Here is a 230,686-nt window from a genome sequence, read left to right on the forward strand (position 1 = left end):
TCTAGCGACTCGAATCCCCGACAAATGGCCTTACGGCGGCATAATCCTTAGAATCTGCGCGAGCGCAGCCGCTGAGGCGCGTGGACGAGCGTCAACCCGCGTTCGCCTTCAACCCGGCCGCCTCGATGCCCGCCAGCGCGCAGGCCTCGTCATTGTCGGAGGTGTCGCCGGACACGCCGATGGCACCGAGCAGCGTTGCGCCATCCATGATTAGCACGCCGCCGGGGACCGGCACCAGCGCGCCCTTGGCGATGGTATTTACGGAATCGATGAAATAGGCCTGCTCCTGCGCGCGCTGGTACAAGGCGCGCGAGCCCATGCCCATGGCGAGCGCACCATAGGCCTTGCCGTGGGCGATCTCGGCGCGCATCAGGCTGGTGCCGTCCTGCGCCGCGGCGATCTTGAGCACGCCGCGTGCGTCCAGGATGGTGACGACCAGCGGCTTGAGCTTCAGCTCGGTGGATTTTGCGAAGGCGGCGTCGAGGATCTTGCGAGCGGTGTCGAGCGTGAGGTCAGCCATGGCTGGTTTCCTTTTTAGTGTGAGAAGTAGAATTTGGTCCGGCGCGGTCGAGGCTCATCGCCAGCACGCGCGCGACGTGAAGCGCTTCGCGCTGGGCGCCGTCGTGGATCTGATGCCGGCAGGAGGTGCCGTCGGCGACGACCAGCGTATTCTGGTCGGCGCGCCGCACGGCGGGCAGCAGCGACAGCTCGGCCATCTCGATCGAGCCGTCATAGGTGTCCGCGCCGTAGCCGAAGGCGCCCGCCATGCCGCAGCAGCTCGATTCGATGGTCTCGACCTTCAGGCCTGGAATGAGGCGCAGCACCTGCTCGACCGGCTTGAAGGCGCCGAAGGATTTTTGGTGGCAATGGCCGTGCACGACGGCCTTGTCGGCGACGGTACCGAGCGGCAGCTGCAGCCTTCCGGCCTCCGCTTCGCGCACCAAAAACTCCTCGAAAGTCAGCGCGTGGGCGCCGACGGCCCTGGCATCGTTGTCCTTGCGCAGCGAGGCGAGCTCGTCGCGCAGCGTCAGCAGACAGCTCGGCTCGAGGCCGACGATCGGCACGCCGCGGGCGGCAAAGGGCGCGAACGCGGCCACGAGGCGGTCGAGCTCGGCCCTGGCTTCGTCGACGAGACCGGCTGAGAGGAATGTACGGCCGCAGCAGAGCGGGCGACTGCCGCTCGCCGGCCTGGGCAGGTGCACGCGATAACCACCCGCCGCGAACACGCGGAGCGCGGCGTCGAGATTTTCGCGCTCGTAGACGCGATTGAAGGTGTCCGTGAACAACACGACTTCGCGGCCGGTCTCCGGCCCGACCGCTTCCGCGGGCGGCACGAACACGTCGCTGCGGAAGGCGGGCAGGGCGCGGCGCGCGCTGATGCCAGCAAAGCGCTCGAACAGCTTTCGCAGCAGCGGGCTGCGGTTGCGCAAATTGGCGAGCGGCGCGAAGCGCGATGCGAGACCGGCATAGCGCGGGAGGTAGCCGACCAGGCAGTCGCGCAGGGTCAGGCCATGGGACGCGACGCGGGCGGCGAGCACCTCGATCTTCATCTTGGCCATGTCGACGCCGGTCGGGCATTCGTGGCGGCAGGCCTTACAGGAGACGCAGAGTTTTAGGGTCTCCATCATCTCGTCGGAGGACAACGCGTCGGGATCGAGCTGGCCGGAGATGGCGAGCCGTAAGCTGTTGGCGCGACCGCGGGTGACGTCCTTCTCGTTGCGCGTGGCGCGGTAGGACGGGCACATCACGCCGCCCTCGAGCTTGCGGCAGGCGCCGTTGTTGTTGCACATCTCGACCGCGCCCTGGAAACCGCCGCCGGCGCCGGGATAGGCGGACCAATCCAGCTTCGTCTTCAACTCGTTGACGCGGTAGTCGGGTTTGAAGCGGAACAGCGAGCGATCGTCCATCCGGGGCGCATCGACGATCTTGCCGGGATTGAGGACGCCTTCGGGATCGAAGCGCCGCTTCACCTCCCTGAAGTCGGCGACGAGCCGCTCGCCGAACATGGTCTCGTGGAATTCAGAGCGCACCAGGCCATCGCCATGCTCGCCGGAATGCGAGCCCTTGTACTCGCGCACCAGCGCGAAGGCCTCCTCGGCGATGGCCCGCATCGCCTTGACGTCCTTCTCCAGCTTCAGGTTCAGCACGGGCCGTACGTGCAGGCAGCCCTCGGAAGCATGCGCATACATCGTGCCGCTGGTGCCGTGCTTTGCGAAAACCTCGCTCAAGCGCGTGGTGTAGTCGGCCAGATGCGGCAACGGCACGGCGCAATCCTCGACGAACGAGACCGGCTTGCCCTCCTGCTTCATCGACATCATGACGTTGAGGCCGGCGGCGCGGAAATCGGCAATGCCGCTTTGCAGTGCGGGCTCGGTGATCTCCACCACGCCGCCCCATTTGCGCTGCTCGTTGTTCCAGCCGAAGCCGAGATCGCCCATCAGCTCGTCAAGCTGCTTCAGGCGCAGGAGATTGTCCGCCTGGTCCTCTTCGGCGAACTCCACCACCAGAACGGCATCCGGATCGCCCTTGATGGCCGCGGAGATGATCGGCCTGAACATCGCGATGTCGCGGCCGAGCGCGAGCATGGTGCGGTCGACCAGTTCGACCGCGATCGGCTTGAGCTTGACCAGGTGCTGGGCGGCGTCCATCGCCTCGTAGAAACTGCCGAAATGACAGATGCCGAGCGCTTTGTTGCGGATGACGGGCCACAGCTTCAGCTCGACCTTGGTGGTGAAGGCGAGGGTGCCTTCGGAGCCGACCAGGAGATGTGCCATGTTGTTGCGCGCATTGCGCGGCGTCAGCGCATCGAGATTGTAGCCGCCGACACGGCGCTGCACCTTGGGAAAGCGCGCGGCGATCTCGTCGGCCTCGCGGGCGCCGAGATCGAGCATGTCGCGGAACAGGGCTCGCGCGCTGTCGTTCGCATCGAGATCGGAGAGATCGCGCGACACCTCGCCGTACCGGCCCAGCGTGCCGTCGGCGAGCGCCGCCTCCATCGACAGCGTGTTGTCGCGCATCGTGCCGTAGCGAAGCGAGCGGCCACCGCAGGAATTGTTGCCGGCCATGCCGCCGATCGTGGCACGCGAGGCCGTGGAGACGTCGACCGGAAACCACAGGCCGTGCTTCTTGAGCTGGCGGTTGAGGTCGTCGAGCACGATGCCGGGCTCGACCACGCAGGTGCGGCCGTCGACGTCGAGCGACAGGATCCGGTTGAGGTGTTTCGAGAGATCGACCACGAGGCCGTCATTGACGGTCTGGCCGCATTGCGAGGTGCCGCCGCCGCGCGGGGTGACCTTCAGGCCCTCGTCGCGGGCGATCGCCAGCGCCCGCAAGGCCTCGTCCATGGTCCTCGGGACCACCACGCCGGCGGGCACGATCTGGTAGAACGAGGCGTCGGTGGCGTAGCGGCCGCGGCTGAAGCCGTCGAACAGGACGTCGCCAGTCATGTCCGCGCGCAGGCGCCGTTCGAGCGAGGAGGCGATTGTCATCCCTGGTCCCGGATTGATCCAACGCGGCGCCTGTGGCTGGTTGGAGTATTCATTCTTGTTTCTGACCGATTATATTATGAATTCAAAATGAGCAAGCCAGCCACCCCTTAAGGGGCGGCCGGCGTGTCATCTTGGGGTTCGGTCAGGTGCTCGATCGCGGCCGCCCGCTTGTTGCGCAGGTGCTGGAACAGGATGTCGCTGAGCTCGCTGGCGGCGCGGCGGCGCAGTGCGTCGAGGATGGCCTCGTGCTCGCGCATCGCTTCCGCCCAGCGCTGGCGCTTGCGGGCGAAATTGGCGGAGTAGCGGACCCGGCGGATGCGCCCCGCGAAGTTGGCGTAGGCGGTCTTCAGCGTCTCGTTGCGCGCGGCCGCGACGATGCTCTCGTGGATGCGCTGGTTGGTCTGGAAATAGCCGTGCATGTCGCGATGCAGATAGTGCCCGTACATCTCGTAATGCAGCTGCTCGATCGCGGTGATTTCCTCATCCGTAATGGCCTCGCAGGCGAGGCGCCCGGCAAGGCTCTCCAGCCCCGCCATGACGTCGAACAGCTCTTCGAGGTCGCACTGGCTGAGTTGGCGGACGCGCGCGCCGCGGTTGGGCAGGAGCTCGATCAGCCCCTCGGAGGCGAGCACTTTCAGGGCCTCGCGCAGCGGCGTGCGGGAGATCCCGAGCATCGCGCAGAGCTGCCGCTCGGGAACGCGTGCGCCGTCGGGAATATTGCCCTCGACCACGTAGTCGCGCAGCCGCAGCAGGATCTCGCCGTGAAGCGAGGCCTCCTGGCGGTCGCCGCCATTTGCGGCTGGTGGGGCGATCGGAACCCCAGTGTCGGGAATCGTGGATTTCATTTGCGACACAATAGTTTGCCTGTTTGATCGCGTCGATGTTCACAATCGAATACCAAAATTCAATTGAAATGACAAAAAATGAATGCAAAATGGCCTCTGAAGCCGGCTAGAGTCCGCCGACAGGGAGGTTTTCATGCACCAGGGACGCCATTTCCTTCAGATTCCAGGCCCGAGCCCGGTCCCCGAGCGCGTCCTCCGCGCCATGGACATGCCGGTCATTGACCACCGGAGCGCCGAGTTCGGCGAGCTCGGCCGCGCCGTGCTCGAAGGCAGCCAGAAGATTTTCCAGACCGCGGGTCCGGTCGTGATCTTCCCCTCGTCGGGAACGGGCGCCTGGGAGGCCGCGATCGTCAACACGCTGTCGCCTGGTGACCGGGTGCTGATGGTCGAGACCGGCCATTTCGCCACCCTGTGGCGGCAGATGGCGGGGCGATTCGGCATCGAGGTCGACTTCGTGCCCGGCGACTGGCGCCGCGGCGCCGATCCCGCATTGATCGAGGCGAAGCTCACCGAGGACAAGGCGCGCGCGATCAAGGCCGTCATGGTCGTGCACAACGAGACCTCGACCGGCGCGACCAGCCGCATCGCCGAGATCCGCGCCGCGATTGATCGCACTGGTCACCCGGCGCTGTTGATGGTCGACACCATCTCCTCGCTCGGCTCGGTCGACTACCGCCACGACGAGTGGAAGGTCGATGTCAGCGTGAGCTGCTCGCAGAAAGGTTTCATGCTGCCGCCCGGCCTCGGCTTCAATGCGATCTCGGAGAAGGCCCGCGCTGCTGCGAAGACCAACAAGATGCCGCGCTCCTATTTCGACTGGGAGGAGATGCTCAAGCCCAACGCCAACGGCTTCTTCCCCTACACGCCGGCAACCAATCTGCTCTATGGCCTGCGCGAGGCGATCGCGATGCTGCTCGAAGAGGGGCTCGACAACGTGTTCGCGCGCCATCAGCGGCTGGCTGCCGCGACGCGTGCCGCCGTCAGTCACTGGGGCCTCGAGATCCTCTGCCAGGAGCCCTCGGAGTTCTCGCCGGTGCTCACCGCGGTGTTGATGCCGCCGGGCCACGACGCCGATCAGTTCCGCAAGATCGCGCTTGACAATTACAACATGTCGCTCGGCTCGGGCCTGTCGAAGGTCGCCGGAAAAGTCTTCCGCATCGGCCATCTCGGCGAATGCAATGCGCTGACGCTGCTCGGTGCGCTCACCGGCGTGGAGATGGGCCTGTCGGTTGCGGGCGTGCCGCATCGCTCCGGCGGTGTCGACGCCGCGATGAAGCTGCTGGAGCAGCGCCCGCAGGGCAATGCCTCGCCGCATCTGAAAGTGGTCGGCACCTAGGTCGCGCGGGACACGCAAGGCCAATCATAAAAAACAGTCAGGGAGGGTGGAGATGGGAATTCGGTTCAAGGCCACGCATGTCGTCTTGGCGATGCTCTGCGCGATGTATTTCATCACCTATGTCGACCGGGTGAACATCGGCACCGCCGCGAGCGAGATCCAGAAAGAGCTGGGTCTGTCGAACACCCAGCTTGGCCTCGTCTTCTCCGCCTTCGCCTATCCCTATCTGCTGTTCCAGGTGATCGGCGGCTGGGTCGGCGATCGTTTCGGGCCGCGCAAGACGCTGTTCTGGTGCGGCATGATCTGGGCGGCGGCGACCATCTCGACCGGCTTCGTCAACGGTCTTGCCGCACTGTTCGTCGCGCGCTTCGCGCTCGGCTTCGGCGAAGGCGCGACCTTTCCGACGGCAACGCGCGCGATGCAATACTGGACGCCCGCGAACCGCCGCGGTTTTACGCAGGGACTGACACACTCGTTCGCGCGGCTCGGCAATGCCGTGACGCCACCAGTGGTGGCGCTGCTGATCCTCTGGCTGACCTGGCGCGGCGCGTTCGTCGTGCTCGGTCTCGTCAGCCTGGTCTGGGGCGTCGTCTGGGTCTGGTACTTCCGCAACGAGCCGAAGGAGCACGCCTCCATCACCGAGGCCGAGCTCGCCGCACTGCCGCCGCGCCCGACCGGCGAGCGGCCGCGCGTGCCGTGGGGGCCGTTGCTCGGCCGCATGTGGCCAGTGACGCTGACCTATTTCTGCTACGGCTGGTGCCTGTGGCTCTATCTCAACTGGCTGCCGCTGTTCTTCAAGAACAACTACAATCTCGACATCAAGAACTCGGCGTTGTTCGCCTCCGGCGTGTTCTTCGCCGGCGTGGTCGGCGACAGCGTCGGCGGCGTGCTTTCGGACAAGATCCTCGATCGCACCGGCAACGTCCGCCTGGCGCGGCTGAGCGTCACCGTTGCGGGATTTACGGGCGCGCTGCTCTCGCTGTTTCCGATCCTGTTCGTCCACGACATCACGATCGTCGCGCTGTGCCTGTCGGCCGGCTTCTTCTGCGCCGAGCTGGTGATCGGCCCGATGTGGTCGATCCCGATGGACATCGCCCCGAAATATTCCGGCACCGCCTCGGGACTCATGAATATCCGGCTCTGCCTTCGCCGCCATTGTCTCCCCGCTCGTGGCCGGCTTCGTGATCGACGCGACCGGCAACTGGTACCTGCCGTTCCTGATGTCGATGGGGCTGTTGCTGCTCGGTGGCTTTTCCGCCTTCCTGATGCATCCGGAGCGCCCGTTCATGGGGGCCGAGGGGCGCCTGCCTTCCGGAAAGGTGGTGGCCGCGGAGTAGGGGAAGCGCGGCCAGGGCGAGGCCCGCCGCTTATGCATGGGAGGCGTCTTAAGGAGAGGGGACAAGCCGGTCAAATGGTGCTATTCGGCGCCCATCAAAACCAAGGCTAGACCGGGAAGGACGCCGATGACCGTGCACACTGGAAGGCATTTCTTACAGATTCCAGGACCGACCAACGTGCCCGACCGGGTGCTGCGGGCAATGGACATGCCGACGCTGGACCATCGCGGTCCGGAGTTCGCCGAGCTCGGTTTTGCGGTCCTCGCCTCGATGCAGCGGGTGTTCCGCACCCAGCAGCCCGTGATCATCTTCCCCTCGTCCGGCACCGGTGCCTGGGAAGCGGCGATGGTCAACGTGTTCGCCCCCGGCGACAAGGTTTTGATGTGCGAGACCGGCCAGTTCGCCGTGCTGTGGCGCGGCATCGCCGACAAGTTCAAGCTCGACGTCGACTTCATCCCGAGCGACTGGCGCCATGGCGCCGATCTCGCCGAGATCGAGAAGCGGCTTAGCGCCGACAAGCAGCACACGATCAAGGCGGTCTGCGTCGTCCACAACGAGACTTCGACCGGCTGCGTGACGCCGCCGCTCGAGGTGCGCAAGCTGCTCGACCGCGTCAAGCATCCGGCCCTCCTGATGGTCGACACCATCTCCGGCCTTGGGTCGATGGAATACGAGCACGATGCCTGGGGCATCGACGTCTCGGTCGCCGGCTCCCAGAAGGGCCTGATGCTGCCCCCGGGCCTCGGCTTCAACGCCGTCTCGGAGAAGGCGCTCGCGGTGGCGAAGGCCAACCCCGGCATGCGCTCCTACTGGGACTGGCAGGAGGTCATCTCCTTCAACAAGCTCGGCACCTTCCCCTACACGCCCGCGACCAATCTGCTCTACGGCCTGCGCGAAGCGGTCAAGATGCTGGAAGAGGAGGGGCTGGAGAATGTCTGGACCCGCCACAAGCGCCACAGCGCCGCGACGCGCGCCGCGGTCAAGGTCTGGGGCCTGGAGACGCAGTGCGCCGATCCCGCCGCACACTCGCCGGCGCTGACCGGCGTGCGCGTGCCCGATGGACACGACGCCGACGCCTTCCGCAAGGTGGTGCTGGAAAACTTCGACATGTCGCTCGGCACCGGCCTGAACAAGGTCAAGGGCAAGGTGTTCCGCATCGGCCATATCGGCCATTTCAACGACCTGATGCTGATGGGCACGCTTGCCGGCGTCGAGATGGGCCTGGATCTTGCAAAGATTCCGCACCGGAGCGGCGGCGTTTTGGCGGCCATGGACGTCCTGAAGGGCCGCGATGCGGTGCCGATGGCCAAGGCTCAAGTAGCCTGAAGGCTCAGGTGGCCTAAAGGCTCGGGTGGCCTGAACTAACCCAGAAAGTGAGCGCGCGATGAACGCACCGACGACGACCAACGAAGACCTGCTCTACTCCGTCCAGGACGGCATCGCGCGGATCACCTTCAACCGCCCCCAGGCGCGTAACGCAATGACCTTCGCCATGTATGACCGCATGGCGGAGATCTGCCAGGAGATCAACGCCGATCGCTCGATCAAGGCGCTGATCCTGACCGGCGCCGGCGACAAGGCCTTCGCCTCCGGCACCGACATTTCTCAGTTCCGCGCCTTCAAGACCGCGCAGGACGCGCTCGACTACGAGGCCCGCATCGACCGCGTGCTCGGTACGCTCGAGCAGTGCCGCGTGCCTGTGATCGCGGCGATCGCCGGGGCCTGCACCGGTGGCGGCGCCGGCATCGCGGCCTGCTGCGATCTCCGCATCGGCACCGAGACGACCCGAATGGGCTTTCCGATCGCGCGGACGCTCGGCAACTGCCTGTCGATGTCGAACATCAGCCGCGTTGTCTCGCTGGTTGGTCCCGCGCGCACCAAGGATATGATCTTCAAGGCGCGACTGGTCGAGGCGCAGGAAGCGCTGGCGCTCGGCCTGCTCACCGAGGTCGTGCCCGACGTCGAGACGCTGCAGCGCCGTGCCGACGAGACCGCAAAGCTCGTCGCAAGCCATGCGCCGCTCACGCTGGAAGCGACCAAGGAGGCGGTGCGCCGCATCCGCCGCACGCTGTCGCGCGAAGAGGGTGAGGACCTGATCCTCAAGGCCTATATGAGCGAAGATTTCCGCGAGGGCATGGACGCCTTCCTCAACAAGCGTACACCGAACTGGAAGGGCAAGTAGCCCGCGCTTCGTCAGCCGAAAGTCATATGCGGCGGAATGTCCGCCGGCTTGAACTCGCGATCTTTAGTCCGCACAATGCATCGATAGACTTCCCGGCATCACAAAGCCAATAATAACCAGGGGACGAAACTCGTGCGAATTTCCGTGAAAGCCGTCGGAGCTGCGACGGCCTTGTTGTTGAGCGCGCCGGCTTTTGCCGGCTGGGAGCCGACCAAGCCCGTCGAGATCGTGGTGGCGGCAGGCGCGGGCGGCGCCTCCGACCAGATGGCGCGGATGATGCAGGCCGCCATTCAGAAGAACAATCTGATGAAGCAGCCGATCGTCGTCTCGCTCAAGGGCGGCGCCTCGGGCGCGGAAGCGCTGATGTACATGAAGTCCAGCGAAGGCGACCCGAACAAGGTGCTGATCGCCTATTCGCTGATCTACATGCTGCCGCTGTCCGCGAAGATCCCGTTCAACTGGCGCGAGCTGACGCCGGTCTCGGTGATCGCGCTCGACCAGTTCGTGCTGTGGGACAACAGCGCAGGTCCGAAGACGGTGAAGGAATTCGTCGCGGCCGCGAAGGCGGCGAGTTCGCCGTTCAAGATGGGCGGCACCGGCTCCAAGCGCGAGGATCACGTGCTGACCGTCTTCCTCGAGCAGAAGACCGGCGCGAAATTCTCCTATCTGCCTTACAAGTCCGGCGGCGAGGCTGCGACCCAGCTCGTCGGCAACCACACCGAATCCAACGTCAACAACCCCAGCGAAAATCTCGAAGTCTGGCGTGCCGGCCAGGTGCGCCCGCTCTGCGTGTTCGACAAGGAGCGCATCTCCTACACCAGCAAGGTGACCGACACGCAGTCCTGGGCCGACATCCCGACCTGCAAAGAGGAGGGCGTCGACGTCCAGTATCTGATGCTGCGCGCGATGTTCCTGCCCGGCAAGGTCACGCCGGAGCAGCAGGCGTTCTATGTCGATCTGTTCCACAAGGTGACGCAGACCGCGGAATACAAGGAATACATGGAAAAGCAGGCGCTGAAGCCGATCTTCCTCACCGGCAAGGACATGGTGCAATTCCTCGAGGAGGACGACGCCACCAACAAGTCGCTGATGACGGAAGCCGGATTCGTCGCGAAGTAGCCGTCTCTCTTCTCCCTCTCCCCGTTCTTACGGGGAGAGGGCAGGGGTGAGGGGCTCCCTCCCCGAAGAAAGTGGCAGACGGACTCGCGGAGAGTCCCCCCTCACCCGGTGCTTCGCCGTTGCCGAAGCTTCGCTTCGGCGTTCCAGAAAACGGCCGCGGACGCGGCCTCTGCCTCTCCCCGCAAGCGGGGCGAGGTGACATCACTCCCGGCTTTTGCAAAGCAGCTCATGTCCCAAACCGATCTTGAAATCGTCGTCGACGATCCGACCGCGCCTGAAGACGACTCACCCTCCGTCGTCTCCTCCGGCACGATCGAGATATTCGTCTGCCTGCTGTTGCTCGCGTTGGCCGCAACCCTTGGCTACGACAACTGGCGCACCGGCGCCTCCTGGGATTCGACCGGGCCGGAGCCCGGCTATTTCCCGTTCTATCTCTCCGTCATCCTCGGTGGCGGCAGCCTCTATGGCCTGATTGCGGCCTTCGTGGCGCACCGCGCGGCATCCGAAAGCTTCGTCACGCGTGCGCAAGCGCGCCGTGTGATGGCGGTGTTCGTGCCGACGCTGCTGTTCTGCCTGGTGATGCAGTTCCTCGGCCTCTACGTCGCGAGCTTCCTCCTGATCGCGGGCTTCATGCGGCTCGTCGGCAAGATCGCGCTGTGGAAGTCGCTGCTCACTGCCTTCCTGTTCACGGCGATCATGTTCGTCACCTTCGACATCGCCTTCGACGTCATCATGCCGAAAGGGCCGCTCGAAGCGGCCTTCGGCCACTAGGCGCTCACGATGGAAGCTTTCGGTCTCTTGCTTCATGGCTTCGCCGTCCTGCTGACGTGGAAGACGCTCGTGCTGATGATGGTCGGGCTGGTGCTCGGCATCTTCGTCGGCGTGCTGCCCGGGCTCGGCGGCCCCAACGGCGTTGCGATCCTGCTGCCGCTCACCTTCACGATGGATCCGACCTCGGCGATCGTGATGCTGTCCTGCATCTACTGGGGCGCGCTGTTCGGCGGCGCCATCACCTCGATCCTGTTCAACATCCCCGGCGAGGCATGGTCGGTCGCGACCACGTTCGACGGCTATCCGATGGCGCAGCAGGGCAGGGCGGCGGAGGCGCTGACCGCGGCGTTCACGTCCTCCTTCATCGGCTCGCTGGTCGCGGTGCTGCTGATCACCTTCCTCGCGCCGATGATCTCGTCCTTTGCGTTGAAGTTCGGCCCGCCCGAGTTCTTCGCGGTTTATCTGCTGACCTTCTGCTCCTTCGTCGGATTGGGGCGCGAGGCCAAGCACAAGACGGTCATCTCGATGTCGCTCGGCCTTCTGCTCGCCGGCGTCGGCATGGACACGGTGTCGGGTAATCTGCGCATGACCTTCGGCTCGTCAGAGCTCCTGCGCGGCATCAACTTCCTCGTTGCCGTCATCGGCCTGTTCGGCATCAGCGAGATCCTGCTGACGATGGAGGAGCGGCTGGCGCTGCGCGGACACGCCGCGAGCATCTCGCTCCGCGTCGTGCTCAGCGTCTGGAAGGACCTGCCGAAATACTGGGTGACGCTGCTGCGTTCCTCCTTCATCGGCTGCTGGCTCGGCATCACCCCGGGCGGCGCGATCGCTGCCTCCTTCATGGGTTACAACCTCGCAAAACGCTTCGCCAAGGATCCCGAGAGCTTTGGCAAGGGCCGCATCGAGGGCGTGTTCGCACCGGAGACGGCGGCGCATGCCTCCGGCACCTCGGCGCTTCTGCCGATGCTGGCGCTCGGCATTCCCGGTTCCGGCACGGCCGCGATCCTGCTCGGCGGGTTGATGGTGTGGGGACTCAATCCGGGTCCGCTGCTGTTCGTGGAGCACAAGGACTTCGTCTGGGGCCTGATCGCCTCGATGTATCTCGGCAATGTCGTCGGCCTCGTGCTGGTGCTGACGACGGTACCGATCTTCGCCTCGATCCTGCGGGTGCCGTTCGCCGCGGTGGCGCCGATGATCGTGGTGTCCTGCGCGATCGGCGCCTATGCGATCCAGAACGCGATGTTCGACATCTGGCTGATGCTGGGCTTCGGCGTCGTCGGCTACGTTTTCAAGAAGATCGGCATCCCGCTCGCGCCGTTCACCCTGGCGCTCGTGCTCGGCAACCGCGCCGAGGATGCCTTCCGCCTGTCGATGATCGGGTCCGGCGGCAACCTCAAGGTGTTCTGGTCGAACGGCCTCGTCGGCTCGATTACAACCTTGGCGATAGTGCTGTTGTTTTGGCCTGTGATCGACCGCTTGCTGCGCTGCGTCGGATGGCCGCGGCAGACGAAGCCTGCCGCTTGAGCCAAGCGGATTGGAAACGCCATTAGGATAGGTGTCGCGTAAGTCCGATAAAGTTCAAAGCTCGTGTCGCTGGGTGCAGTTTCTCCCCCGAATCAATCGCGATGTTGGGAATAGTGCATTCCATGACTATTGCCGCTCGCGAGGGTGTGATATGGCCAACAATTGCAGGTTGTTGTTCTCTGTTACATCGGAATTGATCTTCGGCTCATGACGCCGAACGATCTATTGCAATCATTTTTTTAATTGGAGACGGAAATGAAGAGGTTATGTGGGCTGCCTTTTGTAATCGCCGGGGCAATCATTGCACTTTCGCTGCTGACGAGTCCCGCCAGCGCTCAAGCCAGCCGCACTTGGGTGTCGGGTGTTGGCGACGACGTCAATCCGTGCAGCCGTACGGCGCCCTGCAAGACCTTCGCTGGCGCGATTTCGAAGACAGCGGTGAACGGTGAGATCAATTGCCTTGATCCTGGCGGCTTCGGCGCCGTGACCATCACGAAGTCGATCACCATTGACTGCCACGAGGTGTATGGTTCGATTCTCAACGCCTTAACGAACGGCATCAACGTCGCATTCGATTCTTTCGCGGGAACCGACGTCCGCAAGACGGTGAACCTCCGCAACCTTAGCCTGCAGGGATTCGACACCGGCCTTACCGGGATTCGTATCTTTGGTGCGGGGGCCGGGAGCTTCGTCAACATCGAGGACTGCCTGATCAACGGCAATTTCGGCTCGCCCGGTACAGGCATTGCCGATCAGCGGACCAATGGAACGCTGAACGTCGTGAACACCACGGTTCGGGATATGGGAGGCAGCGGCTTTACGATTGCAAGCGCGGCTGCGGGCTTGATCAAGGCGACGCTCAGCAACGTCAAGGTGATCAACGCGGCCAGCGGTATCGGCGTGGGTGCCGGCGCCGCCGTTCACCTCAGCAATTCGGTCGTATCAAGCAACTCGGTTGCCGGCATTGCCATCTCGGGCGGCGGCATCAACATTGACGCCACGACGATTTCCTTCAACACGATCGGCATCAAGCAAGTCGGCGGATCGGTCAACCTGTCCAACAACGACCTTTCGTTCAACAGCACCGGCGTGTCCGGCACGGTCAACTCGCACTCGAACAATCGCTTCACGAGCAACGGTGGCGGCGGAACGATCACGCCAATCGGCAGCACGACCAATCCGACAGGATTGCAGTAAGAACAAGAATCGCATCGACTCAACGATGACGTGAAATGCAAAAGCCCCGGCTCGCCGGGGCTTTTGGTGTTTGCAACGTTTTCCGTCCCGGCGCGTTGGGGGTCGTCGCGTTGAGCCGGCCCGACCAGGACCTGAGCGAAGCTGCCGCCGTTCAAATCGGGAGAGCGAAGCTGGCGAAAATTTACCGAGCGCATCCCTGATCTGGCACTCGGTATCTGCGGTGGTCCTCGTGATCGCGGTGACGATGAATCGAAAGCCCGGCGGTGACGCCGGGCTTTCGTTATTTCATCGTGAAACGGTCAGAGCCTGTGACGCTTCCCGCGCTTGTCAGCGACGCTCATCAGCATCAGGATACAAGCGTAGATAGAACTTCATTGATCTGTTCTTTTTGGAGGACATCATGGCAGTTGAGCATTATCGAGCCCGGAAGGGCGAGGAGATTCCACACGCGGCCGCCGCTGCAGCTCCCGGAGGCTACACGATCGAAGTTCGGTTCCTGGGCGGGCTGACGCCCAAGCAGAAGGCCGCCTTCAAGCTTGCTGCGAACCGCTGGACACACGCGATCGTCGGCGATCTGCCTGATGTCACGGTCGGTGGCGAGAGGATCAATAACCTGCGTATCACGGCGCAGGGCACCGACATTGACGGTCCCGGGAGGATTCTTGGTCAGGCAGGACCGAACCGCCTGCGCCCGCAGAATGCGGGAGCTGCTGCGTTCCTGCCGGCGACCGGCGACATGCAATTCGATACGGCCGACCTCGCGGCGATGGAGGCGGACGGCACCCTGAACGACGTCATCACGCACGAGATGGGGCACGTGGTCGGCATCGGGACGATCTGGATGAACAAGAAATTGTTGAAGAGGACCCACGCGAACAATCCGACATTCAACGGCGCCAACGCCATGCGCGAATACGGCAAGCTCCGTGGTTCCGCAGGGTCGCTGCCCGTTCCCGTCGAAAACACGGGCGGTGAGGGGACGGTGGACTCGCATTGGCGCGACACCGTGTTCGGCGCAGAACTGATGACCGGCTTCGTCAACGTGGGCGGTAATCCGATGAGCCGTGTGACGATCGCCAGCTTGCAGGATCTCGGCTATCAGGTGAACATGGACGCTGCCCAGCCGTATCAGCTGCCTGATCATCTCCATATGGCTGAGGCGGGGCTCGTTGCCGCGCATGCCGAAAAGGCAAGAGGCATCGTGCTCCCGCGGATTCCGATCACGTTGCCCGAGGAGAGCCTTGGCCCCTAAGGCTAACTCTTTGCCAAGCAGGGCTCCTCGGCAATTCAGGGATACAGGATCATGGAGGGCATGAAGCGACCGGAAGCGATCGTGCTTCCAGATTCGTCACTGATCCCGTCGGACTGCCTGATCTCGCCGCCGCCCAACCAGTTCACCCACGAGGTGGCGAGATCGCAGCCCTTCTATGCCTCGCAGGGCGCGCCGAGCGACCCACCGACCGGACAGTTCGAGACGGGAGCCAAGGTCGTGCTGCTCTACCATGACGGCGGCGAGCTTTGTCGTGTCGTCGATGCCGCCGGCCGCTATGTCGGCACGCGCTTCGACGGTTTGCGCAAGATCTAGATGGTTGCGTAGGCCGTCAATGCGCGGCCGATGGTGATCACCGGCGATCCGGATCAGAAAGGCCCGCTGTCGAGACGCGGCCGTTCTTCACACCACCTTGGCGTTCCGGAGCGTCGCGATCTCGTCTGCACTGAGGCCGAACTCCTTCAAGATATCGTCGGTCTGCTCGCCGAATTCCGGCGGCCGCGCCACCATCTTGCTCGGCGTGCGCGACAGCGTGACGGGTTGGCCGACCAGGCGGATGTGGCGGTCCTCGTCGTTCGGCACGTCCTGCGCGATGCCGAGATGTTTGACCTGCGCGTCGTCGAACATCTGGTCGATGGCGTAGATCGGTCCGCAGGGCACGCCGGCGTCGTTGAACTCGCGGACCCAGGTCTCGGTCGACTTCGTGACCGTGCGCTTTTCGATCTCGGCGTTCAGCGCGTCGCGGTTCTTGGAGCGGGCCGGCGCGGTCGCATAATCGGGATGGCTGTAGAGCTCAGGGGCGCCGATCGCCTGCGCGCAACGCTCCCAGATCCGCCCGCCGGTCGTGGCGATGTTGATGTAGCCGTCCGAGGTCTTGAACACGCCGGTCGGGATGCTGGTCGGATGGTTGTTGCCGGCCTGCTTGGCGACTTCCTTCTCCATCAGCCAGCGCGCGGCCTGGAAGTCGAGCATGAAGATCTGGGCCTGGAGCAGCGAGGTCTGCACCCACTGTCCCTTGCCCGAGACCTCGCGCTCGAGCAGCGCGGTGAGGATGCCCATGGCGCAGAACAGGCCGGCCGTGAGGTCGGCGACGGGAATGCCGACCCGCATCGGCCCTTCGCCCGGCGCGCCGGTGATCGACATCAGCCCGCCCATGCCCTGCGCGATCTGATCGAAGCCGGGGCGCTTGTGGTAGGGCCCGTCCTGGCCGAAGCCGGAGATGCTGCCATAGACGATCCACGGATTGATCTCGCGCAGGCTCTCATAGTCGATGCCGAGCTTCTTCTTCACGTCGGGACGGAAGTTCTCGACCACGACATCGGCCTTGGCGGCGAGGCGCTTGAACACGGCGAGCCCGCGCTCGTCCTTCAGGTTCAGCGTCATCGCCCGCTTGTTGCGATGCAAATTCTGGAAGTCGGAACCCCGCCGTGGGCCGCCCGGCTGCTCGCCGCCGGAATCCTCGGTCAGCGCGTCGATCTTGACGACATTGGCGCCCCAGTCCGCAAGCTGCCGCACGCAGGTGGGCCCGGACCGGACACGGGTCAGATCGAGCACGGTGAAGCGCGACAGGGCTTCCGAGGCATGCGGAAAGGGCATCGTGAAAGGCTCCGGGTCAGATTGCGGAGCCACCATAGTGCCGAAACATCATGCGGCAAGTCTGCGCCGGCGCGGATGCCGCCTGTCAAAATGCAGTGCTTGGTGCGGTTTGCTGCGCTGCATGAAGGGATCAGCGCGACAGGCGCTTCAGCTCGTCGCGTGCCTGCTCGGCGAGCGGGTCATCGCCGTGGCGCGCAATGAAGAGCTCGAACGCTTCCCGGGTTCCCTTCTGACGCGCGGTCTCGTATTCCCGGGTGACCGTCGCTGCGGGGTCGCGGGCCATAGGCATGAAGGGGGCGCGTCCCGCCTTACCGCTTTCATTGCCCTTGTCCTTGCCGCCGTCGTCTGCATTGGCTTTCCCGACCATGGCGGGCTGTTCTCCGATGGGCAGACGATCCGGCCCGGCGAACACCGCCAGGACCCCGATGAGACCGACTGAAAATGGGCTTGGTTTCATGATTTCCTTTACAGATCAGACCCGCAGGCGGGACCTGAATCCTTGCCCTTGGCCCGTGCCGCTACTTGATTTGATGGCTAATACGGCCTTATGAAAGGGGGGCCGGAGGCCGCTGCCGAATTTTAACCAAACGTATAACTCTCAAGCTAGAATCACGCGCCTTCGTCCGCGAATCGCGTGATCCGTTGCTCCGGAGAGACCATTGGCTAATTCTGTCACCGTTGGTGCCACCAACAACGCCGATATTGACGGCTTGCTGTCGGGCTACAAGTGGACCGGCGCGATCACCTACAGCTTTCCCGACTCGGCCAGCGACTACTCCAATCCTTATTACGGCGGCAACAGTGAGCCGACATCGTCTGGCTTCGCCGCGGCGCCAAGCGCGATGCAGGCGGCGATCAACTACGCGATCGGACTGATCCTCGGCTACACCAACGCCAGCATCCAGTACGTGGGGACCGACGGCGCGGACATCATGATCGCGCAGTCGTCGAAGCCCCCAACCTCCTACGCCTACTACCCCGGCGACTATGCGGCCGGCGGCGACGTCTGGTTCGGGACCCAATACAATTACTCGCTGGCCAAGCTCGGCAACTACGAGTTCACGACCGCGATGCACGAACTGGGCCACGCTCTCGGTCTCAAGCACAGCCAGGAGACCGGTGGTCCCGCCAATGTCGCGGTGCCGAGTGCGCATGACGACAGCGAATATACCATCATGAGCTATCGCAGCTATGTCGGCGCCTCGACGACCGCCGGCTACAGCAACGAGGCTTACGGATATCCGCAGACCTATATGGCCAACGATATCCTCGCGCTCCAGACGATGTACGGCGCGAACTACGCGACCCAGGGCGGGAACACCGTCTACTCCTGGAATCCCACCACGGGTCAGGAGTTCATCAACGGTGTCGGGCAACTCGCGCCGGGCGGCGGCACCGGCAACTCGGCCAACCGCATCTACGAGACGATCTGGGACGGCGGCGGCATCGATACCTACGATTTGTCCAACTATACGTCGAATCTGAGCATCAATCTCAATCCCGGCGCGACGTCGCTGTTCTCAACCGTGCAGCGGGCCAATCTCGGCGACAACCAAAAACTCGGCTACGACCACTACGCCTCAGGCAACGTCTACAACGCCTATCTCTACAACAACGACGCGCGCTCCTACATCGACAACGCCACCGGCGGCTCCGGCAACGATACGATCATCGGCAACGCCATCGCCAACGTGCTGAACGGCGGCGGCGGCAACGATACGATCACTGGCGGCGGCGGCAACGACACCATTATTGGCGGCGCCGGCACCGATACGACGGTGTATTCGGGCAACAGGGCGAATTACGCGATAGCCTACAGTGCGGTCACGCAGACCCTTACCGTGGTTGATCAGCGCTCCGGTTCTCCCGACGGTACCGACACGGTGACCGGCGTCGAATCGTTCCAGTTCGCCGATGGCGTGGTGGCAAGCTCGGTCCTGATGGGGCCTCCTAAGCCCGACCTGTCCGAATTCGTAACTGTCAGCCAGAGCTCCGTACCGGCCGGAGGTAATGCGACGGTCGATGCCTACAACATGAATCTCGGTGACGCAGTGGCGGGGCCGTCCATCGCGGGCATCTATCTCTCCACCGACGTGACAATCACCACATCGGATACGCTGCTTGCGACGGTGTCGACCTCGATGACCCTCGCGACGGTAAGTCAGCCCGGCTATTACGACCATCAGACGATCCTGGTCACGCTCCCCGGCAATCTGGCGCCTGGCACCTACTACATCGGTGGTATCGGCGACTACAACAACCAGCTCAGCGAGCGCGACGAGACCAACAACACCTACAATGCGGTCCAGATTACCGTGACGGCGCCGGGCCATCCTGATCTGATCGAATATCTGGTCGCGGCCAAGACCACCGTTGCCGCCGGCAGCGGCCTGACCATCGACGCCTACAACATGAACATCGGTAACGCGGTGGCCGGCCCGACGACGGCTGCAATCTATCTTTCGACCGACGCGACGATCACGACGTCGGACACGCTGCTCACGACGCTGACGACATCGTCGACGTTGGCCACCGTCAGTCTGCCCGGTTACTACGATCTTCATACCGTCACCCTGACGCTGCCCGGCAATTTGGCGCCTGGCACCTATTACGTCGGCGGCATTTCCGACTACAACAATCAGCTGACCGAGAGCAACGAGACCAACAACACCTACAACGCGCTGCAGGTCACGGTGACTGCGCCGGCGCAGCCCGATTTGATCGAATATCTGGTCGCGGCCAAGACGACCGTCGCCGCCGGTAGCGGCCTGACGATCGATGCCTACAACATGAACATCGGTAACGCCGTGGCCGGCCCGACGACGGCTGCAATCTATCTTTCGACCGACGCGACGATCACGACGTCGGATACGCTGCTCACGACGCTGACGACAGGCTCGACGCTGGCCACCGTCAGTCTGCCCGGCTATTACGATCTTCATACGGTCACCTTGACGCTGCCCGGCAATTTGGCGCCTGGCACCTATTACGTCGGCGGCATTTCCGACTACAACAATCAGCTGACCGAGAGCAACGAGACCAACAACACCTACAACGCGCTGCAGGTCACGGTGACTGCGCCGGCGCAGCCCGATTTGATCGAATATCTGGTCGCGGCCAAGACGACCGTCGCCGCCGGTAGCGGCCTGACGATCGATGCCTACAACATGAACATCGGTAACGCGGTGGCCGGCCCGACGACGGCTGCAATCTATCTTTCGACCGACGCGACGATCACGACGTCGGACACGCTGCTCACGACGCTGACGACAGCGTCGACGCTTGCCACCGTCAGCCAGCCCGGCTATTACGATCTTCATACGGTCACCTTGACGCTGCCCGGCAATTTCGCGCCTGGCACCTATTACGTCGGCGGCATTTCCGACTACAACAATCAGCTGACCGAGAGCAACGAGACCAACAACACCTACAACGCGCTGCAGATTACCGTGTCTGCCGCGGGCAGCTCGGCGACATCGCAACCGCCAATCGCTTCGCCGTCGCCGGCGCAGACAGCGACGAGTGGAGACGCTGGCGCGGTCGGCGCTCTGCTTGTCGGGCATACGCACGTTCAAGACAATTTCGCGCTATCGCAGGCGGATAACGCGCAAGGCGGCCTCCACTGGGCGGATCATTCCCAACTCGCGCAGCTGGTTTCAGAGTTGGCGGCCAGGACCCAGCAACTGACGGACATGACGGACGCTCATTTCGTGTTCGACAACGTGTCCGAGATGGCGCAGCACCATATCGGCGATTTTCACCTGATCTGATCGATACGCGGTCTAACTGCAGCTCTGGATTCTCCGGCGTCCGTACACTAATCTGGCGACCCAGACGGGTGAACGGGTGAGATGAAGGCCCTTGATCGGGGGCTTCGCCCGGCGGTTTTGCGGGGACGGATGCGAGGCTCGGCGCGACGAGGACTTTGGGTGTTGCCCGTGCTCGCGCTTGTGCTCGCCGCGCCCGCCCACGCCCAGTCGTTGCGCCAGGGCGTCGCCGCGTTCCAGCGCCAGGACTATGGGACGGCCTCCCGCATCTTCATTCCGCTCGCCGAGCGCGGCAATGCGCCGGCGCAGACCTATCTCGGCTTCCTGTTCGAGACCGGCCGCGGGGTGCCGCAGAACTATACGGAAGCCGCGATGTGGTACCGCCGCGCGGCGGAGCAGGGCGACAGCCGTGCCCAATATTCGCTGGGCCTGCTCTACGACCGCGGCCAGGGCGTGCCGCAGAACATCGTCGAAGCCTCCAAATGGCTGAACCTCTCGACGGCGGCGGCACCGCCGCCGGTGCGCGAGGCACGGGCCCGGATCCGTGACGCCGTCACCACCAAGATGACGCGCGGAGAGATCGCCCAGGCCCGCCTGCGGGCGCTGGAATGGGCGCCGAGCCGCGAGCATTGAGCCTCCGGCGCCTCGCCCTCCGCGACCTCAAAACAAAAAAGTCGAAAACAACCCCATGCACAGTAGCCGGGGACCGCCGGCGCGGCGCCTCACGCCTGCGCCGGAAACGACGATTTGTCCTGATATCATCGTGCCTTGGTATATTTCGCCCGACGAATGGAATGCTCGGCGCGGTTGCTGCTCTGTTCGGGACGATGACCGGCCTTTCTGTTTGGCTGAAGAATCGATCTCCAGATCGAAATCGTCGGAAGTCCCGCTTCGGCTCCTCGGTGACATGAGAGGGAAACAACAGGCCTGTGGGCGCCCGACCAATCGACCACGACCGGAAGCTGCCGGTTGATGGCCGACGGCATTGCACGGCCTGATCGCGGCGCGATCGTTTGATAACATCAGTCATGATACATTTCTTTAATCCGAATGTTAATTTCGATCGCTAGAGACCCGCCTACCGTCGCAATTGCGACCGAGTAGGAACAGGCAATCTTCTATGAGCAATGACGACATCGACCGCGCTGGAAACCATCGTTCCGGCAGCAACAATCCCACGCGCCAAATGATCGATCGCCGCGCGGTCCTCCAAGGCGCCGCCAGCCTTTCCGTGCTGGCGCTCGGCGCGGGCGCGGCAAAGGCGCAGACCAGCAGTCCGTCATTGACCAGCTTCTCGATTGCGGTCTTGCCCGACACGCAGTTCTATTCGCGTTACGCGACGACCGACGAAAGCCAGCAGTTTCAGAAGGCTTATGGTTCGACGCCGTACGACGCGCAGACTCAGTGGATCGCCGACAACGCCGCGAAGTACGGCGTTCGCTTCGTCATCCATCTGGGTGACGTGGTCGACCAGCAGAACAAGCCGAACCAGTGGATCGTGGCCGACGCCGCGATGAAGAAGCTGGAAGATGCCAAGGTCCCCTATTCGATCCTTGCGGGTAACCATGACGTCGTCACCGACAACGACTACCATACCCCCTGGGATCAAAATTCGGGCACCGACGCCCAGCGCAGCCTCAACGCCGAGCCATATTTGAAGTGGTTTCCGAGCACCCGCGCAGCGCAGCAGTCGACATTCCGCGAGCGAGACAGCAGCGGCTTCCACGAGTACCACATCTTCCAGACGAACGGCGTGAAGTTCATGGTGCTCTCGCTGTCCTGGCGCATTTCGGACGGTGCCATCGCCTGGGCGCGCGACGTGATCGACCGCAACCCGACGCTGCCCGTCATTCTTTCCAACCACCAGCTGCTCAACATCGACAGCGACGGCCTGTCGCCGCTGGAGACCGATTACGGCAAGATGCTGTGGGACAAGCTGATCCGCGACAAGGATCAGATCTTCATGACGCTGAACGGCCATTACCATGGCGCGGCGTATCTCTCCAAGATCAACGATTTCGGCAATCCGGTTCACCAGATGGTGGTCGACTATCAGATGGATTATCAGGGCGGCAACGCCATGATGCGGCTCTACGAAGTCGACCTCACCAACAACAAGATCGACGTGATGTCGTTCTCGCCCTGGGTGGTGCAGAAACCGAAGAACACGCTCAACCAGTTCGATCACGCCGAACTGACGGCGTCGAACAACAGCTTCTCGATTCCGATCAATTTCAAGAGCCGATTCGCCCGGTTCACGCGCTTCAGTCCGAGCAAGGTGCTGACCGGACCCGCGATCATTCCGTCCGTGCGCGCCGACCTGCTCGCCGGTTATGTCGATCCGCCGACGCCGGAAGTCGTGCTGCCGGCGGATACCGAGGACTACCCGCATGTCGCCGATACCGTGGCGCACTGGCGCGTGCCCTCCACGGTCGTCGAGGGTCAGGTCGTTCCGATCGGCGGGGTCCTGCCTGACGTCGCCGGCGGCAACAATCTGATGCGTGCGGCGCTCGTCGCATCCGCCCAGCTTGGCGACGTCGTGTGGACCACGGACAAGCACCGCCTGTCCTCCGCCGCTGGCAGCGTGGTGTTTCTCAACACCGACAACACGGTTGGTCGCCTCAATGCCTTCCTGACGGCGTCAGCCTCCTCGCTCAATGGCCGCAGCTTCTGGAACGGCTACACGGTCGAGGCCTTCGTGAAGATCCCGGCCGGCTGGACCGCAAACCTGCACAAATGGGGCAATATCCTCGGTCGCGTGGGCAACCGCGGAAACGTTCCCGGCGGCTATCAGGGCGGCGATCCGGAGGCCTCGAGCGTCCTGTTCGCCATCTCGAACCTGCGTGAGGTGCAGTGGGAAGTGGTGCCGGCTTCCGTTTCGCGCTTCGCGCAGACCAACTGGTCGGGCGAGATCATCCGCGACAGCTGGTATCATATCGCGATCGTCAACGATCCGGCGACCCTCACCACCACCCTGTACATCGACGGTGCGCCGGTGCTGCGCAACGTCGGCAATGCGGCGATCGGCATGCGCTCGCAGAGCACACCTCAGCCCTGGATCCTCGGCGCCGGCTGGTGGAACGGCGTGCTGTCCGACGGCTTCTTCGGTGCGGTCGGAGAGATCCGTATGGTCTACCGTCCGATCGGTCGCGACCAATGGCTGACCGCGCGCCGAACCTGACCTGACCGCGTCGGGGCGACGCGATCACCGACGCAGACACAGTGGAGCTCGTTGCAACGAGCTCCACTTTTTTTGGGGCTGCATGTCCGGCGCGACAGCGATCGCGCCGTCGTGTCCGAGCGTCGCCGCGCGATGTTTGTGCGCGCACTGTTGCAATCCGCACTCACGGCCACGTCATTCACATAATACATAACGTATCATCAAATATATGATATATAGCGATGCAATACGGACGCTCTCGCAACCTCTTGCCCGTAGGGCGGCGGATGACATCCGCTGCCGGCACAGTTTGAATGAAAGCGATCCAGAACTATGGCTGCTCCCGTTGTAAAAGTCGGCTCCGAATTCTCCGTGAACACCAATACGACCGGCGGCCAGGAGGCGCCGACCGTCACCGGGCTCGCCAATGGCGGCTTCGTGGTCACTTGGGATGACGCCAGCGGAACGCTGGGCGATGCCAGCGGCACCAGCATCAAAGCGCAGGTCTTTGCGGCCGACGGCAGCAAGGTCGGTTCGGAATTCCGCGTCAACACCGAGACCGCCGACGGCCAGCTCGCACCGGTGATCACGGGCCTTTCGAATGGCGGCTTCGTCGTCACCTGGTTCGACAACAGCCAAACGCTCGGCGACGGCGAGGGCACCAGCATCAAGGCACAGGTGTTTTCGGCCGATGGCAGGCCGGCCGGGTCGGAAACCCTCGTCAACAGCTCGACGTCCTATTCGCAGTTCGCGCCGACCGTCACGGGTCTTTCCAATGGCGGCTTCGCCGTCACCTGGACCGACGACAGCGGCGAGGGCGGCGACGACGACGGCACCAGCATCAAGGCGCAGCTGTTCGCGGCCGACGGCAGCAAGGTCGGCCCGGAATTCCTCGTCAATACCGAGACCGGCGGCAGCCAGGACAACGCAACCATCACGGGGCTGGCCAATGGCGGCTTTGTAGTGACCTGGGAAGATCTCAGCGGAACGCTCGGCGATGACGATGCCACCAGCGTCAAGGCGCAGATGTTTGCGGCTGACGGCAGCAAGGTCGGCAGCGAATTCCTGGTCAACACCGCGACGGCTTCCGACCAGCTCAAGCCGACCATCTCGGCGCTGCCCAATGGCGGCTTTGTCGTGACCTGGTACGATTTCAGCCAGACCGGCGGCGACACCAGCGGCAGCAGCATCAAGGCGCAGATCTATGCGGCCGATGGCAGCAAGGTCGGCAGCGAATTCCGCGTCAACACCACGACGGTGAACTCCCAGTTCACGCCGACGGTGACGGCGCTTAGCAACGGTGATTTCGCCATCGCCTGGCAGGACTGGAGCGGCGCGGGCGGCGACGCCAGCGGCAGCAGCATCAAGCTGCAGGTATTCACTGCGGATGGGCGGAAGGTCGGGGCTGAATTGCTGGTCAACACCAGCACGGCGTCCAACCAGTTGCATCCCTCGATCGCCGCCTATGCCGACGGTCGCTTCGTCGTCACCTGGCAGGATGCCAACGGAACCGACGTCAAGGCGCAGGTATTCTCGGTCGATACCGTGAAGCCGGTGCCGGTCCTGTCGGCCGTGACGTCCACAAGCCCATGGGTTGCGGTGCTCGCCGGTTCGGTCGACGTTGACGCCGCCGGCCAGACCCTCACGCTGCGCGACGGTACGTCGCAAAGCGGCGGCTGGAGCACGACGGCGACCGTCGACGGCAACGGCGCCTGGAGCGCCGAATTGTCCTGGGACCGGTTCAACACCGCCATCGATCTCGTCGTCACTGACGCGGCCGGCAACACCGGTGTCTCGAACTACGTGTATGGCACCGCCAGCGGCCGGACTTTCGGTGCGGGCAGCCATCAATACATCTACGGCACGGCGACCGATTACGTCGTCGGGAATGGCGCGGAGCAGCACGTCTATGCCGGTGGAACGGCCATCGGCACGACCCTGAACGCTGGCAGCATGCAGATCAACTGGGGTACGGAGCACGACACTGCCGTGACTTACGGCGCTTTGGAATATGTCTATGGCATCGCCACCGGTTCGACGATCGCCGGACGGCAAGTGATCGGAGCCGGCGGCACGGCCAGCACGACGCTGATCGTCGCCGGCGGCGAGCAGGACATCTACGGCGGTGGCACGGCGACCGGCACCACCATCCAAGGCGGGTTACAGGCCGTCTACGGCACGGTCGACCAGACCGTGATCGGCAGCGGCGGCGTGCAAATGGTCCACGGCACGGCTTCGCACACCGCTGTCAACGATGGCGGCGAGCAGCGCGTCTATGAGAGCGGAACAGCCATTGGCGCCACGCTGAACGCTGGCAGCATGCAGATCGACTGGGGCAACGCCACCGGCACGACCATCAACGGCGGTATTCAGTACATCTGGGGGACTGCGAGCGATACCACGATCGTCTCCGGTACGCAGTATGTCGGCGCCGGTGGCAGCGCCAGCGGCACCACCATCGGCGCACACGGTCTCGAATACGTCTACACCGGCGGCACACTTACCGACGTCACCTTCGGCGGGGGATCTGCGAGGCTGGTGCTTGAGCAGTCGTCGGCCTTCAGCGGGACGATCGCCGGCTGGCAGGATGGCGTGGAGCTCGATCTGGGTGACATCGCCTTCGGCGAAACCACCTCGCTTGGCTATGCGGCAAACGCCGAGAACACAGGTGGCACGCTGACGATCACCGACGGCGCTCACACGGCGTCGCTGCACCTGCTTGGCCAATACAGCGCCGCGGACTTTGCGCTCGCCGCGGATGGCCATGGCGGTTCGATCATCACCAATCCGGTGGATCAGCCCCAAGCACAGCTTTCCATCTCGCACGTGGCGTAAGCTGAGGACGAAGCCAGGGCGGGTCCGCTCGGGCAAACGGAAAGCAGATCGGAGGGGCGCGTCTCATTGGCGCGTCCCTTTGGATGCTCCGCTGTTCATTCGGCCGGAACGGCAGTCGCTGCCGTTGCGACGGCTGCCACCTTGGGCTGTTGGGGCCGTAACCCGGACAAGCGAGCTGCGACGTCTGGTGCCTGTCGGTGCGCGGCCGGCAGGCGTCAAGCTGGCACGGTTGGATGCGACGGAATTGTCGCATAGCGACGCGATGAGCCGGCGAACGATCGCTTAATATGAAGGAGGCTTTGGCCTGTTGGCACCAGTCAGGTGTTCGACACGCTTTCGCATTTCACCGGTCGGGTGCACCTGCCACATGCCTGACTAGCCCGGCCAGCCGCCGAGCCAGTTAGTGTACCAGCTTTCGCCCAGCCAACCGACCCAGATTGCGGGGGCGAGGAAAAGTCCGAACGGCAGGAAGGCCGTGCCGCGGAGCCGCTCCTTTCTCAGGGCAGCATTGGCGAGATAGGCGGCGATCGCGGCCAGCGCCGCAAGCTCGATCACCGCGACCACGGTCGCGAGATCGAGCCAGGCGCCGCAGACCGCGGCGAGCTTGACGTCGCCGAGCCCGAGCCCGTCGCGGCCGCGCCAGCGCCGATAGAACGCCATCAGGAGCAGGAGCGGCAGCGCCACAGCGGCCGCGCGGGCCATGGGCCAAAGCAGGGCCTCGACGCCGATATCAGGCACGAAGGCGCCGGCGCGGAGCAAAGCGAGCGCGAACGCCGCCACCGTCAGCTCATTCGGAATGAGGTAGTGGCGGGCATCGTTCGCTGCGATCGCGAGCATCAGGGCGGCGAGGTAGGCGCCATACAGGCCTTCCGCGCCCGGTGCCGTGACGAGGCTTGCGAAAACACCCAGCAGCAGGGCGATGCTGAGTACGAGTGCAGGGCCCGTCCCCTCGGGCGTAGCCTGATCTGTCACGCCGCTAAAGCGCGATGAGATTTGGATCAATCGTCATCGCGCATGAGCTCCTTGGTTTGAGCATGATCTTTTTCGGAAGACCGCTTCACACTTTTCCGGATCATGCCTTAGCGCGCCGCCTTGGGCGGACTCACGGTGACGACGGGATTGCTGGTCCCGACCAGACGGCTGTTCATCTTGCTGCGCATCTCCTCGGCGATGACATGCGCATCAACGCCGTCCTTGATGACGGTCGGGCGGATGAACAAGATCAGCTCGGTGCGGGCGCGCGCGTTGGTCTGGTGCGAGAAGGCGTCGCCCACGCCCGGAATGGAATCCAGGATCGGAATGCCCTGGCGCTGCCTGTTCTCGGTCTCGCTGATCAGGCCGGCGAGCAGCACCGTCTGACCGCTCGTCACCGCGATCGAGCTCTTGACCCGGCGCTGCGAGATCGTCGGCGTCAGCGAGTTGGCGCTGCCCGCGGCGATGTTCGAGATCTCCTGCTCGATGTCGAGCACGACATTGCCGTTGGCGTTGGCGCGCGGAAGCACGCGCAGGATGATGCCGGTGTTCTTGTAGTCGATGGTGTTGACCACGGTGTTGTTGGCGGTCAGCACGGTCGCGGTGCCCGTCGAGAACGGCACCTGGTCGCCGACCTGCAAGGTCGCGGCCTGGTTGTCCAGCACCACCAGCGACGGGTTCGACAGCACCTTGACGTTGGTGATGCCGTGCAGCGCATCGAGCACGACGCGCGGCGAGTTCTCGGCGCCGATCAGGAAGTTGAAGCCCGGCAATGCGCGGCCGAGCAGGGCGCCGGCTGCGGCGTTGACGGCGTTGCTCGTCCCCTCGATATTGCTGCCGATCGTGCTCGAATTGCTGATACCGGAGATGGTGTTGGAGATCGAGCCCTGCTTGCTGGCGAGGAAGAACTGTACACCGTAGTTCAACTGGTCGTTCAGCGTCACCTCGGCGATCGTCGCCTCGATCGCGATCTGGCGCTGCGGCCGGTCGATCTGGCGGATGGTCTGCTCGACGATGCGCTGGGCGTCCTGATTGGCGTAGACGAGCACGGCATTGTTGGTGACGTCGGCGGTGATCCGCACGTTCTGGAGAATGCCGAGACCGGGCTTCGCGCCGCCGCCCGACAATGCACCGAGGCCGGTGTCTTGCGCAGGTGTCGCAGAGGCGGCCGGAGCGGAACGGGCGCCGAGCGACGATCCGGCGGGGCCGCTGACCGGCGTTGTGGCGCCGGCAGCCGCGGTCGGCAATGCGCTCAGCGAGGCGACGGGATTGTTGGAGGTCGACGTCGACATCCCGGCGCCCGGCGAGATCTGGCTCGATGCGCTGTCGAGTGTCGAGCCGCTCGTCGCGCTCTGGCTGAACAGCATGTCGTTCAGCATCGTCACGACCACCTTGGAATTGCCGTAGCGCAACGGATAGGATTTCAGGTTCACGCCCTCGGTGTCGGAACGGTCGAGCCGCGCGATCCAGGTCTGCGCGCGCTTGAGATATTCCGGCTTCTGGCTCACCACGAGGATCGAGTTGAGCCGCGAGATCGGCTGGAACTTGATCACGTTCTGGCTCATACCGCCTTCGCCTGAATCCATGATCTTCTCGATCTCGGTGATCACGGGTTCGGGCGAGGAGTTGCGCACCGGGAAGATGCCGACGGATTGTCCGCGCATCCAGTCGGCGTCAAAGGACAGAATGGTGTCGACCGCGGTGGCGCGGTCGGCGCCGCTGCCGCTGACGATCAGCGTGTTGCGGGCGCTGTCGGGCCGCATCGCCGAGGCCTTCACGCCGAAGGCATCGAGCAGCTTGAAGATGTTCTGGGCCGAGACGTAACGCAGCGGCACCACTGTGATGCCCTGGCCGGCCGCGGCGTTGGTCGAGCGATCGACGCCGCCGGGACCGGCTTCCGGCGCCGGCAGCAGGCGATAGCCGGTACGGTCGCGCACCAATGCGACGCCCGACATGCGCAGCGCATTTTCCAGCACGTAGAGCGCGTCCGCCTTGGGCACGGGCCGCACCGAGGCAAGTGTGACGGTCCCCTGCACGCGCGGATCGATCGTATAGCCGACGTTGAGCACGTCGCCGAGGATGACCTTGGCGACGGTCGCCACGGGCGCGTTCTCAAAATTGAGGTCGTAGCCGCTGCCGCCGGAATCGTCGCGTTCGGCGAGCGCGCCGCCTTGTGGAGTTGCACCATCGCTGAGGTAGATTGCCGGCCTCGACGATTTGGCTTGGGCAATGCCGCCCGCGCCTGCATCCGCAGGTTGTCGCGGCTGGAGATCGAGGGAGCTGATCTTGTCCGCGATGTCCTGGGCGCGCGGATCCTTTGGATCGGCTTCGATCGACTGGTCGGCCGTGACGATGCAGGCGGCAAGCAGGAAAGCGGACGACAACAGAACGAGCGTTCCAGTCAACGCTGAGCGGTGGCGCAAAAGCGGCTGGACCACTTCGAACAAAGTACGCCTACCAACGCTGGCTGTGATGGAGATTGCATCCGCCCCCCCTCGGTTCGGATACGCAATAATTTGCGCCACGATTATGTTTTTGCTAGGAAATAAGTCAAGGGTAAAGACCTTCCATCGGCTACGGAAGCTGTTGCTTTCAGGTAACAAGGCGAGCTGGGACTGCGATGCGAGACCTTTCCGCAGAGAGCTTCCGGCAGCATCTCCTCGAAAAATATTCTTTGCCGCCGCGGGCGCACGCCCATGTGGAGAACTCGGCGAATCCGGCGCTGACCCGCCCGCTGCTCGAATTGTGGGAAGCGACCGATCTGTCGGCCGCCGAATTCGCCGACGAGGTGTCCGACTATTTTGGCCTGGCGCGGCTCGGCCTGCCGCAGCTGCTCACAACCACGCCGTGTCTCGACGGTTTCTCCCGCCGCTTCCTGCGTGAATCGACCATCTTCCCGTTTCGTGCGCCCAATGGCGGCTATCGGTTGGCGATCGCCGATCCCTCCGACACCGCCGCGGTCCGCGCCGCCGAGATCGTGTTCGGCGAGGCGGTCGAGGTCGTCGTTGCCTCGTTCGAGGACATCACGACGGTGCTCGATCAGCGCACGGATGCGGCCGATGCGAAGGCCGGGGATGGCGTGCGCAGCATCGCGCAGCAGTCGGACGACGATATCGAGAGCCTGCGCGATCTCGCCAGCGGCGCGCCGGTGGTACGTGCGCTCAACGATCTCCTGGAGCGCGCGGTGGAATTGCGCGCCAGCGACATTCACGTCGAGCCGTTCCGCGCCGGGATTACGGTGCGCATGCGCGTGGATGGCCTGTTGCGTGCGCTGCCGTCGCCGCACGGCATTCCGCCGCAGGCGCTGATCTCGCGCATCAAGATTCTCGCCAGCCTCAACATCGCGGAACGGCGCCTGCCGCAGGACGGCGCCGCGCGCGTGCGCGTCGGGCGCAGCGAGATCGATGTCCGCGTCGCGACCATGCCGACGCAGCATGGCGAGAGCGCCGTCATTCGCCTGCTGCCGCGCGACCGCGGCCTGCTGGAGATGAGCAAGCTCGGTCTTGCCGCGCGCGACGAAAGCGCGATGACGCGGCTGCTCGCGATGCCGCACGGCATGATCGTGATCACCGGCCCGACCGGCAGCGGCAAGACCACGACGCTCGCCACCATGCTGTCGATCCTCAACGAACCAACGCGCAAGATCCTGACCATAGAGGATCCCGTCGAATACGAGATCCCCGGCATCAACCAGTCCCAGGTCAAGCCGTCGATCGGACTGACCTTCGCCTCCGCCATGCGCGCCTTCGTGCGCCAGGACCCCGACGTCATCATGGTCGGCGAGGTCCGCGACGCCGAGACCGCTCATATCGCGATCCATGCCGCGCTGACCGGCCATCTCGTGCTGACGACGCTGCACACCGAGACCGCGGCCGCCGCCGTGCCGCGCCTGATCGATCTCGGCATCGAGGGCTTCCTGCTCAAGTCCACGCTACGCGCGGTGGTCGCGCAGCGCCTGGTACGCATGCTCTGCGACCGCTGCAAGGTGCCGCATACGCTGACCGAGCCCGATCTCGCCAAGGACCCGCGCTTTGCGGTGATCGGATTCAAGTGCGGCGAGGTCGTGCACGAGGCCGGCGGCTGCGAACGCTGCGGCGGCACCGGCTATCGCGGGCGCAACGGCGTGTTCGAGATCCTGGAAATGTCCGACGAGGTGCGTACGCTGATCGGCCCGCAGACCGACTCCCATTCGATCGACGCCGCCGCGATGCGCGGCGGCATGACGACGATGCTGGAGGATGCGGTCGCCAAATGCCGGGCCGGGCTGACGACGGTCCCCGAAGTCTTCCGCGTCACGACGGTGCGCTAGGGCATGCCGAACTATCGCTACCGCGCGCTCAATGCCAACGGCGAACTGGTCTCCGGGGCCATCGCCGCGCCCGGGCCCGGCGACGTCGCGCAGCGGATCGAGCGGCTCGGCCTGGTGCTGGTCGACAACGTCACGCCGGAAGAGGGCGGCGCGACCGGCGGTGTGTTCAGCCTGTTCAACCGGCCGAAGCCGGAAGACGTCACCATCCTCACTCGTGATCTCGCGCTGCTGCTGCGCGCCGGCGCCCGCATCAATGACGGACTGGAGCTGCTCGCGACGGATCCCGATCTCGGCCGGCTGCGCCCTGTCGTCGCCGACATCCGATCGCGCGTCGTCGCGGGCGAGAGCTTTGCCGAGGCGCTGGCGCGGCACGAGGCGCTGTTTCCGCCGATGTATATCGCGCTGGTGCGGGTCGGCGAGGCCTCGGGCTCGCTGGATCAGGTGCTGGAGGTGCTGGCCGGCGAACGCGCGCGCAGCGAGGCGTTGCGGCGCCGGTTGTCGGATGCGGTCCGCTATCCGCTGTTCGTGCTCGGCGCGGCCGGCTGCGTGCTGCTGTTCTTCCTCACCTTCGTGCTGCCGCAGTTCGCCAGCGTGTTGCAGGATTTCGGCGCCAAGGTCGATCCGATCGTCGGAATCTTCCTCAACATCTCGACCTTTCTGCGCGGCAATTCCGATACGGTGCTGGCCGGCCTTGCGGCCACCATCGCCGCCATTTGGCTCATGCTGCGTCAAGAGCGCGTCCGCCGCGGCCTCACCAATGCGATCGTGCGGCTGCCGGCGATCCGCAACGTGATGAGTGCGTACCGCACGGCGCTGTTCTGCCGCAATCTCGGCCTGCTGCTCGGCAGCGGCGTCAATCTCACCGTCACGCTGCGCATCCTGATCGACATGATGGCGACGACCGGCCCGTCCGCGGTCTGGAGCGATGCCGCCGACCGCGTCCGTCATGGCTCGAAATTGTCCGACGCACTGGCCGAGACGGATGCGCTGCCGCCGATGGCGGTGCGCATGCTGAGGTTGGGCGACGAGACCGGGCAATTGCCGATGCTGTCCGGCCGGGTCGCCGAATTCTACGAGACCAAGCTGCAACGAACGCTCGACCGCGCGGTCGGCATCGCGGGGCCGGCGGCGATCATCGCGATCTCGCTCGTGGTCGGCGGCCTGATCACATCGGTGATGACGGCGCTGATGTCGGTGAGCCAGATTGTCGGTTAGGGTAACGGGAGGGGCTTTGAGGTGACCAAACATCGATCGTCAAGGCGCGGCCGGCGGCGCGCGCGGCGAGGGGAGGCTGGCTTCACCCTGGTCGAGATGCTGGTGGTCATCACCATCATCGGGATGATCATGGCGCTGGTCGGCCCGCGGGTGCTGAACTATCTCAGCGAGTCCAAGGCAAAGGCCGCAAAGATCCAGATCGAGAGCTTCTCCAGCGCGCTCGATCTCTATTATCTCGATGTCGGCCGCTATCCGACCGCCAATGAGGGCCTTGCGGGATTGACGCGCACCAACAATCAGGCCGGTTGGAACGGGCCGTACCTGCGTGGCGGCGTGGTGCCGAACGATCCCTGGGGCCACGTCTATGTCTATCGCTCGCCGGGCGCGAGCGCGCCCTACGAGATCATCTCGCTCGGATCGGACGGTCAGGAAGGCGGCAGTGGAACGGCAGCCGACATCGTCAGCGGCGCGCGCTGAAGGTCTTCGCGAGGCGCAAGGCTTCAACGCGCAAGGCTTCGCGCTGATCGAGATCCTGTGCGTGCTCGCGATCATCGGCCTGCTCGCGGCGATCATCCTGCCGGCGATTCCGCGCACGACGACGCGCGCGAGGCTCGAGAGCTACGCGGTCGAGACCGCGGCACTGCTGAAAGCCGATCGCAACGCGGCGCTGCGCCGCCAGGTCAGGGTGGTGACGCAGGTGGACGCGGAGGGGCGCGCGATCCGTTCCGGCGTTACCGGGCGGACCATCCGCCTGCCGGGCGACGTGGTCATGGAGGCGACGCTGGCGTCGCGCTGCGCCGATCGCGCGACGGGGCGGTCGATCGACTTCTTTCCGTCGGGCATGTCGTGCGGCGGGACGATCGCCCTGGCGCGGCCGGGCATGGGTTATGAGGTGCGCGTCAACTGGCTGACCGGAGGTGTCGAGATTGTCCCGCAGAAGCTGCTCTGACGCCGCCGGCTTCACCCTGATCGAGGCGCTGGTCGCGCTCGCGATCATCGCGGTCGTGCTCGGGACGATCGGCTCGGTGATCGCCACGACGGCGAAGGGCACCCGCTCGATCGACCAGCATCTGGTGCTATCAGGCACGGCCGAGCGGCTGCTTGCCGACCTGCCGGCGCGCGGATTGCTGAAGCCCGGCCGGCAGAGCGGCGAACTCGCCGGCAGCCGCTGGCGCGTCGATGTCGCGCCGATGAACGTGGCGGGCGGCAATCCCGCCACCGATCGCTTCGTGCCGATGGCCGTCAATCTGCGCCTCCAGCGCGCCGACGGCAGTGCGATCCAGATCACGACGGTGAAGCTGGTGCCCAGGGGATCGCAATGAAGGGCTTCGCGATGAGGGGGCCGGCGATGAAACGCCTGCGCCGCGCGCTCGCCGATGAGGCGGGCTTCACCCTGCTCGAAGTGCTGCTCGCGACGCTGCTCATGACCGTCATCCTGGCGGCGCTGGCGACGGTGACGGCGCAATGGCTGCCGAACTGGAATCGCGGCATCGCCCGCGTGCAGCGGGCCGAGCGCCTCGCCACCGGCCTCGACCGCATCGTCGCCGACCTGTCGGTCGCCGAGCAGGTGCCGGTCAACGGCGACGCCAGGGCGCCGCTGTTCGACGGCGCCGAATTGTCGGTGACCTTCCTGCGCACCGCGCTCGGTCCGAGCGCGCGTCCGGGGCTCGAATTCATCCGCCTGATCGAGAAGGCCGATGCGCAGGGGCTCGCGCTGGTGCGCGAGCGCGCGCCATTCCAGCCGATGCCGACCGACGGGCAGATCCGCTTCGTCGACCAGGTCGTGCTGATCCGCGCGCCGTTCCGGGTGAGTTTCTCCTATGCCGGACCGGACGGCCAGTGGCAGCCGATCTGGCGGGGCCAGCCGCAACTGCCGGACCGCATCCGCATTACCGTGCGCGACGGCGCCACCGGGCAGGTGCTGGCGGTCTCGGCCGCAGTGGTTCCGCACATCACGGCGCCGGCGGAATGCGCGCGAGCCAAGAATCCGGCGACATGCGTGGCGTCGCAGAACCGGCCGCAACAGGCGCAGAAGGAGGAGCAACAGCTATGAGCGGCGCGAGGCATCACATCGGCGCGCTTCGCGATGGCCGCGGCTTCATCGTCGTTGTGGTGCTCTGGATGCTGGCGGCACTGGCCGCGCTCGCGCTGATCTACCTGACCTATGTCACCAACACCGCCGTCACGGTCGCGGTCAACGCAGACCGGCTGCAGACTGACGCGCTGGTGAACGCCGGCCTCGAGCTTGCGGCCTACCGGCTGACGGCGCAGAACGAGGCCACGCGTCCGACCAGCGGCACCTTCAATGCCCGTGTCGGGGCCGGCCGGGTGAGCGTCACGTTCCGCTCGGAGGCGGCACGCATCGACCTCAACATGGCGCCGAAGCCGATCCTCGCGGGCCTGATGACGGCGCTGGGCGTTTCCGCGGACAATGCGCCCGTCTATGCCGACCGTATCGTCGCCTGGCGGTCGTCGACGGAGCCCGGCCAGGACAATCCGGAGGATTCCTACTACCGCACGCTCGGCGCGTCCTATCTGCCGCGCCATGCGCCGTTTCCGCACAGCGACGAGCTCTGGCTCGTGCGCGGCATCCCGCCCGCCGTGGTCGAGCGTGTGCTGCCCTTCGTCACCGTGTTCAGCAACATGCGGACGGTGAACGTGCTCGACGCCGCGCCGCAGGTGGTGGCGGCGCTGCCGGGCATGACGCCGCAGACGCTGCAGCAGGTCTTGCGCGACCGCACCGATCCCAACATCGACCCGCGCTCCCTGGTCGGGCTCGCCGGTGGCGGCGCTGCGACAATCGAGGGCGCGAAGGCGTATCGGCTCACGGTGGCCGTGGAGGCGCCGTCGCGCCGGCAGAGCTCGGCCGAGATCGTCATCCTGCTTCTCGAAAGCGGCGATGAGCCGTATCGTGTATTGTCGTGGCACAACGCCTTCGACGGCTCCGCCGGAAAGCCTCTGTGAGATGAGTTCGCTCAGTTCCCTTCGCGCGATTGTCGATGCCTGGACCGGCGCCGTGGCCGGTACCATGGTCGCCGCCCTGGAGCGGATGGTGTCGCCGCGCGTGGTGCGGCTGGTCGAGGGCGAGACCGGCGCGTTCGCGCTGGAGGCTGCGAAGTCGGAGAACATCCCGAAGGAGATCGCGTTCGAGGACGGCAAGTTCGCCAGTCCCAATCTGGCGCAGATCGTCCGCGGCAGCCGCGTCGAGATCGTGCTGCGGCCGTCGCGCTTCTTGTTCCGCCCGCTGGAGCTGCCGGCCCGCGCCGCGGATTTCCTCGACGGTATCGTGCGGGCGCAGATCGACCGGCTGACGCCGTGGAGCGCGAGCGAGGCCGTGTTCGGTTGCAGCCGGCCATCGCCGCATGGCAGCGAGAGCATCACCACCGAGATCGCAGCCGCGCCGCGCCGGCTGGCGATGGGTTATGTCGAGGCGTTGTCGGGCTTCCACCCGTCGGCAATCGCGATCGCGACGGAGGCGCCCGCGGGTGCGCGCATCAAGGTGTTCGAGCAGAGGTCGCGCGGCGCGGTCGATCCTGCGCGGCTGAGCCGGACGCTGCAGGCAGTGCTGGCTTTCGCCGCAATCGCCGCGGTCGTCGGGCCGGTCGCCGCAAGCTATCTCGCCGACAGCCTCGGCGCGCAGGAGGCCGAGCTCGACCGGCAGATCACCCAGCGCCGCGCGGCGCTCCGCTCGGGCGGGGACGGTGGCGAGCGCTCGCCGCTCGCGCTGCTGGAGCGGCGCAAATACGAGACGCCAGCGAGCGTGATCGTGCTGGAATCGCTGAGCCGCATCCTGCCGGACCACACGTTTGTCACCGAGCTGCATCTGGCCGGCAACAAGCTTCAGATCGGCGGCATCACGCGTGATGCGCCCTCGCTGATTCCCTTGATCGAGCAGTCCCAGCATTTCACCCGCGCGACCTTTTACGCCCCGACCACGCGTGCCCCGTCCGATCCCGGCGAGCGCTTCCACATCGAGGCGCAGATCGAACCGAGGAACGCGCCATGAGCAGCGCTGGAATCGCGAGCGGAAATGCAGTTACACGTGCGCTCGCCGGCTCGCCACTGATTGCGGTCACGCTTTATCTCGCGGTAGCGGGCGGGCTTTTGCTGATGGCGGGCCTGTCGATCGCCGATGTCATCGCCCACCGTCAGGCCCTGGCGCAGACCTCCGACCTGCTCGACCAGCTGCGTGGCCGCAAGGGCGGCGCCAAGAATGCCGCGGCAGCAATGGCCGAGCATCCCGGCACGCCGTTCCTGGAAGGGCCGACCGTGACGGTCGCCGGCGCCAATCTGTTGCAGCGGGTCGCGGCAGCGGTCGGCAACGTCGGCGGCTCGGTGCAGTCCTCGCAGGTCGACGTTTCCGGCGCGCAGGCCAAGGACGGATTCGTTGGCCTCGTCGTGAGCTGCGAGCTGGATCAGCCCGCGCTTCAGAAGGTGCTCTACGATCTCGAGGCCGGCATGCCGTTCCTGTTCGTCGATCAGCTCGACGTCCAGGTGCCCCAGACCACCGCGCTGAACGAGGCCGGCACCGGCCGCGTCAGGGTGATTCTGGGAGTTTCCGGCCAGTGGCAGGCGGGAAAGTAGGATCAGCTCACCAGGCGTACTTGAACACGCCCTTGCCGGAGTAGCTGGTGACGTTGCCGGAGAACTCGCCGTCGAAGGTGCCGGCGATCGAGAAGCCACTCAGCCATTTCATCTCGGCGCTGGCGCTGAGGAGCGCGGAGTCGGCGTCGACCCTGGCGCCGTTCACGACAAAGCTGGTGCCGGGCAGGGTCTGGAACAGCGCGGTGACGGCGCGGCTCGGATTGTAGTCGTGCGCCCAGGCGGCGCGGCCGCGCAGCGTCAGCACGCCGTTCTGCATCGCATAGGCCTTGTCGGTGCGCAGGCCGAGCTCGGAGCGGGTGTCGGTGAGCGACTGCGAGGCGTAGTTCAGCGCGAACAGGCCGCCGCCATTGAGACTGACTTCGGAATAGTTGGGCAGGTTGAAGTTCGTCACCTGCGCCGCCGCATAGGGCGTGATGCCGACCAGCGGCGTCGCGAAGCGATAGCCGCCCTCGAAGCGGGCCGAGAACGTGTCGGCCTTGAAGCGGCCCTGCAACTGGTCGAAGCCGCCGGGTGCCACGGTGCGGTTGGTGGTGACGTCGTGCCAGCCATAGGCGAGCGCGGCCGAGACGTAGGCCGGTCCGAAATTGTGCCGGCCATAGACGCCGGCCTGGAACATGTCGGCCGAGCCCGAGCCCATCGCATTCGCGACCGAGTAGTTCAGCCCGCCGCCGCCGAGCGCGAAGCCGACCAGCGTGTCCACCGAGACCCTGTAGTCGGCACCGGCCGCACCGCCCCAGACCCGCGCGGTCAGGTCTTGCGAGCCGACCTGCGCATTGCCGCCGACATCGGCCGAGCCGCCATAGCCGGCGGCCCAGACGCTCCAGCGGCTGCTCGGTTGCGACGAGAGCAGCGGCGCCTTGGTCGCCATCGCGTAAGCCTCGCGCTCGCGCGCATTGGCCGGACGCATTTTGGCGTAGGCGGTCATGTCATCGCTCTCGGCGAATTGCGCGACGCTGCCCGCCTTGGCAAAGCCGCCCGAGCGTCCGATCACGGTCGGATCGAGCATCAAATTGAGGAACTGGCCGTCGGCGTTGATGGCGGACTGGATGATGCCGGTGCCGAGCTCGGCCGAGGCGGTCGTCAGCCCCGCCGGCGACAGCGCGGCGAAGGCCGCGGGAATGCCGCCGGTCGCGTTGAAGAAGCTGGTCAGCGTGTTCGCGACGTTCTGCTGGTTGACGTTGAGGCCGCCCGCCTGCGCGAAATTGACGTTGACGTTGAGGAACACGTTGCTGGGGTCGTAGCTCAGCGTCGCGTTGATCGTCGGCATGTTGGAAACGACGGTCGAATTGAAGCTGGTGCCGGCGAGGGTGCCGGCCGCGTTCAGGATCTTGTACTGCTTCTGGACTGTGCCCGAGGTGAAGTTGGCTCGCACTGTCGCGCCGCCGAGATCAGTCGCGCCCGTGACGTTGGTGAGGCTGGCATTGCTTGAGGAGACCTGCACCAGATAGGTCGAGGCTGCCGTGAAGATCAGCGATCCGTTCACCGTCAGCGGGCCGAACGGGCTCGCCGCGCTCCCCGGGGCGAGCGTACCGCCATTGACCTGGACGCCGGCCACCGTGCCGCTGCCGGCCAGCGTGCCGCTGGTGTTGACGGTGGTCGGGCTGTTCAGGATCGAGCCGTCCACCACCAGCGTGCCGCCGTTCACGGTGGTGGCGCCGGTATAGGTGTTGTTGCCGGACAGCGTCTGCGTGCCGCCGGTCAGCGTGAGGCCGCCGCCGAAGCCGGCATCGTCGATGACGCCTGCGAAGGTGCCGTTGCCGTTCGTGATCGTCAGCGTGTTGAAGCCGAGATTGACGTTGCCCGAGCCTGCCAGCGATTTGATCGAGGTACCGCCGTTGAGCAGGCTCGCGATGTCGAAGATGCCGTTGGCGATGACGTTGCTGGAGGTCGAGATGCTGCCATTGAGGCTGGCGAAATCGATCAGATCGAGCTCGCCGCCGGCCGCAATGTTCGTGGTGCCGGTATAGGTGTTGGTGCCAAACAGCTGCTGCGTCGCGCCGCTCGCGATCGCGAGGTTGCCGCCGGTGCCACCACCAATGCCGCCGTCCTGGATCACGCCGCCGAAGAAAGTGCCGCTCGTGATCGTCAGCGTCTTCGATCCCAGCGAGACAAAGCCGGCGGTGCTCGTGGAGAAGATTCCCCGAACCGAAGCGCCGGAATTGGTCTGGGAAATATCGAGCGTTGCGCCTCCGCCCGCGAGGGCGACGTAGAGCGAGTTCGCGATCGATCCACTGCCCTTCAACGCCAGCGTTGCGCCGCCGTCGATCTGGGTGACGTTGCTGTAAGTGTTCACGCCCGAGAGCGTCTGAGTGCCGCCCCCGACTTCGAGTCCGCCGGTGCCTTGAATGACGCCCGCGAATTCGGTCGAGCCGTTGGTGATGAACAGCCCCTTGCTGCCGAGGTTCACGACGCCGCTGGAATTGCCGGCCAGCGTTGTGATGGCGGCGAACGAGGGGATGATCGCGGAAATGTCGAGCGTCGCGTTCACCGTGACGAGGCTGGAGCCCGAGATGATGCCGAAGTTCGCCAGCGCCAGCGTTCCGGCCGAGACGGTCGTCGCGCCGGTGTAGCTGTTGCCGCCGGTCAGCGTCAGCGTGCCGGTGCCGACCTTGGTCAGGCCGCCGTCGGTGCCGGAGATCACGCCGTCGACCTGGGTCGAGGCGTTGTTGCCGCCCGTGGTCAGCGTCTTGGCGCCGAGCACGTAGTTGCCGGCGCCTTCGATCGAGCCCGCCGTCATGCCGGTGCTCGTGAGACTGGAGATGTCGACAGTGCCGCCGGCATTGGTGATGAAGCGGGCGTTGCCGCCGGTCGCCGTGCCGGTGAAGCTCGTGGTGGCAAAATTCTCGGTGGTGATGGTGGCGCTGCCGGCGGAGGCGGAGCCGGCGAAGCTCAGCGAGCCGCTGTTGGAGATCGTCGACGTGCCCGCGGTGGCCGATGTGTTGAACGAGAGGAAGCCGGTGGCGGCATTGGTGATGTTGGCGTTGTTGGCCGAGCTCGCGTCGTTGAAGTTCATCACGATGTTGTTCGTGATCGTCGCAGTGCCGGCGTTGCTGTTGCCGTTGAACTCGACATCGCCGTTGTTGGTGATGTTGGCCGAGCCCGCGGTGCTGGTGTCGTTGAAGATCATCGTGCCGGCAGAGACGTTGTACGTCACGACATTGCTGCCGCCGCTCGCGCTGCTCGAATTCGTGAACACCATGCTGGAGCTGACGTTGAACGTCTGGACATTGGTCGAATTGTTCGAGATGCCAGTGCCGTTCACCACGAAAATGTCGTTGGTGTTGACGGTATAGGCTTGCGCATTGGGTGCGGCGGTGAACACCACGGCGCCGATGTTGACGACACCGTTGCTGTCGACTGTGTTCGCGCCGGTGTTGGTGAAGGTGGCAGTGCCGTCCGGCACGTCCGGATTCGACGACCAATTCGTGCCGTCCGTCCATTCGGTGGTGGCGCCGGCCCAGGTGCCATCGACGGCATGCGCGGCGACCACACCGAGCGCGGTGGTGGCGAGCAGGGTCGCCAGCGAGTGCCGAAGGAGGGACCCCAGCCCGTATCCGGTCCCCTTGCGCCCCATCGTCGGTCCAGCCATCGGTATTCCCAAATCGAAAAACGAAATCATCAAAAAATATGCAGCTCGAGCGTGTGGTGGAGCCGTGCGCCTACGCGATAGTCTCATGGCGTCGCAGCAGCCGGCAATGAATGGAGGTCTATTTGCGCCGGGTTCCTTCCCGTTCCGCGTGCAATTTCAACGAGCGTGGCCGTTCGGCAACATTTTCGCGCGTTGCAACATGCGAGGCAGGAAGCTGATGGATCGCAGTCGGGCTTGGGATCAAATCGGTGCCGGTTGATGGCGAGGCGCATCGGAACTAGTCTGGTGGGCGAGGCTTGCCGCGTGCTGGCGTGACAATCATTCGCAAGGGAATTTCGATGTCCGGGGGGCTGAGGCCGACGGGGTTGGCCATGCTGTGCGCGGCCGCCGCGTCATGCTGGGTCTTGACCATGATTCTGGGCATTGCCGAGACCGCGGCTGCCACCTCGTCGCGCATGGACATCCTGTCCGACGATGCCGCGCCCAGCGCCGCCGAAAGCGTCGATGTCGGCGCCATGCGGCCGATCGCGCAGCCGTCGCAGGCTGCAAGCAAGCCGATCCCCCGCGGCAATCCGCTGTGGTCGGTGCCGCTCTCGGCGCTGACCGTGACCCAGGAGCGCCCGATCTTCTCGGCAATGCGCCGTCCGCCGCCGCGCGCGGTGGCCGCGTCTCCGGTCGAGGAGGTGAACGTGCCGGCGCCGCCCAGGCCGGTCGAGGGACCGCCGCCGCTGCTGCTGGTCGGGGCCGTGGTGGGCGAGGGCGACGCCATCGCGATCTTCGTGAACCGCACCGATCAGAAGGTCGTGCGCCTGCGCCAGGGCGAATCGCTGGGCGGCTGGTCGCTGGCCGAGGTTCAGCCGCGCGAGGTGACGCTCAAGCAGGGCGATCGCAGCGAGGTCCTGGCGCTGCAGCGGCCGGATCCAGCGACCTCTCCCCGGACCCCACCTCCGTCACCGACCGATTCCGCGAGCGTTGAGGGCAAGCTGGTCACGCCGACCACGGGCGACGCGTCGTTTGCTCCTTTCGTGCCCCGTTCGACGCCGAAGAGCGGCGAGTCGGACGGGCTCTGAGCGCTGCCGTCTGGATCCGGTGCCGCCTCGCAAGCCGATTCAGAACCGCGGCCGATGCCATTGCCTCAGCAATTGAACCACCTTAAGACCCGCTCAATGCCCAATCCGATGGCACCAGGCGGTCGCGCTTGCGCGCGCGGGGCCGATCGCTTGCCGGGAAGGATGTGGCTTGTCCGACACGCAAATTGACGCGCCCGGCGAGGCCGGCGGTTCGAGTGGACCCGGCGGTTGCTATCGACATTCCGGGTGCTGGCTGCTAGCCCGGTTTCGCGATACCTAGGGGGAACTCTGATCGGCGAGGTCGCAAAAGCGTGATGGGGTAAAGGCCGGGTGGCTGGCATGGCGTTGAAAAAAAGACCGCCCGATCTGCTGGGTAACTCGGCGTGGAATGCGATGGCCTTCCTTGTGGCCGTGGTGCTGAACCTGGCTATCCTGCCTTTCGTGATCGCTCGCCTCGGTCTCGCTGCATTCGGTGTCGCGGGTCTTGTGACCGCATGCATTGCGCCTGCGCTGGTGTTCAGCAACGCGCTCGGACTGTCGACGGCTCGCGAGCTTGCGCAGCGGCTGGAGCCATCCGACCGCGAAGATGCGCGGCGCCTGTTCGCGACGGCGATCACGGTCGCGGCCGGAGCGGGCGGGCTGATCACCATTTTCTTTTGGGGTGCCGGAGCTCCACTGGCGCGTCTTGGCTTTCACCTGGCAGGTCCAGCGGCCGACGATCTTGGACTGGCCTTCACACTGGCTAGTGCCGGTTGGTTGTGCCAATGCGTATCCGCGGTCTTCGTGTCGTTGTTCACCGCGCGGCAAGACTATCGCCGGATCGCATCGATCGGCATTGGCAGCACGGTGACCTCGACCCTTTCGATGCTGCTGTTCATTCCCGCCGCGCCATACGCCTCGACTTTCCTTGGCTGCCAGGCGCTTGGGTTCGCGGCCGGCCTGCTGATGGCCCTGGTCTGGTCCCGCAGCATAGGTCAATGGCTGGCGCCGCCGGCGTTGCATCGCGAGGCGCTCGGCAGGTTGGTTCGGCTGGGAGGCTGGCAAGTTGCCGCGCAGGGCGGTGCACTGCTTGCGGGGCAGGCCGATCGATATCTGCTTGGCGCGCTGCTGCAACCACAATTCGTCGGTTTCTATGGCGTGGCGCAGCGTCTCCAGGAGGCAACCTATATCGGCATCCTCAAGGTTGGTGAGATCCTGTTTCCGTTCTTCAGCACGCTGCAAAAGGAGAGCGAGGATCGCAAGGTCGACCTGCTGTTCCGATCGTCGTGGATCTTGAACATCCTTGCCGCCAGCGCCCTGGGTGCATTGATCCCCGTGGCCGGTCCGCTGCTGCAAGTCTGGACCGGTGCGGAGGTCGCGGCCGAGGCCGCGCGGGTGCTCGTCGTAATGTCGATTGCCGGCATCCTCGGATCGAGCGCGAACGTGTTCGGCTTCTATCTGCTGGCGCAGGGACAGTCGCGCTTCAACGCGTTCATTGCGTTGATCACGGGGGGCGTCACCCTCGTCACCAGCGCGATCGTCTTGCCAAGCTTTGGTTGGCAGGCCGCAGGCTGGAGCGCATGCGCCGGCATGATCGCGCAGATGGCGACCATCGTCATGCTGTTGCGCCGTAGTTTCGACCTCCCCGGCATGTGGCCGCGCGTCGTCCATTGCGTGCTGATGCCGCTTGGCATCGGGATCGCGACGGCGCTGGCGTTGCGCTACGGTCTCGACCGCGCACCATTCCAGCTTGCGCCGTCCTGGTGGTCGGTGGGAGCAGTCGCGTCGCTGACGGCTGCGATCATCTTCGTCGTCGGGGTTGCCGCGTCGCAGCTGGGGCCGTATCGAAGCGCCTGCTGGCAGGACTTGCGGGCCATAGTCAGTCGCTTCGTGCCCCTCAAGGTCATCTAGGACATGTGCGGAATCGCCGGAATCGTCAATTTGCGCGGCAATGCGGTCGAGCCGGCCGACATCTCGCGACTGACCAGCCTGATCGCGCATCGCGGTCCGTTTGGCGAAGGGACCTGGTTCAGCGCGGACCGGACTCTCGCATTCGGCCACCGGCGCCTTGCGATCATCGATCCCGGCGAAGGCGGCTATCAGCCGATGCTGTCCGCGGACGGCCGTCACGTCATCGTCTTCAACGGCGAGATCTACAACTTCCTCGAGCTGCGCCGCGAGCTCGAGGCGCAGGGCGCGGTGTTCCGCAGCGAGTCCGATACCGAAGTGATCCTGGCCGCCTGGGAAGCCTGGCGGGAAGACATGCTGCCGCGCTTCAACGGCATGTGGGCCCTGGCGATCTTCGATACGAGCACGCGCGAATTGTTCCTCGCGCGCGATCGCTTCGGAATCAAGCCGCTGCTTTATGCCATGTCGCCGGAGCGATTTGTCTTCGCCTCCGAACAGCGGGCGCTGGTGCGGAGCGGACTGATCGAGCCCTCGGTCGATCTGGAGGTGGCGCGCCGGCTGTTGCTCGACGCCTTCGGGATCGAGGGAAGCGAGCGGACCTTGTTTCGGCAGGTTCGCCGTCTGCAGGCCGGCCATTGCATGTGGCTGCGCCAAGGCGAGGTCAGTGTCCGGCGCTGGTGGCGGACCGTGGATCATCTGCCGACGGTGCCGCCCACCGAAGCTGGACGTGTGGCCCACTTCCGCGAGCTGTTCCAGGATGCCGTGGCCCTGCGGATGCGCAGCGATGTGCCGATCGGGACGTGCTTGTCCGGAGGCTTCGATTCATCGGCGGTGATTTGCACCATGGCGTCGCACGAGCAGGCCGGGATGGGGCCGCGCGACAGTACCGCGTGGCGCCACGCTTTCGTCGCGACGTTCCCGGGTGCATTGAATGACGAGCGGCCGATGGCCGAGGAGGCTGCAGCCTGGGCCAAGGTCGAGCCCACGTTTCTTGAAATCGGGCAGGCCGATGCGCTGACGGATCTCGACCGGATTCTTGACGATCTCGACGACGTCTATATCAGCCTGCCCAGCGCGGTATGGCTGATCTATCGGCAATTGAGGCAAAACGACGTGACGGTGTCGCTCGATGGCCACGGAGCGGACGAGTTGATGGGCGCCTATTTGCAGGAAGGACAGACGTTTGCGTTTCGGATCCGGAACGCGGCAGAAGACCTGGCGTCGCGATCGCCGCTGGCGCGTCGCGGCGTGGACTTCCTGCGCATTTTGGCGCTGAAGCGTCAGGGCGTCTATTTTCTGCGTGGCGGCCTGCGCGATCTTCCGGCCTCGTTGCCGCTGGTCGCGGAGGATGATGTGCTGCCGCGTGAATGGGGCGGCCTGAACCGCCGCCTCTACCGCATGTTTCACAGCACGGTGCTGCCTACCATCCTGCGCAACTTCGATCGACTCTCGATGGCCCACGGCGTCGAGGTCCGCATGCCCTTCATGGATTGGCGCCTTGTGACCTACACGATGGCGCTTCCCGAAAGCAGCAAGTCGGCGGATGGCTACACCAAGGCTGTCGCCCGGCGCGCGATGGCGAACCTGATGCCGGAGTCGATCCGCACGGCGCGCCGCAAGGTCGGCTTCAACTCTCCGATGCCCGAATGGCTGAACGGAGCTTTGGCCGGCTGGACGGCAGACCTGCTCGCCCGCGAGGTGCCGTCGTTTGCCGAACTGGTCGATGAAACGGCCTTGCGCCGGGCGGTCAGCCGCTTGACGGCGTCGAAGACGTGGGACTGGGAGGCGGTCGGACGGATCTGGCCGTATCTGAACATGAAATGGATGTTGGCAAGGTACGCGTAAAAGATGCGCCTGTTCCAGAATTTCGGCCTTTACCCCTCCTATGTGCCACGGCTGAACAAGCTGGCGGCGGGTACCGAGAGCTTCGCGGAGCGGCGAGACGTGTTTCTGCACGACCGCTTCGGTGCGTCGCATTTCCTGTTGCCGGTGCTCGATGGATCGGCGGAGGCCTTCTTCACCAATGGGGACGACGAGGTCCTGCAGCGCCGCTGGGCGCGTGAGCAGGGCATGCCGGGTGAGCCGACGCTCGAGGTCATCCTGCTCGCGCAGATCGAGCACCACGCCACTGAGGTGTTCTACAATCTCGACCCCGTGCGCTATCCCAGCGCGTTCGTTGCCAAGTTGCCGGGCTGCGTGAAGAAGACGCTCTGCTGGCGCGCGGCGCCGTCGGGAAATGCCGACTTCACCGCCTATGGCGCCGTGGTTGGAAACTTTCCTTCGATCCTCGACATGTGGCGCAGCAAGGGATGCCGCGCCGAATTGTTCTTCCCGGCGCATGATCCCGTGATGGACGAGTATGGCCACGGCGAGCGTCCGTTCGACGTTGTCTTCGTCGGTGGCTACTCGCGCCACCATCGCGCGCGCGCCAAGACGCTGGAGCAGGTCGCGCATCTCGCCGGCAGACGCAATATCGTGCTGTGTCTCGATGCATCGCGCCTGACCAGGCTGGCCGAAAGCGCGATCGGACGATTGCTGCCGCTGCGACAGCACCGGCGTCCAGGGGCTGTCGCCAAAATCGCCCGGCCACCGGTATTCGGGCGCGATCTCTATGAACTGATCGGCTCGGCCAAGATCGTGCTAAATGGTGCGATCGACATGTCGGGCAGCGATCGCGGCAACATGCGTTGCTTCGAGGCGATGGGGTGCGGTGCCCTGCTGGTGTCGGACGCCGGGCGCTATCCGGCGGGAATGGATTCCGAGACGATCGTGACCTATGACGGCGGCAGCGACTGCCTGGCCAAAATCGAGACGTCCCTGAACAACTGGACGGAGATGAAGGCAGCTGCCGAACGCGGCCGCGCCGCGGTCCGAGATTTGTATAGTAAAGAGCAACAGTGGGCTCTATTTAGAAGCCTCTTGGAACGTCTCTAGGAGCAAGCATGCACGTCCGGGGATCTGCCATGACGCTCAAGAGCGATGGTCGGGCAGCGGCAGGCGGCTTTGCTGCAGTCGGTGCTGCGAAGGCAAGGCTGGCGTGATGGCAGCTTCGCTCCCGGTTCGTGCGTTGGATATCCTGCTCGGGTGGAAAAGCTGGCGGTCCGGCGCGGTCACGGTCGGGCGCAAGACGTCGGTGGCTTGGCGTCGGCTGCGTCGCGTGCGAGGCAACCGGCTGACGATCGGGGACGAGTCGATCATTCACGCCAACATCACTTTCGAGGACCAAGGAGCCGACGTTCGCATTGGCAGCCGGAGCTATATTGGTCTGTCCAATCTGATCTGCTTTCGCAACGTCTCGATCGGAGATGACGTGTTGGTGTCCTGGGGTGCCACCATCGTCGACCACGATTCGCACAATCTCCAGTGGGATTTGCGGCGCAACGACGTGCGCGATTGGGGCCGCGGCCACAAGGACTGGAGTCACGTTCCCACCGCGCCGGTCGTGATCGCCGACAGGGCGTGGATCGGATTCAACGTGACCGTTCTGAAGGGGGTGACCATCGGCGAGAGCGCCGTCGTTGCCGCGTGCTCCGTCGTGACGCGCGATGTCCCGCCCAATGCTCTCGTCGCAGGAAACCCGGCGCGCGTCATTCGCATGCTGAATGACAGCGACCCGGCGGAAAGGCAGGCTTTCGCAACGCAGGAGCTTCGCCTGGATGACCGGTGACCGGCAATTCCGAACGTGGGAGGAAGCCGTGGTCTGGCTGCGCAATCAGCCGGATCAGGGCCAACTCGTGCGTGACGCCTTCTACGACGATCCGCTGGCTGCGGCTGCCGAGCGTTATTTTCGAAGCTCCGAATGGCAGGCGGTTGCGGCGTTGCTGTCCGGTCGCTCCGGCTCGGCACTCGACGTCGGTGCCGGTCGCGGCATTGCGAGCTACGCACTGGCCCGCAGCGGGTTTGAGGTGACCGCCCTCGAGCCCGATGGCAGCGCGATCGTCGGCGCCGCAGCGATCCGCGATCTTGCGGCGCAGGCGGAGCTGCCCATCCACGTTGTCGAGGAGTTCTCCGAGCGCCTGCCGTTCGCTGACGAGACATTTGATCTCGTGTTTGCACGCGCCGTGCTGCATCACACGCGCGATCTCGAGGGCGCCTGCCGCGAGATGTTTCGTGTACTCCGCCCCGGCGGCATGCTGATCGCCGCGCGCGAGCACGTGATCAGCAAGGAAAGCGACCTTCAGCAATTCCTCGATCAGCACCCGCTGCATCACCTGTACGGCGGCGAGCATGCCTACCTGCTCGACCGCTATACCGGCGCGCTGACGTCGGCCGGCTTTGCTGAGGTCGAGACATTGGCTCCGCTGCAGAGCCCTATCAATCTATTCCCCTACACGATGCAGACGCTGCAATCCGCAGTCGTGGAGAAACTGACACGGAAGATTCCGGTCGCTCCGCTGTGGCGTGCCGCGTTTGCATCGCAACGCGTCTTCGCTTCCCTGCTCTCGCTTGCCGAGCGCTTTGACCACCGGCCTGGCCGGCTCTATTCGTTCGTCTGTCACAAGGCCTAGCGATGTCCATGTGGGTTACCGGCGCAAACGGATTCATCGGTCGCCATCTCGTCCGCGAGTTGGCGGGCGGCGGGCATGTGGTTCATGGTGTCGGTCATGGCGCCCTCGATCCGACCGATGCGCGCGCGCTCGGCTTGCAGACCTGGATCAACGGCGAAGTCGACGCGGCCAATCTGAGCGCGCTCGCGGCTGCTCACGGACTGCCGTCGCACGTCTTCCACCTCGCCGGCGGATCGTCCGTCGGCTTGTCGATGGAGCGTCCGTTCGAGGATTTTTCGCGGACCGTGGCCAGCACGGCGCGCCTGCTGGAATGGCTTCGAAGCTTTGCGCCGATGAGCCGGCTGGTCGGGGTGTCGAGCGCTGCGGTCTACGGTGCCGATCACACCGGTCCCATCCCCGAAAGCGCGGCGCCGGCGCCGATGTCGCCCTACGGCCACCACAAGCGGATGATGGAGCAGCTGTGTCAAAGCTACGTCCAGAGCTTCGGCATGCGCTGCACGGTCGTGCGATTGTTCTCGGTTTACGGTCCCAACCTGCGCAAGCAGTTGCTCTGGGATATCTGCTCGCGGCTGCGGAGCCAGCAGCGCACGCTTAATCTCGGAGGAACCGGAGCCGAGATCAGGGACTGGACCGACGTTCGCGACGTCGTCCGCCTGCTGGCGCGCGTCGCAGAGGGGCCGTGGCAGGACGATTTTGGCGTGATCAATGGCGGCTCCGGGCGCGGTGTAAGCGTGGCCGGCATTGCCGAAGGCCTGATCGGGCATTGGGGCGGCAACACGGTCGTGCAGTTTTCCGGCGTCGCACGGCCGGGCGATCCGACGAGCCTGCTCGCCGATAGCGGGCGCGTGCTCGACATGAATTTCGACTGGCGCATTCCGCTGGAGCGCGGCCTGGCCGACTACGTCGAATGGTTCAGGGGCCAAGCCCGTGCCTGAGCGCGCGCCGGTGCGGATCGCCTTCACCAACATTCCGCGCCGCCTATGGGCGGGAGGCCACAACTATCAACGCAATCTGTTCGAGGCGCTCAACAGGCACGCGCCGGGATCGGTGACGCCCGTGCTGTTTGCCGGAACGGCTGATGATTCCGAGGAGATAGCGGCGCTGGCCGGCATTCCCGCCGTCGAGGTCGTGCGCTCGCCGGTGTTCGATCATGCCGCGACCGGCCTTGCCCGTGCGACGGATCTCGCCCGCGCGATTGCCTTTGGTCTGGACGGTCCCGCCATCGCCGAGTTCAGGACTCGCAAGATCGACATGGTGTTCGAATCCGCGCGCTTCTTTGGCTGGCGTCTGCCGTTCCCGGCGATCGCCTGGTTCCCGGATTTCCAGCACCGCTTGCTCCCGCATCTTTTCTCGAGGAGCGCCTATTGGCGGCGTGATCTCGGCTTTCGGATCCAGCTTGCCTCCGGCCGCCACGTCATGTTGAGCAGCGCCAGCGCATTTGGTGATCTCAAGAAATTCTATCCGGGCCTGTTGAACGCCGTCTCCGTGGTCCGGTTTGCGACCGAACCGCCGGCCAGCCTCCTCGCCACGAATCCGTCCGACGTGATCGCAAGCTACGGCTTGCCGTCGCGCTATTTCTATCTGCCGAACCAGTTCTGGCGTCACAAGAATCACCAGCTCGTCGTCGATGCGCTTGACCTCTTGAAACGCAGGGGGCTCGACGTCGTCGTCGCGGCGTCGGGAAGCACGCTCGACTTCCGCGAGCCCGATCTTTTCGAAGCGATGATGCAAGAAGTCAAAGCGCGCGGCCTCGAGACGAACTTCCGGCATCTCGGAATGATCCCGCTCGACCATGTCTACGCACTCCTGCGCGCATCGGCGGCGCTCATCAATCCTTCGGAGTGCGAGGGGTGGAGCACCACCGTCGAGGAAGCAAAGTCGTTTGGTGTCCCGATGCTGCTGTCCGGCCTCGAGGTGCATCGCGAGCAGACCGAGGGCCGCGCGCGATATTTCGGTATCCACGATGCCGAAGCCTTGGCCGAGCACATGTCGCAGGTCGCGCGATCGGCCGATCCTGGGATCGTCCGCGACCTCCTGCCCAATCTCGATGAACGCGTCAAAGCCTTCGTTGCCGATTTCGTCCGGCTGACCGCGGATGTGATGAAGAATCCGGGAGCTCCCTAGTCAGGGTTTCCGGTCCGCATCGAAGATGCCTCGCGGCGTCACATACCAGAGCAGGAAGAGAAGCGCGGCGCCGTGGGTCACCATGGCGACGGAAAGCGGCGTGTTGAGCAGAACGTGCGGTAGCGTGCCACTGGAGATCAACACGAAACGCTGCGGCAGTTCTGCCGAGGCTCGGTTGCCCAGAGCCAGGATGAAACCCGCCGCAAGTGCTGTCAGTGGCGCAAAGTAAAGTCCGACCGAGGCGACACCCTCCGTCGCGAACAGGGAGGCGTTGATCATGCCGAACCCGTACGTGTCCTGCATCACTACCGACAGTTGATCTTGGTAGGCGCAAGGCATCACGGTTTTCAGCAGCGAGATCTGACAGAAATGGGTCAGCGGATGGCTCGCAAAGAAATCGTTGTAGATGTCGAGCGCACTCGATGTCGTCGCGATCATCCGGATGTTGACGAGGTCGAAATATCGGCCGACGATTCCGTTGAGGCTTGCGCCTGTTGCGACGTTCCCGATGAGGCCGATCAGCATGGGAATGAAGATCGAAAAGATGACCGAAGTTCGCGCCGCCGCAAAGCGTGACAGCACGGCCAGCGCGAACAGCCACGCGGGCGTGAAGAAGGTAAATTTCGTCAGTGTGATCGGATAGAAGAAGAGGAGCAGGATCACGACCAGCATGGCACGCCAGCGATGGCCGAGTAGCCAGTAACAGGCGAAGGCGAACGGCAGCAGTGTGCTGGAGACCCAGCCGATGAGATATCGCACCGGGCCGGGAAATGCGATCTCGCCGCGGTAATCGTAGATGTTTGCGATCGCGACCAGGCGGAAATTGTAGGTCGAGGCGACGGCGATGGTGCCGATGGAGATCGCCAGGATCAGCGTCAACAGATGCTCGAAGCGGGCATTCGACAGTGCGACGAGCTGCCGGAACGGCGCCCGCACGAACAGCATGGGCAACAGCACCAGTACCAGCGACAAGCCTGCCGAAAACCCCGCGAGCAATTGCGGATAGCTGTATTCGGAGAAGACGTCGATCCACAGGAAGCCGAGGATCATCGTGTAGAAATAGAAGCCGACGAAATAGCCGAAGCTGAACTGGGCGGCAGCGAACAGCAGCGAGACGATCGAGAAGGCGGACGCGATGGCGACCGCGATCCAAACGCGGTCGCCGCTGAAGTGGATATAGGACTGGAAAGTCGCAACCCTGATCAGCGACAGGCAGGCGACGGCGCTATTCAACAGCACCAGGGTCGTCAAAGCGGCCCTGGTGTCGAGCCGGGCTCGCAGGTTGCTGATGATGCCGGACAGTGCGATCATTGCGGACAGGCTCGCTTGCGGACGAGGTGAGCTGCGAGCGGAATCAGGCGATTTCGAGCGAGTGCTTGAAATAGGCGATCGTCTCCTTCAGGCCGTCCTCAAGCGCAACCTTCGGCTCCCAGTTCAGCACCGCCTTCGCCTTGGTGAGGTCGGGCTGGCGCTGCCGCGGGTCGTCCTGCGGCAGCGGCTTGAACACCAGCTTGGAGCGGGAGCCCGTGAGTTCGATGACTTTCTCGGCGAGTTCGCGGATCGTGAACTCGGAATTGTTGCCGAGATTGATCGGGCCGGTGACGTCTTCGTTCGTCACCATCAGCCGCAGGATGGCCTCGACGAGATCGTCGACATAGCAGAACGAGCGGGTCTGTCCGCCGTCGCCGAACACGGTGATCGCCTCGCCCTTGAGCGCCTGGACGATGAAGGACGACACCACGCGCCCGTCATTGGGCTGCATGCGCGGGCCATAGGTGTTGAAGATGCGCGCGACCTTGATCGGCAGGCCGTGCTGGCGCCAGTAGTCGAAGAACAGCGTCTCGGCGCAGCGCTTGCCCTCGTCGTAGCAGGAGCGGATGCCGATCGGGTTGACGTTGCCCCAATAATCCTCGGTCTGGGGATGGATCAGCGGATCGCCATAGACCTCGCTGGTCGAGGCCTGAAAGATCCGCGCCTTGAGCCGCTTGGCGAGGCCGAGCATGTTGATGGCGCCATGCACCGAGGTCTTGGTGGTCTGAACGGGGTCGCGCTGGTAGTGGATCGGCGAGGCCGGGCAGGCGAGGTTGAAGATCGCGTCGACCTCGATGTAGAGCGGGAAGGTGACGTCGTGCCTGACCGCCTCGAACAGCGGATTTGCGATCAGATGGGCAATGTTGCGCCGGCTGCCGGTGAAGTAATTGTCCGCGGACACCACCTCGGCTCCCGCATCGAGCAGTCGCTCGCAAAGGTGCGATCCGATGAAGCCGGCGCCTCCGGTCACGAGGACGCGGCTGTTCTTGTAGCTGTCAAACGGCATTATCGGTTCCAGGTTGATCTTGTGCAGAGCGGGAGGCCTTTGCCCAGGCTAGGCGAGCAGAGTGGTATCGGTAAGCCGTGAGATCGCCAACCCTCTTGTTGGGGTATCTGGGTACCTCCAATGCACGGAAGCAAATGCCACTACCTGGAGCGAGCGCAGCCGCGGAAATGGACAGTCGGGTCCAGTCTCGATGGTTTACGCATGCTTTCGTTTGATCACGATGATCCGATCATTGACCGTCTTGAGCTTGCGCAAGAGTTCGTCCGGCGGATAGGCGGGGATAGGCACGGCGACGTAGGTTTGATCTCCGACCCCGATTTCAGCAGGTCCCTCAGAAGGCCACTCGAATTGGTCCTTCATCGTCGTCGGGACCAGAACGAAGACGCTTAGATCCAATCTGGTCCGAATCAACTCAGGGCGAATATGGAGCAGAGCGTCGCTTTCGATCGAATGAACGCCTAGCCGGACCAGCCATCTGCCAAGTCCTTCGGCCTTCGAAAAGGGAGCTGCGGCTTGGGGCACATAGGATGTTGCGCCGTCAAAGGTGTGGCCCACTTTCGAAAATTTCGCTGCGAGACGTTGGTGGCCGAATGGCGACAGTCCCTCGGCGACCACGCCGATGCGGCCGCGGTCCACGCGGAGATTGGGCAGGGTGAATTCAACCTGCGATACGATGGCGCGGTAGTTGGCGGTCTGGTCGAAGATCGCGTCGCGAGATGCGATAGGTACCGGCAAGCCCTCGTCAGTTTGTACAAAAAGGCGGCGGAACTCCCCCTCGAATAAACCCTGGTTTCCGCGACCGTATGCGGTCATCAATTGCCTTGTCTCTTGGAAGTATCCAGAGAACTGAGCGTCAATGAGCGGAGCGGGCTGGCTTTGTATTATGACATTGATCGCCAACAAGACCGAGACGCCAGCAGCCGCTAGTCGAAAAACGATGGCTTGCTTCCACATGGCGTGCAGAAGCACGGCACTCAGGAGCAAACTCAACGGTTCGGAGACAATGATGTCCTGTCCGTGCATCCCCCTGTTGAAGGCCATCGCGGATAGCAAGAACAACAGAAAGATCGTCCCGAGAACTGCAAGTTCGCCGTGGTTTGATGATCGGCGTTGGCTAACGGCGAATGTGCCAAGCATCGCGGCGGGCGCAAGAAAGAGAATGGGAGCAGCCGTGAAGTGCTGCCAGAGTGAAGGAAGGTTCTGGCCCGCAAGGAGGGAGGTGTCTACCGAACCCAGAAAGGCGATCTTGAAAATGGACGACGCATAAAAAGCGCCGGTCGCCGCGGATGAAAAGGTGAGCATCAGGAGCGGAATCGAGAGGACAACTCCCAATCCCATCAGGTTCGCGAAAGAGCCAAATCGATAAGCCAAGCTTTCGGGCTTTTTGAAGAACTCGGTGAGTGCCACCGGAAAAACCAGGGCCAAGCCAGTGACGATACAAAGCGGCGTCACCGAAAACGATGTTCGATAGTGATAAAACTGTTCCGGCAACTCGATGAAAAAGGAGAGCGCCACAAGGGCGACGTACAGAGTGATCGAGCAGGCCGCAACTACTTGATTGCTCCGCCGCGGAAACTGCGAAAACGCGGACAAGCTGCTCTCTCGAAGCATCATTAGAAGTGCAAGCAGCGGCACAGCCGCAATGATCGGTATAATCTGAACCTTGGTGGTGAATGCAAGTCCGGAGAAGATACCGGAAGCGATCGTCAGAGCGAATGATCGCCACGTTCGATTCGCACCGACAGCGGCTACCGCAGCGAACAGGCTGCATGAGACATAGAAGAGAGCAAAAAGGTCTGTTCGAAACAGGATCGTCTGATACGCGAGCGATCGCGAGCCTGCAAAGCAGAGAAATACGAAGATGACGAACAACGATCCGCCTTTCGTAACCTTGGCCACGGCAAACGTGAACAGCAAAGCGGTGGCCACTGCGAGGACCGCCAGATGCGCGCGGAGAAATTCGATCAGTTCGGCAACGCCGAGCAACGGATTGGCCCAAGTATAAATTGCAGTGTAGTCGCGCATTTGCACGAGCCCAACCAGCCAGCCGAGCCACTGGCTCCAGGACAGCATGAGATACATGCCGGCGGCCGGATGGGTCACCTGGTCCGGGAGCACGCCGCCCTGGACCAGAAGCACGTCTAGCGCCGTCACCTGGTCCATATCGTGGGTAGCATAGTAGGGGTGGTGCGCAGTATTATGTCGAAAGACAAAAAACGAAACTGCCGACAGCAGTGCGATCCAGCGCCAGAGCGGCTGGCACCGCACTTTGACGGATTGTTCTGACATCTCGCGCCTGCGCCCCCTTGCGTCGTACTTCTCCCGCCGATCGGATAGCTGCCCGATGCTCGGTCGACGGTCAACCCCAGCGTGTCGGGCGTGCTGGGACGGTTGCTGAACGCGAACCGATAATTTACAGCGCATAGCCCGGTCAGTTAGGAATGCCGGCGTTCGCCCATCGTGACCCGGAACTGATCGAATGAAAACGATCCATAAAATTGCTGCCGCCCGCGCGATCTATCGTGCGGTTCATGGGGCGCGCACGCTGTTGGGCCGAACCGACCGCGTGATCGTCGTCCGGGACGGAATCAGTTACGATCTCGACCTCGCGCAGGGAATAGATTTTGCCATCTATCTCGGTGGCATGTTCGAACGCAGCACAGCAATCGCGCTGAGCCAATTGACGGAACCCTCTTCGCTTGTGCTGGATATCGGAGCCAATATCGGCGCGCACACGTTGCGTTTGGCCAAGCTGGTCGGGCCCAAGGGCCGAGTTATGGCATTCGAGCCGACGGATTTTGCATTTGGCAAGCTCCGACGCAACCTTGAACTCAATCCGTCGCTTACGCCCCGGGTGGAACCGTTTCACTGTTTCCTAACTGCCACAGACGGAACCCCCGTCCCGGACGCCATCTACTCAAGTTGGCCTCTTGCTGAAACGGCGGCGGTACTGCACGCGAAGCATCTTGGTAGCGAAATGCAAACCGAGTCAGCGCTGGCGAGAAGCCTCGACAGCTTGCTGGCCGAGCACGCGGACCGCAGAGTGCAATTGGTAAAGCTCGATGTGGATGGGTTCGAGTGCGACGTCCTTCAGGGCGCGACCTCATTGCTTCGAGATGTGCGCCCGATCTTCGTGATGGAATTGGCGCCTTATGTGCTCGAGGAACGGGGTACTTCGCTGGATCAGCTGCTTTCTTACTTCATCCCAAACCGGTACGTTTTTTACCACGAGAGAACGAAGAACCGCCTGCCTTCTACAGCCAAGGAGTTGCAGGCGTTAGTCGCCAGCGGTGAAAGCATGAACGTTATCGCACGCGTCACCTGACGATCCTCTGACATTCACGGCTGCCGGGGAGCCTCAATGAATCTAGCGCAATCCACTGTTTCACCATCTGTCGGCAATTTACGAAAAACGGAATTTTTGGAGTATGCCGAATCCGGCCTGGGCAAGCAGGATGGCCCTAACCAGTTCAATGCGGCATATCGCGAGGGTGATCGCAAATTCATGCGCTTCCTGGTTCCTCCGGGAAAGCGGGTGTTGGAACTGGGCTGCGGTCAAGGGGAACTCCTGGCTGCGCTGGAGCCGTCGTATGGCGTCGGTGTGGATTTCGGCGCCAACACAATTGCCAGAGCCAGGGAATTGCATCCCGGCCTGGAATTTATTCTGGGCGACGTCGAGAGCCCGGCAACGCTTGCCGGAATCGAGGGGCCGTTTGATTACATTGTGATCGCCGATACCATCGGCATGTTCGAAGACATCGAGAGTACGTTGGGACTGGTGCATAAGTTGTGCACGCCATCCACGCGGATCATAATCTCCTATTACTCTCACTTGTGGGAGCCGATCCTGCAGCTGGCCGAGCTGCTGAAGCTGCGGAGGAGGCAACCGAAGATCAATTACATTGCGACCACTGATTTCTTGAATCTGATGGACATCGCGGACTTCGAGGTGATCAGTCACGAGCAGCGGCAATTGATCCCGCTGCGTTGGTTCGGAATTGGTTCGTTCGTCAATCGATTCATCGCGCCGCTGCCCGGAATCAGATCGTTATGTCTGCGAACCTATCTCGTCGGACGTCCGATCCTGGCGTTTCGAGATCGGAAATACTCGGCGAGCATCGTCGTTCCCTGTCGAAACGAGAAAGGCAACATCGAAAGCGCCATACTGCGGATGCCGAAGTTCGCCGTTAGGCAGGAAATCCTTTTCGTCGAAGGAAATTCAAGCGACGGCACGTTTGAGGAGTGCGAGCGGGTACGCGATGCCTATAAGCAAGAATGGGATATCAAGGTCCTGAAGCAGGACGGCAAGGGTAAGGGCGACGCGGTTCGAAAGGGCTTCGCTTCGGCAACCGGCGACGTGCTTATGATTCTCGATGCAGATCTGACGATGCCGCCGGAAGCTCTGCCGAAGTACCATTCGCTCATCGAAACTGGCAAAGCAGAATTCGTCAATGGCACCCGCCTGATCTATCCCATGGAGAACGAGGCGATGCGACCGCTCAATCTCATCGCCAATCGCTGCTTTGCCTATCTCTTCAGTTACCTTGTAAACACCCGGCTCACCGACACGCTATGCGGCACCAAAGCCCTGTTACGAAAAGACTACGAGGTGCTCGCGCGGGAGCGCAACTATTTCGGCAACTTCGATCCGTTCGGAGATTTTGACCTGATCTTCGGCGCCGCGAAGCAAAATCTGAAGATTGTGGAGACTGCGATCCACTACAAGGCGCGTACCTTCGGCGAAACCCAGATATCGCGATTTCGAGACGGATGGCTGCTCCTGAGAATGGTGTGGTTCGCGTACCGCAAGCTCAAGGCGATTTAATCGTCATGACAAAGCATACAGCCGGTCTCGATCAACGCCAGATCATTCACCGGGAAGTTTGGGAGAGAAAGAAGGGGTTGCGCGCTCTCTACCATGACTACCATCGGCGGTTGTTCGAAAGATGTCCGCCGGGCTTCGTTCTCGACATCGGGGGGGGGACCGCTCACATCAAGGAATCGCGCGCCGATGTCGTTTCCGTCGACATCATGTCCTTTCCAGGCATCGACGTGGTTGCCGATGCTCACAGTTTGCCTTTCTCGAACGAATTGTTTTCTGGTGTGGTGATGCTCGACGTTTTGCATCACCTGGAGAGCCCGATCGAATTTCTCCAGGAGGCGTCGCGCGTCCTGAAGCCGGGCGGGTGTCTTGCGATGATCGAACCGGCGATGACCACTCTCGCTCGCCGATTTTACGATCGGTTCCACGAAGAGCCCGTGGACATGGATGTCGATCCATTCGCGCCTGTCGTAATCAATCCGCATCGTCAGCCGTTCGACGCCAACCAGGCGATTCCCACTTTGTTGTTCGCAGAGCCCCGTGCGCGCAGTCGTCTCGAACAGGTCGTTCCGTCCTTGCAAGTCCGCGCTGTTGAATGGCACAGCCTGTTTGCCTATCCGATGAGCGGTGGATTCCAGAAGTGGTCCTTAATGCCGGCCGCGCTGGTCGGCCCGATGCTGGGGCTCGAGAAAAGGATACCGGCTCCAGTCCGGAAGCATCTGGCATTTCGGATGACGATCGTCCTGGAGCGCATCTAACGATGCCGGAACTATTTCGGATATCGGAGACCCTCTTCGAGCTTTGCTGCCCCTGCACAGGACAAAGCCAATCTTAATTGAGGCAGGCGAGCACTCGACTAGGGAATCGCGAAAAGCGCGTCAGTGTCGAGCTGGCGCGATTCTGGCCTCAAATAGCGGGTTCCCTGGGAAGTCATGTTCATCTAAATGATTTCATAGCTGGCTTGAGTTTGTAGGGGCCCAAAGGAAGGCCAGGGAGCGCGCCTCCCCCGTTCGGAGCAGTTGAATGAAAGTTGTCATCCTCGCGGGTGGTCTGGGAACCCGAATTGCCGAAGAGACCAGCACGCGGCCGAAGCCGATGGTCGAGATCGGCGGCCGGCCCATCCTGTGGCATATCATGAAGATCTACAGCCATTACGGCTTCAATGATTTCGTGATCTGCCTCGGCTACCGCGGCTACATGATCAAGGAGTACTTCGCGAACTACTTCCTGCACATGTCCGACGTCACCTTCCATCTCGCCGAGAACCGGATGGAGGTGCATCGCGAGACCGCCGAGCCCTGGCGGGTCACGCTGGTCGACACCGGCGAGGACACCCAGACCGGCGGCCGGCTGAAGCGGGTGCTGCCTTACGTCGCGAACGAGCCGTTCTTTGCACTGACCTATGGCGACGGCGTCGCCGACATCGATCTTGCCGCCGAGATCGCCTTCCACAAGGCGCATGGGCGGAGGGCCACCGTCTCGGTGGTGCGGCCCGCGAAACGGTTCGGCGCGGTCGCGATCGAAGGCGACCGGGTGGTCAATTTCGAGGAGAAGCCCAATGACGACGGCGGCTGGATCAATGGCGGATTCTTCCTGCTGTCGCCGTCGGTTGGCGAGCTGATCGCGGGCGACAAGACGATCTGGGAGCGCGAGCCGATGGAGCAACTCGCCCGCGGCGACGATCTGCGCGCCTACATGCATCCCGGCTTCTGGCACCCGATGGATTCGCTGCGCGACCGTACTTTCCTCGAGGGCGAGTGGGCCAGCAGCCGCGCCAAATGGAGGATCTGGTGACGGATCCGGCATTCTGGCGCGGCAAGAAGGTCTTTCTGACCGGGCATACCGGCTTCAAGGGCGCGTGGGCCTCGCTGCTGCTGCGTCGCCTCGGGGCCAGCGTCTACGGTTATGCACTGCCGCCGACGCATCAATCCGCGCTGTTCGTGACGGCCCGCATCGCCGACGACATCAAGCACCGCGTGGCCGACATCCGCGATCTCTCGGCCTTGCGCGGTGCAATGGCAGAGGCCGATCCCGACATCGTCATCCACATGGCCGCGCAGGCGCTGGTGCGCCCGTCCTATGAGGAGCCGGTCGAGACGTTTGCGACCAACGTGATGGGTACGGTCCATGTGCTCGAGGCGGCACGGCAGTTGCGCTCGCTTCAGGCGATGCTGATCGTCACCACCGACAAATGCTACGAGAACAACGGCACGGGCGCGGCCTTCCGCGAGAGCGACCGTCTCGGCGGCGACGATCCCTACAGCAACAGCAAGGCCTGCGCCGAGCTCGTGACGCACTCCTATCGCCACAGCTTCTTCAATGCGAAGGGCGCGGCGCGTGTCGCGACTGCGCGCGCCGGCAACGTCTTCGGCGGCGGCGACTGGGCGCGCGACCGTCTGGTACCCGACGCGATGCAGGCCTTCCTCGCGGCCGAGGCGCTGCGCATCCGCAATCCCAATTCGGTGCGGCCGTGGCAGCACGCGCTCGATCCGGTGCTCGGCTATCTCAAGCTGGTCGAGCGGCTGGCGGGCGACGAGCACTTCATCGGCGGCTGGAATTTCGGGCCTGATGCGGCAAGCGAGGTACCGGTCGGGACCGTGGTCGAACATCTGATCGCGCTGTGGGGCGACGGCGCGCGCTGGACGGCCGATGCCGGCCCGCATCCGCACGAAGCCGCCTATCTCAGGCTCGACTGCGCCAAGGCGCGCGGCGAGCTCGGCTGGACCCCGCGGCTCGATCTGGCCCAGGGCCTGCGCCTCACGGTCGACTGGTACAGGGCGCTGCGCGAAGGCCGGGACCTGCGCAAATTCTCGCTCGACCAGCTCGATCAGGTCGTCGGCGCGTCGTCGAGGACGGTCGCGTGATGTGACGGCTCGCGGCGGCCGGGGCCGAAGAAAGCGGACCGCCGCGTCTCGACCGATCTTGCGGTGGCGCGAATGCGCAGGAGGTCCTTGCGGGCAATCAGACCGACGAGATGCCCGGTCGCGCGCTCGACGATCGGCACCCGCCCGACGTCGGCCAGAACCATCCGATCGGCAACATGCGACACGGGCTCGTCGGGATAGCCGAGCGTGAGCGAGAGGTCCGAGGCGCAGTCGAACAGGGTGTCGCGGCCATCGGCGCTTTCCGCGCGCCACCGCAGGACGTCCGAGCGGCCGACGAGACCGGAGACCCGTCCGCCGGCATCGATCAGCGGATAGGACTTGTGACGTCGTTCCCCGCCGGAGAAGAACGATACCGCTTCGCCGACGGTCATCGTTGCGGGCAGAGTATCGACATCCTTCACCATCACTTCGTTGACGCGAAGCAGGTCGAACGGGTCGATGCCGTATTCGCGCACGACGTGCTGGCCGCGTCGCGCGATCTTTTCGGTGAGGATCGAGCGCTTGAGCAGCAACACGGTCAGCGCATAAGCCGCGCTCGTGGCAATCAGGAGCGGTCCGAGCATCGCAAAGTCGCCGGTCAGCTCGACAGCGAACAGGATCGCGGTCAGCGGTGAGCGCATGGTGCCGCCCATCATTGCGGCCATGCCGATGAGCGCCCACGCACCATGCGCGCCCGGCAGCAACTGTCCTTCGAGCCAGCCGGCGCAGCCGCCGAAAATGAGAAGCGGCGCAAGGACGCCGCCGGAGGTGCCCGATGCCAGCGCAACGATCCAGATCGCCGACTTCACGAGCAGGATCAGGACCGTGGCCGATACCGCAATGTGGTCGCTGAGCAGGTCGCCGATGATATCGTAGCCGACACCGAGCGCGCGCGGCTCGATCAGGCCGCCGGCGCCGACGAACAATCCGCCGATCGCCGGCCACCACATCCAGTGAATTGGCAGGTGGCCGAAGAAATCCTCGGCCTTGTACAGGAGGGTGGTCAGCAATCCCGATTGCAATCCTGCGGCGATGCCGATGCCGACGCAGGCAAGCGGTCCCCACCACGGCAAATCGAGCTGGTCGGCGAATGGAAACAGCGGGCCGGTGCCGATCAGCCAGGGCCTCAGCGCCGACGAGACCACACAGGCGGCGATCACGGGAATCAGGCTGCGCGGCTTCAGCTCGAACAGGAGAAGCTCGACGGCGAGCATGACGGCGGCGACCGGGGTTCCGAAGATCGCCGTCATACCCGCGGTCGCACCGGCGACCAGCAACGCCTTGCGCTCGGCGGCGGTGAGATGGAAGCATTGGGCGAAGAGAGAGCCGACGGCGCCGCCGGTCATGATGATCGGGCCCTCGGCCCCGAACGGGCCGCCAGTCCCGATCGAGATGGCCGACGACAGCGGCTTGAGGACGGCGACTTTCGGCTGGAGACGGCTGCCGCCGATGAGGATGGCCTCGATCGCCTCGGGAATACCGTGGCCGCGAATCTTCTCTGAGCCAAAGCGCGCCATCAGGCCGATGACGAGGCCGCCGAAGGCTGGAGCCGCCACCATCCAGGCGCCCGGTTTCACGCCCGACAGCGAGAGCGTCTGCGTGCTCAGTGTTTGCAGCCATACCGCATTGGTGACGATCGCGATGGCGTGCAGCAACAGCCACGCCGTCGCCGCGCCGCCGGCGCCGACGAAGACGGCCATGGCAACCAGCATCAGAACACGCCGGTCTGTCGTGAAGTCGCCAAGGCGCGGCAGGGAATTGGCGGGGATGGAGCGTGTCATCTTGGTCCGATCGGGAATAACGCAATTGTAATGTTGACGGAGCAGAGCCGGTCACAGCGGCCGGCCGGCCCGACCCAAATATATCGCAAAGCGATATAAATCAACGGATCATTGGCGCGGAAAGGTCGACTCGAAAATCGGGTGAAGGACCGGTTGGCGCGGCAGCTCCAGGATCTCGGCGATGCGCGCCTGCGGGGAGACCGCGTGTTTCAGATACGCGCCCGAGCAGACCGCGAGATGCGATTTGAGCAGGCCGACGTGATAACGCCGATTGTTTTCACGTTCATGCCTCCGGCAAACGGCGATTGGTCAATGCGGCGCGTCGGCGACGTAGATGGCGGACTTGTGATAATATCTGGCGATGCAGTCGTTCGGCAATCGGCTGGCATTCGCCGCGACGTCGGCGGTCATCAGCAGAGCGGGCGTCGATTTATGCCCGGGCTTGATTGTACACGCAAAGCTCCCCGGTGACCCGGGTCAGACTAATGACAACCGATAAAGCCCGCAATGTTCATTTCCGGCCCTTGCAGGCGGCCGCGCAATGCTTGCCCGCACCAGGGCCGCAAGCGTCACGTGCCGCTAGAACTGCCGCCGCTTGAGCCAGGCGCGCGCGCTCCAATGGCCGAAGCACCAGGCCGATTTGAGCAGCGGCAGCTGCTCGACGTTGCGGTAGACGTTCCAGACCCATTTGGCGGAGCGCATCGGGCGGCTGGAGACGGACGAGCCCCTGACGCGGTAGCGCGCCAGATCCTCGTTGAGGCCGTGGGCGATATGGCCGCGCCGGAGGATGGAGAGCCACAGGCAGAAATCGTCGTAGCCCTCGTTGGTCATCGCGACGGGCCCCGCGATCTCGCGGTCGACCAGCGCGGTCAATGTCGCGATCGAGGTGTTCTTCAGGAGCTGATCGTAGCTCAGCTGCGCCGGCACCGCGATCAGCCGGCCGGACATGGTGTTGGCCTCGTCGATGCGGCGGAACGCGGTGTAGCTCAGCGCGGCGCGCCTCTCGCGGGCAAAGGCGAGCTGGCGCTCGAGCTTGGCGGGAAGCCACAGATCGTCGCTGTCGAGGAAGGCGAGATAGCGGCCCTTTGCCTGGTCGATCGCGGCCTGGCGCGCCAGCGCCGGACCGCCGTTCTTCGGCAGCCGGATCAGCTTGACGCGCGGGTCGCGTTCGCTGATCTCCGCGATGATCGGGGGGGTGCGGTCCGTCGAGCAGTCATCGGCGATCAGCAGTTCCCAGTCGTCGAAAGTCTGGGCCTGCACCGAATGGATGGTTTCCTCGATGAAGCGCTCGACGTTCCAGGACGGCATGATGATGGAGACGAGAGGCATCGCGTGATCCGTTCAGTGAGCAGCCGCAGGCTCGGCGAGCGCGGCTCGCAACGAGGCCGTGAACGTGTCGAGCAGCCCGGGATCGCCGATGTAGAGCTCGCCGGGAAACGAGCGCCGCCACGCCGCTTCGAAATAGGGCGCACCTCGGGCGGGGTCGAACGGTCCGGCACGCAGGGCCTCGCGCAGGCGCTGCGGCACGTCGGCAATACGGTCGGCCGAATAGACCAGCGGGCAGGTGCGATAGAACGCATCGCCCATCACCACGACCGGCTTGCCGAGCAACAGGGCTTCGGCGCCCGACTTGCTGTTGACGGAGATGACGGCATCGGCCCGGTTGAGGACCGCGTAATTGTTGGTCTGCGGCGGCAACAAGACGAGATTGTCGAAGCGCCGTGCGAGCTCGAACAGCCGATCCGCCGAGATCGCGCCGATCTGCGCGGGATGCTCCTTGACGACGAGCAGGTGCGAATCCGGGATCGTCCGCAGCAGGAAGTCGACGGTCGCGACCTGGTCGAGATAATCAGGCGCGCGCAGCGTCAGCGCCATGTCGGCGGGAACGTGGAAGGGATAGTAGACGAACGGCGTCTCGGGGATCGGGCGATAGAGCTTGCGAAGTCTCGCCGCGTTGACGGCCATCATCGCGTGCACCCTCGCGTGCCGCAGATTGTGTCCGAACTCCTGGTGCTTGCCGAGTGCGAACTGGTCCCACAGCTTTTCGGCGAGGCGGCGCGAGTTGCGCAGGTTCACCACCTTCTTGAACGCCGCCGAGTAATGATGCGCGTCCTTCTTCGGGATCACGATCGCGCGCTGGTTCAGCGTGGCATCGAGATAGGATTTCACATCAGCCGAGACGTCGTCGGCGGGCTTCGCCATCATCTCGGGCGCGCCAAAACTGTCGGGCGTGAAATACATCCGTCCGCGAAAGAACGACGGCTCGATGAACCAGTTGCGGATGCCGCGGCGCTTGGCGGCGTAGAAACTCGTGATCACGGAGAGGAAGCCGCCGAGCTCCTGCACCAGCTCGGCGCGTTTGCCTTGGCTCTCCAGCCGGTCGAGCAGCGCCTCCATGGCGTTGGTGTAGATCATGAAGCGACGGCGCAGCGCGGCGGTGTCGCGGATGCCGAAGGTGAAGCGTTCGTGGCTGAACAGGAAGTTGGAGCCGTCCAGACCGTAGGCTTCGATGCGGGCATCGAAAGCCTGCCGGTCATCGGGCGAGGGCCCGGTCTTGAGGCCTTCGCGGTACATGTTCACGACCGGGACGCCCGCGGCCGCCGACATCTCGGCACTGCGATCGTCGAAGGCAAGCAGCTCGACCGCATATCCCGCCGCGCGCAGCCGCTGCGCCACCGGAATCCAGAATCGGGTCTGGTATTCGGCCAGCGTCGTGATCAGAAGGGTTTTCTCGGGCGACATGTGGGGCAGGGTTGCTCGGTTGCGGTTTCCGCATATAGAAGCCTGCACGATAGCTCAAGGGTGGATTGGGGCCGGTTCCACCGCCGAAGTGTGGTAGGAGACGGCCCTATCTGGCCAACCGTGGCGGGCACCTGGTGCCGGCGGCCCGGGGCGGGATCGAGGAAGGCGGGCGCAAAACGATGAATAAGCAGGTCGTCTTCCGCGTCGACGCTTCGGTCGAGATGGGGCTTGGTCACCTCACGCGGTGTCTCACGCTCGCAGACGCCCTCGCCGCGGACGGAGCGCGATCGTGCTTCCTCATGCGCAGCCACGCGGCCGGGTTGGCACACCTTGTCGAGACCCACGGACACGCGGTGCGGCTTTTGTCAGATCCCTCGAAGCGGCCCGAGACCGACGATCGTGGCGGACCGCATCGACATTGGCTGCCCACCACGTGGCAACAGGACGCAGATCAGACGCGCATCGCCCTGGACGAAATCGGTCCGGCCGAGTGGCTCGTCGTCGATCACTACGTCCTCGATGCCAGATGGGAGCACGCCTGCCGCCGCGAGGGCATGCACATCCTCGCCATCGACGACCTTGCCGACCGTGCGCACGACTGCGAGATACTGCTCGACCAGAACCTCGTATCGCACATGGAGACGCGCTATCGCGACCGGGTCCCGGTCGCCTGCGTGCAACTCCTCGGGCCTGGCTATGCGCTGCTTCGTCCGGAGTTTGCCGCGCAGCGTCGTCTGCTTGCGCAGCGTGACGGAAACATCGGTCGCATTCTGATCTGTTTTGGCGGCTCCGATCCGACCAACGAAACCGCGAAAGCGCTGGCGGCGATTGCGAGCCTGGCCCATTCGTCGCTCGCCGTGGATGCCGTCATCGGCTTAAGCAATCCGCATGCGGACTCGGTTGCACAACTCTGTCACGGACTGTCGGGCACCGAGCTGCATCGAGGAGCTAACAATATTGCCGAGTTGATGCGGCGGGCGGATCTGTCGATCGGGGCCGGCGGTGTCATGAGCTGGGAGCGTTGCTGCCTGGGTCTGCCCGTGATCGCAGTCGATATCGCGTCGAATCAGGTCGGCGCGCTTGAGGCATTGGCTGCGGAACGTGCGGCGGTCTATCTCGGGGCGGCCAGTGACGTATCCGGAGCAGCTCTAGCCGACGCGATTCGAGCGCTGCTGGACGATGCTGCCCGGACCAGGGCGCTGGGCGAAGCCGCGCTGGCCTTGGTCGATGGGCGGGGGGCGGACCGGGTCGTGGACTGCATGCAGGCCACTTCCGGTTAGGGCAGGCAGGAGCAGCGAAGCCAGGTATTTGGCAGAAGGACCGGTTTCTGTGCTAAAGGCGGCGCGGCCTCGGGGAACCGTGTTCCGCTTTGTGATCAAAGTATGAAGATTTCGATTGTCTGCTCAAGTGCCTCACACCCGGTCTACGCCCATCTGGAACAGTGGGCGAGGATTGCGCGCGCCTCGCACGACGTCGAACTCGTGCAAAAGAAGACCGAGCTGACGGGCGGGGATATCCTTTTCCTGATCTCGTGTCATGAAATCATCTCGGCGCAGGACCGGGCGAGATACGGTGCGAGCTTGGTGATCCATGCCAGCGACCTCCCGCTCGGGCGCGGCTGGTCCCCCCATATTTGGCAGATTCTCGAAGGAAAGCATGATATCGTCGTTTCGTTGCTCGAGGCGGAGGATCAGGTGGATACCGGCGCCATTTGGGCGCAGCGCCACATGGCGCTCGAAGGCCATGAGCTCCATGACGAGATCAACGCGAAGCTCTTTGCCATCGAAATGGAGCTGATGAGCGAGGCGGTGGCCGTTGAGGGGCGAAGGGCGCCTATGCGGCAGGATGGTCGCACTCCGACCTACTACCGAAGGCGCGGGCTCGAGGATTCGCGGCTGGACCCGAACCGCCCGATCGCCGAGCAGTTCGAACTCCTGAGAGTGGTAGATCCGCAACGTTTCCCCGCGTTCTTCGATTTTCGTGGTCATCGCTACGTGGTGCGTATTGAGAAGGTGGAAGCGACCGATGAGTGACACGATATCCATTGCCGGGCGGTCGATCGGCCGGGCGCATCGGCCGTTCATCATTGCGGAGATGTCCGGCAACCATAACCAGTCGCTCGAGCGCGCGTTGGCGATCGTCGACGCCGCGGCGAAATCGGGCGCGCATGCGCTCAAGCTTCAGACCTACACCGCCGATACGATGACGCTCGATCTTGGCAGCGACGAGTTCTTCATCGACGATCCCAACAGCCTCTGGAAGGGGCGGTCGCTGCACAAGCTCTATCAAGAGGCCTACACGCCGTGGGAGTGGCACGCGCCGATCTTCGAGCACGCGCGATCGCTCGGCATGATCCCGTTCTCCACGCCTTTCGATGCAACGGCAGTCGATTTTCTCGAGAGCCTTGGCGTTCCCTGCTATAAGATTGCCTCCTTCGAGAACACCGATCTGCCGCTCATCCGCAATGTTGCCGCGACCGGAAAGCCGATGATCATCTCCACCGGCATGGCAACTGTTGCCGATCTCGACGAGACGGTCCGTACAGCGCGAGCGGCGGGCTGCAAGCAGCTCGTGCTGCTGAAATGCACGAGCACCTATCCGGCGACGCCCTCGGATACCAATCTCATGACGATTCCGCACCTGCGCGCGCTGTTCGATTGCGAGGTGGGGTTGTCGGACCACACTTTCGGGATCGGCGCTTCGGTGGCGAGCGTGGCGCTCGGCGCAAGCGTGATCGAGAAGCACTTTACGCTTGCGCGGGCCGACGGCGGCGTCGACTCGACGTTTTCCATGGAGCCTTCGGAGATGGCGGCGCTCGTGGTCGAGACTGAGCGGGCCTGGATGGCGCTTGGCGAAGTCCGTTACGGCTTGATGGAGAAGGAGCGGGACTCCCTGATCTTCCGCCGTTCGCTCTATGTGGCCGAAGATCTCGCGCCCGGCGACGTGCTGACCGAGCAGAATTTGCGGATCATTCGCCCCGGTCTCGGCCTGCCGCCGAAATATTTCGAGACGCTGATGGGTAAGCGCGTCGGCCAGGCGGTTCGCCGCGGTACGCCGATGAGCTGGGACCTGCTGTCATCCGCTGAAGAAGCGGCGTCTGCGCAGCAGGTGACTACGGCGAGGAGCGCACGTGGCTGACCAGCCGCATGTCTGCCTGATTGTCGACAACCCGCTTCGCGACCTCGAAGGGCTGGTGTTGCTGGCGCGCCAACTGGCAACGCGCGGCGCACTGGCCACGCTGGTGCCGATGTACGAGCAGGGGTTCGATGTTCCGGCGCTGCGGCCCGATATGGTGCTCGTCAACTACATCCGGCCCAATAATGTCGACCTGATCAAGTCCTACAAGCGCGCGGGACTTCTGGTTGGCGTTCTGGACACCGAGGGCATCGGCGGCAAGAACGCCGACCAATTCGCCGGGATGGTGAAGGGGACCGGATGCACCGACCTCGTCGATCTCTATTGCGTTTGGGGACAGGCGCAATATGCCGCTTTCCTGCGGCAAGGCACCGTCCCCGCTGAGATCCTTCGCGCGACCGGCTGCCCCCGGTACGATTTCTGCGCGCCCCCCTGGCGCGCCGCGTTGCCTGAACCGTCGGTAGCGTCGGGTTATGTTTTGATCAACACGAACTTTCCGACCGTAAACCCGCGGTTTTCGGGCAGCTCCTCCGACGAGGAGGGAGCCATGGTGCAGGCTGGTTTCACCCGCGAGTTCGCGCGCCAGTTCATCGCAGACGGCCGGGAGGCTTATCGCCACACGCTGGGCATGGCGATCGAGCTCGCGAAGCACTTTTCCGACGTGCCGTTTGTGTTGCGGCCGCATCCGTTTGAAAATCTCGATTCATACGGGGCCTTCGCCGATTTGCCGAATGCAAGCGTGATCCAGAGTGGAACCTCACTCGAATGGATCAGCGGTGCGCGCCTGCTGGTTCATCAGAATTGCTCTACCGCCATCGAGGCCACAATGCTGAACGTGGAGCCGCTGAGCATGGAGTGGTTCAACACGCCGGCCCTCCGTCTCGATGCGGCGACCAGGGTCAGCCGCCGGGCGCATGGCGAAGCGGAGCTGATCGAGTTGGTGCGGCAAGGCCTCGAGGGCAAGCTGGCCCAACCCTCTTCCGAGATTGTGGACTTTCGCCGTGAGATCATCAGCGATCTCTACCTTGCCATGGATGGCGCGAGCTCCATTCGGGTTTCGGACGCAGTGTTGTCGACGATGGCCGTGGCCGGGCAGCATTTCCGGCCGGCGGCCGGGTCGCGCTCGCCGTCGCTTCGCGGGCTCGCTGCGGCGGCCGCCCGTCGTACCTTGGGGCACAGGGCAAGTAAGGCTTTGCGTCGCCTCTACGGCTCGGCCGAGGGCGAGCGTCGCCGTGCGGGCAAGGTATTCGGCGATGGACTGGTCAACACGATATTGCAGCGTATCGATGCTGCTTCGGTGGACCGGCGCCGGTTTGTCGCCCGGACGCCCGCAAATATTCGGGGCGGCATGTTCAGCGGCGCCAGCCTGCAACTTGCGGAAGTGAACTGAACCGTGCTGCGTCGGTTTCTTCATAACACCGCAATCTCGGCCGCCGCCTACGGCGTTGCCGGGGTGCTGGGCCTGTTCGCGGTAGGCCTGATTGCGAAGTCCTATGGGCTCGCGGTGCTCGGGCTTATCGTGCTTTTGCGCTCATTTCTACCGAGCGGCTTCCTTGCAGTGATCGATCTCGGCGTTTCCGAGATTACGACTCAGGTGATTGCGCGGGGACGGCTCGGGGACTGGTCCACGGCCGGTGAAAAGGTTTCGTTGCTGACCTTGCTTGCCTTGGTCACCGGATTGCTCTCGGGCGTGCTGCTGTGGCTTTGCGCGGCGGACCTTGCCGCCATCTTCAAGGTTCACGCCGATCAGTCCGCGGATTTCATTGCCATCTTGAAGGTGACCGCGCTGATCATGCCAATTGCCTTCCTGGGGCTGGCTGCAGAAGGAGCGCTCAAGGGATTTGAGCAGTACAGCTGGCTGCGATTGACCGAGGTGGCGGGAAGCGTCGCTTACGTGGGATCGATCTTCATTGCCGTCTGGAGCAACCTTTCATTTGCCTGGATCGCCTACGCGTATCTCGCGACGATTGTTGCCAAATACGTGGTGCTTGCTCTCGTCGTCTGGCTCTTTGCGCGCAACTCCTCGCTCCGTTTCAGATCATGGACCCCCTCGAGCCGGCACGACGTGGCCTACCGGTGTTGGCTCATGTTTAACAACCGTATCGCAGGAACTTTCCAGCAGACGCTGGTTCCGCTGGCTATCGGTGCGCTCTACAGTCCCGTCGAAGTCGGAACCTACGATGTGCTGACGCGCCTTCCCCGCTTTCTCAAAACGACAATGAGCCCGCTTTATTCGGCAATTCTTCCGATTTCGGCACATCTCGACGAACGCACCGACGTTAGACGATTGCAATTGCTGGGACGAAACGGCCTCGTTCTACCTGCGGCTATCGTTGTGCCGATCCTTGTCGTCGTTGCATTGTTTTCCCAAGACATATTGCGCGTCTGGGTCGGGCCCGAGCATTCGAGCGAATGGCCGTGGTTGGCTCTGTCGCTGTTTGTTCCCGCTGTGACTGTCATGCTGGGGGCCGGGCAAACCGCTTTGATGGTCAGGTCGGATTTCCTGCGTCTCAACACGCGCCTGCTTTATCTGCAGGTCCTGGCGCAGTATATTGTGACGGCACTGACGCTGGCTTGGCTGCGCGAGCGTGCCTTCATATTGGGGTGGTTGCTGTCCTATGTCGTATTTGCCCCCCTGATTGCGCATCGCATGCTCTCGGTCATGCACTTGCCAAGGATGTTGTTCTGGGAGCAATTGGGTAAGCAAACATTGGTGGCAGCTGTGCTTGCCGCAGGGACAATCGCGTATAAAACCTATTCGACGCCGTATACCCTTCCGGCACTGATCGTAGTTGGGGCGATTACCTGCGTCGCAGCGTGGGTTCTGAGCATTGCTCTGATCCTTTCACAGAGCGATCGAGCCATGTTCGGCAAATTCGCCCGCGCGCTGACGCAGCGGTGACCTCGTCGCATCAATCCAGTTCCGCTGTCGGCGAACGGCCGGGTCAGCGTCAGAGTGCCGGCTTCCTTGGCCCGGTCCGGCGGTACCGGCTCCGGAACTCAGTTGGTCCCTGCTGGATCCGACGCTGGGGCCTTGATCAGGCCCGGTCTTCATCTAAAATTGAGGAGCTGAAGCGGCCAACCGCCGGCAGCTTGCAGAATTGGCCGGCGCTGCACACGAATAGCCGGCATTCGCGTTAAGACAGGCGGGAGAATTTCGTGTTCAGGCTTCCCAGTTTCCACCCCAAGGTTCTCCTCTGGCGTGCTGCGACTAATATCGGGCCTCTGCCGGTGCTGGTGAGGGCGCGGGAGTCTGCCGTATGGCAGGATTTCTGGCGGACCGAGAGGAGCGAGGCAGCGTTTCTCGACTATGCGAAGAATACGCCCTTGCGGGATTGGCTTGCGAACTATTGCGCCGGCCTGCGGCCCGAATCGGTGGTCGAACTCGGCCCGAACGTCGGGGCAAATCTACAGGCGATTTGGCGGGCTGATCGCAACATCAAGCTCTATGGCGTCGAGCTGAACGACAACGCTGTCAAATGGGGCATGCAACACATGCCGGAGGGCTGCAGCGCGAAGCTGCTGACCGGTTCGATGGCCGATGTGGAAGGCGTGCTCGAGCGCAACGGCATCGAGGGTGCGGACGTGGTCTTCAGCTGCGGCGCCACAATGCACGTCAACGACGATATCTTCGCAGCCGCGAAGCGACAGGCTCTCAAGCTTGCCCGCAAGGCGATCATCCACGTGGAGTACAATGCTTGGACACCAGCGGAATTGCAAAACGGACGAAATTGGCGCTCGTCTTTCTTGTCGGATCGCTGGGTTCGGGACTATGTGGCGGAGTACGAATCCATGCCCGGCGTGTCCCGTGTCGATTGCATTCGCATACCGCCGGAGATCAATGTCGCGCGCAATATCGGTCGACTTTGGATCAACGATATGACGGCCATGATTGTCGTTCATCGGAACTGAGCGATCGGGTAAGAAGAGCGATTCCCGCTCTGGCGACAGGGGATCCGCTTCTACATCTTCTAGGGTGTCCGGTTCCAGAAGGGTACTCTTCGGTTGCCCATAATGCATGGATTTGCTAAGGGGCAAATCGCTTGGCCGGGCCGGTCAAGGGGTCTGAACGATATTTCTTTCCGGCAGGTTGGGGACGGCAAAGATGGGATTGATGTCCAGGGCGCTTTGGCAGGTGAACCGGTCGCCGCTGCGATGGGCAGTCAAAACGGGCGTCAGCACCTGGCATTACGGCGCCAAACGGCAGCGCAAGCAAGAGTTGAACGGCTTGGACGTCAGCGCGGCGCAGGAGGCTGCGGCGAACGATTTGAACCGCGACGGTTATGCCATCGTGAGCGAACTGATCGACGCCTCCCTGCTGCAGCAGCTTGCCGCGTCGGGAGAGACAAAGCTCTCGGAAATCGACGCCGCCGACAAGCAGCAGGCCGGATACTGGAAAAAATTCCTGGTCCATTTGCTCGACTCTGAGATGATCGACGGCAAACTCGCGGCCGATAATCTGTTTGTGCGCTACGCTTTACAGCCAGGTGTGGTGAATGTCGTTGCCTCGGCGCTCGGGGAAGTCCCCTGGCTCGACTACGTCATGCTGTCGTATTCGAGGCACACCGGGCAGGCGCTTGCGTCGTCGCAACTGTGGCATCGTGATCATGACGATGTCAGGGTGGTGAAGTTCTACACCTATCTGACCGACGTGCAGGAGGATGCCGACGGTCCCTTCACGTTCCTGTCGCGGCAATCGACCGATCGATTTGGCTATCCGCTGCTCGGAAGTCATTTCAGTGACGACGAGGTATTCGGGAAGGTACCGCGTCAAGACGTAAAGGTGATGAAGGCGCCTCGTCTTGTTTCCTTCATGATCGATACCAGCCGTTGTCTGCACATGGGCAGCCGGATCGCCCCCGGTCATGGCCGGCTGATGTATACTGCGACTTTCATTGCTTTTCCCCGTATGTTTCCCGGGGGCAAGAACCGGCCGTTCCGTGCAACTCCGGGCACCTCCGAACGGGACAAGTTGATCCTGGGGCTTGGTTGACCTTGGCGTTTCCGCTATCGCGAACGGCGAGGCCACCGAGATTTCCATGGATCAGCAATCTAGAGGCGTGAGTGACAGTGTCGCCTGATATCGCACCGGCATCGACGCTGGAGTTGTCCCGTGCCTATGCGTCGGACTTCGCACGGAGCCTCCTTCGCCTTGCCTTCAAGAATGTCAAACGGACGGGCGACGTCGTCGATTCCGAATACAATGGCGGCGCCTGGGACAGGGTGCTGACCGAACGCGCCTGGGTCGGTGCGCCGCTGGAAGAGTTTCTCGCGGGGCAGAGTCGCTCACCCCGACTGGCGAAGGTGAACGGTCAACTCGTGCGTATCGCCACGAAGGACTATTACAAGTATCGCATCCGGGCGCTGTCGGAACTGATGATGCGCCACGTCGGCGACGCGACATCCCTGGTCGAGTTGGGCTCCGGGACCGGCTATAACCTGTTTTCGCTCAGCTTGGATCCTCGCTGGACGCAACTTCGCGGCTTCGACATCGCGCCGAACGGCATTGAAGCGGGACGACAGATCGCGCGCCATTATGGCCTGGATGGGCGCGTCAGCTTCGACCGGATCGATCTGACGGACGCACATGATCCCCAGTTCAGCCAACTCGCAGGCGCAACGATCTTCACTCACTTCTGCATTGAGCAAATCCCCTACGCCGTGGACGCCGTGATCGAGAACATTCTGCGGGCGCGGCCGGGCCGTGTCGTGAACATCGAGCCCGCGATCGATATGCTGAATTTGTCGGATCCGCGCGATCTGGCCAGTCGGCTCTACTTGAAATCAGTGGACTACCAGACCCGTCTGTTCGCTTTGCTGGATGAGCTGGAGCGGAAGGGGCGGATTCGCATTCTTGCTCGCGAGCGGATGGCCTACGCTCCCACATTGCACAACGACGGTCTCTTGTATGCGTGGGAGCCGCTGAGCGGTTGATCGAGCCAGGCTTCCAGTTCGAGGCTTTCCAGGGCGCGCCTCGCCGCGCCGGGTTGCGTGGATGGGGGAACGTGAAGTGGGCGCACTGCTGTGGGAGTCCGAAACGCTGCTCGCGTTGGTGTTGAATGCAGCCGTTACGTTGTTGTTTCTTGCGCTTATCGTCCGAATTTCGCTGAGCCAGCCCGGGTTGCTTTTTCTCGCTTTCTTTTTCTTCTTCTATTGTGCCTGGAGACTCGTCTCAGTCTTCTACATTGACGTATTCGGACCGATCGTCTCCGAGCAGCTGGAAAGAAGCATTGGTCCCGGGCTTGCGGCGGTGCCGCTGGGCGCCAGCCAGGTCCTTGTCCTCCTGATGTTGCTGGTCTCCTTTCATCCGCAGCGTTTGAAGGCTCTCGCGGCCGAGTCCAATTTTAAAATGTCGAGTTTCCTGCCGGCCGGACGTCTCGATTTGTTCAATCTGGCGCTCTGGGTCGTCCTCTTGTTCGAGGTCGCCCTCTGGATCGAGATGTTGACCCGGGGGACGATCCCGCTTTTCAGCAGGATCGAGCGGCTGGACTATTCGCGGCAATTCGGAGGCTTTCTCCACGGACGCCTGATGGATTGGGGGCCGATGCTGGCTTTCCAGCTAGGATTGCTTTTCATGAGTCCGGTGCTGCGCGGCGCGCGCTTCGACTACCGATTTGGAGCGCTGTTCGGCGGCCTGATGGTTTATCTGCTCTTCGTCGGGCACAGGTTTTCGTCGTTCTTTCTGTATTTCTCGTTCTTCATTATGCCCTTGGGCAGCATCGTCTTGGGGCGCAGCAAAGCTGCAGCATTCGACAATTTGGCATTCTACCGCATGCTGCGCGCCCTATGGTTGCCGGTGGCCGGACTTGGTGTCCTCGTTCTGGGGGCTCTTACATATTCCTATACCGTCGTGCGTGGTGCGGAATCGGCGTTGCTTCAGACCAAACTCACTCAGCGACTCCTGGTGCAGCAGGGCGAGATGTGGTGGATGACGTATGAGCGCGTTTTTCTGCACGGGGACTGGAACGCGCTTCTGGCCTTCGTCAAGCTTTTCCTGGATCCTTTCAACCCCAACCGCAATTCGACAATGCAGCTGCTGATGGAGCTTGGTCTGCCGATCGAGCGCGCGCATGCCTTGCTCGATTTGGGGGTGGCCTACACCGGCGGCTGGCCGGAAGTCTTGTTCGAACTTGGTGGACCGGTTAACGGATTTATTCTGGTTGTGCTCTCGGCAATCATGTTTTCGGAGTTCTTGTTCTTGTTGACGCGCTGTGTCGTTGAGGAGCGGTATGCTACTTGCTTTTTCCTGACGCCAATATTGTATGCAGTTGAGGTCTACTTCGCGTCGGGAATGATGAATTCGTTTATCCAGCTGACTTTTATGACAAAGTTGGGGGTGGCGGGTTTCGTTTACGTCCTGGAAGATAGGTGGCGGGCGAGGCTGATGGCATCGGCATCGCCCGGATCGGGGCAAGCGAGGGCACTTGAGAAGGAAGTCACGCCATGAGAGATACGACGGCTTCCATATCGGCTGTTTCCTATGTCGGCGGGATGTTCAGCTATCTGGTCCGCTCCATTAGATTCCGGCTGAAGTCCATTGTCCTGATTCCGCTTCTTGCGGCGCTGGTTGTGTTCGTCGGCGACTGGATGCGTCCCGTCGGTTACGCGGCGCAAGCCGTGGTGCGGGTTGGCCGGGTTGATGGAGCCGAGGTCGCGCCGATGTCGTCGATCGTATTCCAGATGAACTCGTCGTCGTTCAAGCGCCGGGCTTTCGCGACCGCGGACTCATCAGCCGATGGCGACGCCAAGGCACGTAGATTGATCCTGGAGAGCTTCGATGTGCGGCCTGCAACTTCCGAAATGCTCACCCTGTTCGTCGGTGCTCCGAGCGGGCAGGCCGCCACCGAGGCGCTTCAGGCCGCAGTGCGGACGCTGAACGCCGATCAAGAGAACATTCGTGCGCTGGCGCTCTCGGGGATCAACACCCAGATCGCCTTGGTTGATTCCAATATCGCCAGTCTCATCAGGATTCGGGAGGAGCTGGCGTCCCCTGGCTCGATCGGGCCTTCGGCTGCGAACGATCAAGCCTCGTTGATGCTGCGGCGACTGTGGTTGCTCGATCTGATTGCGCGCAACGAGGAAAAGTTGGTGGCCGCGACGAACGATCGGCGCGCTCTGGCGGAGCGGATTGGGCCGTCCAAGACCTACCCCGCGACGCTCAGCGACGATGTCACTGTCCGGCAGGCTTCCCCAAATCCGCTTCGGCACGCAATTTTCGCCGGTGCGATCGTTCTGCTGATCATGCTCGTATACGCCATGGTGAGCAGGCCAGCATCAGCTTAGACTGCCGATCCATTCGTGGCTGTCGATGCCGGCATGTGAGATGCGGTTGACATGTGGTCGGCCGCGGATCGGGCAACTCCAGGCCAAATGGTTGCGGAGCCTTCTTGAACATGCAAAATCCCGCTGATCCTGGGCATGTCGGAAGCGAACTGGCGGACCGGCGGAGACGCCCGGCCGTATTCTTCGATCGCGATGGTGTGCTCAACGTCGACAAGGCCTATGTGTACAGGATCGACGACTTCGAATGGATGCAGGGAGCGCGCGAGGCCGTCAAGCTGTGCAACGATCTCGGCTATTACGTCTTCGTCGTCACCAATCAATCGGGCGTCGCCCGCGGCTACTTTGGCGTGGACGACATCCACCGGCTGCACGACTGGATGAGCGGCGAGCTCGCCGCAATCGGCGCGCATATCGACGACTTCCAGTACTGTCCCTACCACGAGGAGGGGACGGTCGAGGCGTACCGACGCGCGAGCGACCGGCGTAAGCCGGCCCCCGGCATGATATTGGATTGCATGAAGGCGTGGCCGGTCCGCACTGAGGGCAGTCTGCTCGTCGGCGACAATGCCCGCGACATCGAATCCGCCGTCGCCGCGGGGATACCCGGACATCTGTTCCAGGGCGGCGATCTGGCCGCATTCCTTCGTCCGCTGCTCGCCGCCCGGAGCTAGCCCCGATTGACCGCGCGGAACATGTATTCCGCCTGCTCCCAATCTTCGACGGTGTCGATGTCCTGCACGAGGTGCCGCGGCAGCACGACCCCGACGGAACGCTCCGAGAAGATCGGCACGTCTTCGAGGAAGGCCGCGGCTGTGCCCCAGTAGAATTGGCCTGCATCGTGATAGGCCGGCTCGAGGTCCTGCGATCGGGTGAGGCGATGCTCCGGATGAAACGGATCGACGCGGCCGGCCGGGGTCATGCGCAAGGCCCGCTGGATCGGGAAGGCGTAGCTTGTCACCGAAAACGCGAAGGCGGCGTCGGAGCTCGTGAGGGCGTCATAGGCCTCGCGCAGGAAGCGGGCCTCGATCAGCGGCGCAGTCGCGTAGATGCAGCAGACATGAGTGACGTCGTCGCCGCGTTCGATGAACCAGCTGACAGCGTGCCTGACGACTGCGGCCGTCCCGGTGTGGTCGTCGGAGATCTCCTTCGGACGAACGAAGGGTGCTGTCGCGCCGAACTGGCGCGCCACCTCGGCGATCTCAGCGTCGTCCGTGGAGACGATGATCTCGTCGAACAGGCCGCTCGCCTGCGCTGCCTCGATCGAATAGGCGATGATGGGCTTGCCGCAGAACGGCCGGATGTTCTTGCGCGGGATGCGCTTGCTGCCGCCGCGCGCCGGGATGACGGCGATCTTCACGCGAGGATCTTCGTAAGCGCCGCGACGACGGTGTCCTGCTCGGCATCCGTCATTTTCGAGAACAGCGGCAGCGTGATGGCGTCCTGGTAATAGCTCTCGGCCTCCGGAAACATACCGATCCTGAAGCCCAGGCGCTGATAGTATGGTTGGGTGTGCACGGGAATGTAATGCACGTTGACGCCGATGCCGGCGGCACGCAGCGCCTCGAACACCTGGCGGCGGCTGAGCTTGATCTCGTTGCGCCGGAGCCGGATCACGTAGAGATGCCAAGCCGAATTCGTGTCCGGATGCTGCCACGGGCAGGTCAACGGCAGCTTCGCCAACAGGCGATCGTAGCGCGTCGCGAGCTGACGCCGGCGCTCGACGAACGCATCGAGCCGGACGAGCTGGCTGCTGCCAAGCGCCGCCTGGATGTCGGTCATGCGGTAGTTGAGCCCGAGCTCGATCTGCTCGTACATCCAGGGACCGTGCTGGTCCTCGTTGGAACGCCGCTCGTCGGCCGTCGGGGGCGACTGCATTGGGCGAATGATGCCGTGGCTACGCAGATAGGAGAGCCGTTCGGCGAGTTTCGGCGCGTTGGTCATCAGCATCCCGCCTTCACCGGTCGTGATGATCTTGACCGGATGGAAGCTGAACACGGTGACGTCGCTGAGGGCGCCATCGCCGACCTTGCGTCCGCGGTACTCGCCGCCGACCGCGTGCGAGGCGTCTTCGACGATGTGGAAGCGGTAGCGGTCGGCGAGCGCGCGGATCTCCACCATCTCGCAGGACTGCCCCGCAAAATGCACAGGCACCACCACCTTCGGAAGACGGCCCGCGGCCTCCGCCAGCGCGAGCTTTTCGGCCAATGCAGCGACGCTCATGTTGTAGGTGCGCGGATCAATGTCGACGAAATCGACGGTCGCGCCGCAATAGAGCGCGCAATTGGCGGACGCCACGAAGGTGTTCGGCACCGTCCACAGAATGTCGCCGGGCCCGAGATCGAGCGCGAGACAGGCGATGTGAAGCGCGGCGGTTGCGTTCGAAACGGCGATGCCGTGGGCCGCGCCGCAATATTTCGCCAGCCCCTGCTCGAAGCGTGGGCCGGCCTGTCCCTGAGTCAGCCAGTCCGACGTCAGGACATCCTTGACTGCGTCGATGTCCTCAGCAGAGATATCCTGGCGCCCATAGGGGATCATTGGACCGCTATCTTGTTGAACTCTCTGATCTCGGCGACGTCGAGGAAGTGGTCGTTCCGGCCGGAATTATACTCGAAGCCATCGGACACAGGCTCGCCGTGCTCGCCGATCTGGTTGGTGAGATAGTCGACGTCGCGGCGGAAGAACTTGATCGTCGGCTTGATCACGAAGTGGTCGTGGAACTTCAGCGTCAGGTGAGAGTCGTCGGTCGGGCACATCACTTCGTGCAGCTTTTCACCCGGCCGGATGCCGATCACACGGATCGGCAAGTTCGGCGCCATCGCAGCCGCGAGCTCGGGAATGCGCACCGAGGGAATCATCGGCACGAAGATCTCGCCGCCCGACATGCGCTCGAAGCTCTTGATCACGAAGTCGACGCCCTGTTGCAGGGAGATCCAGAACCGTGTCATGCGCGGGTCGGTGATGGGCAGGTGATCGGTGCCCTCGGCGATCAGCTTGTTGAACAGGGGGACGATCGAGCCGCGCGAGCCGACCACGTTGCCGTAGCGGACCACGGCGAAGGACGTGCGATGGCCGCCGGCCATGTTGTTGGCGGCGATGAACAGCTTGTCGGAAGCGAGCTTGGTCGCACCATAAAGGTTGATCGGCTGGGCCGCCTTGTCGGTCGAGAGTGCGACGACCTTTTCAACGTTGGCCTCGAGCGCCGCCTGGATCACGTTCTCGGCGCCATGGACGTTGGTCTTGATGCATTCCATGGGATTGTATTCGGCAGCCGGAACCTGCTTCAGCGCCGCGGCATGGATCACGAAGTCGATCCCCTTCATGGCGGTGCGCAGGCGTTCGCCGTCGCGCACGTCGCCGATGAAGTAGCGCATCACCGGCTGGTCGAAGTCCTGCTGCATCTCGTATTGCTTCAGCTCGTCGCGCGAATAGACCACAACGCGACGCGGCTTGAAGTTCTTGAGGAGGCCGGCGACGAACTTCTTTCCGAACGAGCCCGTGCCTCCGGTGATCAGTACAGATCTTTCGTCAAACATGGGCGTTTACAACGGCTTGCGGTGATTTCGGGGGAACGGCGGCTGTTACCATAGGCGTTCGAGGCCGTCTAGGCTGGAATCTCCATGCGGGAAGAAGTGGCCCCCGGCCATCTTGCGCGGAGCAAGTCGAGCTTTCAACCGGCGGAGAGTTTGGCTAGATATTGGGGATGTCAACCGGCCGGGGCGAGCATGATTGAACGGATAAAGAGCAGTCCGAACGCATTTCCGCAGCTTCGGCGGCATCAAGATCTTGTCGAATTCATCAGGGAAGAGCAGCCCGGGTTCGTCGGCAAGGTTCTCGATGTCGGTTGCGGACCCGGATATCTTGCCAAGCTGATGAGGGAGGCCGGGTTCCCCGAGGTCCATGGCGTCGACTGGGGTGGGCCTTCATCTCTTATTCCGAATTCCGTTTCTTCCTACCAGCAGGTCGATCTCAACGAAGAGAGGCTGGAAGATGTGGTCGATACGAAATTCGATCTCATCGTGTGCTCGGACACGCTGGAGCATCTCGAGCGCCCGGCCAAGGTCATAAGGTCGATGCGAGAGCTGTTGACCGACACGGGGTCACTCTACGTCACGGTGCCGAACTGCACGAATATATTTCAGAGAGTGAGCTGGCTGCTGACCGGCAACAGCTACCGTTACCGCACCGAACGTTCCGGCGAGTTTGGCCACATCTCGCTGTTTCCTTCTTCGGTGATGCAGTCCCTTATCAATCGCGCCGGCTTGAAACAGGTGCGCAAAGGAAAGGGCTATATAGCCGCAGCCGGCTTCATTACCAGCAAGGGCATGAAGTTCAGCGACTTCTGGAGCTATTCGAGCTACTACCACTTCAAGCCGGTTGGACCGAAGCCTGAGTGAGCTCTAGCGGTCCTCGAAGCTCGACAGCCGCTGGAGCGCGACGCGAAAACCTTCGCCGTCGTTCTCGTGTCCCTGCCAGATCTCCGGGATGAACGAGGCTTGTGGCGCCTGCCTGTTCAGCACCCGGAACACATTGCCGAAATCGATCTCGCCTTCGCCGATCTGGAGACCCTCACCGTCGACGCCGCGGGCGTCGGCCATGTGGACATGGGCGACGAATGATCCGATCTCTTCCATGAACTCGTCGAACGACCACCTGTTCTCGGTGCATGCAAGCTGGGAATGCGAGGTGTCGAAGCAGATGCGCACCCCAAGCTCGCGGCAGCTGCGCGCGATGTCGTCGCTGGACACGAACAGATTGTGGTAGCGCTGGCCGCCGAAATGCCAGGGATAGGGCGGCATGGTCTGCGGCCAGAGCTCGACTGCGGGATCGGCGAGCTCGCGGACGCTGGCGCGCAAATGGGCTTCGCGAACCGCTCGTTCCTCGGCGGTCAGGAAGCGCGTGGATGAGAAGCCGCCGACATTGCAGATGATGCCGACCGGGCCGTCGTCGCGAAAACGTTGCGCCAGCGCCTTGGTCTTGGCGATGACGCGCTTCATCTCCGCGATCGAGCGCGTGCGATAGTCGTCGTCCGGAATCGTCAGGTCGAGCACGTGGTCGCCCTCGAACAGCTCCGGCGCATGCACGATCAAGCCGCACGGATAGCTGTCGGCAAGGAAGTCGGCATCGTTGATGCCGAGGTCGCGATAGCTCAGGTGAAACTCGACGAAATCCGGATTGACCGCCGCGATCAGCTTGTCGGCGTCGCGATGGCGCACCGGAACCCCCCAGGGGCGCCTGAAACTGATTTGTCCACCGGCGGCGAGCTCACCGAGATCCGAGATGTCGGACGGATAGAGCGGCGTCTGCGCGGGGATCGCGCGCGGCGCCTTCCGTCCGATCACCTCGTCGATGCGGTTCGGCGAAAGTCCCTGGCCCGGGCTGCGGATCTCGATCATCTCCCGCGTGATCGTCGCGCCGGCCGCGATGGCGTCGATGGCGAAGATCGACTTGCCGAGGCTGATGCGGTTGGCCTTCTCGCCCTGGCTGAGGATGCGGGGCAGGGCGCTGCCGAGGGAGTCCTCGACCTGGCGCACGCCTTCGACCATGCGCTTGAATTCATGCGGCAGCAGGCTGACCTTGTGGTCGTTGCCTTCCTGGTCGCGCGCCAGCGTGAAATGCTTCTCGACCAGGCGCCCGCCCATCGCCACCGCCGCGACCGACACGAAGACGTCGCGCTCGTGCCCGGAATATCCGACCACGCTCTCGCAGAGCTGCTGGAGGCGCAGCATGTATTTCAGGTTGATATCGCGGAACGGCGCCGGATAGGTCGAGTTGCAGTGGAGCATGACATACTCCGCACCCGACGTCTGGAGCAGCTTCACCGTCTCGCGAATCTCGTCCTCGGTCGACATGCCTGTGGAGCAGATGATCGGGATCCGCTGGTCGACGATGTGCTGGAGCAACTCGTGATTGGTGAGGTCGGCGGACGCCGTCTTGATCGCTTTCAATCCGTATGCGCGGCATTTGTCCGCACTGTTGACGTCGAAGGCGGTGCAGAGCGGCTCCATTCCGAGCGAGGCCGAGTAGTCGAAGCAGCGATAGAGGTCCTCGTCGCTGAGCTGGAAGCGGTCGAGCAGGTCGAGCACGTATTCGGTGCCGAGATCCTCGCTCTGTCCCTTCGCCCGCTTGCCATAGAGGCCGGCCATGTCGCGCATCTGAAATTTGGCGGCGTCGGCGCCGGCCTCCGCCGCCGCCTTGATCAGGGCCAAGGCGGCCTCGAGGCTGCCATTGTGGTTGTTGCCGATCTCCGCGATCAGGAAGGTCGGATTCTCTTCGGCGATGGTGCGACTGCCGATCCTGATGCCCTCGCCGGGATGGCGCTGACGGGCGACGCCGACGACGTGGCGCTCCGCGTCGACCAGCGGCACGTAGAGCACATCGCGCAGCAGCCTGTTGGCAGTCTCGCGGTCGCCGGCGACCGCGCTGCGGACGCGCCGGTTGCAGAGGTCGCCGACCGCGGCCTGCACGCCGGAGGCGGCGCCCGCGCCGATCCAGCGGATGATGTCGCCGTTCGAGAGGCTGCCGAGCAGCCGGCCGCTGCCATCGACGCAGAACACGATCTCGCGCCGGTTCGCGGCGACCTTGCTCGCCGCCTCCTGGATGGAGGCGTCCTCGTGCACTAGGTAGCTCTGGAGGTCTCTGTCGATGATCATCCTGCGATGTTCCTGCGGAACGCGGCCTCAAGCATCTCCCAATCGGAGAGCTCGTCGAGCTCGATGCTGGTGCTTTCGTCCATCTCGTGGACGACGATCTTGCCGTGAAGGCGCGCGCCGCGCGCGCGCAGCCGATCCACGGTCGAAATGTAGAACGCGCCGTTCTCCATCAGCGTGCCATTCCATTGCTGGCGCAGCGGACGGCTCGACGGATCATAGTTGATTGGCGTGCCATCGTCATTCCAGAAGAACCGTCGGGTCCTGACGCAGGTGACGAGCGAGTCCGCTTTGCTCGACATGAAACGAGAAATGGCGTCCGCAATATCGCGGCGGGTCGTCTGCGGGCTCGTCGCCTGCGCGGTGATGAGATAGGGCTCCGAGATGTCGCAGGCGTCGATCAGGTCGTAGATCGCCTCTTCGGTGGTGGAGTTATCGGCCGCCAGATGGGTGGGGCGGGGATGCACGAGGATCCGGGAATCGATCGACCTGACCACGGCGGCGATCTCCTGGCTGTCGGTCGACACGAAGACGCGCGAGACCATGTCGCAGTCGAGCAGCGCGCTCAGCGTCCAGGCGCAGAGTGGCCGGCCACAGAACGGTTTGACATTCTTGCCGGGGATCGATTTCGAGCCACCGCGCAGCGGAACCAGGGCGGCAAAGCTCGGCTTGCTAGACAACGCGTTCATTGAATCTACGTTCATCCATGCCAAGTGGGATCACCGCGGCAAGCGGTGCAGTCTCGGCGACGGTTGGCACGCCCCCTCCGAAAATGTCGTGCGTGCCCGTCCGAAAATCGAAAAACCGGAGGTATTCCCAGTTCTTATCTCCCGCGACGCGCTGCTTGGTCGACCTCGATCAGCAGTCGCTAGATACGGCACGGGGCGGGATCGTGCAAGGTAAACGGCGGTCCGGGAGCCCGGAATTGCCTCTTCTGACGGCTCGGTGGCGTGGCCCGAATGTTGAGCGTTTCCCTTATATCGAAGGACGTAGCCCGGGTGCTTTCCCCCAGGTCCCGTCGGATGGATCGGGTTTGGTTTCCGATGCGAGCAGGGCTTCGTCCGGAGCTAGCTCAACTTGCTTCGCGGGTGGTGCATTAACCTGAGCGCACGCCAGGTCAGCAGGTTGCGATCCGGGTTTGCGAGAGGCCGGACACGCGCACCAGGCGTTATTTCGACGGTAGCGTCAGATGAATATTCATCTGAGATGTTTTCGAGAACGGCATTCGCGCAAAGTCGAAAGCCGCGAACGCGAGATGGAAAAATGGCGTCAGCGGATTTTTCAGTGATGGCCTGTTCGCGGAGACGTCGGCGAGCCCGAGCAACTTCAATTCGTTGATGGCGCTGACAGTCCAGAACGGCGCGCCCTGAGTATACTTGCATTGCAGGACTTCGAAGCCGGCCTCCTGACAGTGGCGAATGAGACTTTCCCTTGTGAACAAGACGAAATGACGCGGCGTGTGAAAACCACCCCAGGAGCGGTTCCGAAACAGCCGGGCATCAAGAGAATCGAAATTTGGCGTTTTGATCCAAATCCGCCCTCCGGGTTTCAGCAGGCCGCGAGCCTTTTCGAGGAGTGCGGCAGGATCGGGAACGTGCTCCAGCAGATTGAGCATCAGGATCAGATCGAACTGCCGATCAGTCTTGAAGCCCTCCACTGGCGTGAGGTGAAATTCGTGCCCCTTTGCTCTTGCGGCGTCCTCCGCACCGGCGTCGATGTCGACGACCGTGGTGTGGGTTACGCGGGGGTCAGCTCGCTTGAGAGCGTCGAGAAGCCATCCACTGCCGCCGCCCACGTCTAGAGCGGACAAGGCATTTCCAGGAATTTGACGGGTGATGGATCTGAAGGCTCTATCGTCGAGGAAGTTCTTGATCTTCAGCGCGATGGAGTCTGCGTCCGAAGCATGGAAAGAATAGTAGTTGGACGGATAAATTTCATTCAAACGGTCGAAAAGCATCGGGTGAATGAAAACGATGTCACAGCCGGTGCAGCGGTAAAACGAAAACGTATCCGGCGTTGTAAAGTACTCAACGTCATTGGCATTCGCGAAGTGGCTGACATCGGTTCGCGTGCACAGAGGGCAGCACGGGGGGGAGCTCATTGTGTTTTGTTTCTCGTGACGATGACGTCAGCCCGAAGAAGGCCAAGGAATGTTTTGAGATAGCTGGACCGACGCATCTCGATGATCGGGGCGATATCGGTATCGAGCAGATAGGCCTCGAGCTGATGGAGATTGGTATAGGAGACCTGGGGCTCCCAATGGTGCAAGAGATGTCGATCGAACCCGGCGGCGCCGAATAACGAGGAAAAGACGCTTGGGCCAAAGACCCGGGTGTAGGCTCCATGGTCTTGCTCGAAATAGTCGATGTGCGGGTCGGCGTCGGGGTCACGGTGCTCCAGCAGTTGCCGTAGCGCTCCGAGAAACGGAAAAATCATGCCGATGCCGAGGATCCATGCAAAGCCGAGCGTGTAGAAATCAAACCAAAAGCTGGCGCCGACGATCGTGGCGTGAATTGAAAGGCCGATCAGCAGCAAGAACGTTTCTCGGGTCGTTCGGGCCTTCCCTGCGCTCGTTCGTCGCTTGGAAAGCACCTCGATCGACCGCAGCCCGAACAGGCTCTTGAAGATGAAAAGCAGATTCAGCGGGAAGAAGTAGCTCATCTCGCTATCGTCTTTTTGGCCGAGTGCACGGTGGTGCTGGAAGTGAAAAGGCCTGTACGACTTGACCGAAGTGCCAACCATCCAGGCGATCAAAAGATCGCACAGCAGATCGCTGTTCTCTCTACCTTGCGCCAGATTGAAGTGGGCGCCTTCGTGAATGAACAACTGCAGATAGGCGACCCAGAATCCGATCGCCAGGGCACCGCCCAGCGTTGCGATCCACGGGGGACATCCATAACGAGGAGCAATAGCGGTAGCGAGCGCCGTCGCCAGCAACGCGGCGTATCCGAGTGCGATGTCGGCCCATACTCGAACGTACGAGGGCTTCAGCGTCTTCAGAAAATCCAGATAGCGTTGACCGCTTCGATCAACCAGGACCGGCCGCAGCGTCTGGAATTTTCTCGAATAATCCATGTCCGATCGGATCGCGACCAGGTCCTCGTTTTCCTCGCTCTTCAAAGGATATTCTCCCTGGCGCGACAATTTGGGCAAGGCTTGCCTCGTCCGTTCGCGCGTCGGCTACGCCCGCGCAAATCTATAGAATTTCCGCAACTGCAACTCAACCGGTTATTGCCGCGGCAACCGTCGCTGTTCCGGCGCCGACGCCCGTTCGCTCATGCCGCGGGTGGCGCGCAGAGCGGTTTCGCGGGCGGCGGCCCCAGGGGCGTGCAGACGGGGCCTGCTCGTGCCGCCGCGAGTTTCATGAATTCCGCCGCTTTATGGTCAACGCACTGGTCGCAGGGCCCGGAATTGGCTATTTCGACAGTCCCGTATCGACAAATTGCTCAAGCGCCGCCGATACCGGATTCTAGAAGGACGTAGCCTGCGTGCATTCCCCCCCGCCGGACGTGTTGGGTCGAGCCTCCGGCGTGAGCCGGGCGCTGGTCGAAGCCAACTCTATTTGCTTCGCAGCGATCTTCACATGGGCGATGTCGGCGACATCGGCGATCGCATGCGCAATCGTGCGTTGGCCCCTGGGAAGCCCACACTGGTTCGCGTTCGTGAAGGCGTTTCTGCTGTTGGCAGCGGCAGTCTCCTGCCTGCCTGCACTGAGTTCCCGGCGGCACCACGGCACAAGCCATGCCCGCGTGGTCCTCTCGGTCATCGCGATCATCTTTCTGCCGTGCCTTGCCTGGTTCGGTCGGGCCTTTGCCGACATCATCGCCTACCCGGTCTTGCTTGGGATGGTGTTCCTGGGCCTGCAGCGTGCTGCCGGGGTGGTGCGCCACATGGCGCCGCGGACGTCGGTGCTGGCAGTCGTCTGCGGCTGCGGTGCCGGAATCGGCTACTTCTTCCTCGTGAACTCCAAAGGGTATGCCACCGTCCTCACGCCGGAACAGGCGGCAACGGGCCTGCAGCACCTCGACACGCTATATCATGCGTCCATCGCCAACATGCTGGTCAACTTCGGACATTTGAGTACCGGCTTGGACGGCTTCATGCCGATGAAGTATCACGTGCTGTCCCACATATGGATGGGATGTGTGGGTCTGTGGCTCGGCGTCACCACTCTCGAGAGTTACTATCTTACGGCGCAAATCATCGCCATTCCGTTGCTCTTGTTCAGCTTGATCATGGCGGGCTTGCTGCTGCGGCGCTCGGCGGAAGGATTGAGCGACAGCGCGCTCGTCACGCTCGTTCCGCTCCTGCTTTTGATGATCGCCGATCTCTGGGGATGGACTTCATATCTGGTTTCCGAAAGCTATTTCGTCGCCCTTTTTCTGCTCTTGCTTGCGTTACCACTGCTCCCGGAGATCGCCGACGAGAGGTCACCGCTCGGACCTCCTCTGACAGCCCTCGCGGTCGCGGGAACGTTGGTTTTGTTCTCAAAGATTTCGGTCGGAGTGATTTTCTGGGGCGCCGTAGGATTTTTGCTGTGGCGACGCCTGGGACTTACTCTTCTGAACTTCATCAAAGTCGCGGCACCAATCGCGCCGCTGGTCTGGCTTGCGAGTGCGATCGGCTCTCCCGAAGCCGGCGAATACGTCCATGCACTGAGACCATTGGCTTTCGTGCGAGAGTTTCCGCGCGGTTCGCTGCCGAACATCGTGGCCAATCTGGTGCTGTTGTGTGGCGCCGCGCGCCTCTGGCTCTCAGGCACTTCGGCTGAGATGCGGCTCGCGGAGGCGTTGGCACTCCTTGCGCTGGGGAGCCTTGCTCCGGCCCTCCTGCTCGATATCATAGGAGGCTCGGCCTTTTATTTCGCGAATGTCGGGACCTTCGTCTGTATCGCCTTTTTGACAGCCTATGGCGGTCCGATGCTCGAAAGGCGAAATCCTCAGGCATTTCGCCCCGCGGTGATCCTGATCGTCATCGCTGTTGTGGTGCTCGCTACCAACGAGAAGAGACGCAGCCCCATCGAGTTGGCGAGACAGTTCCAGGAACTGCGCGCCCGGGCCCACAAACTCGCCGGCAGGGGCGAGGCGGCCCCGCTGCCGACCTTGAACGCAACGGCTGCGCTGCTTGCCCCTGGCGGCAGCCTTCGCGCAGAGATCGGCGATGATGTGAGGCACGCGCCGGGAGGGCAGTCGATCGAGACGTTGCTTTCCTTGAGCGGAGGGCTGACGCATCAGACTGCCGTGTTCGTGGCGCCGGACAATCGGCTGTTCTGGACGACCTATATCGACTGTCGCGGCGACCCGTTATTTATCCCTGCAGTCCTCGGCTTGCCCATGCTCAAGGGGATCAACCCCGCCGAATTCGGATGCCCAAAGGACAGGTATTATCTGGGGGCACACAACGCGGAAGACGCGATCTCGGACGTCGCAAGCGACGATCAGCTTTGCGCTCGGGCAGCACGATGGGGACTGGGCGAGATTTTGGTCCTTTCGACACCCCAAGTTGGTCGCAAGCTAAGCTGTGCCGTTCCGCGAACGTGAGCGTGCGACAACGTCCGGTGCGCAGCCGCGGTAACGAGCGTTTGCTTCGGTATGATTTCGGACCCGACATAGGCCCCGGGCGATCTCAGAGGGCCGCAATGATCCGCAAAAATCGCCTTTCGGCAGCGCATAGCAGCTTTGCCCGGTCTTGCGAAATCGGAGCGTCTTGCTCGTCAGCCGAAGTCGCGGTGATCGCGATTCGCGCGACGCCCGCGAGCTGGCTGATGGCCGGCAAGAGCTGTTGGCATATGGTCTTGGGAAACAAAGAGAGATCGATGATCAGCAGAGATTGGCGTTTTTGCAGAGACATGGATCCGGAGAAGGAGACCAGCCGCCGCCCGGCGATCAGGTTCGGAGGAACTGCTACGCCCGCGCGTTCCAGGGTCGGATAATCCAGCGCCCCATCCGGGAGGGTGTGCCCCACGGTTCGAAGGGCGTTGATGAATGACGCAATATCCTGCAGCGGTGCGGTGGATCGCTCAGCGGCTTCACCGTCAATCTGCTGCTCATGGCACGCTTCCGGCGATTGCGGATCTCCCGTCTTCTCGAACCGGTAAGCGATCACTTCGGGCGTCGATCCGCGAAGTTCGCAGAGAGAGCCGCGGGCTCGGAGCCGCTCGAGAATGGCCCTTTCGAGCGAGCCGAGGCTCGCCTCGTCGCGACGCCTGACAACCAGATCTCCGGTCGCGAGCGTCACGTCGGTCGCCAGGATGCGTGCATAGATCGCCGGCACGAGTTCATCCGAAAAAGTGAAGGATCGCGGCCAGGTGTGCCACTTGTTCGCATACATCAGTGTGATGTCGCTGAGCATCTGCTGAGTATTCGCGCCTTCGCCGAGCAGCATGGTGACTTTCGGCGAGTTCGCGGCGTATCGCTCGATCAGGTGCTTTGCATCCGCAACGATCGCACGATCGTAATCATCCAGGGACCAGGGATTGTCTGTCGAACGTAGAGCAAGCTCGCGATCCACTTTTTTGCGCAAGGCCGTATACAGGGCGGCGGGGGTACAGCGATCATGATACCTGCACTCACCGGGGAGCAGCGAGTAGGGTGAGTCGATACGAAACATGTAGAGGCAGGAGAAGATCGAGGCCCAGAGCACGGCGACGGTCGTCAACGCGGTCAATATGCCCGCCACGCGATCTCCGTCCAGTGCACGGCCTGCCAACCAGAGCGCGGCGGGAATGAACAACAACGCGAACGGCAAGAGAGCGATGGCGACGGTGTAGTCGACCGACCTGGCGGCGAAATAGGAGCCCGTAATGGCCGTCAGCATCGCGGCAGGCAATGCGTGGCGCAGCCAGGTGTCGCTCGTGGCCAGCAACGCGCTGCGCTTGTTGTCGAGCACCAGCAGCCAACAGCCGGCTACCGCGATCACGACCCCGGCCAGGATTGGAATCCAGCCCCAGAATGTCGCGTCGAACGGTATAGACCAGAACTGCCCAATTGGATTGTAGCTCGACAGGAAGCCGAGATAGACGTCGAAGGCCGGCCAACTGCCAGCCGCGAGCAGTGTGCCGGACGACAGCGCAGCAAGTCCCGAAATCATGGGCACAGCAGCGATGGCGAGGTCCTTCGCCAGCCTGGCGAAGCTCCGGTCGCGCAGATTGCGCAAGGTGAGCGAGCCGGAGTAAAGGGCAAACGCGCCGACGAAGGCCTCGATGCTCCACAGGCCCGACAGAAAGCCGGCCAGGAATACGAGTGCGGAATGCCTGACGCCCCGGGCGCCGATCCCAACGGCCATGAGCAGGACGGGGAGATAGCGCGCTCCCAGCACCGACGGCGCGGCGTTCACGTTGCCCTGGCCACCGTCCCACGCAGACAGCCAAAACAGGATGAACACCAGCCCAAACCAGGCCGCGCTCATCCGGGTCCTGGTGGATTGCCAAAGTGCCGTGACGAATAGGGCGTAGAAGAGCAGGTTGCAGAGCTGGATGGCGATGTTGGCGACGGCAAACGACGGTGGCCCGAGCAGAAACACGAGGTAGGTGACGAGGACCGGGCCCGGTCCGTACTGAGAGAAGGTGTCGACCATCAGCGTTCCGCCGTGCAGGAGATGCAAGGCAGGACCCATCACGGTCATGTAGTGAAACGGGTCGCCGCTGAGCGAGAAGTCGAAACTCAGGACGGTGCTGGCGACGAGGGCGCAGGCCAGGGCGGCCCGCTGGGCCGACCGGAGTTGGGCAGGATGGCTCGCGGCAAGCCGTCGTTCGAGCATCAGAAGGCATGCGCCGACTGCCACGAGGAGGGCTGCAGTCGATGCCGCGAGCAGCAGGCTCGATCGATCCGGAAATCCTCCGGGCACGGTGCGAAACAAAAAGCCGAAGATGGGGCTGAAGTACCGGTATCCCGGCTGGATCTTGAACAGGACGATCACGGCAGCCGCGAAAACGAACACCAGCGCGACCGATTGGATCGCCCTCGGACTCGCTTGCACGACGATCGAGTTCGCCCGATCGAGCGCCTTGTCGCTCCCGCAGACGGCGATCAGCAGCACAGCTAGCGCGACATATGCGGACACCGCGGTCTTGGCCGCCTGCAATCCGGTCTTGTACCAAAAATCCACATCGTTGCTGGCGGCCCAGGCTGCAACTGCGACGACGGCAAGGCTCACCAGTGCGGCGACCGCACACCACACGTTCAGGGCCTCGAACAGACGACCCGCCTTGGGCCTTCGGCGATCAAGCCAATCTTGCAGCGTCACCGTAGATACCGGCAGTACCAAAATGCCGGCGACGAAGACCAGCATCGTCCGCTGTCGCGGTTCGATCTCCAGCGCATCGGCCAGTACGATCGTGACGAGAAAGCCAAGCAACGTCAGGGCTGCGCTTGATAGCAGCGGTGCCACGTCGTCGAGCCAGCCGCTCGACCGATGCCGCCCAGCCTCGCGGCAGGGCTCTTGCACGTCTGCTTTCATGCAGGCTTTCCCAAAGCCTCAGGCGGAGGAGGCGACGCACCGCCGGCGTTGCCGCAACGATGATCGGAGAGGCGCGCGGCCGCACGGTGTCGGGCGACGGGTCTTACGAGGGCACATGGGCGGCCATGCAGTATTGCGCTCCGAACGGCAGCCAGCCGAGGCTCGCGTCCAGCTTATGAAAGAAGGGCGTGTCGAACGGAGTGAATATGATGAACTTCCGCTCAATATCGACCATGCCGGCGGCGCGGAAAAGCTTGGCGAGCCGATTCGCACGGAGCAGCACGGCGTTCTGGTCGAACGGACAGCTCCTGACGATCTTCTGCGTCAGCGGATTGAGCGGATTGTGCTCGATGATGACGACGAGGCCTCCCGGCCGGACCACGCGAGCCGCTTCCTCGAGAAAGGAGCTCCAAGCGTCGGGCGGCACATGATGCATGACGGCAATCGCAAAGGCGAGGTCGAAGGAGCGAGCATCGTAGGGAAGCCGCGTTCCTTCATAGACGTCGTAGTGGACGTCCGGATGGTCGGCCCTGGCTTCCTCGATGACCGTGCCGGCGACGTCGATTCCGGTCAGCTTGATGCCGGATTGCGCGGGCCGCAGATGGGGATGGATGAGGCCGTGCCCGCAGCCGATATCCAGGACATCGAGAGGTCTTGTCGAAACACCGCTCTGCGCGCGGAGCTTGGAGAACGTGTCGAGCAGGTAGCGGGCCTTGGCGCGCGTAAAGAAATCCTGGGGCTGGCCACTGAAGGCGATCGCACTGTCGATCTGCCGACTATAGCCATCGCGATATTGGTCGAATTCCGTCATCAAGCTTGCCCCGTTCCGGTTCGGCGGAGGATTTCGGCTGGCGCCCGGGTGTCCCCTGGCGATACCGCCCCTAGCGCCAGGCGGTCTAGCGACGCGCTGGGCACGTTGACACTGTACTCGATCACGGTCGTCGGCCGCGACCGCACCTGGTTGTAGATGCGCCCCACATACTCGCCGATGATCCCGAGGAAGATGGCGTTGAGGCTGATGCCGAACAGCAGCAGCACGGTCGTGGTTGCGAAGCCTGCCGGCCAGTCGACCCCAAAGAACAGCCGCGCGAAGATGTAGAAGAAGCTGCCAAGGCACGTCAGCATCGAGATGCCCAATCCGACGAACGCCGCGAGGCGGAGCGGGAAGATCGAGTGTGTGATCATCCCGTCGACAGCGAGCGCGATCAGCTTGGCAATAGGAAACTTGCTTACGCCCGCCTGCCGCGCTTGCCGGTCGTAGGGCACGCCGACCTGCTTGGTGGCCAGCAGCGAGGTCAGGCCGCGCGTGTAGGGCGCGACGTCATTGATCAGATGCAGTTGATCCAGAACGGTACGGTCGATCAGCCTGAAGTCACCGCTGTCGAGCATCAGATTGTCGTCGGACAGCCTTTTCAGCAGCCGGTAGTAAAATTGCCGCGCCCATTGCAGCGGCTTGCTCTCCTGCCGGAACCGCCTGATGCCAACGACCACGTCGTGGCCCTGCTCCCACAGCTCAAGAAATCTGGGGAATACCGTCGGTGGATCCTGGAGATCGCAGTCGATCTGGATCGCGGCGTCTCCGGAGGCCAGACGATAGGCTGTGAGCACGGACCTCTGGAATCCGAAGTTTCTGGCAAACCGTACCGCGCGCACGCGAGGGTCTTTGGCCGCCAGCTCGGAGACAATCGCACTCGAATTGTCGGTGCTGTGGTTGTCCGTGAAGATTATTTCGAACGCATAGCGATCGTTCATCTGCTCGAAAACATCGCGCACGGCGCCATAAGCCCTGCGGATGTTGTCTTCCTCGTTGAAGACAGGAATCAAAATGGAAATGAGCTTGCGTTCAGTGTCAGAAGACGTCCCGCGCATTTCGTTCGTTGTCCTGTCCGTGGCTATCGGTATTCGGCCGAGAGTTGATGCCGGCGAAAAGTTGCTAGTAACAGATGTGGCGCATCGCGCAAAGCCATCCCCACCCACCGGCGGCAAATTACGTAGCGTTCCGAAGGGCATATGCTTGATTAATGGGGAGCTTTCCAGTAAGGGTCGCCCCGCGCGCCTGATGTCGCACCCCCACTCGGGAAGGTCGTCTTCCAGAAATTTGCAGTATCTCGTTGTTGCAATTAAGGTTCCGAATGCCCAACGCCTCACATCACGACATTCCGACCGGGAAGCTGACACGCTGCCAGGTTTGCCGCTCCGAACGGCTTGAGCTTGTCATCGACCTCGGCCATCAACCGCTCTGCGATTCGCTGCCTTCAAAGGCGCAACTCGATGGCCCCGAGACGAGCTATCCGTTGCGTCAGGTCTGGTGCCGTGATTGCTCCCTGTCGCAGATCGATTATGTCGTTCCTCCTGAGGTCGTCTTTCATCCGGAATACCCCTACCGCTCCGGTATTACCAAGGAGCTTGCGATCTACCAGGATGCGTTCGTACAGGATGCGGTCGCGGACCTCGGGCTGAAGCCGGACCAACTCGTTGTCGACATCGGGTCCAACGACGGAACGCTGCTCTCCGGCTTCAAGCGGCGCGGCATGCGGGTTCTGGGCATCGAGCCGACCAACATCGCGCGCATCGCGCAGGAGCAAGGCATCGACACGCTGCAGGCGTTCTTCAACGAGGAAACTGCCCGCAAGGTGGTCGAGACGCACGGTCACGCGAAGGTCGCGACTGCCACCAACGTCTTTGCGCATGTGGCACAGCTCGGCGGCTTTATCCGCGGCCTCGAGAGCTTGCTGGCGCCCGACGGCGTCTTCATTCTCGAAAACCACTATCTGCTCGACGTCATCGAGGGCGGACAGTTCGACACGATCTACCATGAGCACCTTCGCACCTATTCGCTGAAGTCGATCGTCAAGCTGTTCGAATTCTACGACTTCACCTGTGTCGACGCGCAGCGCGTCAGCCGTTATGGCGGCAATATCCGCGTCTATGTGGCGAAGGGCCGGGGACGTCCGGTCAAACCCGCGGTCGCGGAGCTGTTGAAGGCCGAGGACGATTTCGGTCTCTCGCGCCCTGAATGCTATGAGGCTTTCCGTGCGCGAGCCGAAAAGGTCAAGCTCGACCTCCTCGAGCTCGCCCTCGAAGCCAACAAGAAGGGGCTGAGCTTCGTCGGTAATTCGTGCCCTGGCCGCTGCAGCACCTTGCTGAACTATGTCGGCATCGACCGCATGCTCATGCCGTACATTTGCGAGCAACCGACCTCGCTCAAGCTCGGTCTGCATTTGCCCGGAAAGCAGATTCCCGTCGTCGACAACGAACGGTTGATCCGCGAGCAGCCGGACTATGTCGTGCTGCTCGCTTGGCACTATGGTCAGCCCATTGCCGAGCAATTGCGCGCCAGGGGATTGAAGTCCAAATTGGTCATGCCCTTGCCCGAGGTCCGGATATTGCCGGATTGAGCAATGCGGCGGCCGTCAAGCCGCCGCGTGCGGCGCTGCTTCCGGGAGGACGCAGCAATGATGATTTCGGCTCGGACACTCTGACGTCCGCGAGGTTTGGTCGTCTCCAAGCGGCAGACCTGATTTACGACGACGTCCTTGCCTTCGCCGCTTGATCAGATTGGCGACGAGTCACGCGGCTGACCGAACAGGAGCTTCTACCGGCTCGCACCGGGCGGACGCGAAAGGAGTTTTGATGAGCGGCGTTACGGTCGCCTTGGTGGGGGGCGGACGGTGGGGGCGAACGCATGCCTCCGTCTTGGCTCAACTTTCCGACCGGACCGCACGCATCCTGTGGGTCTCGCGCCACAACAAGGCCGCGCTGGAGGCATTCCTGGCCGATCTTCCGGGAGCGGGGGATCGCTTCACGGTGGTCGACAGCCTGGATGTGGCTCTGGCTTTGCGTCCTGGCGCTGCCATTGTCGCGACTCCTGCTGGCTCTCACGCCGAGACCGCCGAGCTCCTGCTTCGCAGCGGCGTGCCGACCCTGGTCGAGAAGCCACTGGCCCTTGGTGTGGACGAGGCAAGACGGCTTGTCGATCTGGCAGCCGAGCGCGGCATCCCGCTTCTCGTTGGTCTCCACCTGCTGACGGCCCCATTCCTGCTTCACTTCCTGCGCCTGTCCGCGGGACGTGCGGTGTCTGCGGTCGAACTGGAGTGGCTGGATCCGGAGCAGGAGATCCGGCACGGCGTCGTCAAGTCGTCTAACCTGACGACCCACAAGGTCGACGAGATCGTCCCCCATCTTTGGTCGATGCTGCATCTGATCGACGACACTGCGGAGCCGCAAACGCGCACGGTGAAGCCATGTGCGCAGGGCGCCGTCGAGGTGGAGGTCGATATGCGCGAAGCTCGCGCAACCCTGCGGTTCGGACGAAGGGCGCCGGCGCGCAAGCGGCGCATCGGGCTTGCATTTCGCGATGGAGGTCATGCCGAGCTCGACTTCACGCATGAGCCCGGCGCAATCATCCTCGATGGGGCTCAGCAACCGGGCCTCGAAACGGACGGCAGGATCGGTCCGCTCGCGGTCGAACTTGCCGGCTTTCTGGACATTGTGCGTCTGGGTCAGGATGCCTGGTCGTCTCCCCGATCGGCATCCGGTTGCATGGGAGCCGTCGAATTGGCCGAAGCGGTGCGGACCCAATTGGTTGTGGCAGAGGCGGCGGCCGCCGCGGCGGGCCTTGCGCGCGGCGGTTCGATGAGGGATCCCGACATTTCGGCTTGGGTCACCGACAACATCGCGCCGCTTCTGGACGTCCAGGAGCCGCGTACCGAGAACGAGAGGCGAGAGCTCATGGGCCTGATCCTGGACGCGGCCGACATGGCCGGCCCGACGGACCATGTCGAGGACGATAAGCTGCGTCGAACGATGGCAACGATCCGCCGCTCGGACTTCTGCGGCCATTTGAACCGAGGCTTCTCGGCCTGAGGCGCCGTCACTCTCGGGCGTTGTATCGCGTGACCGCCGCCGGTGAGAGCCAAAATTGCCAAGGCGGCAAGATTTACATCCCCCTCAGTTTCTATAGAAAGCTCCCAAGAGGTCTACATGTATGTGATTGGGATAAGTTCCGGCATCAAGCACGGCCACCACGACGGAGCGGCGGTATTGCTGCGCGACGGCGAGTTGATCGCGGCGGCCGAGGAGGAACGTTTCACGCTGGCCAAGCACGCGCGCGGCGAGCTGCCGCGCGGCGCGATCGGTTTCTGCCTGAAGCAGGCCGGCATCAGCATGCGCGACGTCGACTGGATCTGCTCGCCGCTGAAGACCTACACGAACTACACGCAGCGCCTCACCGAATATTTCAGGTACCAGTTCGGTCACAGCCCGAAGATCGAGCTCTACGACCATCACCTCTGTCACGCCGCGAGCTCGTTCTACGGATCCGGTTTTTCCGAGGCGACCGTCGCCTGCTTCGACTTCTCCGGCGATTCCAGCTCCGGCCTCGTCGCCCATGCCCGCGGTAACGACTTCCGCGTGCTGACGCGGTTCGGCCGCAACAACAGTCTCGGGCTCTATTACGGGATGCTGACCCAGTATCTCGGCTATCAGATGACCAACGACGAGTACAAGGTCATGGGCCTGTCGTCCTATGGCAGCCCCGACTATCTCGACAAATTCGCGAAATTATTGCGCCCGGCCGGCATCAATTACGAGCTCGATCCCGAGCTCGACAAGCGCCGGCGCGACGCCGAGATCTTCACCAGCGATTTCTCGACGCGGCAGGAACGCATCTTCACCGAGAAGATGGAGGAGATTCTGGGGCCGCGACGCCTGCGTGGTGCGCCGCTCGACCAGCGGCTGACCAACATCGCCGCGAGCGGCCAGAAGCAGCTCGAGATCGTCACCACCGAGGTGATCCGCTCCGCGATCGCCGAGACCGGTTGCGGCGATGTCTGCATCGCCGGTGGCGTCGGCCTGAACTGCAAGATGAACATGGAGATCGCGGCCGAGCCGTCCGTGAAGCGTCTCTACGTTCCGCCGGTGCCGCATGATGCGGGCGTGGCGCTGGGCGCCGCGATGATGAAATGCGCGGAGGCTGGCCACACGATCGCACCGCTGACACATGCCTATTGGGGACCGGAATATTCCAACGACACAATCAAGGAGATGCTGGACAAGATCGGCGCGCGGTTCGAGCTGCTCGACGATCCCGTGTCGCGCTGCGTCACCGACCTGACGGAGCAGAAGACCGTCGGCTGGTTCCAGGGGCGGATGGAGTATGGTCCGCGGGCGCTCGGCAACCGCTCGATCCTGGCCGATCCGCGCCATGCGGGCATGAAGGACCGCATCAACCTCACGATCAAATATCGCGAGGAATTCCGGCCGTTCTGTCCGTCGGTGCTCTACGATCGCCAGGCCGAGTATTTCGAGGACACATTCGATGCGCCCTTCATGGTGGTGACGTTTCCGGTCAATGAGAAAGTCGCCGAGACCATGCCCGCGGTGGTCCATGTCGACAACACGGCGCGCATCCAGAGCGTCCATGCGGACAGCAATCCGCTCTACAGCCGTCTGATCGGCGAGTTCGCGAAAGCCACTTCGCTGCCGGTCCTGATCAACACCAGCCTCAACATCAACGAGCAGCCGACGGTGAACGCGCCGCTGGAGGCGTTGCATACGTACTTCTGCTCGGGTCTGGACGCGCTGTATCTCGGCAACTATCGACTATCGAAGTCGAGCTGAAGTTACCGCTCGTCCGCGATCACCTTGCCGTCGTTCGGCAGCGCGCCCGGGCTGACCAGTTCGACATTGCCGCCGAGTTTCGTCACCGCGCGCAAGGTGCCTGCAATTTCCTCGCGCAGGGCGTCGCTCGCGGCCGCAGTTTCCGCTCGCAGCGTCATCGCATCGGCCTCGCCCTGGCGCATGACGACGAGGCGCAGGCGCCCGAGTGCGGCATGGCGCTTGCCGATCTCGGCGACCTGCTCGGGTCGGACGAACATGCCCTTGACCTTGGTGGTCTGGTCGGCGCGGCCCATCCAGCCCTTGATCCGCATGTTGGTGCGGCCGCATTTGCTCGGGCCCGGCAGCGCTGCCGTGAGGTCGCCGAGCGCGAGGCGGATCCAGGGATGGTGCGGATCGAGCGAGGTCACCACGATCTCGCCGACGTCGCCCGGCGCGACGGGATCGCCGGTGCCGGGTTTGACGATCTCCATGATCAGATCCTCGTTCACGACCATACCGTCGCGCGCCTCGCTCTCGAAGGCGATGAGGCCGAGATCGGCGGTGCCGAAGGCCTGGTAGGCATCGATGCCGCGCGCCTTGATCTCGGCCTGGAGCGAGGGCGGGAAGGCCGCACCCGAGACCAGCGCGCGCTTGATCGATGAGACGTCGCGCCCCGAGCTTGCTGCGGCGTCGAGCAGGATCTTCAGAAAGTCCGGCGTGCCGCTATAGCCGACAGGACGGTAGGCCTCGATCAGCTCGAATTGCTGCTCGGTATTGCCGGGCCCGGCCGGGATCACGGCGCAGCCGAGCGCGCGCGCCGAGGCATCGAAGATGAAGCCGCCGGGGGTGAGGTGGTAGCTGAAGGTGTTGAGCACGATGTCATCGGGGCGGAACCCGGCCGCGAACAGCGCCCGCGCACCGCGCCAGGGATCGGCCTGCCGCCCTTCAGGCTCGAAGATCGGACCGGGAGAGGTGAAGAGGCGGGCGAACGATCCCGGGGCTGCCGGCACGAAGCCGCCGAAGGGCGCTGAGGCCTTGTGCAGGGCCGGCAGCTCCGACTTGCGGAGCACCGGCAGGCCCGCCAGCGCCGCCCTGGAGGTCACGGCAGCCGGATCTATGCCCCTCAGCCGCTCGGCGTAGGCGGGCGCGGCCATCGCGCCCCGCAGCACGTCCGGCAGGCGGGAGAACAGCTCTGCCTCGCGCACGGCCGGTTCACGCGTCTCGCGGGCGTCGTAATGGGCAGTCATGGCTGGTCTTTCCGGGTTGGCATCCGTTGCATGCCGCCGCTGGCATGGGTATCAGACGGCCAGTGTCGAGGCGTGGAGGGGACGCGATGGCGGTCGAAGGCATCATTGTGGCGGACGAGGCGGCGGACGTCGTCGCGCGCCTGAAGCGCCGCATGATCGACGAGGCGCTGCCGCTGTGGTCGTCCGTCGGCTGGGACGATGCGGCAGGCGGTTTCGTCGACCGGCTGCGCCGTGACGGCACGGCCGACACGGCCGCACCGCGGCGCGTGCTCGTGCAGGCGCGCCAGATCTATTGTTACGCCAAGGCGGCGCAGATGGGCTGGTATCCTGGGGGGCGCGCCATCGCGCTGAAGGGGCTGGAGCATCTGCTCAGCAAAGCGAAGGCGCCCGACGGCCGGCCTGGCTACGTGCACCGGCTGACGCCGGACGGCGCCGTGCTGGACGGCCGACGCGATGCTTACGACCACGCCTTCATCCTGTTTGCGCTCGCGGCCGTCTACGGGCTCGACCAGGATGCGCAAATTCGCGCCGAGATCGATGCGCTGCTCGCCTTCCTCGACGGCCATCTGCGCTCGCCGCATGGCGGCGTGCATGAAGGCCTGCCGGTCTCGCTGCCGCGCCGGCAGAACCCGCACATGCATCTGTTCGAGGCGATGATCGCGTGCTTCGATGCGACCCACGATCTGTCGTTCCAGAACCGCGCCGGCGAGTTCTTCGCGCTGTTCCTCGCCAATCTCTACGACAAGCAGAAGCGGATCCTGACGGAGTATTTCGAGGAGGACTGGTCCAAGATCGAGCCGGTCAGCGTCGAGCCTGGCCATCAGGCCGAATGGGTCTGGCTGCTGAAAGGGTTTGAACGCATCACGGGTTGCCCGACCGGACAACGTCGCACCGAACTGCTCGCCACCGCGCTGCGCTATCGCGACGAGGCCACGGGGTGCCTGGTCGACGAGGGCGATGCCAGCGGCAACATCCGTCGCAGCACGCGCCGGCTGTGGCCGCAGACCGAGATGGCCAAGGCGTGGATCGCGCAGGCCGAGTCCGGCGAGGCGGGCGCTGCGGACGAGGCGCGCGCGGCGCTGGTGCGGCTCGAACGGCATTATCTCAGCCATCCCGTGAAGGGCGGCTGGTACGACCAGTTCGATCGCGACGGCAAATCGCTGGTCGACACCATTCCTGCGTCGTCGTTCTATCATGTTCTCTGCGCAGTCACGGAAGCGGAGCAGGTGCTGAGCTGAGTTTCACAGCCACCGTTTGCGTCGCTTGAAGCTCTTGAGGTTCTTAAAACTCTTGCGCTGATCGCCGGCGCCGCCGAGGTAGAACTCCTTGACGTCCTCGTTGTCGCGCAGTTCGTCCGCGGTGCCGTCGAGCACGACCTTGCCCTGTTCCATGATGTAGCCGTGGCTCGCCACCGACAGCGCGGCGCGGGCGTTCTGCTCGACCAGCAGGATGGTCACGCCGAGGTCGCGGTTGATCTTCTGGATGATCGAGAACACCTCTTTCACCAGCAGCGGCGACAGGCCCATCGAGGGCTCGTCCATCAAGATCATCTTCGGGCGCGCCATCAGCGCGCGGCCGATCGCGAGCATCTGCTGCTCGCCGCCTGAGAGATAACCGGCAAGGCCGGTCCGCTCCTTCAGGCGCGGGAAATAGTTGAAGACCATGTCGAGATCGGCATCGACCTCGCGATCCCTGCGGGTGAAGGCGCCGAGCTTGAGGTTTTCGAGCGACGTCATGTCGGCGACGATGCGCCGGCCCTCCATCACCTGGAAGATGCCACGACGCACGATCTTGTCGGGGTCGATGCCGGCGATGGCGGAGCCCTCGAACAGGATCTCGCCACGCGTGACCTCGCCGTCCTCGGTCTTGAGCAGCCCCGAGATCGCCTTCAGCGTCGTCGACTTGCCGGCGCCGTTGGCCCCCAACAACGCCACGATCGCGCCCTTGGGCACGTCGAGGCTGAGGCCGCGCAGCACCAGGATGACGTCGTCATAGACGACCTCGATGTTGCGGACGGCGAGGAGGGGCGGCGCGGGCACGGCGGTAGGAGTGGGGCGAGATGCTTCGAGGGTGTCGGTCATAGTTCAATACTCTCCGCTGTCGTCGCCCGGCTTGACCGGGCGACCCAGTATTCCAGAGACGTCGAAGCTTCACCGAGAGGCCGCGGCGTACTGAATCCCCCGCTCCAGTGCGCACTGCGCACAAGGCGGGGGATGACGGTTGTGTGTGTGGGAATAGCCGGGCTCACCACCCCAGCAGTTCCGGCTTGCGCGGCAGCTCGACGGTCTTGACCTTCTCGAGCTTGATCGTGCCCTTGGCCATGAGATCGTTGAGGTCGCCGTCGGTCGCACCCGCGATCTTGGTGCGATAGAGGTCGACCTTCAGCGTGCCGCGGTGGTCCTTGTCGGTCCAGGTCGAGGGATTGCAGACGCCGTCCATTCCGGCCGGCACCCAGTCCTTCTTCTGGTAGAAGCCCTTGGCGACGTTCTCGCCGGTCGCCCCGCCGTTCTTGGCAGCCCAGTCGAGCGCCTCCCTCATGTAGAGCGCCGAGCAGACCGCCGCGATGTAATGCACGGGTCGGTAGACCTTGCCGGTGGGGTCGGACATCTTGGAGATCTCCATCACCGTCTTCATGCCGGGCGCATCGCCGCCCCAGCTCACTGCGGTGCGCAGCGGGAAGATCACGCCGTTGGCGGCGTCGCCGGCAGTCTTGGCGGCGTTCTCGTCCATGCCCCAGACATTGCCGAGGAACTGGATCTCGACGCCAGCGGTCTTGCAAGCCTTCAGGACGGAGATGTTGGAAGCCGCGGTGTTGCCGAGATAGGCGTAGTTGGCACCCGAGGATTTCAGGCTCAGGCACTGCGCGCTGTAGTCACCTGGTGTGAGCGCGAATACCAGCGGCGGCAGCACCTCGAGGCCGAGCTCCTGTGCCATGGCTTCGCCGGCGGCCTTCGGCGCGTTCGGATAGGGGTGGTTGGCGCCCATGTGGACGAATTTCGGCTTGCCGGGCTTGCCCTTGGCCTTCCAGTCCTCGGCCGCCCACATCAGCATCGCGCGCAGCGAGTCCGAATAGCTCGGGCCGTAGAAGAAATTGTAGGGCGCCGGCTTGGCCTTGCCGCTGACACCTTCGGGATCGGTGAGGGCTGCGGCATAGGAGCCGGAGAGGTCGGGAATCTTGTCCTGGGCAAGGAAGCCGGTCAGCGCTTCGGTGTCCGCGGTGCCCCAGCCCATGATCGCGGCGACCTTGCTGTCCGGCGCCGACCATTTCTTGTAGAGCGCGATCGCGCGCGGCACCTGGTAGCCGTAGTCGTTGGTATCGACGTTGAGCTGCTTGCCGCCGACGCCGCCGTTCTTGTTGACCCAGGCGAAGGTGTCGGCGACGGCCTGGCCGTAGGGCGTGCCGACGTCGGAGGTGCCGCCGGAATAATCGGCGAGATGGCCGATCGCGATCTGCGCCTGCGCGCCGGCCGAGAATGCGGCGATCGCCAGCGCGAGCGATGCAGTGCTCAAAAGGGATTTTGTCTTCATTGGTTGCCTCCTCCTGTTTATTTGTTGGTTAGAGAGTTGCCCGTGCTCAATGCGAGAACGGGTAGAGTTTCCAGTACGCCTTGATCTGTCGCCAGCGATGGGCGAGCCCGTCCGGCTCGAACATCAGGAACGCGATGATGATCACTCCGATCGCGATCTCGCGCAGGAAAGTGATGTTGGTGTTGAGCGACAGTGCCTTGTCGATCGCGCCGCCCTTGAGATAGTGGCTGATGAATTCCATCGCCTCGGGCAGCAGCACCACGAAGGCAGTGCCCATCAGCGTGCCCATGATCGAGCCGGTGCCGCCGATGATGATCATGGCGAGGAACAGGATCGAGCGCTCGATGCCAAAGCCCTCCTGCGAGACCACGAGCTGGTAATGCGCATAGAGCGCGCCGGCGATGCCGGCGAAGAAGGCGGCGAGCCCAAACGACAGCGTGCGGTATTTGGTGAGGTTGATGCCCATGATCTCGGCGGAGAGATAATGGTCGCGGATCGCTACCAGCGCGCGGCCGTCGCGTGTGCGCATCAGATTGGTGACGAGGATGTAGCTCGCGATCACATAGGCCAGGACGACGTAGAAATATTGCCTGTCGCCGCGCAGGGTGAAGCCGAAGATCGAGAACGGATTGGCGCTGGCCGGCACCGAGCCGCCGGTGAACCACTCCGCGCGGGAGAAGAAGTCGAGCAGGATATATTGCGCCGCCAACGTTGCGATGACGAGGTAGAGTCCCTTCAGTCGCGCCGCCGGGATGCCGAAGATCAGCCCGACCAGCGCGGTGATCACACCCGCGAGCGGAATCGCGAAGAACACCGGGATCGGCGCGTTGTTGGAGATGTAGGCCGAGGTGAAGGCGCCAAGCAGGAAAAAGGCGGCATGGCCGATCGAGATCTGGCCGGTGAAGCCGACCAGGATGTTGAGGCCGAGCGCCGCGATCGAGAAGATGCCGATCTGGATCAGGATGCTGAGCCAGTACCCGCCAAGGAATTGCGGCACGAGGCAGAGCAACAGCACGCCGATGATCGCAAAGTTGCGGCTGGTCGTGGTCGGGAAGACCGTGGTGTCCGCCGCGTAGGAGGTGCGGAAATCACCAGCAGGGATGAGGGCAGGGCCGGCCATGGATCAAATCCGCTCGATGTCGTGGGTGCCGAACAAGCCGTAGGGCTTGATCATCAGCACGATGATGAGGACGTAGAACGGTGCGATCTCGTAGAGATTGCCCCAGTGCAGATACTCGCTGTCGACATATTGCGCGATGTTCTCAAGCAAGCCGATGATGATGCCGCCGAGCACGGCGCCGCCAACTGAATCGAGCCCGCCGAGGATCGCCGCCGGGAACACCTTGATGCCGTAGGCCGCAAGTCCCGAGGACACGCCGTTGACGACGGCGACCACCACGCCAGCGACCGCCGACACCGTCGCGGAGATCGCCCAGGCCATCGCGAACACGCTCTTGACTGAGATGCCGAGCGACTGCGCGACCTGCTGGTTGAACGCGGTGGCGCGCATGGCGAGGCCGTACTTCGAGGCGCGGAAGAACCAGGCCATGCCGATCATCATGGCGACCGAGACTACGAGGCTCATGACATAGACGGTCTGGATCTGAAGCCCGAGCAGGCTGACCGACTGGCTCTCGAACACGCGCGGGAACGGTTGCGGATTGACGCCGAACATCCATTTCAGCGTGGCCTGGAGCACGGTCGAGAGGCCGATCGTCACCATGATTACCGAGATGATGGGTTCGCCGATCATCGGCCTCAGGATCAGGACCTGGATCGCGATGCCGAATACGAACATGAACACCAGCGTCATCGGCATGCCGATCCAGAACGGCACCTGGTACTTCGCAAGCAGCGCCCAGCACACCCAGGCGCCGACCAGCAGCAGTTCGCCTTGCGCGAAGTTGACGACCTGCGTCGCCTTGTAGATCAGCACGAACGACATCGCGACCACGCCATAGAGCGTGCCGACCACGAGGCCGTTGACCAGGAGCTGGATGAGGAAGGCGGTGTTCATGTCGATGTCCGCGCAAAATGCAGAAGCGATGACGGTGCGCCCTCTCCCCTTGCGGGAGAGGGTGGCTTCGCGAAGCGAAGCCGGGTGAGGGGTTCTCTCGGCAGCGACGGTGCGGAGAGAGGACCCCTCACCCGAGTGAGGGTGTGGCAAGCGGCGGAGATGCCCTCTCCCACAAGGGGAGAGGGCGCATCGGCTGGCAGCGCGGTATCGGTTCGAAGCAGGCTCACTCCGCGGCCTCCGCCATATGCCCATGTCCGCCCAGATCCACCACGCGCAGCGTCGTTCGCACGCGTTGCGTGGTGCCGTCCTGGAAGCGGATCACGGTGTCGACGGGGATGTCGGCATCGCCGCGGTAGATCGCGTTGATGATGCCTTCGTATTTCTCGTTGATGACGCTGCGGCGCACCTTTCGGGTGCGGGTGAGCTCGCCGTCGTCGGCGTCCAGCTCCTTGTAAAGCAGCAGGAAACGCGAGATGCGTTGCGCCGGTGGCAATGTGGCGTTGACGGTCTCGACTTCCTTCTTGAGCAGCGCGTAGACCTCCGGCCGTGAAGCTAGGTCACTGTAGGTCGTGAACGAGAGCCGGCTCTTCTCCGCCCATTTCGAGATGATGGAGTAACGGATGCAGATCATCGCCGCGAGCGCGTCGCGGCCGGCCCCTAGCACCACGGCCTCCGCGATATAGGGCGAGAACTTCAGCTTGTTCTCGATGAATTGGGGCGAGAAGCGCTCGCCGCGCGAGGTCTCGGCCAGGTCCTTGATGCGGTCGATGACGACGAGCTGCTTGTTATCGTTGAAGTAGCCGGCGTCACCGGACAGCATCCAGCCGTCCTTGATGTCGGCGACGCTCGCCTCGGGGTTCTTGTAATAGCCGAGGAACATGTTGGGATGCCGCACCACGATCTCGCCGACGCCGTGGACGTCGGCATTGTCGATGCGGATCTCGACGCTGTCGGCCATCGGCACGCCTGTCGTGTCAGGGTCGACCTTGCCCTCGGGATGCAGCGTGTAGGCCCCTAACATTTCCGTCTGGCCGTAGAGCGTGCGCAGCGGCACGCCCATGGCCTGGAAGAACTTGAAGGTATCAGGGCCGAGTGCCGCGCCGCCGGTCGCGGCTGAACGCAGGCGGGTAAAGCCGAGGCGGTCGCGGAGCGCGCGGAACAGGATTGCGTCGGCAAAGCTCGAACGTTTGCCGTCTGCGAGCGCGGCGAGGCCGCTCTTCATGCCGATGTCGAACAGGCGCTGCTTGAAAGGCGTTGCGTCCATCACCTTGGCGCGGACGTCGGCGGCGATGGATTCCCAGACGCGCGGCGCAAACAGCACGAACGTCGGCGCGATTTCGCGCAGATCGTTCATCATCGTATCAGGCTCTTCGACGAAGTTGATCTTCATCCGGCACAAGAGGCCTTTGCCAAGCACGTAGACCTGCTCCATGATCCACGGTAGCGGCAGCACGGAGACGTATTCGTCGTCCGGCCCCTTCGGATCGAAGGCGAGATAGGTCGCGCAATGGCCGAGCACGCGGCCGGCGGCGAGCATGGCGAGCTTCGGGTGCGAGGTGGTGCCCGACGTGGTGCAGAGAATCGCGACATCCTCGCCCTTGGTGGCATCGACGAGGCGATCGTAGAGCTCCGGCTCACGCGTGGCGCGGCCGCGGCCGAGTTCGGCGAACGCTTCCGCCGACATCAGTCGGGGATCGTCGTATTTCCGCATGCCGCGCGGATCGGAATAGATGATGTGCTTCAGCCGCGGCACACGCTCGGCAAGCGCGAGCAGCTTGTCGACCTGCTCTTCGTCCTCGGCGAAAACGACCTGCGCCTCGCCATAGTTGAGGAGGTAGGAGGCTTCCTCGTCCAGCACGTCGCGATAAAGCCCAAGGCTCAATCCACCGATGGCGTGGGTCGCCACTTCCGCCGCGACCCAGTCCGGCCGGTTGTCGCCGATGATGCCGATGACGTCCTCGCGCCCCAGGCCCAATTCGATGAGGCCGAGCGCGAAGTCGCGTACGCGGGTGTGGTAGTCATTCCAGGTGAAGACGCGCCAGAGCCCGAGATCCTTTTCGCGCAACGCGATCTCCTTGCCGTGCTCCCTGGCATTGAGCCGCAGCATCTTCGGATAGGTGTCGGCCTGCGCGACGCGGCCCGCGTAATCCATCATGCCGCACTCTCCTGCGCTGGCGGAGCATCGTCCGGATCGACCAGCACCTCGTCCTCCTCGCCGAGATAGGCGCGCCTGACGTGGGGATCGGCGAGCACGGCGGCCGGATCGCCCTCGGCGATCTTGCGGCCGAAATCGAGCACCATGACGCGGTGGGAGATGTCCATCACCACGCCCATGTCGTGCTCGATCATCACCACCGTCATCCCGAACTCCTCGTTGAGGTCGACGATGTAGCGCGCCATGTCCTCCTTCTCCTCGAAGTTCATGCCGGCCATCGGCTCGTCGAGGAGAATGAGGCGCGGTTCCAGCGCCATGGCACGGGCGAGCTCGACGCGTTTGCGCAGGCCGTAGGAGAGGGTGCCGGCTTGCGCCTTTCGCACCGACTGGAGATCGAGGAAGTCGATGATCTCCTCGACCTTGCGGCGGTGCTCGAGTTCTTCCTTGCGCGCGCCGGTGAGCCAGTACAGCGATCCCGTGAGGAAATTGTTGTTCAGGAGGTGATGGCGCCCGACCATGATGTTGTCGAGCACGCTCATGTGGTGGAACAGGGCCAGATTCTGGAAGGTGCGGCCGATGCCGAGCGTGGGGCGCGCGTTCGGCGTCAGCCCTGTGATGTCGCGGCCCCGGTAGAACAGCTGGCCCTCGGTCGGCTTGTAGCGGCCGGAAATACAATTCACGATCGAGGTCTTGCCGGCGCCGTTGGGGCCGATGATCGAGAACAGCTCGCCGTCATTGATTGCAAAGCTGACATTGGTCAGCGCACGGACGCCGCCGAATCGCAAGGACACGCCGCGCACTTCGAGACTGGTAGCCACCAAACAAATCCCTCCCGGTGATGGCGCATTCAGCGGCGCTCTTCGTCCGTTCCTGTCGGGCGATCCTAGTACGGCCGTGCCGGTGAGGCCATGCAGCTATTGGTCTCGACCGGCGCCGCGCCACTCTTGCTCCCGATCGGGATCAAAAGCCGCATCGCCCAAGGTGGTCCTCAATAGGGGAAAGCGCTATTTTGAAATGTCTCCCGCCTGACAATTCTGCGACAAAGTTTTTTCAGGCGGGAGTGGCCTTCATCTTTCGTCGGATGGTGGTCGAAGCGATCGTGTTGCAGTGCAGCAGAGAGATTGGGTGGCGAACGGTGCGGCTGGCTTCGGCATCATGATTTCAGAGGATCAACTGAAGCGGGTCGCCGCCTGGTCGCGCGAGCTCACGGACGCGGAGATCGAGGTCGCCCGCACCGGGATCACGGAACGGTTCTACCGCACCGGTGAGACCGTGTTCATGCGCGGCGATACGTTCAGCTATTGGGCGGGCATGGTGAGCGGCCTGGCACGGATGGGCGGGGTCTCGCGCGACGGCAAGGAGACGAGCCTTGCGGGGCTGACGGCCGGGGCCTGGTTCGGCGAGGGCAGCGTGCTCAAGAACGAGCCGCGCCGCTACGACGTGGTCGCGCTGCGCGACAGCCGCGTCGCGCTGATGGAACGCAGCGCCTTCATGTGGCTGTTCGAGAACAGCGTCGGCTTCAACCGCTTCCTGGTGCGCCAGCTCAACGAGCGGCTCGGCCAGTTCATCGGCATGCTCGAGGTCAACCGCACGCTGGATGCCACCGCACGCCTCGCGCGCAGCATCGCCTCGCTGTTCAATCCGATCCTCTATCCCGAGTCGACCGCGCATCTGGAAATCACCCAGGAGGAGATCGGGGCGCTCTCGGGCATGTCACGGCAGAACGCCAACCGCGCGCTGAACCGGCTGGAGAAGGAGGGGCTGCTGCGGCTCGAATATGGCGGCGTCACCATTTTGGATGTCGAGCGGCTGCGCGGCTACGGGGACTAGCGCGCGTTTGCGGGAGCGTGGACCGGCCAGAGGTCGGCGCGCCAGCGGATCGCGATCGCCAGCATCGCGATGAAGCCTGCGGCGGCGTAGAGCGAGCCCGTCGCGGAATAGCCGATGATGTCGATCAGGCTACCGGCCGCGAGCAATCCGAGCGGCAGGCCGTAGATCACCATCATGCGGACGCCCATCACGCGGCCGCGCAGGTGTGCGCTCGCCGTCCGCATCAGGATCACGGCAGCTGAGATCATCGACATGCTCTGGGCGATGCCGGCGAGAACGAGGCAGGCCATCGCCACCGGCATGGTCCTGATCTCGACGAACACCAGCAGCATGGCGTACCAGGCCAGCGTCGCGCCGATGAGAAGCCGGGCAATGCGCAGTCCGCTGACCAGGCTGAGCGTGATGGAGCCGATCAGCGAGCCCACGGCGAAGCTCGCCGAGAGATAGCCGAGGCCGGTCTGGTCGGTATGAAAGATGTCCCGCGCGATGTAGGGCAATAGTCCGCCGGTGAAGGGAAATGCGGTGAGATTGGCCAGGAAGGCGACGCACAGCGCCGCGCGCATTCCCGGGCCGTTCCAGGCATAGACGATCCCTTCCTTGAGGTCGCCCAGCAATCGCGAGACCGCGTGGCTGTTCGCCGGAAGATCGCTCGTCGTGACGGTCCTTTTCGGCCGGGTCAGGCAGAGCATGAGAAGTGCGGCCGCGAGATACAGACAGGCGATCGCCACATAAACGAGGCCGATGCCGAGGACGGCGAACAGACCTGCGCCGGTCAGCGCTCCGGCGATGCGGGCGCTGTCCTGGGTCGTGCGCGCAACGCTGATGGCGCCCACCAGTTGCTCGGCCGGCATGATCTCGGCAAGCAGCGCGCCGCGAACGCCGAGATCGGAGGGGCGGATCAGGCCCATGAGCGCGACGATGATCATCACGCTCAGCGGCGACAAATGACCGGTCAGCGCCAGAACCATGATGGTCGACGAGAGCGCCGTATAGGCAAGGCGCATCACGACCAGGAGATCGCGATGCCCGATCCGGTCGCCGATCATGCCGAGCACCGGCGCGACCAGGGTCCCGACGAACTGCAGCGACGCAAGCACGGTGAGCAGCAGCACCGAGCCTGTCTCGACCATGATGTACCAGCCGAGCACCAGCGTCTCCACTTCGAACGCCCACGAGGTGAGCAGATCGGACGGCCACTGGAAGCGATAGTTGCGGATGCGGAATGGCGCGAGTGCGGAAGGTCGTGCGGATGTGCTCAAGATGCGATGACGGGTTTCACGGCGATTCCCCCTTGTTTTTGTTCTTCTGTTGGCAGGGTAGCCCCGGCCATGCCCCTGTCAATTGGCGCTACCGCATGCCGCCATGCTTGCCGACGATTTGCGGTGCGCCAGTGCGCCCACAGCATCGCTTCGTCGCCCGGCCGATACGGAGAGGCTGACCAACCGCCGCTTGCTCTTCCCGTGCGACGAGCCCATGCTTGCCAGGTTCCTGGGCCCATCCGGCAGGTCCAGGAGCTCGCGCCATCGCGGCTTCCGCGAGGTCCTGACCCATGAACTGCTCTTGCTGTGGTTTAGAGGTCCAGAGCGGCTTTGCCTTCTGCCCGAAGTGCGGCACGAAGCAGCCGAACGCGTGCCCAGGCTGCGGGTTTCCATGCGCGCCGGATTTCGCCTATTGCCCGAAATGCGGTGCCTTCGTCGCTGAGGTCCCCACAGGCGGGCAGGCATCGGCGCGGACGAGCCCGACGACGCTTCCGATCCGGTCCTCCTCGCCGCCGCTCGTGCCGGCGGAGGAGGCTCAAGCCGCATTTCGAGCTCCGTCGGACAAGATCGACAGCGAGGCGAACCGCCGCACCATCACCGTGCTGTTTGCCGACCTCAGCGGCTTCACTGCGATGAGCGAGCGGCTCGACCCCGAGGTCATGCAGACGCTTCAAAACGAATTGTTCGAGGAGCTGACGGCCGCGGTGCAAAGCTTTGGCGGCTTCGTGGACAAATTCATCGGCGATGCGCTGCTGGCTCTGTTTGGCGCGCCGGCGGCGCACGAGGACGACCCGGAGCGGGCGGTGCGCGCTGCCCTCGACATGATCGGCCGGACGGCGCGCCTCAGCGAACGCGCGAAGGCGTATGCCGGTTCACCGCTGCTGCTCCATGTCGGCATCAACACCGGGCACGTCGTCGCGGGCGGGCTCGGTGCGGGTGTTTCCAAATCCTATTCGGTGACCGGCGACACGGTGAATACCGCCCAGCGGCTACAGTCGATGGCGGCTCCGGGCGAGGTGCTGGTCGGGCCGTTGACCCACCGTCTGACGCGGCATGCGTTCTCCTATGACTCGCTTGGCGAGGTCTCGCTCAAGGGCAAGATGGGCAGCGTGCTGGTCCACCGTCTGAAGGAGCCGCTCGACACGCCCCGTGCGGCGCGCGGTCTCGACACGCTGGGCCTCAATGCGCCGTTGATCGGGCGCGACGCCGAGCTTGCGCGCCTGATCGGCAGCCTTGATCGCGCGTGCGGCGGCGCGGCCCAACTGGTGCGGCTGGTCGGTGAAGCCGGCATCGGGAAAACGCGCCTGGTCAGCGAGTTCGTCGCGCGCATCCGCGACCAGGATCGATTCGCCGGCGTGGCGATCCGGCACGCGGCGTGCTCGCCGCTGGGCGAACAATCCTACGGCACTCTCGCCGCCGTGCTGCGCAGCGCCTATGGCATTGCGCAGAAGGTGGGCGCCGCAGAGGCGGAGGCGAAGGTCGCGGAAGCGCTGTCGGAGCTTGGCCTCGCGACCGACGAGGCGGACCGCCTGATGCCCCTCTATCTGCACGTCCTCGGCCTCGGCGACCCCAACGCCGCGCTGAGACATGTCGAGCCCGAACAGCTCCGCCGGCAGATATTCTTCGCGATTCGCACCGTCTTCGAACGCCGCCTGGCACTGTCGCCACTGCTGATCATCGTCGAGGATCTGCATTGGGCCGACGCGGTGTCGCTTGAAGCGTTGCGGTTCCTGATGGATCGGTTGGAGCGGACGCGGCTGATGCTGCTGTTTACGCATCGGCCGATGCTCGAACTGGACCAGTTCGGTTCGAGCAGGATCAGTCACACTACCCTTCGGCTGCCCCCGCTTGGCGACGCCGACGGCCAAAGGCTGCTCGCGGCCTATTTCGGTCACGGTTGGCGTGAACCGCCGGGAGCTCTGTTCGGTCGAATCCTCGATCGCGCCGGCGGCAATCCGCTTTTCCTCGAGGAGATCATACGCGGCCTCATCGAGGCCGGCACACTGGAGCGCGACGGCGCGCAGTGGCGGATGAAGTCGGATGAAGCCGCCGCCGATATCCCGGCAAGCATTCAGGCGCTGTTGCTGGCGCGTCTCGACCGGTTGCCGCATCAGGTGCGCCGCCTGGCACAGGAGGCTGCGGTGATCGGCCCGCGTTTTGATGCGGCTGCTCTCGGTGCGGCGGCAACCGAGCCGGCAAGGGTTGAAGCAGGGCTCGAGCTTCTGTGCGACGCGGAGATCATCGAGGAGATCGCGGGCGCGAACTCGATTTCGCTGCGGACGTATCGCTTCACGCAAACCATGCTTCAGGACGTGATCTATCAAAACCTGCTTCTGCAGCGCCGGATCGAGCTCCATGGACGGATCGGCGGGGCGCTCGAGAGGCTCTATGGCACCGAGCCCGAGCGCCTCGAAGATATCATTCTGCTCGGACATCACTTCAGTCTGAGCGCGAGCAAGCCGAAAGGCGCGCGCTATCTGCGCGCAGCCGGCGATCGCGCACGCGCCAGCTATGCCAACGACGATGCCATCCGTCTCTACCAACAGGCCCTCGCCGTGCTGTTGACCGGCGTCGAACGGGAGCCGGAACGTCTGGTCCTGTACGAGCGGATTGCGGACCTTTGTGGCGCGGCTGGCCGCCGGAACACGGCCGAGGAGCACTATCAGAGCGCGTTGGAGGGGCACCGCGCCATCCAGGACCGGATCGGCGAAGCGCGAATTCTTCGCAAGCTTGGCCGATTGCTGTGGGACGCCGGCAAGCGGATCAAGGCAGAGGCGCATTACGCCGAGGCGGCCAACCTGCTTGGAGGGACCGACGCGCCCATCGAGTGGGCGCATCTCCTGCAGGAGCGCGGCCGTCTCGCGTTTCGGACCGGCGATCATGTCGCCGCCGCAAGATGGGCAGACGAGGCGCTCGGCTATGCGCGGTCCGTACCGGCGGACGCGGACGAGCAGGCCGGTCTCGAGGCGGCACGCGCGATTGCGGAGGCCCTCAACACCAAGGGGGTTGCGCTAGCGCGGCTTGGACGACACGAGGAGGCGGTGCGCGAGGTGGAGCAAAGTGTTGCAGCCGCCGAAACCGCCGGCCTTCTCAACGTAGCCTGCCGCGGCTACACCAATCTCGGTGTGCTCTACACGATCGTCGACCCGGCGAAAGCCGTGGAGGTCTGCCGGTGTGGACTCGATGTCGCGCGTCGGATCGGGGATCTCGGCTTCCAGGCGCGTCTTCTCGCCAATTTTGCCGTTGCCTGTTGCACGTTCACGGACAGATGTACCGAGGAAGGGGTACCGGCTGCCGAGAAGGCGATCGAAATCGACCGTGCGCTCGATCAGCGCGAGCATCTCTCCGTGCCGCTGATCGTGCTCGGGCAAATCCATCAATGCCATTTCCGCCCCGATCTGGCCGCCCTCTGCTACAATGAGGCTATCGAGGTGGCGAACGAAACCGGCGAACCGCAGCAGCTCTTTCCATGCTATGATGGTCTTGCCACGCTGAGCCTTGATCGAGGCGACATGCCCGAGGCCGACCGATATTTCGCGCTGGCCCATGATGTCTGCGCTCGCCACGGGCTCGATCCTGCCGGGCTGATCGTGCTGCCATTTCTTGACTAGGTCATATGAAGGAGTTCAACCATGTCAGAACTTCATGTCGATGGACCGCTTCAACCGGGCGATCGCGCGCCAAACGTCGTGCTGGACGCGATCACACGGGATGGGACGATCTCGCTCCAGGATTTTCGCGGGCACAGTCCAATACTGATCGGCTTGTTTCGCGGGCTGCACTGCCCGTTCTGTCGGCGCCATATCGCGGCACAGGCGCAACTTGACGCAGCCCTGCGCGACAAGGGCGTCGAAAGTCTCACGGTCGTGAATACGCCCATCGAACGCGCGCGGCTCTACTTCCGCTATCATCCCTTGCCCAATCTGCTCGCCGCGTCCGACCCCGAGCGGGTCTCGCACCGTGCGTTCGGCCTGCCCACTATCGAGTTTACGGAGAACGAAACCGAGTGGCCGCGCAAGGTGGGTATGGACGTCGTCAAGAGGATGCAGGTGGATGTGCCCGGCGAAACGTCGGGGCCGATGAATCGGTTGGCGGCTTCCGAGTACCTCAACAACAAGGACGGCTACGAGATGATGGAGGCCGATCAGCGCATGGCGGCAACCGGCCAGGGCCAGCTGTTCGGCCAGTTCCTGCTCGATCGCGAGGGGATCGTGCGCTGGACCTTTACCGAGGTTCCTGAAGGCGGCCACCGCATGTTCGGGGCTCCGAGCCCGCAGGAGTTGATGTCGGCCGCATCGCAGGTGGCGAGCTAGGCATCGGCTGGTGATTAACCCGCCACCTTCGGCCGTTTCTCGGCGAGCGCTGCCGCCATCGCCGAGATCAGCGGGCGCATGAAATAGTGGTCTTCCGCCGGTGCGATGTCCGTGCGCAGGCCATGCGCGGCGAGCTCTCCCGACACTGCAGGACCCACCGACGCAATCAGCGTCCGCTCCAACCCTGCGCGCAACTTCGCCTCACTGCCATGTGCCTTCGCGGCTTCCACGAGGCGGCGGACCTGGCCAAGATTGGTCAGCGCGATGGAATCGATCCGCCCCTCGGCCATGTCGTCGATGGCGGCGACGATGTTGGCATCCGCTGCCTTGGAATCGTAGGCATAAGGCAGCACGGTATCGACATCGGCGCCTTGCACGGCAAGCGCGCCGGTCAGGACGCTGTGGTCCTTGTCCGGATAAAGCTGAAGGCCGACGCGTCGCCCCTTCAGATCAAGCCTGCCCAGCATTTCGATCACGCCTTCGGTGGTCGGCTTCTCCGTGGTCTGCTGCGCATCGAGGGAGATCTCGCGCAACGCCCTGCCGGGCTTCGGGCCGCGGGTGAATTTTCGCGATTTGGCGAGGGCTGCGACCAGGGCCTGGTCGAGACCACGGCTCCGCGCCAGCTTCATGATCCGCCGCAGGCCTTCGCCCGTCATCAGCACGAGGTCGTCAAGGGGCTGGTCGATGGCGCGGCGGATCCAGGCCTCGACCGGGGCGGGATCGGGCGCGTCGTGAATGGTGAACATCGGGCACTGCACGACATCGGCACCTTGCTCCGCCAGAAGCTTTGAAAACTGCGCCTCCTCGCGCGTCTCCAGGATCAGGATGCGGTAGCCGTTCAAGCGGTCGGCCATGGGTGTGCTCCGGCGGTAAATTGCAATGGTCCATTCATCCTGACTCCGCTGTCGGGATTGGCGCAAGGGCGGGGTCGGTGATAGAGCAGGGCGCAAATCGCGGGTCGTTCCGCAGTCGCTGCCCAAACCTTCATCAAGAGCCATGCCCGATCATCAATATGTCCTGACCCTGTCCTGTCCGGATCGTCCCGGCATCGTCTCGGCGGTGTCGACCTTTCTGGCCCACAACGGACAGAACATTCTCGATGCCCAGCAGTTCGACGACGTCGAGACCAAGAAGTTCTTCATGCGCGTGGTGTTCACCGCGGCCGATCTCGCCGTGGAGCTGTCGGCGCTCCAGACCGGCTTTGCCGCGATCGCGGAGCGTTTCGGCATGGAGTGGCAGATGCGCGACCGTGCCGCGCATCGCAAGGTAATGCTGCTGGTGTCGAAGTCCGACCATTGCCTGGTCGACATCCTCTATCGCTGGCGCACCGGCGAGCTGCCGATGGTCCCGACCGCAATCGTCTCCAACCATCCGCGCGAGGTCTATGCCGGGCTCGATTTTGGCGGCATCCCGTTCCACCATCTGCCTGTCACCAAGGAGACCAAGCGCGAGCAGGAGGCGCAGATCCTCGATCTCGTCGCCGAGACCGGCACCGATCTCGTCGTGCTCGCGCGCTACATGCAGATCCTGTCGGATGATCTTTCCGCCAAGCTTTCCGGCCGCTGCATCAACATCCACCACTCGTTCCTGCCGGGCTTCAAGGGCGCAAAGCCCTATCACCAGGCCCACGAGCGCGGCGTCAAGCTGATCGGAGCGACCGCCCATTACGTCACGCGCGATCTCGACGAAGGTCCGATCGTCGATCAGGACGTCGAGCGCATCAGCCACCGCGACACGCCGGAGGATCTCGTCCGCAAGGGCCGCGATATCGAGCGGCGCGTGCTGGCCCGCGCGATCCGCTACCACCTCGACGACCGCGTCATCCTCAACGGCCGCAAGACCGTGGTGTTCATGGACTAGCGAATAGTGGAGTGGCGAGTAGCGAATGGAGAGGGTGGCGATATTCGCCACTCCCTATTCGCCATTCGCTCCCCTAGCGCACCGCGCCGCCCGACGTGGACCCCGTCGCGCCCTTCTGCGCCTGCTCTTCCTTCTCGCGATCCGCCGCCGGCAGCAGCCGCTTGCGTTCGCGCTCTTTCATGTAGGCGTCGTATTGCGGCGTGCCGGGCCGCGGCGGTGCGTCGGCCGGCAGGCCGCCGGCCCATTGCGGGACGTAGTCGCCCATACCGGCGGAGAGCTTTTCGTTGACGGTGCCGCAGCCGGACAGCCCCGCGGCGAGCGCAACGAGGGTGAGGACGGAGCGGAAAGGCTTGAGCATTGTGCGCGCGAATTCAGTCGTGTTGGACGCCGGGTTAGGCTGGCGCGGGAAGAGTAGTCTTCAACAAGGTAAAATAGACTTATTCGAGGTAGGTAATTAAATACCGATTTGCGGTGAACCGAAGCCTCGCCGGTGTCCGAATTCTGCAAAAGAAAGACGAAATCCTCCATCCACGCGGCCGGCTGCTTTCTAGACTGTCCAAGGGGCGCGCGACAAACTGGCTTGGTCGGCGGCGGGGCTTTTTCGTTGACAGGTCCATTTTATTTGTACAATCGTACAAATAGGAGCGACCAGGATGGGGATGCTCGGGTTACCCCGACGTAACCACGGCATCGCTCCCGTCGTCGGCAATCGGGACGCGTGGCTTGCGCCGAATGGTCGCCAAACGTCCGATTGACAATAAGGGCGCGAAAGACGCCATGTGGCGCGACATCGCGCGTGCGTGAGCTAAGGTTGAGCCAAGGACCGGGCACTCGGTCCGGCGCACAAGAGGTCAGGAATGAAGGGGAGGGACATCTGATGTTCGAACGGAAGACGTTTTCTTATAAGGTCTCTTGGACCGCAGCAGCGGCCGCCATCGCCGGCCTCGCGGCCATCGTGCCCGCCAAGGCCGAGGACACCGTCAAGGTCGGCCTGATCCTGCCGATGACCGGCGGTCAGGCCTCGACCGGCAAGCAGATCGAGAACGCGATCAAGCTTTACATGCAGCAGAAGGGCGACACCGTCGCCGGCAAGAAGATCGAGATCATCCTCAAGGACGACGCCGCGATTCCGGACAAGACCAAGACGGCCGCGCAGGAGCTGATCGTCAACGACAAGGTCAATTTCATCGCCGGCTTCGGCGTGACGCCAGCCGCGCTCGCGGCCGCGCCGCTCGCAACCCAGGCCAAGATCCCGGAAGTCGTGATGGCGGCCGGCACCTCCATCATCACCGAGCGCTCGCCCTACATCGTGCGCACCAGCTTCACGCTGGCGCAGTCCTCGACCATCATCGCCGACTGGGCGGTGAAGAACGGCATCAAGAAGGTGGCGACGCTCACCTCCGACTACGCGCCGGGCAACGACGCGCTGAACTTCTTCAAGCAGAATTTCACCGCCGGCGGCGGTGAGGTGGTCGAAGAGGTGAAGACGCCGCTCGCCAATCCCGATTTCGCGCCGTTCCTCCAGCGCATGAAGGACGCCAAGCCCGACGCGATCTTCGTGTTCGTGCCGGCCGGCCAGGGCGGCAACTTCATGAAGCAGTATGCCGAGCGTGGCCTCGACAAGGCCGGCATCAAGGTGATCGGACCGGGCGACGTCACCGACGACGACCTGCTCAACAACATGGGCGACGCCGTGCTCGGCACGGTCACCGCGCATCTGTATTCCGCGGCGCATCCCTCGCAGATGAACAAGGATTTCGTCGCGGCCTACAAGAAGGCCTACGGCAACCGTCCGGGCTTCATGGCCGTGAGCGGCTATGACGGCATCCACCTCATCTACGAGGCGCTTAAGCAGACCAATGGCGACACCGACGGCACCAAGCTGGTCGAAGCCATGAAGGGCCAGAAGTGGGAAAGCCCGCGCGGCCCGATCTCGATCGACCCCGAGACCCGCGACATCGTGCAGAACATCTACATCCGCAAGGTCGAGAAGGTCGACGGCGAGCTCTACAATGTCGAGTTCGCGACCTTCGAAGCCGTCAAGGATCTCGGCAAGACCAAGAAGTGACGCGCGAAAAGCGCGTCATCCCCGAGCGCGCTTAGCGCGCATCGGGGATCTCGACGTGATGGAAATGGATTCCGGGTTCAGCGCTGCGCGCTGCCCCGGAATGACGAGTGATTACTAGGGTTCACCCGCTTCCGATGACCTCTATCCTCACCAACCTGTTCGATGGCGTTGCCTACGGCATGCTGCTGTTCGTGCTCGCTTGCGGGCTTGCGGTCACGCTCGGCCTGATGAACTTCGTCAACCTCGCCCACGGTGCCTTCGCCATGGCCGGCGGCTATGTCTGCATGGTCCTGGTCAACCGGATGGGCTGGCCGTTCTTCGCCGCGCTGCCGCTCGCCTTTGTCTCCGCAGCAGCCATCGGCATCGTGCTCGAACGAACGCTCTACCGCCGTCTCTATGCGCGCAGCCATCTCGACCAGGTGCTGTTCACGATCGGTCTGACGTTCATGTCGGTCGCGGCCGTCGATTACATCCAGGGCTCGTCGCGGGTGTTCATCAATTTGCCGGCTGCGCTCCAGGGCCAGTTCGACGTGTTCGGCGTCGGCATCGGCCGCTACCGGTTGATGATCATCGTGATCTGCGGCCTGCTCACCATTGGTCTCCAGATGGTGCTGGCCAAGACCCGTTTCGGCAGCCGGCTGCGCGCCGCGGTCGATGATCCCCGTGCCGCGAGCGGCCTCGGCATCAACGTGCCGCAGGTGTTCGCCTTCACCTTTGCTTTCGGCTGCGGGCTCGCCGGTCTCGGTGGTGCACTGAGCGCCGAGATCCTCGGCCTCGATCCGTATTTCCCGCTGAAGTTCATGATCTACTTCCTGATCGTGGTCACGGTCGGCGGCTCGTCCTCGATCACCGGTCCATTCCTGGCCTCGCTCCTGCTCGGCATCGGCGACGTCGCCGGCAAATATTACGTGCCGAAGATGGGCCCCTTCGTGATCTACACCATGATGATCGTGATCCTGATCTGGCGCCCGAACGGCCTGTTCGGCCGCACGGCCGCGCGTTGAGGCCGCCGATGAGCGCTTCCTCCGACGTCGGTTATCACGCCCAGCGCCACGCGCGCTGGCACTATGGCGAAGTCGCCTTCTGGCTGGTCGTGCTGGCCTGCGGCTTCGCATTTCCTACGCGCTATCTGATCATGACCGACATCCTGCGGCTGGCGCTGTTCGCGATGTCGCTCGATCTCATCCTCGGTTATGCCGGCATCGTTTCGCTCGGCCACGCTGCTTTCTTCGGCGTCGGCGCCTACGCCGCGGGGCTTCTCGCCTTGCACGGGATCATCAATGAGCCCGTGCTCGCGCTGATCGTAGCCGGCCTTGCCGCGATGGTGCTGGGTTTCGCCACCAGCTTCCTGGTGATCCGCGGCGTCGACCTGACCCGGCTGATGGTCACGCTCGGCATCGCGCTGCTCCTTGAGGCGCTCGCCGAGCGCTTCTCCAACATCACCGGCGGCACCGACGGCCTTCAGGGCATCGAGATGCAGCCGATCTTCGGCGAGATTCCGTTCGACATGTTCGGCAAGACCGGCTTCTTCTATTCGCTGGCCGTGCTGTTTTTGCTGTTCCTGTTCGCCCGCCGCGTCGTGCATTCGCCGTTCGGGCTGTCGCTGCGCGCGATCAAGAACAACCCGCTGCGCGCCGCGGCGATCGGTATCCCCGTCAACCGCCGCCTGATCGCGATCTACACGCTCGCGGCGTTCTATGCCGGCGTCGCGGGCGCGCTGTTCACCCAGACCACGGCGATCGCCTCCCTCGACGTGTTCGCCTTCGAGCGTTCGGCCGATTTGATGCTGGTGCTCGTCATCGGCGGGACCGGCTATCTCTACGGCGGACTGGTCGGCGCGGTGATCTTCCGCATGCTCCAGGAAGTGTTCTCCACCATCACCCCGCAATATTGGCAGTTCTGGATCGGCCTCGTGCTGGTCGTGATCGTGCTGGTCGGCCGCCAGCGCCTGCACCGCTGGGTGCTCTATGTGCCGAACCTGGTCATCAAGCAGGTTGCCGGGCGCAAGGCCGTCGTCGCTGTGCCGGAGAGCGACGCATGACCATCGCGCTCGAAACCCAGAATCTCGAAAAGCAGTTCGGCGGCCTGCGCGTGACGCGGGACCTGTCGCTCAAGATCGAGCAGGGCGCCCGTCACGCGCTGATCGGCCCGAACGGTGCCGGCAAGACCACGGTCATCAACCAGCTCACCGGCGTGCTCAAGCCGAACTCGGGCCGGATCCTGCTCGAAGGCCAGGACATTACCGATCTGCCCGTGCACAAGCGCGTGCTGCGCGGCCTGTCGCGCACTTTCCAGATCAACCAGCTCTATCCCGACCTGACCCCGCTCGAGACCATCGGCCTTGCCGTCTCCGAGCGTCTCGGACATGGCGGCGACTGGTGGCGGCGGATGGGCACGCGGAGCGACGTCAACGGCGAGATCGCCGATCTCCTGAGGCGCTTCCATCTGCTCGACGTCATGAACGAAGAGACCGTGACGCTGCCTTACGGCAAGCAGCGCCTGCTCGAGATCGCGGTCGCGATCGCCGCCAAGCCCCGCGTGCTGCTGCTCGACGAGCCCGCCGCCGGCGTGCCCGAGAGCGAACGCCACGACATTCTCGCGGTCGTAGGCAGCCTGCCGCGTGACGTCACCGTGCTCCTGATCGAGCACGACATGGACCTCGTCTTTTCCTTCGCCGACCGCATCTCGGTATTGGTCTCGGGCGCGCTGCTCACCGAAGGTCCGCCCGACGTGGTCGCGCGCGACCCGCAGGTCAAGGCCGTCTATCTCGGCGAGGAGGCGGTCAATGTCTGACCTGCTCGCGATCGACGCCCTGCGCGCTGGCTATGGCGAGGCGGTGGTGCTGCCCAACATGTCCCTGCGCCTCGCCGAGGGGCAGGTGCTTGCGTTGCTGGGCCGCAACGGCACCGGCAAGACCACGCTGATCAACTCCATCGTCGGCGTGACCCGCCGCTTCTCCGGCTCCGTCGCGCTCGCCGGCACCGATGTCACCTCGCTCCGGCCTGACCAGCGGGCGCGCGCCGGCATCGGCTGGGTGCCGCAGGAGCGCAATATCTTCCGCTCGCTGACGGTGGAAGAGAACATGACCGCGGTGGCGCAGCCCGGCCCCTGGACGGTCGAGAGGGTCTACGAGATGTTCCCGCGGCTGAAGGAGCGGCGGAGCAATTTTGGCAACCAGCTCTCCGGCGGCGAGCAGCAGATGCTGGCGATCGGCCGGGCGCTGACCCTAAATCCCAAGGTCCTGCTGCTGGACGAGCCGACGGAGGGCCTCGCCCCCATCATCGTCGAGGAGCTGCTGAAGGCGATCGGCACCATCACCCGGGCGGGCGGCATCTGCTCGATCATCGTCGAGCAGAACGCGCAAAAGATTCTGGGGCTCGCCGACCGTGTTGTGATATTGGAGCGCGGAACGATCGTCCACGACGCCCCGAGCGCCGCGCTGAAGGCCGACCCGTCGGTCCTCGAGCGCCACCTCGGCGTCGCAGGGGCGGCGGCCCACTAGAAATACGGGAGAGACAAGAAATGCAGCGAACCAAAGCCCCCTTCCGCGCCGACGAGGTCGGCAGTCTCCTGCGTCCGGCCAAGATCAAGGAAGCCCGCGTCAGGCTCGAGAAGGGCGAGATCTCGGCCGACGATCTGCGCAAGATCGAGGACATGGAGATCGAGAAGGTCGTGCACAAGCAGGCCTCGATCGGCCTGAAGCTCGCGACCGACGGCGAATTCCGCCGCTCCTGGTGGCACTTTGACTTCCTGGCCAAGCTCACGGGCTGCGAAATGTTTCACCCGGACACGGGCATCCAGTTCGCGGGCGTCGAGACGCGGCATGACGCGGTCCGCGTGATCGGCAAGCTCGATTTCCCCGACGACCATCCGATGCTGGATCACTTCCGCTTCTTGAAGAAGTCCGCCGACCAGGCCCACGTCACCGCCAAGATGACGATCCCCTCGCCGGCGGTGCTGCACTTCCGCGGCGGCCGCAAGGCGATCTCCAAGGACGTCTATCCCGATCTCGACGCGTTCTACGAAGACCTAGGCAAGACCTACCGCAAGGCCGTGAAGGCGTTTTACGATGCCGGCTGCCGCTATCTTCAGTTCGACGACACCGTGTGGGCCTATCTCTGTTCGCAGGACGAATTGAAGAAGGCGCGCGAGCGCGGCGACAATCCCGAGGGTCTCCAGCAGATCTATGCGCGCGTCATCAATTACGCGCTGGCCGAGAAGCCGGCCGACATGGTGGTGACGACGCATGTCTGCCGCGGCAATTTCCGCTCGACCTGGATTTCTTCGGGCGGCTACGAGCCCGTGGCCGAGACCATGCTGGCCGGTACCAATTACGATGGCTACTTCCTCGAATACGACAGCGACCGCGCCGGCGGCTTCGAGCCGCTGCGCTTCCTGCCCAAGGGTAACAAGGTCGTCGTGGTCGGCGTTATCACCTCGAAGTTCGGCGAGCTCGAGAAAAAGGACGACATCAAGCGTCGCCTCGAAGAGGCCGCCAAATTCGCGCCGCTGGAGCAGCTCGCGCTGTCCCCGCAGTGCGGCTTTGCCTCGACCGAGGAAGGCAACATCCTCTCCGAGGAAGAGCAGTGGGCCAAGCTCAGCCTTGCGGTCGAGATCGCCAAGGAAGTGTGGGGCAACTAAGCGCTGCGCAGTCCGTCACGTGAGTGACGGCGAGGCCTCACCACACACTCACTGTCATTCCCCGCGAAAGCGGGGAATCCAGTACACCGCGGCCTATCGATTCAACCACAACTGTCTCGGAGTACTGGATCGCCCGGTCAAGCCGGGCGATGACACCTGAGTGTTGAGCGAATAGCGCGGCGTTCAAAACCGGTGCGCTCACCCGCCCTCACTTCTCCGCCAGATAGACCTCGCCCAGCAGCGACGAGTTCGACCACGGCACCTGCTTGTTCTTCGTGCTCGAGACCACTTCCGCCCGCACGCGCGTCAGCATCTGCTGCACCTCCAGCCCTGGCGTGCCGAGATGGCGGGAGAGGGCGGCGGAGAACGGCGAGTTGGCGCCTTCGCCATCGAGCGCGACCTGGCCCGGCGCGGTGGCGAACGCGATCAGCGTCCCCGCGCCCAGCGTTGCACCGGCGCCCAGGCTCGTTGGCGCTGCGAGGCCCGAAGCGCCCTCGATGCCTCGGTTGGTGCCGGCGGCTGCGACCTGCTGCGCCATCGGATTGTTGCGGCAGGCATCGAAGATCAAAATATTGGTGCGGACCTGGTCGTCGAGGCCGGCCATGATCGTGTCCATGTCGATCATCGCCTCCGTCATGCCCGCGCCGGGCTTGAGCTCGACGTCGACGGGGATGAGATAGTTGCGGCCGTCGACCTGCACGCCGTGGCCGGCATAGTACACCAACGCGACCTGTGCCCGCGCCGCCTCGCGCAGGAAGTCGCGCGTCACTTTCTGCATCGCTGCGCGGTCGAGATCGATGCCCTCCGACACCGTGAAGCCGATGTCGCGCAGGCTCCTGGCAACGGCGCGCGCATCGTTGGCCGGATTGGGCAGCGCCTTGACATGCGCGTAGGCGCCATTGCCGATCACCAGTGCGAGGCGCTTGCCAGGCGTCGCCGGGGTAGGCGAGGGCGCAGGTGCCGCGCCCGTTTGCTGCGGGGCCGGCTGCGTCACCGGTGACGGCGCATCGCGCGGGATGGGAGTGAGCGCATCCGTCACCAGCGACAGCCGCACCTTGGCGGTCGCCTGGTTGGCCTTGCTGCCGGCATCGGACGCCACGATCGCCAGCGTCGCCTTGTAGTCGTCGCGCGCATGGGCGTAGTCGCCCTTCGCCTCATAGGCCAGCGCGCGGTGGATATAGCCGGAGATCAGCACGCTGTTCGGCGGCGTCATGATGTTGACGGGCGGTTTTTCCTTCGCAAGCCGGATCGCCTCGCTGCCATCGGCAACGGCGCGATCGAGATCGCCTCGCACGCGCCAGATCGCGGTGCGGTTGATCAGCGGCTGCGGCAGTGTCGGGTCGAGCCGGATCGCCTGGTTGATGTCGGCAAGCGCGCCGTCGAGATCGCCGAGCGCCTCCTTCGCAATGCCGCGATTCTGGAACGAGAACGTCGATTTGGGCTGCAGCTTGATCGTGGCATCGTAATCGGCAATGGCCTTGGCGTAGTCGCCCTTGCCGCGCCAGGCGTTGCCGCGATTGTGGAAGATGGTGCCATCAGGCGGGCCGAGCTTCAGCGCGTCGTCGAAATCGGCGATCGCGATGTCGTAGTCGCCCTTGTCGTAATAGGCCGATCCCCTGAGATTGTAGACCGCCTGGCTCGGCTGGAGCCGGATCGCCTCGGTGGTGTCGGCGATGACCTTCGAATAGTCGCCCTTCTTGTTCCAGCCCACCGCGCGCCAGAAATAGATCGTCGCGAGCTGCTCGCCTTTGAACACCTTCAGCGCGACGATCTTGTTGCAGGCGTCGATCATCTGGTCTGGCGGCGTGGCGTCGGTCGTGCAGAGCGGCCCGAGCTGGCTGCGCGCCTGCGCGAAGGCGGGCGCGGCCCACATGGGCGCTGTGAGCAGGCAGAGCGCGACGAGCAGGCGGCGCATGGCGATGGTCCCTTGAAGGAGAAGCGCTTGTTTGTTGCCCGGCGGTCCGCCGGGTTCACGCGCTCGTCATTGGACGTGGGGTAAAGCCAAGAGAGGGTATTCCCTCAGTGGGCAGATTTTGCTACGACGCTGGTCCCAACAGTTCTGCCCACCGCTTTCCCACTCATGAAGAACGACGAAATCCTCAGCCAAATCACCGAGTTCTGCCGCAAGGCGGACATGGCGGAATCGACGTTTGGCCGGCGCGCGGTGAACGATGGGAAGCTGGTCCATCGCCTGCGCGAGGGAAAGCGCATCACGATCGACACGCTGGAGCGGATCCAGGCCTATATCGCCGCATCGACGACGGGCGGCCTGCCGCCGCCGCGGGGGCTCCAGGTGCCGCCGGAAAAACGCGATCCGCGTGGCAATTTCCGTTTCTTCGAGAACCGGCAAAAATACCTGCTGTTCGTCCATACCTGCAGCGAGAAGCGGGTGGTCGCCGAGCGCGTCGCGCTGGAGCTCGCCAGCATCCATCCGCGCCCGCCGGCGCTGCGCATCTTCGACGCAGGCGTCGGCGACGGCACGGTGCTGGCCCGGGTGCTGCGCGCAACGCACCAGCGCTACCCGCACATGCCGTTCTACGTCGCCGGCAAGGAGCTCAGCCTCGAGGACTTGCGGCTGACGTTGGAGAGGGTCCCGGACCGCATTTTCGAGCATCCGGCGTCGGTGTTCGTGTTCACCAACATGTTCTACTCGGAGGCGCCCTGGCTCACGCCGGCATCGCCTGCGGCGGCGGCCGCCACCGTCTGGCACGAGGTTCCGTTACGGGGCGCCTCGTCAGGCGAGTTCGAGCAGCAGATCGCCGAGTTGAGGCCGTTCCTGGAGCAGAATTGGCGCGCCGCGATCAGCCCACGCACGGCCATGCCGCTCTACGAGCGGCCCGTCGTCCTGGTGCTGTACCGCGAGGACCACAGGTTCCTGCTGGATTCGACCATTCCGCGGCCGGGCCAGACCGAGGCCAATTTCGACCTGGTCATTGCGTCCCAGCCCTACCGCGCCCTGTCCTCGGTCAATTTCCGGGCAAAGCGGATCATTGCACCGCTGGCGCGGGCGCTTCGGCCGGGCGGGCGCCTGATCGGTATCCACTCCCACGGTCACGATCCCGGCATGGAAATGATCCAGGCGATCTGGCCTGGAGAAAATCCTTTCGCGGTCAGCCGTCATGAGCTATTGCGCGCGGTAAAGTATGAGCTCGGGTCGTTGGGCCGCGACCTAAATTTTAATGCTTATGCGGACAACCGTTCGATCTTCAGGTATGATATGGAAGCGCTGCCCAACGAGGTGACGGGTACCATCGGAACCTCGACGGCCTTTGCAGCGTGGAATGCGGCGGTGTATGTGGCGCAGATCGAGGACGACCGATTGACAGAAATGACTCAAAACGGCCGCACTCTGGATGCCGCCCGGGACGTGCTGCGGAAGTACAACGGGCTCTGGTTTCTCGACGAGTCCTACGTCATCTCGCGACGGCGTGATTGACATAATCCAAGGTTAAACATCGCAAACGCCCGCCAGGTTAACGGCGGAACAAGGGGTTACTGATGCGCGCGTCCTATCTCTTCACCAGCGAATCCGTGTCCGAGGGTCATCCCGACAAGGTCTGTGACCGGATCTCCGATGAAATCGTTGATCTGTTCTACCGCGAAGGGCCGAAGGCCGGCATCGATCCGTGGCAGATCCGCGCGGCCTGCGAGACGCTGGCGACCACCAACAAGGTGGTGATCGCTGGTGAGACCCGCGGTCCCGCATCCGTCACCAACGACCAGATCGAGAGCGTTGTGCGCGCCGCGATCAAGGACATCGGCTACGAGCAGGACGGCTTCCACTGGGAGAAGGCCGACATCGAGATCCTGCTGCATCCGCAGTCGGCCGACATCGCGCAAGGCGTCGATGCGCTGCAGCCGGGTGAGGTCAAGGAAGAGGGCGCAGGCGACCAGGGCATTATGTTCGGTTACGCCACCAACGAGACGCCTGACCTGATGCCGGCGCCGATATTCTATGCCCACAAGATCCTGCGTCTCATCTCGGAAGCGCGTCACTCCGGTCGCGAGAAGGTGCTGGGTCCGGACTCCAAGAGCCAGGTCACCGTGCAGTACGAGAACGGCAAGCCGGTCGGCGTGCGCGAGATCGTCGTGTCGCACCAGCATCTGGTCGAGGACATCTCGTCGAAGCAGATCCGCGACATCGTCGAGCCGTATGTCCGCGAGGCGCTCCCGAAGGACTGGATCACGTCGAAGACCATCTGGCACATCAATCCGACCGGCAAGTTCTACATCGGCGGTCCGGACGGCGATTCCGGCCTGACCGGCCGCAAGATCATCGTCGACACCTACGGTGGCGCGGCCCCGCATGGCGGCGGTGCGTTCTCCGGCAAGGATCCGACCAAGGTCGACCGTTCGGCGGCTTACGCGGCGCGCTACGTCGCCAAGAACATCGTCGCGGCCGGTCTCGCCGATCGCTGCACCCTCCAGCTCGCCTACGCCATCGGCGTCGCGCGTCCGCTGTCGATCTACATCGACACCCACGGCACCGGTAAGGTGTCGGAGGACCAGCTCGAGAAGGCCGCCGCCAAAGCGATGGATCTCACTCCACGCGGCATCCGCAGCCATCTCGACCTCAACCGTCCGATCTACGCGCGCACCTCGGCCTACGGCCATTTCGGCCGCACGCCCGACAACGAGGGTGGCTTCTCCTGGGAGAAGACCGACCTGGTCGAAGCGCTCAAGCGCGCAGTCTAAGTACCAACGTCATTCCGGGGCGCCGCGACAGCGGCGAACCCGGGATCCTTATCCATCATGTCGAGATTTCGGGGCGCCCCTCCAGGGCGACCCGGAACGACCAATTCAACAACAGGACCTCCGCTATGAATGCGAAGCCCGGCTTCACCGACTACATCGTCAAGGACATTTCGCTGGCCGACTTCGGCCGCAAGGAACTCTCGCTGGCCGAGACCGAGATGCCGGGCCTGATGGCCACCCGCGAGGAGTTCGGCCCGAAGCAGCCGCTGAAGGGCGCGCGCATCGCCGGCTCGCTGCACATGACGATCCAGACCGGCGTGCTGATCGAGACGCTGGCAGCCCTCGGCGCCGACATTCGCTGGGTCTCCTGCAACATCTACTCGACCCAGGACCACGCCGCCGCGGCGATCGCCGCCGCCGGCATTCCCGTCTTTGCCGTCAAGGGCGAGACGCTGGCCGAATACTGGGATTACACCGCCAAGCTGTTCGACTGGCACGGCGGCGGTCACCCGAACATGATCCTCGATGACGGCGGCGACGCCACCATGTACGTCCATCTCGGTCTGCGCGCCGAGAACGGCGACACCGCGTTCCTCGACAAGCCCGGCTCCGAGGAAGAGGAAGTCTTCTTCGCGCTCCTGAAGAAGCAGCTCAAGGAGAAGCCGAAGGGCTACTTCGCCGAGATCGCCAAGAGCATCAAGGGCGTTTCCGAAGAGACCACCACGGGCGTGCATCGTCTCTATGACATGCAGAAGGCCGGCACGCTGCTGTGGCCGGCGATCAACGTCAACGACAGCGTCACCAAGTCGAAGTTCGACAACCTCTATGGTTGCCGTGAATCGCTGGTCGACGGCATCCGTCGCGGCACCGACGTGATGATGTCGGGCAAGGTCGCGATGGTCGCGGGCTTCGGCGACGTCGGCAAGGGCTCGGCCGCCTCGCTGCGCCAAGCCGGCTGCCGCGTGATGGTGTCGGAAGTCGATCCGATCTGCGCGCTCCAGGCCGCGATGGAAGGCTACGAGGTCGTGACCATGGAAGACGCCGCCCCGCGCGCCGACATCTTCGTCACCGCGACCGGCAACAAGGACATCATCACGATCGAGCACATGCGCGCGATGAAGGATCGCGCCATCGTCTGCAACATCGGCCACTTCGACAACGAGATCCAGATCGCGGGTCTGCGTAACCTGAAGTGGACCAACATCAAGCCGCAGGTCGACGAGATCGAATTCCCCGACAAGCACCGCATCATCATGCTGTCGGAAGGCCGCCTCGTGAACCTCGGCAACGCGATGGGCCATCCGTCCTTCGTGATGTCGGCCTCCTTCACCAACCAGACGCTGGCGCAGATCGAGCTGTTCGCCAACAACAAGGACGGCAAGTACAAGAAGGAAGTGTACGTGCTGCCGAAGTCGCTGGACGAGAAGGTCGCGCGCCTGCACCTCGCCAAGATCGGCGTCAAGCTCACCGAGCTGCGCAAGGACCAGGCCGACTACATCGGCGTGAAGCAAGAAGGTCCGTACAAGTCGGACCACTACCGCTACTGAGATCGCATCCAGCTGCGACACGAAGGCCCCGGAGCGATCCGGGGCCTTTTTTTGTAGACTCATTGTGCACGCTCGGAGGTAGAGCCAAAACAAGCCCGCCACTTCTGAAGCGGGTGGCCGCGTTTCCCACGTTCATTGTCAAATGCATATGGAGGGAATGCGATGTCCAGCGAAGCCAACGTTCAGTTGCTCAAAGAAGCCTATCGTCGGTGGAACGACAGCAAAGGCGGGAGCGTCGACTATTGGTTCGACAGCGTCATCGGCCCGCAGATCAAATTCGACTCGCTTCCGCAGGGGGCTCCGGCGGTGCCCTTTGCCAGGTGTTATGACGACCGCGCGCAGCTTCGTGGCTATTTCGACGGTCTGCTGGCTGACTGGAGCATGCAGTACTACACCATGAATGAATACGTCGCGCAGGGCGACGCTGTTTTCGCGCGCGGCTCATGTGCCTGGACCAACAAAAGGACCGGGAAGATCGCTGAGACCCCGAAGGTCGATTTCTGGCGCTTCAAGGATGGCAAGGCAGTCGAATTCTACGAGTATTTCGACACAGCCCTTGTCTACGGCGCTACCACCGCCTGACGGTTGCAATTCGGCACGGCGTCGCTCATCCTGTGCCGGGGAGAACGCCATGGCTAAAGCCGCAGAACATTTCGACGTCCTGATCGTCGGTGCCGGCCTGTCCGGCATCGGCGCTGGCTATCATCTGCAGAATAGGTGCGCGGGCAAGAGCTACGTCATTCTGGAGGGGCGCGACTGCATCGGCGGGACCTGGGACCTGTTTCGCTATCCCGGTGTCCGCTCCGACAGCGACATGTTCACGCTCGGCTATTCCTTCAAGCCGTGGACTGATCCGAAGGCGATCGCCGATGGCCCGCAGATCCTGAACTACGTACGCGAGACAGCAGCCGAGAACGGCATCGAGAAGCACATCCGCTTCCGCCATCGCGTCAAGCGCGCGGCGTGGTCGACGCCGGAGGCACGCTGGACCGTCGAGGCCGAGCGCATTACGGGCGAGGGCGCAACCGAGCTCGTGCGATTCACCTGCAATTTCCTGTTCATGTGCTCGGGCTATTACAAATACGAGGCGGGCTATACGCCGGAGTTCAAGGGTGCGTCGGATTTCGCCGGCCGCATCGTGCATCCGCAGAAATGGACCGAGGACATCGACTACGCGGGAAAACGCGTCGTCGTGATCGGCTCGGGCGCAACCGCAGTGACGCTGGTGCCGGAGCTCGCCAAGAAGGCGGCGCAGGTCACCATGCTCCAGCGCTCGCCGACCTACGTGGTGTCGCGTCCGGCGCAGGACCCCGTGGCCAACAAATTGCGCCGCAATCTGCCGACGCGGCTTGCCTATCATGTCATCCGCTGGCGCAACGTGATGTGGGGGATGTTCTTCTTCCAGCTCAGCCGGCGCCGGCCCGCCAAGGTCAAGGAGCTGGTGCTCAAGGGCGTGCAGATGGCGCTCGGCCCCGACTACGACGTCGCGACCCATTTCACGCCGCGCTACAATCCCTGGGACCAGCGGCTCTGCCTTGTGCCCGACGGCGATCTGTTCAAGGCGATCCGCGAGCAGCGCGCCGCCGTCGTCACCAACGAGATCGACACCTTTACGGGCGACGGCATTCGCCTGAAGGACGGGAGCGAGCTTGCGGCCGACATCATCGTCACCGCGACGGGGCTGGTGCTCCAGGTCGTCGGCGGTCTCGAAATCCGCGTCGACGGCCGCGCCGTCGATTTCGCCAGCACGCTGACCTACAAGGGCATGATGTACGCCGACGTGCCGAACATGGCTTCGGCCTTCGGCTACACCAACGCGTCCTGGACGCTGAAATGCGATCTCACCTGCGAATATGTCTGCCGGCTCATCAACTACATGGACCGGCACAATTTCCGTCAGTGCATGCCGCACAATGACGATCCTGAAATCACCGCGCAGCCGTCGCTCGATTTCACCTCGGGCTATGTGCAGCGTTCGGTCGCGAAGATGCCGAAGCAGGGCTCGAAGCAGCCATGGCGGCTGTACCAGAACTACGCGCTCGACATCGTCTCCTTGCGCTTCGGCAAGATCGACGACGGCGTGATGCAGTATTCCTGATCACGCCGCCGCCGCCCGCTTTATGCCTTGCGCGTGGTGAGCGCGAGCCCAAGATCGATCGCAAGTGCGAGCACTACGGCGGCGCCGCCAAGTCCGAACAGGACCAGATAGTCGCCGCCGGTCTGCGCGTAGATCCAGGAGAAACCGTAGGCTGCCGCCGCCTGGAACAGCGCGAAGCTCGTGGTGGCGTGGCTCCATGTCGCGCGCTGCTGCTCGGTCGAGTGCGGCACGAGCTCGTGGATGCGCCCGAGCACCAGCGGCACGATGCCGGGCGTGAAGCCGCCGACCACCACGCTCGATACGATCAGCGAAACCGGCGCGGTGCTGACGGTGGGCAGCAGCACGGCGGCCGCCTCGATCAGGAACGCGGCGCGCAAGGCGGGTCCAAATCCCGAGCGGTCACCGAGATGGCCGGTGACGAGCGGGCCGACGATGGCGCCGAGACCGTACAGCACCCAGTAGCGCGAGCCCGCCGCAATGCCCTGGCCGAGGCCGCGCGCCACGAAGTCGACGATGAAGACCATGTGCGGCACCAGGGCCACCGCGTTGAGGCCATACTGGACCAGAAGCGCGCGGACGGCGGGCGAGGCCTGATGGGACTTCGCGTGATGCGAAGGCGCGGCATCGCTCTTGGCCTCCGCAGGCCAGTTCCACCAGCTCGCGAGCGTGAGCACGGCGGAGAGCACGCCGAGGCCATACCAGCTCTGCTGCAAGCCCTGTTGAAGGAGCAACGGCACCAGCGTGCCCGACGCCGCGACGCCAAGGCCGACGCCGGCAAAGATCACGCCGCCGACGATGCCGCGCCTCGCGGCCGATACGTGCGGCAGAATGACGGAGGCCGCCAGCACCATGATGATTCCGCCGGTGAGGCCCGACAGAAAGCGCCAGGCGAAAAACCAGGTGAACGACACCGGACTAGAGCTCGCGAAGAAGGAGAGGGTGGCAAGCAGCATCATCGCCCGCAGCGCGCGGACTGCGCCGATGCGATTGGCCAGGGCGCGTGCCGCGAGCGCGCCGGCGAGATAACCGGCGAGGTTGGCAGCGCCGAGATAAACGACGTCGGATGCGCTGAACCACTTTGCGGCGATCAGCGCCGGGATCAGCGGCGTGTAGGAAAAGCGGGCGAGGCCAAGCCCGACCAGTGATGCGGACAATCCCGCCACGGCGTACCGCCAAGCCTGCCGCGAAGTCGATTGCGAATCCGATCCCGGCCGCTGATGCGGCCGGGCGTGGTGCCCAGTGTTTGCATTGAGTTCGGTCATGTCATCCTCTGGCGCGCGTCGCGCGCGGATCATCCTGTCTTTGCGGCGCGGCGGCGCCGGAAGTCCTGCACGGGCAGGCCGCCCCAGCCCCAATTGTCGGTGTCGACTTCCTCGATCACGACGAAGGTGGACTCGAGCGGCTTGCCGAGCACGTCGAGCAGCAACTGGCTCGATCCCTTGATCAGCGCGGCCTTCTCCTCCGCCGTGAGCGACGCCGCTCCCGGCGTCGTTCCTTCGCGGGTCACTTGAATGGTGACGATCGGCATGGTGTTTCTCCGCGCTCAGTGGCCGGCGCTCTGGCCGCCGTCGACGTGCAGGATCTCACCGGTGACGAAGCTTGCCTGCTCGAGATAGAGCACGGCGCCAACGATGTCGGACATCTCACCCATGTGGCCGACCGGATGCAGCGCGCCGAGCTGGGCATGCGTCGCAACGGGATGCATCGGCGACTTGATGATGCCGGGCGCCACCGCGTTCACGCGGATGCCGCGCCTGGCGTATTCGATCGCGAGCGACTTGGTCGCGGCGTTCAGCCCGCCCTTGCTCAGCGAGGCCAGCACCGACGGCACGTTCGAATTGGCCTGATCGACCAGCGTGGTCGTGATCTGGACGACGTGACCCGAACCCTGCTTCTCCATCTCCGCAATGGCGAGCTGCGTGATGTGGAAAAAGCCCGCAACGTTGGTGCCCATCACCGCCGCATAGTCCTCGGCCGTGTACTGCGTGAACGGCTTTGCGACGAAGATGCCGGCATTGTTGACCAGCGTGTCGACGCGGCCGAAGCGCGCGACGGCCTGCGAGACCACGCGTTCCGCGGTGGCCCGGTCGGCGATGTCGCCGGGAACAGCGAGGATGTCATCGTCGCCCGACGGCTTGATGGAACGCGCCGTTGCGACGACGCGATAGTTGCGATCGCGAAAACCCTGGACCAGGGCGGCGCCGATGCCCTGCGATGCACCGGTGATGATGGCGACCTTCTGCTCGATACCCATGACGGGCTCCTGTTGTTGGCTTTCAGAACCTGGGCCAGCAGCGGCTGGCTTGCGTGCTGAAGTACGCCGCGGCGGCCCGGCTGCGAATACACGTTGTCCGGCAGACACTGTTACGTGGCGCGAACGAATGCCGGACCGGCCTTTGGCGGCGGTTGTCGCGGCGGGGGCGAGCGCCTAGCTTGTCACTGGAATTTGATGGGGCGACGGGTAGGCATGGATCGTCTGGATGCGATGAAGGTGTTCGTCCTTGCGGTGGACGAGGGCAGCCTGGCCGCCGCGGGGCGCAAGCTCGGCCGCTCGCCGGCGGCGGTCAGCCGCGCCATCGCCTTCCTGGAGGAGCGGGTCGGCGCCGAGCTGCTGCACCGGACGACACGTTCGATCAAGCTGAGCGAGGAGGGCGAGCGCTATGTTGCGATCTGCCGCCGCGTGCTCACCGAATTGGAGGAGGCCGATGACATCGTGGCCGGACCGCGCACGGCGCCCCGCGGCCAGCTCACGATCACGGCGCCGGTGGTCTCGGGCGAGATGGTGCTGCGGCCGATCCTCGATGCATTTCTCGATGCCTATCCGACGGTGTCGGCGAAGCTCCTGCTGTTCGACCGCTCGGTCAATCTGATCGAGGAGGGCGTCGACATCGCGCTTCGCATCGGACCTCTCGCGGATTCGGCGATGGTGGCGATGCGGGTCGGCGAGATCAGCCGTGTCGTGGTGGCCGCGCCACGTTACCTGAAGCAGCACCCGCGCATCACTGACCCCGGCGATCTTGCCAAGCACCAGATCGTGGCGATGGCGCACCTGCCCAATTCCTGGACCTTTGCGCCACAGGCCGGCTCATCGGCAGCCAGGACAGTCCAGTTCATGCCGCGACTCGTCGTCAACAGCACCTATGCGGCGGTGGCATCCGCGGTTGCCGGGCGCGGCGTGGCGCGGATGTATTCGTATCAGGTGGCCGAGCAGGTCGGGCGCGGCGAGCTCGAGATCGTGCTGGCCGGCGATGAGGATCCGGAGATGCCCGCGCATTTGATCTGCCCGCAGGGCCGGCTCTCGGTGCCGAAGGTACGGGCCTTCACCGACTTCGCCGTGCCCCGGCTGAAGAAGCACTTTGCGCAGCTCAAGAAGAGCCTCGGTGCACGCTAGACATGGCGGCCGCGCCGCGACTGCCAATGCGTTGTTTTGCGTATACGGCCGCCGGGCTGAATCGGCGATGGTTCCAGAACGGTTAACGCCGATTTAACGGATGAGTCCTAGCCTGTCTCGGCCGGGGTTACTCGCAAGGCCGAGGTGAGCCCAATGGAAGCCCAGAAGATCGCGGTCGACGCCGTCGTTGCGCTGACCGATTGCGACCGCGACGCCGTCATCGCCTTCATCCGCCGGCTCTATCTCGCCGGCGTCACCGACCCCAAGCGCTTGACCTTCAAGGGTCTCCAGGCGCTCTCGCGGGCTTGATAGGCGCGCCCGCAATCAAATCTACTTTGTCCCGACGGTCGGATCGCTGATCCGGATCGAGGTGACGCGGTCCTGCCGCACCTCGAATGAGAACGGCCACGGCTCATACGTCCAGAGCTCGGTCTTCTCCAGCCCGCTCGGCCCGACGTGGAACGGGCCGCCGAACTGCGCCATCAGTTTGTCGGTGCTGTCGCCGAGATTGACCCGGTTGAAGCTGTAGGCGGCGACCGGTGCCTCGCCGCTGATCTGGAGCGCGACGGTGCGGTTCGCTTTCACGATGGCGGCAAGATAGGGAAACTCGCCGGTCTTGCCGAGGAAGTAGACATAGGCCGTCGTGTTGTTCGGTTGCGGCAGCTTGCGGTGCGGCTCGCCGAGAGCGGCCTTGAGTGAGGCCTCCGAGATGCCGGCCCCAAGCGCGCCCATCCGCTGGCAGGCAAAGCTGAGCATGTCCGGATCGGGCGCAGCGACGCGCTTGCCGGCTTCCACCTTGCAGGCGAAGGTCTGTCCGACCCGTAGCCACTGGCCGCGGAGCTCAGGATCCGGTCGCGGCGGAGCGCCTTGACCATTCACAGATGCGGACATTCCAAGCAGAAACAGCGCGAGCGCACAGCCCGCCAACGATCGCCACATCCCCAAGACGCTCCCCGATTTCCCCATTCGTGGGACCAGGATACCATGCCGGAATCTCGCCGTAACGCCGGGATTGACGTCGGCTCGGCTACGATTTTTAATTGTGCACGGCACGACTTGGGGGCGTCCCAATCACAACCTGGGGAACAGCCTCAGGATGCACGCCGATATCTTGCCGCTCGGACCGGCTCGGGGTAGATCACGTCCCCGGCTGGATCACTGGGGAACGGGGAGATGCTGAAACAGCTTTTTGCACCGCAACTGGTCGTTCTTTATATCCTTGCGGCCTCGACGCTTTATGTTCACTTCCGTGGCAAGCAGCGACTGCGCTTCGCGCGCCAGCTCGGCGATCACTCCACCTACCTCGCGCCCTACAATGTGCTGATGTATGCAGGCTCGGCCGTGCCGAACAAGCCGGTGATCCCGGTCGAGCAGTTTCCGGAGCTGAAGCCGCTCAGCGAGAATTGGGAGACCATTCGCGACGAGGCGGTGCGCCTGTTCGACGAAGGTTTTATTCGCGCGGCCGCGAAGAACAACGATTGGGGCTTCTACTCGTTCTTCAAGAGCGGCTGGAAGCGGTTTTACCTGAAATGGTATGACGACTTCCTGCCGTCGGCGAACACGCTGTGCCCGAAGACGGTGGAGCTGCTCAAATCGATCCCGAGCGTGCACGGTGCGATGTTCGCGATGCTACCCCCGGGCGGCAAGCTGGGCGCGCACCGCGATCCGTTCGCCGGCTCGCTGCGCTATCACCTCGGCCTCGTCACGCCGAACTCGAACAAGTGCCGCATCCTGGTCGACGGTGTCGAATGCGTCTGGCGCGACGGCGAGGCCTTCATGTTCGACGAGACCTTCATCCACAGCGCCGAGAATGCGACCGACGTCAACCGCATCATCCTGTTCTGCGACGTCGAGCGCCCGATGAAGTATGGCTTCATGACCGCGATCAATCGCTGGGTCAGCCATCACATCGTCAAGGCCTCCGCGACCCAGAACGTGGACGGCGAGAGCGTTGGCGTGCTCAACAAGGTGTTCGGCAAGCTCTACGAGATCCATCTCGGCAGCCGCAAGGTCAAGGAGTGGAACCGCAACGTCTACTACACGCTGAAATATTCGCTGACGGCGCTGATCCTCGGTCTCATCGTGATGTCAGCGCTACGGTGATCCGCCCTACGAAAAACCCCGGAGCAGGCTCCGGGGTTTTGTTTTTGCGGACGTCGCTGCGGCCTCACACCGGCTTCGCGCCAGTGTTGATGATCGACCCCACATGCTGCCCGCGCAGCGCCGCCGCGATCCGGCCGGGAACGAGACCGTTGACCACCTGCACGCGCGTGATGTGCCGCGCGTTGGCCATCACCTCGAGCAGCGCCGGATCGAACGGCAGCGTACCCTTCAGCTTCGCAAGCTCGGCAAAGCTCGTCTCTTTCAGCAGCTCGGCCTTCTTGCCATCCGCGCCATTGGGATCGGTCGTGTAGACGCCGTCAACGTCCTCCACGATCGTGAGCCCGGCAGCGCCAAGCGCGTCGGCGAGCAGGAAGGCGCCGGTATCGGCCCGATGCAGCGGGATGCGCGCGGTCGGGAATTCATGATGGTGGTAGGGCGGGAAGGCGCTGCCGACGACCGCGCGCGCGGCCGTGAGGTGTATGGCGAGCTGGCTCGCGATGGTGGGATGCTCGATATAGGAGACGCCTTCCGGCGCGAGCAGGCTCGCAAGGATGTGGCCGTTCTGCCCGGCCTCGCCGGCGGCGAGTGGGGCGAGCGAGCCCACGGGAAGGCCGAGGTCGAGGCCGACGCTGTAGAGATGGCGGGCGCGGATGCCGGCGCCGGTCAGGATGAGCAGGCGATGCTCCGGCAAGAGCGACCGCAGCTCGTCGACGAGCGGGAGGATCGCTTCGTGACCGCGGTCCATGATGCGGCCGCCGATCTTGATGACCTGCAGCCAGGGCAGCAGCTTGATCGGACGGTTGCCGGCGACGGGACGGGTGAGATCGCTGTCGAGGAGAGTCTGGCGCGCGAGCGGCGAGGCGACGTGCTTGATCTGGTTGGTATCAGCCATGACGGTGCTCTCTTCAGCTCGCGGTGATGATGGTGCCGACATGTTCGCCCGCGAGCGCGCGGGTGAGATTGCCGGGGACGAGGCCGTTGATGATCTGCACCTGCCGGACATGGCGCGAGGCGTTGAGCAGATCGAGCACCGGGAATTCGAGGATCGAATCCTGCAGACCCTTGGCCTTCATCTCCGCCACCGAGATCTTCGGGATGAAGGTGGCGTTCTTCGACGTCTTGGGGTTCGCGGTGTAGAGGCCGTTCTCGTCCTTCACATAGATCATCGCCTTGCAGCCGAACTGCTCGGCGACGAGGAAGCATCCGGCGTCGGTGCGATAGGGCGGGATCACGCCCTCGGCCGCGGGCCGCATCCACAGGCTATAGGGCGGCATGCCGCTGAAGATCACCGCGCTCACCTCGGCGAGGAACAGCGGCACGGACGACAGCCCGGCGCTGGAGACGGCGGAGATGCCGTGCTTGGCAAGCAGCTGCCCGAGCATCGCGGCGTTCTGATCGGCAACGGAAGCCCCGAGCTGCGACAGCACGCCGGCGGGCAGGCGGAGCCCGGCGGCGATCGAATACAGATGCCGCGCACGGGTACCGGCGCCGGTGCCGATCAGGAGCTTGTGCGCCTTGCGGGCGGCGACGATCTCCTCGACGATCGGATAGACCGCGGCACGGCCGCGATCGATCATGCTCTGGCCGCCGATCTTGATGACCGTGGCTGCCGGCAGGATGCGGAAGTCCGCCGCCTTCTCGGCTGCGGCCACAAGCTGTGGGTCGGTGAGCGAGCGCTGCATCAGCAGCCCCTCGAGCTCCGTGATCGTGTTCGACATCCGAGACATCCTCTCGTTTTCTGATGCAGTCTCTGCGGCGGACCCTTCAGCCTCAGTCGCGAATCTTGCCGCACACTTCAGTCCGTGGCAACAAGGTCGCCGCGATTTAACGGCCAAACATGGAGCAGGCAATGGCCCCGTTGCCACTTGCGAACACCGAGATCGTGCAATTCTTCCGCGAGTGGCTGGATACCTTCTCAGGCTATGTCCGTGAGGTCGACTACGCCTCGGCGCGACCGCTCTTCCACCCGGACGTGCTGGCCTTCGGCACGCATAACGACGTCATCCCGGGGCTCGACCAGTGGGTTACGACGCAATGGAATAACGTCTGGCCGAAGACGACCGACTTCCGCTTCGTCCTCGACCAGGTCTCGATCCTGGCATCCCCCGACGGCACGATGGCGACGGTGGTCGCGCCGTGGACGAGCACGGGCTACCATCCCGATGGCAGCGCGTTTCCGCGCCCCGGCCGGGCGACGATGGTGTTTTCAAGAAATGGCGATGGCTGGCTGTGCGTGCATTCGCACATGTCGCTCAATCGCGGTGTGCCGCAGGCAAGTCACGCCAAGCGGCCGGTGAAGGCCTGGTAGAAATGCAAAAGGCCCCGGACATGTCCGGGGCCTTTCGATTTCCAGATGTCGTTCAGCCTATTCCGGCTGGCCGATGCTCACCTTCAGCGTGCCGACGCCGTCGACGCCGCATTCGAGCTTGTCGCCGGGCTGGAGCTGCGACACGCCGGCCGGCGTGCCCGTCATGATGATGTCGCCGGCGGCGAGCTTCACCTGCTGCGAGAGTTGCCAGATGATCTCGGGCACGTTCCAGATCAGCTCGGTGAGATCGCCCTTCTGGGCTTCCTTGCCGTTGACCGTCAGCCAGATCTTGCCCTTGGCGGGATGGCCGATCTTCGAGGCCGGCTGCACCGCGGAGCAGGGGGCGGAGCCGTCGAACGACTTGCCGATCTCCCACGGGCGCTCCTTCTTGCGCGAGGCGATCTGGAGGTCGCGGCGGGTGAGGTCGATGCCGACGGCATAACCGTAGACATGGTCGAGCGCCTTGTCGGTGGGGATATTGAGGCCGCCGCTCTTCATCGCGACAATCAGCTCGACCTCGTGATGCAAATCCTTGGTCAGCGGCGGATAGGGAATGGTGGCGCCGTCGGGCACCAGCATGTCGGCGTGCTTGGCGAAGAAGAACGGCGGGGCGCGCTCGTCATTGCCCATCTCGCGGATGTGCTCGAGATAGTTGCGGCCGACGCACCAGATGCGGCGCACGGGATAGCGGCCGCTTTCGCCGACGACGGGAAGCGAAGCCTGGGGCGGAAGCGGGATGACGTAGGAGGCGGCGTTCATGGAGCGATCTCGCTGCTCTTGAGGTTGATGAGGAACTCTATGCGGTTGCGCTGACCGGCGCCAGAGTGCCGGCGTCGTGATGCTGCAGGCGGAAGAACGAGGCGTAGCGGCCCGAGCGGCGGAGCAATTCGTCGTGCCGGCCCTGCTCGACGATCTCGCCGCCCTCGACCACCAGGATGCAATCTGCGTGCATGATGGTGTGCAGGCGGTGCGCGATCACGATCGTGGTGCGGTTCTGGCAGAGATGCTCGATCGCCTCCTGCACTTGGCGCTCGGACTCGGAATCGAGCGCGGCGGTGGCTTCGTCCAGCAGGATGATCGGCGCGTTCTTGATCAGCGCGCGCGCCACCGCGATGCGCTGGCGCTGGCCGCCGGAGAGCTGCGTGCCGTGCTCGCCGACCGGCGTGTCGTAGCCGAGCGGGAAGCCCATGATGAAATCATGCGCGCAGGCCGCTTTCGCGGCATCAATGATTTGCTCTTCGCTCGCGCCGGGCTTGCCGAAGGCGATGTTGCTGCGGATGGTGTCGCGGAACAGATAGACGTCCTGGCCGACATAGGCGGTCTGCGCGCGCAGCGATTTGCGCGAGACCGCGCCGATCGACTGGCCGTCGATCACGATGTCGCCTTGTGTCACCTCGTAGAAGCGCAGCAGCAGCCCCAGCACGGTCGATTTGCCGCCGCCGGAGGGGCCGACCAGCGCGGTGACTTTTCCGGGCTCGGCAACGAAGGACATGCGGTTGAGGACGGTCTCGCCAGTCCGGTAAGAGAAGCTGACATCGCGCATCTCGATCTTCGCTTCGGACAGCTTCAGCGCCGGCTTGTCGTCATCGGAATGTTCGCTCGCCGGGCTGTCGACGACCTCGAGCAGCATGCGGGCGCCGACGAGCTGGCTGTTGAGGTCGATGTTGAGCCGCGCCAGCCGCTTGGCCGGCTCGGTCGCCATCAGGAAAGCGGTCATGAAGGAGAAGAACGCGCCGGGCGTGGCGTTGAGCGCGACCACGCTGTAGCCGCCGTAGAGCAGGCAGCCGGCGACCGCGAAGCCGCCCAGCATCTCCATCAGCGGGTTGGAACGGTTGGCGACGCGGGCCATCTTGTTGGCATTGCGCTCGACGATCGCGATGTTCTCGTCGATGCGCTTCTGCATGGTGTCTTCGAGTGTGAATGCCTTCACCGTGCGGATGCCCTGGAGCGATTCCTGCATCGTCTCCAAGATGTCGGCGGTGCCGGTGAACTGGTTGAAGGCGAGCCCCTTGATGCGCTTGACCAGCTTGCGCAGCACCAGCATTGCCGGCGGCACCGCGACGAGGCCGATGAACGACATCACCGGGTCCTGCCACACCATCACGCCGATCATGGCGAGCAGCATCAACAGGTCGCGCCCGACGGCGTTGACCAGCATGTTGAGCACGTCGGTGATGGATTTGGCGCCGGCGGTCAGCCGCGCCAGGAATTCAGACGAATGCCGTTCGGAGAAGAAACCGACGCTCTCGCGCATCAGCTTGGCGAACAGCTGGCGCTGGTTGGTGGCGAGGATGGCGTTGGAGATCTTGGTCAGGATCACCATGTGGCCGTAGGTCGCCACGCCCTTGATGAACAGCAGGATCACCGTGATGCCCGAGAACATCGCGATGCCCGGGACGTTCTTGTCGACATAGGCCTGGTTGATGACCTGGCCGAGCACATAGGTCGCGCCCGCGGTCGATCCGGCGGCAAGCGCCATCAGCGCGAAGGCGACGAGGTAACGCCGCCAGTAGATGATCCCCTGTTCCGTGACCAGGCGGCGAATCAGGATTGCCGCCGTATAGGGATCGTCGGTGATTTTTTTTGGAAACTGGGCCATCCGGTGTCCATTGACGGGGCAAGGAAAAGCCTGCCCGCGCGTCAGGGATCGAAGGGCCTCTGTGCCCGCTAAAGCCACGCTTTTCAAGCCCAATTAAGGGCTTGCGCCGGGATGGAATCTAGGCCGAGACTGCGTGGCGGAGCTCGCCATGGCGCTCGCGGAACAGCTTGTCCTCCCAGGCCAGCGCGTGGGCCGCGATGGTCTCGAGGTCGTCGTATTGCGGCTTCCAGTCGAGCAGGCCGCGGATGCGGCTGGTGTCGGCGACCATGGTCATGATGTCGCCGGGCCGGCGGGGGGCGTATTGCACGGCGAAGCTGCGCCCCGAAACCCGGCGCACCGCGTCGATGGTCTCCAGCACCGAATAGCCGCGGCCATAGCCGCAATTGAGCGTCGTCGAGGCGCCGCCATTGCGCAGGTAAGCGAGTGCCGAGCAATGGGCCTGCGAGAGGTCCGAGACGTGGATGAAGTCGCGGATGCAGCTGCCGTCCTGGGTCGGATAGTCGGTGCCGAACACGTCGATCTTGGCGCGCTGGCCGGTCGCAGCCTCGACGGCGATCTTGAGCAGATGCGTGGCGCCGACGGTGGCCAGCCCGATACGCGCCTGCGGATCGGCACCGGCGACGTTGAAATAGCGCAAGGTCACGTATTGCATGCCATAGGCGGCGGCGACGTCGTGCAACATGATCTCGGTCATCAGCTTCGACGAGCCGTAGGGCGACAGCGGCCGCGTCGGCGCGTGCTCCGGCACCGGCACCAGGTCCGGATTGCCGTAGACGGCCGCGGTCGAGGAGAAGATGAAACGGCTGATGCCGCGCTTGACCGCGACATTGAGCAGGTTGCGCGCCGTCATGAAATTGTTGCGGTAATAGCCGAGCGGATCGCGCATCGACTCCGGCACGACGACGGAGCCCGCGAAATGGATGATGCTCTCGATGTTGTGCTGGGCGATCACGCCCTCGACCAGATTCTCGTCGCCGGCGTCGCCAATGAACAGCGGCACGCCCTCGGGCAGATAAGCCGAGAAACCGGTGGAGAGATCGTCGATCACGACGACGTCCTCGCCGGCTTCCGCCAGCGCCAGGACCGTGTGACTTCCGATATAGCCGGCGCCGCCGGTGACTAGCACAGTCATGATCTCACCCGTCTTCGATCAACGCGCCACGTTAACGTTTGCGCGGTGAAGAGGGGGTTTCGGCAGCCCTGAACTGGTCACTATGCTTAATGTTGCGTATAGGGGGCTTCCGTAACGGAGCATGACGTGGCGAATTCCCCGGGCGATCTCCAAGTGATCGTGCCAAATCTGCACAGGCGCTATTCCGGGGTCACCGCGACCAACCGGATGGTGGCGCCACGGCTGGCAAAGCTCCATCGCGCCGCATGGTTCGGCTCGGATGCGCCGGAGGGGATTTCGCGCTTGAGCGCTGCCGATTTCCTCAGACTATGGGGCCGCAAGACGCCATTGATTTGGCATGCGCGGCGCAACAACGAGATGATCGCAGGCGTCGTGCTGCGCGCGCTCGGCTGGCCATTGAAACTCGTGTTCACGTCGGCCGCGCAGCGGCATCACAGCTGGATCACGCGCTGGCTAATCCGGCGCATGGACGCGATCATCGCGACTTCAGACATCTCGGCCTCGTTCCTGAAGGTGAAGGCGACGGTGATCCCGCATGGCGTCGACACTGATGTCTATGCGCCGCCGCCAGATCGCGCCGCTGCCTTCGCGGAAGCCGCGCTTTCGGGCCGCTATGCGATCGGCTGCTTCGGTCGTGTGCGCGCGCAGAAGGGCACCGATGTGTTCGTCGATGCGATGTGCCGGCTGCTGCCGCGCTATCCGGATTTCACCGCAGTCATCGTCGGACAGGTCACGCCGGAGCAGACTCCCTTTGCGAACGATCTGAAGAAGCGGATCGAGGCCGCCGGCCTGCAGTCGCGCATCGTCATCACCGGTGAGCTGCCGATCGAAGCGGTGCAGCGCTGGTATCAGCGGCTGACGATCTACGCCTTCACCTCGCGCAACGAAGGTTTTGGTTTGACGCTGATCGAGGCGATGGCGGCCGGCAGCGCGCTCGTCGCCGCGCGCGCCGGTGCGGCCGCGCTCGTCGTCGAGGACGGCTCGACAGGTGTGCTGATCCCGACTGGTGACGCTGATGCGTTGGCCGCCGCGCTCGAACCGCTGATGCGCGACCCGGACGCCGCGCTCGCCATGGGCGCGCGGGGGCGGGCACGGGTGCTGGCGAAGTTCAGCCTCGATGCCGAAGCGGCGCGGATCGGCGACGTTTATCGTCCTCTGCTCTGAACTGCCGTTTTCGCGACCGCAAACAAAAATCTCGAAAACAACCCCATGCAAAGTAGCCGGTGCCAGCGGAATCAACGGGTTGACGGCCGGTGCGATGCGTTGCGGATTTTACGAGGCCGTTTGACACGTCGGGCAAAACAGCGGCACGATGTCATCATCGGCCGCAGTTGCGATACCCGGATCATCCATCCAGGTTCCTTCAAACCGTCGCGGTCGACTTCACATTGGGCAGCGCACATACGGCATTTGCACTGGCACCGGCTCCTTGGAGCTGAGTGTGATATTATTCTCTCCGGAGAATGTCAGGTCGAACGCGACGTCTGAAATCGAGACGCCGTCCGAGCACGACGCGATTATTCGCATATTCGGCCCGTCATCGCGCAACGATTTGACCGTGCATTTTTCAAATGTGCCGGTTACTTGCCTTCCCTGGACGATTAAACCGCCCGCGTGGAGATCAGCATCTTTCTTGAAGGCAAGCCTGTTGTTCTCTTTGGTGAATATTTGACCACAGGCCGAGGCGTCGATTGTCCAAGCTCCGTTCAAATCCGCAGCCTGAATCGAGGACGATTGCGTCACGAGAAGTACCAACGTCACCAAAGGATTGAAGGTCCTCATGAAACTCTCCGACTAAATGGTCAATACTGCCAAATCAGCCTCTTCGACGTCGATGGGGGCGCAGCAAGACGCGCCCCTTCGTATCGGTCTTAGCAGTATTTGGGTGCGGCGAACTGGCGAAGCTGTTGTTGATCTAAGTCAATAGGCTCTGCAGAGCAGATCGTCTGCTTGAGGCAAAGCGCAGCGTAGCGCGATGACGAGTGCGATCTGTCAGAGCTGGAAAGGCCGCCGCATTTGTCCGGCGGCCTCCGCGCTTGAGTGGCTTGCGGGCGGCGCCCCAGCTAGAGATCGATGCTAACGGCGATGTTGCGGCCCTGTAGTTGGGAAATCTTCATTCCGTCAGCCTGCACTTGCGCGAACTCCGGGTCGTTTGCCACGGCTTCCTGCACTTTGCCGTAAACTTCCCAATTGGAATATCGCGTCGCAACCAGCAACTCTCCTGCCCACTGGCCAGTGTGGAAGCGGGAGAGCCGAAGAAATTCGGCGCCGTGTTTCTCAAAGATTTTCTTCGCCTGCCTGACGATCTTGATCATTTCCTCGGGCTTGTCGGTCTTGAAGCGAGTGAATTGAACGATCGGCATGGGGCTACCTCCATAACTGTGTAAAATGTCCAAGAGGCATGTATCGAGCGACGTTTGAGGAGCGAACCTCTTGTTCGAATCTCGATGAAGATTCGTCTTTGTCGACGTGATCTTGGTTCAGCCTTCACAAGCGGCAGCGACGCAGCCTTATCCCGCGAATGAACTGACAACGTCACTGACTAAAGCTGGCGGACGGAAAGACCTGCTGTTGGATTCGCTGCCAAGTTGCCCGACCAACGCATGGCCTCAATGAGTTCACACTCCGAGCACCTGTTGCGCGATCGCCACGACCTTGGAGGCCGCGATATCCCGCATGCAGCGGTGGTCGTTCATGCGGCAGATCGTGCTCTGGCAGGGCTGGCATGAGAGCACGCTCTCGTCCTGGACCACGGTTGCGGCGAGGCCGTTGAGGGGGGCCCAGAGGTAGGGGCTGGTCGGGCCGAAGATGCCCATGGTGGGCGTGCCGAGCGCGGCTGCGATGTGCATCAAGCCGGAATCATTGGAGATGGCGACGCCAGCCGCGGCCATGGCCAGCACGCCGTTGCGCAGATCGGTGCCGGTGAGGTCTCGGACCCCCGGGCCGCCCGCGGCGACGATCTCCTGGGCGAGGCCCTTTTCGGCGGGGCCGCCGACAACCCAGACCTCCAGCCCGCGCTCGGCCAGCAAACGGGCGGCCTCCGGATAATAGGTCCAGCGCTTTGAGACGCCGACCGAGCCGGGGGCGAGCGCCACGGCTGCGCCAGCGCTGAGGCCATTGGCCTGCCGCCAGCGGACGATGTCCTCGGCCGGGACCCGCAATTGCGGCACCGGCCATTCCGGGGGCACGGGGGCGCCATCGGGCTGGGCCAGGGCGGCGTTCTTGTCGATGAAGCGGGGCAGCTTCTTCTCGCCCCAGCGCCAGCGGTTGAGCAGGCCGAACCGGAACTCGCCGACGAAACCGACCCTTTCCGGAATCCCGGCCAGGGCGGGCGCGATGGCCGCCTTCCAGGTCCGGGGCAGCACCAGGGCTGTCCCGTAATTCCGCTCGCGCAGGAGCTTGGCCAGACCCAGCTGGCGGCCCACGGCGAGCTGGCTGCGCGGCAGGTCCCACACGATGCCATCGCGCACGCCGGGCATGTAGTCGACCAAGGGGGCACAGAGGGAGGTGGTCAGGAGATCGACCGGCCGGTTGGGCCAGCGCTCGTTCAGGACCCGGACAACGGTGTGATTTCGGACGAAATCGCCGATCCACATATAGGGGATGATCAGGATCGGGCGGGTGTCGCTCCGATCTGCATCTCGGCTAAATTGCGAATCTTGGTTCATTCGTTAATAGGACCGGGAACGCGCTGATGTGGCGGTTCGGTTACCCGCTCCGGACCTGCAGGTAAAGTAGGGACAGCGCCGACCCCAAAACCGCTTACACTTTGGCGGATCATGCGCTAGGGCAGGACCGGGCCGTGAAAATCGGGCAGGGCAAAACCTGGCAGGGTAGGTGGAATGTTGCTGGTGACCGGCGGGGCCGGTTTTATCGGATCGAATGTCGTCGCCGCGCTGAACGAGGCCGGTCGCAGCGATGTCGTCGTCTGTGATCTCCTCGGGACCGAGGACAAGTGGCGAAACCTCGCCAAGCGCCAGCTTGTGGATATCGTCCCGCCGGCCGAGCTGCTCGACTGGCTGAAGGACCGCAAGCTCGACGCCGTGATCCATCTCGGGGCGATTTCCGAGACCACCGCGACCGACGGCGACCTCGTGATCGAGACCAATTTTCGCCTGTCGATGCGCCTGCTGGACTGGTGCACGGCGGATGCGGTGCCGTTCATCTACGCCTCGTCGGCCGCGACCTATGGCGATGGTGCCGACGGCTTTGACGACGACGCCTCGCTGCCTGCATTGAAGAAACTGCGGCCGATGAATCTCTACGGCTGGAGCAAGCACCTGTTCGATCTCGCCGTCGCCGAGCGCGTCGCGCGCGGCGACGAGCTGCCGCCGCAATGGGCGGGGTTGAAATTCTTCAACGTGTTCGGCCCCAACGAATACCACAAGGGCTCGATGATGAGCGTGCTGGCGCGCCGCTTCGACGATGTGAGGGCGGGCCGTGTCGTGCAATTGTTCAAGTCGCACCGCGAGGGCATCGCCGACGGCGATCAGCGCCGCGATTTCATCTATGTCGACGACGTCGTCCGCGTCGTCATGTGGCTGCTGGCGACGCCGTCGGTGTCCGGTCTCTTCAACGTCGGTACCGGCAAGGCGCGCAGCTTCAGGGACCTGATGCTCGCTGCCTATGCGGCGCTCGGCACCAGGCCCAACATCGAATATGTAGACATGCCCGAGCAGATCCGCGGCAGCTATCAATACTTCACCCAGAGCGAGGTCGATCGCCTGCACCGCGCCGGCTATAACGGCGGCTTCACGACGCTCGAGGATGCGGTGAAAGCCTATGTCGGCGATTATCTCGACCGGCCCGACCGCTTCCGCTGAGGCTTCAAGGACCATGCCGACGCCCATTCTCGATTTCGACGCCCTCGCGCAAGCCATCTCAAGCCGTACGGTGCTGTGCATCGGCGACATCATGCTGGACGAGTTCGTCTATGGCGAGGTGTCGCGGATCTCGCCGGAAGCGCCGGCGCCTGTCATCGCCGCGCAGCGCAGCGAGATCCATATCGGCGGCGCCGGAAACGTCGCGCGCAATATCGCCTCCCTCGGGGCGCGCTGCATCTTCGTCGGCCTCGTCGGCGAGGACGATGCGGGCAAGCGGCTCGAAGCGGCACTTGCGGAGCATGCCGGCATTGAAAGCGTGCTGGTGTGCGATCCGTCGCGGCCGACCACGCGAAAAGTCCGCTTCGTCTCTGAGCATTTTTCCACGCATATGCTGCGCGCGGATTGGGAGCAGGCGGTGCCTGCCTCCGACGACATCGAGACCAGGCTGATCGACGTAATCCTGCCGCAGATCGCGCGCGCCGACATCGTGCTGCTCTCCGACTACGCCAAGGGCGTGCTGACCGCGCGCGTGATCCGCCACACGATCGACGCCGCGCGAACGCTCGGCAAGCCAGTGATCGTCGATCCCAAGAGCCTGAACTGGGCGATCTATCGCGGCGCCACGCTGCTCACGCCCAATCGCAAGGAATTTTCGGAGGCGACCCGCAGCCGCGCCGACACGCCGCAGAGCATCGTCGATGCCAGCGAGGACGTGATGCGGCTCGCCGATTGCGAGGCGATCCTGGTCACGCAAGGCGAGCACGGCATGACGCTGGTGCCGCGCAATGGCGAAGCCGTTCACGTTCCGGCAGTCCCCGTAAAGGTGCGCGACGTCTCCGGCGCCGGTGACACCGTCGCCGCCGCGCTTGCGGTGTCGCTCGCGGCGGGTGCGGACTGGGACACGGCCTTGCGCATGGCCAATGCGGCTGCTGCCGTCGCCGTCGGCAAGCAAGGCACGGCCAGCGTGAGCGCGGCCGAGCTGCGGCGGAAGATCCTGCCGCATGCCTATCTCGCGGCTGAGGAGAAGATCGTGCTCGAGCCTGATACGCTCGACGCGCAGCTCGCGCAATGGCGCCGGCAGGACCTGCGCGTCGGCTTCACCAATGGCTGCTTCGACATCCTGCATCCCGGCCACGTCAAGGTGTTGACCGCGGCGCGCGGAGCCTGCGATCGCCTGATCGTCGGCCTCAACAGCGATGCCTCGGTGCGGCGGCTAAAGGGCGCCGATCGCCCGGTTCAGGACGAGCGGGCGCGTGCGGAAGTGCTCGCGGCGCTCGAAGCCGTCGACCTCGTCGTCATCTTCGAGGAGGATACGCCGATCGATTTGATCACCCGGATCAAGCCGAGCGCGCTGGTGAAGGGCGGCGACTACACCCGCGAGCAGGTGGTCGGCCATGAGGTCGTCGAAGCCGCCGGCGGAACCGTCGTGCTGGTCGACATCCTCCAGGGCTTCAGCACGACCGCGCTGGTCCATCGCGCGCGGGGAGGGGGCAAGTGACGGACCAAGCGACGACGCTCGCCCGGGAGACGACCGCCCAGATGCTGTGGCGGCGCTTTCGCAGCCCGGCGGCGTGGTGCGAGACGGCCGACCTGTTCGCGATCCTGACCGTGGCCTCGCTGCCCTGGTCGACCTCGCTCGCGGCGATCTTCAACGCTGTGTTCCTGGTCTGCATGGTGCCGTTTCTCGACGTCCGCGCATTCCTGCAATCGCTGAAGCGGCCGATCGCAGCCGCGCCGATCGCGCTGGTCCTGCTCGCGCTGGTGGGCACGCTGTGGTCGGATGCGGCCTGGGGCGCGCGCCTCTATGCGGTCAACCCGACCGTCAAGCTGCTCGTGCTGCCGGTCTTCCTCTATCATTTCGAGCGCTCGTCGCGCGGGCACTGGATCTTCATCGCGTTCCTGGTGTCCTGCGCGCTGCTCTCGGTGATGTCGTGGCTGGTCGCCTTCTATCCCAACCTGACGCTCAAGCCCGACCACCTCGAACGCGGCATCTTCGTCAAGAACTACATCGACCAGAGCCAGGAATTCACCCTGTGCGCGGTCGCGCTCGCTTATCCCATCGTGATGCTGCTGCGCCAGAAGCGCTATTGGCTCGCCGGATTGCTGACCGCGCTGGCGCTCAGCTTCTTCGTCAACATGGCCTTCGTGGTGGTGTCGCGCACCGCGCTGGTCACCATTCCGGTCATGTTCGGCGTATTCGCGTTGCTGCATCTGAGATGGCGCAGCATCGCGATCATCTCGGCCGCTCTGCTCGCCGGCGCCGCTCTCGCCTGGCAGGCCTCGCCGCAATTGCGCAAGACCGCCGACACCTTCGCCAGCGACTACACGCGCTATGTCGAAAATGGCGAGCCGACCTCGCTGGGCCTACGGCTCGAATTCTGGCGGAAATCGCTCGGCTTCTTCGCGGAGGCGCCGATCAAGGGGCACGGCACCGGCTCGACGCGCGGATTGTTCGAAGCGGTCGCGACGCCCAGCGGCCACTACCAGGCCTCTGCCGAGGTGATCGGGAATCCGCATAACCAGACGCTGAATGTCGCCGTGCAATGGGGCGTCATCGGCATCGCCGTTCTCTATGCGATCTGGATCCTGCATCTCCTGCTGTTCCGCGGCGACGGGCTGGCCCATTGGGTTGGCCTGCTGGTCGTGGTGCAGAACGTCTTCACCTCGCTGTTCAACTCCCATCTGTTCGACTTCCACGAGGGCTGGATGTATGTCATCGGCGTCGGCGTTGCCGGCGGCATGGTGATCCGGGCCCGACACGCCGAGGCGAAGGTGGGGGAAGCCGGTTCCTGAACGGCCGCGCGGCTGGCAAGCCTTGTACTGGCAAGTCTTGTCGTACTGGCAAGTCTTGTCGAGATGGGCTATCAGCGCGGTCAGGTTGCATCTCACTGGGATTTCATCGGTCGGCGGATGACGCGTCTTTCGCATCTCACCTTGCGCAATTTCCTGATCGCGCTCCACGACCTGCTGGCGACCACGGCGGCGTTGTTCGCAGCCTTCTACCTGCGTTTCGAGGGCGGCGACGGCTTCTTCGACCGCCTGCCGCTGCTGTTCCAGATCCTGCCCTACTTCCTCGCCTTCAGCGTGGTCGTGTTCTTCCTCTTCAACCTGACCACGACGAAATGGCGCTTCATCTCGCTGCCTGATGCGCTGAACATCATCCGCGTCGCGACCGTGCTTACGGTTGCCCTGCTGGCGCTCGACTACATCTTCGTCGCCCCCAACGTCCGTGGCGCCTTCTTCCTCGGCAAGGTGACGATCGTCCTCTACTGGTTCCTCGAGATCTCCTTCCTCAGCGCGCTACGCATGGCCTATCGCTATTTCCGCTATACGCGGGTGCGGCGGCATGCGAGGGGCGAGGATGCCGCGCCGACGCTGCTGATCGGCCGCGCCGCGGATGCCGAGGTGCTGTTGCGCGGCATCGAGAGCGGGGCGATCAAGCGCATCTGGCCCGTGGGCTTGCTGTCGCCGTCGAGATCCGATCGCGGCCAGTTCATCCGCAACGTGCCGGTGCTGGGCGACATCGACGACATCGAGGACGTCATCGGCGACTTCGCCAAACGCGACAAGCCGATCGCACGCCTGGTGATGACGCCGTCCGCGTTCGAGCCGGACGCTCATCCGGAATCGATCCTGATGCGGGCGCGCAAGCTGGGCGTGATCGTCAACCGCATGCCCTCGCTGGAGAGCGGCGATGCGCCGCGCCTCACGGCCGTCGCGGTCGAGGACCTCCTGCTGCGGCCGAGCGAAAAGATCGACTATGCGCGCCTCGAAGCCCTGATCAGGGGCAAGGCGGTGACCGTCACCGGCGGCGGCGGCTCCATCGGTTCAGAGATCTGCGAACGCGTCGTCGCCTTCGGCGCCGCGCGTCTGCTGATCGTGGAGAATTCCGAGCCGGCGCTCTACGCGGTCACGGAAACGCTCGCTGCGCACGGCACAGCGGCCGCGATCGAAGGGCGAATCGCCGACATCCGCGACCGCGAGCGCATCATCCGCCTGATGGCGGAGTTCAGGCCGGACATCGTGTTCCATGCCGCGGCGCTCAAGCACGTGCCGATCCTGGAGCGCGACTGGAGCGAGGGTGTCAAGACCAACATCTTCGGCTCGATCAACGTTGCCGATGCGGCGCACGGCGCCGGCGCCGAAGCCATGGTGATGATCTCGACCGACAAGGCGATCGAGCCGGTGTCGATGCTCGGCCTCACCAAGCGCTTCGCCGAGATGTACTGCCAGGCACTCGACCACGATCTTGCCGCAGCTAGCGGCAGTGCCAGGCCGCCGATGCGGTTGATCTCGGTCCGGTTCGGCAACGTGCTTGCATCGAACGGCTCGGTGGTGCCGAAGTTCAAGGCCCAGATCGAGGCCGGCGGCCCCGTGACGGTGACGCATCCCGACATGGTCCGCTACTTCATGACCATCCGCGAGGCCTGCGATCTCGTCATCACGGCGGCCACGCATGCGCTCGGAACGCAGCGCCCCGATGTCTCGGTCTACGTGCTCAACATGGGCCAGCCGGTGAAGATCGTCGATCTCGCCGAGCGCATGATCCGTCTCTCGGGCCTCCAGCCCGGCTACGACATCGAGATCGTGTTCACCGGCATGCGGCCGGGCGAGCGCCTGCACGAAATCCTGTTCGCCTCCGAGGAGCCGACCCGCGAGATCGGTGTCGCCGGCATCATGGCCGCGCAGCCGAACGAGCCGCCGATGCAGACGCTGCGCAAATGGATCGCTGCGCTGGAGCAGGCGATCGCGCGGGACGATCGGGCCACGATCAAGACCATCCTGAAGGATGCGGTTCCGGAATTCGGGTCGACCGCGGCCTGACCATGCAGTCTCAAGGCAAGATCGTCGTCGCGAGCCAGCACTATCCGCCTGATCCGAGCACGACGGCGGCGATCATGGCAGAGATCGCCTGCCGCGTCGCCGTCGACCACGAGGTCATCGTGCTGTCGGGCTCGCCCGGCGTATTGCCGGCCTCGCAAACCGGCCCGGGCAAGCCGCGCGTAATTGCCATCAGGAACCGGATGGCGGGAAAGGCCGCGCTGGTGCGGCGTGGATTGTCCGAGCTGCTGTTCGCGGCGCGCACATTCTTCGCGCTGATCCGGGAGCTCAAGGCAGGTGACGTCGCACTCACCGTGACCGCGCCGTTCATACTGCCTTACGCGGTCGCGGCAGCGGCAAGATGCAAGGGCGCGCGCTCGGCGCTGATCATGCACGACCTCTTCCCCGATGTTCTCGTGATGGCGGAAATCCTCAAACCCGGCTCGTTCGTGACGCGGACGATGCGCGCGGCCAACAGCCTGATGTTCCGAGCGCTCAATGCCGTCATCACCATCGGGCGCGATGCGGAGCGGCCGCTCTTGAGCTATTCCGGCATGACGCGGAACAAGATCCGCTTCATCCCGAACTGGGCGACGCTCGTACCCGCGGCACGTCCCCTGTCGCAGGACAATCCGTTCCGCAAAGCGCTTTCCGCGCGATTCATTGTCGGCCTGTCGGGCAATCTCGGCTTCACCCATGATCCGGAGATCGTGTTCGAGGCGGCACGCCTTTTGAAGGACGAGCTGGACATCCACTTCCTGCTGTCCGGCTGGGGCATCGGCTTCGAGCGGCTGAAGCAGTTGCAGGCCGAAGCGAACTTGCCCAATGTGTCCTTCGTGGCGCGGGTCGCGGATGCCGAGCTCGAGGCGTTCCTGGCGGCTGCCAATCTCTGGATCATTCCGTACCGGAAGGACGTGGCGGGGGTGTCGGTGCCGAGCCGGTTCTACAATCTGCTGGCGGTCGGCCGTCCCGTGGCGCTGGTCTCGGAGCCGGAGGCCGAGGCTGCGTTGACGGTGGTGGAGAACGGGCTCGGCTGGGTCGTGACGCCGGGCCGCGCCGATCAGCTGGCCGACGCAATCCGCGCGGCATCCCGCTGCGACGCCGCCGCCATGGCCGAACGCGCGGTGAAGGCGGCAGCGAGGTTCGACCGGACGACCGCGATGAACGCCTATGCCGGGCTGATCGACGAATTGTTGCGCAACCCTGATCTGGCGGAGCAACGATGAGCGAGCGAAAACCGGTCGTGCTGGTGACAGGGGCGAGCGGCTTCGTCGGCCGTCATGTCGCGCCTGAGCTGGCGCGCGAGGGATGGTCGGTCCGCCGCGCGGTGCGCAGCCCAGGGGGGATCGACGACGAGGTCGTGATCGAATCGATCGGTCCCGATACCGATTGGCAGGCGGCGCTCGAAGGCGTCGACGCCGTGGTCCATCTCGCCGCGCGCGTGCATCACAAGCACGAGGAGCACGCGGTCCAGCTCTACCGCAACGTCAACATCGCCGGCACGCTGCACCTGGCGCGCTCGGCGGCGACGGCGGGCGTGCGCCAGTTCATCTTCGTCAGCACCGTTCTCGTGCACGGCCGCAGCAATGAAGGCCGCGCGCCGTTCAGCGAAGAGGACATCCTCACGCCGCGCGGACTCTACGGCATGTCCAAGGCCGCCGCCGAGGCGGGCTTGAGGACGCTGGCGCGCGACAGCGACATGAAGATCTCGGTGATCAGGCCGCCGCTGGTCTATGGCGCGGGCGCCAAGGGCAATTTCGCGCTGCTGACGCGCGCGGTGAATCTGGGACTGCCGCTGCCCTTTGCCGCGGTCCGCAATCAGCGCGCGTTCCTGGCCGTGCAGAATCTGTCGTCGTTCATCCTGCGCCGGCTGGCACGCCCCGATCCCACGAGCAATTTCGAGATCTTCCTGGTCGCAGACAGGGAACAGGTCTCGACGCCCGAATTCATCGAGCGGCTGGCAAAGGCTGCCGGCAAGAACTCGCGGCTGTTCGGCATGCCGCCGGACCTGCTCTCAACGCTGCTCAGCGTGATGGGCCGGCAGGATACCCATGACAGCCTGATCGGCTCGCTCGAGCTCAACCTCGCCAAGGCGATCGCGACCGGCTGGCAGCCGCAGGTCTCCCTCGACGAGGGCCTGCGGCTCGCGCTGGCGGCTCAGGACGCCTGAGGGCGGGAGAAGCGGCGCAGGACGAATCCGATCGCGATCGCGCCCGCGACGAGCGCGAGCCATGTGACCGAGGTCGAGCTTGCGCGAACGGTGACGATGGCAAGCACAGCCAGCAATAGATTGAGCGCGAACATATCGCCGATCACGCGGCGGACCGTGAAGCCGTTGTCGGTGGCACGCTGGTAGAAGTGCGAGCGGTGCGCCGACCAGAATTGTTCGCGCCGCGCGATGCGCCGAAACAGCGTGATGGTGGAATCCACGAGGTAATAGGCCGGCAGCAGCAGCGCCGCGGCGGGCTGCCCTTGCCAGGCGAGCTCCAGCAGGCACCAGCCGAGCAAGAGGCCGATCGGCAGGCTGCCGACATCGCCCAGGAACACTTTTGCGACCGGACGGTTGAACGGCGCAAAGCCGAGCATGGCGCCGCACAGCGCCGTGGCGATCAGCGCGGCGGGCCACGAGAGATCACCGAGCAGTCCCAGCAGCAGCAGCGCCGCGGTGACGGGCACGACTTCCGCGACCGTCATCAGGTCCAGCCCGTCCATGAAATTGACGAGGTTCACGAACCAGACGCCGGCGAGCAGGATGAGGCCGCGCTCGAGCGGAAGCGGCAGTGCCGGCACGATGCGCGCGGTCTCGGGCGCGGTGAACACTACCGCGCCGACGCAGGCTGCTTGCAGCGCGAGCCGCGCCAACACCGGCAGCGACACGATGTCGTCGGCGAATCCGACCAGGGCGATCACGATCGTTGCAATGACCAGCGCCGGCGGGATCGCAACGTTCGCCCAGGCGGCCCAGGCCGATGCGACCAGCAGCGTGGCGGTGATCACCGCGATGCCGGCGCCCTGCGGGGTCGGAATGCGATGCGAGGAACGGGCATTCGGTCGCGCCAGGGCATAGCGCTGGAGCAGGGGACGGCTGGTCCAGGTGATGATCGCCGACATTAGCGCGGCGACCGCGACGGCAACCAGCGAGGACATGGCGGCAACAGCGTCGATGGCTGGGCTCACTCCGGCACTCCGAGCGGCGCCGACCCTTTCGCGGCCTTCTCCGCGCTGAGGATCCAGACCAGGCCGCCGATCGCGCCGACGATGAAGAGCACGGCGCCGAACAGCAGCGAGACGTTGACGCCTTCGTTGGCGGAAAGCCCGGCGAAACCGAAGGCCAGGCCCATCGTCGCCTCGCGCACGCCCCAGCCGGCGATCGAGATCGGCATCAGGGTGATCAGCATGATCGGCGGAATGAGGAGGAATGTCTGGCCGAAGCTGACCGGAGCGGCGATCGACCGCACCACGCACCACGCAATGACGACGGCGAGCACGTGAACGAGAAGCGACAGAATTGCGACGATCGGCCCGCGCTTGGCGTTGAAGATCACGCGGTTGGCAATCACGGCGCAGGCGTGGATGTGATGGGTGGCCCACCAGGTCTTCAGCCACGACCATTTCAGCGCGCCGAAGATCAGGAAACCGACGCCGCCCGCGAGCGCGGCGAAATCGACGAGCAGCAGCGCCGAGCGTCCGTGCGGATCGGTGATGAGCTCGTAGCTCCAGGGCAGGCTCGCGACGACGACGATCGCCAGCGCGACGAGGCCGATCGCGCGGTCGACGAAGATCGAGTAGGTGGCCGCACGCCATCCGGCGCCGGCGCGCGCAACCAACCATAGCCGGACCGCATCGCCACCGATCGCGGAGGGCAGCGTCTGGTTGAAGAACGCACCGATCACGTTGTAGCGCATCGCGCGGCCGAGCTCGAGCGGCGCGCCGCATTCGGCGCTGACCTCGCGCCAGCGGACCACGCCGACGAAGATTTGCAGGAACGTGACCGCGATCGCCATGGCGATCCAGAGCAGGCTGGTCGCGGTCAGGCGTGAAAACAGTTCGGACAGATCGACCTTGCGCAGCGCCAGGTAGAGCAGCGCTCCGGAAATCAGGATTTTGGCCGTCGACAGCAGGATTCGGCGCATCTCGCCCGCTTGATCAGGGTTTGAGAAGATTTCAGGCAACCCGACGCGAGGCGTCGAATTCGGCCGCTTTGGTATGGTCTTGGCGCCGATCTTGCAATAGCGCTTATCCGGAGCGGTGATGAATAGCGGCGAGGCTATTGCGACGGCCTCGATACCGCGGCTAAAGAGGCGCCGCGGGGCCGGCTTCGGGATCGCGCGGCAACAGATCGCTTGGGAACAGGATGACGGATCAGGCGATTTTGGTCACGGGAGCCGCCGGGTTCATCGGCTTTCACGTCGCCCGGCAGCTTCTGGCCGAGGGCCGGCCCGTGGTCGGGCTCGACAATCTCAACAGCTATTACAATCCGGCGCTGAAACAGGCGCGCCTGGCGCTGCTTCGGAACGATTCCCGCTTCGCCTTCGTCGAGGCCGATCTTGCCGACCGCGACACCATCGCGGCGCTGTTTGCGCGACATCGATTTGACAAAGTCGTGCATCTCGCGGCCCAGGCCGGCGTGCGCTACTCGATCGACCATCCGCACACTTACGCCGATTCCAATCTCCAGGGCTTTCTCAACGTGCTGGAGGGCTGCCGCAACAACTCTTGTCGTCATCTCGTCTACGCCTCGTCATCCTCCGTTTATGGCGCCAACACTAAACTGCCATTTGCCGTGCAGGACCGGACCGACCATCCCGTGAGCTTCTATGCCGCGACCAAGAAGGCGAACGAATTGATGGCGCAGTCCTACAGCCATCTCTACCGGCTGCCGGTCACGGGGCTGCGCTTCTTCACCATCTACGGCCCGTGGGGCCGGCCCGACATGGCCCTGTTTCTGTTCGTGAACGCCATCATGGCGGAGCGTCCGATCCGGCTCTTTAACCATGGCAAAATGCGTCGCGACTTTACCTATATTGACGACGTCACCCGTGTAGTATCCAAGCTGATCGATCAGGTGCCCGCGGATGACCCGGCTGCCGCAAATGCGCCGTCTAAGGTCTACAATGTCGGCAACCACCATCCGGAAGAGCTGATGCATGTCGTCGGGCTTCTGGAGCAGGAGCTGGGTCGGACGGCAATCAAAGAATTGCTGCCGATGCAGCCGGGAGACGTCTTGGAAACGTTCGCGGATGTCGAGGATCTGACGCGCGACACCGGCTTTGCACCGTCAACGCCGATCGCGCTCGGGGTCCGTAATTTTGTCACCTGGTATCGGGACTACTTCAAGGTTTGAAATGACGATGGACAAACGCATTATCCCCCTGATCATGTGCGGTGGCGCCGGCACGCGGCTGTGGCCGGCTTCGCGCGAGGTGCGCCCAAAACAGTTCCTGCCGCTGTTCGGCACGCGCTCGACCTTCCAGGACACGCTGCTGCGCGTGTCTGATGCCTCGCTGTTCGATCGTCCGATCGTCATCACCAATGCGTCCTATCGCTTCATGGTGCTGGAGCAGCTCGCCGAGATCGGCATCGAGGCCGACGTGATCCTCGAGCCGATGCGGCGCGATTCCGGCCCTGCGATCGCCGCGGGCGCGGTGTTCGCGCAGAACCGCGCCAGTGACGCGATCGTGCTCGCGCTCGCCGCCGACCACGTGGTGCAGGACAACGCAGCGTTTGTCGCGGCCTGCCGCGAGGGCCTCACCGCCGCGAGCGCCGGGCGCATCGTCACCTTCGGCGTCAAGCCGGAGCGGCCGGCGACTGAATACGGCTATATCAGCCCGGGCGAGGTGATCTCCGGCGAGGTGCACGCCGTCGCGCGCTTCGTCGAAAAGCCTGATGCCGTGAAGGCGGCCGACTACGTCAGTTCGGGCTATCTCTGGAACAGCGGCAACTTCATGTTCCCGGCCACTGTCCTGCTCGACGAATACCGCAGGGTCGACGCGGCGAGCGTCGAGGCGATCTCCAATGCGGTGAGCAATGCCGGCCGCGATCTCGGCTTCGTGACGCTGGAGCCCGAGGCGTTCGGCGCGGCGAAGGCGATCTCGATCGACTATGCGGTGATGGAGAAGACCTCGCGCGCAGCGGTCGTGCCGGTGTCCTGCGGCTGGTCCGATGTCGGCTCCTGGCACGCGGTGTGGGAATTATCGGAGAAGGACGCGCAAGGCAATGCTTCGCATGGTAGTGCGGTGTTCGAAGACTCGCGCAACTGCAACGTCACCACTGATGCAGCGCTGGTCGCGCTCGAAGGCGTCGACGATCTCGTCGTGGTCGCCACCGCGGATGCGGTGCTGGTCTCGCGCCAGAAGGATGCCAACGGCCTGAAGCGCCTCGTGACGAAGCTGAAGGCGGTCGCACCCAAGGTCACCGAGGAGCATCTCAAGGTGCACCGGCCCTGGGGCAGCTACCAGTCCGTCGACAATGGCGAGCGCCATCAGGTCAAGCGCATCGTGGTCAAGCCGGGCGGGCGGCTGTCCCTGCAGAAGCACCATCATCGCGCCGAGCACTGGATCGTCGTTCGCGGCGCTGCCCGGGTCACCGTCAACGAGACCGTCAAGACCGTGCACGAGAACGAGTCCATCTACATCCCGATGGGCGCGGTGCACCGGATGGAGAACCCCGGCAAGATCATGCTGGAACTCATCGAGGTCCAGACCGGAAGCTATCTCGGGGAAGACGACATCATCCGGATTGAAGACGACTATCAAAGGTCGTAACCAGCAAGCTCCGAATCACGCGACCCGGGCCAGAAGGCGCAAGCTTTTGGCGCTAAGGCCCGGGGAACGTGTAACTTTTTGAATCAAATCGTGTCCGGTCAATTCGGCTGACATTCGCCACAAATGTGGCGCCCGTGCTAGAAGCGGCCCGGGGATTTGCGTTGAATCGGGGTTTGCTCAGATGAGTTCCAAAGGGTTTGCACCGGCAAAGGCCGGCTTGCGCGTTGGCGTCGTTGGCGCGGGCGTGATGGGCAGCAACCATGCGCGCGTGCTCGCGGGTCTTCCAGGCGTCAGCCTCGTCGGTGTGGTCGATCCGTCGCCAGCGCATCTGACCCGCACCACCGAGCTTGCGAGCTGCCAGGGTTTCGAGACGCTCGACCAGCTCCTCGCCGAAGGCGTCGACGCCGTCACCATCGCCGCGCCGACCCATCTGCATCACGAGGTCGCGCTCGCCTGCATCGCCAGGAACGTCCACGTTCTGGTGGAGAAGCCGATCGCCTCCACGGTTGCGGAAGGCCGCGAGATCGTCGCCGCCGCGCAAAAGGCCGGCGTCACGCTGATGATCGGCCATGTCGAGCGCTTTAATCCGGCGGTCGCCGCCGTCAAGCAGGCGATCGCAGGCGAAGATATTCTCTCCATCGCGATCACCCGCGTCGGCCCTTTCCCGCCGCGCATGTCCAATGTCGGCGTCGTCATCGACCTCGCCGTGCACGACATCGATCTGATCCGCTGGTTCACCGAATCCGACATCGTCGAGGTGCAGCCGCAATTGTCGAGCGCGGTCGCCGAGCGTGAGGACATCGCGCTCTTGCAGTTCCGCACCGCCAACGGCGTGCTCGCGCACATCAACACCAACTGGCTGACGCCGTTCAAGGCGCGCAGCGTCACGGTCGCGACCCGCGGCAAATACGTGATGGGCGATCTGTTGACGCGCCAGGTCACCGAGTGCTTCGGCTTCAAGCCTGACGGCAGCTATTCGATGCGGCATCTGCCGGTCGGCCACGACGAGCCGCTCCGCGCCGAGCTGATCGCGTTCCTCAAGGCCGTCCGCAACGGCGAGACGCCGGCGGTCACCGGCGACGAGGGCGTCGCCAGTCTCGAGATCGCCACGCAGTGCCTCGAAACACCGTCGCGGCCCGCGGCCTCGTCGGCTGCCCGCAAGGGTCCGCGCCGCGTCGCCGGCTGATTCCCTTTCCATGCCGACCACTCAAGAAGGCGCCAAGAACCAGACCATGAACCAGCATCTGCGTTCCGAACCCATTCCCTTCATCGACGTCGCCTCGCAGCGCCGCCGGCTCGGCGCCTCGCTCGATGCCGCCGTCAAGCGCGTCCTCGACCATTGCCAGTTCGTCAATGGTCCTGAAGTCGCCGAGCTCGAGAAGCAGCTTGCGGCCTATAGCGGCGCCAAGCACGTGATCGGCTGCGCCAGCGGCACCGATGCGATCCTGATGGTCATGATGGCGAAGAATGTCGGCCCCGGCGATGCCGTGCTGTGCCCGTCCTTCACCTTCATCGCAACGGCGTCGCCGGTGGCGCGCACCGGCGCGACGCCTGTCTACGTCGATGTCGATGAAGCCACCTTCAACATGAGCCCGGAGTCGCTGAAGCGCGGCATCGCGACCGCGCGCAAGGCCGGCCTGAAGCCGGTCGCGGTGATTCCGGTCGATTTGTTCGGCCAGCCCGCCGATCACGATGCCATCGCCGAGATCGCCAGGGCCGAAGGCCTGTTCGTGCTCGACGACGCCGCACAGGGGTTTGGTGCGAGCTACAAGGGCCGCAAGCTCGGCACCTTCGGGCTCGCCACCGCGACCAGCTTCTTCCCGGCCAAACCGCTCGGCTGCTTCGGCGACGGCGGCGCGATCTTCACCGATGACGACGAGCTCGCAGCGACACTGCGCAGCATCCGCGTGCACGGGCAGGGCGTCGACAAATACGACAACGTCCGCCTCGGCCTGACCGGCCGGCTCGACACCATGCAGGCCGCGATCCTGATCGAGAAGCTGAAGATTTTTGACGACGAGATCGCCGCCCGCAACAAGGTTGCGGAGCGTTACGCGCGTGGCCTGTCCAACGTCGTCACCGTGCCGCGTCTGGCACCGGGCAAGACCTCGGTTTGGGCGCAGTACACGATCCGTCTCCCTGAGGGCACCGACCGCGACGGCTTCGCCGCCGCGCTGAAGGCCCAGGGCGTGCCGACCGCGATCTATTACGGCAAGTCGATGCACCAGCAGACCGCCTACAAGCAGTATCCGGTCGCCGACGGCGGCCTGCCGGGCTGCGAGAACCTGTCGCAGGACGTCATCAGCCTGCCGATGCACGCCTACCTGACGGAAGCCGACCAGGAGCGAATCATCGCCGCCGTGCGCGGCGCGATCGCGGGCTGATTTCGCTGTTTTGCCCTTCTTTCCCTCTCCCCCTGTGGGAGAGGGTGGCAGAGGCGGCCTTCGGCCGCCGTTCTTAAGGACGCCGATGCTTCGCATCGGCTATCGCGATAGCGGCGAGACGGGTGAGGGGTCTCTCTCCGCACGGAAAGCTGGGAGAGAGACCCCTCACCCGATTGAGTTTGTATCTACCTGCGGCGCTGCCCTCTCCCACAAGGGGAGAGGGCACAGCAATGCGCATCGCAAGCCGAGCGCCCGTCTTTTTTGATCACGTCAAACTTCAAAGCCTTATCGTTGGGCCGATAAGTCTCTAAAACAGACGCATGCTCGGACGCATCTTCACGGTTGGTGGTTACACGCTGCTCTCGCGGCTGACGGGATTTGCCCGCGACATCATGCTCGCGGCGATCCTCGGCGCCGGCCCCGTGGCCGACGCCTTTTTCGTGGCGCTGCGGCTGCCCAATCATTTCCGCGCGATCTTCGCCGAGGGCGCCTTCAACGCCGCCTGGGTGCCGGCCTATGCGCATGTCCATGGCGAGCGCGGGGAGGGGGCGGCAAAACTGTTCGCCGACCGCATCTTCACGCTGCTGCTGGCCTCGCAGGTGGTGTTGCTGATCGTCGCCTGGCTGTTCATGCCGCAGGCCATGAGCATTCTGGCGCCGGGCTTTTCCGAGGACGCCGAGCAGCGCAAGCTCGCGATCGAGCTGACGCGGATCACCTTTCCTTATCTGCTGCTGATCACGCTGGTGACGCTCTACGGCGGCATGCTCAACGTGATGCAGCGCTTTGCCAGTGCCGCGGCGGCATCGATCTTCCTCAACATCTCCATGATGATGACGCTGGCGCTCGCCGCCTGGTTTCCCAGCGCAGGCCACGCCGCCGCCTGGGGCGTCCTGATTTCCGGCTTCCTGCAATATTTCCTGCTCGCGGGCGATCTCGCGCGCCATGGCGGCCTGCCGCGCTTTGCGCCGCTCAAGCTCGACGAAGACGTCCGCGGCTTCTTCAAGGCACTGGGACCTGCGACGCTGGGCTCGATGGGCACACAGGTCGCGCTGTTCGCCGACACCATCATCGCGACCTTCCTGCCCGCAGGCGCGCTGTCGGCGCTCTATTATGCCGACCGCCTCAACCAGCTACCGATCGGCGTGATCGGCATCGCGATCGGCACGGTTCTGCTGCCGGAGATGTCGCGGCGGATCACCGCCAACGATCATGACGGCGCGATGAAGGCGCAGCGCCGCGCCTTCGATTTCACGCTGCTGTTCTCGATCCCGTTCGTGGCGGCCTTCATCACTGTGCCCGACGCGATCATGCGTGCGCTGTTCGCCCGCGGGGCGTTCTCGAAGGCCGATGCCGCCGCCGCCGGCGCCACGCTCGCGGCCTATGCCATCGGCCTGATCCCCTTCGTGCTGATCCGCAGCGCGGTCGCGACCTTCTATGCGCGCAAGGATACGGCGACACCGGTCCGCGCCTCGCTGACGGGCATCGCGGTCAATGTCGCCCTGAAGGTGGCCTTGATGGGTTCGCTCGCCCAGATCGGCCTTGCGCTGGCGACAGCTGTCGGTGTCTGGACCAATCTGCTGCTGGTGCTGTTCTTCGCCGTGCGGCGAGGCTTTCTCGTGCTGGACCGCGCGTGGCTGATGTCGCTCGCTAAATTCCTGCTGACCGGACTGATCCTCGCCGCCACGTTCTGGCTGATCGCGCGCTTCAGCGGTTCTATGCTGGGCTCGATGCACTTCCGCGATGAGCTGATGCTGGTGCTGCTGGCCGTCGGAGGCACCATCGTCTACGCGCTCGCGATCCTCATCCTGTTCGGCCGCAGCTGGTTGGTCTCGCTGGTGCGTGGCTAGGCCTGTATCAATCCGACGGGCCAAAGCCTGCTGCAGCAGGCGAGACACGCCGGAAGCAGCCATCACGTATATGGCTCTCCTCTGGTTCCCGGTGCATGGTAACGTTTAACCTCGGTCGAGTTCGAAAGGGTGCGGTCTCACCAACGGTTATGCGATGACCAGACGGGCGAAAAAGGCGACCTCGCCGCGGAAAGGGCGGGTTGGTGCTACCCTTGCGTCCCCCAGTTTGCAGGGTCGCGCGCAGGACATTGCGCTGATCGATCACCTGATCGAACGGATCGACCAAGGTGGATCCACGCTTGTTATCAGCGGTGAGCCCGGCATCGGAAAATCTGCGCTCCTCGATGTTGCCAGACACAGGGCCAGTGAACGCGGCTTCACCGTCTTGGGCATGACCGGCGTCCTCGCCGAAGTCCATTTGCCGTTTGCAGCACTTGAACAGGCCTTGCGTCCGCTGATGAAAGGGGCCGAGGGCCTTGTCCCTCGCCAGCGATCGGCCTTGCTGGCCGCTTTTGGCATGCATGACGACGCGGGGCCGCCCGATATCTTCCTGGTTGCGCTCGCGACGCTGTCTCTTCTGAGCGAAAGGGCGACGCGCGAGCCTCTGCTGCTTGTTGCCGACGATGCCCAATGGCTGGATCAGGCGACCTTTGAGGTGCTGGCCTTCGTCTCGCGCAGACTGAGCTCGGACCCGATCGTTCTCGTGGTGGCCATGCGCGATGACTTCAAGAGTCCCCTTGGCGACGCCTCCACCCAGAGGCTGCGACTTTCAGGGCTTGACGAGGCCGACGCCGAGCATTTGCTGGACGCCAACGCGCCGGGCCTTCCGGCGGAGTTGCGCAGCCGCTTCCTTCGGGAGGCCTCGGGTAATCCGCTGGCCCTTGTGGAGCTGCCCCGCGGAGAACGAGCCGCTGGAGATGCGCCGTGGCTTCCGCTGACCGACCGGCTCGAGCGCGCCTTCTCCAGTCGCTTGTCCGACCTCCCGCACATCGCGCAATTGCTGTTGTTCGTGACGGCGGAGAACGACGGGACATCGCTCCACGAAATCCTTTCCGCCGCCGAAGCCGTGTTGGGCGAGCGCGTGGGGATCGATGCCATGGCGCCCGCGGTCGCCGCGAAGCTCATCGAGATCAACGGGACGGAGGTGAGGTTTCGGCATCCGCTCGTTCGCTCCGCCATGCACCAGGCCGCCGACCCGGCGACCCGCCAAAGGATCCACGCCGCGCTTGCTGCCGTGATTCACGATCAGCTCGACCGCCAATTGTGGCATCGTGCCGCAGCAACGATCGGACCTGACGACGAGCTCGCCGGCGAATACGACCTGATGGCGGCGCGCGCGTTGCGGCGCGGCGCCGTGGCGATGGCGATCGAGGTTCTGGAAAGCGCGGCACGGCTGAGCAGCACGGCGAAGGCGAGAGGCGACCGGCTGTTGCGAGCGGCCGTTGGCGCTGGTCCGGATCGCCTGGTGCCGTGAGATCAGCCAGCCCCCGGCGGTCAACGATCCCGCGAAGATTCTCGCATTGATTGGGTTCGCCGCGAAAGCCCACGCCGCCGGCGCGATCGATCTGGCCGCCAATCTTCTTTGGCGAGCCGCGCAACGTTGCTGGTGGAGCAGCGCAAGCGATGAACTCTGCGCAAGGGTTCACGATGCGGCTGCGCGGCTGGAATTGCCTGACGGGGACCCCCGCCTGATCGCAATATCCGCTTACGTCGAGCCGCTGCGGCGGGGGGCGGACTTGTACCTCAAGCTTCAGGGGCTTGCGGGAACGGCGCACAGCGACCCCACCGTTGCGAGCATCCTCGGCAGCACCGCCAATGTCATCGGGACCTTCGACATCGGCGTGAACTTTCTCGCCGAGTCCAGTGCCGTGCTGCGCATGCAGGGACGGCTCAGCGATCTCGCCCGGGTGCTTTTCGCCCAAGGGTGGGCGGAAATGGAAGTCGGTGACTGGCGGGGCGCCATGAGGGAGGCCGAGGAATCCGCCCGGCTTGCCGAAGAGACCGGCGGGCTTCCGTGGATTGCCGCAGCCACGATCCTGAAAGCCAGGCTCGCAGGAATGCAAGGCAATCTGGAGCAATCCGAAGCGTATGCGGCGCAGGCGGAAGCCCTGGCCCTGTCCATCGGCGCGAGTTTCCTGCTGGCCATGTTGCAGATCGCACGAGGCGTATCCGCAATCGGCGCGGGCCGGCATTGGGAGGCCTTTGAGCATCTGCGACGCCTGTTCACGCCGGCCGATCCCGCTTTCAATTTCGGCCTTCAGTTCTTTGGCCTCGCGGATTTCGTGGAGGCCGCCGTGTCGTCCGGCAATGCGGACGAGGCGAGCCGCGTGCTTGATGAGATCGAGCGCGCCTCGGCTCCGACGCCGGTGCCGTGGGTCGGGACGATGCTGCAATATGGCAAGGCGTTCCTCGCTGCGCCGGAAGACGCCGAGCCGTTCTTCCTGCAAGGTCTTGGACTGCAAGGTCCTGGGCCGGCCGCGAAGAAATGGCCGTTCCTGCGAGCCCGTTTTCTCCTGGCCTATGGCGGATGGCTGCGCCGCCAGCGCAGATCCGCCAATGCGAGGGCTCCGTTGCGCGAGGCACGCGACATGTTCGATGCGCTCGGCGCTTCGCCCTGGAGCGATCGGGCCCGCGAGGAACTGCGCGCGTCCGGCGAAACCAGCCGCCGGCGAACCGAACAGGTGTGGGACACGCTGACCCCGCAGGAGCTTCACATCGCGCAACTCGCCGCCGAAGGTCTCTCGAACAAGGAGATCGGCGCCAGACTGTATCTGTCCCACAGAACTGTCGGGTACCACCTGCACCGGATCTTTTCGAAGGCCGGAATCACCTCGCGGTCCGGGCTACGCCCCGTTCTCGCAAGCATCAGCCGCCCCGCGGACTGATCGCCGTCCCGTCATCGGACTGGTCATTTGACAGAAGCGGCAGCCCCTCCGCGCGGGCTAGCTGTGCGAGTGCGTCTACCCTCAAGCAAAAGTTGACCATGAAACTGTTCTCTTCACTCGCAATCCTCAGCCTCGGAGCAATCCTCATGACCCAAGCCGCCGATGCGGCCCCAGACGCCGGGACCGACCCCCGGATCGATCCCCAGGTTCGCGCCTTCCTGCGCGAGATCAACAAGGATCCGAGCCCGTTCTGGGAGCTGCCCCAGCCCAAGCCGCAGGACATCCTGACGGAGCTTCAGAAGAAGACGCCAGTCGACATGTCGGGGGTGAACACGACCGAGCAGACCATCACCCAGGATGGTCAGTCCGTGAAAATCTACATCATGAAGCCCGAGCACGTGACCGGAAAGCCCGGCGTACTGCTGTTCATTCACGGCGGTGTCTGGATCGTCGGCAATTTCCAGAACCATCAGCGTCTGTTGCGCGACCTGGTGGTCGGCTCCGGCCAGATCGGTGTTTTCGTTGAGTACACGTCCCTGCCGAAGGCGCGCTTCCCCACGCAGCTCGACCAGTCCTATGCGGTGCTGAAATGGGTGGCGAGCCACGCCGAAGAGTTCGGCGCGGACGGTGGCCGGATCGCGGTGGCCGGCAATTCGGTTGGTGGCAACATGACCGCGGCATTGTCGCTGATGGCCAAAGACCGCGGCGGCCCCAAGATCAGCTATCAGGTCATGATGATCCCGGCGACCGACGCCAGCGTGGACACCGCGTCCTATCATGAATACGGCGCGGGACGATTTCTGGCCCGTGCCTTCATGAAGTACGGCTGGGATCTGTACGCGCCGGATGCAGCGACGCGCAACAACCCCTATGTCTCGCCGCTGCGCGCCAGCCTGCAGCAATTGAAGGGGCTTCCCTCGGCTCTGGTCGTCACCGCAGAGAACGATCCGCTGCGCGACGAAGGCGAGGCTTACGCGCGCAAGCTCAAGGAGGCCGGAGTGTCCGTGATCGCGACCCGCTACAACGGGATGATCCACGACTTCGTCCTGCTGAACGGCATCCAGAGCGACCCCGAGCCCCAGGCCGCGATTCGGCAGATGTCGGCGGAGATCAAGGCACATCTCGCGCCTTGATCCAGCCTTGGAAGAGCAGGCGGCGACATTGTCGCCGCTTGCTACGTATTGATTGATCCCGAACTTATGATTGCGACGTTCTCGCGCAACGCCCCGCTGACTGAATAAGTCCAGTCGGTTGGTGTCTGCAGCAACTTGCCAAGCCCAGTTTTGCGATTCTCGTCGGCTCACAGTCTCAAGGCCGACATCACGGCATCGGTTGGTACAGCCAGAATCGTCAATCTTGGTACTTTTTTATAGCCAGGCGCAACGCATCTACTCGCTACGACCATAGATCGGAGCGAGCCCGATCCATCGGGCTTAGCGGGAGTTCCGATCAGTGCAGACAACTCAATCGCCGACACGGAGACAGGAGTTCCACACTGCCTAGCATTTTGTGGAAAGCCGGCGCGTGCGCGCTCCCTCGCATTTCCACCGAAGAGACAAATGACCAAGGAGAAAATCTCATGAAGGCTATCGTTGCAACGGAGCAAGCCGCGGGAACGGCCGGCATGAAGCTGGTGCACCGGCCCGAGCCACAGGCGGCGATAAACGATGTCGTCGTCCAGGTTCATGCGTCGAGATTTATCCCGACTGAGCTTGCGTGGCCCTCGAGCTGGGCCGATCGCCTTGATCGCGACCGAACGCCGTCGATCCCTGGGCACGAGCTGGCCGGAGTGGTCTCTGCCCTTGGATATGGAACGACGGGGCTGTCGGTGGGACAACGGGTGTTCGGCCTCGCGGACTGGTATCGTGACGGCACGCTGGCCGAGTACGTGGCAATCGAGGCGCGCAACCTTGCGCCGTTGCCGGGCGACGTCGACTTTACCGTGGGCGCGAGCCTGCCGATCTCGGGCCTCACCGCGTGGCAAGGGCTGTTCCAGCACGGTCGCCTACAGGCGGGGCAGAGCGTGCTGGCACACGGGGCTGCAGGCGCAGTCGGGTCTATGGTGACGCAACTCGCACGAGCGGCCGGAGCTTACGTCATCGGCTCCGGACGTGCCGCCGATCGTCAGACAGTGCTCGACCTCGGCGCGAAGGAGTTCGTCGACCTCGACAACGACGCACTGGAGGACATCGGCGAAGTCGATCTGGTGTTCGATGTCATCGGTGGTGACATCCAGAAGCGGTCGACAGCACTCATTCGAGCCGGGGGAACACTGGTGTCCATCGTCGGGCCGGCGGAGGCGCAGCCTTCCAACGGGCTGGCGATCGACTTCGTCGTCGAGGCTGATCGTGCCCAACTGAGTGAGATCGTCCAGCGGGTGCGGGACGGACGACTGCGGACCAACATCGGCAACGTCTCGACCCTCGACGATGCCGTCGCCGCCTTAAATTCGACCGAGCGACGTAAGGGAAATACGATTATCCGCGTTCGTCCCTGAGCGACGCACGTCCGTTGATGCGCGCAGCCGGTCGGCTCGTCCAAGTCGGCCGGCTGTTGAGAATGTCGCAGCGGGTCAATGGCCGCGCTCTCAGAGCGGTCGCAAACGTCCGCTTTGGAATGCCCCTCGCGTAGGGGGCATGAACCGTCGCGTCGAATGAGCGAATTCGTTGGAGCGAGGGACTCGCCTCCAAGGTGCAACCGACCTCTGCACATCCCTTGATTTTGCGCGATGGCCGTGGTATTGGCGCCGCATGATCAAATCGTCGCGCCATTTCAACCGCAACCACATGACCCGCTTCGGCTGGGCCGTGGAAGGAGTCGCGCGCTAGGAATTCGACGACGACATCTTTTCCACCAGGCCCCGCCGGCATCGGACGGGGCCTTTTGTTTGGCCACGCTCCCTGCCGGCACAACAGCAGGAGCATCCGATGCCACCCCAACAGACGGACATCTCATCCGAGATTGAGTGCGATGCCGCGAGGCTTCGGCTCGACCTCTCCATCGTCTTGAGACTGATCAAGCGATACTGGCGTGCGTTTCAGGAGCGGCGCCAGCGCCCGCAGGTCGCATTGCAGGACCTGAGTGACAGGGAGCTGATGGATATCGGCTTGACGCGTAGCGAGATCGACTACATCACGCCTGAACGTGCTATCGATACGCTGAGAGATCGCGCCACGGATCTTTGGAGGCGGGGCGTGATATAGGTGATCAACCGTCAGAAGCGGAGATACGCTTTGCGAACAAGCGGCAGTCAGCACGGCTACTTCTTAGGAGTGCACCGCGGGACGAGTTCGGCAACTATCGTGCCATCAACCGGACCGTTCCTCACAGGGAAATGACCGGGCTGCGGCGTTTTCGTCGCATCCCGCTCTGACTGGCGAGGCACCGGGAGAGTCTTCGCGGCCTGTGCACGCCTAAAGCCGTTTGCCTTGCCACTTTTTCCACGGCAATATGCCCGCAAAACAACCATGAGGACGGGAAAAGAAAATGGCGGCTCCCATCAAGTTCGGCGTTGGCCAAAGCGTGCTGCGCAAGGAGGATGACGCGCTCATCCGCGGCAAGGGCCGCTATACCGACGATTATGCGCCGCAGGCCGCGCTTCGCTGCCTGATGCTGCGCTCGCCGCACGCGCATGCCAAGTACACGATCGATGCGAGCCGGGCTGGCACGCTGCCGGGCGTTGCGCTGATCCTGACCGCCGATGATGTGAAGGATCTCGGCAATCTGCCCTGCCTGTTCAACCTCGAGACCGATCCCTTCACCGGCCCGCCTTACCCGATCCTCGCCAAGGACGAGGTGCGCCATGTCGGTGATTCCATCGCCTTCGTGGTCGCCGAGACCATCGACCAGGCCCGCGACGCGATCGAGGCGATCGAGGTCAAATGGAGCCCGCTGCCGGCGGTGACCGGCGTCGTCAACGCGGTCAAGAAGGGCGCGCCGCAGGTCTGGCCGGACAAGGCCGGCAATGTGCTGTTCGACGTCTCGATCGGCGACAAGGCGGCGACCGAAGCTGCCTTTGCGAAGGCGCATGCGGTCGCCGAAATCAACATCGTCAATCCGCGCGTGGTCGCGAGCTTCATGGAGGCGCGCGCGGCGGTCTGCGAATACGACGCCAAGCGCGATCATCTGACGCTGACGGTCGGCAGCCAGGGCAGCCATCGCCTGCGCGACATCCTCTGCCAGAACGTGCTCAACATCCCGACCGAGAAGATGCGGGTGATCTGCCCCGACGTCGGCGGCGGTTTTGGCACGAAGCTGTTTCCGTACCGCGAATACGCCTTGATGGCGGTCGCCGCGCGGCAGCTCAAGAAAGCAGTGAAATGGGCGGCCGACCGCACCGAGCACTTCATGGGCGACGCGCAGGGCCGCGACAACGTCACCACCGCCAAGATGGCGCTGGCCGAGGACGGCAAATTCCTCGCGATGGATTGCGACCTGATGGGCGACATGGGCGCGTATCTGTCGACCTTCGGCCCCTACATTCCGCATGGCGGCGCCGGCATGCTGCCGGGCCTCTACGACATCCAGGCCTTCCACTGCCGGGTGCGCACCATCTTCACCAACAGCGTGCCGGTCGACGCCTATCGCGGCGCGGGCCGTCCCGAGGCCGCTTACGTCATCGAACGCCTCGTGGACGCCTGTGCGCGAAAACTCGACATGACGCCGGACGCCATCCGCCGCAAGAATTTCATTCCGCCGAAGGCACTGCCCTACAAGACGGCCACGGGCAAGGTCTATGATTCCGGCGATTTCGCCGCGCATCTCAAGCGCGCGATGGAGATCGGCGAGTGGAAGGAATTTCCGAAGCGCGCCAAGGCAGCCAAGAAGAATGGCCTGATCCGCGGCATTGGCCTTGCGAGCTATGTCGAGATCTGCGGCGTGATGGGCGAGGAGACCGCCAATGTGCGACTCGATCCCAGCGGCGACGTCACCGTCCTGATCGGCACACAGTCGAGCGGGCAGGGCCACCAGACGGCTTATGCGCAGATCGTCGCCGAGCAGTTCGGCCTGCCGCCGGAGCGCGTGCACGTGCGCCAGGGCGACACCGACGAGATCGCCACGGGGCTCGGCACCGGCGGCTCGGCCTCGATCCCGTCAGGAGGCGTCAGCGTCGAGCGCGCCACGCGCGAGCTTGGGCAGAAGCTGAAGGAGATCGCGGCGCAGGCGATGGAAGCCAGTGCCGGCGACCTCGAGCTCTCCGACGGCGTCGTGCGGATCGCCGGCACCGACCGTTCGATGTCGTTCGCCGATCTCGCCAAGCGCGGGAGCGCCGATCCATCGAAGCTTAACGGCAGCGCGACCTTTGCCAGCGCCGACGGCACCTATCCGAACGGCACGCATCTGGCGGAAGTCGAGATCGATCCGGCCACCGGCATCATCAAGATCGTCAACTACGTGATCGTCGACGATTTCGGCAAGACGCTCAATCCGCTGCTTTTGGCGGGCCAGGTGCATGGCGGCGCCATGCAGGGTATCGGCCAGGCGCTGATGGAGCAGGTGGTCTACGGCGCCACTGACGGGCAACTGATCACCGCGACCTTCATGGACTACGCGCTGCCGCGCGCGGCTGATGGTCCGGACTTCGTATTCGAGACCAGCAACGTTCCCTGCACGACCAATCCGCTGGGCGTGAAGGGGGCGGGCGAGGCCGGCGCGATCGGCTCCTGTCCGGCCGTCGTCAACGCCATCGTCGACGGGCTCTGGCGCGAATACAAGATCGACCACATCGACATGCCGGCCACCCCGGAGCGGGTGTGGATCGCCGTCAACGAGCACCACCGCCGTCACAGCCTTTAATCTCGAGCTCGACCAAATAATCCATAGTGCGACGATCTATCGCCGCGCTTTGGATGGAATGAACTCTGCCAATCGGTGTTGGCCCAATGTGGGGTCAGCACGATCCTGTCTCAGGGAAAGGGATTTTGCGAATGAAGCGAGTGTTGGTTGTTGGGGGCGCGCTGCTGCTCGGCATGGGCGCGGTTTGGGCGCAGCAGGACTCCGTCAAGGAGGTCCAGACCCTCATGAAGGGCAACGGCAAGAACGCCGGCGCGGTTGCGGCGATCGTCAAGGGCGAGAAGCCTTACGACCAGGCCACGGTGGACAGCGCGCTGGCGCAGTTCGCGGATACGGCCAAGAAGCTGCCAAACCTGTTCCCGGCGAGCGCAAAGGGCCAGAAGCCCGAGGGCGACTACAGCGCCTCGCCGAAGATCTGGGAGGACAAGGCCGGCTTCGACGCCAAGATCGCAAGCTTCGCCAAGGTCGTCGGCGAGGCCAAGGGCAAGATCAAGGACCTCGATTCGCTCAAGGCGACTTTTCCCGCGGTCGGCAAGGAATGCGGCGGCTGCCACGAGACCTTTCGTGTGAAGAACAGCTGACGCGGAGTCGGCAAAAAGTGAGGGCGGATGCGCACGGCATCCGCCCTTTTTGCGTTGTGCGCGGGCGCCTCGGTTGACTCGTACGCCTTTTCGGTCGGACGCGCATCTGGGCGGATCGAAGGCGAGCGTATTGCTCAGCCGGCTCCCGATGCTTTTCGAGCGGCAGGCTTGCGAGTCTCTTTTTCGAGTAACCACCCCAAAGCCTTCGCTGGGTTCAACCAGCGCACCTCATCGATCTGTTCGGCGAGCGTCAGCGCATGAACGGTCAGTACCTCAATGTCCTGAGGATCGACGTCCGCCTTTTCCAGCACGTGTATGCACCGGTTGATCGCCGCCAGATCGAGCTGAAGTTGCTCGACACTTGAGTGGTGATGTTTGGCCCCCACGACTTTCCATGGTCTCCTTGCGCGCACTTTTTTCTCCTCATACGCGGTCACGCCTTCGTGAGTGCAGTTTGTGGCGGCAACACGAAAATGGATGGACGGAATCGGGGATGTTTGCGGGCGGCCCGTCAAAGGTAGGGCAGCAGCGGGGGAGGCTTGGACCATTGCGTTGAGGTGCCTCGGTTACCGAGGCATCGATTCGTCGAACCACACCAAAGGCAAAATTTGTTTGCGAGGCCTGGCTGATCGCTGTCGGGGCGCCACGTATGAGCTTATCTTCAACCGCAGCCGCTGCGACGTTGACGAGAGTTGTTGGATGCAGGCGCATCCGAGTCGTGTGCTTCGATCGCAGAGTTCCAATTCGCGGCGAGAATCTGAATCAAAACAGCGAGGCAGGCCATGGTCAAACCGTTCCCGTCGAAGACGCACATCGGCAACCATATGCTGCATCCTGAAACGCTGATGCTGACCTATGGCTATGATCCGCAATTGTCGGAAGGCGCCATCAAGCCGCCGGTGTTCCTGACGTCCACCTTCGTGTTCAAGACGGCCGACGACGGGCAGGACTTCTTCGATTTCGTCGCCGGCCGGCGCGAGCCGCCGGAAGGGATGGGCGCGGGGCTGGTCTATTCGCGCTTCAATCACCCCAACAGCGAAATCGTCGAGGACAGGCTCGCGATCTACGAGCGCACCGAGAGCTGCGCGCTGTTCTCATCCGGCATGGCGGCGATTGCAACCACGATCCTGGCGTTCGTCCGCCCCGGCGATGTCATCCTGCACTCCCAGCCGCTCTATGGCGGGACGGAAACCCTGCTGACGAACACGCTTGCGCGCCTGTCGATCGGCGCCGTCGGCTTCGCCGATGGCGTTGATGAAGCGGCGGTCAGCCAGGCCTCGGAGGAGGCCATGCGCAAGGGCCGGGTCTCGATGATTTTGATCGAAACTCCGGCCAACCCGACCAACGGGCTGGTCGACGTCGCGATGATGCGCCGTGTCGCCGAAGCCATCGGAAAGACCCAGGGGCACATTCCAATCATCGCCTGCGACAATACGCTGCTCGGTCCGGTGTTTCAGCGGCCGATCGAGCATGGTGCGGACATTTCCCTGTACTCGCTTACGAAATATGTCGGCGGTCATTCGGACCTGATCGCGGGTGCCGCGCTCGGCGCGAAGGCGATCGTGAAGGGCATCAAAGCGCTCCGCGGCGCGATCGGCACCCAGCTCGATCCGCATTCCTGCTGGATGATCAACCGCTCGCTCGAGACGCTGAGCCTGCGCATGGAGAAGGCGGACAGCAACGCGCGCCTCGTGGCGGACTATTTGCGCGATCACCCCAAGGTGGCCAAGGTTCACTATCTCGGCCATCTCGAGAAGGCTTCGCCGGCCGGAATGGTGTTTGCGCGGCAATGCCTGGGGGCGGGCTCCACCTTCTCGTTCGACATCGTCGGCGGCAAGGACGCGGCGGTGAAATTCCTCAACGCGCTGCAAATCCTCAAGCTGGCGGTGAGTCTTGGCGGAACGGAGTCGCTTGCGAGCCTGCCTGCAACCATGACCCATTCCGGCGTTCCCGCCGACATCCGCCGCAAAATCGGTGTGCTTGATTCCACGATCCGGCTGTCGATCGGCATCGAAAACCCGTCGGACCTGATCGCGGACCTCACACAGGCGCTGAACGCGGCTTGAGGGCGTAGCCCCGACATTGCCGAAGCGTCCCCAAGCAACGCAATGAGGTCGGCCATGCCGCCGCTCGCGCGAGCCAAGGTGCCAAGCCGTTGGTCAGGCTGGTGTCCCCTGGCAGGCCGAATGGCTCCGGACTTACGCTCCGCGCGAATGGCTCACGATGTCTCGCGGGTCGATATCGCGGCTGGAGGCAACGTAGTCGATCTCGCCGCGCGTCGTGCCGATGTCCATCAACTCCCGGTCACTCAAGCCGGACAACGTGCCGCGCACTCTCTGGCGATCGCGACGTGCCTGAAAGACATCCCAGTACTTCCAGATCAGGCCGCGGACATGCCGGGACGATATGGACGCCCGTTCCGGCCACATTGTACCTTGGATCAGGGTCATTGCAGTGCCTTCGGAGGGTGTTTTTCACCCCGAGAAGGTGCCCGAAGACCGACGCGCGTGCTTGACCGACAGCTTACATTTTTCCTACCGGCAGCTTATTCTTGCGACGTCCAGCGGGCCAAAAAGCCCACCCCGGTCGCCCCGGAGGGCTCACCCAAGGGATTCGCACCGTGCGCTATCTCTTTGAGGAGTATGCATTCGACGCCGGTCGGCGAGAGCTGCATCGCGGAGCGGATCGGATCTCAGTTACGCCACTGGTGTTCGATCTCCTCGATTACCTGATCCGCAACAGGGAGCGCGTCGTAGGCAAGGATGAACTCATCGATGCCATTTGGCAGGGGCGCTGCGTGTCCGATGCCGCGCTGACGACCCGCCTCAACAGTGCGCGATGCGCGATCGGGGATTCTGGCGAAGAGCAGCGGCTGATAAGAACCCTGCCACGCAGGGGCTTCCGCTTCGTGGGTCAGGTCCGGGAAACGCTTGCCGCCGAGGGCGCAGCGGCCGCCGACGGCGGAGCCGAGACGCCGAAACCTGCGCTCTCGCTCCCCGACAAACCCTCGATCGCGGTCCTTCCATTCGCCAACCTGTGCCCGGATCCGGAGCAGGACTATTTTGCCGACGGTATGGTCGAGGACATCATTTCGGGACTGTCGCGTTCGAAGTCTCTTTTCGTCATCGCGCGACATTCGACTCTGGCCTACAAGGGCAGGGCGATCGACGTCAAACAGATCGGTCAGGAGTTGGGCGTTCGCTACGTGCTCGAAGGCAGTGTGCGCAAGGCCGGCAATCGAGTCCGAATTGCCGGTCAGTTGATCGACGCGACGACCGGCCTGAATCTCTGGACGGACCGGTTTGACAGTGAGATCGAAGATCTTTTCGACCTGCAGGATCGGCTGACGAGCAGCGTCATCGGCGCAATCTCCCCGCGACTGGAGCGCGCCGAAATCGAGCGCGCCCAACGCCAGCCGACCGACAACCTTCAGGCTTACGACTATTATCTTCGGGCATTTGCCTCCTTCTTCAAATTCACCGAGGAAGCAAGCATCGAGGCTATCGAGCTCGCAAAAACTGCCCGCGAGATCGATCCCGAATTCGCGCGTGCATACGCGCTCGGCGCCCGTTGCTATGTCCTGAGGAATGTTTTCGACTGGATCACTGATGAAGCCCAAGAACACAGTGAAGCCGCGCGGCTGGCGAGGCGGGCGGTCGAGCTTGACCCGAACGATCCGTCGGTGCTTGCGATGGCCGGACACGCGCTCTCCCAGGTGGCAGGCGAGGTCGAGGAAGGCGATGCTCTTCTCGTGCGCGCGATAAAGCTGGACCCAAACCTCGTCATCGCACGACATTGGAACGGTTGGAGCCAACTCTGGCTTGGTCGTGGTGACGCCGCAATCGAGCAGTTCAACACCGCATTGCGTTTGAACCCGCTTCATCCGCATGGGGGCGCCAATGCCCAGACGGGCTTGGCTTACGCTCATTTTCTTGCTGACCGTCATGATGACGCCTTGGCTTGCGCGGCAGCCGCCATCAGGCTGATACCGATCTTTCCGCCTGCGCAATTCATTCTGGCGGCATGCCATGCGGCGTCAGACCGGGTTGGGGAAGCCCGGCGGATTTGCGACCGTGCGATGCAACTATGTCCCAATAAGCGTATCGATGCCTACACACGGCGATACCGCCGACGGGAAGATGTCGAAAAGCTGACGCAAGCGCTCCGGGTTGCCGGCATGCCGGAATGAGCGTGCGCGGCCGCCTCGCGGCGTGCGGAATCGAAAAGGCCGGACGCTCCCTCCGGCGCCCGGCCTTCGCGTACGAAGCAGCCTTGAGGTTACTTCGTCACCTGGCCGCGGATCTCGCCGCCCGGATTGGCCGCGGTGTGGATGTTGACGTAGAGCTTGCCGGCGAGCAGGTCAGCGGCCTGCGCATCGGTCAGCGTCGCCGAGCCCTCGACCGGGCTGGAGGTCGCATTCGGGATCGCGACCGCGACGCCGGCGTTCTTGCCGGCCTCGGCCGGCCCGTGGAAGTGGGCGGCTGTTGCCGGGCCGGACAGACCGGAATAGGTGACCTTCCAGGACAGCTTCTTGCTGGCGGCATCATAGTCCAGATCGGCGGTTCCGGTGCCGCTGGTGGTAGTTGCTGGCACCTCGGACTTGCCGTCGAGCGTTGCTTTCAGCTTTTCGGCGCCGGCGGGGGCTGCAAAAGCTGCGGCGCCCAGCGCGACCATGGCGATGACGGTCTTGTTCATGACATTCTCCCTGAGACCTCGTTGGCCTGCCAACCTTCCAACATTGGCCGTTTCAGTTTATTCCCGTATCCGGCCGGGGCGGGCTAAATTCTTCGTGGCTGGAGCCGCGTGGACATCGGTCATAAGTTCGCGGCAAGCAATGAATGGATCTGCATGTTGCAACGAACAATTGTCGTGGCGCTGCTTGCCGCGGTCGCTGCTGTGGGCGTCTATTGGTGGCTCAGCGCGCCGGTGGTGGCGGCCGGTGCCGCCGCAGCGCCTACCCATGTCCCCAATCTCGCCAATGGCGAGGTGATGTTCAACGCCGGCGGATGCACGTCCTGCCATGCCGTCCCCGACCAGCCCGATCGCACCAGGCTCGGCGGCGGCGTCGCGATCAAGTCGCCGTTCGGAACGTTCTACGCGCCGAACATCTCCTCCGATCCGACCTACGGCATCGGCAAATGGACCGACGCCGATTTCGTCAACGCGGTCATGCATGGGGTCTCGCCGGACGGACAGCATTATTTCCCGGCCTTTCCCTACACGTCCTATCAGCACGCCAGGCGCGAGGACGTGCTCGACCTCTTCGCCTATCTGAAAACGTTGCCGCCCGTTGCAGGCAAGGTGCGTGACCACGACGTGCGCTTTCCGTTCGACATCCGGCGTAACATCGGGATCTGGAAATTCTTGTTTATGGACGGAAAGCCCTTCGTCGCCGACGGCACGAAGTCGCCGCAATGGAATCGCGGCGCCTATCTCGTCAACAGTTTCGGCCATTGCGCCGAATGCCACAGCCCGCGCAATGCGCTTGGCGGCATTATCTCCGGAGAACGCTTTGCCGGCGGCCCCAATCCGGAAGGCGAGGGCTGGGTGCCCAACATCACACAGAAGCGTCTCGGCGAGTGGAGCGCGAAGGATATTGCCTATTTCCTCAAGACCGGCGAATTGCCCGACGGCGACAGTGTCGGCAGCGCGATGACGCGCGTGATCAAGAACACCTCGCAATTGCCGGACGAGGATCTCGCGGCGATGGCGGATTACATCAAATCGCTGCCGCCGGTGGACGGGCCGCCGCGGCCGAAACGCAAGGAAGGCAGCTAGTCTAGGGTATGTAGCGGAAGTATGCGGCTTTTTGGGGAGGCTCAGGGAAGCCCCGGATTTCAACTAGCCGTGGTGGAGGCTTGCCTTCCATAAGTAGTATCGCAAGATCGTTAAGCACATTTCGTGTTGTGGCGAACGTGTTATGATTTAGTCCGAACAGTTCATCTCCAATTAGACTGACATCAATCGTCCAAAGTCCAGGCAAAACAACTGGCCCGGCATCAGGTACATCTCCTGCGCGCGGGATACCTCCGGCAATACGCTTCGATAGCTGCAAGGCCTTGTCGTTCTTGGATGCGTAAAGTGTAAGCCCCTTAGTGACCTTTGCAACGCCGGAGATGTCTTGAACAAACATGTCTCGGTCCACATCGGGGGCGACCATAATCAACTGCGCGATAGCCGTGGGTGATCGTGTCGCGGCGCTATTTGATAGGGCCTCAACTGCGATCAAGTTCCCCATACTGTGAGCTATCACATCGATGTTGTCATATCCGGCTTTGTAAAGATCGTCGATCACGCGAAGAAAGGCCGTGCGCGAAGCCAACGCGCTTTCTTTGTCATAGAGATAGTCCGCGATATCCCCGCGAGACGGCCATGAGAATAAGATTGTGGTGCCTCTGAACTGAAGATCCCAAGTTATCTGCGCTGCCCGGAAGACGGCGTCGCGGAATTTGGTATTGAAGCCATGGACAAACACGAGAGCCTTTCTCTTCTTCGTTGACGCTAGCGTTTTTATCCATTTCGCTTCGTCTGTTTTCTCGATGCTGCGAATAGTAAAATGCTTCGTTGGGTCAAGTGTGTCTCTTCTCAACTTAAATCCGAAGAGCTTAAGGCTCGAGGGCAATTCTATGTTTCCGATGTGGTGTCCTTCAGGCACCCGGACGCGAACGATCCCGACACTCAGATCAGGGTTGCGCTCGCCTGTGTAGCCGCTGACAGCAGTCCAGCCGTTTAAGCTGTAGACAGGAGGTCCATCGCTTGTGAATGCGGGCTGGGGATGGCCTTCGACATCGGGGGGAGTGTCCGACTGTTTGCGGTTCGTTGCATAGAAAAACTCAACGATACGTGTGTCGATTTTGGAGTCTTGCGCTGCGTTTTCTAAGGATTTGTCCGTATCGTTAGCCCCACTCGCTGTACTTTGATTCCCTTTCTGAATTGCACCGCCTTGGATATCCGGGTCTATTTTAGTGCCGCCGGGTTTAATCGTCGGCTTGATCGGGGCTACTATCACATCAAAAGGCGCGCGCCATGGCTCATCATCTGCCAGCGTGATGGGCCTAAACCTCTCGATAGAAATCCGTTGAATTGAGTTGGGATCAGTGAGGAACTTCCAGTAACTCTCGTACTGTGTGTTCTGAATCAAAAAAGTCACGCTATTTGGTTCGCGCTCGCGCTCCGATGCCGATAGGCAGCCTCGTAGCCGGTCCGAAAAGCGAGCGTATCTCCCAACGAAATTTTTGGCAGCTTCCGGCTGAACAATTTCCGGCATTCGCTCTGGGGCCTTCCGCGAAAACGCTTCGCAAATCTGAAGGACGTCTCGCTCGGCGACGATCGGTTGCGCGTAGCTGCTCCCGAAGCCCGTTGCGAAAGCAATTGACCAAACAGCCAAGTATTTTAACCAATGCTGGGGCACGGCACTCCCCTCAAAATGAAAATGCAAGAGACCGAGCAGGCGTTCGTCGCGGAGTTTCTCTTCGTCCAGTGGGGGCTCCCGAGCGGCCCCGCTCGGTAGTATGCAGTCGTCGTCGGACTTCGGCTGTTGAGAGTTGGGAAGGTCGGGCCTCATTGCCGCGCTCCAGCAAAGGTATTGCAGCTCTTCACCAATCCAGTTGCGTAACCGACATCGAACCAATGATGGCGCTGCGCGGCGCTGCCATGAGTGAACGAGTCAGGCACTACGTACCCCAAGGCACTTTTCTGCAGGGTGTCATTGCCCAGTGCTTCTGTCGTTCGAATTGCCGCTGCTATGTCGCTCGCGTTGATCTTCGCTTTCTCTTTAATTTTACGCGCCCAAATGCCGGCGAGACAATCGGCCTGCAACTCGAGAAGAACTTGTAACCGGTTTCTCTCCGCCTCCGTTTCCATGCTCTCTTGGAGCTGGCGCACTTTTGGCATAATTCCCAGCAAGTTCTGAACGTGATGTCCGATTTCGTGGGCTATCACATAGGCCTGAGGAAGTTGACAGTCGGCGCCGCTCGAATCGCAGGCATGAAGTTCAGTCTGCATCTCTTGGAAGAACGAAAGGTCGAGGTAGACCTTCTGATCATCAGGACAATAGAATGGTCCCATGATTTTCTCGGCTAATCCGCAGGCTGCGTAGGTGGCGCTTGTGTACAGGACGAGACGGGGTGGCCGATAAGTTAGGCGATCGGATGCGAAGATTGCCTGCCAGACCTCCTCCGTGCTGCCCAGAACTCGCGAAACGAAGAGATACATCTTGTCGCGCGGTGCACCGGTCTGGTCGCCCGACTTCGCTGGAAGCTCAGCATAATGCCACTCGGCTTGCGCGTCATCGCTACTCGTTGTTGCCGTGAATCCTTCACCGAATAGGCGAGCCCGCATGAAGCTGCCAACCTCGATCTGTTCAGTTTGAGCCACGCCATGACGTTGGAGCGGCTGGACGGTTATTGGCTCGTGATAGCCGACCGTCATTTCCGTCGGAGGAGTAAATACAACTGAACCCGGACCAATCTTGTCGACTTGGTTACGGAGGATGGCAGCGGGGTCTATCGGTCCTGGGCGAACTGCCCAGGCTAAGCCGCCTGTGCAAAGCGCCCAGACAGCAACAGCTATCGAAACAAGCGGTCCTTTGGGCATTGCCGGCCCCCGGCGCTCACGATCCGTGCGAAAAGAGCATTCCAGGGTTGTATGTTCAATGAAATGTTTCACACTTTGCGCGCGGCATAAGTGCACGCGGTCGGGGGCCGAATTGTTCCTCCGCGGACCTAAGCGCGTGGGCTACGATGCAAAGGCCCCAACCGCTTGGAGACTATCCGTTTTTTGACCGGACATTGGCGCGATGTCGACGCGGCCGTCATCGATGAAGCGCGTTGAGCCTTGCCAGCGCAAGAGGGTGTCGAGCGCTGGATGATGTGCGCGATGGTTAAAATCCGAAGAACTCACTTTGAGCACAATTGGTCCGCTGCGCTGTCTCGGAAGCGGACTTTCCATCCGGCCCTCTGTGAGTGCAAACCCTAGCTTGCGCCAAACGCCTTGAAGGTGATGATGGTGAGGGTGTCCTGGATGCCCGGCAGCACCTGCACCTTCTCGTTGATGAAGTGGCCGATGTCGGTGTCCTTGTCGACGTAGAACTTCACCAGCAAATCGTAATGGCCGGCCGTGGAGTAGATCTCGGAGGCGATCTCGGCTTCGGCAAGCGCGTTGGCGACCGTGTAGGACTGGCCGAGCTTGCATTTGATCTGGACGAAAAAAGGAACCATTGCAGTCACTCCGAAGCATATCTGGCGGCTAATAGGCCAAAACCGGCCGGATTTAGCAAGCGAACTTGCGGGCGACCGGGGTGCGCGCTAGGACGGGGCGATGGCCTCAAAAACGCGGAAAATCGCCCCATGACGACGCCTGTGGCGCTCACCATCGCCGGCTCCGATTCGAGCGGCGGCGCCGGCATCCAGGCCGACCTGAAGACCTTTGCCGCGTTCGGCGTCTATGGCGCCTCCGCCATCACGGCGCTGACGGCGCAGAACACAAAAGGCGTCACCGGCATCCACGCGGTGCCTGCCGACTTCGTCACCGCGCAGATCGATGCCGTGTTTTCCGATCTCGAGGTCGGCGCGGTGAAGATCGGCATGGTGGCGCAGGCCGCCAGCATCGATGCGATCGCAGCGGCGCTGTCGCGCTGGAAGCCGGGGCATATCGTGCTCGATCCCGTGATGGTCGCAACCTCGGGCGATCGCCTGCTCGCCGCGGAGGCCGTGGAAGCCCTGCGCAGGAAGCTGATGCCGCTGGCGTCGGTGATCACGCCCAACCTGCCCGAGGCCGCGGCTCTGCTCGACGAGCCCGTCGCGACACGCGAGGCCGAGATCGAGAGCCAGGGGCGCCGGCTGCTGGCGTTGGGCTGCCGCGCGGTCCTGATCAAGGGCGGGCACGGCGAGGGCGCCGAAAGCATCGACTATCTCGTCGAGGCCGAGAACACGATCGCGCTTGTGGCGCCGCGCGTCGCCACCCGCAACACCCACGGCACGGGGTGCTCGCTGTCCTCGGCCGTCGCGGCGGGGCTTGCCAGGGGCGAGGATCTCGCGCGGGCCGTGCGGAACGCCAAGGCCTGGATCAGCGCAGCGATCGCGGCCGCCGACCGCTTCAGCGTCGGCCACGGCCACGGGCCGATCCATCATTTCCACAAATTTTACTGATCCGGGCCGCGAGCGCACCGCCGGCGGCGCGCGGGACCGCTGCCGTTAACCTGTTCAGCCATCGGTTCCGGGGTCTTGCGGAGGCCGTTGCGGCGTCATGTCGCCTGATTGTCGCATGCGACTGATATTCGCGGGGCGGGCGAGGCGAGGTTTGATTCGTATCCGAGGGTGCCTCAAAGGTTCATTGGTCATCCCCCTGTCACGGGATATTGTTACAGGCTGTCGCATGGGAAGTTACGATGTGAGTGACGAGGGCCCTGAAAGGCGCTTTCGCACGTTGTTCATCTCCGACGTTCATCTCGGAGCCCGCGGTTCTCAAGCCGACCTTCTGCTCGACTTCCTTCGCTACCACGATGCCGATACGATCTATCTCGTCGGCGATATCGTCGACGGCTGGGCGCTGAAATCGAGCTGGCACTGGCCGCAGTCGCATAACGACCTGGTCCAGAAGCTGCTGCGCAAGGCGCGGAAGGGCGCCAAGGTCATCTACATTCCCGGCAATCACGACGAATTCCTGCGCAACTATTACGGCACGCATTTCGGCGGCATCGACGTCGTCGAGAACACCGTCCACACCGGCGTGGACGGCAAGCGCTACCTCGTCATCCACGGCGACATCTTCGATCTCGTGGTGCAGAACGCGCGCTGGCTCGCCCATCTCGGCGACAAGGCCTACGACTTCGCGATCCAGATGAATCGCTTCGTCAACTTCTTCCGGCGCATGTTCAAGGTGCCCTATTGGTCGCTGTCGCAATGGGCCAAGCAGAAGGTCAAGAACGCCGTCAACTATATCGGCGCGTTCGAGCAGGCGCTCGCCGCCGAAGCGCGGCGTCACGACGCCGACGGCGTGATCTGCGGCCACATCCACTATGCCGTGATCCGCGACGAGGCCGGCATCCGCTACATGAACTGCGGCGACTGGGTCGAGAGCTGCACGGCGCTGGTCGAGCATGACGACGGTCATTTCGAGATCATCACCTGGGCAGATCAGGCGCGGAAGCCGGCACAGGTCCCGCAGGTCGCAGCAAGGGCCGCTTGATGCGCATCCTGGTCGCGACCGACGCCTGGCACCCGCAAGTCAATGGTGTGGTTCGGACGCTGACCAAGCTCGCAGACGCCGCCAAGGGGCTCGGCGTCGAGTTCACGTTCCTGACGCCGCAATCGTTCCGCACCTTTGCGATGCCGAGCTACCGCGACGTGCGGCTCGCCATGCCGCGCCCGGCGCGAATCGCGAAGCTGATCGAAGAGGCGCGCCCCGACAGCATCCACATCGCGACGGAGGGGCCGATCGGCCTGATGGTCCGCCGCTACTGCCGCCAGCGCAAGCTGCCGTTCACGAGCAGCTTCCACACCCGCTTTCCCGAATATGTCCGCGCCCGCGTGCCGGTTCCGGAATCCCTGATCTGGCGGGCGCTGCGCCGATTTCACGCGCCCAGCCGCGCCGTGATGGCGGCGACGCCTGCGCTCGCCCGCGAGCTTGGTGAACGTGGCTTCGACAACGTCGTGCTGTGGCCGCGCGGCGTCGACACGAGCCTGTTCCACCCCCGTGGGATCGACCTCTGCCTGCCGGCGCCAGTGTTTCTCTCGGTCGGCCGGATCGCGGTGGAGAAGAATCTCGAGGCGTTTCTCGATCTCGATCTGCCCGGCACCAAGGTGATCGTCGGCGACGGCCCGGCGCGGGTCGCGCTGGAAGAAGCCTATCCGGATGCGATCTTCCTGGGCGAGAAGCACGGCGAGGCGCTGGCGGCAATCTATGCTGCGGCCGACGTGTTCGTGTTCCCCAGCAAGACCGACACGTTCGGCCTGGTCCTGCTGGAAGCGCTCGCCAGCGGCCTGCCGGTCGCGGCCTTCCCGGTGAAGGGCCCTCGCGACGTGATCGGCGATGCACCGGTCGGCGCCCTCGATCATGATCTGCGCAACGCCTGCTTCGCGGCGCTCGACGTCTCCCGGCAGGACTGCGTCGAATTCGCCGCCAATTACACCTGGGAGGCCTCGGCGAGGGCGTTTGTGGACAGCATCAAGGCGGTTGGCGCGGTGCTTCCTGGCAGGAATGGGGCGGAGCCGGTTAGTTTCGTAGCCTGAAAACCAAGGTTCATCGCGCGCAGGTGTCTTGCCCCGCGCCTCGTCCGGCGCGATAACATCAGGCATGACCGAACATCTCCTCCCAATCGGCCCTGCCGATATCGAAGCAGCAGCACGCGTGATCGCGCCCTTCGCCATCCGCACCCCGCTGTTGTCCTTTCCCGTGCTCAACGAGCGCGTCGGCGCAAAGGTCTTCCTGAAGCCGGAGATGCTCCAGCGCACCGGCTCCTTCAAGTTCCGCGGCGCCTTCAACAAGGTCGCCTCGATCCCGCAGGACAAGCGCGCCGGCGGCGTCGTCGCGTTCTCGTCCGGCAACCACGCCCAGGGCGTCGCGGCGGCTGCAAAGATCCTCGACATGCATGCGACCATCGTGATGCCCGCGGATGCGCCGCTGTCGAAGCGCGAGCGCACCAAATCCTATGGCGCCGAGGTCGTGCTGTATGATCGCGACCGCGACGACCGCGAGGCGATCTCGCGCGGCATCGCCGAGAAGCGCGGCGCGACATTGGTCAGGCCCTATGACGATCCGTTCGTGATCGCGGGGCAGGGCACCGCAGGTCGTGAGATCGCCGAGGACATGGCTGCGCTCGCCCTCAGTCCCGACATCGTGGTGGCACCGGCCTCCGGCGGCGGCCTGATCGCGGGCGTCGCCACGGCCGTCAAGGCGCGCTATCCGCTCGCCGAGATCGTGGTGGCCGAGCCCGAGGCGTTCGACGATCACGGCATTTCGCTGACCGCCGGCCACCGCGAGCCGCATGGGCCTGCGGGCCGCACCATCTGCGATGCGCTGATGGCCCTGATCCCCGGCGAGATGACCTTTGCGATCAACAGCAAGCTCTTGGCGCGCGGCGTGACTGCATCTGACAAGGAAGTCGGCGCGGCGGTGGCGTTTGCCTATCGCGAGCTGAAGCTCGTGGTCGAGCCGGGAGGTGCGGTGGGCCTTGCCGCGTTGCTGGCGGGACGTCTCGACGTCGCCGGGAAGAACGTCGTCATCGTGCTCTCCGGCGGCAATGTCGATGCGGATCTGTTTGCCGAGCTGGTGGCCTGATCTTCTGAGATTTTGACACGACGAAGGGGCAGGGCGTTGCCGCTCTGCCCCTTCTTCGTTTCGCTTGTGGCGATCAGTGCATGAAGCCGCCGCGGCGATTGTTGCCGCCATTATTCGTGCTCGGCGCCTGGTTCATCGACTGGCGGAAGTTGTTGCCGCCGTTGTTGACCATGCGGTTCGTTCTGTTGAACTGCGGGCGGTTGTTCTGCTGGTTGTTCTGGACCTGCACTTTGTTCACCGGATTGTTGTTGAGCTTCACGCCGTTGTTGACGCGGATCGGGTTGTTCTGCGTCTGAACGACCGGCTTCGTATCGACAGTCGAGCCGCCCTTGCCGACATTCACCGGCATACTCACGATCTTGCCAGGAGTGCCGTTGGTCGTGCCGTTGGCAGTGCCGGTATTGTTGCTGCGGCCGTTCTGCGTTGTGTTGGTCGCGGGCAGGGTGACGATCTTGCCAATGCCGCCATTGTTGGTCGCGTTGGTCGGCGCAGGCAGGGTGACGATCTTGCCCGGGGTCTGCGACGGCGTTCCGTTCGGCTGGTTCGGCTGATTGTTGCCGGCCGGCAGGTTGACGATCTGGCCGCCATTGCCGAGCTTGCCGATGACGTTGCTGTCGATCGGCTTCTGCACGACCGGCAGATTGCCATTCATCTGCCCACCGCCATTGCCCTGCTGCATCAGCGGCATGTATTTGGGCTGGCCGAGATTGCCGACCTTGAACGTCGGAGCAATGTTCTGCGGCGCCAGGAACTTGGTCGCCTGCATCAGGGGGATCAGCTTCGGCTGGGTCTCGAGCTTCAGCGCGGATTGCGCATAGGGGCTGTTGCCGTAGCTGTCATAGAAGCTCTTGTAGCCGAGCGGGGAGTTCGCGAGCACCGCCTTGTGCCAGGCCTGCGTGATCAGCAGGTTGTTGAGCAGCCAGCGGATGTGGTCGCATAGCGGGTCATGCGGGTACATCTGGATGAACTCCTGATAGTACTCCGGCCGTCCCTCGGACACGACGTAGTCATAGGCCTGGCGTGTCGAACGGCTCGGCAGGTTGGAGGCCATCTGCACGACAGGCGCATTCACCGGGGCGCGGGTGGCGGCAACAGCGGTGTCGCCGAAGAAGGTGAAGTCCGAGGTCAGCGACGAGCTTTCCCACGGGATCTGCGCGCCGCTGGTGGTCTGGTTCACTTCCAGACGCACGCGCTTGAACAGCTGCTCGATCGGCACGTTGGGTTCGCGCGCGACGTTGAGGAAGGCCTGGGTGTAGGGGCTGTGGCCGTTGGTGCCGTCCTGTGCTTCCGCACCCGGCGCGGTCGAGTAGCCGACGATCGAGCCGTTCGGCGCATCGACGATGGCGAGGCCGCGGCCGGCGTCGTTGACATCAGGGAACGGATTGTTGCGGCAGGCATCGAGGATGACGATGCGCATGCGGCTCGGGATCGTCTCCAGCGTCGACATCACGTCGACGAGGCGCACCGAGTTGCTCACGAGCTCGGTGGGGTTCGAAACTTTCGCATCGACGGGGACGAGATAGTTCTCGCCGGCGAGCTGCACGCCGTGACCGGCGTAGTAGACCATGGCGACAGTGTTCGGACCCCGCGCGGAAACCTTGGCGGAAAAGTCCTGGACGACGCGGAGCATGTCGTTCTGGGTCAGGTCGGTCGCGGCAACCACCTCGAAGCCGGCGGAGTTCAGGAACTGCGCCATCGACTCTGCGTCATTGTCGGGGTTTTGGAGCTGCGGCGCGTTCTTGTAGTTGGAATTGCCGATCACCAGCGCCACGCGCTGTTCCGGGCCTTGCAGCGCGGTCGGGGCAGGCTGGACCGGGGCGACCTGCGCGGAAACAGCGCAGGCAAAGCCGAACAGGCTTCCCACGAGGCTAGCCGTCATCAGGAAAGGCTTTAGGCGGAACATGGCGTGCTCCTTTGACACTCATCTCGATGCGAGATTGGTTGCGAGGAAGCTTGGCCGCGTTCGAGCCCGTGGTCCGTGATCGCAATCACCATGATGAGCTGCGTGATCTGAATCACGCTTGGAACCTGCTATGGTGAACGGCCGATGACCGGCCGCGCCGGTTCGGCCCGCGAAAGACCCGCTCTACGATTTCGATCCCGATCCGGTGCGCGTGATGGCGCCGGTCGACGATCCCGATTGCGTCCCCGACGTTCAGCGCGCGGTGCTGGCGGAGATCGAACGCGCGGCCGGCGGCGCCGTCAGCCCCGGCAAGCTCTCGCGCTCGGAATTCTATCGCGCGGCGTCGGCGGGGTTCGGTGTCGTGCAGGTCGGCGACAGCAGGGGCTATGGCTGCTTCCTGATCCGCAAGGGCGTGATTTAATAGAGCCCCTTCCGATGGGATCGGAACGGGGCTCCAGATTCTTGTTTGACGCGTTTTCTTGACGCGAACCGGTATCCACTTCTTCGCTTGAAAACGCGCTAGCCGCGACCGATGAGATGGATCGCCGAACGCCAGGCGTGCTGCGACAACGCCTCGAGGTTGCGAACCGCCTCGACGCGAAGGAGGGCAGAGTCTGCGGTCAGTGTTCCATTGGCCACCGCACCAAGCGTCGCGCTGCGGTGGATGCGCAGCATTTCACGGAGTTGTGTCGTACAACGCTCGAACTCGGCGATGGCCTCGTCGGGCGGGTCGGCGCGGGGACCAGCCAAGATGTCGCCGGCATGCGAGGCGGGCGCGAAGTGCGTCGATCCGCGGGGCGGCGCCGCGACGCCGCGCGCAATCGCGGCGGCGCTCCGCATGACCTCGGCACATAGCTCTCCGGCGCGGATGTCCTCCGGCCCGCCTGCCACCGAGCCGAAATTGTTTCCTCCACTTGCGAGGTCCGTCAGTCGAGATGCGTGGTCGAGTGCGTGCAGCGTGCTCGTGAGACGCCGTTGCTCGTCGTCGGTGTCGGGTGGCCCGGCCACATCCGACAGGAATATTTGCGCCTGGCTTACGGCATCGGCCGCTTCCTGCACGGAGACGGTGTCCTTTCCCAGCCGTATCGGTGCAGCGCGGGCCGCCAGTTTCGCCTCGACCGAACTGCACACCGTCAAGAGCACGCGCGCGATCGTGCGCCGTACCGCCTCGACGGCCACGATCGGGGTCTCAAGCGCCGAAGGATCGAGACATCGCGTCAGCGGCGAGCCGCGCTCGGGCAGGATCCGTTCGACCAGCCGCGTAAACGGGTTGATCAGCGGGAGCAGGACCGCGACGCCGACGACGTTGAAGGCTGTGTGGTACCCGGCCAGCAGCGTCACGCCGTCGATCGTGTCCGAGGCGCGCAGCAGCAAGGGCGTTACGACGGGAAAAGCTACCAGCGCGATGAGCGCGGCGATCAGCTTGAAAAGAACGTAGGCGATGGCCAACCGCTTCGCGGTGGCGCTCGCGCCGATCGCGGCGAGCGCGGAACTCGTCGCCGTTCCGATGTTCTGGCCGATGATCAACGCGCAGGCCTGGTCCAACCCGATTGCGCCTGCGAAATAGCCGGACAAGGTCACTGCGATGGCGGCCGTCGACGATTGCATCAGCGCGGTCATGACCAATCCGATCACCACCAGCGCCAGCATGCCGAGCAGGCCCGACCACCATGACGTCCCGGGACTGCCGAGGACCGCGGGCAGGTCCGCCGGGTGCAAACGTTCCGCCAGCCCGCCCATGCCCTGCTGCAGGGTCGTCAGCCCGAACAGCACGAGTCCAAATCCCGCGAGCGCGGCACCGGCGCCGGAAACTCGCCCTCGGCCGAGAAGCTTGGTCAACGCGCCGACGAAGATCATCGGCAACGCCGCGGCCGTTAGCGAGACACGGACGCCGATCAGCGCGACCAGCCAGCCGGTCCCCGTGGTGCCGATATTCGCGCCGAAGACCAGGCTCAACCCTTGCTGGAACGTCAGCAGGCCGGCGCTGACAAGACCGATCGTCGTCATCGTCGTCGCGCTGGAGGACTGCACCAGCAGCGTGACGATGGCTCCCCAAAATGAGCCAAGCAGCGGCGTCGATGCCGCCTTGCCGAGCACCCCGCGCAGCGCGGAGCCGGCCAGCGTCTTCAGGCCCTCCGTCATCACGGTCATGCCGAGCAGGAAGAGACCTACCCCGCCGAGCGTCGAGATCGCCGTGGACATGCATGCTCCTCGCGACAATGCACCACGAATAGCGAAGCAGACAGTACAGCAACAAAGCCCCGATGGGTCGGATCAATCGTTACGCGATCGTCTGCCATCACCCCACTCGGGAGGGGCATCGTCAGCCGCGGGAGGTCATCAGATCGGAAGGCCAGCCGATCCGGACGAGAAGGCCGTCAGGTCCGTTGATGCCGACCTCATACATCCCCCATTCGCGGTGGCGCAGCACGCCGCCCGGCCGGATGATCAGATCGTCCACGCGTGCGGCAATGGCCTCGACGTCGGGCGTGCGAATGAAGACGCCGAAGGGATTGTGCTCGGGCACGCGCCACGGGCCATCGCCGGCTTGCGTGAGATGCACCTCGCAGCCCCAACCCCTCATGATCACGTAGCCGGCGTCACCGCCCGCGCGCGTGAAGCCAAGACGCTCCCAGAACGGTATAGCAGCGGCAACATCGTTGCTCGGAATGATGGCGAAGGCGCCGACGGGCGGGGTTTGAGGCACTCGCTCGCTCCGGAATAAGCGGTTGTCCGCGCAGCTCTCATGCTGCTTTTTCCAGCTTATCGGGAGAGCACGGTGAATCGAAGCGGCGAAAAGTCCCGCACTCGAATTTGAGTGGCCTGTCAGTTCCCGACTGTCTATGGTCGGTTCATGTCTCGCCTTATGTGTCTATCCGTTGCTGTCATCCTGTCTCTGCTGCCGGCCGTCGCGCCCGCTGAGCCCGTTCAAAAGCGTCCTAAGCAGGCTTGGCATGGCTACGGCTTCCTGCCGGGCTATCGCCAGCCGCTGAGCAACAGCATTCCGCTCTACAAGCAGAAGGAGGCGATGCGCCGCATGTCGCGGAGCGATCGCCGCCATTGGTATATCGACCCGGTTCCCCAATATTACGGCTGGGACGGCGAATGGCGCTATTTCGGCCGGCCCGGCTTCGGCGGCGGCCGCTACAATGGCGGCAGCTTCGGGCCGTGCTGGACGCGGACCCCGATCGGCGCGGTCTGGAACTGCGGATGAGCGGCCTCACATCGTTTCGCGGAACGCCTCGCGCGACAGATTTCAATCGTAACCGAATCCGGTTCGGCTGAAACCAAGCCATCTTTCCGGTGTCCTAGCTCTTGTCCGGACCTTGCGGGTTCGGATGGAGTTATTGGCATGAATGATCGGTTCAAGGACAAAGTCATCATCGTTACGGGCGCCGGCAACGGCATCGGCGCCGCAGCCGCAAGGCGCTTTCACGGCGAAGGCGCCATTGTCGTGCTCAACGGACGGCGCGAGTTCAAATTGGCCGAAGTCGGTGCAGAGCTAGGCACCGATCGCTGCATGATCCGATCCGGCGACGTCTCGATCGCCGAAGACGTCGAGAGTCTGGTCGCCAACGTGGTGCAGCGCTTCGGGAGGATCGACATCCTCGTCAACTGATCGGTTTCCTGGGCTCGCCGATCCAGCTGTGGCGAGACGTCTTCGCGGTCAATGTCGACGGTGTCCTCTACATGACGCGCGCCGCGCTTCCGCACCTGATCGAGAGCGGCGGCTCGATCGTCAACGTGTCGTCTCTCAGCGGGCTTGGCGGTGACCGGGGCGTGAGCTTCTACAACGCCACGAAGGGTGCCGTCAGCAATCTCACACGCAGCCTGGCGCTCGAATTTGGCCCGAGAGGCGTGCGCATCAATGCGGTGTGCCTATCATTGACCCTCACCGACCTGACGAGGCCGATCATGGAGCAATATCCGGAATTGTTCGTGAAGCTGGTGGAACGTATCCCCCTGGGACGCGCAGCCCGGTCCGAGGAAGTCGCGAGCGTCATCGCATTTCTCGCAAGCGACGACGCCAGCTTCGTGAATGGGGTGAACCTTCCAGTCGACGGCGGCGTCGACGCATCGACCGGGCAGGCCCCCTTCGCGTAGCGCGGCTAGGTTTGCGAGAGCACCCGTGCAACAGCCTGGGTCCCGGCTCTGTGCCGCAATGCCTACGCGTTGCAGCTTGTCCGGGACACGAGAGAGGGCGCGGTGATCCACCCTGCTCCGTCATTGCGAGCGCAGCGAAGCAATCCAGAATCTCTCCGCGGAAAGACTTTGGATTGCTTCACTGCGCTCGCAATGACGATTTGGAGAGCGCGCGCCCCTTACGAGAAGAACGCGATCTTCTCGGCCTGGGTCATGCGGCGGATTGGCGCCATGGGGTCGTTGGCCGCCGCGCGGGGCTTTTGCAGGATGCCACTGGCGAGGATGGTGGCGCCGAGCGAGGGCTCGGGCAGGGACGCGGACAAGGGCGAGGGCATCGGAAGCGTCGCGGTCGGCGCCGCACCGAATGTCGCGGCGGCTGCCATGGCCGGGGCCGGCTGCTCCATCACTTCGGCGGCGGCCTCCGCAATGGCGTCGGTGAGGCGCGCAAGCGAGTCCATCGCGATCGGCGCGTCTTCGGCGGGCTCCTCCGCGGCTGCGGTGGCGGCCGGCTCGGCTGCGACCGGCTCCGGAAGCTCTGCGGCAATGGGCGCTGCGACCTCCGCAGCCATCGGCTCCGGAATGGCCGCTTCCAGCTCGACCGGTTCGGTGATCTCGTCGAACTCCGGATCGGGTGCGGCCATTTCCAGCGCGATGGCATCGAGTATGGCTTCGTCCTCGGCTTCCGCGGCGGCGTCGAGCGAGACCCCGTCAGTCACCTCAGTGAAAGCGGCGGCCTCTGCGACCTCCTCTTCGGGTCCGACGTGATTGCCGGCGATGAACTCCGGCTCGATGGCGACGTCCATTGCCTCCTCGCCAACGGCGAGTGCTTCGACGGCGCCGGCCGCTTCGACCGCTACCTCGGGCGCGGGAGTCGCTGCGATGTCCTGCGGCGCCTCCGTAAGAGCCACGGGTGCTTCGGTGGCCATCACGGCAGGCGCAGCCTCTGCGACGGGCGCTTCCTGCACCGGCGCAGGTGCGGAATGCGCCGCCGCTTGCGGCGCTGTGTCGCCGTCACCATCGAGCTGCTCGACCCGATCCCTGAGCAGATCGAATGCGGCCTTGAGCTCGACGCGGGGGTCGACGGTCGATAGCTGCCCGCAAGCGGCCTCGATGGAGGCGAGCTGCGAATCAATGAGGTCGCAGATTCGCCCGTCGGCGCCGATCTCGCGCCAGCGCCAGGAGATCTCCTTGATGATGCGCACGCCGCGCGGAATCGGCGCGAGGCTGGCCTCGATCGCCGCGGGATCGAAGGCGGCAATCGCGATGGTCTCGGCTTCGCGGATGGCGCGGCGGATCTCGACCAGCGCCTCGGGCAGGCGATCCTCGACGACCGGTTGTCGCTGTGCCGCAAGGGTTTCTTCGATTTTCGCGACCGCATCGAGCACCATGCGGGTATCCGCATTGCGGTTGCGCTTGGCATATTCGCCGAGGAACCAGCGGCCGCGCGCGGTCTCCATGAAGGCTTCGCGGATCGCGTCGTAATCCTGCTCGTTCGGCTCGGCCGCACGGGCAGACATAGGCGAGAGGGCGAATGCTTCGTTGGCCATGACAATCTCGTCGCGCAAATCACTACGCGTTACTGTAACGATCACCACGATATCGACCGAATCGCAATTGGTTTGATGGCAGGCGAATCACAAATCCCCACGCAAGCCGCCGTGAAGCGGCGATTCGCCGTGAGTCTCGCGCTGTTCTATTCAGCCGTGTTCGCGGTCTCGGGCACGCATCTGCCGTTCTTTCCGGTCTGGCTGAAGGCGATCGGCATCGACGCAAGCTGGATCGGCCTCATCAACGCGCTGCCGGCGATCACGCGCTTCACCACGCTGCCGCAGATCACCGCCCTTGCCGAAAAGCGGCATGCCATTCGCGCCGGCATGATGGTGTCGGTGCTGGCAACCGCGATCGGGTTCACGGCGGTCGGCTTGCAGCAGCAGCCGCTGGCGCTGTTCCTGATCTATGCGCTGACCTGCATGATGTGGACGCCGACGACCCCGCTGACCGATGCCTATGCGCTGCGCGGCGTCGCCCGCTACGGGCTCGATTACGGGCCGCTGCGGCTGTGGGGCTCGGCGGCCTTCGCCGCGGGCTCGCTCGCCTGCGGTTATCTCGTCGACCACATCGCGGCGCGCGATCTGATCTGGATCATCGTCGCGTGGGCCGTCGTTGCGGTCGCCGCCAGCCTGCTGCTCCAGCCGCTCGACGATGTCAGGCGAAGGACGACGGAGACGCATGCCGGCAAGGCCTTGCTGCGCGATGGCGGCTTCTGGGCCGTCATCGCGTCGGCCGCGCTGATCCAGGGCAGCCACGTCGCCTATTACACGTTCTCGGCCATCAACTGGCAGCTCCATGGCTTCGGCGGGCTGACGATCGCGGGCCTCTGGACGTTGGGTGTGATCGCCGAGATCGTCGTGTTCGCGCTGTCGCCGCGGTTCTCGCTGCATCCGTCCACGCTGATCGCGATCGGCGGCGTGAGTGCCGTGGTGCGCTGGATCGTCACCGCGCAGGAGCCGCCGCTCGCGCTGCTCGTGATCGTGCAGCTCGGCCATGGCCTCACTTTCGGCATGACCATCGTCGGCACCATGAACCTGCTGGTGCAGCGCGTGCCATCGCATCAGATCGCGCGGGGGCAGGGCTATTATGCCGCGTGCAACGGGCTGCTGGGTGCAGCGACATCGATCGCGTCAGGTGCGATCTACGCCCGCATCGGCGACAGCTTGTACTACGTCATGGCCGCGATGGCCGCGGCCGGCGCGCTCGTGATCTGGTCGGCGCGGCATCGACTCAAGGCTCATCCCCAGAGCGAGGTATCAGGCGGATAGACCAGGCTGTCGTCGTAGCGCAGCCCGTGATCGCGATCGCGCGCGAGCAGCAGCGGGCCGTCGAGATCGACGAAGCGCGCCTGCGGCGTCACCAGCATTGCGGGGGCCATCGACAGCGAGGTCGCGACCATGCAGCCGATCATGATCTCGAAACCGAGCGCCTGCGCCGCATCGGCCATCGCGAGCGCCTCGGTGAGGCCGCCGGTCTTGTCGAGCTTGATGTTCACGGCGTCGTAGCGCTCGCGGAGCGGCGCGAGCGAAGGGCGGTCATGCACGCTCTCGTCGGCGCAGACCGCGAGCGGCCGTTTGATCCGCGCCAGCGCGTCATCCTTCCCGGCCGGCAGCGGCTGCTCGACCAGGGTGACGCCGACGGCGTCGCAGGCGGCGAGATTCTGCTCCAGATTGGCCTCGGTCCAGGCCTCGTTGGCATCCACGATCAGTTCGGATTCGGGGGCGGCCTTCCGAACCGCCGCGATCCGCTCCGGATCGCCGTCGCCGCCGAGCTTGATCTTGAGCAGGGGTCGATGCGCCGCCTTGGCCGTCGCCGCCGCCATGGCCTCGGGGGTGCCCAACGAAATCGTGAAGGCGGTGGTGCGCTCGCCCGGCACCGGGCGGTCCAGCAGGTTCCAGGCCCGCAGGCCGGTCGCCTTGGCCTCGAGGTCGATCAGGGCGCAATCCAGCGCGTTGCGGGCGGCTCCCGGCGGCATGGCGGCCTGCAGGGCCTCCCGCGAGAGGCCGCCCGCGACGGCCGCCTGCATGGCCTGGATGGCCGCAAGGGTCGCCTCGGGGGTCTCGCCATAGCGCGGATAGGGGACGCATTCGCCGCGGCCGGTGAGGCCGTTGCGGCTCACTTCGGCCACAACGGTCACGGCCTCGGTCTTGGCGCCCCGGCTGATGGTAAAACTGCCGGCGATGGGAAATCGCTCGATTCGCGCGGCGAGGGCCGGAACTTTGCTGGAAGTCATTTTGAACTCTGGCGAAATCTGAACCTGCTAGTTACCTCTAGCAACTAACATTAACCAGTTGGGGATACCTTCTCTGGGTAAGGGCGTGTGCACAACCATCTGATTCTACCCGTTTCTCGCGCCCCGGCCCGGGAGCGGACACCTTGAGCGGCGATCCGAAGCTGGAACGGATTGCCAAGGGCAACGCGCTGGCACTCTGCGCCACCGGAACCTGGACCGCGAGCTTCGCGCCGGTCCTGGAGCGGATGGTGGCTGACGCCGAGAAGCTCGCCGGCGGTTCACAAAACATATTCATCGACGTCTCCGAGGTCGCCAAGCTCGACACCTTTGGCGCCTGGCTGATCGAACGGCTGCGCCGCAGCCTGACCCAAGGGGCCGTCGAGGCGCAGATCGCGGGGCTCTCCGCCAATTATTCGAGCCTCGTGGACGAGGTGCGGCGGGTCAGGGCGACGCCGGTCGTCGACAGCAGCGCGGTCACCATCACCGGCATGCTGGAGCAGATCGGCCGGGCCGTGGCCGGGGTCGCCGGCACGGTTGCTGGCCTCGTCGACATGCTCGGCGCGGTGCTCGCGGCGGGGTTTCGCGTCCTGATCCACCCGCGCTCGTTCCGCCTGACCTCGACCGTGCACCACATGGAGCAGGTCTGCTGGCGCGCGGTGCCGATCATCGTGCTGATCACGTTCCTGATCGGCTGCATCATTGCCCAGCAGGGCATTTTTCATTTCCGCAGGTTCGGCGCCGACATCTTCGTCGTCGACATGCTCGGCGTGCTGGTGCTGCGCGAGATCGGCGTCCTCCTGGTCGCGATCATGGTCGCGGGTCGCTCGGGCAGCGCCTACACGGCCGAGCTCGGCTCGATGAAGATGCGCGAGGAGATCGACGCGCTGCGCACGATGGGTTTCGACCCGATCGAGGTCCTGGTGCTGCCGCGCATGCTGGCGCTGGTGCTGGCGCTGCCGATCCTCGCCTTCCTCGGCGCCATGGCCGCGCTTTATGGCGGCGGCCTCGTCGCCTGGCTCTATGGCGGCGTCGATCCCGAAGCCTTCCTGCTGCGTCTGCGCGACGCCATCTCGATCGACCATTTCATCGTCGGCATCGTCAAAGCACCGGTGATGGCCGCCGTGATCGGCATCGTCGCCTGCGTCGAGGGTCTCGCCGTGCAGGGCAGCGCGGAGTCGCTCGGACAGCACACCACGGCCTCCGTGGTGAAGGGCATCTTCTTCGTCATCGTCATGGACGGCGTGTTCGCCATCTTCTTCGCCTCGATCGGGATGTGACGATGGCGCAAGAAACTCAAAACGCGATTCAAGATCCGATCATCCGCGTTCGCGACATCACCGTGCAGTTCGGCGCGACGCGCGTGCTCGACGGCCTCAACCTCGACGTCAAGCGCGGCGAAATCCTCGGCTTCGTCGGTCCATCCGGTGCCGGCAAGTCGGTGCTGACGCGCACCATCATCGGCCTCGTGCCGAAGGTCGCGGGCTCCATCGAGGTGTTCGGCGTCGACCTCGATTCCTCCAGCACCTCGCAGCGCCGCAGCGTCGAGCGCCGCTGGGGCGTGCTGTTTCAGCAGGGCGCGCTGTTCTCCTCGTTGACCGTGCGGCAGAACATCCAGTTTCCGATGCGCGAGTATCTCCGGGTCTCGCAGCGGTTGATGGACGAGATCACCCTGGCCAAGCTCACCATGGTCGGGCTCAAGCCGGAAGTCGCGGATCGCTTTCCCTCGGAACTGTCGGGCGGCATGATCAAGCGCGTGGCGCTGGCGCGCGCGCTGTCGCTCGATCCCGATCTCGTGTTCCTCGACGAGCCGACCTCGGGCCTCGATCCGATCGGCGCCGGCGATTTCGACGAGCTGGTGAGGACGCTCCAGCGTACTTTGGGCCTGACCGTTTTCATGGTAACGCACGACCTCGACAGCCTTTACACAGCCTGCGACCGCATCGCCGTTTTAGGGAACGGTAAGATCATTGCGGCAGGGTCGATCGCCGACATGCAGGCCTCGCAGCATCCCTGGCTGAGACAATATTTCCACGGCAAGCGCGCCCGTGCGGTGATGGGCTGAGGTGCCGGAGTAGCTGATGGAAACGCGGGCCAATTACGTACTGATCGGATCATTCACGCTCGCGGTGATCGCCGCGGCGATCGGCTTCGTGCTGTGGTTCCAGTCGCTGCACACCACCAAGCAGCGCAGCCCCCTGCGCGTCGTGTTCGAGGGCCCGGCGGCGGGCCTGCGCAACGGCGGCAGTGTCAACTTCAACGGTATCCGGGTAGGTGAGGTGGTCTCCGTGAAGCTCGACAACCCGCGGCGGGTTGTCGCACTCGCCATGGTCGAGAACAACACCCCGCTCCGCAAGGACACCCTGGTCGGCCTCGAATTCCAGGGCCTGACCGGCGTCGCCGCGATCTCGCTCAAGGGCGGCGAGGAGGCCGCGCCTCCGCCGCCGCTCGACGAGGACGGCATCCCGTCGCTGACGGCCGATCCCAACAAGCTCCAGGACGTCACCGAGGCGATCCGCGGCACGCTCCAGAACATCAACAAGATCGTCGCGGACAATCAGGAGTCGGTGAAGAACTCGCTGAAGAACCTCGAGACCTTCACCAACTCGCTCGCGCGCAACTCGGAGAAGATCGACGGCGTGATGGCCAAGGTCGACGGCGTCATGCACAAGGCCGACAGCCTCATGCTTGGCCTCAACACGCTCGCCGGCGGCAAGGACGGCGGCGAGCTGTTCCAGGCGGTGAAGTCGATCCGCGAGCTGGCCGAGGATTTCGACAAGCGCTCCGGTGCATTGATGACCGACGGCCGGCGCACGCTCGGCGACATCAGCCGCGCCGTGAACAATTTCGACCGCAACCCGACCCGCGTGCTGTTCGGCGCCAGCAACAGCGCCCCGGCCGCCGCTCCGCCGCCCGCCGAGCCGCCGAGGCAGGCGCCCGCCGCGAGCGGCAGGCGGCAGTAGGCGTTTAGTACACGGACCTCACCTCGTCATTGCGAGCGTAGCGAAGCAATCCAGATTGTCTCCGCGGAAGCAGTCTGGATTGCTTCGTCGCAAGGACTCCTCGCAATGACGGGCTCAAACGAAAACGGAGGCCGTGAGGCCTCCGTTCTCATTCGCTATTCGTTGTCGCTATGGGCTGATCACCCGAGCCGGCCCGCTGCATGCGCGAGCAGCGTGTAGACCAGGCCCGTCTCCGAGGTCAGGTGGCTGCGCAGCTCCTGCGGACCACGGCCGTCGCGGGCGACTTCGTCGAGCAGACGCTCGAACTCGGCGACGTAGCGGTCGACCGTGCCCTTGAAGTTGCGGTCGGCGCGGTACTTGCGGGCGACCTCGTCAAAGGCCTTCTGGCCGGCGGGCGTGTAGAGGCGCTTGGTGAAGGCCTTGTTCTCGCCGCGCTGGTAGCGGTCCCACATCTCGGCGGCGAGGTTGCGGTCCATCAGGCGGCCGATGTCGAGCGACAGCGACTCCAGCGGATTGCTGCCACCCTGCGGAGCCTGCGGCTGCGGCGCGGGTGTCGCGCGGCCACGCGGGGCCTCACGTCCGGTCGGAGCACCCTGGTTGGCGTCCGTGCGGTTCAGGAGGTCCGACAGCCAGCCGTCGCGGCCCTGGTCGTTGCCTGCGGGCGCGACCGGCGGCGCTTCGGTGCGGCGCGAGGAGGCGGGCATGCCGAGGTCCGGCGGCGGCAGCGTCGAGGCGCTGCCGGTGTCGCGGCCGCGGGTCTCGGTGTTGCGCGTGCCGACGGCTGCCAGCAACGGCTCTTCCTGGCGCTGCGCGCCGGCGCGGCCCGTCGTGGAGACGTCGAGGCCACGGCCATGCTGGGCCACGATGCGGTTGAGCTCGGCGAGGGCCTCGATCTGGTCGACGATCACCTTGCGCATCTGCGCAGTGCTCTCGGCGGCCTCCTGCGGCATCTCGAGCACGCCGCGGCGCAGCTCGTTGCGGGTGGCTTCGAGCTCGTTGTGCATCTCGAACGCCATCTGCTTCATGCTGGAGACGAGGTTGGTGAACTTCTCGGTCGACTGCTTGAACATCGTATCCGCCTCGTCCGTGGTCTGGCGGTAGATGTCGTGCATGGCCTCGATGGTCTGGCGGTGCTCCTCCTCGGACGCCACGCGCACCGCCTCGAACTGCCGGGTGATCGCGGCGGAACCTGCGCCGGCGGTCTCCGCGACGACGCGGGCGATGTCGCGGGCACGCTCTTCGGCGGCGGCCAGCGATTCATCGAGCAGGCCGGTGAAGCGCGACAGACGCTGGTCGAGATCGGCCGTGCGCAGGTCGATGGTCGTGACGAGCGATTCCAGCGCCTGCTTGCGTTCAGCGAGGGAAGCGGTGGTGTTCTTGTTGCTCACCTCGACGACCTGCGCGGCCTCGACCAGTGCCTTGCCGTGCGCGTCGAACTGGGTCGATAGCTCGCCGAGGTCCTGCAGCGCCCGCGTGGTCTTCGTGTTGAAGACGTTGAGCTGGTCTTCCAGGTTCTGCGTCGCAGCGCCGTTGCGCGAGGTGACGTCGTTCATCGCCGAGACGAAGTCGGCGACGCGCGTCACCAGCGCCCGCTCGAGCGAGTTGAGGTTGTCGTGCGCACCGGTCAGCACCTCCTGGAGCAGGATGTTGCCTTCGCGCAGACGCTCGAACAGGGCCACCGTATCGGTACGCAGGATCTTGCTGGTCTCCTGCATCTCGGTGACGGCCGCGATCGAGACCTGGCGCGACTGGTCGATCGCCGAGCGGGAGGCCTGCTCGAGGTCCTTGAGCGACTTGCCGACCGCGCCGGTGGCCATCTCGCTCGCCGCGTTGATGGTGCGGGCGACTTCGGAGCCGTTGCCCATCATCGTCTGCGAGAACGCATGGCCGCGCGTCTCGATCGACTTCAGCGCATCCGAGGTGACGCGGTCGATGTCGAGCGTGAGCTGGCTGGTCTTCGAGCCGATCGCGTCGACCAGCGCGCCGCGCTTGGCGTCGATCATGTTCGACAGACGGTCGGCCTGCTGCTGCACGTAGGTGACGATCTCGTCGGTCTTGCCGGTCATGGCCTGGCCGAAGCTGCTGCTGGCGGCGAGCACCGAACGCTCGACGTCGGACGAACTCGACTTGACACGCGAGCTTGCCTCGTTGGAGGCGTTGATCAGCGCGTTCTGGGCGTTGAGCGCGCTGGTCTGGATGTCGTTGGTGGCGTTGGTCGTTGCCGTGCTCAATACGCGCTCGATCTCGGTCGAGATCGTGCGGATCTGGCTTGCGGCATCCGCCGACGTCGAAGTCAGCGAGGTCTGCGCCTCACGCGCGCTGTTGAGGATGGTCGAGGCGGTGTCGGCGCCGATCGAGGTCAGCGTGCGCTCGATGTCCGTGGTCAGCGACTTGATCTGGCTTGCCGCATCCGTCGAGGCGGTGATCAGCGTGCCCTGGGCCTCGCGCACGCCGCTGGTGAGCGCCTCGATGGTGGCGCCGCCGGCGGTCGCCAGCGCGCGCTGCATCTCGGCCGCCAGCGAACGGACCTGGCTGGTCTGTTCGGCCGAGACGGAGAGCAGGGTGCTCTGGGCGTCGCGGGCGCTGGTCGTGATCGTCTCGGCGGTCGACTGGCCGACCTGCGAGAGCGACCGATGCACTTCGACCGCGAGCGACTTGACCTGGGTCGCCGCATCCGAGGACGCGTTGACGAGCGTGGTCTGGGCTTCGCGGGCGCCGGTCATGATGGTCTCGGCCGTCGAGGTGCCGGCCATCGAGAGCGAGCGCTGCACGTCCGAGGACAGCGCCTTGATCTGGTTGGCGGTCTCGGTCGAGGCCGCAATCAGCGCGCTCTGCGCATCGCGGGCGCCGGCGGTGATCGATTCCGCCGTGGTGGCGCCGGCCAGCGACAGCGAACGCTGCACGTCGGCGGTGAGGGTCTTGACGTGGTTGGCCGCGTCCGAAGACGCCGTGACGAGCGTGGTCTGTACCTCGCGGGCGCCGGCCAGGATCGAGGCTGCGGTGGCAGAACCGGCCGCCGACAGCGTGCGTTCGACGTCGACCGCGAGCCCCTTGATCTGGTTGGAGGCATCGCCGGAGGCAGCGACCAGGGTCGACTGAGCCTCGCGGGCGCTGCTCAGGATCGAGTTCGCAGCACCGGTGCCGACCGCGGTCAGCGCGCGCTCGACCTCAGTGGAGGTCATCTTGAGCTGGGCGTTGACATCGGAGGAGGTCATTTTGAGCTGGGCGTTGACGTCGGAGGAGACCGTCATCAGCGACTGCTGGGCGGTACGCGCACCGGTCTGGATCGTTTCGCTGGTGTTGACGACGAGGTTGGTGAGCGAGCGCTCGGCATCCTCGACATGCGAGCGGATCGCGGTCGAGATCATCTCGGCGCGGGACATCATGTCCTCGCTGGCCTGACGGCCGCTGCTCTCGATGCGGCCGGCGACGGCTTCGACACGCGAGCCGAGCAGGTCCTCGAACTGCGCCACGCGCACGTCGATGTCGTTGGCGACCGAGCCGACCTTGGTCTCGATGGCCTGGTGGATGTCCTGGAAGCGCGCCGTGACCGTGTCGGTCAGGTGCGTGCTGCGGCCGTCGATCATCTCGGCGACGCCGGTGATGCGGCGGTCGACCGCCTCGATCGCCTGCGCGGTGCCGTCGGTGAGCGTCGAGGTCAGGAGGGTGAGGCGCGTGTCGATCGACTGCACGGCCTGCGAGGCGCCGTTCGTCACCGCAGTCGTCAGGTAGGTGAGGCGCGTGTCGATGGATTCGAGCGCCTGCGAGGCGCCGCCCGAGAGCGTCGTCGTGAGGTGCGTCAGCCGCGTATCGATCGACTGGATGGTCTGCGATGCGCCATCGGTGAGCGAGGTCGCGAGATAGTTGAGGCGCGTATCGATCGTCTCGATGGCCTGCGATGCGCCGTCAGTGAGCGACGTCGTGAGGTGGGTGAGGCGGGAGTCGATCGACTGGATCGCCTGCGCGGCACCGTCGGTCAGCGACGAGGCGAGGGTGTTGAGGCGTCCGTCGATGGTTTCGGTCACCGACTTGGCGCGGGTGTCGAACGACTGCTCGAGCGCGGCGACGCGGCCGACGAGCTGGTCGTCGAAAGTCTTGATGTGGCCTTCGATCGTGCCGTCGAGGCTGACGATCTTGTCGTTCAGCGAGGCGTCGAGGTTGGTGACACGTTCGCCGACCGTGGTCTCGAACTGCACCAGGCGCTGGTCGAGCACAGCCGTGATCGCCCCGCCGTTCGAGGTGAAGCGGGTATCGAAATTGTCGACATAGGTCTTCAGGCTCTCGGCGATGTCCTGGGTGCGCTGGCCCATGCGATCGACGATATCACCGCCGAACGTCTTCACGGTGCGGTCGAACTCGGAGATGTGGCGGGTGATCAGCGCGCCGAGCGTGCCGGAGTCGCGGGCGAACCTCTCGACCAGCTCGGTGCCCTGGTTCTTCACCAGCTCGTCGAACGCGCTCATCTGCAGCGACAGCGAGTCGTGCGCGGTCTCGGTCTGGCTGACGACCTTGGCGACGAGGGTGTTGACGGTGGCGTCGAGCGCCTCGCTCGCCTTGTCGCCGGAGGTCATGATGTGGCCGGCGAGCCGGTTGCCGGCATCGTCGATCTTGGCGGAGAGGTCGTTGGAGCGCAGCTCGAGCTCGAGCAGCAGCGAGTCCGACGAATTCTTCAGGCTGTCGTGCACCTGCTCGGTGCGCTCGGAGATGCCGTCGACGATGGCGGCGGAGCGCTGCTCGAACTCGCCGGTGATGCGGTCGATACGCTCGTTCAGCATCTCGTGGACGCGGTCGGCGAGGTCGACGAACTCGTCGTGGACGTGGCCGGTCTTGAAGTTGAGGCTGGTGGTCAGCCGCTCGCTGGCGTCGAGCACGGCGCGCGTGGTCTCGTTGCTGGCCTCCTCGAGGCGGTCGAGCAGGTCGCCGCCGCGCTCGCCGAGCGCGAGGATCATGTTGTCGCCGGCGTTGCTCAGTGCGCCGGTGATGTGGGCGCCGCGCTCTTCCAGCGCGCCGGTGATGCTCTTGGCGACCTCGTCGACGCGCGAGGCGATCGCGTCCGAGATCAGCGCGATGTCGTGGCGCAGATCGATCTGCACGCCGGAGATGGCGCTGCGGACCTGCTCGGCCTGGCCGACCAGATTGTCGCGCTGGTGCGCGATGTCCTGGAGCAGGGAGCGGATGCGCACTTCGTTGTCGGAATAGGCGCGTTCGAGCGCCGCAACCTCGTTGGCGACCAGCGTCTCGAGTTCGCCGGCGCGCGCGATGGCGCGTTCGATGCCGTCGCCCATCGCCGCGACCTCGCGGCGGATGGCCTGGCCGACGGTGACCATGGAATCGGACGCCGAGCCCTCGGGCTCGGAGAAGCGGATCGCGACCTGCGCCATCGCCTGCGCGATCATGCGCATTTCCTGGCCGCGCCAGACCAGGCTCGCCAGGAAGTAGAACAGCATGATCGGCGCGAAGAACATCGCGATCAGGCCGGCGATGACGAGCACGCCGCCGCTCTGGCCCATGGCGGCCTGGATCGAGGGCAGGAAGCCGACGGTGAGCGCGGCGCAGGCTGCGAGCCAGACGCCGGCGAAGATGGTGGCGAAGGTGTAGACGCTGCGGGCAGGGCGGCCCTTCTGAAGCGCCTGGAGCAACTGACCGATGGTCTCGCGGTCATCGTTGGCGGCGCGGCGCGAGGTGCGCGGCTCCTCGATCGTATCGAACACGGTGGTGCGCTCGTTGGCGGCAGGACGCGGCTCGAAGGTCGGCTCGTCGAAGATCGGGGGAGCCGGCGGCCCCACCGGAGCCGACGTTTCGTTGCGCATCGAGGCGTTGCGGCTGGTGTCCGCGGCCGTGTCGCTGATGTTCAGGGCTTCCTGGATCGCAGAAAGCGCAACTTCTGTGGGGTCTTTGACCTTTTTCGGAGTGTTCGCCATGTTCAGTCCGAGCCCTCGTTACTTGTACGCGTCCTCCCGCGAGCCCAGCGCGCTACGCAAGCCCACAGACCGGATCATGCCGCTTACGCGGATTCCCAGCCGTCCCCACCCGGACGGCTTGTCCGCTAATTTCTCCCAACATCCTATTGGCAGAGCGTCGCGAATGAAATGCCCGGGATTAAGACAATCTTAATCATCGTTAACAGGATAGCGCCGTAACGCCTTAGCAATAAATGGAATTCTCCACCGGACTCGCCGGATTGCGGCAACTTTTCGTCAATAAACGGGCGGATTTGCGTAAAACGGCCCAAACACTTCGTTAACCATTTCCATGCTTCGGTGGGGGAACTTGACCGCCGGATCGGCGGACATCGCGCGATGCCGGGGTCTGCGCCATGACGCCTGAACTGCAACGGATGGACTGGATGCCTTCGCCCCCGCTTGCACCCATCGACAGCCCGCTCGACCTCGATCACCTCTCGCGCATGACGCTCGGGGACACTGAGCTGGAACAGGAAGTGCTCGCGATGTTCGCCGAGCAGGCGGTTCGCCTGGTTGCGGCGATGGCAGCACTGCCGGCCGAGGCCGGCACACTCGCCCACAAGCTCGAGGGCTCCGCGCGCGGAATCGGCGCCTTTGCGGTGGCCGATGCCGCGGCCAGCCTGGAGACCGCGGTCCGGACCGGCCATGGCCAGCCCCACGCCTTCGCCGCGTTGAAAGAGGCGGTGACCGAGGCTCGCGCCGCCATCGAGGCGATCCTGAAGCCCTAGGGCGACAGGGCGAGAAACCGCGCTCTAGTCTTTTGTTTTGACGCGTTTTCTTCCCGCGAAGCGGGATTCACGTCGCTTCAAAACCCTATGGCGCCGGGCGGATCGACCCGTTATAGGACAGCCCGGACCCTCCTTCATTCGCAACATCGCGGCAGCACGAGCACACATGGCCAAGATTAACTTTGTCGACCACAAGGGCGAAACCCGTACGGTGGAAGTCGAGAACGGCGCGACCGTGATGGAAGCCGCCATCCGCAACAGCATTCCCGGCATCGAGGCCGAATGCGGCGGCGCCTGTGCCTGCGCAACCTGCCATGTCTATGTCGACGAAGCCTGGCGCGAGAAGGTCGGCAGCCCGACGCCCATGGAAGAAGATATGCTCGATTTCGGTTTCGACGTGCGCCCGAACTCGCGGCTGTCCTGCCAGATCAAGGTCTCCGACGAGCTCGACGGGCTTGTCGTGGCGACGCCGGAACGACAGGCCTGATCGTCTCTCGATCTACTAGATGCTCGGCGGCGCGACCACGATACCGCGCTTGTGCCAGGGTCTGAGCTTCTCGATGATCTCAGCGGTGAGCGGTGCGGGCCGCCGCGTCGCCTCGTCGAGCATGACGCCGACCGACATCGCCGAAGCGATGCAATTTCCTTCCGAAAACACGACCTGTTCGAAGGTCACCGACGTCCGTCCCAGTTTGACCACGCCGAGGCCGAGCTCGATCGTGTTCGGCCAGTGCAGCTCGGCGCGGAAATGGATGTCGAGGCGCACCATGATCCAGGCGAGGCCCGGCGGCGTCAGCCTGTATTCCGGGCTCTTCATCAGCGTGACCCGGCCGGTCTCGAAATAAGTGGCGTAGACCGCGTTGTTGACGTGCTGGTTCGGATCGAGATCGCCGAAGCGGACATTGTCGCCGAGACGATAGGGATAGTCCTCCAGGCGCGGCGTCGTATCGAGGCGGCTTGGTGCGTTCACCGATTGATCTCCGTCATATCGCTTCCCGTTACAGCCCAGTTATCCTGACCCGGCAAGTGGGCGCGGCTGCGGGGTGCTCCCGCTTTTATGCCTTCCCTGATCCATCCCCGTTGGCTAGACAGGCAGGGTCACTTCTGCCCCCCGGGCGGCGTCCAACCGATAACGATCGATAAAGAGACGACATGAGCGACGTGATAAAAACCGATGTGCTGATTATTGGCGCCGGCCCCTGTGGTCTGTTCGCCGTCTTCGAGCTTGGCCTTCTCGACATGAAGGCGCATTTCATCGACATCCTCGACAAGGTCGGCGGCCAGTGCGCCGAGCTCTATCCGGAAAAGCCGATCTACGACATTCCCGGCATTCCGCACGTTTCGGGGCAGGGCCTCACCGACGCGCTGATGGAGCAGATCAAGCCGTTCCATCCGACCTTCCATCTCGGCGAGATGGTGGAGACGGTGGAGAAGATCGGCGATCCCTTGTTTCGCTGCACCACCGACGCGGGCAAGGTGTTCGAATGCAAGGTGGTGGTGATCGCGGCCGGCGGCGGCTCGTTCCAGCCCAAGCGCCCGCCGGTGCCGGGCATCGAGGCCTATGAGGGCACCTCGGTGCACTACGCCGTGCGCAAGATGGAGACGTTCCGCGACAAGAGCGTTCTGATCGTCGGCGGCGGCGATTCCGCGCTCGACTGGACGCTCAATCTGCATCCGCTCGCCAAGCGCGTCACGCTGCTGCACCGGCGCGACGATTTTCGCGCCGCGCCCCACAGCGTCGAGCAGATGCGCGCGCTGGTGGCCGACGGAAAGATGGATCTGCGGCTCGGGCAGGTCACCGCGCTGTCCGGCACCGAGGGCAAGCTGACCGGCGCCACCGTCAAGGGCAACGACAACAGCGTGAGCGAAATTTCCTGCGACACCATGCTGCCGTTCTTCGGGCTGACCATGAAGCTCGGTCCGGTCGCGAACTGGGGCATCGCGCTGGAGAACAATCTGGTGCCGGTCGAGACGTCCGCGTTCGAGACCAACGTATCCGGCATCTTCGCCATCGGCGACATTAACACCTATCCGGGCAAGCTCAAGCTGATCCTGTGCGGCTTCCACGAGGGCGCACTGATGGCGCAAAAAGCCCATCGCTACGTCTATCCGGAGAAGCGGCTCGTGTTCCAGTACACGACCTCGTCCTCCAGTCTGCAAAAGAAGCTCGGTGTCAACTGACGGCACCGGGTTCGGCAGGCAATGCCCCATGTTTCTGGTGCTGGAACCGTTCGCGAAATCGCCGTAGTCTGCGGCCATTGCAGTGGCGGCTTAGCAAGGTGATCATAATGCGGACTCTCTTTTCCAGCTTTCGACTGCTCTCGCCCCTCGCGCTCGCTGTTGCGCTGACGCTTGGCGCGGTTGGGCCGGTAGCCGCACAGGCGCAGCAGCCAACCGCCGCGGGTCTTTGGCAGAAGACCGAGGACGGCAAGACGGTGGGATGGTTTCTCTTCGTCGACCACAACGGCATCTTCGAAGGCGTGATCGCAAAAACCTTTCCGCGCCCCGGCGACGACCCGAATGAGGTCTGTGCGAAATGCACGGATGATCGCAAAAACGCCCCGGTGCTCGGGCTCTCCTTCATCCGCGACATGAAGCGCGACGGCTTGAAGTATGACGGCGGCAACGTGGTCAATCCGCGCGACGGCAACATCTGGAAGGCCAAGATGTCGGTCAGCCCGGACGGGCAGACGCTGACCATGCGCGGCTTCCTCGGCATTTCCCTGTTCGGCAAGGACGAGACCTGGACGCGTCTTCCCGACGCCTACATCGCCCAGGTCGATCCTGCCATCGTCGCCAAATATCTTCCGGCACAGGCGACCGCCGCGACGACGAAGCCGGCGCCCGCGCCCGCGGCGAAGAAGGGCGGCGCGATGATGGCGCCGGCGCCGAAGCAGTAGGGCCCCTCCGTATCCTCGCACTGTCTCTGGAATACTGGATCGCCCGATCAAGTCGGGCGATGACAGTTGAGTGTGTGGCTCGGGCCTGCCTCAGCAGCGACGGTCTTGACGACCGTCAATACGTCCGCGCCTTCTTGCAAGGCGCGTAGAACGTGCCGTTGCCGGCGACGACGCGCTCGAGGCATTGCCGGGGATCGGTGATCTCGCCGTCGACCTGGAAATAATAGGCCTGCGGTCCCAGGCTCAGGACGTAATGTCCCGGCGCAAGCTCGAGCCCTGAATCGCCGGTGTGAAGCTCGTACATCTCGGGCTTCCCCGGGATCGGCGACACCCGGAACGGATAGGAGAAGTTTCGGATCACCCCGACATCTTCTCCGCCGCCTAGATTTTTGCCTGCAGCGTCGGTAGAAAACTCCCTGGCGATCTTCGCGACGACCCGAACCTCGACGCGCTCGGGGATCACGTTCGCGGCGTCCCGCCGAAACACGATGAATTTGACGCGGCCGTTCGGCAGATGCGGGCGATCGGGCTTCTTGAACTCCGGTGAAATCGCGATGCGCATGTCCGGCGCCATCACGCCGGTCGCATTCAATTCCGCCAGCGATTTGTCGTCGATCAATGCGTAGATGCCGTAGTCGGTTGGCAATACGCGCGTCGAGGGAGGCGGGGCGGGGGCGACCATCTCCGGTTTGGCGACCGTGATCGTCGCCTCCGGCTTGGGCGATACCTGCGCGATCTCCTGGGCCTGGGACGAAATCTGGCGGCGCAGCGCGGCGATGTTGTCTCGCTGCGAGACGATCAGGATGACGGCGCCAACGGCAAGCAGGATGGCCGCCGTACGCTTGATCACCGGTAGAAGCGGGCCCGAGATCGCAGGCAGCTTGCTGCGGGATATCTCGATCCTCGATCGCAAAACGGTCGCGTCGCCGGACACCAGGAGACCGCCTGTCTCGGTCGCCTTTGACGACGTGAGCTGTTGTGACGGCAAGCGCTCCAGCGGCGCCTGGTCGCGCGAGAATTTTTCGACCTCCTCGATTGCGACCTCGAGCGCCCGCTTCATCTGGTCGATGTTCCTGGCGTCGGCGTAGGTGAACTGCTCCTGGAGCTTGTAGCGGGCAAGGTCGTAGACCATCTGCCGCCTGGCGTCCGCGTCGTCCTTCACCGTCTCGAGCATGCGCGAAATCACGAGCGCAAACTGCACTTCGCTTGCGGGCAAGTCGGTCGAATCCTGCTGGCCAGGAAGCAACTCTCTCGAACTCATAGCGCTGACGGTCCAATGCCAGTCACGCCAACACCTGATTTCTCTAATTGAAACAGTTGATTAAAAGATGCGGCCCGCGTCCGCGGCCGTTTCGTACACGTCCTCGCGGAACAAGGAAAGCCTCCAAAACAGCTGCGGCAAATTGCCGACGCGTTGGACATGCAGGACGTGCGCGCCGGCCGGGGCAACGCCGTGCGGCCGTAGTTCCCCGGAATGCGCGCTGGCGCCGGATTTGCATAGCTGTCGCAAAGCCGCTGGGGAGCGAGTCGCCGTCTCCACGCCTGCCGCGTCCGTGCGGAAGGCGGACGGCGGTGTCTGTCCCTCGCGGCGCTGATTGCGATCCGCGGAGACGATATGCGACTTGCCAGACTATGTGCGGCGGCGCTGCTGGGGCCGATGGCGCTGCTTGCGACCTCGGCGCTGGCGCGCGACGACGGCCGCTATGCCAACTCGCCGCTAAAACCCTGGTTCGAGAGCCTGCACAGCCAATACGGGCAATGCTGCTCGGATGCCGACGGCTACGTCATAGCCGACGTCGACTGGGAATCCGATCGCGGCCACTACCGCGTGCGCATCGACGACGAATGGGTCGTCGTGCCCGACGGTGCCGTGATCACCGAGCCGAACAAGATCGGTCGAACCATGGTGTGGAAGCACTATGTCGACGGCCATCCGCGCGTGCGCTGCTTCATGCCCGGCAGCATGACGTAGCGGTCGTGGCTAGAATTTGTACGTCACGCTGCCGAGCACCGTGCGGCCGATTCCGAGAAAGCAGTCGCCGCGCGCCAGGCACGTGGTGAGGTGACGCTTGTCGAAGAGATTGCTGGCATTGACCTGAAGCCGCCAGGAACCGGTCTCGTAACGAACCATGGCGTCGAACAGCGTATAGTCGGGTGTGCGGAGGGTGTCGGTGCCGTCCCAGGAGGTGCCGATGTAGCGCACGCCGCCGCCGAGCGTGACGCCGGGCAGGCCGAGCAGGGACAGACGGTACTTCGCCCAGAGCGAGGCCTGGTGATCCGGCACGGTCTCGACATGCTTGCCGGAATTGTCGCCGCTTTCCACGCGGGCATCGAGATAGGTATAGGCGCCGATCAGGTCGAGCTCCGGCGTGACGCGCGCCAGCACCTCGAGCTCGGCGCCGCGGATGCGCACCTTCCCGGTCTGGATCGAGAAGCGGTCATCATCGGGGTCGCTGGCCAGCCGATTCCGTTCGGTGGTGTCGAAGATCGCGCCGTTGATCGCATTGCCCGGTGTCGGATTGTACTTGAAGCCGAGCTCCACCATCTCGCCGCGCTGCGGCGCGCACACCGTGGCGCAGACGCCGCTGCCGAACACCGGGTTGAACGACTGCGCATAGGTCACGTAAGGCGTGACGCCGAATGGCAGCTCGTACATCAGCGCGGCGCGGCCGGTGGTCGCCTGGTAGTTTTCGACCGGCGAGGCCTGCGTGTTACTGGTTACGTAGTCGTGGCGCAGCCCAAGCACGGCGAGCCACGGTCCGAGGCGCAACTGGTCCTGAGCGTAAATACCGAGCTGGGTCTGGCGCAGATCCGGTTCGGGAGACATCGTCGGCGCGGGTACGCCGCGGTAGACCGGCGCGTAGAGATCGAACGGCGTCGGGTCTGTGGTGAAGCCTGATTGCGCGTGCTCCCTGAACTCGCGGTAGTCGGTGCCGAACAACACTTTGTGTGCGACCGGTCCGGTGTGCAATTTCAGCTCGGCATTGCTGTCCGAGGTCAGGTTGTCCTTGACCGTCTCGCGGCTCCATACGCTGCGCGCCACGGAGCGTCGGCTGGCGTCGAGAAATGGATAGTTCGGATCGCTTGGATCGACGAAGTTCAGGTCCGGCCACGTCGACCGGTAAATGCCCTCGACATGGGCGTAACGCAGGTTTTGCCGGATCTTCAGACTGTCGCTGAAGCTGTGCTCGAACAGGCTGCTGATCGCGCCGGTCTCGGTCTGGTACTGGTCGAAGCCGGGCTCGCCGGCGAAGCGCCGCACCGGAATGTAGCCGTTGGGGCCGGCAAACAATGTGCCCTCATGCGGCAGGAAGGCCGTGGAGGACCCCGTGGTGTCCTTCTGATAGGTGCCGAGCACCGTCCAGCTGGTGTTGTTGGTCGGCCGCCAGGTCAGTGATGGCGCGAGCACGATGCGGCCGTCCTTGACGTAATCGGTCTGCGTGTTGCTGTCGCGGTATACGCCGATGAAGCGATAGAGCCACTCGCCGTCCTTGGTCAGCTTTCCCGTGGAGTCGAGCTGCACCTGCTTACGGTAGAAGCTGCCATATTGCACGCCGATCTCGTTGGCGGATTCGGCCTGCGGGCGCTTCGAGATCAGGTTCAACAGGCCGGCGGTCGAGGTGTCGCCGTAGAGCACGGAAGAGGGGCCGCGCAAGACCTCGATGCGCTCCAGGGTGTACGGCTCCGGCCGCCATTCGTTGAAGTTGTTGGTGTTCACCATGCGGGTGCCGTCGAGATAGATATTTGGGTCCTGGCCGCGGATGCGCGGATAGTCGCCGCGCGAGTCCGCGCCGTAGGCGTCGGCGAACACGCCGGGGACATAGCGCAGCGCCTCCTGAATGGTGGTCGCGCCCTGGTCGATGATGCGGTCGGCGGTGACCACGGTGATCGACTGCGGTGTCTCACGCAGCGGCGTATCGGTCTTCGTGCCGGTGCCGCTGCGGGTCGCGACGTAGCCGCGGACGGGGCCTGTCGCGGTCTCCGCGCCCGTGCTCGCGCCGGCCGCCTGTGTATCGGCGTTCGATGGTGCGCGCTCGGCCTGGCGACGGCGGCTTGCCGCCTGTGCGGCCTGACGGGAGGGAGACGGACGTGTGCGCGCTGCCGGCCGCGACGATTGCTCGACCACGACGGCGGGCAATTCCTGCGACGATGATTGCGCCTCGGCCGGCGCCGCATCCATCAGGCCTGCCAACAGCGGCAGCGCGCCGCCGATCAATCCTGCCGTCGTTCTGAGGTATGTAGTCATTCGCGACCCGATCATTTGCGGGGCGGACGACTAACAAGCGCAGTCGATGGCTTGAAGTGCGGGAGGGGCGCAATGGTCCCTCAATCATCAGATTTGGAATTAGTATTTATATAAGTAGAGCGCGCGCCGCTTGATGGCGGCGCGCGGATGGCCTCATGTGAGGATGGAGAATCGTGTCTCGTCGCGGCGTAGGCCCACGCCGTCTTGATCGACGTGTGCGATTTACTTGCAGTCGCCGCAAGGCATCGTGGATACGCAGGGGCCCGCCTACGCGCGACCTGCCGGCAGGCTCCGTCTGACCCGCGGCGAGAGCGAAACGGCGCCGTTGACCGCACCGGCACGGGCCGCTTCCGTCGCGAGATACTGATTGCCCCATGTCCAGAGCATGCGAACGACCGGTTCGAGCGAGCGCCCAAGCGCCGTCAGGGAATACTCGACCCGCGGCGGGACCTCCGCATAGATCTCGCGATGAATGAGGCCGTCCGCCTCGAGCTCGCGGAGCTGGCGCGTCAGCATGCGCTGCGTGATCCGGGACAGGCGCCGCTTGAGCTCGTTGAAGCGAATCGTATCGTCGAGCAGGTGGTAGAGAATCACGCCCTTCCACTTGCCGTCGATCAGATCGAGGGTGGCCTCCACGGGGCATCCCACGGCACAATCATACGTCTTGCTGCCGAGCTTCTGCATGGTTCACTCCGTGATACTAGAGGACTGGCCTGTGCGTAATTGTCAGTCCGCAAATTAGCGCGCATCGTGGCTCTCGCAAAGATCGATATCGGCGAGGCGGTGAACGAGCGGCCGCTTCGGCTCGCATTGGGTCTCTGCATTCAAATCCTGCGGCGGTTGCCGGCGCGGACCGGGCGCACGCGCGCCGGAATAACCGTGGAAAACAAAGGGAGGGAGCGGTGCGAAGCGTGAGGAGAGGAATTCGACTTGTCATTTTTCTGTCGGCGGCAATCGTCACGGGCGCGGCCTGTGCGGAGAACGGAGGCGGCAACGCGGAAGTCTTTGCGAAGCTCCCTCAGTCGGTCGGCAACATTGCGTTTACGCCGGACAATCAGCTGATCTTCAGTCACCATCCATTCTTCAGTCCCGACGTTCGTGTGGCGCGGCTGACATCGCCGACGACGTTCGAGCCGTTTCCAAATGCGGAATGGAATACGCCACGAAAAGGCACCGATCAGTACCTCGATAACGTCCTGGGTCTTCGTTCCGACGAAAGCGGTGTCGTGTGGATCATCGACATGGGATTTCGGACGCAGATCACGCCGAAGCTGGTCGGCTGGAACACGCGCACGAACAGGCTGGAGCGCATCCACTACATGCCCGAGCCCGTGACCGTGAAAGGCTCGCAGCCGCAGGACATCGTGATCGACCAGAAGAACCGGAAGTTCTACATCGCCGACGAAAACATCGGGCCCGGCGGCGATGGCTCTCACGCTGCGATCATCGTCATCGACATGGATACGGGTGCCGCCCGGCGCGTGCTGGACGGCGATCGATCCACCGTCCCTGAAAATGTGCCGATCACCGTGGATGGCAATGATCTGACCGTGCCTGGCAAGGACGGCAAGCCTTCGCTCATTAAGGTCGGCTGCGACGGCATCACGATGGATGCCAGGTCCGAATGGGTCTATTTCGCGCCACTCAGCGGCCGGTCGCTGTACCGCATCAAGGCCACCGACCTCGGCAACGAGAAGCTGCCCGCCGAAGAGCTGAGCGCGCGGGTAGAACGCTACTCGGACAAACCGAACAATGGCGGCCTGTCGATCGACTATGCGGGCAACATCTACCTGACTGCGGTCGAGACCAAATCGATTGGAGTCATAGGAGCCGACCGGAAGTTTCGCACTTATTTGAGCGATCCGGACATGGTGTGGCCGGACGGGATTACTGCCTCTCCCGACGGGTACATGTACGTGTCCGCGTCTCAGGTCTCCGCAGCCGCCATGTTCCATGGCGGCAAGGCCGAAAACAAGACGCCGTATCTGATCTATCGGTTCAAGCCGATCGCGGCAGGCTATATGTCACGCTGACGGCGGGAGCGACGACCCCGGCAAGGGCAGCCGGGGTCGAAAACTGTCTCAGCGCTCTTCGCTCGTGGCGTTGGCGCTCGCCAGCCGCTTGACGCGCGGCGACAGCACCGACATTTGCGCGGGCGAGGCCGGCATGCCGGCGACGATCATCGCGGGCGCAGACGGCTGCTCCTCGACCCCGGCGCCGCCGAGCACCTGCACTTGCGTCGTCGAAATCGGAAACGACTTCACGTCGTAAGAGGGAAGCTCGCCGGCAAATGCACCGGCCGAGCTCGCAATCATGGCGCCGGCAACGCAAATATTGAAAGAACGCGCATTGGAAAATCTCCGCGGAAGATGGCAATCGGAGGTTTGGTCGCGGCGATGCCACGCCAGGTTCGCTTGTGTGCGAACATTCGACCGCCGCCGGCGGATCTATTTGATTGCGTGATGCGACAGACGTGAAACGCGGAAGAAGTTTTCCACGCCAATGTTTCCGGACGGTTTCGCCGAAGGGCTAGAAGCGGCTCGTCAGCCCGTTTGCAGATCGAGGTGCGGCGATCTGGTCGTCGCGGTGGCCTCGGGAAAGCGCAAGCTCATCGTCGTGCCGCGGCCCGGCGCGGAGGAAATGACCAGCTCTCCGCCGTGCGCGGCCATGATCTCGCGGACGATCGACAGGCCGAGGCCGGCGCCGTCGCCCGCGCTGTTGCCGGTCTGAAATGGCTCGAGCAGCCTGTGCTCCGCGCCGTCGGGCAGGCCCGCGCCGTCATCGTCGATCGAGATGTCGCCGCGGCTGAGCGTGGCGACGATGCGCCGCGCACCATGGGCGTGGATGAGCGCGTTGCCGACGAGATTCGCAAGCGCACTGCGCACCGCGGCGTCGACGCCTTGCACCAGGAACGGACCTTCTTCGGCGTGCTCCAGCGCAAGCTCTATGCCGGCGTCCAGCGCCGAGGGGCTGAAATCGGCCAGCACGTCCAGCGTGATCTCGGCAAGATCGATCGGTCGCTTCTCGATCGCATAATTTTGCAATCGCGCCAGGTCGAGCATGGCGGAGACCAGCGACGTCAGGCGGCGGACGTCGCGCACCAACTCCACCCTCAGCGCCGGCTCGGGCACGTCCTCGATTTTCGCGCGCAGCAGCGTGAGCGGCGTGCGCAGCTGATGGGCGGCGTTGCCGAGAAAGCGGCGTTGCATCCTGATGTAGGCGTCGATCTCGCCGAAGGCGCGGTTCAGCGCCGCGACCAGCGGCTTCAGCTCGGTGGGGACTTCGGACAGGGATATCAGGCCCTGCGGGGCCGATGGGTCGATCGCGAGCGCGCGACGCGCCACCCGTTCGATGCCGCGCGAGACGAAACGTGCGGCCAGCATTGAGCCGATGGCGACCGTCGCCGCAAAGGCCAGCGCCAGCGTGATGATCGCGAAAATGCTGCGGACAAGGAAGTTCCTTGCAATCCGGCCGAAGCGAACCTTGGGTTCGCCGACCATCATCGTAAGCTGCAACGGGCCCCGTTGCACGACGGCGAGACAAAAGGTGTTCTTCTGGTCGAGTGTGCTGAAGACGGACGAGCCGATCGGCCCGTGATAGGGAAACGCGAAGGGGAGGGTGGGCCGGCGTTCGCTCCCGTATTCGCTGACCAGATCGCCCGCGGACAAGACGTACCAGAGGTTCGGGCTGTCCGCTTTAAGCTCCCCGAGGGCGGGAGTCGGGCGTACCGTCAGGTTTTGCCCCTCGATCACCGTGGCGCGATCGAGAACGGCGATCACAATGCGGCAAGCCCTGAACTCGCGTTCCTCCATCGGGTAACGCCAGATGAAGACACCGAGCATGATCAGGAAGATCGTCGTCGCGGCGATGCCAAGCGACAGCGCAAACGTTCGGGCAATCGACGTCATCGCGGTGTTGCCAGCCGCAGGATGTAGCCGATGCCCCGCATGCTGCGGATCTCGACATCGCCGCCGAGCTCGGTCAGTTTCTTCCGCAAGCGCGAGACCTGCGCTTCGAGCGTGTTGGATTCGATCTCGTCGTCGAAGCCGTAGATCTCCTCGATCAGGGCGGCGCGGGTGATGACGCGGTCGCGGCGCATCAGGAGCGCTCCGAGGATCAGCGCCTCGCGCCGGCGCAGCAGGATTTTCGTGTCGGCGACCACCGCCTCGTTGCTGCCGAGATGCAGCTCGACATTGCCGAGCGACAGCACCGAGGGCGCGAGCTGCCGGGGGCGCCGCAACACAGCGCGCACCCGCGCAATGAGCTCCTGCGGCTCGAACGGCTTGCCGAGATAGTCGTCGGCGCCGCCATTGAGACCGTCGACGACATCCTCCTTGGCGTCCTTGGAGGTCAGCATGATGATCGCGGGACGGTCCGCCGATCGGCTCAGCGCCGTCACCACCTGGAGCGCATCTCCATCGGGCAGCATCCGGTCGATGATCGCGAGATCATATTTGAAATTGTCCAGCGCCTGGCGGGCATCGGCAATCGAGCCGACGACGTCGACAATGCCGTGCAATTGTCCGAGCAGGCGGCTGACATAGGCGCCGATCTGCGGTTCGTCTTCGATTACGAGGGAGCGCACGGGACGTCCTTGACTCTGCTGGGGCAACAAAACCTGAGCGTGACGCTCCCTGGCCGAAGTCTGGCGTTCCGGCTCGTGCGCAGGGTTCCCTTTAAAGCAGCGAGCTTGGCGAATAAAAGGCAGGAGCGAGGGCGCCGACCGGCCCTAGCGCTCAAAGTTGAGAGCGTGAGCGCGGCCCGGCAATGTTCGGGCAACATTGATCCGGCGGCGCGCCCGGCATGCGCCGCGAATGGATCGGGGCGCTGTCTGCCCCTTGCAATCTTGGGGCAATTTTGCCGGACCACATGCTGTGGCTCCTAACCACACGAGTCGACCAGGCCAGCAAGGCCGGTCCGGGGCCCTGTAAATGAAGCATTTTGACGAAGCTGCTCTCGATCCTGCGGCGAGAGCGCAGCAGACCTTGCTGACCGCCTTCCTCGCCGCGTTCGGCGCAATCCTGGCAATCCCGCAGTCGGCATCGGCGCAGACGGCGTTCACGTTGCCAGCCCCGCCGTTCGACGTGCCGATGCTGCCGTCACCTTCCGGCAACTGGACCGTCATGGTCGGCATCGGCGGAGAGTACACGCCGGATTTCGTCGGATCGAAGAACGGGAAGCTCATGCCGATCCCGATCTTCTCCATTCGCCATGCCGGATCGGTCGACCAGTTTCGCGGGCCCCGCGACAGCGCCAGTATCGCGCTGTTCGACGTCGGAAATTTTCGCGCCGGCCCCGCGTTCAAATACGTCGCGTCGCGCAGGAGCGATAAATATGCCGAGCTGACCGGCCTTGGCGACGTCAAGGCCGCATACGAGCTCGGCGGCTTCGTCGAATATTTCCCGGTCGACTGGCTGCGCCTGCGCAGTGAATTGCGCCAGGGCATGGGCGGAAATACCGGCACGGTCGCCGATGTCTCCGCCGACGTCATCGTGCCGCTGATCCAAAGGCTCACGATCTCGGCCGGCCCGCGCTTCACCTGGAAAAGCACCAAGGCGACTGCGCCCTATTTCGGCGTCGACGCCGTGCAGTCCGTGGCGTCCGGGCTGCCGATGTACGATGCCAAAGGCGGTGCGCATTCGGTCGGCTTCGGCGGCCAGATCTCCTATCGCATCAATCCGCAGTGGGAAGTCCATGCCTATGTCGAGTACGAGAAGCTGCTGGGCGACGCCGCAGACAGCCCGCTCGTGAAGCTGCGGGGATCGTCGAACCAGACGACGATCGGCCTCGGTGCGTCCTATTCGTTCGATTTCAGGATTCGATAGGTCACCATGCGCCGCATTGCTTTTCTATGGGTTGGCCTGGCGGTCGCTTGCATCGCCCTCGGCGCGGCCGCCGCGTTCGAGACGCGCGCGACCCGGCTCCAGGCGATCAAGACCGTCGGCATCGTCTCGGCCATCGGCGAGGAGATGAGCCTGACGCAAGCCGGCCTGATCGCGCTCGGCAACGCCGGGCAAAGCCTCTCGATCAGCGCATGGGGGCTGGACGAGCTGATCGTCCAGCAGGCGACGAAGCTGCTCGGTGGACGCTTTCGCGTGCAGGCGGTGAGCTACCGACGTGCCGCGTTTGCCGCGATCAGGGATTCGGCGGTTGCGCCAGTCAATCTCCTGCGCAGCGATCCGTTCAAGGAGCTGGTTCGCAGCGATGTCGCGCCGCAGGGGTTGGATGCCTACATCGTCATCACCCGGGCCAGATCGAAGCTCGGCAACGGCCGCAACGTCGAGGGCATCGGGCTCGCCCAATATCGCACGCTGCTTGCGGATTACGGCCTGATCCACGCGCTCTACGAGGTGCGCGTGATCGACGGCAAGTCGTTCAACGTGATCGAGAAGCGGGCAGCCGCGCCGCTCGACAACACCGGCACCATGCGGCTCGCCGGACCCAGCGGGCCGATCGACGCGACGTTCGAGGGGCCGGCTGCGAACGAACGGCTACGCGCGGCGGTCGCGGATCTCATTACGCGCAGTCTGCCGGTCACGCTCGGCGACATGCACCTGATCGACGGTCAGTGAGGCCGGTTGGCCCGGCCTCAGGTCACCGGCGCCGGATTGAACAGCGTGAGGTCGTTGTGGATGCCCCAACGGTCCGACCACGGCTTCGTGCGGCCGCTGGCGACATCGAGGATCAGGCGGAACAGGTCCCAGCCGGTTTCCTCGATGGTCTTCTCGCCGGTGGCGATGCCGCCGGCGTCGAAGTCGATCAAATCCTTCCAGCGGCGCGCGAGCTCGGTGCGGGTCGCAACCTTGATCACGGGCGCAGCCGCAAGACCGTAGGGCGTGCCGCGGCCGGTGGTGAACACCTGCAGCGTCATGCCGGAGGCGAGCTGGAGTGTGCCGCAGATGAAGTCGGACGCGGGCGTTGCCGCGAACAGCATGCCCTTCTGGGTCGCCTTCTCGCCGGGCGAGAGCACGCCGGTGATGGCGGACGAGCCGGACTTGACGATCGAGCCGAGTGACTTTTCGACGATGTTGGCGAGGCCGCCCTTCTTGTTGCCGGGCGTGGTGTTGGCGCTGCGATCGGCGCCGCCGCGGGCGAGATAAGAATCGTACCAGGCCATCTCGCGCACCAGCGCGCGGCCGACGTCCTCGTTGATGGCGCGTCGCGTGAGGAGCTGGATCGCGTCGCGCACTTCGGTCACTTCCGAGAACATCACGGTCGCGCCGGCACGCACCAGCAGGTCCGCGGCGAAGCCGACGGCGGGGTTCGCGGTGACGCCGGAGAAGGCGTCGCTGCCGCCGCATTGCAGGCCGATGACGAGGTCGGCGGCCGGGCAGGTCTCACGGGTGCGGGTGTTGAGGATCTTCAGGCGGGCTTCGGCCTGGGTCATGATCGCATCGACGATGGCGCCAAAGCCGTCGAAGGCTTCGTCCTGCATGCGCACGATGGCATCGCTGACGCCCTCCGGCACCAGTCGCTCGGGCGCGAGCTTTTCGCAGCCGAGGCTGATGACCAGGATCTCGCCGCCGAAATTCGGGTTCTGCGCGATGTTCTGCAGCGTGCGGATCGGAACGACCGCATCGGGGGCATTGATGGCGACGCCGCAGCCATAGGCGTGCGTCAGCGGCACGACGTCGTCGACGTTCTGGTATTTCGGCAGCAGCTCGGCGCGGATGCGCTTCACGGCGTATTCCATCGTGCCCTTGACGCATTGCACGGAGGAGGAGATGCCGAGGATGTTCTTGGTGCCGACCGAGCCGTCGGTGTTGCGAAAGCCTTCGAAGGTGAAGCCTTCGAGCGGCGGCAGCGGCGCGGGGACGGCGGTCGAGATTTCCAGCTTGTCGAGGGCAGGGGCCTCCGGCATGCGGATGCGCGCTTCGTCGACCCATTCGCCGGCCAGGATCGGCGACAACGCGTGGCCGATCACCTCGCCGTAGCGGATAATCGGCTGATCTTGCGCGATATCGACCAGTGCCGTCTTGTGCCCCTGCGGCACGAAGGCGCGCAGCGTCAGCCCGCTGGCGAAGCGGGAGCCGGCGGGAAGCCCGAAATCATTGACCACGATCGCGACATTGTCGCGCTCGTTGAGCTTGATGTAGCGGGGCTGCTCTTTCGCTGCGACGTCCTGGTCCATGGGAGGACTCCGAAAGTGTAGGGTGGGTTAGCGTAGCGTAACCCACCAATGTCTTCATCCGCGGAGGCAGAAGAGGTGGGTTACGCCAGCGGACCGCGCGTTGCGCAGCCGCGGGCTAACCCACCCTACGATCGTGGCCTATCAACCCGGATAGGTATAGGCGGTCTTCACCGTGGTATAGAACTCGCGCGCATAGGAGCCCTGCTCGCGGGCGCCGTAGCTCGAACCCTTCCGGCCGCCGAACGGCACGTGATAGTCGACGCCGGCGGTCGGCAGATTGACCATCACCATGCCGGACTCGCTGTTGCGCTTGTAGTGCGAGGCGTATTTCAGGCTGCTCGTGCAGATGCCCGAGGCGAGGCCGAACTCGGTGTCGTTGGAGATCGCCAGCGCTTCCTCGTAGTTCTTGGCGCGGATGACGGCGGCGACGGGGCCAAAAATCTCCTCACGCGCGATGCGCATATTGTTGTTGGCCTCGGTGAACAGCGCCGGCTGGAGGTAATGGCCGGGCGTCTCGCGCTTGAGCAGCTCGCCGCCGAAGGCGAGCTTTGCGCCTTCGTCCTGGCCGATCTTGATGTAGCGCAGATCCTGGTCGAGCTGGCTCTGGTCGACCACCGGGCCGATATGCACGCCGGCCTTGAGCGCGTCGTCCACCGATAGGCCCTTCAGGCGCTCGGCCACCGCCGCGACGAAGCGATCGTGGATGCCTTCGGTGACGATCAGGCGGGAGGAGGCGGTGCAGCGCTGGCCGGTCGAGAAATAGGCGCCGTTGACGGCGACCTCGACGGCGGTCTTCAGGTCGGCATCGTCGAGCACGACCAGCGGATTCTTGCCGCCCATCTCGAGCTGGAACTTCTTCATCGGGTTCGACAGCACGCAGGCCTGCGCGATCTTGCGGCCGGTCTGCACCGAACCGGTGAAGGAGATCGCGGCCACATCCGGATGGTCGAGCAGGGTCTGGCCGACGACGGAGCCGGAGCCGACCACGAGGTTGAACACGCCGGCCGGAATGCCGGAGCGGGTGATGATCTCGGACAGCGCATGTCCCGAGCCCGGCACCAGCTCGGCCGGCTTGAACACCACCGTGTTGCCGTAGCAGAGCGCGGGCGCGATCTTCCAGGCGGGGATCGCGATCGGGAAATTCCAGGGCGTGATCATGCCGACGACGCCGACGGGCTCACGGGTGAGCTCGACGTCGAGGCCGGGACGGACGGAGGCGCCCTTCTCGCCGATCAGGCGCAGCGCTTCGCCGGCGAAGAACGCAAAGATCTGGCCGGCGCGCGCGACCTCGCCGATGCCCTCGGGGAGCGTCTTGCCTTCCTCGCGGGCGAGCAGGCGGCCGAGCTCTTCCTTGCGGGCGAGGATTTCGAGAGAAATCTTGTTCAGCGCGTCATGGCGCACCTGCGGCGTCGACTGCGCCCAGGCGGGGAAGGCGGCCTTGGCTGCCGCGATCGCCTTCTCGGTCTGCGCCTTGTCGGCCTTTGCGTACTCGCCGACGAGATCGTTGGTGTTGGAGGGGTTGATGTTCTTGGTGACGCCGGAGCCGTCGACCCATTCGCCGCCGATGAAGTTCTTCAGGATCGCAGTCATGTAGTCCTCCGAGATTTTCTTAACGCACGAGGCAGGGACGCTTGTCGTCAAAGGTCCAGCCGGGGATCAGGTCCTGCATGGCAGTAGCGTCATCGCGGGCGCCGAGTCCATGCTTCTTGTAAAGCTCATGCGCGGTTTCGATGGCCGGGCGGTCGATTTCGATGCCGAGGCCCGGCCGCTCGGGCACGGCGATCTTGCCGCCCTTGATCTGGAGCGGCTCCTTGGTCAGCGCCTGGCCGTCCTGCCAGATCCAGTGGGTATCGATCGCGGTGACCTTGCCGGGCGCGGCGGCGCCGACATGGGTGAACATCGCGAGCGAAATGTCAAAGTGATTGTTGGAGTGCGAGCCCCAGGTCAGGCCGTTGTCGCGGCAGGTCTGGGCGACGCGCACCGAGCCCTGCATGGTCCAGAAGTGGGGGTCGGCCAGCGGAATGTCCACCGCCCCCAAGCGTAGTGCATGGGAGAGCTGGCGCCAGTCGGTCGCGATCATGTTGGTCGCGGTCGGCAGGCCCGTGGCACGGCGGAACTCGGCCATGATCTCGCGACCCGAGAAGCCGGCTTCGGCGCCGCAGGGATCCTCGGCATAGGCCAGGATGCCGTGCATGCCCTTGCAGAGGCTGATCGCCTCGTCGAGCGACCATGCGCCGTTGGGATCGAGCGTGACGCGTGCGCTGGGGAAGCGCTTTGCGATGGCGGTGACGGCCTCGATCTCCTGCTCGCCGCGGAGCACGCCGCCCTTGAGCTTGAAGTCCGCGAAGCCATAATGGTCGTGGGTGGCTTCCGCGAGCCGCACCACGGTCTCCGGCGTCATCGCCTCCTGGTGGCGCAGGTTGAACCATTCGGGCTTGCCGGTCTCGCCGCTGACGTAGTCAAGCTTGCTCTTGCGCCGGTCGCCGACGAAGAAGAGATAGCCGAGCGTCTCGACGCTCTTGCGCTGCTGGCCTTCGCCGAGCAGTGCGGCGACGGGCAGGTTGAGGTGCTGGCCGAGCAGGTCGAGCAGTGCGGACTCGATCGCCGTGACCGCATGGATCATCACGCGCAGGTCGAACGTCTGCTTGCCGCGGCCGCCGGCATCTCGGTCGGCGAACGCCGTGCGGACGTCGGCAAGGATGTTGTTCATCGCGCCGACGGTCTTGCCGATCACGAGATCGCGGGCATCCTGGAGCGTCTGCCAGATCTTTTGCCCGCCCGGTACCTCGCCGACGCCGGTGTGTCCGGAATTGTCGGTGAGGATGACGATGTTGCGGGTGAAGAACGGCGCGTGCGCGCCGCTCAGATTGAGGAGCATGCTGTCGCGGCCCGCGACCGGGATCACCTGCATCGATGTGACGACCGGTGCGCCGGAGACCTCAGTCTGGGCCATCGCACGCTCCTCCCTGTTGTTGTCTGTTACTCTGCAGCTTGTTGTGACGATCGGATGGCGGGGAGATTCTTCACCAGCGCGGTCAGCTCCGCAACCTCCTGCTCGGTGAGATCGGTCAGCGGCGGGCGGACCGGGCCGGAATCGCGGCCGATCACCTTCATGCCGGCCTTGATGATCGAGACCGCATAGCCCTTCTTGCGGTTGCGGATTGCGATCAGCGGCAGGATGAAGTTCTTCAGGCCGGCATGGATCGTCTCATGGTCGCGCTTGCGCACCGCGGCGTAGAAGTTGGTGGCGAATTCTGGAACGAAGTTGAACACGGCCGAGGAATAGGTCGTCACGCCCATGTCGAGATAGGGCAGCGCGAAGGTTTCCGCGGTCGGCAGGCCGCCGATATAGGTGAGGCGGTCGCCGAGCTTGGTGTAGACGCGGGTCATCAGCTCGATGTCGCCGATGCCGTCCTTGTAGCCGACGAGGTTCGGGCAGCGCTCGGCGAGGCGCGCCAGCGTATCGGGCTGCAGGATGGCGTTGTCGCGGTTGTAGACGATGACGCCGATCTTCACGGCGGCGCACACGGCTTCCACGTGGGCGGCAAGGCCGTCCTGCTCGGAATGGGTCAGATAGGGCGGCAGCAGCAACAGGCCGTCGGCGCCGGCCTTTTCCGCGCCGATCGCGATCTCGCGCGCGGTGGCGGTGCCGTAGCCGGTGCCGGCGAGCACGGGCACGCGGCCCTTGGTCTCGTCGACGGCGATCTTGACCACCTGCGGAACCTCGGTCGGCGTTAGCGAGAAGAACTCGCCGGTGCCGCCGGCGGCGAACAGGCCGGCAACGTCATAGCCGCACAGCCAGTCCATGTTGGCGCGGTAGGTCGCCTCATCGAACGAATAGTCCGCCTTGAAGGGCGTGACGGGGAAGGACAGGAGGCCCGATCCGATCTTCTGGGCCATTTCCTGCGGGGTCATCTTGCTCATGGGCGCTGCTCCCTTAATTTGCGTGTTGTGGAGGACGCGGGCCGAAGCCTGCGCGTCCATGCGCCGTTGTTTAGGAGACCGTTCGATGCGCGTCCAAGCCAAAGCCTATATCGACCGATGCGGATTGAGCATCAATCGTCCGCTACCTCCGCGGAGGACAATTCGCCTGCGATTTTGACCAGAGCGGAGAGCAGCGGGTTCTCGTCGTCGCGGCGCCAGACCATGAACAGCTCGACGGGGACGCGGGTGCGCAGCTTCAACGGCCGCAGTCGCACGTCGGAGATCTTCAGGCTCGCAGCCGCGGCCGGCACGATGGCAAGGCCGAGGCCGGCGCGGACCATGGCGAGGATCGAATGGATCTGGCTCAGATGCTGCACATAGCGCGGCAGCACGTCGGCGCGGGTGAACAGCGCCACCAGCAGATCGTGGAAATATCGGCTCTCATAGGGCGAGTACATCACGAAGGGCTGGTCGTCGAAATCCTTGATGGTGATGGTCTCGGCATTCGCCAGCGGATGCTTCTTCGGGATCGCGGCGAGCAGGGGCTCGGCGACGACACGGCGGCTGGCCACTTCGGGGCGCGCGATCGGCGGCCGCAACAGCCCGGCGTCGATCTGGCCGGAGCTGAGCGCCTCGAACTGATCACCGGACACCATCTCCTTCAGCGAGAAATCGACCTCGGGCAGCTTGGCGCGGCAGGCGGCGACGAGCTCCGGGAGGAAGCCGTAGGCGGCGGCCGCCGTGAAGCCGATTTTCAGCGAGCCGGTTTTGCCGAGCGCGATGCGGCGGGCGACTTGCGAGGCGCTTTCCGCAAGCTTCAGGATGCGCCTTGCCTCGGGCAGGAAGCTGCGCCCCGCCGGCGTCAGGCGCACCGAGCGGCTGGTGCGCTCCAGCAGCGGCGCGTCGATGATGTGCTCGAGCACCTGGATCTGCCGCGACAGCGGTGGCTGGGTCATGTTCAGTCGCGCGGCGGCGCGGCCGAAATGCAGTTCTTCGGCCACCGTGACGAAACAGCGGAGCTGGTTGAGGTCGAACATCGATACATGCCTTAGATGGATAAGGCGTTTCCCCGGCACTTCTAGCATCGATCATCCCCAAAACAAAGACGGCGGCTGAGGAGCCGCCGTTGAGTTGCCTGGTCAAGCTCCCGCGGGAGCCCTCAGGAGGAACGTTTGAGCACCACCCGCTCGATCTTGCCGACCACCACGAGATAGGCGAACGCGGCCACCAGCGCATTGGCGCCGACGAACAGCAGTGCGCCGTTGAATGAGCCGGTCGCGGCCAGGATGTAGCCGATCACGATCGGGGTGCTGATCGAGGAGAGGTTGCCGAAGGTGTTGAACAGGCCGCCGGAGACGCCGCCGGCTTCCTTGGGCGAGGTGTCGGAGACGACCGCCCAGCCGAGTGCGCCGATGCCCTTGCCGAAGAAGGCGAGCGCCATGAAGCCGACCACCAGCGCCTGTCCGTCGACATAGTTGCAGGCGATGATCGACATCGACAGCAGCATGCCGCCGACGATCGGGATCTTGCGCGCCATGGTGAGCGAGCCGGTCTTGCGGAGAATGGCGTCGGAGATGACGCCGCCGAGCACGCCGCCGATGAAGCCGCACAGCGCGGGCAGCGTCGCGACGAAGCCGGCTTGCAGGATCGACAGGCCGCGCTCCTTGACGAGGTAGACCGGGAACCATGTCAGGAAGAAATAGGTCAGCGTGTTGATGCAGTACTGGCCGAGATAGACGCCGAGCATCATGCGGTTGGAGAGCAACTGGCGGATGTGATCCCACCCGGAGCCGGACTCGGGCGCACGCTCCTGCACCAGATCGTTTTTGGGCGCGTCGAGATCGACCAGCGCGCCGCCTTCCTTGATGTAATCGAACTCGGCCTCGTTGATGCCGGGATGCTCCTTCGGGCCGTAGACGGTCTTGATCCAGACCAGGCCCATGATGACGCCGAGCCCACCCATCACGAAGAATACGAAGCGCCAGCCGTAATCATGCGCGATCCAGCCCATTAGCGGCGCGAAGATCACGGTGGCGAAATACTGTCCCGAATTGAAGAAGGCCGATGCGGTGCCGCGCTCATTGCCGGGAAACCAGGCGGCGACGATGCGGGCGTTGGCGGGGAACGAGGGCGCTTCCGCGACGCCGACAAGGAGGCGAAGTGCGAACAGCACGATGATGGCGGCGCCGGCGCTGAGGAAGCCGACCCAGCCCTGCATCATCGTGAACAGCGACCAGACGATGATGCTGAAGGCATAGACGAGGCGCGAGCCGTAGCGGTCGAGCAGCCAGCCGCCCGGCACCTGCGCCGCGACATAGGACCAGCCGAAGGCCGAGAAGATCCAGCCCATGGCGACGGGATCGAGATGCAGCTCTTTCGAGAGTGCGGGGCCCGCGATCGACAGGGTGGCGCGGTCGGCATAGTTCACGGTCGTGACCAGGAACAACATGGTCACGATGAACAGCCTGACGCGAGACCTCCTCACGTCCGCTGCGGACGACACCACTGCGCTCATCACGCGCCTCCTTAGAACTCGAAATGTTTCCTCTCTGCGACTCCTAGAGGCGCGCGCGGCAAAGTGTCCAAGTTCAAGGGAGTATCGATCGATGCCGTTTTTGGATCGATGGAACGGCAGGTGCGGGGAACGATCACGAGGTGACGAGAATGTGCGATCGTGATGCGCGAGGTCGTGCTCCGCACACCACTGTCATTCTCCGCGAAAGCGGGGAATCCAGTACGCCGCAGCCTCTCGATTCAATCACCGCTGTCACGGAGTACTGGATCGCCAGCCTTCGCGGGCGATGACACCGAGTATGTGGGAGCAGTGTCGTGCTATTGCTGCGTGCCCAGCAGCGGCGCCAACAGTCCGCGTGTCACGCCGGGCGGCACGGCATCGAGGCCGAGCACGCTGCTCGCGGCCGGCAGTGCGGCGTCCGCCATCGCGGCGTGGCCTTCCGCGCTTGGATGCACGGCGCCGCCGTAGACGGCGGAGAGCACGCCCCAGGTGGCGTCGTGGATGTCGGTCGGCTGGCTCGCCGCCGGCAGGCCTTGCGGATAGGTCATCGCGGCAAAATAGCTGTCGTTGGCATCGCGGATCCAGCGCGCGCGCGGCAGGTAGGCGCGATACTCCGAGGCGCCGCGGCCGCACAGCATCGGCTGGCTCGCCGCGCTCACGATATCGGGATTGAAGCTCTGGCCGTTCTCGGCGAAACACGTGCGGTCGAATTCGGGATCGTTGCCCGCATGGGCGCAGAAGCCGTGATCGGCGAACACCGCCTGGTGCGAGTCCACGAAGGTCATGCGGTCGGTTTCGGGATCGCGGCACAGCGCCCCGCGCGTGCAGGTGGCGAGGCTCTTCAGCTGCGGCAGGAATTCGGTGTCGACGAAGGTCGAGACGCGGGCCAGGCGCTGCGGATCGGCGTTGAAGGACGGATGGATGTCGAACCCGGCGCGGCCGCCGCGGCAGGGCACGCCGCCATCGGCGAGCGCGGGATTGGCGTAGGAGACATAGACCACGTGCGAGAGGTCGCCGCTGACGAGCGGCTTCAGCGCCTCGCGCAGCTTGGCGAAATTCTGCGGCAGCTCGCGCGCCAGTGCATCGCGGGAATCGTCGACGCTCGCCATTACGCCGGAGCGGCGGAACAGCGCGCGCTCGGTCGCGGTGTCGACGATGACGTCGGCGACGAGGCCGGAGAAATAGACGTCGTTGGCGCCGACCGAGAGCAGCACGAGATCGAGCGTGCGGTCCGGCTGGCGCTTTTTCGCCGCGGTGAGCGCCTCACGCAGCTCGGCGACCTGGGCGTTCACGCTGGTGTTGCAGACGCCGGTCTTGCCGGGCGGGCATTCGCGGGCGCGCTGCGAGCCCAGCAGACCGTCGCCGATGCTGGCGCCGGTGCAGGCGAGTGGCAGAAAGGTCACCGCGATGTGGGTGTAGCGCACCGCGAGCGCGAGAGCCGTGCGGGCCTGGTAGCTGTAGAGCGAGCGGTGGCAGGGCGAGTTGAACCAGAGCGCGCCGTAATGCTGCCAGTTGGCGAGCGTGTCGGGTGCTTCGCAGGCGCGGCCACCTTTATAGCCGGCACGGCTCGGCCGGTAGTATTGCGCACCGGCGGTACCGAGATAGGAGCGGAAGCAGAAGCCCTCGTCCGACAGCGCCAGCGGCCGGTCCGGGTTGCCTTCGCCGGAGGCGATGCTGTCGCCGAGCCCGGCGACGAAGATGTCGCGGACCTGGATCTCGGCCTGGACGCGCTGGGTCGGATCGGAGCCGGAGGAGACGTCGACGCTCGCGATCGTCTGCTTGCCGTAGCGGACCCGCAGGTTGATCGGCTCGGCGCAATCGAAAGTCGAGGTCTGCGGCCCGTCGCCGTCGTCGAACGACCAGGCGCAGGTGGCGCCGACCGGCACTGCGCCGGTCAGGCGCACGGTCACCGGATGATCGGTCGGGGTGAGGTAATTCTCTTTGACGTTGTCGCGGGTGCAGGGCTGGTTGACCCGGCCCTGGAGGTCGATGCAGAGCCGGTTGACCATGTTGCGGGCCCAGCCGCGGCCCTCGCTCTGGAGCTCCAGCGACTGCTCGGCGGCGAGGATGCTGCGGTTACGCGCGTTCTCGACATGGAGCTGGAAGTCGCGCTCCTCGCGGAACAGGCGGAAGCGGTTGCGCACCTCCCAGGATATTTGCATCGCACCGGCGCCCTGCGCGGCGGCGCGCTCGAGCGGCAAAGACGTCAGAATCCCGGCAAGCAGCAGGAGGCCTGCGGGAAGGGTACGAAAGGAAAAAGGGATCATGGCCCGCGTGTTCAACGGCAAAGTTGAGGCGGAAATAAGAGAGCATTGCTGCGCCGCCCGCAACCTCTGTCTGACGGTCGCCCGCCCGCCTTACCGCTTGCTGGCCTGTCGCAACGACCGCTCGCGTTCCATCGCTGCTACCTGCTTCGGCAGGTTGCCTTGCGCGCAGGCCTCGGCCAGCCGCCGCCGCTCCTGCCAGGGCTCCACCACGTTCATCCAGAGCTCGCGCGCGCCCATGATGGAGATGGCGAGGCCGAACGGGATCACGAAATAGAGGATGCGGAAGACCAGCAGGGTCGCCAGAAGCTGCTCGCGGCCGAATTCGGGCAGCGCGACCAGCATGGCGACATCGAACACGCCGATCGAGCCGGGCGCGTGGCTGGCAAAGCCGATCAGCGTCGCCAGGATGAACACCACCGCCAGCGACATGAAGTCGATCGACGGATTGGCCGGCATCAGCAGGTACATCGCCGTCGCGCAGAAGCCGAGATCGACCACGCCGATCAGGATCTGGACCAGCGTCAGCGGCGCCGAGGGCAGCACCACCTTCCAGCCCTTCTGGCCGAGCTCGCGGCGCTTCTCGCCCATGCAGAGCCAGACCAGATAGGCGCCAATCGAGGCGAGGCCGCCGAGCCCGATCAGCCGGTTGATCGACGACGGCAGTTGATCCATCGATGAGGCGGCATCCGGATGGATGACCATGCCGATCGAGAGCACGAAGATGTTACCGAGCCAGAAGGTCAGGCCTGACAGGAAGCAGATCTTCGCGACGTCGATCGCGTTCAGCCCGTAGTCCGAATAGATCCGGAAGCGGATCGCGCCGCCGGTAAAAACGGTGGCGCCGATGTTGTGGCCGATCGAATAGGACGTGAAGCTGGAGAGTGCTGCGATGCGATAGGGC

At 64.1% G+C, this 230,686-nt stretch carries 190 protein-coding genes and 1 pseudogene (1 of these 191 only partly in view); 114 read left to right on the forward strand and 77 right to left on the reverse strand.

Annotated elements, in window-relative coordinates; translation table 11 throughout:
• Window positions 1-91: 91 nt before the first annotated feature.
• The 3 genes from AB7Z56_RS13705 to AB7Z56_RS13715 all read right to left on the reverse strand — a co-directional run bounded on the left by AB7Z56_RS13705 (window position 92) and on the right by AB7Z56_RS13715 (window position 4,333).
• Complete coding sequence (locus AB7Z56_RS13705) at window positions 92-520, reverse strand: GlcG/HbpS family heme-binding protein (protein ID WP_354142145.1); 429 nt, start codon at window positions 518-520, stop codon at window positions 92-94.
• The gene (locus AB7Z56_RS13710; protein WP_354142146.1) at window positions 513-3,488 is read right to left on the reverse strand and encodes an FAD-binding and (Fe-S)-binding domain-containing protein; all 2,976 of its coding nucleotides are present in this window, start codon (window positions 3,486-3,488) and stop codon (window positions 513-515) included. The genes AB7Z56_RS13705 and AB7Z56_RS13710 overlap by 8 nt, the downstream gene beginning before the upstream one ends.
• A gap of 107 nt (window positions 3,489-3,595) precedes the next feature.
• Window positions 3,596-4,333 carry a GntR family transcriptional regulator gene (locus AB7Z56_RS13715; protein ID WP_354142147.1) on the reverse strand — a complete coding sequence of 246 codons (738 nt, stop codon included), beginning with the start codon at window positions 4,331-4,333 and terminating at the stop codon, window positions 3,596-3,598.
• 133 nt (window positions 4,334-4,466) lie between these two features.
• Between AB7Z56_RS13715 and AB7Z56_RS13720 the strand changes: the two genes are divergently transcribed.
• The 10 genes and pseudogenes from AB7Z56_RS13720 to AB7Z56_RS13765 all read left to right on the forward strand — a co-directional run bounded on the left by AB7Z56_RS13720 (window position 4,467) and on the right by AB7Z56_RS13765 (window position 15,384).
• Window positions 4,467-5,669 carry a pyridoxal-phosphate-dependent aminotransferase family protein gene (locus AB7Z56_RS13720; protein ID WP_354142148.1) on the forward strand — a complete coding sequence of 401 codons (1,203 nt, stop codon included), beginning with the start codon at window positions 4,467-4,469 and terminating at the stop codon, window positions 5,667-5,669.
• Between the two features lie 52 nt (window positions 5,670-5,721).
• Window positions 5,722-7,006: pseudogene (locus tag AB7Z56_RS13725) on the forward strand (MFS transporter).
• Between the two features lie 126 nt (window positions 7,007-7,132).
• Entirely contained in the window at window positions 7,133-8,332 is a 1,200-nt protein-coding gene (locus AB7Z56_RS13730; RefSeq protein WP_071911947.1) for a pyridoxal-phosphate-dependent aminotransferase family protein, read from the forward strand.
• A 58-nt stretch (window positions 8,333-8,390) separates the two neighbouring features.
• Window positions 8,391-9,188, forward strand: a complete 798-nt coding sequence (locus AB7Z56_RS13735) for an enoyl-CoA hydratase/isomerase family protein (RefSeq protein WP_354142149.1) — start codon at window positions 8,391-8,393, stop codon at window positions 9,186-9,188.
• Between the two features lie 144 nt (window positions 9,189-9,332).
• Window positions 9,333-10,307 (forward strand): Bug family tripartite tricarboxylate transporter substrate binding protein, encoded by a 975-nt coding sequence (locus AB7Z56_RS13740; protein WP_441256335.1) that lies wholly within the window; start codon window positions 9,333-9,335, stop codon window positions 10,305-10,307.
• A gap of 228 nt (window positions 10,308-10,535) precedes the next feature.
• Window positions 10,536-11,078: a tripartite tricarboxylate transporter TctB family protein gene (locus AB7Z56_RS13745; RefSeq protein WP_212454625.1), complete on the forward strand. Its 543-nt coding sequence runs from the start codon at window positions 10,536-10,538 to the stop codon at window positions 11,076-11,078.
• 9 nt (window positions 11,079-11,087) lie between these two features.
• On the forward strand, window positions 11,088-12,602 hold the full coding sequence (locus AB7Z56_RS13750; protein ID WP_259256698.1) for a tripartite tricarboxylate transporter permease: 1,515 nt from the start codon (window positions 11,088-11,090) through the stop codon (window positions 12,600-12,602).
• A gap of 255 nt (window positions 12,603-12,857) precedes the next feature.
• A complete protein-coding gene (locus AB7Z56_RS13755; protein ID WP_354142151.1) occupies window positions 12,858-13,799 on the forward strand; it encodes a right-handed parallel beta-helix repeat-containing protein in 942 nt (313 codons plus the stop codon).
• 400 nt (window positions 13,800-14,199) lie between these two features.
• Window positions 14,200-15,051, forward strand: a complete 852-nt coding sequence (locus AB7Z56_RS13760) for a leishmanolysin-related zinc metalloendopeptidase (RefSeq protein WP_441256336.1) — start codon at window positions 14,200-14,202, stop codon at window positions 15,049-15,051.
• 60 nt (window positions 15,052-15,111) lie between these two features.
• A complete protein-coding gene (locus AB7Z56_RS13765) occupies window positions 15,112-15,384 on the forward strand; it encodes a hypothetical protein (RefSeq protein WP_354142153.1) in 273 nt (90 codons plus the stop codon).
• 87 nt (window positions 15,385-15,471) lie between these two features.
• Here the strand turns inward: AB7Z56_RS13765 and AB7Z56_RS13770 are convergent, their stop codons facing one another.
• Both AB7Z56_RS13770 and AB7Z56_RS13775 read right to left on the reverse strand, forming a co-directional pair.
• On the reverse strand, window positions 15,472-16,665 hold the full coding sequence (locus AB7Z56_RS13770; protein WP_354142154.1) for a CaiB/BaiF CoA transferase family protein: 1,194 nt from the start codon (window positions 16,663-16,665) through the stop codon (window positions 15,472-15,474).
• A 130-nt stretch (window positions 16,666-16,795) separates the two neighbouring features.
• The gene (locus tag AB7Z56_RS13775) at window positions 16,796-17,032 is read right to left on the reverse strand and encodes a hypothetical protein (protein WP_441256337.1); all 237 of its coding nucleotides are present in this window, start codon (window positions 17,030-17,032) and stop codon (window positions 16,796-16,798) included.
• Window positions 17,033-17,324: 292 nt separating this feature from the next.
• On the opposite strand from AB7Z56_RS13775, the gene AB7Z56_RS13780 reads away from it, so the two are divergent.
• From AB7Z56_RS13780 to AB7Z56_RS13795, 4 genes are all read left to right on the forward strand, one after another.
• Complete coding sequence (locus tag AB7Z56_RS13780; RefSeq protein ID WP_441256338.1) at window positions 17,325-20,435, forward strand: CARDB domain-containing protein; 3,111 nt, start codon at window positions 17,325-17,327, stop codon at window positions 20,433-20,435.
• Window positions 20,436-20,594: 159 nt separating this feature from the next.
• Window positions 20,595-21,065: a tetratricopeptide repeat protein gene (locus AB7Z56_RS13785; protein WP_441256339.1), complete on the forward strand. Its 471-nt coding sequence runs from the start codon at window positions 20,595-20,597 to the stop codon at window positions 21,063-21,065.
• 487 nt (window positions 21,066-21,552) lie between these two features.
• Complete coding sequence (locus tag AB7Z56_RS13790; RefSeq protein ID WP_354141738.1) at window positions 21,553-23,613, forward strand: metallophosphoesterase; 2,061 nt, start codon at window positions 21,553-21,555, stop codon at window positions 23,611-23,613.
• A 312-nt stretch (window positions 23,614-23,925) separates the two neighbouring features.
• The gene (locus tag AB7Z56_RS13795; protein ID WP_354141739.1) at window positions 23,926-26,427 is read left to right on the forward strand and encodes a hypothetical protein; all 2,502 of its coding nucleotides are present in this window, start codon (window positions 23,926-23,928) and stop codon (window positions 26,425-26,427) included.
• Window positions 26,428-26,802: 375 nt separating this feature from the next.
• On the opposite strand, the gene AB7Z56_RS13800 is transcribed toward AB7Z56_RS13795, so the two are convergent.
• On the reverse strand, window positions 26,803-27,399 hold the full coding sequence (locus AB7Z56_RS13800; protein WP_354141740.1) for a prepilin peptidase: 597 nt from the start codon (window positions 27,397-27,399) through the stop codon (window positions 26,803-26,805).
• A gap of 107 nt (window positions 27,400-27,506) precedes the next feature.
• Window positions 27,507-29,783: a type II secretion system secretin GspD gene (gene gspD / locus AB7Z56_RS13805; protein WP_354141741.1), complete on the reverse strand. Its 2,277-nt coding sequence runs from the start codon at window positions 29,781-29,783 to the stop codon at window positions 27,507-27,509.
• A 236-nt stretch (window positions 29,784-30,019) separates the two neighbouring features.
• On the opposite strand from gspD, the gene AB7Z56_RS13810 reads away from it, so the two are divergent.
• The 9 genes from AB7Z56_RS13810 to gspM are packed head-to-tail and all read left to right on the forward strand — an operon-like array spanning window position 30,020 to window position 37,507.
• Window positions 30,020-31,708: a GspE/PulE family protein gene (locus AB7Z56_RS13810; protein WP_354141742.1), complete on the forward strand. Its 1,689-nt coding sequence runs from the start codon at window positions 30,020-30,022 to the stop codon at window positions 31,706-31,708.
• Window positions 31,709-31,711: 3 nt separating this feature from the next.
• On the forward strand, window positions 31,712-32,923 hold the full coding sequence (locus AB7Z56_RS13815; protein WP_354141743.1) for a type II secretion system F family protein: 1,212 nt from the start codon (window positions 31,712-31,714) through the stop codon (window positions 32,921-32,923).
• Between the two features lie 21 nt (window positions 32,924-32,944).
• Window positions 32,945-33,400: a type II secretion system major pseudopilin GspG gene (gspG, locus tag AB7Z56_RS13820; protein WP_354141744.1), complete on the forward strand. Its 456-nt coding sequence runs from the start codon at window positions 32,945-32,947 to the stop codon at window positions 33,398-33,400.
• A complete protein-coding gene (locus AB7Z56_RS13825) occupies window positions 33,363-33,872 on the forward strand; it encodes a prepilin-type N-terminal cleavage/methylation domain-containing protein (protein ID WP_354141745.1) in 510 nt (169 codons plus the stop codon). The genes gspG and AB7Z56_RS13825 overlap by 38 nt, the downstream gene beginning before the upstream one ends.
• A complete protein-coding gene (locus tag AB7Z56_RS13830; RefSeq protein ID WP_259235417.1) occupies window positions 33,841-34,245 on the forward strand; it encodes a type IV pilus modification PilV family protein in 405 nt (134 codons plus the stop codon). The genes AB7Z56_RS13825 and AB7Z56_RS13830 overlap by 32 nt, the downstream gene beginning before the upstream one ends.
• A gap of 26 nt (window positions 34,246-34,271) precedes the next feature.
• Window positions 34,272-34,976 (forward strand): general secretion pathway protein GspJ, encoded by a 705-nt coding sequence (locus tag AB7Z56_RS13835; RefSeq protein WP_259221096.1) that lies wholly within the window; start codon window positions 34,272-34,274, stop codon window positions 34,974-34,976.
• Window positions 34,973-35,887 (forward strand): general secretion pathway protein GspK, encoded by a 915-nt coding sequence (locus AB7Z56_RS13840; protein WP_354141746.1) that lies wholly within the window; start codon window positions 34,973-34,975, stop codon window positions 35,885-35,887. Before AB7Z56_RS13835 ends, AB7Z56_RS13840 begins: the two co-directional genes overlap by 4 nt.
• Window position 35,888: 1 nt before the next feature.
• Complete coding sequence (locus AB7Z56_RS13845; RefSeq protein WP_354141747.1) at window positions 35,889-36,929, forward strand: PilN domain-containing protein; 1,041 nt, start codon at window positions 35,889-35,891, stop codon at window positions 36,927-36,929.
• Entirely contained in the window at window positions 36,926-37,507 is a 582-nt protein-coding gene (gene gspM / locus AB7Z56_RS13850; protein WP_354141748.1) for a type II secretion system protein GspM, read from the forward strand. The genes AB7Z56_RS13845 and gspM overlap by 4 nt, the downstream gene beginning before the upstream one ends.
• A gap of 7 nt (window positions 37,508-37,514) precedes the next feature.
• On the opposite strand, the gene AB7Z56_RS13855 is transcribed toward gspM, so the two are convergent.
• Window positions 37,515-41,117, reverse strand: coding sequence for an autotransporter domain-containing protein (locus tag AB7Z56_RS13855; RefSeq protein ID WP_354141749.1), 3,603 nt, complete (start codon window positions 41,115-41,117; stop codon window positions 37,515-37,517).
• A gap of 410 nt (window positions 41,118-41,527) precedes the next feature.
• Here AB7Z56_RS13855 and AB7Z56_RS13860 point away from each other — a divergent pair, with 410 nt between their 5' ends.
• The 8 genes from AB7Z56_RS13860 (at window position 41,528) to AB7Z56_RS13895 (ending at window position 50,706) form a co-directional block, all read left to right on the forward strand.
• A complete protein-coding gene (locus tag AB7Z56_RS13860; RefSeq protein WP_354141750.1) occupies window positions 41,528-42,187 on the forward strand; it encodes a hypothetical protein in 660 nt (219 codons plus the stop codon).
• Between the two features lie 339 nt (window positions 42,188-42,526).
• Entirely contained in the window at window positions 42,527-44,077 is a 1,551-nt protein-coding gene (locus AB7Z56_RS13865; protein ID WP_354141751.1) for an oligosaccharide flippase family protein, read from the forward strand.
• Between the two features lie 30 nt (window positions 44,078-44,107).
• A complete protein-coding gene (gene asnB, locus AB7Z56_RS13870) occupies window positions 44,108-45,919 on the forward strand; it encodes an asparagine synthase (glutamine-hydrolyzing) (protein ID WP_441256340.1) in 1,812 nt (603 codons plus the stop codon).
• A 3-nt stretch (window positions 45,920-45,922) separates the two neighbouring features.
• A complete protein-coding gene (locus AB7Z56_RS13875) occupies window positions 45,923-47,008 on the forward strand; it encodes a glycosyltransferase (RefSeq protein ID WP_354141753.1) in 1,086 nt (361 codons plus the stop codon).
• A gap of 133 nt (window positions 47,009-47,141) precedes the next feature.
• Entirely contained in the window at window positions 47,142-47,741 is a 600-nt protein-coding gene (locus tag AB7Z56_RS13880; protein WP_441256341.1) for an acyltransferase, read from the forward strand.
• Complete coding sequence (locus AB7Z56_RS13885; protein WP_354141755.1) at window positions 47,731-48,582, forward strand: class I SAM-dependent methyltransferase; 852 nt, start codon at window positions 47,731-47,733, stop codon at window positions 48,580-48,582. Before AB7Z56_RS13880 ends, AB7Z56_RS13885 begins: the two co-directional genes overlap by 11 nt.
• Window positions 48,583-48,584: 2 nt before the next feature.
• Window positions 48,585-49,517 (forward strand): NAD-dependent epimerase/dehydratase family protein, encoded by a 933-nt coding sequence (locus AB7Z56_RS13890; RefSeq protein WP_441256342.1) that lies wholly within the window; start codon window positions 48,585-48,587, stop codon window positions 49,515-49,517.
• Window positions 49,510-50,706 carry a glycosyltransferase family 4 protein gene (locus AB7Z56_RS13895; RefSeq protein ID WP_354141757.1) on the forward strand — a complete coding sequence of 399 codons (1,197 nt, stop codon included), beginning with the start codon at window positions 49,510-49,512 and terminating at the stop codon, window positions 50,704-50,706. Before AB7Z56_RS13890 ends, AB7Z56_RS13895 begins: the two co-directional genes overlap by 8 nt.
• Here the strand turns inward: AB7Z56_RS13895 and AB7Z56_RS13900 are convergent, their stop codons facing one another.
• The 3 genes from AB7Z56_RS13900 to AB7Z56_RS13910 all read right to left on the reverse strand — a co-directional run bounded on the left by AB7Z56_RS13900 (window position 50,707) and on the right by AB7Z56_RS13910 (window position 55,312).
• The gene (locus tag AB7Z56_RS13900; RefSeq protein WP_354141758.1) at window positions 50,707-52,017 is read right to left on the reverse strand and encodes a hypothetical protein; all 1,311 of its coding nucleotides are present in this window, start codon (window positions 52,015-52,017) and stop codon (window positions 50,707-50,709) included.
• Between the two features lie 43 nt (window positions 52,018-52,060).
• Complete coding sequence (locus AB7Z56_RS13905) at window positions 52,061-53,023, reverse strand: UDP-glucuronic acid decarboxylase family protein (protein ID WP_354141759.1); 963 nt, start codon at window positions 53,021-53,023, stop codon at window positions 52,061-52,063.
• 195 nt (window positions 53,024-53,218) lie between these two features.
• Complete coding sequence (locus tag AB7Z56_RS13910) at window positions 53,219-55,312, reverse strand: hypothetical protein (protein ID WP_441256343.1); 2,094 nt, start codon at window positions 55,310-55,312, stop codon at window positions 53,219-53,221.
• Window positions 55,313-55,502: 190 nt separating this feature from the next.
• Between AB7Z56_RS13910 and AB7Z56_RS13915 the strand changes: the two genes are divergently transcribed.
• From AB7Z56_RS13915 to rfbG, 5 genes are all read left to right on the forward strand, one after another.
• Window positions 55,503-56,348, forward strand: a complete 846-nt coding sequence (locus AB7Z56_RS13915; protein ID WP_354141761.1) for an FkbM family methyltransferase — start codon at window positions 55,503-55,505, stop codon at window positions 56,346-56,348.
• A 36-nt stretch (window positions 56,349-56,384) separates the two neighbouring features.
• Window positions 56,385-57,848 (forward strand): glycosyltransferase, encoded by a 1,464-nt coding sequence (locus AB7Z56_RS13920; protein ID WP_354141762.1) that lies wholly within the window; start codon window positions 56,385-56,387, stop codon window positions 57,846-57,848.
• A 5-nt stretch (window positions 57,849-57,853) separates the two neighbouring features.
• Window positions 57,854-58,603, forward strand: a complete 750-nt coding sequence (locus AB7Z56_RS13925) for a class I SAM-dependent methyltransferase (RefSeq protein WP_354141763.1) — start codon at window positions 57,854-57,856, stop codon at window positions 58,601-58,603.
• Between the two features lie 265 nt (window positions 58,604-58,868).
• Window positions 58,869-59,639, forward strand: a complete 771-nt coding sequence (gene rfbF / locus AB7Z56_RS13930) for a glucose-1-phosphate cytidylyltransferase (RefSeq protein ID WP_354141764.1) — start codon at window positions 58,869-58,871, stop codon at window positions 59,637-59,639.
• Window positions 59,636-60,709 (forward strand): CDP-glucose 4,6-dehydratase, encoded by a 1,074-nt coding sequence (rfbG, locus tag AB7Z56_RS13935; protein WP_354141765.1) that lies wholly within the window; start codon window positions 59,636-59,638, stop codon window positions 60,707-60,709. Before rfbF ends, rfbG begins: the two co-directional genes overlap by 4 nt.
• Here the strand turns inward: rfbG and AB7Z56_RS13940 are convergent.
• The 3 genes from AB7Z56_RS13940 to AB7Z56_RS13950 all read right to left on the reverse strand — a co-directional run bounded on the left by AB7Z56_RS13940 (window position 60,673) and on the right by AB7Z56_RS13950 (window position 65,232).
• Window positions 60,673-62,490 (reverse strand): chloride channel protein, encoded by a 1,818-nt coding sequence (locus AB7Z56_RS13940; protein ID WP_354141766.1) that lies wholly within the window; start codon window positions 62,488-62,490, stop codon window positions 60,673-60,675. The two genes, rfbG and AB7Z56_RS13940, sit on opposite strands and share 37 nt — an antisense overlap.
• A gap of 579 nt (window positions 62,491-63,069) precedes the next feature.
• Window positions 63,070-63,819 (reverse strand): glycosyltransferase family 2 protein, encoded by a 750-nt coding sequence (locus AB7Z56_RS13945; protein WP_354141767.1) that lies wholly within the window; start codon window positions 63,817-63,819, stop codon window positions 63,070-63,072.
• A gap of 12 nt (window positions 63,820-63,831) precedes the next feature.
• On the reverse strand, window positions 63,832-65,232 hold the full coding sequence (locus tag AB7Z56_RS13950; protein WP_354141768.1) for a capsular polysaccharide export protein, LipB/KpsS family: 1,401 nt from the start codon (window positions 65,230-65,232) through the stop codon (window positions 63,832-63,834).
• Window positions 65,233-65,411: 179 nt separating this feature from the next.
• Between AB7Z56_RS13950 and pseG the strand changes: the two genes are divergently transcribed.
• The 11 genes from pseG to AB7Z56_RS14005 all read left to right on the forward strand — a co-directional run bounded on the left by pseG (window position 65,412) and on the right by AB7Z56_RS14005 (window position 77,321).
• On the forward strand, window positions 65,412-66,512 hold the full coding sequence (gene pseG, locus AB7Z56_RS13955) for a UDP-2,4-diacetamido-2,4,6-trideoxy-beta-L-altropyranose hydrolase (protein WP_354141769.1): 1,101 nt from the start codon (window positions 65,412-65,414) through the stop codon (window positions 66,510-66,512).
• A gap of 102 nt (window positions 66,513-66,614) precedes the next feature.
• Window positions 66,615-67,265 carry a formyltransferase family protein gene (locus tag AB7Z56_RS13960; protein WP_354141770.1) on the forward strand — a complete coding sequence of 217 codons (651 nt, stop codon included), beginning with the start codon at window positions 66,615-66,617 and terminating at the stop codon, window positions 67,263-67,265.
• Window positions 67,258-68,370 carry a pseudaminic acid synthase gene (gene pseI / locus AB7Z56_RS13965; RefSeq protein WP_354141771.1) on the forward strand — a complete coding sequence of 371 codons (1,113 nt, stop codon included), beginning with the start codon at window positions 67,258-67,260 and terminating at the stop codon, window positions 68,368-68,370. Before AB7Z56_RS13960 ends, pseI begins: the two co-directional genes overlap by 8 nt.
• The gene (locus AB7Z56_RS13970; protein ID WP_354141772.1) at window positions 68,363-69,757 is read left to right on the forward strand and encodes a surface carbohydrate biosynthesis protein; all 1,395 of its coding nucleotides are present in this window, start codon (window positions 68,363-68,365) and stop codon (window positions 69,755-69,757) included. The genes pseI and AB7Z56_RS13970 overlap by 8 nt, the downstream gene beginning before the upstream one ends.
• Before the next feature lie 3 nt (window positions 69,758-69,760).
• Window positions 69,761-71,269: a lipopolysaccharide biosynthesis protein gene (locus tag AB7Z56_RS13975; protein WP_354141773.1), complete on the forward strand. Its 1,509-nt coding sequence runs from the start codon at window positions 69,761-69,763 to the stop codon at window positions 71,267-71,269.
• A 257-nt stretch (window positions 71,270-71,526) separates the two neighbouring features.
• Window positions 71,527-72,279, forward strand: a complete 753-nt coding sequence (locus tag AB7Z56_RS13980) for a class I SAM-dependent methyltransferase (RefSeq protein WP_354141774.1) — start codon at window positions 71,527-71,529, stop codon at window positions 72,277-72,279.
• Between the two features lie 202 nt (window positions 72,280-72,481).
• The gene (locus AB7Z56_RS13985; protein WP_441256344.1) at window positions 72,482-73,360 is read left to right on the forward strand and encodes a hypothetical protein; all 879 of its coding nucleotides are present in this window, start codon (window positions 72,482-72,484) and stop codon (window positions 73,358-73,360) included.
• Window positions 73,361-73,431: 71 nt separating this feature from the next.
• Window positions 73,432-74,301, forward strand: a complete 870-nt coding sequence (locus tag AB7Z56_RS13990) for a class I SAM-dependent methyltransferase (protein WP_354141776.1) — start codon at window positions 73,432-73,434, stop codon at window positions 74,299-74,301.
• A 76-nt stretch (window positions 74,302-74,377) separates the two neighbouring features.
• On the forward strand, window positions 74,378-75,814 hold the full coding sequence (locus AB7Z56_RS13995; RefSeq protein WP_354141777.1) for a DUF6418 domain-containing protein: 1,437 nt from the start codon (window positions 74,378-74,380) through the stop codon (window positions 75,812-75,814).
• The gene (locus AB7Z56_RS14000) at window positions 75,811-76,650 is read left to right on the forward strand and encodes a hypothetical protein (protein WP_354141778.1); all 840 of its coding nucleotides are present in this window, start codon (window positions 75,811-75,813) and stop codon (window positions 76,648-76,650) included. Before AB7Z56_RS13995 ends, AB7Z56_RS14000 begins: the two co-directional genes overlap by 4 nt.
• 110 nt (window positions 76,651-76,760) lie before the next feature.
• Window positions 76,761-77,321 carry a D-glycero-alpha-D-manno-heptose-1,7-bisphosphate 7-phosphatase gene (locus tag AB7Z56_RS14005; protein WP_354141779.1) on the forward strand — a complete coding sequence of 187 codons (561 nt, stop codon included), beginning with the start codon at window positions 76,761-76,763 and terminating at the stop codon, window positions 77,319-77,321.
• Here AB7Z56_RS14005 and pseF read toward each other — a convergent pair.
• The 3 genes from pseF to pseB are packed head-to-tail and all read right to left on the reverse strand — an operon-like array spanning window position 77,318 to window position 80,183.
• A complete protein-coding gene (pseF, locus tag AB7Z56_RS14010) occupies window positions 77,318-78,007 on the reverse strand; it encodes a pseudaminic acid cytidylyltransferase (protein WP_354141780.1) in 690 nt (229 codons plus the stop codon). The genes AB7Z56_RS14005 and pseF overlap by 4 nt on opposite strands.
• The gene (gene pseC, locus AB7Z56_RS14015) at window positions 78,004-79,185 is read right to left on the reverse strand and encodes a UDP-4-amino-4,6-dideoxy-N-acetyl-beta-L-altrosamine transaminase (RefSeq protein WP_354141781.1); all 1,182 of its coding nucleotides are present in this window, start codon (window positions 79,183-79,185) and stop codon (window positions 78,004-78,006) included. The genes pseF and pseC overlap by 4 nt, the downstream gene beginning before the upstream one ends.
• Window positions 79,182-80,183, reverse strand: a complete 1,002-nt coding sequence (gene pseB / locus AB7Z56_RS14020) for a UDP-N-acetylglucosamine 4,6-dehydratase (inverting) (protein ID WP_354141782.1) — start codon at window positions 80,181-80,183, stop codon at window positions 79,182-79,184. The genes pseC and pseB overlap by 4 nt, the downstream gene beginning before the upstream one ends.
• 84 nt (window positions 80,184-80,267) lie before the next feature.
• Between pseB and AB7Z56_RS14025 the strand changes: the two genes are divergently transcribed.
• Entirely contained in the window at window positions 80,268-81,044 is a 777-nt protein-coding gene (locus tag AB7Z56_RS14025; protein WP_354141783.1) for a class I SAM-dependent methyltransferase, read from the forward strand.
• 3 nt (window positions 81,045-81,047) lie between these two features.
• Here the strand turns inward: AB7Z56_RS14025 and AB7Z56_RS14030 are convergent, their stop codons facing one another.
• From AB7Z56_RS14030 to AB7Z56_RS14045, 4 genes are all read right to left on the reverse strand, one after another.
• Window positions 81,048-83,300: an N-acetylneuraminate synthase family protein gene (locus AB7Z56_RS14030; protein ID WP_354141784.1), complete on the reverse strand. Its 2,253-nt coding sequence runs from the start codon at window positions 83,298-83,300 to the stop codon at window positions 81,048-81,050.
• Window positions 83,297-83,986 carry an acylneuraminate cytidylyltransferase family protein gene (locus AB7Z56_RS14035; protein WP_354141785.1) on the reverse strand — a complete coding sequence of 230 codons (690 nt, stop codon included), beginning with the start codon at window positions 83,984-83,986 and terminating at the stop codon, window positions 83,297-83,299. The genes AB7Z56_RS14030 and AB7Z56_RS14035 overlap by 4 nt, the downstream gene beginning before the upstream one ends.
• A gap of 479 nt (window positions 83,987-84,465) precedes the next feature.
• The gene (locus AB7Z56_RS14040) at window positions 84,466-85,398 is read right to left on the reverse strand and encodes a class I SAM-dependent methyltransferase (RefSeq protein WP_354141786.1); all 933 of its coding nucleotides are present in this window, start codon (window positions 85,396-85,398) and stop codon (window positions 84,466-84,468) included.
• A complete protein-coding gene (locus tag AB7Z56_RS14045; protein ID WP_354141787.1) occupies window positions 85,395-86,450 on the reverse strand; it encodes a fatty acid desaturase in 1,056 nt (351 codons plus the stop codon). Before AB7Z56_RS14045 ends, AB7Z56_RS14040 begins: the two co-directional genes overlap by 4 nt.
• Window positions 86,451-86,827: 377 nt before the next feature.
• Here AB7Z56_RS14045 and AB7Z56_RS14050 point away from each other — a divergent pair, with 377 nt between their 5' ends.
• On the forward strand, window positions 86,828-88,837 hold the full coding sequence (locus AB7Z56_RS14050; protein WP_354141788.1) for a hypothetical protein: 2,010 nt from the start codon (window positions 86,828-86,830) through the stop codon (window positions 88,835-88,837).
• 85 nt (window positions 88,838-88,922) lie between these two features.
• On the opposite strand, the gene AB7Z56_RS14055 is transcribed toward AB7Z56_RS14050, so the two are convergent.
• The 3 genes from AB7Z56_RS14055 to AB7Z56_RS14065 all read right to left on the reverse strand — a co-directional run bounded on the left by AB7Z56_RS14055 (window position 88,923) and on the right by AB7Z56_RS14065 (window position 93,623).
• Entirely contained in the window at window positions 88,923-91,754 is a 2,832-nt protein-coding gene (locus AB7Z56_RS14055; protein ID WP_354141789.1) for a hypothetical protein, read from the reverse strand.
• Between the two features lie 103 nt (window positions 91,755-91,857).
• Window positions 91,858-92,565 (reverse strand): class I SAM-dependent methyltransferase, encoded by a 708-nt coding sequence (locus AB7Z56_RS14060; RefSeq protein WP_354141790.1) that lies wholly within the window; start codon window positions 92,563-92,565, stop codon window positions 91,858-91,860.
• A complete protein-coding gene (locus tag AB7Z56_RS14065) occupies window positions 92,565-93,623 on the reverse strand; it encodes a glycosyltransferase family 2 protein (RefSeq protein WP_354141791.1) in 1,059 nt (352 codons plus the stop codon). The genes AB7Z56_RS14060 and AB7Z56_RS14065 overlap by 1 nt, the downstream gene beginning before the upstream one ends.
• A 263-nt stretch (window positions 93,624-93,886) precedes the next feature.
• Here AB7Z56_RS14065 and AB7Z56_RS14070 point away from each other — a divergent pair, with 263 nt between their 5' ends.
• From AB7Z56_RS14070 to AB7Z56_RS14080, 3 genes are all read left to right on the forward strand, one after another.
• Entirely contained in the window at window positions 93,887-95,152 is a 1,266-nt protein-coding gene (locus AB7Z56_RS14070) for a class I SAM-dependent methyltransferase (protein ID WP_354141792.1), read from the forward strand.
• A 235-nt stretch (window positions 95,153-95,387) separates the two neighbouring features.
• Window positions 95,388-96,620 (forward strand): Gfo/Idh/MocA family protein, encoded by a 1,233-nt coding sequence (locus tag AB7Z56_RS14075; protein WP_354141793.1) that lies wholly within the window; start codon window positions 95,388-95,390, stop codon window positions 96,618-96,620.
• A gap of 117 nt (window positions 96,621-96,737) precedes the next feature.
• A complete protein-coding gene (locus AB7Z56_RS14080) occupies window positions 96,738-98,375 on the forward strand; it encodes a carbamoyltransferase family protein (protein WP_354141794.1) in 1,638 nt (545 codons plus the stop codon).
• 2 nt (window positions 98,376-98,377) lie between these two features.
• Here AB7Z56_RS14080 and AB7Z56_RS14085 read toward each other — a convergent pair whose 3' ends face one another.
• Window positions 98,378-99,601, reverse strand: a complete 1,224-nt coding sequence (locus tag AB7Z56_RS14085; RefSeq protein ID WP_354141795.1) for a phenylacetate--CoA ligase family protein — start codon at window positions 99,599-99,601, stop codon at window positions 98,378-98,380.
• Window positions 99,602-99,687: 86 nt separating this feature from the next.
• On the opposite strand from AB7Z56_RS14085, the gene AB7Z56_RS14090 reads away from it, so the two are divergent.
• Window positions 99,688-100,839, forward strand: coding sequence for an AGE family epimerase/isomerase (locus AB7Z56_RS14090; RefSeq protein WP_354141796.1), 1,152 nt, complete (start codon window positions 99,688-99,690; stop codon window positions 100,837-100,839).
• A 3-nt stretch (window positions 100,840-100,842) separates the two neighbouring features.
• On the opposite strand, the gene AB7Z56_RS14095 is transcribed toward AB7Z56_RS14090, so the two are convergent.
• The 6 genes from AB7Z56_RS14095 to AB7Z56_RS14120 all read right to left on the reverse strand — a co-directional run bounded on the left by AB7Z56_RS14095 (window position 100,843) and on the right by AB7Z56_RS14120 (window position 108,119).
• Entirely contained in the window at window positions 100,843-101,682 is an 840-nt protein-coding gene (locus AB7Z56_RS14095; RefSeq protein WP_354141797.1) for an ABC transporter ATP-binding protein, read from the reverse strand.
• Between the two features lie 163 nt (window positions 101,683-101,845).
• Window positions 101,846-103,129, reverse strand: coding sequence for an ABC transporter substrate-binding protein (locus AB7Z56_RS14100; RefSeq protein ID WP_354141798.1), 1,284 nt, complete (start codon window positions 103,127-103,129; stop codon window positions 101,846-101,848).
• A gap of 46 nt (window positions 103,130-103,175) precedes the next feature.
• Window positions 103,176-104,249 carry a branched-chain amino acid ABC transporter permease gene (locus tag AB7Z56_RS14105; RefSeq protein ID WP_354141799.1) on the reverse strand — a complete coding sequence of 358 codons (1,074 nt, stop codon included), beginning with the start codon at window positions 104,247-104,249 and terminating at the stop codon, window positions 103,176-103,178.
• Between the two features lie 3 nt (window positions 104,250-104,252).
• Window positions 104,253-105,146 carry a branched-chain amino acid ABC transporter permease gene (locus AB7Z56_RS14110; RefSeq protein WP_014493866.1) on the reverse strand — a complete coding sequence of 298 codons (894 nt, stop codon included), beginning with the start codon at window positions 105,144-105,146 and terminating at the stop codon, window positions 104,253-104,255.
• A 223-nt stretch (window positions 105,147-105,369) separates the two neighbouring features.
• Complete coding sequence (locus AB7Z56_RS14115) at window positions 105,370-107,301, reverse strand: long-chain fatty acid--CoA ligase (RefSeq protein WP_354141800.1); 1,932 nt, start codon at window positions 107,299-107,301, stop codon at window positions 105,370-105,372.
• Window positions 107,298-108,119, reverse strand: coding sequence for an ABC transporter ATP-binding protein (locus AB7Z56_RS14120; protein WP_441256345.1), 822 nt, complete (start codon window positions 108,117-108,119; stop codon window positions 107,298-107,300). The genes AB7Z56_RS14115 and AB7Z56_RS14120 overlap by 4 nt, the downstream gene beginning before the upstream one ends.
• A 337-nt stretch (window positions 108,120-108,456) precedes the next feature.
• Between AB7Z56_RS14120 and AB7Z56_RS14125 the strand changes: the two genes are divergently transcribed.
• Complete coding sequence (locus tag AB7Z56_RS14125; protein ID WP_354124070.1) at window positions 108,457-109,131, forward strand: Crp/Fnr family transcriptional regulator; 675 nt, start codon at window positions 108,457-108,459, stop codon at window positions 109,129-109,131.
• Here the strand turns inward: AB7Z56_RS14125 and AB7Z56_RS14130 are convergent.
• Window positions 109,128-110,390 carry an MFS transporter gene (locus AB7Z56_RS14130; protein WP_063982175.1) on the reverse strand — a complete coding sequence of 421 codons (1,263 nt, stop codon included), beginning with the start codon at window positions 110,388-110,390 and terminating at the stop codon, window positions 109,128-109,130. The two genes, AB7Z56_RS14125 and AB7Z56_RS14130, sit on opposite strands and share 4 nt — an antisense overlap.
• 290 nt (window positions 110,391-110,680) lie before the next feature.
• Here AB7Z56_RS14130 and AB7Z56_RS14135 point away from each other — a divergent pair, with 290 nt between their 5' ends.
• Both AB7Z56_RS14135 and AB7Z56_RS14140 read left to right on the forward strand, forming a co-directional pair.
• The gene (locus AB7Z56_RS14135; protein WP_441256346.1) at window positions 110,681-114,001 is read left to right on the forward strand and encodes an adenylate/guanylate cyclase domain-containing protein; all 3,321 of its coding nucleotides are present in this window, start codon (window positions 110,681-110,683) and stop codon (window positions 113,999-114,001) included.
• Window positions 114,002-114,022: 21 nt separating this feature from the next.
• Window positions 114,023-114,703, forward strand: a complete 681-nt coding sequence (locus AB7Z56_RS14140) for a redoxin family protein (RefSeq protein ID WP_354141801.1) — start codon at window positions 114,023-114,025, stop codon at window positions 114,701-114,703.
• Window positions 114,704-114,717: 14 nt separating this feature from the next.
• Here AB7Z56_RS14140 and AB7Z56_RS14145 read toward each other — a convergent pair whose 3' ends face one another.
• Window positions 114,718-115,557: a uroporphyrinogen-III synthase gene (locus AB7Z56_RS14145; protein WP_063982178.1), complete on the reverse strand. Its 840-nt coding sequence runs from the start codon at window positions 115,555-115,557 to the stop codon at window positions 114,718-114,720.
• Window positions 115,558-115,699: 142 nt separating this feature from the next.
• On the opposite strand from AB7Z56_RS14145, the gene purU reads away from it, so the two are divergent.
• On the forward strand, window positions 115,700-116,563 hold the full coding sequence (gene purU / locus AB7Z56_RS14150) for a formyltetrahydrofolate deformylase (RefSeq protein WP_028152006.1): 864 nt from the start codon (window positions 115,700-115,702) through the stop codon (window positions 116,561-116,563).
• A 73-nt stretch (window positions 116,564-116,636) separates the two neighbouring features.
• On the opposite strand, the gene AB7Z56_RS14155 is transcribed toward purU, so the two are convergent.
• A complete protein-coding gene (locus AB7Z56_RS14155) occupies window positions 116,637-116,921 on the reverse strand; it encodes a hypothetical protein (RefSeq protein ID WP_014493877.1) in 285 nt (94 codons plus the stop codon).
• A 519-nt stretch (window positions 116,922-117,440) separates the two neighbouring features.
• Between AB7Z56_RS14155 and AB7Z56_RS14160 the strand changes: the two genes are divergently transcribed.
• The 6 genes from AB7Z56_RS14160 (at window position 117,441) to AB7Z56_RS14185 (ending at window position 123,272) form a co-directional block, all read left to right on the forward strand.
• Complete coding sequence (locus AB7Z56_RS14160) at window positions 117,441-118,631, forward strand: ABC transporter substrate-binding protein (RefSeq protein ID WP_354141802.1); 1,191 nt, start codon at window positions 117,441-117,443, stop codon at window positions 118,629-118,631.
• 134 nt (window positions 118,632-118,765) lie between these two features.
• Window positions 118,766-119,635 (forward strand): branched-chain amino acid ABC transporter permease, encoded by an 870-nt coding sequence (locus AB7Z56_RS14165; protein ID WP_354141803.1) that lies wholly within the window; start codon window positions 118,766-118,768, stop codon window positions 119,633-119,635.
• An 8-nt stretch (window positions 119,636-119,643) separates the two neighbouring features.
• Complete coding sequence (locus AB7Z56_RS14170) at window positions 119,644-120,672, forward strand: branched-chain amino acid ABC transporter permease (protein ID WP_231142384.1); 1,029 nt, start codon at window positions 119,644-119,646, stop codon at window positions 120,670-120,672.
• Window positions 120,669-121,424, forward strand: a complete 756-nt coding sequence (locus AB7Z56_RS14175) for an ABC transporter ATP-binding protein (protein ID WP_014493881.1) — start codon at window positions 120,669-120,671, stop codon at window positions 121,422-121,424. The genes AB7Z56_RS14170 and AB7Z56_RS14175 overlap by 4 nt, the downstream gene beginning before the upstream one ends.
• Window positions 121,417-122,133 (forward strand): ABC transporter ATP-binding protein, encoded by a 717-nt coding sequence (locus tag AB7Z56_RS14180; protein ID WP_063982182.1) that lies wholly within the window; start codon window positions 121,417-121,419, stop codon window positions 122,131-122,133. Before AB7Z56_RS14175 ends, AB7Z56_RS14180 begins: the two co-directional genes overlap by 8 nt.
• Before the next feature lie 20 nt (window positions 122,134-122,153).
• Entirely contained in the window at window positions 122,154-123,272 is a 1,119-nt protein-coding gene (locus tag AB7Z56_RS14185; RefSeq protein WP_063982183.1) for a cobalamin-independent methionine synthase II family protein, read from the forward strand.
• Window positions 123,273-123,480: 208 nt separating this feature from the next.
• On the opposite strand, the gene AB7Z56_RS14190 is transcribed toward AB7Z56_RS14185, so the two are convergent.
• Window positions 123,481-125,187: a caspase family protein gene (locus AB7Z56_RS14190; protein ID WP_063982184.1), complete on the reverse strand. Its 1,707-nt coding sequence runs from the start codon at window positions 125,185-125,187 to the stop codon at window positions 123,481-123,483.
• A 165-nt stretch (window positions 125,188-125,352) separates the two neighbouring features.
• On the opposite strand from AB7Z56_RS14190, the gene AB7Z56_RS14195 reads away from it, so the two are divergent.
• The 5 genes from AB7Z56_RS14195 (at window position 125,353) to AB7Z56_RS14215 (ending at window position 131,612) form a co-directional block, all read left to right on the forward strand.
• On the forward strand, window positions 125,353-126,708 hold the full coding sequence (locus AB7Z56_RS14195) for a hypothetical protein (protein ID WP_038957543.1): 1,356 nt from the start codon (window positions 125,353-125,355) through the stop codon (window positions 126,706-126,708).
• Between the two features lie 62 nt (window positions 126,709-126,770).
• Window positions 126,771-127,967: a methionine adenosyltransferase gene (metK, locus tag AB7Z56_RS14200; RefSeq protein WP_063982185.1), complete on the forward strand. Its 1,197-nt coding sequence runs from the start codon at window positions 126,771-126,773 to the stop codon at window positions 127,965-127,967.
• Between the two features lie 125 nt (window positions 127,968-128,092).
• Window positions 128,093-129,514, forward strand: a complete 1,422-nt coding sequence (gene ahcY / locus AB7Z56_RS14205; protein ID WP_063982186.1) for an adenosylhomocysteinase — start codon at window positions 128,093-128,095, stop codon at window positions 129,512-129,514.
• A gap of 162 nt (window positions 129,515-129,676) precedes the next feature.
• Window positions 129,677-130,096: a nuclear transport factor 2 family protein gene (locus AB7Z56_RS14210; protein ID WP_063982187.1), complete on the forward strand. Its 420-nt coding sequence runs from the start codon at window positions 129,677-129,679 to the stop codon at window positions 130,094-130,096.
• 49 nt (window positions 130,097-130,145) lie between these two features.
• Window positions 130,146-131,612 (forward strand): flavin-containing monooxygenase, encoded by a 1,467-nt coding sequence (locus tag AB7Z56_RS14215; RefSeq protein WP_354141804.1) that lies wholly within the window; start codon window positions 130,146-130,148, stop codon window positions 131,610-131,612.
• A 20-nt stretch (window positions 131,613-131,632) separates the two neighbouring features.
• Here AB7Z56_RS14215 and AB7Z56_RS14220 read toward each other — a convergent pair whose 3' ends face one another.
• From AB7Z56_RS14220 to AB7Z56_RS14230, 3 genes are read right to left on the reverse strand one after another with little or no spacing between them, the layout of a single operon-like run.
• A complete protein-coding gene (locus tag AB7Z56_RS14220; RefSeq protein WP_084795352.1) occupies window positions 131,633-132,874 on the reverse strand; it encodes a YbfB/YjiJ family MFS transporter in 1,242 nt (413 codons plus the stop codon).
• A gap of 29 nt (window positions 132,875-132,903) precedes the next feature.
• Window positions 132,904-133,140 (reverse strand): tautomerase family protein, encoded by a 237-nt coding sequence (locus AB7Z56_RS14225; protein WP_063982190.1) that lies wholly within the window; start codon window positions 133,138-133,140, stop codon window positions 132,904-132,906.
• 15 nt (window positions 133,141-133,155) lie between these two features.
• Window positions 133,156-133,866 (reverse strand): SDR family NAD(P)-dependent oxidoreductase, encoded by a 711-nt coding sequence (locus AB7Z56_RS14230; protein WP_441256347.1) that lies wholly within the window; start codon window positions 133,864-133,866, stop codon window positions 133,156-133,158.
• 213 nt (window positions 133,867-134,079) lie between these two features.
• On the opposite strand from AB7Z56_RS14230, the gene AB7Z56_RS14235 reads away from it, so the two are divergent.
• A complete protein-coding gene (locus tag AB7Z56_RS14235; RefSeq protein WP_231142380.1) occupies window positions 134,080-135,003 on the forward strand; it encodes a LysR family transcriptional regulator in 924 nt (307 codons plus the stop codon).
• Between the two features lie 153 nt (window positions 135,004-135,156).
• Entirely contained in the window at window positions 135,157-135,312 is a 156-nt protein-coding gene (locus AB7Z56_RS14240; protein ID WP_014493894.1) for a hypothetical protein, read from the forward strand.
• Between the two features lie 21 nt (window positions 135,313-135,333).
• On the opposite strand, the gene AB7Z56_RS14245 is transcribed toward AB7Z56_RS14240, so the two are convergent.
• On the reverse strand, window positions 135,334-135,942 hold the full coding sequence (locus AB7Z56_RS14245) for a hypothetical protein (RefSeq protein ID WP_354141806.1): 609 nt from the start codon (window positions 135,940-135,942) through the stop codon (window positions 135,334-135,336).
• A 234-nt stretch (window positions 135,943-136,176) separates the two neighbouring features.
• On the opposite strand from AB7Z56_RS14245, the gene AB7Z56_RS14250 reads away from it, so the two are divergent.
• Complete coding sequence (locus AB7Z56_RS14250; protein WP_231142378.1) at window positions 136,177-137,106, forward strand: aspartyl/asparaginyl beta-hydroxylase domain-containing protein; 930 nt, start codon at window positions 136,177-136,179, stop codon at window positions 137,104-137,106.
• Window positions 137,107-137,170: 64 nt separating this feature from the next.
• Here AB7Z56_RS14250 and AB7Z56_RS14255 read toward each other — a convergent pair whose 3' ends face one another.
• Window positions 137,171-137,998 (reverse strand): amino acid kinase family protein, encoded by an 828-nt coding sequence (locus AB7Z56_RS14255; RefSeq protein ID WP_354141807.1) that lies wholly within the window; start codon window positions 137,996-137,998, stop codon window positions 137,171-137,173.
• A 13-nt stretch (window positions 137,999-138,011) separates the two neighbouring features.
• Window positions 138,012-138,824, reverse strand: coding sequence for an amino acid kinase family protein (locus AB7Z56_RS14260; RefSeq protein ID WP_354141808.1), 813 nt, complete (start codon window positions 138,822-138,824; stop codon window positions 138,012-138,014).
• A 131-nt stretch (window positions 138,825-138,955) separates the two neighbouring features.
• Between AB7Z56_RS14260 and AB7Z56_RS14265 the strand changes: the two genes are divergently transcribed.
• Window positions 138,956-139,414: a YybH family protein gene (locus tag AB7Z56_RS14265; protein ID WP_354141809.1), complete on the forward strand. Its 459-nt coding sequence runs from the start codon at window positions 138,956-138,958 to the stop codon at window positions 139,412-139,414.
• A 57-nt stretch (window positions 139,415-139,471) separates the two neighbouring features.
• Here AB7Z56_RS14265 and AB7Z56_RS14270 read toward each other — a convergent pair whose 3' ends face one another.
• The 3 genes from AB7Z56_RS14270 to galE all read right to left on the reverse strand — a co-directional run bounded on the left by AB7Z56_RS14270 (window position 139,472) and on the right by galE (window position 143,145).
• Window positions 139,472-140,173, reverse strand: coding sequence for a fumarylacetoacetate hydrolase family protein (locus tag AB7Z56_RS14270; protein WP_354141810.1), 702 nt, complete (start codon window positions 140,171-140,173; stop codon window positions 139,472-139,474).
• Between the two features lie 37 nt (window positions 140,174-140,210).
• Window positions 140,211-142,013: an ABC transporter ATP-binding protein gene (locus tag AB7Z56_RS14275; protein WP_354141811.1), complete on the reverse strand. Its 1,803-nt coding sequence runs from the start codon at window positions 142,011-142,013 to the stop codon at window positions 140,211-140,213.
• 118 nt (window positions 142,014-142,131) lie between these two features.
• The gene (gene galE / locus AB7Z56_RS14280) at window positions 142,132-143,145 is read right to left on the reverse strand and encodes a UDP-glucose 4-epimerase GalE (protein WP_231142372.1); all 1,014 of its coding nucleotides are present in this window, start codon (window positions 143,143-143,145) and stop codon (window positions 142,132-142,134) included.
• A gap of 126 nt (window positions 143,146-143,271) precedes the next feature.
• On the opposite strand from galE, the gene AB7Z56_RS14285 reads away from it, so the two are divergent.
• Window positions 143,272-144,309 (forward strand): glycosyltransferase family 4 protein, encoded by a 1,038-nt coding sequence (locus AB7Z56_RS14285; protein ID WP_231142371.1) that lies wholly within the window; start codon window positions 143,272-143,274, stop codon window positions 144,307-144,309.
• A 219-nt stretch (window positions 144,310-144,528) separates the two neighbouring features.
• On the opposite strand, the gene AB7Z56_RS14290 is transcribed toward AB7Z56_RS14285, so the two are convergent.
• From AB7Z56_RS14290 to waaF, 3 genes are all read right to left on the reverse strand, one after another.
• Window positions 144,529-144,927 carry a hypothetical protein gene (locus AB7Z56_RS14290; protein ID WP_231142370.1) on the reverse strand — a complete coding sequence of 133 codons (399 nt, stop codon included), beginning with the start codon at window positions 144,925-144,927 and terminating at the stop codon, window positions 144,529-144,531.
• Window positions 144,928-145,208: 281 nt separating this feature from the next.
• Entirely contained in the window at window positions 145,209-145,508 is a 300-nt protein-coding gene (locus AB7Z56_RS14295) for a hypothetical protein (protein ID WP_028153513.1), read from the reverse strand.
• Window positions 145,509-145,763: 255 nt separating this feature from the next.
• On the reverse strand, window positions 145,764-146,813 hold the full coding sequence (gene waaF / locus AB7Z56_RS14300) for a lipopolysaccharide heptosyltransferase II (protein ID WP_231142368.1): 1,050 nt from the start codon (window positions 146,811-146,813) through the stop codon (window positions 145,764-145,766).
• 174 nt (window positions 146,814-146,987) lie between these two features.
• Between waaF and rfaD the strand changes: the two genes are divergently transcribed.
• From rfaD to AB7Z56_RS14330, 6 genes are all read left to right on the forward strand, one after another.
• Window positions 146,988-147,968 carry an ADP-glyceromanno-heptose 6-epimerase gene (gene rfaD, locus AB7Z56_RS14305; protein WP_354097354.1) on the forward strand — a complete coding sequence of 327 codons (981 nt, stop codon included), beginning with the start codon at window positions 146,988-146,990 and terminating at the stop codon, window positions 147,966-147,968.
• 13 nt (window positions 147,969-147,981) lie between these two features.
• Window positions 147,982-149,466 carry a D-glycero-beta-D-manno-heptose-7-phosphate kinase gene (gene rfaE1, locus AB7Z56_RS14310; RefSeq protein ID WP_231142366.1) on the forward strand — a complete coding sequence of 495 codons (1,485 nt, stop codon included), beginning with the start codon at window positions 147,982-147,984 and terminating at the stop codon, window positions 149,464-149,466.
• 41 nt (window positions 149,467-149,507) lie between these two features.
• Entirely contained in the window at window positions 149,508-150,761 is a 1,254-nt protein-coding gene (locus tag AB7Z56_RS14315) for an O-antigen ligase family protein (protein WP_354097549.1), read from the forward strand.
• A gap of 117 nt (window positions 150,762-150,878) precedes the next feature.
• Window positions 150,879-152,792, forward strand: a complete 1,914-nt coding sequence (locus AB7Z56_RS14320) for a nucleoside-diphosphate sugar epimerase/dehydratase (RefSeq protein WP_354141812.1) — start codon at window positions 150,879-150,881, stop codon at window positions 152,790-152,792.
• A 2-nt stretch (window positions 152,793-152,794) separates the two neighbouring features.
• Window positions 152,795-154,015, forward strand: coding sequence for a glycosyltransferase family 4 protein (locus AB7Z56_RS14325; RefSeq protein ID WP_231142364.1), 1,221 nt, complete (start codon window positions 152,795-152,797; stop codon window positions 154,013-154,015).
• Window positions 154,012-154,959 carry an NAD-dependent epimerase/dehydratase family protein gene (locus tag AB7Z56_RS14330; protein WP_354097357.1) on the forward strand — a complete coding sequence of 316 codons (948 nt, stop codon included), beginning with the start codon at window positions 154,012-154,014 and terminating at the stop codon, window positions 154,957-154,959. The genes AB7Z56_RS14325 and AB7Z56_RS14330 overlap by 4 nt, the downstream gene beginning before the upstream one ends.
• Here AB7Z56_RS14330 and AB7Z56_RS14335 read toward each other — a convergent pair.
• Complete coding sequence (locus AB7Z56_RS14335; protein WP_231142362.1) at window positions 154,947-155,966, reverse strand: MraY family glycosyltransferase; 1,020 nt, start codon at window positions 155,964-155,966, stop codon at window positions 154,947-154,949. The genes AB7Z56_RS14330 and AB7Z56_RS14335 overlap by 13 nt on opposite strands.
• Window positions 155,963-156,922, reverse strand: coding sequence for a lysylphosphatidylglycerol synthase transmembrane domain-containing protein (locus AB7Z56_RS14340; RefSeq protein WP_231142361.1), 960 nt, complete (start codon window positions 156,920-156,922; stop codon window positions 155,963-155,965). The genes AB7Z56_RS14335 and AB7Z56_RS14340 overlap by 4 nt, the downstream gene beginning before the upstream one ends.
• 221 nt (window positions 156,923-157,143) lie before the next feature.
• On the opposite strand from AB7Z56_RS14340, the gene AB7Z56_RS14345 reads away from it, so the two are divergent.
• From AB7Z56_RS14345 to AB7Z56_RS14400, 12 genes are all read left to right on the forward strand, one after another.
• A complete protein-coding gene (locus tag AB7Z56_RS14345) occupies window positions 157,144-158,133 on the forward strand; it encodes an SDR family NAD(P)-dependent oxidoreductase (RefSeq protein ID WP_354124023.1) in 990 nt (329 codons plus the stop codon).
• Window positions 158,134-158,140: 7 nt separating this feature from the next.
• The gene (locus AB7Z56_RS14350) at window positions 158,141-159,553 is read left to right on the forward strand and encodes a mannose-1-phosphate guanylyltransferase/mannose-6-phosphate isomerase (protein ID WP_071917338.1); all 1,413 of its coding nucleotides are present in this window, start codon (window positions 158,141-158,143) and stop codon (window positions 159,551-159,553) included.
• A 181-nt stretch (window positions 159,554-159,734) separates the two neighbouring features.
• The gene (locus AB7Z56_RS14355; RefSeq protein WP_038957571.1) at window positions 159,735-160,739 is read left to right on the forward strand and encodes a Gfo/Idh/MocA family protein; all 1,005 of its coding nucleotides are present in this window, start codon (window positions 159,735-159,737) and stop codon (window positions 160,737-160,739) included.
• A 10-nt stretch (window positions 160,740-160,749) separates the two neighbouring features.
• The gene (locus AB7Z56_RS14360) at window positions 160,750-161,937 is read left to right on the forward strand and encodes a DegT/DnrJ/EryC1/StrS family aminotransferase (RefSeq protein WP_354141814.1); all 1,188 of its coding nucleotides are present in this window, start codon (window positions 160,750-160,752) and stop codon (window positions 161,935-161,937) included.
• Window positions 161,938-162,257: 320 nt separating this feature from the next.
• A complete protein-coding gene (gene murJ, locus AB7Z56_RS14365) occupies window positions 162,258-163,784 on the forward strand; it encodes a murein biosynthesis integral membrane protein MurJ (protein WP_354141815.1) in 1,527 nt (508 codons plus the stop codon).
• A 154-nt stretch (window positions 163,785-163,938) separates the two neighbouring features.
• Window positions 163,939-165,258 (forward strand): AAA family ATPase, encoded by a 1,320-nt coding sequence (locus AB7Z56_RS14370; protein WP_354141816.1) that lies wholly within the window; start codon window positions 163,939-163,941, stop codon window positions 165,256-165,258.
• Window positions 165,227-166,669 carry a LuxR C-terminal-related transcriptional regulator gene (locus tag AB7Z56_RS14375; RefSeq protein WP_354141817.1) on the forward strand — a complete coding sequence of 481 codons (1,443 nt, stop codon included), beginning with the start codon at window positions 165,227-165,229 and terminating at the stop codon, window positions 166,667-166,669. Before AB7Z56_RS14370 ends, AB7Z56_RS14375 begins: the two co-directional genes overlap by 32 nt.
• Window positions 166,670-166,815: 146 nt before the next feature.
• The gene (locus AB7Z56_RS14380) at window positions 166,816-167,802 is read left to right on the forward strand and encodes an alpha/beta hydrolase (RefSeq protein ID WP_354141818.1); all 987 of its coding nucleotides are present in this window, start codon (window positions 166,816-166,818) and stop codon (window positions 167,800-167,802) included.
• Window positions 167,803-168,248: 446 nt separating this feature from the next.
• The gene (locus tag AB7Z56_RS14385; RefSeq protein ID WP_354141819.1) at window positions 168,249-169,166 is read left to right on the forward strand and encodes an NADP-dependent oxidoreductase; all 918 of its coding nucleotides are present in this window, start codon (window positions 168,249-168,251) and stop codon (window positions 169,164-169,166) included.
• Between the two features lie 430 nt (window positions 169,167-169,596).
• On the forward strand, window positions 169,597-169,872 hold the full coding sequence (locus AB7Z56_RS14390; RefSeq protein WP_354141820.1) for a DUF1127 domain-containing protein: 276 nt from the start codon (window positions 169,597-169,599) through the stop codon (window positions 169,870-169,872).
• Between the two features lie 283 nt (window positions 169,873-170,155).
• Window positions 170,156-172,465, forward strand: a complete 2,310-nt coding sequence (locus AB7Z56_RS14395) for a xanthine dehydrogenase family protein molybdopterin-binding subunit (protein ID WP_354124030.1) — start codon at window positions 170,156-170,158, stop codon at window positions 172,463-172,465.
• Window positions 172,466-172,596: 131 nt separating this feature from the next.
• Window positions 172,597-173,043 carry a c-type cytochrome gene (locus AB7Z56_RS14400; RefSeq protein ID WP_028153044.1) on the forward strand — a complete coding sequence of 149 codons (447 nt, stop codon included), beginning with the start codon at window positions 172,597-172,599 and terminating at the stop codon, window positions 173,041-173,043.
• Between the two features lie 134 nt (window positions 173,044-173,177).
• On the opposite strand, the gene AB7Z56_RS14405 is transcribed toward AB7Z56_RS14400, so the two are convergent.
• Window positions 173,178-173,591, reverse strand: a complete 414-nt coding sequence (locus tag AB7Z56_RS14405) for a hypothetical protein (RefSeq protein WP_354124031.1) — start codon at window positions 173,589-173,591, stop codon at window positions 173,178-173,180.
• A gap of 234 nt (window positions 173,592-173,825) precedes the next feature.
• Here AB7Z56_RS14405 and AB7Z56_RS14410 point away from each other — a divergent pair, with 234 nt between their 5' ends.
• The gene (locus AB7Z56_RS14410; RefSeq protein ID WP_063982215.1) at window positions 173,826-175,109 is read left to right on the forward strand and encodes a cystathionine gamma-synthase family protein; all 1,284 of its coding nucleotides are present in this window, start codon (window positions 173,826-173,828) and stop codon (window positions 175,107-175,109) included.
• Between the two features lie 132 nt (window positions 175,110-175,241).
• Here the strand turns inward: AB7Z56_RS14410 and AB7Z56_RS14415 are convergent, their stop codons facing one another.
• A complete protein-coding gene (locus AB7Z56_RS14415) occupies window positions 175,242-175,493 on the reverse strand; it encodes a DUF1127 domain-containing protein (RefSeq protein ID WP_063982216.1) in 252 nt (83 codons plus the stop codon).
• A gap of 170 nt (window positions 175,494-175,663) precedes the next feature.
• On the opposite strand from AB7Z56_RS14415, the gene AB7Z56_RS14420 reads away from it, so the two are divergent.
• Window positions 175,664-177,232: a winged helix-turn-helix domain-containing tetratricopeptide repeat protein gene (locus tag AB7Z56_RS14420; RefSeq protein WP_231142351.1), complete on the forward strand. Its 1,569-nt coding sequence runs from the start codon at window positions 175,664-175,666 to the stop codon at window positions 177,230-177,232.
• A gap of 89 nt (window positions 177,233-177,321) precedes the next feature.
• On the opposite strand, the gene AB7Z56_RS14425 is transcribed toward AB7Z56_RS14420, so the two are convergent.
• Window positions 177,322-177,738, reverse strand: a complete 417-nt coding sequence (locus AB7Z56_RS14425) for a CHRD domain-containing protein (RefSeq protein WP_014493929.1) — start codon at window positions 177,736-177,738, stop codon at window positions 177,322-177,324.
• A 153-nt stretch (window positions 177,739-177,891) separates the two neighbouring features.
• Between AB7Z56_RS14425 and AB7Z56_RS14430 the strand changes: the two genes are divergently transcribed.
• Entirely contained in the window at window positions 177,892-178,821 is a 930-nt protein-coding gene (locus AB7Z56_RS14430; RefSeq protein WP_063986235.1) for a c-type cytochrome, read from the forward strand.
• A 1-nt stretch (window position 178,822) separates the two neighbouring features.
• Here the strand turns inward: AB7Z56_RS14430 and AB7Z56_RS14435 are convergent, their stop codons facing one another.
• The 3 genes from AB7Z56_RS14435 to AB7Z56_RS14445 form a co-directional block, all read right to left on the reverse strand.
• Window positions 178,823-180,607, reverse strand: a complete 1,785-nt coding sequence (locus tag AB7Z56_RS14435; protein ID WP_354124032.1) for an alpha/beta hydrolase — start codon at window positions 180,605-180,607, stop codon at window positions 178,823-178,825.
• The gene (gene ypfJ, locus AB7Z56_RS14440; RefSeq protein ID WP_354124033.1) at window positions 180,604-181,638 is read right to left on the reverse strand and encodes a KPN_02809 family neutral zinc metallopeptidase; all 1,035 of its coding nucleotides are present in this window, start codon (window positions 181,636-181,638) and stop codon (window positions 180,604-180,606) included. Before ypfJ ends, AB7Z56_RS14435 begins: the two co-directional genes overlap by 4 nt.
• Before the next feature lie 377 nt (window positions 181,639-182,015).
• Window positions 182,016-182,261 carry an Lrp/AsnC ligand binding domain-containing protein gene (locus AB7Z56_RS14445; protein WP_014493934.1) on the reverse strand — a complete coding sequence of 82 codons (246 nt, stop codon included), beginning with the start codon at window positions 182,259-182,261 and terminating at the stop codon, window positions 182,016-182,018.
• Window positions 182,262-182,390: 129 nt separating this feature from the next.
• Here AB7Z56_RS14445 and thiD point away from each other — a divergent pair, with 129 nt between their 5' ends.
• From thiD to AB7Z56_RS14465, 4 genes are all read left to right on the forward strand, one after another.
• A complete protein-coding gene (gene thiD / locus AB7Z56_RS14450; protein WP_063982219.1) occupies window positions 182,391-183,191 on the forward strand; it encodes a bifunctional hydroxymethylpyrimidine kinase/phosphomethylpyrimidine kinase in 801 nt (266 codons plus the stop codon).
• A gap of 226 nt (window positions 183,192-183,417) precedes the next feature.
• Window positions 183,418-184,230 carry a UDP-2,3-diacylglucosamine diphosphatase gene (locus AB7Z56_RS14455; protein WP_063982220.1) on the forward strand — a complete coding sequence of 271 codons (813 nt, stop codon included), beginning with the start codon at window positions 183,418-183,420 and terminating at the stop codon, window positions 184,228-184,230.
• Window positions 184,230-185,273: a glycosyltransferase family 4 protein gene (locus tag AB7Z56_RS14460; protein WP_063982221.1), complete on the forward strand. Its 1,044-nt coding sequence runs from the start codon at window positions 184,230-184,232 to the stop codon at window positions 185,271-185,273. Before AB7Z56_RS14455 ends, AB7Z56_RS14460 begins: the two co-directional genes overlap by 1 nt.
• Before the next feature lie 64 nt (window positions 185,274-185,337).
• Window positions 185,338-186,321 (forward strand): threonine/serine dehydratase, encoded by a 984-nt coding sequence (locus tag AB7Z56_RS14465; RefSeq protein WP_063982222.1) that lies wholly within the window; start codon window positions 185,338-185,340, stop codon window positions 186,319-186,321.
• 73 nt (window positions 186,322-186,394) lie between these two features.
• Here AB7Z56_RS14465 and AB7Z56_RS14470 read toward each other — a convergent pair whose 3' ends face one another.
• Window positions 186,395-188,224 (reverse strand): caspase family protein, encoded by a 1,830-nt coding sequence (locus tag AB7Z56_RS14470; protein ID WP_354124034.1) that lies wholly within the window; start codon window positions 188,222-188,224, stop codon window positions 186,395-186,397.
• A gap of 205 nt (window positions 188,225-188,429) precedes the next feature.
• Here AB7Z56_RS14470 and AB7Z56_RS14475 point away from each other — a divergent pair, with 205 nt between their 5' ends.
• Window positions 188,430-188,645: an RbsD/FucU domain-containing protein gene (locus AB7Z56_RS14475; RefSeq protein ID WP_371497739.1), complete on the forward strand. Its 216-nt coding sequence runs from the start codon at window positions 188,430-188,432 to the stop codon at window positions 188,643-188,645.
• 98 nt (window positions 188,646-188,743) lie between these two features.
• Here AB7Z56_RS14475 and AB7Z56_RS14480 read toward each other — a convergent pair whose 3' ends face one another.
• Window positions 188,744-190,426, reverse strand: coding sequence for a Na/Pi cotransporter family protein (locus AB7Z56_RS14480; RefSeq protein WP_354124035.1), 1,683 nt, complete (start codon window positions 190,424-190,426; stop codon window positions 188,744-188,746).
• Between the two features lie 121 nt (window positions 190,427-190,547).
• Window positions 190,548-190,931, reverse strand: coding sequence for a VOC family protein (locus tag AB7Z56_RS14485; RefSeq protein WP_354124036.1), 384 nt, complete (start codon window positions 190,929-190,931; stop codon window positions 190,548-190,550).
• A gap of 147 nt (window positions 190,932-191,078) precedes the next feature.
• Here AB7Z56_RS14485 and AB7Z56_RS14490 point away from each other — a divergent pair, with 147 nt between their 5' ends.
• From AB7Z56_RS14490 to AB7Z56_RS14500, 3 genes are all read left to right on the forward strand, one after another.
• Window positions 191,079-191,438, forward strand: coding sequence for a hypothetical protein (locus AB7Z56_RS14490; protein WP_063982225.1), 360 nt, complete (start codon window positions 191,079-191,081; stop codon window positions 191,436-191,438).
• Between the two features lie 138 nt (window positions 191,439-191,576).
• The gene (locus AB7Z56_RS14495; protein ID WP_354124037.1) at window positions 191,577-191,843 is read left to right on the forward strand and encodes an SDR family NAD(P)-dependent oxidoreductase; all 267 of its coding nucleotides are present in this window, start codon (window positions 191,577-191,579) and stop codon (window positions 191,841-191,843) included.
• Window positions 191,844-191,914: 71 nt separating this feature from the next.
• The gene (locus tag AB7Z56_RS14500) at window positions 191,915-192,328 is read left to right on the forward strand and encodes an SDR family NAD(P)-dependent oxidoreductase (protein ID WP_354124038.1); all 414 of its coding nucleotides are present in this window, start codon (window positions 191,915-191,917) and stop codon (window positions 192,326-192,328) included.
• A 218-nt stretch (window positions 192,329-192,546) separates the two neighbouring features.
• Here the strand turns inward: AB7Z56_RS14500 and AB7Z56_RS14505 are convergent, their stop codons facing one another.
• Window positions 192,547-193,914 carry a hypothetical protein gene (locus AB7Z56_RS14505; RefSeq protein ID WP_063986237.1) on the reverse strand — a complete coding sequence of 456 codons (1,368 nt, stop codon included), beginning with the start codon at window positions 193,912-193,914 and terminating at the stop codon, window positions 192,547-192,549.
• 75 nt (window positions 193,915-193,989) lie between these two features.
• Here AB7Z56_RS14505 and AB7Z56_RS14510 point away from each other — a divergent pair, with 75 nt between their 5' ends.
• Window positions 193,990-195,186, forward strand: coding sequence for an MFS transporter (locus AB7Z56_RS14510; protein ID WP_354124039.1), 1,197 nt, complete (start codon window positions 193,990-193,992; stop codon window positions 195,184-195,186).
• Here the strand turns inward: AB7Z56_RS14510 and dgcA are convergent.
• Window positions 195,156-196,151 (reverse strand): N-acetyl-D-Glu racemase DgcA, encoded by a 996-nt coding sequence (gene dgcA, locus AB7Z56_RS14515; protein WP_354124040.1) that lies wholly within the window; start codon window positions 196,149-196,151, stop codon window positions 195,156-195,158. The genes AB7Z56_RS14510 and dgcA overlap by 31 nt on opposite strands.
• A gap of 143 nt (window positions 196,152-196,294) precedes the next feature.
• Here dgcA and AB7Z56_RS14520 point away from each other — a divergent pair, with 143 nt between their 5' ends.
• Genes AB7Z56_RS14520 through AB7Z56_RS14530 form a run of 3 tightly spaced genes read left to right on the forward strand, consistent with a single transcriptional unit; the run spans window position 196,295 to window position 199,111 of the window.
• Window positions 196,295-197,428 carry an MlaE family ABC transporter permease gene (locus AB7Z56_RS14520; RefSeq protein ID WP_166090162.1) on the forward strand — a complete coding sequence of 378 codons (1,134 nt, stop codon included), beginning with the start codon at window positions 196,295-196,297 and terminating at the stop codon, window positions 197,426-197,428.
• Between the two features lie 2 nt (window positions 197,429-197,430).
• Window positions 197,431-198,213: an ABC transporter ATP-binding protein gene (locus AB7Z56_RS14525; RefSeq protein ID WP_063982229.1), complete on the forward strand. Its 783-nt coding sequence runs from the start codon at window positions 197,431-197,433 to the stop codon at window positions 198,211-198,213.
• A gap of 16 nt (window positions 198,214-198,229) precedes the next feature.
• Entirely contained in the window at window positions 198,230-199,111 is an 882-nt protein-coding gene (locus tag AB7Z56_RS14530; protein WP_085405869.1) for an MlaD family protein, read from the forward strand.
• 179 nt (window positions 199,112-199,290) lie between these two features.
• Here the strand turns inward: AB7Z56_RS14530 and AB7Z56_RS14535 are convergent, their stop codons facing one another.
• Window positions 199,291-205,032, reverse strand: a complete 5,742-nt coding sequence (locus tag AB7Z56_RS14535; protein ID WP_354124041.1) for a negative regulator of septation ring formation — start codon at window positions 205,030-205,032, stop codon at window positions 199,291-199,293.
• Between the two features lie 395 nt (window positions 205,033-205,427).
• On the opposite strand from AB7Z56_RS14535, the gene AB7Z56_RS14540 reads away from it, so the two are divergent.
• Both AB7Z56_RS14540 and AB7Z56_RS14545 read left to right on the forward strand, forming a co-directional pair.
• On the forward strand, window positions 205,428-205,802 hold the full coding sequence (locus AB7Z56_RS14540) for an Hpt domain-containing protein (protein ID WP_187388006.1): 375 nt from the start codon (window positions 205,428-205,430) through the stop codon (window positions 205,800-205,802).
• 166 nt (window positions 205,803-205,968) lie between these two features.
• Window positions 205,969-206,289, forward strand: coding sequence for a 2Fe-2S iron-sulfur cluster-binding protein (locus tag AB7Z56_RS14545; RefSeq protein ID WP_014493954.1), 321 nt, complete (start codon window positions 205,969-205,971; stop codon window positions 206,287-206,289).
• 15 nt (window positions 206,290-206,304) lie between these two features.
• Here the strand turns inward: AB7Z56_RS14545 and AB7Z56_RS14550 are convergent, their stop codons facing one another.
• Window positions 206,305-206,772 carry an acyl-CoA thioesterase gene (locus AB7Z56_RS14550; protein ID WP_085405871.1) on the reverse strand — a complete coding sequence of 156 codons (468 nt, stop codon included), beginning with the start codon at window positions 206,770-206,772 and terminating at the stop codon, window positions 206,305-206,307.
• Between the two features lie 182 nt (window positions 206,773-206,954).
• On the opposite strand from AB7Z56_RS14550, the gene AB7Z56_RS14555 reads away from it, so the two are divergent.
• Both AB7Z56_RS14555 and AB7Z56_RS14560 read left to right on the forward strand, forming a co-directional pair.
• Window positions 206,955-207,983, forward strand: a complete 1,029-nt coding sequence (locus AB7Z56_RS14555; protein WP_354124042.1) for an NAD(P)/FAD-dependent oxidoreductase — start codon at window positions 206,955-206,957, stop codon at window positions 207,981-207,983.
• A 107-nt stretch (window positions 207,984-208,090) separates the two neighbouring features.
• On the forward strand, window positions 208,091-208,702 hold the full coding sequence (locus tag AB7Z56_RS14560; RefSeq protein WP_063982234.1) for a DUF2147 domain-containing protein: 612 nt from the start codon (window positions 208,091-208,093) through the stop codon (window positions 208,700-208,702).
• Between the two features lie 115 nt (window positions 208,703-208,817).
• On the opposite strand, the gene AB7Z56_RS14565 is transcribed toward AB7Z56_RS14560, so the two are convergent.
• Window positions 208,818-209,918: a hypothetical protein gene (locus tag AB7Z56_RS14565; protein ID WP_245328613.1), complete on the reverse strand. Its 1,101-nt coding sequence runs from the start codon at window positions 209,916-209,918 to the stop codon at window positions 208,818-208,820.
• Window positions 209,919-210,317: 399 nt separating this feature from the next.
• Between AB7Z56_RS14565 and AB7Z56_RS14570 the strand changes: the two genes are divergently transcribed.
• Window positions 210,318-210,674, forward strand: coding sequence for a hypothetical protein (locus tag AB7Z56_RS14570; protein WP_028158285.1), 357 nt, complete (start codon window positions 210,318-210,320; stop codon window positions 210,672-210,674).
• 9 nt (window positions 210,675-210,683) lie between these two features.
• Here AB7Z56_RS14570 and AB7Z56_RS14575 read toward each other — a convergent pair whose 3' ends face one another.
• The 3 genes from AB7Z56_RS14575 to AB7Z56_RS14585 form a co-directional block, all read right to left on the reverse strand.
• Window positions 210,684-212,948 (reverse strand): TonB-dependent siderophore receptor, encoded by a 2,265-nt coding sequence (locus AB7Z56_RS14575; RefSeq protein WP_354124043.1) that lies wholly within the window; start codon window positions 212,946-212,948, stop codon window positions 210,684-210,686.
• A gap of 267 nt (window positions 212,949-213,215) precedes the next feature.
• Window positions 213,216-213,632 (reverse strand): winged helix-turn-helix transcriptional regulator, encoded by a 417-nt coding sequence (locus AB7Z56_RS14580; protein WP_080583959.1) that lies wholly within the window; start codon window positions 213,630-213,632, stop codon window positions 213,216-213,218.
• Window positions 213,633-213,772: 140 nt separating this feature from the next.
• Window positions 213,773-214,264, reverse strand: coding sequence for a hypothetical protein (locus AB7Z56_RS14585; protein ID WP_354233476.1), 492 nt, complete (start codon window positions 214,262-214,264; stop codon window positions 213,773-213,775).
• On the opposite strand from AB7Z56_RS14585, the gene AB7Z56_RS14590 reads away from it, so the two are divergent.
• On the forward strand, window positions 214,190-214,981 hold the full coding sequence (locus tag AB7Z56_RS14590) for an L-dopachrome tautomerase-related protein (protein ID WP_354233456.1): 792 nt from the start codon (window positions 214,190-214,192) through the stop codon (window positions 214,979-214,981). The two genes, AB7Z56_RS14585 and AB7Z56_RS14590, sit on opposite strands and share 75 nt — an antisense overlap.
• A gap of 48 nt (window positions 214,982-215,029) precedes the next feature.
• Here the strand turns inward: AB7Z56_RS14590 and AB7Z56_RS14595 are convergent, their stop codons facing one another.
• The 3 genes from AB7Z56_RS14595 to AB7Z56_RS14605 form a co-directional block, all read right to left on the reverse strand.
• A complete protein-coding gene (locus tag AB7Z56_RS14595; protein WP_441256348.1) occupies window positions 215,030-215,263 on the reverse strand; it encodes a hypothetical protein in 234 nt (77 codons plus the stop codon).
• 228 nt (window positions 215,264-215,491) lie between these two features.
• A complete protein-coding gene (locus tag AB7Z56_RS14600) occupies window positions 215,492-216,760 on the reverse strand; it encodes a sensor histidine kinase (protein ID WP_245344303.1) in 1,269 nt (422 codons plus the stop codon).
• Window positions 216,761-216,852: 92 nt separating this feature from the next.
• Window positions 216,853-217,533: a response regulator transcription factor gene (locus AB7Z56_RS14605; RefSeq protein ID WP_071912145.1), complete on the reverse strand. Its 681-nt coding sequence runs from the start codon at window positions 217,531-217,533 to the stop codon at window positions 216,853-216,855.
• A 346-nt stretch (window positions 217,534-217,879) separates the two neighbouring features.
• Here AB7Z56_RS14605 and AB7Z56_RS14610 point away from each other — a divergent pair, with 346 nt between their 5' ends.
• Both AB7Z56_RS14610 and AB7Z56_RS14615 read left to right on the forward strand, forming a co-directional pair.
• Window positions 217,880-218,773 carry a MipA/OmpV family protein gene (locus tag AB7Z56_RS14610; protein WP_354124044.1) on the forward strand — a complete coding sequence of 298 codons (894 nt, stop codon included), beginning with the start codon at window positions 217,880-217,882 and terminating at the stop codon, window positions 218,771-218,773.
• Between the two features lie 6 nt (window positions 218,774-218,779).
• Window positions 218,780-219,520 carry a hypothetical protein gene (locus tag AB7Z56_RS14615; RefSeq protein WP_354124045.1) on the forward strand — a complete coding sequence of 247 codons (741 nt, stop codon included), beginning with the start codon at window positions 218,780-218,782 and terminating at the stop codon, window positions 219,518-219,520.
• 17 nt (window positions 219,521-219,537) lie between these two features.
• Here AB7Z56_RS14615 and garD read toward each other — a convergent pair whose 3' ends face one another.
• The 8 genes from garD to AB7Z56_RS14655 form a co-directional block, all read right to left on the reverse strand.
• Window positions 219,538-221,079: a galactarate dehydratase gene (gene garD, locus AB7Z56_RS14620; protein ID WP_085405878.1), complete on the reverse strand. Its 1,542-nt coding sequence runs from the start codon at window positions 221,077-221,079 to the stop codon at window positions 219,538-219,540.
• Window positions 221,080-221,220: 141 nt separating this feature from the next.
• Window positions 221,221-222,669, reverse strand: a complete 1,449-nt coding sequence (locus tag AB7Z56_RS14625) for an aldehyde dehydrogenase family protein (RefSeq protein ID WP_085405879.1) — start codon at window positions 222,667-222,669, stop codon at window positions 221,221-221,223.
• Between the two features lie 19 nt (window positions 222,670-222,688).
• Entirely contained in the window at window positions 222,689-224,032 is a 1,344-nt protein-coding gene (gene gudD, locus AB7Z56_RS14630; RefSeq protein ID WP_085405880.1) for a glucarate dehydratase, read from the reverse strand.
• Between the two features lie 26 nt (window positions 224,033-224,058).
• Window positions 224,059-225,003 (reverse strand): 5-dehydro-4-deoxyglucarate dehydratase, encoded by a 945-nt coding sequence (kdgD, locus tag AB7Z56_RS14635; protein ID WP_038952797.1) that lies wholly within the window; start codon window positions 225,001-225,003, stop codon window positions 224,059-224,061.
• A 131-nt stretch (window positions 225,004-225,134) separates the two neighbouring features.
• A complete protein-coding gene (locus tag AB7Z56_RS14640) occupies window positions 225,135-226,040 on the reverse strand; it encodes a LysR substrate-binding domain-containing protein (protein WP_063982246.1) in 906 nt (301 codons plus the stop codon).
• 122 nt (window positions 226,041-226,162) lie between these two features.
• On the reverse strand, window positions 226,163-227,518 hold the full coding sequence (locus AB7Z56_RS14645) for an MFS transporter (protein ID WP_063982247.1): 1,356 nt from the start codon (window positions 227,516-227,518) through the stop codon (window positions 226,163-226,165).
• Window positions 227,519-227,835: 317 nt separating this feature from the next.
• Window positions 227,836-229,785, reverse strand: coding sequence for a hypothetical protein (locus AB7Z56_RS14650; protein ID WP_354233305.1), 1,950 nt, complete (start codon window positions 229,783-229,785; stop codon window positions 227,836-227,838).
• 90 nt (window positions 229,786-229,875) lie between these two features.
• On the reverse strand, window positions 229,876-230,686 hold the 3' portion of the coding sequence (locus AB7Z56_RS14655; RefSeq protein ID WP_063982249.1) for a lysylphosphatidylglycerol synthase transmembrane domain-containing protein. It continues 272 nt past the right edge of the window; only the last 811 of its 1,083 coding nucleotides appear in the window; its start codon lies beyond the right edge, outside the window; the stop codon is at window positions 229,876-229,878.

Origin of the sequence: Bradyrhizobium sp. 482_C4_N1_8 (assembly GCF_052075965.1) — a bacterium.
In the GTDB taxonomy this organism is placed as follows: domain Bacteria; phylum Pseudomonadota; class Alphaproteobacteria; order Rhizobiales; family Xanthobacteraceae; genus Bradyrhizobium; species Bradyrhizobium barranii.

Bases quoted from the DNA above. Each gene is read 5' to 3' on its own strand.
- AB7Z56_RS13705 (WP_354142145.1), bottom strand. From the start codon at position 520: ATGGCTGACCTCACGCTCGACACCGCTCGCAAGATCCTCGACGCCGCC.
- AB7Z56_RS13710 (WP_354142146.1), bottom strand. From the start codon at position 3,488: ATGACAATCGCCTCCTCGCTCGAACGGCGCCTGCGCGCGGACATGACT.
- AB7Z56_RS13715 (WP_354142147.1), bottom strand. From the start codon at position 4,333: ATGAAATCCACGATTCCCGACACTGGGGTTCCGATCGCCCCACCAGCC.
- AB7Z56_RS13720 (WP_354142148.1), top strand. From the start codon at position 4,467: ATGCACCAGGGACGCCATTTCCTTCAGATTCCAGGCCCGAGCCCGGTC.
- AB7Z56_RS13730 (WP_071911947.1), top strand. From the start codon at position 7,133: ATGACCGTGCACACTGGAAGGCATTTCTTACAGATTCCAGGACCGACC.
- AB7Z56_RS13735 (WP_354142149.1), top strand. From the start codon at position 8,391: ATGAACGCACCGACGACGACCAACGAAGACCTGCTCTACTCCGTCCAG.
- AB7Z56_RS13745 (WP_212454625.1), top strand. From the start codon at position 10,536: ATGTCCCAAACCGATCTTGAAATCGTCGTCGACGATCCGACCGCGCCT.
- AB7Z56_RS13750 (WP_259256698.1), top strand. From the start codon at position 11,088: ATGGAAGCTTTCGGTCTCTTGCTTCATGGCTTCGCCGTCCTGCTGACG.
- AB7Z56_RS13755 (WP_354142151.1), top strand. From the start codon at position 12,858: ATGAAGAGGTTATGTGGGCTGCCTTTTGTAATCGCCGGGGCAATCATT.
- AB7Z56_RS13760 (WP_441256336.1), top strand. From the start codon at position 14,200: ATGGCAGTTGAGCATTATCGAGCCCGGAAGGGCGAGGAGATTCCACAC.
- AB7Z56_RS13765 (WP_354142153.1), top strand. From the start codon at position 15,112: ATGAAGCGACCGGAAGCGATCGTGCTTCCAGATTCGTCACTGATCCCG.
- AB7Z56_RS13770 (WP_354142154.1), bottom strand. From the start codon at position 16,665: ATGCCCTTTCCGCATGCCTCGGAAGCCCTGTCGCGCTTCACCGTGCTC.
- AB7Z56_RS13775 (WP_441256337.1), bottom strand. From the start codon at position 17,032: ATGGTCGGGAAAGCCAATGCAGACGACGGCGGCAAGGACAAGGGCAAT.
- AB7Z56_RS13790 (WP_354141738.1), top strand. From the start codon at position 21,553: ATGAGCAATGACGACATCGACCGCGCTGGAAACCATCGTTCCGGCAGC.
- AB7Z56_RS13795 (WP_354141739.1), top strand. From the start codon at position 23,926: ATGGCTGCTCCCGTTGTAAAAGTCGGCTCCGAATTCTCCGTGAACACC.
- AB7Z56_RS13810 (WP_354141742.1), top strand. From the start codon at position 30,020: ATGCGAGACCTTTCCGCAGAGAGCTTCCGGCAGCATCTCCTCGAAAAA.
- AB7Z56_RS13815 (WP_354141743.1), top strand. From the start codon at position 31,712: ATGCCGAACTATCGCTACCGCGCGCTCAATGCCAACGGCGAACTGGTC.
- AB7Z56_RS13835 (WP_259221096.1), top strand. From the start codon at position 34,272: ATGAAACGCCTGCGCCGCGCGCTCGCCGATGAGGCGGGCTTCACCCTG.
- AB7Z56_RS13840 (WP_354141746.1), top strand. From the start codon at position 34,973: ATGAGCGGCGCGAGGCATCACATCGGCGCGCTTCGCGATGGCCGCGGC.
- AB7Z56_RS13845 (WP_354141747.1), top strand. From the start codon at position 35,889: ATGAGTTCGCTCAGTTCCCTTCGCGCGATTGTCGATGCCTGGACCGGC.
- gspM (WP_354141748.1), top strand. From the start codon at position 36,926: ATGAGCAGCGCTGGAATCGCGAGCGGAAATGCAGTTACACGTGCGCTC.
- AB7Z56_RS13855 (WP_354141749.1), bottom strand. From the start codon at position 41,117: ATGGCTGGACCGACGATGGGGCGCAAGGGGACCGGATACGGGCTGGGG.
- AB7Z56_RS13860 (WP_354141750.1), top strand. From the start codon at position 41,528: ATGATTCTGGGCATTGCCGAGACCGCGGCTGCCACCTCGTCGCGCATG.
- AB7Z56_RS13865 (WP_354141751.1), top strand. From the start codon at position 42,527: ATGGCGTTGAAAAAAAGACCGCCCGATCTGCTGGGTAACTCGGCGTGG.
- AB7Z56_RS13875 (WP_354141753.1), top strand. From the start codon at position 45,923: ATGCGCCTGTTCCAGAATTTCGGCCTTTACCCCTCCTATGTGCCACGG.
- AB7Z56_RS13885 (WP_354141755.1), top strand. From the start codon at position 47,731: ATGACCGGTGACCGGCAATTCCGAACGTGGGAGGAAGCCGTGGTCTGG.
- AB7Z56_RS13890 (WP_441256342.1), top strand. From the start codon at position 48,585: ATGTCCATGTGGGTTACCGGCGCAAACGGATTCATCGGTCGCCATCTC.
- AB7Z56_RS13900 (WP_354141758.1), bottom strand. From the start codon at position 52,017: ATGATCGCACTGTCCGGCATCATCAGCAACCTGCGAGCCCGGCTCGAC.
- AB7Z56_RS13905 (WP_354141759.1), bottom strand. From the start codon at position 53,023: ATGCCGTTTGACAGCTACAAGAACAGCCGCGTCCTCGTGACCGGAGGC.
- AB7Z56_RS13910 (WP_441256343.1), bottom strand. From the start codon at position 55,312: ATGTCAGAACAATCCGTCAAAGTGCGGTGCCAGCCGCTCTGGCGCTGG.
- AB7Z56_RS13915 (WP_354141761.1), top strand. From the start codon at position 55,503: ATGAAAACGATCCATAAAATTGCTGCCGCCCGCGCGATCTATCGTGCG.
- AB7Z56_RS13920 (WP_354141762.1), top strand. From the start codon at position 56,385: ATGAATCTAGCGCAATCCACTGTTTCACCATCTGTCGGCAATTTACGA.
- AB7Z56_RS13925 (WP_354141763.1), top strand. From the start codon at position 57,854: ATGACAAAGCATACAGCCGGTCTCGATCAACGCCAGATCATTCACCGG.
- rfbF (WP_354141764.1), top strand. From the start codon at position 58,869: ATGAAAGTTGTCATCCTCGCGGGTGGTCTGGGAACCCGAATTGCCGAA.
- AB7Z56_RS13940 (WP_354141766.1), bottom strand. From the start codon at position 62,490: ATGACACGCTCCATCCCCGCCAATTCCCTGCCGCGCCTTGGCGACTTC.
- AB7Z56_RS13945 (WP_354141767.1), bottom strand. From the start codon at position 63,819: ATGCCTCTCGTCTCCATCATCATGCCGTCCTGGAACGTCGAGCGCTTC.
- AB7Z56_RS13950 (WP_354141768.1), bottom strand. From the start codon at position 65,232: ATGTCGCCCGAGAAAACCCTTCTGATCACGACGCTGGCCGAATACCAG.
- pseG (WP_354141769.1), top strand. From the start codon at position 65,412: ATGAATAAGCAGGTCGTCTTCCGCGTCGACGCTTCGGTCGAGATGGGG.
- AB7Z56_RS13960 (WP_354141770.1), top strand. From the start codon at position 66,615: ATGAAGATTTCGATTGTCTGCTCAAGTGCCTCACACCCGGTCTACGCC.
- pseI (WP_354141771.1), top strand. From the start codon at position 67,258: ATGAGTGACACGATATCCATTGCCGGGCGGTCGATCGGCCGGGCGCAT.
- AB7Z56_RS13985 (WP_441256344.1), top strand. From the start codon at position 72,482: ATGTCCAGGGCGCTTTGGCAGGTGAACCGGTCGCCGCTGCGATGGGCA.
- AB7Z56_RS14000 (WP_354141778.1), top strand. From the start codon at position 75,811: ATGAGAGATACGACGGCTTCCATATCGGCTGTTTCCTATGTCGGCGGG.
- AB7Z56_RS14005 (WP_354141779.1), top strand. From the start codon at position 76,761: ATGCAAAATCCCGCTGATCCTGGGCATGTCGGAAGCGAACTGGCGGAC.
- pseC (WP_354141781.1), bottom strand. From the start codon at position 79,185: ATGATCCCCTATGGGCGCCAGGATATCTCTGCTGAGGACATCGACGCA.
- pseB (WP_354141782.1), bottom strand. From the start codon at position 80,183: ATGTTTGACGAAAGATCTGTACTGATCACCGGAGGCACGGGCTCGTTC.
- AB7Z56_RS14025 (WP_354141783.1), top strand. From the start codon at position 80,268: ATGCGGGAAGAAGTGGCCCCCGGCCATCTTGCGCGGAGCAAGTCGAGC.
- AB7Z56_RS14030 (WP_354141784.1), bottom strand. From the start codon at position 83,300: ATGATCATCGACAGAGACCTCCAGAGCTACCTAGTGCACGAGGACGCC.
- AB7Z56_RS14035 (WP_354141785.1), bottom strand. From the start codon at position 83,986: ATGAACGCGTTGTCTAGCAAGCCGAGCTTTGCCGCCCTGGTTCCGCTG.
- AB7Z56_RS14040 (WP_354141786.1), bottom strand. From the start codon at position 85,398: ATGAGCTCCCCCCCGTGCTGCCCTCTGTGCACGCGAACCGATGTCAGC.
- AB7Z56_RS14055 (WP_354141789.1), bottom strand. From the start codon at position 91,754: ATGAAAGCAGACGTGCAAGAGCCCTGCCGCGAGGCTGGGCGGCATCGG.
- AB7Z56_RS14060 (WP_354141790.1), bottom strand. From the start codon at position 92,565: ATGACGGAATTCGACCAATATCGCGATGGCTATAGTCGGCAGATCGAC.
- AB7Z56_RS14065 (WP_354141791.1), bottom strand. From the start codon at position 93,623: ATGCGCGGGACGTCTTCTGACACTGAACGCAAGCTCATTTCCATTTTG.
- AB7Z56_RS14070 (WP_354141792.1), top strand. From the start codon at position 93,887: ATGCCCAACGCCTCACATCACGACATTCCGACCGGGAAGCTGACACGC.
- AB7Z56_RS14075 (WP_354141793.1), top strand. From the start codon at position 95,388: ATGAGCGGCGTTACGGTCGCCTTGGTGGGGGGCGGACGGTGGGGGCGA.
- AB7Z56_RS14080 (WP_354141794.1), top strand. From the start codon at position 96,738: ATGTATGTGATTGGGATAAGTTCCGGCATCAAGCACGGCCACCACGAC.
- AB7Z56_RS14085 (WP_354141795.1), bottom strand. From the start codon at position 99,601: ATGACTGCCCATTACGACGCCCGCGAGACGCGTGAACCGGCCGTGCGC.
- AB7Z56_RS14090 (WP_354141796.1), top strand. From the start codon at position 99,688: ATGGCGGTCGAAGGCATCATTGTGGCGGACGAGGCGGCGGACGTCGTC.
- AB7Z56_RS14095 (WP_354141797.1), bottom strand. From the start codon at position 101,682: ATGACCGACACCCTCGAAGCATCTCGCCCCACTCCTACCGCCGTGCCC.
- AB7Z56_RS14100 (WP_354141798.1), bottom strand. From the start codon at position 103,129: ATGAAGACAAAATCCCTTTTGAGCACTGCATCGCTCGCGCTGGCGATC.
- AB7Z56_RS14105 (WP_354141799.1), bottom strand. From the start codon at position 104,249: ATGGCCGGCCCTGCCCTCATCCCTGCTGGTGATTTCCGCACCTCCTAC.
- AB7Z56_RS14110 (WP_014493866.1), bottom strand. From the start codon at position 105,146: ATGAACACCGCCTTCCTCATCCAGCTCCTGGTCAACGGCCTCGTGGTC.
- AB7Z56_RS14115 (WP_354141800.1), bottom strand. From the start codon at position 107,301: ATGATGGATTACGCGGGCCGCGTCGCGCAGGCCGACACCTATCCGAAG.
- AB7Z56_RS14125 (WP_354124070.1), top strand. From the start codon at position 108,457: ATGATTTCAGAGGATCAACTGAAGCGGGTCGCCGCCTGGTCGCGCGAG.
- AB7Z56_RS14135 (WP_441256346.1), top strand. From the start codon at position 110,681: ATGAACTGCTCTTGCTGTGGTTTAGAGGTCCAGAGCGGCTTTGCCTTC.
- AB7Z56_RS14140 (WP_354141801.1), top strand. From the start codon at position 114,023: ATGTCAGAACTTCATGTCGATGGACCGCTTCAACCGGGCGATCGCGCG.
- AB7Z56_RS14145 (WP_063982178.1), bottom strand. From the start codon at position 115,557: ATGGCCGACCGCTTGAACGGCTACCGCATCCTGATCCTGGAGACGCGC.
- purU (WP_028152006.1), top strand. From the start codon at position 115,700: ATGCCCGATCATCAATATGTCCTGACCCTGTCCTGTCCGGATCGTCCC.
- AB7Z56_RS14155 (WP_014493877.1), bottom strand. From the start codon at position 116,921: ATGCTCAAGCCTTTCCGCTCCGTCCTCACCCTCGTTGCGCTCGCCGCG.
- AB7Z56_RS14160 (WP_354141802.1), top strand. From the start codon at position 117,441: ATGTTCGAACGGAAGACGTTTTCTTATAAGGTCTCTTGGACCGCAGCA.
- AB7Z56_RS14165 (WP_354141803.1), top strand. From the start codon at position 118,766: ATGACCTCTATCCTCACCAACCTGTTCGATGGCGTTGCCTACGGCATG.
- AB7Z56_RS14170 (WP_231142384.1), top strand. From the start codon at position 119,644: ATGAGCGCTTCCTCCGACGTCGGTTATCACGCCCAGCGCCACGCGCGC.
- AB7Z56_RS14175 (WP_014493881.1), top strand. From the start codon at position 120,669: ATGACCATCGCGCTCGAAACCCAGAATCTCGAAAAGCAGTTCGGCGGC.
- AB7Z56_RS14180 (WP_063982182.1), top strand. From the start codon at position 121,417: ATGTCTGACCTGCTCGCGATCGACGCCCTGCGCGCTGGCTATGGCGAG.
- AB7Z56_RS14185 (WP_063982183.1), top strand. From the start codon at position 122,154: ATGCAGCGAACCAAAGCCCCCTTCCGCGCCGACGAGGTCGGCAGTCTC.
- AB7Z56_RS14190 (WP_063982184.1), bottom strand. From the start codon at position 125,187: ATGCGCCGCCTGCTCGTCGCGCTCTGCCTGCTCACAGCGCCCATGTGG.
- AB7Z56_RS14195 (WP_038957543.1), top strand. From the start codon at position 125,353: ATGAAGAACGACGAAATCCTCAGCCAAATCACCGAGTTCTGCCGCAAG.
- metK (WP_063982185.1), top strand. From the start codon at position 126,771: ATGCGCGCGTCCTATCTCTTCACCAGCGAATCCGTGTCCGAGGGTCAT.
- ahcY (WP_063982186.1), top strand. From the start codon at position 128,093: ATGAATGCGAAGCCCGGCTTCACCGACTACATCGTCAAGGACATTTCG.
- AB7Z56_RS14210 (WP_063982187.1), top strand. From the start codon at position 129,677: ATGTCCAGCGAAGCCAACGTTCAGTTGCTCAAAGAAGCCTATCGTCGG.
- AB7Z56_RS14215 (WP_354141804.1), top strand. From the start codon at position 130,146: ATGGCTAAAGCCGCAGAACATTTCGACGTCCTGATCGTCGGTGCCGGC.
- AB7Z56_RS14220 (WP_084795352.1), bottom strand. From the start codon at position 132,874: ATGACCGAACTCAATGCAAACACTGGGCACCACGCCCGGCCGCATCAG.
- AB7Z56_RS14225 (WP_063982190.1), bottom strand. From the start codon at position 133,140: ATGCCGATCGTCACCATTCAAGTGACCCGCGAAGGAACGACGCCGGGA.
- AB7Z56_RS14230 (WP_441256347.1), bottom strand. From the start codon at position 133,866: ATGGGTATCGAGCAGAAGGTCGCCATCATCACCGGTGCATCGCAGGGC.
- AB7Z56_RS14235 (WP_231142380.1), top strand. From the start codon at position 134,080: ATGGATCGTCTGGATGCGATGAAGGTGTTCGTCCTTGCGGTGGACGAG.
- AB7Z56_RS14240 (WP_014493894.1), top strand. From the start codon at position 135,157: ATGGAAGCCCAGAAGATCGCGGTCGACGCCGTCGTTGCGCTGACCGAT.
- AB7Z56_RS14245 (WP_354141806.1), bottom strand. From the start codon at position 135,942: ATGTGGCGATCGTTGGCGGGCTGTGCGCTCGCGCTGTTTCTGCTTGGA.
- AB7Z56_RS14250 (WP_231142378.1), top strand. From the start codon at position 136,177: ATGCTGAAACAGCTTTTTGCACCGCAACTGGTCGTTCTTTATATCCTT.
- AB7Z56_RS14255 (WP_354141807.1), bottom strand. From the start codon at position 137,998: ATGGCTGATACCAACCAGATCAAGCACGTCGCCTCGCCGCTCGCGCGC.
- AB7Z56_RS14260 (WP_354141808.1), bottom strand. From the start codon at position 138,824: ATGTCGAACACGATCACGGAGCTCGAGGGGCTGCTGATGCAGCGCTCG.
- AB7Z56_RS14265 (WP_354141809.1), top strand. From the start codon at position 138,956: ATGGCCCCGTTGCCACTTGCGAACACCGAGATCGTGCAATTCTTCCGC.
- AB7Z56_RS14270 (WP_354141810.1), bottom strand. From the start codon at position 140,173: ATGAACGCCGCCTCCTACGTCATCCCGCTTCCGCCCCAGGCTTCGCTT.
- AB7Z56_RS14275 (WP_354141811.1), bottom strand. From the start codon at position 142,013: ATGGCCCAGTTTCCAAAAAAAATCACCGACGATCCCTATACGGCGGCA.
- galE (WP_231142372.1), bottom strand. From the start codon at position 143,145: ATGACTGTGCTAGTCACCGGCGGCGCCGGCTATATCGGAAGTCACACG.
- AB7Z56_RS14290 (WP_231142370.1), bottom strand. From the start codon at position 144,927: ATGAGGACCTTCAATCCTTTGGTGACGTTGGTACTTCTCGTGACGCAA.
- AB7Z56_RS14295 (WP_028153513.1), bottom strand. From the start codon at position 145,508: ATGCCGATCGTTCAATTCACTCGCTTCAAGACCGACAAGCCCGAGGAA.
- waaF (WP_231142368.1), bottom strand. From the start codon at position 146,813: ATGAACCAAGATTCGCAATTTAGCCGAGATGCAGATCGGAGCGACACC.
- rfaD (WP_354097354.1), top strand. From the start codon at position 146,988: ATGTTGCTGGTGACCGGCGGGGCCGGTTTTATCGGATCGAATGTCGTC.
- rfaE1 (WP_231142366.1), top strand. From the start codon at position 147,982: ATGCCGACGCCCATTCTCGATTTCGACGCCCTCGCGCAAGCCATCTCA.
- AB7Z56_RS14315 (WP_354097549.1), top strand. From the start codon at position 149,508: ATGCTGTGGCGGCGCTTTCGCAGCCCGGCGGCGTGGTGCGAGACGGCC.
- AB7Z56_RS14320 (WP_354141812.1), top strand. From the start codon at position 150,879: ATGACGCGTCTTTCGCATCTCACCTTGCGCAATTTCCTGATCGCGCTC.
- AB7Z56_RS14325 (WP_231142364.1), top strand. From the start codon at position 152,795: ATGCAGTCTCAAGGCAAGATCGTCGTCGCGAGCCAGCACTATCCGCCT.
- AB7Z56_RS14330 (WP_354097357.1), top strand. From the start codon at position 154,012: ATGAGCGAGCGAAAACCGGTCGTGCTGGTGACAGGGGCGAGCGGCTTC.
- AB7Z56_RS14340 (WP_231142361.1), bottom strand. From the start codon at position 156,922: ATGCGCCGAATCCTGCTGTCGACGGCCAAAATCCTGATTTCCGGAGCG.
- AB7Z56_RS14345 (WP_354124023.1), top strand. From the start codon at position 157,144: ATGACGGATCAGGCGATTTTGGTCACGGGAGCCGCCGGGTTCATCGGC.
- AB7Z56_RS14350 (WP_071917338.1), top strand. From the start codon at position 158,141: ATGGACAAACGCATTATCCCCCTGATCATGTGCGGTGGCGCCGGCACG.
- AB7Z56_RS14355 (WP_038957571.1), top strand. From the start codon at position 159,735: ATGAGTTCCAAAGGGTTTGCACCGGCAAAGGCCGGCTTGCGCGTTGGC.
- AB7Z56_RS14360 (WP_354141814.1), top strand. From the start codon at position 160,750: ATGCCGACCACTCAAGAAGGCGCCAAGAACCAGACCATGAACCAGCAT.
- murJ (WP_354141815.1), top strand. From the start codon at position 162,258: ATGCTCGGACGCATCTTCACGGTTGGTGGTTACACGCTGCTCTCGCGG.
- AB7Z56_RS14370 (WP_354141816.1), top strand. From the start codon at position 163,939: ATGACCAGACGGGCGAAAAAGGCGACCTCGCCGCGGAAAGGGCGGGTT.
- AB7Z56_RS14380 (WP_354141818.1), top strand. From the start codon at position 166,816: ATGACCCAAGCCGCCGATGCGGCCCCAGACGCCGGGACCGACCCCCGG.
- AB7Z56_RS14385 (WP_354141819.1), top strand. From the start codon at position 168,249: ATGAAGGCTATCGTTGCAACGGAGCAAGCCGCGGGAACGGCCGGCATG.
- AB7Z56_RS14390 (WP_354141820.1), top strand. From the start codon at position 169,597: ATGCCACCCCAACAGACGGACATCTCATCCGAGATTGAGTGCGATGCC.
- AB7Z56_RS14395 (WP_354124030.1), top strand. From the start codon at position 170,156: ATGGCGGCTCCCATCAAGTTCGGCGTTGGCCAAAGCGTGCTGCGCAAG.
- AB7Z56_RS14400 (WP_028153044.1), top strand. From the start codon at position 172,597: ATGAAGCGAGTGTTGGTTGTTGGGGGCGCGCTGCTGCTCGGCATGGGC.
- AB7Z56_RS14405 (WP_354124031.1), bottom strand. From the start codon at position 173,591: ATGGTCCAAGCCTCCCCCGCTGCTGCCCTACCTTTGACGGGCCGCCCG.
- AB7Z56_RS14410 (WP_063982215.1), top strand. From the start codon at position 173,826: ATGGTCAAACCGTTCCCGTCGAAGACGCACATCGGCAACCATATGCTG.
- AB7Z56_RS14415 (WP_063982216.1), bottom strand. From the start codon at position 175,493: ATGACCCTGATCCAAGGTACAATGTGGCCGGAACGGGCGTCCATATCG.
- AB7Z56_RS14425 (WP_014493929.1), bottom strand. From the start codon at position 177,738: ATGAACAAGACCGTCATCGCCATGGTCGCGCTGGGCGCCGCAGCTTTT.
- AB7Z56_RS14430 (WP_063986235.1), top strand. From the start codon at position 177,892: ATGTTGCAACGAACAATTGTCGTGGCGCTGCTTGCCGCGGTCGCTGCT.
- AB7Z56_RS14435 (WP_354124032.1), bottom strand. From the start codon at position 180,607: ATGAGGCCCGACCTTCCCAACTCTCAACAGCCGAAGTCCGACGACGAC.
- ypfJ (WP_354124033.1), bottom strand. From the start codon at position 181,638: ATGCCCAAAGGACCGCTTGTTTCGATAGCTGTTGCTGTCTGGGCGCTT.
- AB7Z56_RS14445 (WP_014493934.1), bottom strand. From the start codon at position 182,261: ATGGTTCCTTTTTTCGTCCAGATCAAATGCAAGCTCGGCCAGTCCTAC.
- thiD (WP_063982219.1), top strand. From the start codon at position 182,391: ATGACGACGCCTGTGGCGCTCACCATCGCCGGCTCCGATTCGAGCGGC.
- AB7Z56_RS14455 (WP_063982220.1), top strand. From the start codon at position 183,418: ATGGGAAGTTACGATGTGAGTGACGAGGGCCCTGAAAGGCGCTTTCGC.
- AB7Z56_RS14460 (WP_063982221.1), top strand. From the start codon at position 184,230: ATGCGCATCCTGGTCGCGACCGACGCCTGGCACCCGCAAGTCAATGGT.
- AB7Z56_RS14465 (WP_063982222.1), top strand. From the start codon at position 185,338: ATGACCGAACATCTCCTCCCAATCGGCCCTGCCGATATCGAAGCAGCA.
- AB7Z56_RS14470 (WP_354124034.1), bottom strand. From the start codon at position 188,224: ATGTTCCGCCTAAAGCCTTTCCTGATGACGGCTAGCCTCGTGGGAAGC.
- AB7Z56_RS14480 (WP_354124035.1), bottom strand. From the start codon at position 190,426: ATGTCCACGGCGATCTCGACGCTCGGCGGGGTAGGTCTCTTCCTGCTC.
- AB7Z56_RS14490 (WP_063982225.1), top strand. From the start codon at position 191,079: ATGTCTCGCCTTATGTGTCTATCCGTTGCTGTCATCCTGTCTCTGCTG.
- AB7Z56_RS14495 (WP_354124037.1), top strand. From the start codon at position 191,577: ATGAATGATCGGTTCAAGGACAAAGTCATCATCGTTACGGGCGCCGGC.
- AB7Z56_RS14500 (WP_354124038.1), top strand. From the start codon at position 191,915: ATGACGCGCGCCGCGCTTCCGCACCTGATCGAGAGCGGCGGCTCGATC.
- AB7Z56_RS14505 (WP_063986237.1), bottom strand. From the start codon at position 193,914: ATGGCCAACGAAGCATTCGCCCTCTCGCCTATGTCTGCCCGTGCGGCC.
- AB7Z56_RS14510 (WP_354124039.1), top strand. From the start codon at position 193,990: ATGGCAGGCGAATCACAAATCCCCACGCAAGCCGCCGTGAAGCGGCGA.
- dgcA (WP_354124040.1), bottom strand. From the start codon at position 196,151: ATGACTTCCAGCAAAGTTCCGGCCCTCGCCGCGCGAATCGAGCGATTT.
- AB7Z56_RS14525 (WP_063982229.1), top strand. From the start codon at position 197,431: ATGGCGCAAGAAACTCAAAACGCGATTCAAGATCCGATCATCCGCGTT.
- AB7Z56_RS14530 (WP_085405869.1), top strand. From the start codon at position 198,230: ATGGAAACGCGGGCCAATTACGTACTGATCGGATCATTCACGCTCGCG.
- AB7Z56_RS14535 (WP_354124041.1), bottom strand. From the start codon at position 205,032: ATGGCGAACACTCCGAAAAAGGTCAAAGACCCCACAGAAGTTGCGCTT.
- AB7Z56_RS14540 (WP_187388006.1), top strand. From the start codon at position 205,428: ATGACGCCTGAACTGCAACGGATGGACTGGATGCCTTCGCCCCCGCTT.
- AB7Z56_RS14545 (WP_014493954.1), top strand. From the start codon at position 205,969: ATGGCCAAGATTAACTTTGTCGACCACAAGGGCGAAACCCGTACGGTG.
- AB7Z56_RS14555 (WP_354124042.1), top strand. From the start codon at position 206,955: ATGAGCGACGTGATAAAAACCGATGTGCTGATTATTGGCGCCGGCCCC.
- AB7Z56_RS14560 (WP_063982234.1), top strand. From the start codon at position 208,091: ATGCGGACTCTCTTTTCCAGCTTTCGACTGCTCTCGCCCCTCGCGCTC.
- AB7Z56_RS14570 (WP_028158285.1), top strand. From the start codon at position 210,318: ATGCGACTTGCCAGACTATGTGCGGCGGCGCTGCTGGGGCCGATGGCG.
- AB7Z56_RS14575 (WP_354124043.1), bottom strand. From the start codon at position 212,948: ATGACTACATACCTCAGAACGACGGCAGGATTGATCGGCGGCGCGCTG.
- AB7Z56_RS14580 (WP_080583959.1), bottom strand. From the start codon at position 213,632: ATGCAGAAGCTCGGCAGCAAGACGTATGATTGTGCCGTGGGATGCCCC.
- AB7Z56_RS14590 (WP_354233456.1), top strand. From the start codon at position 214,190: ATGGGATTTCGGACGCAGATCACGCCGAAGCTGGTCGGCTGGAACACG.
- AB7Z56_RS14595 (WP_441256348.1), bottom strand. From the start codon at position 215,263: ATGATTGCGAGCTCGGCCGGTGCATTTGCCGGCGAGCTTCCCTCTTAC.
- AB7Z56_RS14600 (WP_245344303.1), bottom strand. From the start codon at position 216,760: ATGGAGGAACGCGAGTTCAGGGCTTGCCGCATTGTGATCGCCGTTCTC.
- AB7Z56_RS14610 (WP_354124044.1), top strand. From the start codon at position 217,880: ATGAAGCATTTTGACGAAGCTGCTCTCGATCCTGCGGCGAGAGCGCAG.
- AB7Z56_RS14615 (WP_354124045.1), top strand. From the start codon at position 218,780: ATGCGCCGCATTGCTTTTCTATGGGTTGGCCTGGCGGTCGCTTGCATC.
- garD (WP_085405878.1), bottom strand. From the start codon at position 221,079: ATGGACCAGGACGTCGCAGCGAAAGAGCAGCCCCGCTACATCAAGCTC.
- AB7Z56_RS14625 (WP_085405879.1), bottom strand. From the start codon at position 222,669: ATGACTGCGATCCTGAAGAACTTCATCGGCGGCGAATGGGTCGACGGC.
- gudD (WP_085405880.1), bottom strand. From the start codon at position 224,032: ATGGCCCAGACTGAGGTCTCCGGCGCACCGGTCGTCACATCGATGCAG.
- kdgD (WP_038952797.1), bottom strand. From the start codon at position 225,003: ATGAGCAAGATGACCCCGCAGGAAATGGCCCAGAAGATCGGATCGGGC.
- AB7Z56_RS14640 (WP_063982246.1), bottom strand. From the start codon at position 226,040: ATGTTCGACCTCAACCAGCTCCGCTGTTTCGTCACGGTGGCCGAAGAA.
- AB7Z56_RS14645 (WP_063982247.1), bottom strand. From the start codon at position 227,518: ATGAGCGCAGTGGTGTCGTCCGCAGCGGACGTGAGGAGGTCTCGCGTC.
- AB7Z56_RS14650 (WP_354233305.1), bottom strand. From the start codon at position 229,785: ATGATCCCTTTTTCCTTTCGTACCCTTCCCGCAGGCCTCCTGCTGCTT.